Below are 230,686 nucleotides of genomic sequence, written 5' to 3'. Positions count from 1 at the left end.
CCATAGCCATAGCCGTTACCACGGGTATAGGCATTGCTGCGGCCGCTGAAGTTCATGTTGAAATCACCGGTACCGTCTCCCATACCGTTGCCCATTCCATTCCAGGGACCGCCGCCCCACCAGGCAGAAGCAGTGGCGGATGCGGACAACATGGCGACAACAGCAGCAATCTTTGCAAATTTGTTCATGGGTATCTCTCCTGAAAACCTTGATTAAGTATATGTCTTGTTCTGTAAAGCGCTACAGCTCGCCTTAACTGTGAGTAAGAATATAAGAAATTACTAAAATAGTAAACAACTATTTAATAAAAATATTAATAGTATTCAATATCAATGCGTTAGCTGTTGTGTAATGGATGAAGATCAGCCTTGACGTCCCAACAGGCAGGCCAGATGCCGAACCATTGGTTGTGAAACAGGCTGGATTTTTTTTCGCATGACCGACCCTACAGCGTCCGTCAGACTGAGGATAGGCGTAAGGACGCTGTCATCCATATGAGCCAGAAACAGCATGGCGTGTATTTCCGCCCTCAATTCGGGAAGTCTTTTCGATAATTGGAAAAGGGGGCCGTCATTGTCAGCTATCAACGATTCGACCACGCGATCAATTTCACTGATCTCGCGCAGTTCACCGGTGTGGGACCGGGCGCTGGAAAAATAGTTGCCTACGGCTTTGAACAGGCTGCTGACCACGTCCTGGTTGGCCGGACGCGACACCACGTCAATCACCGCATTGGCAAATGTCTGGCCACGACTGTCCAGCAGTTTCTCTATGAGTATGGCGTAGTGATTGCCCTGATCCGTCAACGGTGCTATTGCAGAACGATAGGATTGCAGGTCGTTTCTGGGTGGCAACTGGTCAGGCAGCTCGTCAGGGACTGTTTCCAGGAATCCCACCCGATAGCTCTTCGAGGAGCGTCCCCTGTTCCAAAGCCGCTGTTTGAGATTGTCATCAATCAACCCCGGCTGGAGTACCAGGCGCACAGTTTCCAGCATTTGTTGAGGTTCGGTCTCAAAGGGAAGATGTTCCACCAGAAAGGCAGCCAGTTCCGGCGCCAGCGAACCAGCCGCCACGGCCGGTTGTTCCAGCATTCGTCTGGCATACTCGGCTTGTGGTTCACACCACCAAGCCAATTGGGCGAGTTCATTGGTCAAACCCGGCGAACAGACTACCGCCATGACCGCCTCCGGTTCCGCCAGTTTCAGCAGGCTGGACATCCGGGTGCTTTCAACTTGTCCCATGCGTGTCCAGCGCTGAATAAAAACGGGATAACCGCCGGGGGAGTCAAGTGCGATTCCGGCGAGCAGTTCGCGCACTTTTTTGAGATACCTGTCCGGATTGCCGTCGGGGTGCAGGATAACTCTCAGCTCTTTTTCGCCCTTTTTGCCATATACCTCCATGCTGTTCTCGTTGATACGAATGGCATCGGCGTTGACGGCAAGCACGTTCAGGCGCAGCAGATCTTCGTGTGTCAGTTCCATGTAACCTGCGGTCCTCAATTGAGCTGGATGCGTTGACCCCAGGGGATCTCCGCCTTGCCTTTGATCAGCCAGATCACCGGCATCGCCGGTTCGTGTTCAGGGAAATCGCCCTGGGCATCGGTAAAATAGATCAGCAGGTCGCAGTGGGCATCGTGTTGTGCAACCCACTCAAACACCGGTCTGAAATCGGTGTCGCCACCACCTTTGAACGCATGGGGCAACTGGAGTTGTTCCCAGGGTTCGGCAATCCAGGGGCCGTCAGGGGCCAGGACGGCATCGCAGGCCAGGAGGGTAATACGCGCATTGGCCTGCCCCTTAATGGCGTCGATTTCTGAAATGAACTGGCGCATCTCTTCATGGCTGACAGACCCGCTGGTATCCAGCCCGATCACCACTTTCAATTCGCTGCTGCGCAGACTCGGGAGTATGGCATCGCCCTCCCGGCGTGATGGCCTGGCCCAGTTGTAATCCTCCCGGGCGGTAGCGGTCATGTATTTGGCAAGCAGCATGCGCCAGGGAATTTGCGGTTGCAGCAGGTGGCCGATCATGCGTCCCAGTTCACCGCCCATCTTGCCGGCCTGTATTGCCTGCTGATGCGCGCCGGCCAAACGCTGGGTCCATTGCACGGCCAGTTGTGCCTGCTCAACCGGTGACAGCGGGTCGGGTTGTCTGGCGCCTGTCGGTGATGAGTCTGAAGCAGGCTGGCGGTTTGCCGCCGGTTGTGGTTCCGCCGGCTGTTGCCCGGGCTGATCGGCACTTTTTCCCGAAGGTGGTTGATCTTTCGGGCTGTCTCCGCCGTTACCCGGGCTGCCACCGGGACTGGAGTCGCTCCGATCATAAATGTGGTGATCATGGGTGTTCATCTGATCACTCTCGGCGATGCAAGGGTAAATCTCTTCGGCGGTCATACCCTCAAATTCAACCAGGTGCAGGGCCCCGGGACAGGGCTCCAGCTGTTCGGCGATCAGTAATGGGTTGATCGCCAGATCACAGGCGATATCCCAGCGATATTTATCCCGGTGCATTCTCCTGGCGAAATGGGAGAGCGCGCAGTGCAGTGCTTCATGGGCCAGGACAAACTGGGTCTGTTCCAGGGTCAGGGCATCAATGAAATCGACATTGTAGTAAAAGGCGCGTGCATCCGTCGCGGTAGTCTGACACCAGGAGGGATCTGCTTTGAGCATGGGCAGGCGCAGGACCAGGGCGCCAAGGAACGGTTTGTCCAGAATCAGGCGCGTCCTGGCGGCGCTGAGTTTTGTTTCAATCTCACTCATCGTCTGCCTTTTTCGGCCTTGTGCTACAGATCGTAAAGCATCACATCGGCGACTGCCTCGGCCCAGGGAGCAAACTCTGGTATGCCGAACAGATCCTGACCGATGGCGCGATGCATATCCGAAACCAGCATGATGCCCATCTCCCGTTGGGGGAATCGGCCGGCATATTCGAGAATACGTCCATACACCTTCTGTTCGTTGTCGCTGCCCCGGGCTTTGACGGCCCGCGCGACCAGGGCGGAAGCGACAGCGTACTGCAGGTCTATCTCGTTTGGCACAAGAACCGCTTCACCCTCCAGTATGGCGTCGATATCGGGCAGTTTATCCAGGTTGTTAACAAAGGCCGCCAGCTCGATCCCTGCCGCCGGCCCGACACAGGCCTGCAGGGTATCGCAAAGCAGATCCGGTAATGTGCCGAACTTTTGCAGCCCGCGATGGGCAAATTCCCATGAGCGGGGAGTGGGAAAGGCTACCGGATTGTGGGCGGGATCAAAATCAAATAGCCGCTCGGGGCGGAAGCGCAGAAATGCGATCACCCGTTCATCAATACGGTTATCATAGGCCCAGGCGACCCAGTCATCCAGATGGGTATCCACTTCAAAATGGGTAAACCGGTTGGCCAGTGGAGCCGGCATGGTGTAGGTGACCCCCCGGTCGCCTTGCCTGTTTCCAGCAGCAAAAATGGCCCATCCCTCCGGTACGGAGTATTCGCCCAGACGCCGGTCAAGAATCAATTGATAGGCTGCGGCGGAGACACTCGGTGGTGCGGACGTGATCTCGTCAAGAAACAGGATACCCCGTTCACCCTGTGTGTCGGCATGTGGAAGCAGCGCCGGTTCGGCCCACTCAACGCGTTCACCACTACGGAATGGAATGCCGCGCAGGTCGCTTGGCTCCATCTGCGAGAGGCGTATATCTATTACCGGCACCTGGTGGCGATTACCCACCTGGCTGACCAGTTGTGACTTGCCCACACCGGGTGGTCCCCAGAGCATGACGGGTGTGTGGTGGCCTTGCTCGGTACTCAGGTATTCACGGTCCAGAATGGCCGATATCGCGGCTGGTCGCATGGTACTCCCTTGTTTGAACGGTGGTGCGGGCGGTATTTTCAGCTAATAACCTACCATATAACTGGGAAAAGCAAATAATAAGAGATAGTGATGGCAGCGATTGAATAGTTTATATATTCGCAGTTGTGGGCATCGAGTCATCAGCTCGTTACAGCGTTGCTGCGGAAAATGTATCGCACTCTTTTAATGTGCCGCTTCGAAAGCCCTTGTTGAACCACGCGACGCGCTGGGTCGACCGACCATGGGTAAATGAATCCGGTGTCACATGACCCTGTGATTGTTTCTGCAGGCGGTCGTCTCCTATGGCGCTCGCCGCGGTCAATGCCTCTTCTGCATCGCCTTGTTCCAGCAATTGCCTTGAGCGATCAGCATGATGCGCCCAGATACCGGCAAAACAATCTGCCTGTAGTTCCTGTCGTACCGATAGCTTATTTGCCTCAGTCTGGGAGAGGGAGCGTTTTGCCTGATGTACTTTGTTTGAGATGCCCAGTAGCGTCTGTACGTGATGTCCAACTTCATGTGCAATCACGTAGGCCTGTGCAAAGTCTCCCGGTGCTTTAAAGCGGTTTTTCAGGTCGTTATAAAAACTGAGATCAATATAAACTTTCTGATCGGAAGGGCAGTAGAATGGTCCGGTTGCCGCCTGACCCAAGCCGCACGCGGAGCGCACCGCGCCGCGAAAAAGTATCAGTTTTGGCTCTTTGTAGGAATCACCCATCTGTTTGAATAGCTCGTGCCAGGTTGTTTCGGTGTCAGCCAGGACGACTGAAACAAAACTGACCAGTTCCTCTTCTGCAGCACTTTGCTTGACCGGACCTGATGGCTGTGGGTCAGCAGACTGAATACTGTCTCCACCCAACATGCCGCCGAGATTCCCTGTGAAGATGCCATAGGCGCCGAGCGCCAGGATAGCGACCACGCCACCCTTGAGCCCAAACAGCTTGAAGATCATCGGTAGCAGATTAAGCATGCCACCGCGACCGCCGATTCCACCGACAGAGGGGCCGCGATTGCCTCGTCGATCCTCCACATTGCTGCTCTGTTTCTGACCACGCCAACGCATTGTTCTACTCCAGTTGCCCAGGGTTGAATTCGGCTTTCTGATCAATTACCTGCCAATCTTACCAGCTTCTTGTTTGATGGAAGCGGATCTATACAGATTAATGGTAAACCTTTGTCAAATCAGTCCGGCGGAATCAATTAAATCCCGCCTGTAGTTTTCCGGGTTCCCTGAATGCCAGTAGCAGTATCAGTAGCAGGCCGACACCCATGATAATGGCGGCAAGATAAAGCGAGCCGTTGTAGGTCCCGGATGTTTCAGCCAGGGTACCGGCGAGCGCCGGAGCGGCGATCTGGGCTACGCCATAGCTGAGGGTCAGTTTGCCCATCGGTTTGGCCGGTTTTGTCGGATAGAACTTACCCATCATCGTCAGCATCAGACTGACGATGCCGATAAAGGTGCCGCCATAAAGTGCGGCGCTGAATAGCACCAGAAAGAGATTGGCATCGAACAGGGTAGGTAGGATGATGCCGATGATCTGCAGCGCAAATGCCAATGCCAATGCTTTCAGCTCGCCGGTTTTTCTGGCGATACGATCCCAAATAAAACAGGCAGGTGCCGCCGCCAGTCCGACTGCCAGCCAGGCCAATTCACCGTTTCCCTGCAGTGCGGGTTCGGCTTCCACGATCACCACCAGAAATGTGGCGCTAATAACATAGCCAAAACCGGCACAGAAATAACTGCTGAACAGCAGGATTGTCCAACTGCGAGGGGGAGGTCGGTCTTCCATTTTCACACCGCTGGTAGTGAACGGGCTGCTGTCGGGACGGGGCAGCCATCCCCACGCAGGGATGAACAGGACTAGCCCAATCACCGTCAGAGCCAGCCACTGCTGGTCCCAGCTGAGATGGCTGGCCATCAGGTCAACGGCTACCGCGCTCAAAACGATGCCCAGGCCAATGCCGCTGAAATGAATACCGAGCTCCATTCGGTGGTTATGCCTGATCAGCCAGTTGAGGATCAAACCTGAACCTATAAGCAGTCCGGCAGCGCTGCTCAGGCCGGCCAGAAAACGCATAATACCCCAGAGCCACATGCTTTCGCTGAAGGCCATTCCGGCGGTTGTGACCAGTGCCAGGACCAGGCCGATACGGTAGAGGGTGTCCTTAATCTGCAGATTGCTGATAGAGGCAGCTATCAGTGCGCCCCCCATGTAGCCGAAATAGTTAAAGGTCGCCAGCCATCCGCCGGTGGCATCGCCCAGTCCGGTCTGGGATTGCATGATCGGTAGTAGCGGCGTATAGGCAAAACGCGCAATGCCGAGGGTAAGGATCAGGCTCATGACGCCTGCAAACAGAACTTTGATGTGTGATGGAGAAGGGGACATCGGCATACCTGGATAGTGACGATCCGATAGTATACCCGTCCGGCCATGTGAGTTTATAAAATAGTTGCGTTATAAACCATTTGGAAACAATGGTATAAGCTGTGGGTATTGCGACAGGATGTGTGTATTGGGCCGCGGTGATGGCATTGCATCGTCAGGTGTGAACCGAGGGCTTATTCGGCTGGAGTCGATGACGAAAACTCGCCGGGGTAGTGATGCTCTGTTTGTTAGTGCTGGCGCCGCTACAGATAGCCTTTTTTCAGAAACAGTCCGGCCTGTTCTTTTGGCATGGGTCGACTGAACAGGAAGCCCTGGGCGTGGGGACAGCCGAGCCGCTTGAGCTGCTGATGCTGAATCTCCGTTTCCACCCCTTCCGCTATAATCCCCAGCCCCAGTTCCTTGGCCATGGCGATAATGGCGGTGACGATAGAGTTTCTGCTGCTGGTGGCGCGTATCCCGCTCACAAAGGAGCGGTCAATCTTGAGTGTACTCAGTGGGAGGGATTGCAGGTAGCCCAGTGAGGAGTAACCGATGCCGAAGTCATCAACGGCGATACAGATACCCGCAGCGTGCAATTGCCGCAGTTTATTGATGACCTGATCCATATCCTGGATCAGTACATTCTCTGTGATTTCCAGCTCAAGCGCGGAGCCGGGAATCCCATGTTTGGTCAGAGTATTGAACACCTGATGTTCGAAATCAGCTTGCGCCAACTGTTTTGAAGAGACGTTGACCGCCAGCTTTAGCTGATCATGCCCGGCCTTTCGCCATTTACTCAATTCCGCGCAACCGGCATCCAGCACCCACATGCCGATCTCATTGATCAGGCCGTTCTCTTCCGCTACTGGGATGAACTCCGTGGGGCTGATATTGCCTGCTTCGGGATGCTTCCAGCGTAACAATGCCTCCATTCCGGAAACAATGCCGGACTGCAGGTCGATCTGCGGTTGAAAATAGACCTGTAGTTGCTCTTCATCTATGGCGCGCCGGAGTCCGGTGTCCAGCGAGAGATGCTGGTCGGCCGTCGCTTTCATACTGTTGGAAAAGAACTCGTAGCCATCCTTGCCGTGTCGTTTGACATGATACATGGCGATATCGGCGTGCTTGATCAAAGTGTCCATGGTTTCCCCGTCATCGGGGAACAGTGCTATGCCGATACTAAAGCTGACGAATACCTCAACCCCGTCGATGAAAATGGGCGCTTTCAGGTTGTCCAGGACCTTCTCCACCAAGCGAATGGCGTCGACCCTGCCGGACACTTCAGGTACCAACAGATTGAACTCGTCACCGCCGACTCTGGCCAGGGTATCGCTGTCCCGCAGGCTGTTCCGCAGGCGGTTGGCAACTGTCTGCAGCAACTGATCGCCGGCGACATGACCGAGTGAGTCGTTGATTACCTTGAACCGGTCCATGTCGAGATACATCAGTGCCAGCTGACTGCTGCTCCGCTTGGCCTGGGAAATGGCCAGTCCGAGGCGGTCCCGCAGCAGTGCCCGGTTGGGTAACTGGGTCAACAGGTCGTGATAGAGCTGGAAGTTTATTATCTCTTCTGCCCGTTTGCGCTCACTGATATCCCGCGCGACACCATAGGTTCCGACATAGCATTTTTCACTATTGTTACCGGTGTCGCGATAGATGCCCATTGAGTTCAGCTCGATGGAGACAGAGCGGCTCTCAAAATAACGGCTGGGCTGAGCATTATCCCTGCAGCGCAGTCTGAATTCCACGTTTCGGCTGGCGCGGTCACCGGTGCGACGTTCGGCAAAGGCATATTTTGCCTTCTCTATATCCTCTTCGTGCACCACTTCTGAGTAATGATGTCCAATCAGATCATCTTTCTGGTAATCCAGCAGCTGGCTGATGCGATCATTCACAAAGCAGAAGTAACCTGCCTCATCAAGCATGTAGATGATATCCGGAGAGTTATCGACAATGAAACGATAACGGTATTCGGACGCTTCGAGTCTCTGGTGGACCTGTTTGAAATCCCGTTCCAGGTTACGTTTTTTCAGTACATTTTCAATAATGCCGAGGAGTTCAACCGGATTGTACGGTTTGCGCAGAAAATCGTGGACTCCATGCCTGAGGGCTTCGGTGGCGTTTGCGAAGGTCGCTTCGCCACTGACAATCACCACATCAATGCCGGGGAAGTCGGCTTTAAGCAGTTCCAGAAACTCCAGCCCGGAGATTTCCGGCATGTTCAGATCCAGCAGGACCAGTTCAATGGGTTTCTCACGCAGTATATCCAGCGCAATATGCCCGTTTGCGGCGATAATGCTCGAATGTCCGTAGGCCTGAAGGAGATCACGAACGCTTTCGCGCATGCGAACCTCATCATCCACCACCAGAATCCTGGCCGGTTCATTCTGGGCTGAATTGGTGGTCCTACCGGTTAGCTGGGGCAAAAAGTCGCTCCCCAGCCAGGATTCCGTGGACTTCATCATTGTATCTTCCCCTTGTTACTCGTCCCCTAAACGACGAGGTAGGTGGATGAAGAATTCAGTTCCACCCCCTGAGCGACCTCTACAGCTAATACTCCCTTTCAGCTCATCAATGAGGTTTTTTACAATGGTTAATCCTAAACCTGAGTGGTTATCGCCTTTTGTGCTATCTAACGGGGTAAACAGTTTACCCATGATATCCGGGGGAATACCAGGTCCGCTATCCGCAATGCTCAACTCGACGTATTCCCGTCCCCCGATATTGATATGGTCGTGCGTTCGGATCCAGATTTCTCCACCATCGGCCATCGCCTCGACAGCATTTTTTACCAGATTGGTGACCACCTGTTTGAGGCTTGCCCGGCTGATCTGAATGGCCGGCAGTTTCTTATCCAGTTCCACATGTTCGGTAATCTTGTGGGTCTGGAAGTAGGAGGCCTGAAATATCTCTACCAGATCGCCGATTACTTCGTTGATATCCACCGAGTAGGATGCAACGTGTTGAGGATCGCCGATGTCGCGTAATCGCAAAGCAATATCACCAACCCGCTGAATCTCCTCTTTGATAATTTTCAGGTGGTCGGAAATAGAGGGATCTTCTTTAAATTTAGCAGAAAGTACATGCAGATAATTATTGATTATGCCCAGTGGGTTGTTGATTTCATGGACAATGCTTCTTGCTTCACGCTGGTGCCACTGACGCGTATTTTCTAGTAGATCCTCGGTTCTTCTTTCGATATCACGGTGTGTATGGATATTTCCCGCAGCGGTTGTTGCGAATAGAGGCAGGAAGCTTAAGTGGTGCGCTTGCTGATCCTGCTCCGGCTCAGGTAGTCCTACCGCAATCACTCCAATTCGATGCGAGCCGGTGATCAGTGGAATACAGAGCAGACATTCCCGCTCAAGGGTTCTGGCGAGTTGCCGGTCAATCAGTGAAGCGGGATTTGAACTCAGCGGTCTGATCGGTTCCTGGATTGTTCCTGCTATCAGTGCCTGGGCGACGCGACTCCGGCCTTCGGAAATAGGGATGTTGAATTCCGCAATCAGTGTGTTGCTGACGGCACGGGCAGCGACCCCCTTGAGATGCCGCTTTTCGGTATCAGCGAGGAACAGAATGCTGCGATCCATCCCGAACAGGATATTCAGTTCATCGAGGATCGACCTGAGGAACTCCTGTAAATCCTTTTCATTGCCCGGCTCCAGGTTGATGCCGCTAAGCAGGGCGAATTCACGCACCCGGCGGGCCAGTTCGAGTCGAACATCCTCGGTTTCAACCTGGACCTCAATTCGGCCTTCCACGCCTTTTTCAAGATGAATTCCGAGACCATCGGCCGCCTTATGAACCTGTTGCTCTATATCTTGTTTAAGACTGTCGACGACGGAGGGGGTCAAGCCAAACAGCAGCTCTGCTTCGGCATGGAGGATGTCGCTATCAATGCCCGGATCACTCAGCTTATGGGTGAAGTTGGTCAAGCGTACCAAACGCGGTGCTTCAAGCAGACGATCGGCCGGTTCATTCTGATAGAGCAGGGCATCGCTGAGGAAGGACTCCAGGTCCCATTCGCGCACCACCAGCGCACTGACTTCGTGATAAGCGGCGCCGAACAGTTCACGTTCATGCTCGGTGAGGCTGAGGTCGGAGTGAGGCTTGAGCAGCAGATCACCATAGGCTTCCGGTTGATTGTTGAGAAACACCAGTTGGCCGAGCTTGTGCAGCAAACCGGCCAGATAGGCCTCGTCGGGAAACTCATAGCTGGTCAATGTGGCCAGGGATCTGGCCGCATGGGCACACCAGAGTGATTTGTACCAGACCATACCAAGGCCCTTTCCGGCCTGGACATTGAACTGAGAGAAGAACTGATGCACCGCGGCGTTAATGGCGATGGTTTTAATGTTGTTCAGCCCCAATACCACCAGCAGCCGGTTGAAGTCCCTGTCATCGTTCCATTGTGCGTAGGCGGCGGAGTTGCAGACGGCGGTGATCTTGGCGGTGAGAGCGACATCCTGCTGAATTATTTCTGCCAGATCCTGAAAACTGACGTCGACTTGATGGCAGGCTTCGATTAATCTGAGCAATACCTGCGGGACAGAGGGAAGTCTGCCCAGATTGAGTTTTTCGATGCTGACAAGTGGTGCCTCATTCATGACATCACATCCTGCACCAATTATTAACCATAAGTCAATGACATAGAAAGGAATTCTGTACAATTTCTGGACAAATGAGAGCGACAAAAGCAACTATTCACGATACCTTTGGCGGATCAGTGGGAATAAAAAGCCAAAAATGTGATGCAATTAACAGAATGGTTGTGATCGCCAGCGGCAAAGGTGGTGTCGGTAAAAGTACGCTCTCCGCCAATCTCGGTGTTGCTTTAGGGCAGATGAAAAGGCGGGTCTGCCTGTTCGATGCGGATACCAATCTGGCGAATATCAATATCCTGTTTGGCATTAACCCCCTGCAAACGCTGCGCGAATATGTCAATGGACATAAGCGCCTTGACGAGATTCTGTTGCCGGTTTCCGACCACCTGCGGATCGTTCCAGCCGCCAGTGGAATCGCCGAGTTCCTTGAGTTGGTGCCCCAGCAGCAGGAGCGTCTGCTGAGTGGCCTGAGGGATATTGAGCGGCAAAATGATGTGATTCTGGTCGATTCGGCGGCTGGTGTTGGTACCGGTCAACTCAACTTCTTTCTGGCGGCCGCCTGTCCGGTGTTGGTCATTACGCCGGAGCCGACCTCACTGACGGATGCCTTTTCGTTCTTGAAGATGGCCAAGCGGTACGGATTTAGTGGAACTGCCTATATCGTGGTCAACATGGTATCTGATCTGCACGCCGCGAGAACCGCCTTCAAACGGTTTAAGCAGGCCACGGAACAGTATCTGCAGCTGCAGGTAGGCTATCTGGGTTACGTGCTGCAGGATCATCATGTTCAGGCTTCGATAAGGAAACAGCAGCCGGTTATGCTCAGCAAGCCGGAGTGTCTGGCCAGTCGCTGTATCCGTGTGATCGCCGAACGACTGATCCGGTTGCTGGAGAATCAAGGCCGGGATTCGGAGACGTTCAGCGACTATCTGCGTGAGATGAATCAACCCTTCGGAATCGGCTTGCAGCAAGCAGGGCAGAGTGCCCTGGATGAGGTCGCAGCGGATCAGGATGCCGATTGGCAAAAACAGGCCTTGTTTCATCTTCAAGTGATGGATAAGGACGTAGCCCGCGCGTTTATTCGGCGCGCCGTGAGCGAATGGACGATTAGGCATAATGCGGATGAAGCGGAGCTATTTTCAGATCCGGATCAAACCAGGCCGCAGGAGTCGGTATCCCGCCAGGCAACCGCGATACAGGGTGCTACCACTGCGGATAGCGTCAGGCCGTCACTTCACATCTTCCGGGATTCAGTTGCCAAGAGCCCATACGCGGCAGCCGTCCAGTTTGCCGAGCTGTTGGCTCGGGTTGAGAAGTGGTAACAAACCTGTAAAGAATCCGCCAGCAGGACATGGGAAAGACTCTGTCCCGGTTACGTACTCGCTGGTTTGGCCTGGCAGATCGCTCTGTAGATGCTCCCGATGTGAGATGTACTGAATAGATTCACTCCAGCAATGCATGACCTGACATTCAACAAGCAACCGGAATTTGGCCATCGGGTAAGATAGTCGGTGGGTGCCGTTTTCTTCATGGTTGCGCCCGTTTTGGCTGAACCTTGGGCAGCATTTAATATACTCTGGGCAATGTCGCGACTAGAATGGACTTATGAAAACCTACACCTGCCAGTGTGGTGCCCGTCTGCACTTTGAAAATTCCCTGTGCGTGAGTTGTGGACATGAGCTGGGATTTCTGCCGGACTTGCGCACGCTAACCGCACTCAAACCGGTCGGCGAAGCAGTTTGGCTGGCCATGGCTAACGATCGCCGTTATAGAAAATGCCGGAACTATGATCAACACCATGTCTGCAACTGGATGGTAGCGGAGGCGGACAGCCATGCTTACTGCTTCTCTTGCCGTCTCTCCGAGATTATTCCCGACCTGAGTAATCCGGATAATCTCAAGCTCTGGGGTTTGATCGAGCAGGCCAAACGACGACTGCTATACAGTCTGTTGTGGCTGGAGTTGCCCATTGTCAACCGGGAGGAGAATCCACAATTCGGCCTGGCCTTTCACTTGATGGAGGATCAGGGCTATTCCGAGTTCGCACAGGAAATGCCATTGCAGGATACGGTTTTTACCGGACATAAAAGCGGTGTTATCACCCTGAATATCGCCGAGGCGAATCCGGTAGCCCGCGAGCAGACACGCGCGCATGTGAATGAAAGTTACCGGACCCTGCTGGGTCACTTCCGGCATGAATCGGGGCACTACTACTGGGATGTCCTGCTGCGAAATTCACCGCATATCGAAGAGTTTCGCGCGCTGTTCGGCGATGAGCGTATCGGTTATGGTGACGTGATGCAGGGATACTACGCCAATGGCCCGGTGGCGAATTGGCAGACCAACTGGATCAGTGGCTACGCCAGCGCCCACTCCTGGGAGGATTGGGCAGAGACCTGGGCACATTATCTGCACATGATCGACAGCATGGAGACCGCCAACGATTACGGTTTTGATCTGGGTAATACCGGCCAGCATACAGCAAAGTCACAACAGTTCAATGCCGAGTATCTGTCATCGGTTTCTATCAATGATCTGGTGAATGAGTGGAGTAATTTTACCGTTGCCCTGAATGATATGAATCGCAGCATGGGATTGCCGGACGCCTATCCTTTTGTGTTGACTGACTTCATTATAAGAAAACTCGCCTTTGTGCATGCCATCGTGATCAGTAAAGGGCAGTAGAAGTCCGCGCGGCTTGCACGGATGCCCCACTCCACGGTTACTGTTCAGCGCGTGATTTTTTCATTCCCAGTCAAACTTTGGGAGGCGCGTAAACGCCCGTTTGAGTCCTTCATTCCACGATTTCTGCAGTGATTTGTAATAGGGTGAAGCGAGTTTCAGAGATGACTGTCTTGGCTCCTCCAGGCTGTCCCCGATATACATCGATAGTTCGAATGGCGGACCCACGGAAATATTGCTGCGCATGGTTGAATCCAGCGACACCAGTGCGCAGCGGGCTGCGTTGTTCAGCGATGAATCCATGGTAATCACGCGATCAAGTATGGGCTTGCCGTATTTGTTTTCTCCAATCTGCAGATAGGGTGTTTCAGCAGAGGCGCTGATGTAATTGCCTTCTGGATAGATCAGGTAAATGTCATGTTCCTGACCCTTTAGCTGACCGCCCAGGATAAAACTGGCACCGGCACTGCCGCCGCTTTTTTCGATCGCAGGGCCATGATGATGCTGCTCTTTCTGACTGAGATCACCGACATAGTCGGCGACATCGAAGAGATGCTTTGCCTTTAACAGATTGAACTTGGCCTTGGGGTCGTCAAGGTCACGCTGGACGGCGTTGACCACCGCTTGGGTTGTGGCCAGATTGCCCGCGGACAGCAGCACGATTATGCGGTCCCCGGCCCAGAAAAAACGGTGCATTTTAGAGCAGGTGCGAATGTAATCGACCCCGGCATTGCTACGTGAATCGGATGCAAACACAATGCCTTCATTGACACTGATTGCAAGACAGTAGGTCATTCTTTACTCCAGGCGGTAGGTCCAGATTGGACTAGAATAGTAACAGATACTTGGCTTTTACTAACGGGATTTCGCTTGGCCATCCTTTCTGAACTACGGTATGGTGGACCAAAGTGAGCAACTGATTGCAGACACTGTATGACTATTCGTTGGGGCAGTTACAAGGTAAAGGGGTTCTACGACGAACTGATTCGCGTAACCGGGAAACCGAGACCCGCGGCATTGGCGCTCTGCCAATATCTGCGGGATCTTTCAGATCAGGAGATTGAAGAGTACAAGTCAGCGTCCGAAATGGCCATCAGCGTCATGGGCATTACCTTTACGGTGTACAGTGAGGAAGAGGGCTCAATTGATCGGGCCTGGCCGTTCGATATTATCCCCCGCATTATCCCCAAGTCGGAATGGACCCAGGTGGAAACCGGGCTCAAGCAGCGGGTTCGGGCACTCAACTGTTTCATTGATGACATCTACCACGACCAGAATATCGTTAAGGCAGGGCTGTTTCCCGCTGGTCTGCTGGAGAACTCCGTCAACTTCCGCAAACAGTGTATCGGCATTGATCCGCCGGGTGGCATCTGGGCACACATCTGTGGCTCTGATCTGGTGCGGGATAAAGATGGTGTCATCTATGTGCTGGAGGATAATCTGCGGGTTCCTTCCGGTGTATCCTACATGTTGGAAAACCGTCAGGTAATGAAGCGGGTGTTTCCCGATCTGTTCGAGAACCAGAATATACTTCCGGTTGACGATTATCCCTCCAAGCTTTACGACATGCTCGCCGCACTGTCTCCTCGGGAAACCGAACGGCCGGAAATTGTTGTACTCACCCCCGGTATTTATAACTCGGCCTATTTTGAACACGCTTATCTTGCCCAGCAAATGGGTGCCGAGTTGGTGGAGGGCGGTGATCTGCTGGTGGAGAAAGACAATTGCGTCTATATGCGCACGGTCGATGGCTTGTCGCGGGTTGACGTGATCTACCGGCGTATCGATGACCTGTTCCTGGATCCGGAGGTGTTTCATCCAGACTCCTATCTGGGGGTGCCGGGACTGATCCGTGCCTGGAAGGCAGGCAATGTTGCCCTGGCCAATGCGCCCGGTGCGGGTGTGGCCGATGACAAGGTGGTTTACGCGTTTGTCCCGGAGTTTATTCGCTACTATCTTGATGAGGAGCCTCTGGTCGGCAACGTACCTACCTATAAATGTGTGGATAAGAAGGATAAGGATTACGTGCTGGAGCATATCGGGGAACTGGTGGTGAAACCGGCTAATGAGTCAGGCGGTTACGGGATGTTGATTGGCCCGCATGCCACCGCTAAGGAGCGGGAACAGTTTAAAAAACTGATACGCAAGGATCCGCGTAACTATATTGCACAGCCCATGCTGACCCTGTCCACGGCACCAACCCTGGTCAATAACCGGGCCGAACCGCGGCATCTTGATCTGCGACCATTTATTCTCAGTTCGCCAAATGATGTTTATGTCACGACCGGAGGCCTGACCCGCGTCGCATTGCGCAAGGGTTCTATTGTCGTAAACTCATCCCAGGGTGGCGGCAGCAAGGATACCTGGATCGTGGACGACGAGGGGAGCTAGCATGCTGTCACGGGTGGCTGAAAACATCTACTGGATGGCCAGGTACATTGAACGTGCGGAAAATACCGCGCGCCTTATCATGGTCAACACCAATCTGTTGCTGGATTTGCCCAAGGGTCTGCAACCGGGTTGGCAGCCGATTATCGAGATCCTCGGAACAGAGGAGTATTTTCTTCAACACTATGAAGAATTCAACGAGCGCTCTGTACTCAAGTTTCTGATTGCCGATCCCCAGAGTCCCAGTTCAATACTGCATTCACTGCGATTGGCACGGGAAAACGCCCGTACCATTCGCGATATTATTCCGCGTGAAGCCTGGGAGCAGGTCAATGACCTGTATCTGATGGCGAAGGGTAATGCGACCAGTGGCTACTCAAAAAAAGGCCGCTACGATTACCTGAAGCACATAGTCCTGGGAGCCCAGACCATTACCGGCCTGCTGGCCGGAACCATGCTGCATGATGTCGGCTACGATTTTCTGCGCATGGGGCGCAATCTGGAACGGGCCGAGATGACCACGCGCATTATTGATGTGCGTTCCGCCAATCTGCTGGAAGAGCACGAAGGGCTGACGCCATTTGAAAACATCCAGTGGATGAGCGTGCTCAAATCCCTTACCGCCTATCAGATGTACCGCCGCAATATTCAGGTTCGGGTCAGACGCAAGGATGTGCTCAAGTTTCTGCTCAAGGATAAGAAGTTTCCCCGCTCGTTTTTTCACACTTTGCTGGAAGTGAAAAGCTGTCTGCAGAATCTGCCGCGCAATGAGGCGTCAATTGCACTACTGAACGAAGTTGGAAAAAAGGTGTTGCGTGCCGATCAGGCGATCCTGCAACAGGATGAACTGCACCGCTTTATCGATGAGCTGCAAGTCGGACTGGCCGAACTGAACCAGTCAATTACCCAGACCTATTTCCAGTGACGGCGGTATCGGCCTAGCGCAGCAGCAGTACCGGTACAGATGCATTGCGAATCACGCTGGTGGTGGTGCTTCCCACCAGGAAACGGCGAATCACCGAATGGCCGTAAGCGCCCATGATCAGCAGGTCGATAGCATGGTCTGACCGGTAGTCGCACAGCACCCGTTCAACTTCGCCATCTATAATACGGGCTTCGGTCTTGAAGCCGGCATCCTCAAGGGTCGATGTTGCCCAGGCGAGCTGTTCACGTGCCGTGTCACTCTCCACACCCACCATCACCAAGTGACAGGGCAGGCCACGAAACAGCGGGCTGCTGGCAACCATCTCCACTCCTTTGCGAGTGGTGGGGCTGCCGTCAAAGGCGAGCATTACCCGTTCGGGCACCTTGAAACTGGCGGTGGTGATGAGGATCGGACGGTGCAGGGTACGCACCACGTTTTCCAGGCGACTACCGATGTGCTGACTCAAGTGATCTTCATGTTTGCCCAACACCAACAGACGAATATCCGTCTCCATCTCGATCAGCGTCTCTACCAGACTGCCGTGACGCTGCCGACTCCCAGGGTTCTCGATGCCCTGGGCAATGGCGCGTTGCCTGGCGGCATCCAGCATCAGTTTTCCCTGCTCCAGGGCCAGTTTACCGCGTTGCTCGTCCAGTGCGGCCAGCTCATCCAGCAGGGCTTCCCGGCTGCCCAGGCCGATATTACCGCTGAGATTGCTCTCGGTCGGATATTCTGATTTATCCAGTACATGAAGAAATTCCAACGGGGCATTGAAACGCAGGCTGGCCCAGACGGCATAATCACAAACTGCCGGGGAGATGTTGGTGCCGTCGATACAGGCAATCACTTGGGTCATCGTCTACTCCTCGTTCAATGGCTCATCAGCTTTTCTATGGCAGCCGGATTGTCATGCACGGCGAATCGGTCGACCACGGTGGCACTGGCCTCGTTGAGTCCGATCAGTTCCACCGCTGTACCTTCACGGCGAAACTTGAGTACCACTTTGTCCAGTGCCGCCACCGCCGTGATATCCCAGAAGTGCGCCTGATACAGATCGATGACTACTTTATCCACTACTTCCTTGAAGTCAAAGAACTCGACGAACTTTTCCGCCGAGGCGAAAAATACCTGGCCCACCACCCGGTAGGTGCGCAGCGTACCATCCTCACTGAGTTCTGATCGCACATGCTTGAACCGGGCTACTTTATTGGCGAAGAACATGGCAGCCAGCAGTACCCCGACGAATACCCCAAAAGCCAGATTGTGGGTGGCCACCACCACCAGCACGGTGCTGGTCATGACGATATTGGTGCTCAGCGGATGCTTCTTCAGGTTGCGCAGCGACTCCCAGCTGAAGGTGCCGATTGAGACCATGATCATCACCGCTACCAGTGCGGCCATCGGGATACGTGCCACCCAATCACCCAGAAACACAACCATCAACAACAGCACCACACCCGCTGTCAGGGTTGACAGGCGTGTGCGGCCACCGGATTTCACATTGATCACCGACTGACCGATCATGGCGCATCCCGCCATGCCACCCAGCATGCCGGAGGCGATGTTGGCCACCCCCTGTCCCTTGCACTCGCGATTCTTATCGCTGCCGGTATCCGTCAGGTCATCGATGATGGTGGCCGTCATCAGTGATTCCAGCAGTCCGACTACCGCCAGGGAGACCGAATAGGGGAAGATGATAGTCAGGGTTTCAAACGTCAGCGGTACATCCGGCCAGAGAAAAACCGGCAGCGTATCGGGTAATTCACCCATGTCACCCACGGTGCGAATATCCAGATCCAGTCCGATGGCAATGGCAGTCAGCACCACAATGGTGACCAGCGGAGAGGGGATGGCACGGGTGAGGTAAGGAAACAGATAGATAATGGCGAGGCCACCGGCCGTCATGGCATAGACATGCCAGGTCACGCCGGTCAATTCCGGCAGCTGGGCCATGAAGATGAGGATAGCCAGGGCATTGACAAAGCCGGTCACCACCGAGCGTGAGACAAAGCGCATCAACGAACCCAGCTTCAGGTAGCCGGCACCGATCTGCAGCAAGCCGGTCAGCAGTGTTGCTGCCAGCAGGTATTCCAGTCCATGCTCCCGGACCAGGGTCACCATCAGCAGTGCCATGGCGCCGGTGGCGGCCGAGATCATGCCCGGTCGTCCGCCGGTAAAGGCGATCACCACGGCAATACAGAAGGAGGCATACAGGCCTACCTTTGGGTCAACCCCGGCGATGATGGAGAAGGCGATTGCCTCCGGGATCAGCGCCAGTGCCACCACGAGACCAGCCAGCAAATCACCGCGGATATTGCTGAGCCAGCTATTTCTGAACGATACAACCATAAACAACTTCCAAAACAGTGATCGACTGAATTCTGCGAGCAGCGTCCCGGCCTGCCGTCTGGTTCAATGCTCATGCCATATTTCATGCTGCGAGCAACATCGGCCCAAGGCCGTCAAAGGACGCTGGAGTATCGGCTGGTTTTTAAATCAACGGGGTAGGGGGGTGGACTACAATCCCATGCTTTGATAGGCGGTGTAGGCGGAGTGATCCCGGGTTCGCGAACTGATTTTTGATCCTGCAGACTGCTCTGTGTGACTGAAGGGGCGCGATGCTAGCACAGTTCAAGGATGGGTGCATCCTGGGTTCCGGACGAGAGTGGCAGACCGACGCATGTCACAATTAACGCTATAGTTGATTGTAACCCATCGTTTCCGCTCAATTTATCCTGATGCTGACGGGGTTGAAGCTTGTACCGCTCAGAACAAACGGATATCGGCCGATAGGAGGTAGGGAGATGCGCGCGGCGACTTATGATGTGCATAGTGTAATTACGGGCAGACACCTGATGCAGTGGGGGCCAGGTGTTTTGATGGTCATCACGCTGACCGGCTGCTTCCATACCACCCCAACAGGCACCACGGCGACGATTCCCAACTGTAGCGGAGCGGGATGCTGCTGCAACTCACCAATAGAGCACTACAATCCGTCTGCGGGCAGTTGGCCTGATTGTGCCACGGGCTTCACCTGCAAGGGGATGCAGCCGGGCGGTGTGGTTCACCCCGCCGGTTTCCGTGTGGATGTCAATGTCTGCCAGGTAAATGGGGCGCCTCTGACGGCCCCGTTGATGATCAAACCGGGAGAGCCATCTTTTTGCCGTACTGATTTATAGCATTGTGTGGGGGCGTCGTGTGGGCCGCCGAGTGTGTGGCGCCGACCTTGGATATGTTCATGAACGATTCTCCTCGTGGGTGACCCGCAACCCGGGTGAGGGCTGCGGTCACCCGCCACGACTTAGCGAATGATGACTACTTCGAGATAATCGGATGGCACCAGCATCGGCCCTCTTGCCGCCCGGTTGTGCGTGGCGATCAGTTGCATGATGTCATCTCGCAGTGATGCACCTGCCTGGTCGTCCAGGGCCTCAAAGGCCTTCAACATCGGACCGTAGAACTTGCTGAAGACGTCGAGCCAATGTTCCGGCGAGTTATAGCGGAACATGAACTGGCGCGGCCTCGCGTGGATATCGGATACCCGTGAACCGAAATGTGTATCCAGAAAACTCTGCGTGCCCCAGGTAGCTGGAGAGTTGATCCCGGCAGGCGGCGGCAGATAACGCCCGATAACCTTGAAAAGCTGGCCGATGAATCCATCCGGTGTCCAGTTGGCCAGGCCGATCTTTCCACCGGGTTTGCAGACACGTAGCAGCTCGCTGGCGGCCTGAGGCTGGTTTGGAGTGAACATCACGCCGAAAGTGGAGACGACGTTATCGAAAGCCGCATCGGCAAACGGCAGATCCTCTGCATCGGCCTCCCGGTAATCGATGGCGAGGCCATCGGCAGCGGCGCGACGTCTCGATTGATCCAAGAGGGAGGGCACATAGTCGGTCGATACGACTTTGCAGAAACGGCGTGCGGCGGCCAGGGAAACATTGCCATTGCCGCTGGCGACATCGAGCACGGTTTGCCCGGCGTACAGGTCCATGGATTCACAGAGCAGTTCGCCGGTGATCTGTAGGGTGACCCCGACTCGGCCGTAGTCGCCAGCTCCCCAAGTAGTCTGCTGCTTGGTCTTGATGGCGTTGTAGTCGGGCATGGTGGCAGTGGTAGAGCTAGTCGCGGTTTGCATATTCATCTCCAGTGCAGTTGGGTCGGTTACAGCCGACACAAGGAGAGTGTCTGGCTGTCAGGAGATAGCTTAGGTATGGACCCTGTACGGTGCTTGAGGAGAACTTGTATTTTTCTTGGGGAATGGGTGAGGGTTCAGAAATTGCCCGTCGTGGGGCGTCGGAGCTTAAGCAACGCTTCGCCCAAATCCCGGCCGAGCAGGGAGTGCACTTGCAGCCGCGACAGATCCGGCTTGATACGATAGGCATCCTCCAGTGCGGCGTGCGCCTGCTGATTTTCGTTCCGTGCGAGATAGGCACCGGCAAGCACCACGCGCGCCATAAAGTTGCGGTCGTCACGTTGGCAGGCGAGTTGGCCCTGGTGCAGGGCATCTTCATAGTCGCCGGACAGCAGCAGGCCGGCCGTCAATACCGAGCCCCAGATCGATAGGCGACTGTCGAGTGGGCTGATCGCAATGCCGTGGCGTATATGGGCGATGCCCTCGTCGAGCCGCTGGTGCAGAATGCACGCGGCACCCAGCGCAGCCCAGGCTTGGGCGTTGGCCGGATTGAGTTCGATGGCATTGCGCAGAATTGGCAGTGCGCGATCGGGCTGCCCGATATCTGCCAGGGCGCAACCGGAGTAACCGAGCACTGTGGAGTCCAAGCTGTCCAGTTCCAATGACATTTCGGCTGCCTTGAGTGCCTCGTGCTTGGCCTGTTCGCGATCTTTCAATAGTCCAACACGGTGGCCGAATCCGAGTACTAAGGACAGTAAAGATGGTGCGAGCGCAAATTCAGGCTCACACTGCCAGCTCCGGCGAAGGATTTCTGCTGCTTGGGCAAAGGAATCGTGATGCCAACCCTTGAGGGCGAGCATCGAGCTCGCCTCCAGAAACAGTGAGCGGCCGTTCTCTTCATTGTCCACGGAACCAACCAGGCGGGCGATAGCGCGATAGAGTTGCGGTTCTAATTTGGCGGTAATTGCGACCACCCCCTCCTGCAATGCGGCACCAACCGATCTCGAAACAACGAACCGTTCGGACCACAATCTAAACCCTGTCCGCGCATCGGCTAGTCCCACATTGATGTGATGATGCCCCTCCACCAACTGCACACTGGATTCCAGCACAAAATTTACGCCGAGGTCTTCGTGTATTTGCCGCGCGCTAGGTGTGACCTCCAGGTCAGCATAGCGGTGGGTGCGTGCGCTGAGCCGCAGCAGCGGTATACGCGTCAGGATCGCAAGCAGTTCCATCGTCAGTCCGCTGGCGAGCTGAATCGATTCAGGTTGATCGGACAGTGGTCGGAACGGAAGCACTAATAGGGATGGATCATCGTTGCGATCTGAAGCGGCAGTTTTGGAAGGTTGCCCGGAAATCTCATTAGTAGCCGGGGCGTCGCGGATCACCCCTGCGTAAAAGCGGAATCCACGCCCGCGCACCGTTTGAATGTAACGCTGGGCAGCGCCGCTGTCGCCGATCGCCTTGCGTGCGCTCTTGATACAGGTAGATATGGTGGCATCAGATACGAATCGACCGTTCCAGAGCAATTCGACCAATTGCTCGCGACTGAATACCTGGTTGGGGTGTTGGGCAAAATGCGCGATCAAGTCGAATACCTTGGGTTCCAACTTGCATGGTTGATCGTTTCGGCGCAGCTCGTAACGCGTTGTGTCAATGACAAAGTCGTCGAAACTGAGCCGCATGGTCTATTCGGTCCTTTGAAATGGAGAGAAAAGTGGTGTGCTAGATTGCTTAAGGAAAGGATAGTAGCGCTTCTGGTAGAATTCCACGGCTGCAAATTTCCTGTAACAGCCATGGAACGGGTACAGATGATGAAGGTGAAATATTTGGAGGCTGGGGCGGTGGCGTTTCACTACCTGGCGTCAAACCGTAACAACTTCACATCCGATTTTCGGGTGCCGGTTCGGTTCCTGAATCGGAATCAAATAGGCCTATGCCTGCCCGCCTAAAACTGTGCTGATCAGGTAGGCCGTATAACCCACGTAACAGGCAAGCAGCACCGCGCCCTCGACACGATTAATACGACCCGGCCCACGGAACCCGTAGCCGATAACGAACAGCGACAGGGTGAGGGCTGCCATCACCAGCATGTCCCGATTGAAGACTTCCGGCCCCACTGCGAGAGGATGAATCGTACCGGCGATCCCCACCACTGCCAGAGTGTTGAACAAGTTGGATCCCAGGATATTTCCCAGAGCGATGTCATGCTCTCCTTTGCGAGCGGCAATCACCGATGAGGCGAGTTCCGGCAGCGAGGTGCCAATCGCTACAACGGTCAGTCCGATGATCAGGTCATCGACCTCAAAGACATGTGCGATCTCCACCGCGCCCCAGACCAGGATGCGGGAGCTCACGATGAGCAGCGCCAGCCCCACCACCAACCAGAAGACAGCCCGGCGGACAGGCATGTCGCGAACGTCCAGTTCCTGCTCCATCTCGCTTCCCAGCGCATCCTCTTTTTTCCGCAGCCCCTGCCAGATGGTCCAGGCCATCAGGCCGCCGAACACCGCTAGCAGCGTGATGGCATCGAACCGGGTGATTTCGCCATCCCAGATCTGCCAGGCAGCCAGGGCGGTCATTACCATGAGGATGGGCAGTTCCTTGCGCAGCACCTGCGAATGTACGGCGATGGGGCTGATCAGGGCCGTCACCCCGAGGATCAGGGCGATGTTGGTGATATTTGAGCCATAGGCGTTACCCAGCGCAATCCCCGGATTGCCCTGCGAGGCGGCCAATGCCGACACCACCATTTCCGGCGCGGAGGTGCCGAAGCCGACAATTACCATGCCGATCAGCAGCGGAGGCATGCCGAAATGGCGGGCCGCGGCCGCGGAGCCTTCGACAAACCGGTCGGCGCTCCAGACAAGAAGGGCCAAGCCAAAAACGATAGCGATAACGGCCAGTGTCATAAAGTTTCTGTTCCCATTTTCAGGCTGGAAGCCTGCGTTTCCCTCCTGGAATACTCGAGCTTGGTATAGCAAGAGAATGCTGGACTTGCCATAGACTCTCTTTTCAGAAATCGACCAGGCGGGGAACGTTCCTGCTGCGAGTATTTTGCAAGGGGACCTTACCACTCGAGCCCGGTCGTATTATCAATATGGACCGGCTTGCTTTGTTGCCGGCGGCAGTTATCCAGAATAGCCATATAACGGAATTCTTTTCCGATTCCGACTGTACCTGCCGATTCCACTCTTGACGAGTTGTTCTGTTGCAGCTGATAGTTGCACCCGGTTTACCTCAGTCTGAACTACTTGAAATATTCGAATTGCTGACATTCGGGACCGAAGTCGAGTCGCGGGTTGTCATCTGTACTGCCTAAAAATGCAAAAGGGCCACCTTCCGGTGACCCTTTTTCATTTGGTGGAGGCGGCGGGAATCGAACCCGCGTCCGCAAGCACTCCGCCTTTGGCTCTACATGCTTAGTTCCGCCGATTATTTTTAACTGGCTACTGCCCGGCAAACAGGGCGTGTAGACAGCGATTCCGGTTAAGTTTTAGCGATGCCGTCCCGGACGTACATTATCGCGATCTTGTGAGCTATGACGCCTGAAATGTCCCGAGGGACTCTGGACGCACAAGCACGGCTCCAGTCAGACGGCTTCTACCGGTTATTAAGCGGCGAGAGCGTAGTTGTCGTCGTTGGCAACTATAGTGTTACAGACTTATTTACGAGGCTGTCTGTATCCTCGGCATGCACCTCAGGTTTCATCACCCACGTCGAAGCCATGTCGCCCCCTGGGTAAACCCAACAGACAGTATACAGGCTCTGTTGGTTCCTTGTCCCCTATATTGGGTGACTGAATGCTTTTTTCAATAGATTGTTTTTTTGCTGGCTCAGTGGGCCTTAAGAATGCGCTGTTTGTCCCGGTCCCAGTCCCGGTTCTTTTCGGTTTCCCGCTTGTCATGCAACTGCTTGCCCTTGGCCAGGCCAACCTCGAGCTTGACCTTGCCCTTCTTCCAGTACAGGGCGATCGGGACCAGTGTGTAGCCTTTGCGCTCGACCATGCCGATCAGTTTGTCCAGCTCTTGCCTGTGCAACAGGAGCTTGCGGGAGCGCATCGGCTCCGGCTTGATGTGGGTTGAGGCGCTGAGCAGCGGGGTGATGTTGGTGCCGATCAGCGAGGCTTCGCCATTTCTGATGAATACGTAACTGTCGGTGAGTTGCACCCGGCCCTCACGCAGGCTTTTGACTTCCCAGCCCTGGAGCGAGATGCCCGCCTCATAGCGTTCTTCAATGAAGTACTCATGTCTCGCCTTCTTGTTCAGGGCGATGGTTGAACTGCCTTGTCCGGACTGCTTTTTCGATTTTTTTGCCATGCGGCGAATTGTATGTGACAGGGTGGGGCGGAGGCTAGTGGGATGTTGCAGATTACCCATGTTTGCGGACCGTTTACTTGTGCTGATTGGGGAATTCGCTGAAAATGCCGACTCCTTGTCTCCGGACAGGGTGGTGAACAGGCAGTCGGCCGGTCAACGAACTTGCGGAGGATTCACTCCTTGTCCAAGCGTATTTCCATTCATGGTCAGTGGTCATCACGCCTGATGTTTATTCTGGCGGCAACCGGCTCGGCCGTGGGTCTGGGCAATATCTGGAAATTCCCCTATCTTACCGGCGAAAACGGTGGCGGCGCCTTTGTCCTGGTTTATCTGCTCTGTATTGCGCTGATTGGTATCCCGATCATGATGGCGGAGGTGCTGATCGGACGACGTGGCCGTCAAAGCCCCGTCAACAGTCTGCAGGCCCTGTCGATCGAAGCTGGTGCAAGCACCACCTGGCGACTGCTGGGCTGGGCCGGCATGCTGGCCGGATTGGTTATACTCTCCTACTACAGCGTAATAGCCGGCTGGACTCTGGCCTACCTGATGCGCATGGTGAGCGGGGCGTTTGTGCGGGTGACTGCGGAAGGTGCGGGCAGCATCTTTACTCAACTGGTGGCCGACCCGGAGCGATTGCTGGCGTGGCATACCATATTTATGGTGATGACCATCAAGGTGGTCTCCCGCGGAGTCAGGAACGGTCTGGAGAAGGCGGCAAGGATCTTGATGCCGCTACTGTTTTTTCTACTTCTGGTGCTGGTGGCCTATGCTGCCAGAATCGGTGATTTCCCCCAGGCCTTCATCTACCTGTTTGAGAGTGATTTCAGCAAACTGACGCCTGCCGGGGTTTTGAGCGCGATGGGGCATGCCTTCTTTACCCTCACCCTGGGGCTGGGGGCCATGTTGGTGTACGGCTCTTATCTTCCCAATGGCGTCTCTATCGCCAGGACATCGATTCTGGTGGGTCTGCTGGATACGGTGGTGGCCTTGCTGGCCGGGCTGGCCATCTTTCCCGTTGTATTCGCCAATGATCTGGCGGCGGGTGAGGGGCCGGGACTCATTTTTCAAACGCTGCCGATCGCTTTCGGACAGATGCCCGGTGGGTCGTTCTTTGGGTCCCTGTTTTTTCTATTGCTGGTGTTTGCGGCCTGGACTTCGGCAATTGCACTGATTGAACCGCTGATCGCCTGGTTGGTTGAGAATCGTGAAATTGAGAGGATCCGGGCCTCTATCTGGACCGGAATAGTCGCCTGGCTGTTGGGGGTTGTGACAATCCTCTCCTTCAGTAGCTGGTCATTCAGTTTCAACTTCGGTGGGGTTGTTAAGCGGCATGGCCTGTTTGATGTGCTGGATATTGCCACTTCGAGTATCATACTGCCCCTGGGGGGGCTTTGTATGGCGCTGTTTGTCGGCTGGGTGATGGCTCGGGATTCCGTGGTGGATGAGCTGGGTGGTCTGGCCGGTATCGGTTTCAAGCTTTGGTATTTTATTATTCGTTTTATTACACCTGCGGCCATGCTGCTGATTTTCTTGCGGGTGATAGGAGTTTTATAGTTGCCAGTAGTCCAGAAGAGTGCCCTGGTGGCCCATTCAGCCGCCGAGATGTTTGAGCTGATCAATGATGTAGAGTCTTATCCACAGTTTCTGCCTTGGTGCAAATCCACTCAACTGCTTTCCCGTAATGAAGAGGAGTTGTGCGGCCGGCTGGAGGTTTCGCGTATCGGAATAAGCCAGACTTTTTCCACATGTAACCGGCTTTTTCCCCATGAGCGGATCGTAATCCGGCTACAGGATGGTCCGTTCAAGCGTCTGCAGGGAGAGTGGCGTTTTACCGCCTTGCGTGAGGATGCCTGTAAGGTGGAACTGGAACTCGATTTCGAGTTTTCAGGAAAGTTAATCAATTCGGCGTTTGGCGCGGTATTCAGCCAGATTGCCAACACATTAGTCGATGCATTCTGCAAACGTGCAGATGAGGTAGCCCGTGGTGAGTGAACATTTTGATATAGAAGTCGCCTATGCGAAATCCGATGAGCAGGTGATCCTGACCGTTAATGGTGAACCGGGGATTACCGTCCAACAGGCCGTTGAGCGCTCCCGCATTACCGAGCGTTTTCCGGAGATCGATCTCTCCAGCGCAAAATTCGGTGTTTTTGGCAAGGCGGCCAAGGGCGATGCCGAGCTGCAGCCGGGGGACCGGGTGGAGATCTATCGTCCACTGATCGCCGATCCCAAGGAGGCCCGCAAGAAGCGTGCGGCTGAGGGAAAACAGCTCAAGAAGGGCGGTGGGGAGTAAACTCGACAGCAGGGATTGGGGCTATCCCCAGCCCTGTTGTCATTAATGGTGTTAGTTGTCGGATTCGATGCCGACCGATTCCAATGCCCGGGAGAACAGGCCTTTGTTGTCACCGGTGTAATCGGGTACCGAAATGATGGTCTCGTCTTCCGGTTTAGCCTCGGTTGTTTCCGCTGTCGGTTGTGGACGGTAATCCCCTTCGATCCTGGTGAGGCGATCATCGGCAAAGTAGAGCGTAACCCGCTCCTGGGTAACTTCCTTGCTTCCCTGTTTCATACTATATAGGTAATCCCACCGGTCCTGGTGAAACACATCCACCAGCATGGGGGTCCCCAGCAGGTAGCTGACTTGGCTTTTCGACATGCCCGGCTTGAGTTTATTGATCGAATCCTGGTTGACTACATTGCCCTGCTGGATGTCTGGCCGATGGACCAAAGGCAGCCGATTCAATGCGTTAGGGATAGCGTCACTGACGTCCTTGACGGTGGAGCAGCCCGTGAGCAGCAGGCTTGCGCCACATACCCAATAGATGAGAAGCTTTTGCATTCACTCTTTCCGGTTTGTAAGGGAACTATCTAGTTTTAATATGGCCGGAATGATACCTGAATCACAGCATGAAAACACCTGAGGTAACTTGTTTTGGAAGATCAGGATATTAGGAAGGCGGGTCTGAAGGTCACGGCGCCTCGGGTGAAGATTCTGGAGCTGCTGGAGAAGAGCCCGGAACGGCATGTCAGCGCTGAAGATGTCTACAAGATGCTGCTGGCAGCCAATGAAGATATCGGATTGGCCACGGTCTACCGGGTACTCACTCAGTTTGAAGCGGCCGGATTGGTTGAAAAGCATCACTTCGAGGATGGCTACTCGGTTTTTGAGCTCAGCAAAGGCAAACACCACGATCATATTGTCTGTGTCACCTGCGGGCGGGTGAAGGAGTTTGTTGATGAGACTATCGAGAAACGCCAGCAGATGATTGCGGATGATCTGGGCTTTCAGATCAGTGAGCATGAGTTGGTCATCTATGGCAAGTGCCTGGACAAGAATTGCAACCGCAAAAAAAGTAGGTGAGCGGCACCCGAATGCACTTTTAAGTGTTGCAGTTATCCGTGAACCCGCTCCACCATTTCCCTGGCGTGATTCAGGGTGTGTGACGTGATCTCCACACCACCGAGCATGCGTGCAATCTCGCTTACCCGGGAATCTCCTTCCAGTCTGCCCAGGCTGGTATGGGTTTCCTGGCCATTGGATCCCTTTTCAACCAGCAGGTGCTGATGTCCCTGGGATGCCACCTGGGGCAGGTGGGTAACGCACAGCACCTGTTGGGTATTTCCCAGCTGGCGCAGCAGGCGTCCGACAATCTCCGCGATTCCGCCACCGATACCGACATCCACCTCATCAAAGATCAGGGTGGGCACTTGGGTGCAGCTGGCGGTGGCGACCTGAATTGCCAGACTGATGCGTGACAGTTCACCGCCTGATGCCACCTTGGCGAGGGGTTTGGGCGGTTGCCCCGGATTGGCGCTGACCAGAAATTCAATCTGATCGAGGCCATTTACCGAGGCCTTGGCTTCATCCAGCACCGTCACCTCCACCGCCAGCAGCCCGTTCGGCATGCCGAGTGAACGCATGCCCTCGGAAACTTGGGTGCCCAGTCGCCGGGCGGCATCCTGACGTGAGTTGCTCAGGCCGTTTGCTTGGGTCAGGTAGGCGTTCCAGAGTGTTTCAACCTGTTGTTTCAGGGTCGCCAGATGGGTATCGGCATTGTCCAGCTGATCCAGCTCCTGCTGCAGCTGATTCAACCGTGGCGGTATCTCTTCCGGTTTGCAGCGGTATTTTCTCGCCAGATCATGAATTTCCTGCAGACGCTGGTCCAGATGGGCCAGACGGGCCGGGTCGAGTTCCAGGTTGTCGGCAAAATGACGGAGCGAGGAGAGTGCTTCACTGATCTGGATTCCGGCGCTGTCCAGCAGCTCGCAGGTGCTCTTCAGTCCGGGGTCTATCCCGGCCAGATCGATCAGTTCGCCATAAGCCCGATTGATGCGGGAGAGGGCAGCGGACTCCTCGTCATCCAGCCAGCTCAGGGCGAAGTTGCATCGTTCGATGATATTTCCGGCATTGCTGAGCAGCCCATGCTCCTGAAGCAGTTCATCGAGCTCGGTTTCCCCCAGGTTTAGCGTGCCCAGCTCATTGATTTGATAACGCAGCAGGTCTATTCTGGCGGTTCGTTCTTCCACGCTGGCCTGCAGGGTGGTGAGTTGCTGTTCGGCTTCCCGCCAAGCCAGATAGCACTCGGCAGTCTCCCGGCAACGTTCGGCATGTCCCGCGAACTCATCCAGCAATTGCCGTTGGTGGTGACGTCTCAATAGTGACTGGTGGGCATGCTGGCCATGGATGTCCACCAGCTGGTTGCCCAGCTCCTGCAGGGATTTGAGCGGGGCGGGAGAACCATTGATGAAGGCGCGGGAACTGCCGTTGCGCAGCAGTACCCGGCGAATGATGCACTGGCCGTCATTATCCAGGGCGTTCTCCTCCAGCCATTGATTGACCGAGGGAAGCCCCTCGGTGTCGAAAATGGCGGTGATCTCCGCACGGTCGCAATCGTTGCGGATCATGCCGGTATCGGCGCGATCTCCCAGCACCAGCCCCAGTGCGTCCACCAGGATCGATTTTCCAGCACCGGTCTCACCCGTCAATACCGTCATGCCCGGAAGCAACTCAACCTCCAGGGTACTGACGATGGCCAGGTCTTTGATGTTTATCTGTTGCAGCATAGGAGACTACTTGTCCTTGGAAAGGGTATTGTGTTCACTCCAGCCGAGTTTTGTTCTCAGGATATAAAAATGATCGTGATTGACCGGGTGTATCAGTCGTACCGGGTGGGCATGTTTGCGTATGGTTACCCGGTCGCCCCGCAACGGCAGGCTGGTCTGGCCGTCACAGGTGATCCTGAGATGCACATTCTCGGAGGGGTCGCAGACGACAATCTCGATCTCGCTGTCGCCATCTACCACAAGTGGCCGGTTGCTGAGGGTGTGGGGACAGATTGGCACCAGTAACGTGGCATTCAGACCGGTATGCAGCAGCGGCCCTCCACCAGAGAGGGCATAGGCGGTGGAGCCGGTAGGAGTGGAGATAATAATGCCGTCGGAGCGCTGCACATTGACAAAACTGCCATCGATATAGGTCTCGAATTCAATCATGCGAGCGATGTTCCACTTGTGTACTACCACGTCATTGAAGGCGGTGTAATGGACGCCATCGATTTCCGCGCTAAGCAGGAACCGCGACTCTTCCCGGAACTCGCCCGAGAATATCTGCTCCAGGGTAGTCAGCATCTCCCTGGGTGAGATATCCGCCAGAAAGCCGAGACGACCCAGGTTGATACCCAGCAAGGGCACTTCATAGTCGGCCAGGCTGCGGGCGGTGTGCAAGAGGGTGCCATCACCGCCAACCACAATGGCCAGATCCGACTCGGCGCCCAAATCATCCAGTGAGACGGCGATCATCTTGTGATTCGGAGTTCGGTTGGCGGTACTCTCTTCGAGCAGGACTCGATGGCCCCGTTCCAGCAGAAAACGCCCCAGTTCGAGTACCGTCTCGCGAGGGGAGACGTCCCCGTGTTTACCGATCAGACCGATGGTATGGAATTTCTGTGGCATGGGCATTTTCGTCTTATATTTAAACGCAGTTTCAGACGCCAACTTATCATGGCGTCACTGACCAGCCAACCGATAGCGTGCGCTTTCCTGCCGTTGGATCGTTTCTTGACAGTGTCAGGTGTGAAAATGATAATCCATCCGTTAGCACTCGATTATTAAGAGTGCTAACGGGCGGTTATCGGCGGCGGACCGGAAACGGTTACTCGGATACTACAGAGGTTGGTTGTGACAGTTAAAAAGGTGTCGAGTGAATTGTCGGTAAACGAACGTGCCCAGCATTTGCTGAAAGTACTTATTGAGCGCTATATCCAGGACGGCGAGCCGGTGGGCTCTCGTACCCTGTCGCGTGACTCCGGGCTGGATCTGAGTCCCGCTACCATTCGCAATGTCATGGCGGATCTGGAGGATCTCGGGCTGGTTTCGTCACCCCACACGTCGGCGGGCAGGGTACCGACCGCCTCCGGCTACCGTATGTTTGTGGATACCCTGGTCACGCTGAAGCCTCTGGAAGCAGGCAAAATCAAGCAGCTTGAGACGGGATTATACACTTCGGCTGATCCCAAAATACTGGTTGAGTCCGCCTCGAAGCTGCTCTCACGCCTGACCCACATGGCCGGATTGGTGATGATTCCGCGCCGCAAACAGCTTACTTTCAGGCAGATTGAATTTCTTCCGCTTTCCAGCAAGCGACTGCTGACCATCCTGGTGACTACCGAGGGAGAGGTACATAACCGGGTGATCGATGTTCGCAAGAGTTATACGGCGTCCCAGCTGGTACAGTTTGCCAATATGCTGAATCAGCACTATTCGGGGCTCTCCATGGAAGATATGCATCAACGACTGGTGCGGGAGATGGAACAGGCGCGCAAGGACATGAATCAGATCATGGCGCAGGCGCTGGAGATGGCGGAGCAGGTAATCGATCCGGAGATCAGTGGTGATGATTATGTGATGGCCGGTCAGACCAATCTGATGGACTTTAATGATTTCTCACAGATGAACAAACTTCGTGAACTGTTCGATTCCTTCACGGAAAAGAATGAAATTCTCCACTTGCTCGACGGCTCGATGCTGGCCGAGGGCGTACAACTGTTTATTGGTGAGGAGTCCGGGTACAGGGCGCTGGACCAGTGCAGTCTGGTCACCGCACCCTACCAGGTGGACAGTAAGGTGGCCGGTGTTCTGGGTGTGGTGGGGCCGACCCGTATGGCTTATGACCGGGTGATACCGATTGTTGATATCACCGCCAAGCTGTTGAGCACCGCCATGCAGACGCGAAAAGATAAATAATTGGCTGATATGGCTTGAAACCGGCCTATCCACCCCCCAGATTGTGGGGATTATCAGGATCCCCTTTCAATCAGGTCGTCCGTTTTGGCGGTCTGTTTGTTTTATTTTCAGACTTCAACAAGTTAGAGGAAACAGATGAGCAAAGATCAGGAACAGGTCAGCGATCAGGCGGTGATTGATGAGACGGCTGAAAACGGCGCCGAGGTTGATTCAGCCCAGGTGCAGTCCACGGCCGATGCGCAGACCCCTGAAGAGTTGACCCTGCTGCTGGAAGATGCCCGGGCCAAGGCGGATGAGCACTGGGATCAATTGGTACGCACCCAGGCTCAGATGGATAATTTGCGTAAGCGGCAGGAACGGGAGCTGGAAAATGCGCACAAATACGCCCTGGAGCGCTTTGTCAACGAGCTGCTGCCGGTACGTGACAGCATGGAGATGGGGTTGGCGGCCGCGAATGATGAAAACGCCACCATTGATCACCTGCGTGAAGGTACCGCACTTACCTTGAAACTGTTCTCCGATGTTATGGAGAAGTTCAATGTGGTGCAGATCAATCCCGAGGGTCAACCCTTTGATCCGGAGCTGCACCAGGCAATGAGCATGCAGCCGCGCAGTGATGTGCCCCCGAATACCGTGGTGATTGTGGTGCAGAAGGGATACACCCTGAACGGTCGTCTGGTACGGCCAGCCATGGTGATGGTCTCCCAGGCCGAACCCGGTCAGGTGGATGAACAGGCCTGACCTTGAAAATCGAAGGGTTATCCCCATCTGGAATAACAACCTTAAACAAGTACTTTTATATCTAACAACAGACAGTTAACCGGAGAGATCAAACAATGGGAAAGATCATCGGAATCGATCTGGGCACAACCAACTCCTGCGTGGCAGTGATGGATGGCGACAGCGCCCGTGTTATCGAGAACAGCGAAGGCGATCGCACAACCCCCTCCATCGTAGCCTACAACAGTGAAGGAGAGGTGTTGGTCGGCCAGTCTGCAAAACGTCAGGCGGTGACCAATCCCCAGAACACCCTGTTTGCGATCAAGCGTCTGATCGGCCGTCGCTTTGAAGACGACGTGGTTCAGCGTGATATCGAGATGGTCCCTTACAAGATTGTAAAGGCCGATAACGGTGATGCCTGGGTTGAGGCGAACGGCAAGAAGATGGCAGCGCCGGAAATCTCGGCAAAGATTCTTCAGAAAATGAAGAAAACCGCCGAGGATTATCTCGGTGAAGAGGTGACCGAGGCGGTTGTTACCGTACCTGCTTACTTCAACGATTCACAACGTCAGGCGACCAAGGATGCCGGCCGCATCGCCGGATTGGATGTCAAGCGTATCATCAATGAGCCGACCGCAGCCGCACTGGCCTACGGCATGGACAAGAAGCGTGGCGACCAGAAGCTGGCGGTGTTTGATCTGGGCGGCGGTACCTTCGATATCTCCATTATTGAAATTGCCGAAATCGACGGTGAACATCAGTTCGAGGTGCTCTCCACCAATGGTGATACCTTCCTGGGTGGTGAGGACTTCGACCTGCGCATTATCGATTATCTGGTAGAGACCTTTAAGAAGGAGCAGGGATTCGACCTGCGCAATGACCCGCTGGCCCTGCAGCGTCTGAAAGAGGGCGCGGAAAAGGCCAAGATCGAGCTCTCCAATGGCCAGCAGACCGATATCAACCTGCCCTACATCACCGCAGACGCCTCGGGTCCGAAGCACCTGAACATCAAACTGACCCGCTCCAAGCTGGAAGCGCTGGTGGATGATCTGGTGAACCGTACCATCGCCCCCTGCCGCACGGCGCTGAATGATGCCGGCCTGAGCGCCTCCGAGATCGATGAGGTGATCCTGGTTGGTGGACAGACCCGTATGCCCAAGGTCCAGGCCATGGTTGAAGAGTTCTTCGGCAAGACCCCCCGGCGTGATGTCAACCCGGACGAGGCCGTCGCCATCGGTGCGGCCATTCAGGGCGGTGTCCTGGGTGGAGAGGTGAAGGATGTGCTGTTGCTGGACGTGACTCCCCTGTCGCTCGGTATCGAGACCATGGGCGGTGTGATGACCAAACTGATCGAGAAGAACACCACTATCCCGACCAATGCCAGCCAGGTATTTTCGACTGCCGATGACAATCAGACTGCGGTAACAGTACACGTGCTGCAGGGTGAGCGTGAGCAAGCGGGCGCCAACAAGTCGCTGGGTCGTTTCGATCTGACCGATATCCCACCGGCACCTCGGGGCATGCCGCAGATCGAGGTCAGCTTTGATATCGACGCCAACGGCATTCTCAATGTCTCCGCCAAGGACAAGGCGACCGGCAAGGAGCAATCGATTATTATCAAGGCATCTTCCGGTCTGAGTGATGACGAAGTGGATCGGATGATCAAGGATGCCGAAGCGCACGCCGAAGAGGATCGCAAGTTCAATGAACTGGTCCAGGCGCGCAACCAGGCGGATAACATGATTCACGCTATCCGCAAGTCGATGGAAGAGCTGGGTGAAGAGAAACTCGAAGCTGGCGAAAAGGAGTCCATCGAGTCTGCTATCAAGGACCTGGAAGAGGCTATCAAGGGCGATAACAAGGATGCAATCGAGGCCAAGACCAAGACTCTGACCGAGGCTTCAGCCAAAATGGCAGAGCGGCTCTATGCCCAGAAGGGCGGTGACGAGGCCGCAGCCGGCGCAGCGGGAGCTGCTGATGCGAATGCCAAGTCCGCAGGCAAGGATGACGATGTGGTCGATGCCGAGTTCGAAGAGGTCAAAGAGGACAAGTAGCGGTGTTGAGTGACGGGTTACCCGTCTGATATTTCATAGCTGAGGCGCGTTGGTATGGAGGGGCTGGAAGGTCCCTGCATACCCTCGCGCTTTGGCGGTTTACAAAGTAGATCGAATATGTCGAAGCGTGACTTTTACGAAGTATTAGGTGTCAGTAAGAACGCCAGTGAAGCCGAGATCAAAAAGGCCTATCGGCGACTCGCCATGAAACACCACCCGGATCGCAACTCCGGTGATCAGAGTGCGGATTCGGAGAAGCGGTTCAAAGAGGCCAAGGAGGCCTACGAAGTCCTTTCGGACGCCCAGAAACGTGCCGCCTACGATCAGTTTGGACACGCCGGTGTGGATAACTCCATGGGCGGGGGCTATGGGCATGGCGCCGGAGGAAACTTCAGCGATATCTTTGGCGATGTGTTCGGCGATATCTTTGGCGGTCGGGGTGGCGGTTCACGGGTGCATCGTGGCGCCGACCTCCGCTACAACCTGCAGCTCTCCCTGGAAGATGCCGTGGCCGGTACCTCGGTCAAGATTCGCGTGCCCACCATGGTCAAGTGTAATCCCTGCAATGGCAGCGGCGCCAAGAAGGGCACCAAGCCGAAGACCTGCAGCACCTGTGCCGGCCATGGCCAGGTCAGGATGCAGCAGGGCTTCTTCTCGGTACAGCAGACCTGCCCGACCTGTCGCGGCAAGGGGTCGGTTATCGAGTCCCCTTGTCCGGCCTGTCACGGGGCCGGTCGGATTCAGGAGCACAAGACGCTTTCAGTGAAGGTGCCGCCCGGGGTTGATACCGGGGACCGGATCCGGCTTTCCGGCGAAGGCGAGGCGGGCGAGAGCGGCGGTCCTGCGGGTGATCTCTACGTGCAGATCTCGGTCAAGCCGCATGAGATCTTTACCCGTGAAGAGAACCATCTGTTCTGTGAGGTTCCCATCAGTTTTGTCAGTGCCGCCCTGGGGGGCGAGCTTGAAGTGCCCACGTTGAATGGAAAGGTCGTGCTGAAGATTCCTGCGGGCACCCAGTCGGGCAAGATGTTCCGGATGCGCGGAAAGGGAGTCAAGCCGGTACGTGGAGGTCCCGTTGGCGATCTGCTGTGCAAGGTAATGGTGGAGACACCGGTCAACTTGACCGAACACCAGAAGGAACTGTTGCGTCAACTGGATGAAACCATGAAAGATGCCGGCGGCAAGCACAGCCCGCACTCCACAGGATGGATGGACGGCGTGAAGAAGTTTTTTGAGAGCATGGGTTTTTAAACGCCCCAGCTAGACAGTCCGCGGAACCAAATAAAACCAGTAACAGGAACAGCAGCGATGATCAAAATAGCAGTCGTGGGGGCCGCCGGGCGTATGGGTAAGGCGCTGATACAGGCGGTGTCTGACGCCGAAGGCATTACCCTGGGTGCCGCCACTGAGCGGCCCGGTAGTACGCTGCTGGGGGCCGATGCGGGTGAGTTGGCCGGTATCGGCCGGATCGATGTGACCATCCGGGATTCCCTGGAGGCGGTTGTCGACGACTTCGATGTCGTCATCGACTTCACTGCGCCTCAAGTGACCCTGTCTCATCTGGCGGTCTGTCGTGCTCACGGTAAGCGGATGGTGATCGGGACCACCGGTTTCTCCGAAGCACAGAAGGCTGAACTGCAGGCGGCTTCCGGGGAGATCCCCATTATTCTGGCACCCAACATGAGTGTTGGTGTCAATCTCTGTTTTAAACTGCTGGATATCGCTGCCCGAGTAATGGGTGATGAGGTGGATATCGAGGTGATCGAGGCGCATCATCGCCACAAGGTGGATGCCCCTTCCGGCACCGCCTTGCGCATGGGCGAAGTAGTAGCCGACGCACTGGGTCGTGATCTTAAAGAGTGCGCCGTTTATGGCCGTGAAGGCATAACCGGTGAGCGGGACCGGAAAACCATCGGTTTTGAAACCATCCGTGCCGGTGATGTGGTGGGTGATCATACCGTACTGTTTGCCGCGATGGGTGAGCGGGTGGAGATTACCCACAAGGCATCCAGTCGTATGACCTTCGCTAATGGTGCCGTGCGCGGGGCCGGCTGGCTGATGCAGCGGGACAGCGGCCTGTTCGACATGCAGGATGTATTGGGGCTGCGCTGAACGGGTTGCCCTGCGGAATCTGGCTGGAGGATTGGCGATGATGCTGGGCCGGTTAGGTACGCTGCTCCTGTTGCTCCTACTCATCACCGCATGCAGCAATGGTGAAAAGACCCCCGAAGAGCAGATACGCAAACTGCTCGATACGGGTGAGCAGGCAGTTGAGTCCCGCTCCCTTTCTGCGGTGTCACCACTCCTGTCAGCCACTTATAGTGGCGGTGCCGGCCGCAACAAGCAGGCGATCATGCGCCTGTTGGCCGGTTATTTTGTGGCCCACCAATCGATCCATCTGCTGACCCAGGTGAGCCGTCTCGAACTGATCGGGGAACAGCGGGCGGAGGTGACACTCTTCGTCGCCGTGGCGGGGCAACCCTTCAGCGGTGTATCTCAACTGCTTTCCATGCGCGCTGACCTGATACGGCTGGATCTGACACTGGCTGCTGAACAAGGTGAGTGGCAAGTGCAGTCCGGTGAATGGAGACGGGCAGAAAAACGCGACTTTCTTGAATAAGGCGTTGATCCTTACTCTGTTGGCACAGTTACTGCTGATTACATGGTCATTCCATACAGCGCAAGCCAGGAGTGATATGTGAATAGCGCGATGCCAGGTTCAAATATGCTTCCCTCTTTACTGCCTTCTTCGGCAGGAAATGGTCGTTCAAGCCTATCGGGTACAACGGCAAGTGATGGAAATGTCATTGATTTCAAAAGGATTATCAATGGGGAGCTAATGACGCCCGAAGGTATGGCCAAGCTTCAGGATATGTTGCCCCCCGATCAGTTGAGCCAGCTTGAGGCACTGCTTGAAAACGGCAATGGTTTGCCGTTTTCGGCAGATATTGCCGATCCCGCCAATGCACTGAGCAATCCTTCTCTGCTGCAGTGGATGCTTCAACTGACAGGAGCGGAGGGTGTTGGGGAGGAGATCGCCGCCACGCTCGGTGTGCAATCGACACCGGGCGTCGCTTTAACCGCGGCAGACCTGCGCGCCGCGCTGCTGCGTCAGGGTGCTGGTGGGAATTCGGTGAATGTCGAGACTGGACAGGGGAGTCGACCAGCAAATCCAGCGGATGCCCAGACGGCGTTACTGCTGACAAAAGGCGAGATCACTAACGATACTGTTGGTGTTAAACCGAGCTTGTTTACGGGGGATCTGCCGGCCGGGGTATTAAATGGTAATGGCGTGGCCACAGCGACACCGCTGAGCGCAGTGGTTTCGGGGCTCGAGCAGATATCGACCCAACGATCCGAGGTATATACACCCCCGGCCATTTCGGTTCCCGTCGGAGAGAAGGGTTGGGATAATGTGCTCAGTAACCGGGTTATGTGGATGGTAGGGAGTCAGATGCAGCAGGCGTCGCTGCATGTCACACCGCGCCACCTTGGTCCTGTCGATATCCAGGTCTCAATCCAGAATGATCAGACCAACATCAGTTTCCTGACGAACAACGCGGCGGTCAAAGAGGCTCTCGAATCGGCGATTCCGCGTCTGCGTGAAATGTTTGCCGATAACAACATGCAGCTGGTCAATGTGGATGTGGCGCAGCGTGATGCCGGGGAGCAGAAGAACGGTATGGATCTGTTCCAGCAGGCGGGTGCCGGCGGTGGGGGTAATTTTACCGCCAACGGGCAACGGGGAGGTGATGCCGACAGTTCGGAGGAGCTCGGCCCGGTCCGCGTCGTGACATCCAGTGGCCTTGTCGATGACTACGCATGAATGATCATGCCTGGCCAAGGTTGCGGGCGACAGCCCGCAACCTTGGCCGCGCTCTTTCAGCATCACGCAATTGCCACCTGCCAGGGCGGTGCCCCCTGTTGCTGAAACATTATTTGAATCTGCCGTCTCAAGTGGGAATATAGATACCATATTCCGCTGGCATCTCCTTATCGTTTTCAGACCAAAGCCGAATTACAGCCGGGATAGATGCCTTGTTGTCCTTGGCGTGGCAATTTCCAGGTACGGTTCCAGCAGAATCTTGGTTATGATACCCGCTACAGGAATCCGATCGACCATGGGAGAGATTAGACCGTGCGATTTCTAAAGCTGATTTTCATTCTACTGATCATGATGATCGGCGCTGCGTTTGCAGTCATGAATGCCGAGACTGTGCGACTCAACTACTATTTCGGGGTGAAAGAACTGCCCCTGTCGGTGATACTGGTTGCGGCTGTCGGTCTGGGTGCGATACTGGGGGTGCTTGCCACGTTGAGCAGCTCGCTGAGGTTGCGCAGGGAAAATATGAGCCTCCGGCACAAGGCAAGAATTGCCCGCCAGGAAGTGAACAATCTGCGTTCGATTCCAATTAAGGACAACTGAAAGCATGTTACGGAAAGGGATGATGCCGTTCAGTTTCTTCTGTTTTACCTTCCCCCAGCCGGTGACCCGCTGAAGCCATTATGATGGAATTTTTCTGGTTACTGTTACCTGTCGCCGCCGCCTCTGGCTGGTGGGCGGCAAAGCGAAGCATCTCCCGCCAGGAGGTGACCGTTGCCGATCGCTCGCCAGGTTATTTCAGTGGTCTGAATTACCTGTTGAACGAACAACCGGATAAGGCCATTGATGTCTTTATAAAGATGCTCGAGGTCGATAGTGATACGGTTGAAACGCATTTGGCACTGGGTAACCTGTTCAGGCGACGTGGCGAAGTTGATCGTGCCATCCGGATACATCAGAACCTGATTGCCAGGCCCATGTTGAATCGCGAGCAACGTGCCCAGGCATTGCTGGAACTGGGACAGGACTATATGAAGGCAGGCCTGTTCGATCGGGCCGAGAGCCTGTTCAATGAGCTGGGTGAGATGAACATGTTCCAGGCCCAGGCGCTGGAAAATCTGCTGACCATCTATCAACAGGAAAGGGATTGGGATAAATGCCTGCAGGTCGCCAAGCAGTTAGGACAGCGTACCGGAAAATCCCGCCGCAAAGAGTGTGCTCACTACTACTGTGAACTGGCTGAAGAGGCGCAGTTCCGCAAGGATCTGATCAAGACGTCCCAGCTGCTGAAGAAAGCGCAGCAGTCAGATGAAGATTGTGTCAGGGCCACCATTCTGCAGGGCAAAATCGAGGCTATGAACGGCTCACCGAAAAACGCCATTCGTACTTTGCGACAAGTGGAAAAACAGGATCCGGCCTATCTTTCGGAAGTGCTTCCCGCGATTATCGAATGCTACCGGGAACTGGGTAACCGGAAAGAACTGGTCAGGTACCTGCGAAAACTCTATGAACTCCACCAGTCGGTCAGTAGTGTCCTGGCGTTGACCGACTTCATTCAGGAAGATGAGGGTGAAGAGGGTGCTATCCGGTTTTTAAGCAGTTATCTGCATGCCCATCCCAATCTCGAAGGTCTGGATCGTATGGTTGGCCTCTCGCTGAAGGCGGGTAAAAGCGATGGGTTGGAAAGCTTGCAGATACTGCAACAGATTCTGAATAAAATACTGGAAAGCCGTGCGGCCTATCAATGTGTCAGCTGCGGATTTAGCGCCAAGACCATGCACTGGCAGTGCCCCAGTTGCAAATCCTGGGGCAGCATTAAGCCGCGTGATGAACTCCATGAAATCTGACCCCGGTTTTTCTTCACACTGAACAGATACCAGAACTCATAAGGCAGAATCCATGACCGTCGTATCCAAGAATCCCCGTATTATTGTCGCACTCGATTACCCATCCGCCGCCCCGGCGTTGGACCTGGTATCCGGATTGGACCCTGCCTCCTGTCGCCTCAAGGTGGGTAAGGAGATGTTCACCCGTTTGGGTCCGGCTTTCGTCGAAAAACTGGTGGGAAAGGGCTTCGATGTATTTCTTGATCTGAAATTCCATGATATCCCCAATACCGTGGCGGCAGCTTGTGAGGCGGCGGCTGATCTGGGTGTCTGGATGGTGAATGTGCATGCATCCGGAGGACGCAGGATGATGATGGCGGCGCGGGAGCGGCTGGAGCCGCTGACCCACCGACCACTGCTGATTGCTGTTACCGTGTTAACCAGCCTGGGTGAGAAGGATATTGCGGAAGTCGGTTATTCAGGGGCGCCGGTGGACAACGTGATTCGCCTGGCCAGACTGACGGCGGATTCCGGTCTTGACGGTATCGTCTGTTCGCCCCTGGAGGCGGCTGAAGTGCGGCCGCTGGTGGGGCAGGAATTTCTCCTGGTTACTCCGGGAGTGCGTCCCGCCAGCGCGGCCCAGGATGACCAGAAGCGGGTGATGACGCCGCTCGATGCGCTGAACAACGGCGCGGATCTGCTGGTCATCGGACGGCCGATCACCGCCGCCGATGATCCCCAGGCGAGCCTCGATAGCATCCAGCGGGAAATTGCCGGCTTTACCAGCGTGCAATAGGCTTTTTTTCAATTCAGGCTCATGGGATGAGCCTGTCGGGGGATAATATTCTGGCGACCACCGCTTCAGGCAATCGACAATCATAAACGCCCCTATGCTGCATCTTCACCATAGCAATCAACTGGAACTGCTGGCCGATCAACTGGCCGATACCCTGCGCCGGCCACTGGTTGATACGCTGGCATCCGAGACCATTGTGGTCCAGCATCCCGGCATGGGGCGCTGGCTCTCCCTGCAGCTTGCCCGGCGTCTCTCCATCTGTGCCAATATGGCGTTTCCGCTGCCTGCCGGTTTCATCTGGCAACTGCTTCGGCAACTGCTGGAGGATGTGCCGGAAGCCGACAGTTTTAAACCCGAACTGATGCAGTGGTGGCTGTTCGAACGCTTGGTGCAACCGATGCCCGAGCACGGTTTTGAGCCGTTGCGCCGCTACCTGGCGCGTGATGATGAAGTGACGCGGTTTCAGCTGGCCGGAGAGATTGCCAACTGTTTCGACCAGTATCTGGTCTATCGTCCTGACTGGATCGAGCATTGGCAACAGGGGCGTGATGCGATAGCCGGTGACTATTGGCAGGCGGTGCTGTGGCGTGAGCTGGTGGCTGACCGGGATGCGGAACACTGGGTCGATCTGCAACAGCGGTTGCTGCGGGCGGTTGACGCGGGACAGATCAATCCGGATCAGCTCCCTGAGCGAATTTGCCTGTTTGCCCTGAACAGCCTGTCGCCCGGTTATCTGGAGATTCTTAATCTTTCTGCACGCTGGATCGAGATCCATCTCTTCATCCTGAATCCGGCAGAAGGCTACTGGATGGATCTGGTTTCCGAGGAGGAGCTGGGACGGCGTACCCTCGATGCCGCGGATCAGGCGCTCTATCTGGAGGTGGGCAATCCCCTGCTGGCGTCCATGGGCGGACAGGGGAGTGATTTCCTGGTATCCCTGCTGAGCCATGACTCGGGCGCCACGGAGGCGTTTGTCGAACCGCCGGGGGATGGGCTGCTGCATCAACTGCAGCGAGACATCCTGCATGCCTGTGAAATGGAGGAGCGGCAGGATGTTGCTCGGCTGGACCCGGGGGGCCGGTCACTGCAGTTCCATCTTTGCCACAGCCCGATGCGGGAGGTGCAGGTGCTGCACGACCAGTTGCTCGCCCGTTTTGCCGCGGATGAGAGCCTGCAGCCGAGTGATATCCTGGTGATGACGCCGGACATGGACAGCTATGCCCCCTATATCGAGGCTGTCTTCGGCGAGTCGGCCGGCCGCACCCATATCCCCTATACACTATCGGATCGCAGCCGGATCACGGAGACTCCGATCGTTTCGCTGTTCCTGCAGCTGCTGGCCCTGCCCGGTGGACGCTATCCGGTGGATGAGATTTTTTCCCTGCTGGGACAGCCGCTCCTGCACCGCCGTTTTGGTCTGTCGGCGGGGGATCTTCCCCGCATCCGCCATTGGCTGGAAGCCGCGGCGATTCGCTGGGGCCGGGATGGTTCGGAACGGCTGGCGCTGGGCCTGCCTCTGACCGGGCAGAACAGTTGGCAACAGGGTCTGGACCGTCTGCTGTTGGGGTATGCACTGCCCGGAAATGATGAACAACTGTTTCAGGGACTGCTTCCCTGTGCCGAGGTGGAAGGAGCAGATGCGCAGATCCTGGCGGGGTTGTACAGCTTTGTCACGGCGTTGTTTGAACTGGAGAGAGTTCTCACTGAGCCCGCTCCGCTGGCTGTTTGGGCATCGCGATTGAATGACCTGATAGATCGTTTTTTTGACCCGGATGAGGCGGAGTCGCGACTGGTTCAGTCGCTGCGCAGCAGTATTGCCCGAATTGCCGAAACGGCCGCACTCGCAGGTTTTGCCGGAAAGATCTCGCGGGAGCTGATGATAGGGCAACTGCAGGATCAGTTTGCGTCACCCTCCGGTGGACGGTTTCTCGGCGGTGGCGTCAGCTTCTGCGCCCTAACCCCGATGCGTGCCCTGCCGTTTCGGGTGATCTGCATGATTGGAATGAACGATGGCAGCTTCCCAAGGGAACGACGCCCGGTGGGATTCAATCTGCTGGCCGGCCAGCGACGCCCGGGTGATAGATCGCGGCGGGCGGATGATCGTTACCTGTTTCTGGAGACGCTGATATCGGCCCGGGATCAGCTCTATTTCAGTTATGTCGGCCAGGATATACGGGATAACAGTTCACTGCCGCCCTCGGTCCTGTTGAGTGAGGTGATCGATTATCTAGATGACCATTATCGTACGGAGCAGGGGGGACTGCCCTCGGTGCAGTTGACCGTACGCCATCCGCTGCAAGCCTTCAATCCGCGCTATTTCTCCCCGGATACGGGGCTGTTCAGCTATGCGGATGTCAATTGCCAGGGGGCCAAGGCCCTGTTGGCTCAGGTCACTCCACCTGTAAGGTTTATCCAACAGCCGCTGACAGAACCGGAGGATCACTGGCGACAGGTCGAACTGATTCAATTGATCCGTTTCTATACCAATCCGGTCCGCTATCTGCTGTCGGCAAGATTGGGTATCACCATCGCCTACGAACAGGCGGGGATGGAGAGCCGTGATCCCTTCGAACTGGACTATTTTCAGCGCAGCGAACTTTTTCGGCGTCTGGTGCAGGCGTCGATGGAGGGGGGCGACCCGGGGCAACGGCTGCTGGTGGAACGTGCCCGGGGCACGCTGCCCCACGGCACCAGTGGCCTGGTGCTGTTCGAACGTCTGGCCGACAGCGCCCGACTATTTGCCGATCGTCTGCAGCCGCTCTATCCGGCGACGGAGACCCAGACCCTGACGGTGGATTTTACCCACGGAAGCCTGCGCTTGATGGGGCGGTTGGAGGGGGTCTCCCAAGCCGGTCTGCTCGACTATTCGTTGGAAAAAATCCCTGATCCCCAGCTGCTTGCCCTGTGGATCAGGCATCTGCTGCTGAACGTCGCCGATGCAGATGCGGTGAGGCCGGTCACCCGCTGGCTCAGCCGTGAGGGGCTGGTGACCCTGCACCCCGTCGCCGATGCGGCAGAGCGTTTAGGGGATCTGCTGGATCTCTACTGGCAGGGTCTGCGTTGGCCGCTGCCGCTGTTTGCCCGCAGCGCACGCAGTTATGCCACAGCGTTACAGGAGGGCAAACCGCGCGAGCTCTGCCTGCAGCGGGCGCGGCAGAAGTGGTTCGGCGGCTATCAGGGGTTTGCCGAGTATGACAATCCGTACTATCGGCTCGCCTTCCCCGATGGTGAAGTGCTGGATGAGACCTTTGAGAACTTGAGTGAGCGGGTCTTCGCGCCGCTGCTCTCGGCCATGGAGGTGAGCTGATATGCAACGGCTCTCCCTGTTTGAGACCCCCCTCGATGGCATGAACCTGATTGAAGCCAGTGCCGGGACGGGCAAGACCTACACCATTACTGGACTCTATATCCGACTGATACTGGAACAGGGCCTGTCGGTGGAACAGATCCTGGTCGTCACCTATACCAAGGCGGCCACGGCCGAGTTACGGGAGCGTATCCGCACCCGCATGGTCGAACTCAAGCGCGCCGTTGAGTGTGGCGAGGAGGATGAATTCCGCGCCGCCCTGATGGTTGACGCACAAACCACCGAGCTGCGGCTGCAGCGCCTGACGCTGGCCATCCTCGGCTTCGACCGGGCCGCCATCTTTACCATCCATGGCTTCTGCCAGCGGCTGTTGTCGGAAAATGCCTTTGAGAGCGGCATGCCGTTTCAGACCGAGATGCTGCTGGATGAGCGGCTCCTGGTGCAGGAAGTGGTGGATGATTTCTGGCGCAGTCGGATACAGGACATCCCGCCCGGTCTGCTCGGGTACCTGCTCGATCAGGGTATGAGTCCCGACCAACTCGCTCTCGGTCTGCGTGGTCATATCAATAAACCCTACCTGGAGATCCGCGGACAGGCCATGCCGGCCGATCTGGCCGATCTGGCCGATCTGGCCGAGCGGGAAGCGGACTTTTCCGCACGGTTTGGCGAGACACGCCAGCTCTGGCTGGCCCAGCGTGACGGGATCGTGACCCAGCTCAAGCAGTGCGATGGGCTGAACAGAAACAAGTATCGCCCAGCCTCCATCGATAAATGGGTGCTGGCGATGGATCTCTATCTGCAGTCCAGTCCCGGCCCCCGGTTTGACGAGCTGGAAAAGTTCTCCAGTTCCGTGTTGGGGGCATCGCTGAAAAAGAACGGCACTGCGCCGGATCATCCCTTTTTTGATCGTTGTGAATCGTTGTTGCGCGCAATTGATCCGCTGGACCAGTGCTACGAACAGGCCCGTGTGGCTCTGCTGGGTGAACTGATCTCCTACGTCAATGAGCAGTTGCAGATGCGTAAACAGCAATTGCGCCTTCAGTCCTATGACGATCTGCTGCTGAATCTGCAGACGGCCCTGCGCGGGGAGCGCGGCGCAGGGCTGGTGGATAGGGTACGCCACACCTATGACGCGGCCCTGATCGATGAGTTTCAGGACACCGATCCGGTCCAGTACGAGATTTTTCAACGGCTGTTTGTACAGCAGCCCGGGGTGCTGTTTCTGGTCGGGGATCCGAAACAGGCCATCTACAGTTTTCGTGGCGCCGATATCTTTGCCTATCTGCGGGCCAGCGCTGAGGCCGGAAAACGTTACACCCTGGATGTAAACTGGCGCTCCGTGCCACCACTGATCGAGGCCGTCAATCAGCTGTTTGACCAGCCCCAGGGGGGATTCCTGTTTCGGCAGATACCGTTTCAGCCCTCCCGGCCGGCCGACCGCGAGTCGGCGCGATTGATCGACCCGGCTGGTGATGCGGCCTGTTTCAGGGTCGGTTTTATTCCTGGTAAACAGAGCAAGGAGCAGGCTTCGCAGATCGCTGTCGAGTGGACCGCACGGGAGATTGCCCGTCTGACCGGTTCTGGGCGGGACGGCACTGTCCGCCTTGGTGAGCGTCCCCTGGCCGGGGGTGATATCGCCGTGCTGGTGCGAACCCACCGGCAGGGTGAGTTGATACGCAATGCCCTGGCCAAGCGGGGGATTCACAGCGTCCAGCGTGCCCAACAGGATGTATTCCAGACCCATGAGGCGACCGAGCTGGAATGGTTGATGCGAGCGGTGATGGAGCCGCAGCGGGAGGGTCTGGTCTACGCCGCGCTGGGTAGTGATCTGCTGGGGGTGTCCGGGGATGAGATCGCCGCACTGCCCATGGATGAAATGAAACTGATCGGCTATCTGGAGCAGTTTCAGTACTACCATCAGCTCTGGTTGGCGCAGGGGTTTATGCGCATGTTCAGCCATCTCATGCGGGAACAGCGGGTGACCGAGCGGTTACTGGCACTCCCGGACGGTGAACGGCGTATGACCAATACCCTGCACCTCAGCGAGCTGATTCATCAGCAGGAGCGTGATACTGAGGCCGGCATGGAGGCGCTGATCAACTGGCTGAGCCAGTTGCGGCAGGGAGAGCTGCCCGAGGATGAACAGCGTCAGCTGCGGCTTGAGAGTGATGACAACCTGGTTCAGATCGTCACCATCCACAAGAGCAAGGGCTTGCAGTATCCGGTGGTATTCTGTCCCTTTGTCTGGGATGGCGGCCTGCGCACGATTCGGCCGGGTGAGGCATGCCGTTTTCATGATTCCGGGCAACACGACCGGGCAGTACTGGATCTTGGTTCCCCACAGTGGCCGGAGGCCCGACAAGCAACCCAGGCCGAAATGCTGGCGGAGAGTCTGCGACTCTTGTATGTGGCGCTGACACGGGCCGAGCAGCGCTGCTACATCACCTGGGGCGAGGTGAACGGTGCTGATGCCTCTCCTCTTGCCTGGCTACTGCATCCCCCGCCATCACCCTTGGACAATGATCCGGTCGAGGCACTAGTGGCACAATTTCGCTCCCTGGACCAATCCCGACTGTTGGCGCGCCTGCAACAGTGGGCCGACCAGCAGCCCGGTCAGGTGCGCATTACCACCTGTGAGCTTGACCCGGCGGGCCCGGGGGAGGATGCCGCCTTGACCATTTTGGCCAGCCAGAAAAACCACGACGCAGCGGGTTTATGCGCACTACCCTTCACACGGCTACTGAGTCGTGGCGCTGCAGTGACGAGTTTCTCAGCCCTGACCGCCGGTAGTGATCATTTCGACCAACCGGATCACGACGAAATTCTTCCGCCGATTGAACTCCCGGTCGAACCCTCGACTATCCGCTCCCGCTTCAGCTTTCCCAAGGGCGCCAACCCCGGCAGCTGTCTGCATGCCATTTTCGAGCAGCTTGATTTCAATCGACACAGCCCTGAACAGTTGCGCAGGCTGGTACAGCAGCAGCTCACCAACTATGGGATTGATCCGCTATGGCGGGATGTGGCCTGTGAAATGGTCAATAATGTGCTGGATACCCCACTTGAGCCGGGCCGCACGCGATGCCTCAGGCGGCTTGGCAAGGCGCAATGCCTGGTGGAAATGGAGTTTAACTACCCGGTATCACGGCTGCATGCACAGCGGCTTGCCGAGCTGCTGCTCGAACAGGGTTTCGCGGTGTCGGACTCCCTGCTACAGGCGATTCACCGGCTCTCCTTTAGCGAGATCAAGGGGTACCTGAAGGGCTTTATCGATCTTATATTTGTCGACGATGGGCGCTATCATTTGCTCGATTACAAGTCCAACTGGCTGGGTGACCAGCCGGCAGATTACGCCCAGGCCAATCTCGCCTCCGCGATCGCGCGGGACGGCTACTTCCTGCAGTACCTACTCTATAGTGTGGCGCTGCACCGTTATCTCGTGCAGCGGGTTGCCGACTACGACTATGAGCGTCACTTCGGCTCTGTCTACTATCTGTTTCTGCGCGGCATGTCCCCGGCAACCGGGGCGGAGTACGGCGTTTTTCGGGATCGCCCGGCGAAACGGCTGATTGAGGCACTGGATCGCTACTTTGCCGGGATAGAGGTTCAGGCATGAGTCAGGCGCTGGATATCATCAGGGGATTGAACACGCAGGTTCAGTTGAACGATCTGGATCTCCATTTTGCCGCCTTGATTGGCCGACTGGCCGATGATCAACGTCTCGAGCTGCTGCTCGCAGCCGCCTTGACCAGCCACTGTACTGGAGCGGGTGATGTCTGTCTGCGGCTTGCAGAGTGGAGCGGTCGTACGGTCGATGGGGTGCAAGGCGAGATTCGACTGCCCGGCTGTGCGGACTGGATGCGCCTGCTGCGGGAATCTCCGGTTGTGGGTGCCCCCGGCGACTTTCGGCCGCTGATCCTGGACGGGGCAGGGCGCCTCTATTTGCAGCGTTATTGGGCGTATGAACAGCAACTGGCCGACCTGCTGTTGGATCGCAGTCTGAGAGATGTCGCGGCGGTGGATCCACAACGCCTGCGGCAGGGGCTGGCACTACTGTTTCCCCCACAACCTGAACTAGCGACTGACTGGCAGAAAATCGCCGCGGCTGTGGCGGTGCAGAAACGTCTTACGGTGATATCCGGGGGGCCGGGGACCGGCAAAACCAGCACGGTTGTGCGGATTCTGACGCTGTTGCAGCAACAGGCCGGTGACCGGCCGCTGGTGATCGCCCTGGCGGCGCCGACCGGAAAGGCCGCGGCCCGCCTGCAGGACTCCATTCAGAGGGCGCTGGAGCACCTGCCGGTTGCCGCCGAACTGATGAAAAATATACCGACGCAGGCAGTGACACTGCATAGGCTGATGGGCAGTCGGCAGGATTCCGTTCAATTCAGACATGACGCCGCCAATCCCCTGCCGGTGGATCTGCTGGTCATTGATGAGGCGTCGATGGTGGATGTGGCGCTGATGGCCAAGGTGGTAGCCGCCTTGCCGGCCGAGGCTCGCCTGATCCTGCTGGGTGATCGAAACCAGCTCGCCTCAGTTGAAGCTGGCGCGGTGTTGGGTGATATCTGTGGGGATAACCCCGCTTTCACCGCTGATTTCCAACAGCGGCTTGAACGGTTCACGGATCAGCTTCTGCCTGAAGATACGCCGGCGCATCATCTATTGGGCAACTCCGTGGTGCAACTGCGTCACAGCTACCGTTTTGGCGGACACAGCGGCATCGGGCAGCTTGCCGAGGCAGTGAACCGGGGTGAGGGAGAAACGGCGCGGCAACTGCTGGAACGAGAGGATCTGAACGATGTCCGGTTGTTGGTGAAACCGGACGATCCGGTGGCGTTTGCCGTATCCGCTTATCGCTTCTATTTGGAACGAATAGCTCGTGGTGCCAGGGTGGAAGAGGTGTTTGCCGCTTTCGACGGCTTTCGGGTTCTCTGTGCCTTGCGGGAGGGTCCTGCCGGTGTGGTCAGACTGAATCAGGAGATCCGGCATCGCCTCGAGATGGAAGGTCTGGTTGACCGTGGTGTGGTGTGGTACCCGGGGCGGCCGATACTGATCGCCCGAAATGACCACAATCTCAAACTCTATAACGGTGATGTCGGTATCCTGCTGGCGGATGACTCTGGGGAGATGCATGTCTGTTTCCAGACTCCAAGTGGAGTACGTCGGGTGAGCCCCGCACGACTGCCTCCCCATGAAACCGCCTTTGCCATGACGGTACATAAAAGTCAGGGCTCAGAGTTCGAGCAGGTTCTGCTGATTCTGCCGGAATGGGATAGCCCGTTGCTCACGCGTGAACTGATCTATACCGGACTCACCCGGAGTCGACGCGAATTTATCCTCTCGGACAGGCACGGAATGCTCGCCCCGGCTATTGCGCGGTGCACAAGAAGAGCCTCAGGATTGCGGGAGAAATTGTGGGGTGGGGAAGGGAAACCGTCGGCGCGACTGTGACAACAATCACTGTTACGGACAAATATATCCGGCTATCCGGTTATTTGTGAGTCTTATCACCGCAAAAAGAGTAAAAACTGTCTAAAAATCAACTAACAGATCCTGATTACTTGCCTTTTACTTTAATTCGGATAATACTCATGCGGCTATTTAAGAAAGTAATAACTTTCCGACAGAAGAAGAGGGGGGATAACCCGCTGAGTTCGGATTGGCGCGAAGGTCTTCAATGACTGTATCCAGAGCAATGGATCGGAGAATCCAGGTGGTTGAACATCAAGGGGCACAAGGTCAAGGGAATGGCTGTCTCTGAACTTGAATAAACGGGGATAGGGTTCAATGCACAATATCATGGTGCTCAACGCAAAAGGCGGCTGTGGGAAAACAACAATATCCACCACGCTGGCCTGCTATTTTGCCGGTCAGGGCTACAAGACAGCACTCATGGATTATGACCCACAGAACTCCAGCCACCACTGGCTGGATATGCGGAAACCCTCCCAGCCGCAAATCCATTCAATCGATGCCGCACGCTCTCGGACCGGAATGACCCGCACTTGGCAGCTCCATACCGGAGTGGGAACCGAGGTCGTGGTTATAGACACCCCGGCCGGTGTCACCGGTGGACAACTGGTAGAGCTGTTCAACAAAGCCGACACTATCCTGATTCCGGTAATGCCCAACATTATCGATTTACAGGCGGTTGAGGGTTTTCTTACCGAACTGATGCGGTTTGCCAAAAACCGACTCCATAGTAAGCGGATCGCCATGGTCATCAATCGGGTACGCTTCAAAACGGCGACATATGAGAAAATTGAAGCCCTGTCATCCAGGATGGGGATTCCGCTGATTGGTTCGTTGCGTGATACCCACAACTATGCCATTGCCATGGAGTCGGGCATGGGCATCTGCGAAATGAAGAACAGCGTTTCATCAAAAGACCGCAAACAGTGGCAGCCCATAATCAACTGGCTGCACGAAGCGATTCCCGGCAAGGAACCCGTGCAGGAGGCGAAGTTTGCCGAGCTGCAGGGCTGGCAGCCGGAAGTGAAAAGCGTCGCCCTTTCCTAATACCCCGCAACTCGATTTTTCTTGTGTCCGGATAATCGATTTCTGGCAGGTTTTTTCCAGTTAAATCAATACAGTATTTTTTTTACTGCCCTTATAAATATAAATTTGGGATAACCCATTCATCCATGTGGTAGGGTATGCCCTGAATTTATATATGGGTGCGATGCCGTTGCTCAATCGGCCAAGATTCTGATTCAGTGGAACCAGATTGGGATCATGACTGTACCGGAAGAGTATCCCGCTGATTTCTATAGCTACCCGATTGCGTGGTTTTATTGTAATCGGATACAAAAATATTTAACGATAAACTGTTCTAAGGAGATCTAGAGAGATGATCAAGCCTGTCGGATCCGATACCCTTCAGCCGCTTTTTGTCTATGACACTGATAAACACCATGCACTAATGCATGAGGCCGAGTCTCTGCCGTCGGTGATTATCAGCTCCCAGGCCGCAGGCAACGCGGTGATGCTGGGTGCTGGCTATTTCAATCCCCTGAAAGGTTACATGACCGTCGGTGACGCCATGGGCTGTGCCGAACACATGAAAATGTCCAACGGCAGTTTCTTCCCGGTTCCCGTACTCTGCTTGCTGGAGAGTGTGGATGAGCTCCGGGGCGCTGGGCGCATCGCACTGCGGGATCCGAATGTGGAAGGCAATCCGATACTCGCCGTCATGGACATCAATACCATCGAGCAGGTCTCGGATGAGCAGATGGAGACCATGACCCGTCGGGTGTACGGCACCACCGACCCGGAGCATCCTGGTGTGGCGGCGTTTAATAGCCAGGGCCGCTACGCAATCTCCGGTCCGATCCAGGTGTTGAACTTCAGCTATTTTCAGACGGATTTTCCGGATACCTTCCGTACCGCCGTTGAGATCCGCAATGAGATCCAGGAGCGCGGCTGGCAGAAAATTGTCGCCTTCCAGACCCGCAATCCGATGCATCGGGCGCATGAAGAGTTGTGCAAGATGGCCATGGATGCAGTCAAGGCCGATGGCGTGGTGATTCACATGCTGCTGGGCAAGCTGAAACCGGGCGATATCCCTGCACCGGTTCGGGACGCGGCGATTCGCAAGATGGCTGAGCTCTATTTCCCGCCCAACACCGTCTGCATCACCGGTTACGGTTTCGATATGCTGTATGCCGGTCCCCGTGAAGCGGTGCTGCACGCCTACTTCCGGCAGAACATGGGCGCAACCCACTTCATTATCGGTCGTGACCATGCCGGTGTGGGCGATTATTACGGTGCTTTCGATGCGCAGACCATCTTCGATACCGAGGTGCCGGCAGATGCTCTGGATATCGAGATCTTCAGGGCCGATCACACCGCCTATTCCAAGAAACTGAATCGGGTAGTGATGATGCGTGATGCCCCGGATCACAGCAAGGAAGACTTCGTGCTGCTCTCCGGTACCAAGGTACGAGAGATGCTGGGGCAGGGCATGGCACCGCCGCCTGAATTCTCCCGTCCGGAAGTGGCTGAGATCCTGATGAATTACTATCAGTCGCTGAATTGATGTTATGCCCCCTCTGGCGCATGCGCGCCGGAGGGGTATTCGCGCTCCCGTTTTTTGAACAGTCCCTCTCCGGATAATCTTCCCGATCTATCCCAACCCACCATTGACACTGATTAAACTTGCCTGATTTCAGGCAATGCCTGTCATTTTGAATCCATTGTTTATCGTCGATGAAGCCAGTTTTTGATATCTGCAGATGAGCCTGTCAGAACTCATAGTTATTCGACAGCATGTTATTTCAGCAGTTAAGATGCAGGTCATTTTGACTGGCAATAGCAAAAAAACAGTGGAGGAGCGCTTAGATGAAGATTGAAACAGTCGCGATACACGGGGGATTTGAACCGGATCCCACGACCAAGGCGGTAGCAGTGCCGATATATCAGACCACTTCGTACGCCTTTGATGATACCCAACACGGCGCCGATCTGTTTGATCTGAAAGTCCAGGGCAATATCTATACCCGCATTATGAACCCGACCACGGATGTGCTGGAAAAGCGGGTGGCGGCGATGGAGGGCGGCATCGGTGCATTGGGGCTGGCGTCCGGCATGGCGGCCATCACCAACACGATTTTTACCCTGTGTGAGGCCGGTGACAATATCGTTACCACCACCACCCTCTACGGTGGTACCTATAATCTGTTTGCCCACACCTTGCCGCAACTGGGGATTCAGGCCCGTTTTGCCGATCCCAGGGATGTTGACGCTATGGCGGCATTGATTGATGAGCGTACCAAGGTGGTATTCTGCGAGTCCATCGGCAATCCTGCCGGTAATGTGGTGGATATCGGGGCAATGGCGGATATGGCCCACGCCCACGGCGTGCCGCTGGTGGTGGATAATACCGTCCCGTCTCCCTATCTCTGTCGTCCGTTCGAGTATGGCGCGGATATCGTGGTGCACGCCTTGACCAAGTACATGGGCGGGCACGGCACGACCATCGGTGGGGTAATCGTGGATTCCGGGAATTTCCCCTGGGCCGAGCATGCGGATCGCTTTCCGCGCTTGAATCAGCCGGACGTCTCCTACCATGGCGTGGTCTATACCGAGGCCCTGGGGCCGGCCGCCTTTATTGGTCGGGCACGGGTGGTGCCGTTGCGCAATATGGGTGCGGCTATCTCTCCATTCAACAGCTTCCTGGTGCTGCAGGGTATCGAGACACTGCCGGTGAGGATGGATCGACATTGTGAAAATGCCCTGGCTGTCGCCAATTATCTGCAGTCCCATCCACAGGTTGAGTGGGTCCGGTACGCGGGACTGGAGGGAAGTCCCGACAAGCATCTGGTGGATAAATACATGGGAGGGAGAGCTTCCAGCATTCTCTCGTTCGGTATAACCGGAGGCAAGGAGGCGGGTGGGCGCTTTATCGATGCCCTGAAACTGGCGGTTCGTCTGGTGAACATCGGCGACGCCAAGACCCTGGCCTGTCATCCCGCGACCACGACCCATCGTCAGCTGAATCCGGACGAGTTGGCCAGGGCGGGGGTGAGTGAGGATTTGGTGAGACTCTCAATTGGAATTGAGCATATTGACGACATCATCGCCGATCTTGATCAGGCGCTTGCCGCCTCGCGTTGAGTCTGTGCAGGGGGGGGGCGGTCTTCGGACCGCCCACTCTGCTTCAATCGTGCCGACAGATCCGGTTCAGGCAGTTTACTCCTCAAGCCGCTTGATGTAGTCCGCCAGGATTTCCTCAGCCTTCTTTACCTGATCCAGGGTCATGGCAGAGGAGGCGGCCAGCTTGAATTTTTCCGCGTATTTATCCCCGCCGTGCTGTGCCATGCCAAACCAGATATAGGCCTTTGAATAGTCTTTTTCAGTGCCTACGCCGTAGAGATACATCCCGGCCAGCTTGCCGAATGCATCCACGTCACCCGCTTCCGCCGCCTGTTTATATTGCCTGTACGCTTCGGCATGGTCACCTTTGGCATAGGCTTCGAGACCCGCTTCAAGGTCGGCGTGGAGCGGTGTGGAAATGAGAGCCGCCAAGGCAGCAGCGAGGAACAATTTTCGATTCGGTTTCATGATGTCATCTTCAATGGTCAGAAGCGCTTATTCTAATGTAATCGGCCAGCGGTTAGAAGGCGGTGGAATGATCGGCTCGCCGGATGCTACAGCGACCGTTACCCGCCTTGTCAAGACGCAGTGGAAGAATGGCCAGGATGAGTAGGGGCGTGAATAACTTGGTTGGCTCTGAGGTTGTTTGTAGTCTGTCTATTTATTAAATAATCAAGTAGCAATATAGTTGCTTATTAAATATTTGGTGAAGCGCACGGCACGGCAAAAAAAAGAGCCCGCGGTGAGGCGGGCACAGTTTCTTAATCTGCCTTGTCCAGATGCACATCCATCTGCGGATATGGAATAGAGATGCCATTGTCATCAAAGGCCAGCTTGATCTGTTCGGTCAGATCAAATTTCACATTCCAGTAGTCTGCGCTCTTGACCCAGGGTCTGACATTGAAATTGACACTGCTGTCGGCCAGTTCCCCCACCGCAACCAGTGGCTCAGGTTCTTTTAGGACTCGCTCATCCGCACTCAGGATATCACTCAGGAGTTGCTTGGCCTTGCGAATATCGTCCTGGTAGCCAATGCCGAAAACCATATCGATACGCCGGGTCGCACGGGCGGAATAATTGGTGATGGTGCCGTTATAAATGGACCCGTTCGGCACAATGACTTCCCGATTATCACCGGTACGCATAATGGTGCTGAAAATACTGATGGTTTCCACCACGCCGGCAGTGCCGCCTGCCTCGACAAAATCCCCGGTTTTGAAGGGGCGAAAGATGATCAGCATGACCCCGGCGGCAAAGTTCTGCAATGAGTTCTGCATGGCCAGACCAACTGCCAGGCCGGCGGCACCCAGCAGGGCGATCAATGAGGTGGTGTCCACACCCAATTGATCCATGGCGGCAATGACAATAAACAGCAGCAGGACTGCATGAAGAATGGAGGTGACAAAATTGATCAGAATGACATCCATTTTGCTCTTGGCAAGCAGCTTTTTGACTACCTTAAGCAGGATATTAGCCACCCAACGACCGACAAAGAAGGTGGCCAGCGCCAGGAGGATATTGATGCCCCAGGGGATAACAAAGGTCGAAACCAGTTTTTCTAGATCCATGAATTCAGGCATGTCCGACTCCTAATTGACTTTATTTTTGATTGAATGGAAAGCCTACTTAATATAACAGACAAATGTCAGACTCAATCATCCGTAGATTGTAAATAAAGGTAAAATTCACAGCTCGCTATTTTCAGAGATCGATCTCTTCGACCAGCAGTTCCATCGCTCTGTCATCACTGTTCGTCGTGCGGGTGTTTTTCAATATGCCATGCCCATTCTCGACGGAATCTTGAGATACGCCGCCAATGCTGATCCATTCACCCAGCCTGCCGGATACGGTGGTGTGCGCCTGCTGGATCTCATAGTGGCTCTGGGTGTTGCCCGTGCGGTTCATTTGCGGACTAATTTCAAGTGTTACCACGGACCCATTGATCCTCGGAATTACATAAAATCCGCTGGAAACATTTTTATAGCGGGCTGTGGTCTGTTGATAGACTGTATTGTTGTTGATGATGGTGGTTTGCTCGGACACCGGTACTGACTGCCCGGTGGAGATAAAGGCAGGATAGCCTTCCAGTACCTGAAGGGTGTGCGTGGCATCCAGATGGCTTCTGGTTCTCGCCTCTTTCATTCGCAGTCGTATGCCACCGTTTTGTGGCTGGCCGACAATTACCTTGGCACGTTTGCCAATCATGGTATTCATATCCGCTTCCACCGCCCGCTGTGATTGGTGTTCGCCTGCCGACTGTCTGACAGATATCTGTAACTTTTTCGGCGGTTGGTCAAGGCGCTGAAGAATCTTCTTTATCTCCACCAGATTGTCTGGTGAAGTGCGGATAATCAATTGATCATTCATCCCGGCAATTGAACCGTCATTATCTATGAAGGGTTGGAGTATCGGGATAATCTCCGCCACGGGCCGGCTCTTCAGTTGAATAATCTCCAGTGGATAGTCGGCTGCGGATTGAGCGCAAAAGATTAGAAGAATCAGCAGGAGTAATGACTGCTTCATGATTGTATCCTCGGGATTAGAGATAGAGTCTGCGCAGGCTGCTTTCCTGTTCACTCCGTTCCCACACTTCGGTAAAAAAATCCGTTAATAGTCTGGATTCAATCGGATGACAGAAGTTTGCTTCACCTTCATAGCGCCCGGCTGCCCGGCGTCTGATATAGCCGATTCCGTCAGCAATGATAAAATTTTCCGGATGATCAATATAGTCGGCGTGCGGTCGCCTGATCTCTATTTTACTGGTGAGTCTGCGCGACAGATCGATTAACCGGTGCCCTTCCCGGCGCGCCCGTTCACTGTCCTGGAGCAGGATGCGAATGCCGATGCCCCTGCATTCGATGGCGAGCCGCTTCACCGCATCGAGGAACCGGGTCTGGTCGTAGATGGGCTTATCCAGATCAAAGGTGAAGATGTCGAGATGGTATTTCGCTTGCTGGGCGATGCTCTCGCTTGCCTGTCTGAACGGCTCGCGGCCCCGCAGGATCATTCGCTCTCTGCTTTCCCCCAGCACCAGGGAGTCAATGGTTATTTCCGTTGGGCTGTTCATGGTGACTCCTGTCGGACGTTGAGTTGTCTTTCGTCCCGTTCCATTCGTTGGTGAGGTATGCCGGCCTCCATAAATACTTCACCGACAGGGTGAAAGCCATGCCGGAGATAGAACGGAATTGCCTGCTTCTGGGCATTCAGAAAAAGTGCTTTCAGTTCATGGTTCCGGGCAAGCTCAATCAATTGAGCCAGCAGTGCACTGCCAACCCCCCGGTTGCGCCAGTCTGACAACACAGCCATTCGGCCGATTTGGCCTGATCCGGTGACACGGCCGGTACCGATGCCGTTGCCCTCACTATCTGTGGCGATGGCATGCAGGGCGGATTCGTCCTGGTCATCCCACTCCAGTGCTTTTGGTACCTGCTGTTCAATAATGAATACCGATTCCCGGATGGCGCGCAGAATGGTTTTGCTCTCTGGCCAGTGAGCCTGGCTAACCGTAAAGTCCTGGGTTGGCATCTGAACTTCCCGCTGAATTGATAAACTATTTTTACAGTATAGAGGAGGTCTTGGTTAAGCTGAATTCATGAATGCCGTATAAGCTCAAGTTTCGCTGGAAATGGCCGATGGATGCCTTAAGGGCGGCTAGTCGATGGGTGTTACTTTTTATCTCGGCCCAAGTGAAGATTAACGACAACGGCCCGGGTAAGGATTTGCGGGAGGGTGGCCGTTGTCATCAATCGTCGGGTTCAATAATGGCTGAGTGTGGTGTTGTCAGTTGTGTTGATGTTCACAAAACATGCGGTCCGTTTTTCCGCTGTCAACAGAGAGATATGATTTGTGTGCTTGGCACGGTAAAAGTGGAATCTGTGTAGCAGCTCGCCTTTGCTGAGTTGATATTGCCATCCTGGCTATGCCTGGAAGCTATCCTGGATCGCACGGACAGTCTATGATTGAATCAATACCGCCGCTAATAGACAGGGAAGCATCAACATAACGCTTGTCGGTTATCTGCTGAAGGGGAGAACGGTTGGAAACAATATTGCGACATGGAATCAGGGCGATGGTCTTGGCGGGACTGCTGTTTTGCTCTGTCTCGGCGGTTGCGGATATCTACAAGTATGAGGATCGCAACGGCAAACTCCATTTCACCGACCGTCCCATGAAGGGGAGTGGTTATCGACTGTTATGGCACTCGCCAACACGGCAGAAAAAATCTACCAGCTCGAGAATTGATCTTGCATCAAGCGACAGGAATCGCCACCTCTATTCTCCCATGATCGAGGAGATTGCCAAAAAAGTCCGGCTTAAAGCGGCCCTGCTACATGCCGTCATCAAGGCGGAATCCGCCTATGATCCACGGGCGCTTTCGCGTACGGGTGCCAAGGGATTGATGCAATTGATGCCGGATACTGCAAAGCGTTACGGCGTGTATGACAGTTGGGACCCCAGGTCCAACTTGACTGGGGGAGCTACCTATCTACGTGATCTGTTGATTATGTTTAATAATGATTTGCGGTTGGCTCTGGCAGCTTACAATGCGGGAGAGAACGCGGTGAAGCGGTTTGGCAACAGCATACCACCTTATCCGGAAACCGAGGCCTATGTTGTTCGGGTACTTGATCTCTACAGGGAAAATCAGTCGTCTGGCCAATTTGCCGCCCTCGAATAATCCGCAGCTTGGGTTTACTCCCGCCAGTCACCAATTAATGCACTGATGACTGCTTTGTCACTGTCTGATATATCGATAATATGAAAGCCTATCCAGCGTTGGTTTGATCCTTCCACCTCCTGAACCCACAGGCTCTCCGCACCGAGTTGTATGGTATGTGAATCTGCCGCTCCCGGAGAAAAGACCACCTTAAACTGGAATACATAATTTTCCGGCAATGATTTTTCGGAAATCATCATAAATCCGCTGACGGAGATATTTACCAGAGTTCCGATCACTTCATTCGACTCAGCATCAAGGATATCAATCCTGGCGTCACAGATTTTTCTTGGGTTGGAGCGTTTATCGGACATTACCGTTTTCCTTGTTTGAGCCTAACCGGCGGGATTCAGGCCAATTGATTTTTGCAGAATGGCATGTATGGTCTTCAGTGCCTGACTGACAAAAGGTATACCAGTGGACTTTATAATACTTGCCTTACCGGCGCAGAGCTGTTTTGCCAGCTCATCGGAGGGCGTGATGTAAGCCTGGATGCCAAATCGGTCGACAAACATGTACTTGCGGGTGATAGGGCTGAACCAGGAGAGTTTCAGACGACGCAGTTTATGATTGTCATCGATCAGCTCGAACCAGGTGCCAAATTTAATATCCCGCAATTTAAGCAGCATCTGCCTCTCCGCCTCCGTTGGCTCATCCTTGGCCGGATGTGCCGGCGTGCTTTTTGCCTTGCTCGCTATGGGCTTGATGATTGGTTGGGATATTTCGACCGCCTCATCAGTCTTTTCCCTGGCTCGGGGAACGGCTGGTTGTTCTTTGACTACCGAGTCCAGCAGTTTGAACAGGGCGTTGCTATCAGGATGATGATAGTTGCCCAGAGAGTCCAGTCCAGACTTGATGTGCTGTATCAGGCTGGCCTGGTTTTTTATCAGCCACTCTCTTGCTTTCGGATTGTGTCTCGCATCAATTACTTTGACCAGGCTATCGATGACCACCAGGGCGGAAGACCACTCCTTGCTTGATTCCACTTCAGGGTCCCGTAATAGCATCAGAATCATCCGGTCCAGCCAGGCGTGATTTAGAAAACGCTCCAGTACCGGGTGCAGGCTGCGTCCCTTAATCCTTTCGTTGATCACCTCCCTGGCCTGCTGCCTGGCGGACTCCAATCGCTCACGTCCCTTGGCAGCCTCCTGATTCCGTTCCTCGAGTATCTTGGCCCGGGACTCCAGTTCATTGGCCTGTTTTTCGAGTTTGTAGAACATTTCGTCGAAGATCGATAGCTCGCTCTTGAATTCAGTCAGGATGGTTTTGACAATCTCCTGCATCGGGTAGTAGATGCCGCGCCGCAAGTCATCCTCATCGATCCAGAGTTTGCCGGCGTCGACCATCAGGTTCAGCAGCTTTCTGGCGATGTGTTCTTCATCCGTAATAAACGTACGATCCAGAATGGCGATTTTCAGGTAGGGGGTGTGCAGATGGCTGATCAGGGCCTTGGCAATATTGGCTAGCCCCTCTTCGTTTAACACCTGCTCAAATAGCATGCCGACCAGTTCAATGGTATCCAGATCGGCGGTGGGAATAGTGTCTTTGTTTAGATCATTTAGTACTTTATTTCTTTCTGATTCCAGGGTTTTCCGTACATTCTGGATCAGGTTGGTATCCAGTTCGATGGATTGGGGTATGCCTTCGTCACTTTCCGGGTTTGGAAGATAGTCCGCCTGGGCTCGTGGCTGAATCTGTTCGATCGCCTGAACAATGGCGGGGGCACTCCTCAGTTGAGCCGTATTCCCGCCAGGTGCAAACTCAGGATGGTTACAGTAGTCCGGATCCGCAGCTCTTCTGGCGGTTAACAGATCATGGATTGATCGAAACAGCTCTTCACCCAGCGCAATGTTGCTCCCCGGAGTTGCCCCTTGCTGGATATGGGATGGAGTCGGTTGCCTGGCTTCGAATTGCCCGGGGTGGGTTGATTCGGGCTGTTCCATCATGTTGCTGGTTTGATTATTTGCCTCCTTGGAAGGCCTCGGAATAATCGAACTGAGTTTGAGGTTGGGGAAAATTCCTGCCTCGATCAGCGTGTCATTCAGGCTTTTATAGATGCTGCCGGCATCCCCCAGGACAAATTTCCCAAACAGAAAATAGATAATCAGCAGGATCTGCTTATCAACATCCAGCACCTCTGCAGCCTGTTGAAAAGAGATTGCGGTGTGGGCAGGGCAGGCGGGTATGTCGTCTTCAGCCAGCTTTCTACCACCACGTAGCACTGCCATCCGTTTGCCCAAGGCATACAGTTCCTGGTAGCAGTTGGACTGGGTTTTGGAAATCATGCTTTGAATCGCGATGTGCTTCTCCAGCGCATCGTTATCGATCACTTCCAGTTCAATTTCAGTTGATTCTTCAACCGGTGAGTTGGGATAGGTGATCGGTTTTCCGAGAGTGAATGCCTTGAATCCCTGTTCGATGGACTCTCTGAAATCATGCTCGATGACATCCCTGAGTGACAGGACGTGATTAATGGCCTCAAAAAATCGTGCTTGTGATGCGTTGGTTTCCGCCTTTTTGGCAAAATCCAGAAAAACCGGCTCAATCTGTTCAAAAAGCTCATTAAGCTGGGTGGTGAGATAGACCATCACCATATCTCGACACTCATTCAGGATCTGTTGATGTTTTTTTCCTGATGGAGTGGCTTGAGGTTTTTGGGACAACTCTTCCATATATGACTTCCTTGACTCCTTATTGCATGGCGGCATGCGCTTATAGGGATAGCGGCCAGGTCATGGAGTGCTTTAGTTATAACGTCCGCTGCCCATCTTTACCCAGTTTCCTTTTTTTTGGCAAGGAAACGGGTAAAAAGAGTATGGGAGATTATTTCCAATAGCGTGCTTGGGAAGACTCTGTGCCCTTGTTGGGGAAGGGCGCGCATCAAGCTCCAGGTAAAACGGTTATTCTTTTAAATTCAATTGGATAGTAAGTCTGTTTGTGAGTACATGATTCGCACTTTGGCCAGTGCGGCATGGGATAAAATTAATAGGATTTTATGTTCAGGTACGGTTCAGGAAACACGTCTTATCCTGTGATCAACGGTGAGGGATTGGACTCTCACCCCTGATGACAAAAGGAAGCAATCATGAAAAAAAGAACCGTTATTCTGGCGCTGAGCATTATTGCGGCTCCCGGTATGCTGTTGGCGGACAATGGTTTTCTGGACAAGGCGCGGGTAATCAGCAGTCAGCCGCTCTATGAGATCGTGCGGGTCAATCAGCCGGAGGAACGCTGTTGGAATGAACGTGTCCGCCATCGTGGCGACTCACGCAGTGATTCCTACACACCGACTATCGCTGGTGCCATTGTTGGTGGCGTAGTCGGTAATCAGTTCGGTAAAGGTCGAGGTAAGGACGCCATGACCGTGGCAGGCGTACTGTTAGGAGGTTCAATCGGTAATGACCTGGGTAAAAAACCGACACACGGATATGTCACTAGTGAGCGGCGCTGTGAACTGGTGGATAGCTATCGGGAACATGAGGAATTGGTCGGTTATGATGTAAAATACAAGTATAAAGGTAAGGTGTTCCATACCCGTACGGACAGGGAGCCGGGAAAATTCATCGATGTACAGGTGTCAGTAACCCCTGCCGGTGGTTACAACCATGGTTTTCGGGGGTATGACTGAAAGTCTGAATATTAACCGTCCCGTTGGGAGGATTGTATGGTTTTGAAGCGTCGGTGCCGAATCATGGCGGGGCTACTGCTGGCCGGTTTGGTAGTGAGTCTGCCGTTGGCGGCCCAGCAGTATAACCCTTCGGGAAACAGAGCCTACAGCAGGGATGAGTATAAGGGAGGGAATGGCGTTGATCTGGATTCGGCAGTGGAAAGGATTCGAAAAAAGACCGGTGGGCGAGTATTGCATGCGGAAACCATGAATAACCAGGGCAACCGGGAACACCGGGTGAGGATTATTACCGACCGGGGTGAAGTGAAACGCTATCGGGTTGACGCTGGTTCCGGAGCGGAGGTGTCGCCCGGTAAGCGGCGGCGCTGAAGGGTCGCCATGCGAATACTGGTCGTCGAAGATGAAGCTAACCTGAGACATCAGCTGCAACAACGGCTGGTTACCGAGGGATATTCGGTGGATGTGGCGAAGGATGGCGAAGAGGGGCGTTTTTTTGGCGAGGAATACCCCTTCGATCTGGCCGTTATTGATCTGGGACTTCCCAAGCTCTCGGGCATCGAACTGATACGGGGTCTGCGCCGGAAACAGATAAGTTTTCCGATTCTGATCCTCACCGCGCGGGATAACTGGCAGGACAAGGTTGAAGGACTGGAGGTCGGCGCCGATGATTATCTGGTGAAACCCTTCAATATGCAGGAGCTGCTGGCACGCCTCAATGCGCTGTTGCGACGCTCGGCCGGATTTTCTTCGCCACAGATTGCGTGGGGGCCGATCGAAATCAATACCCTGCACCAGATTGCCACCCTGGATGGCCAGGAGGTGGCATTGACCGCCTATGAATACAAGGTGCTGGAATATCTGATGCTGCATGCGGGCAAGGTGGTCTCCAAGAGTGAGCTGACTGAACATATTTATGATCAGGATTTTGACCGCGACTCCAATGTACTTGAGGTGTTTATTCGCCGGCTGAGAAAAAAGTTCGATCCGGACGGTGATTTGCAACCTATTGAAACTTTGCGTGGCCGGGGTTATCGCTTTGCCCGGAAACAACCCACCACCTGATGCGATCGATCCATAGCAGACTGTTGCTGGCGGCCTCCGTGGTGCTTGCTGCATTTCTGGGTCTGGGGGCTGTCGCCCTGGATCGTGCCTTCAGGGACAGCGCGGAGAATGCACTGCAAACCCAACTGATGAGTCAGATCTATGCCCTGCTCGGGGCCGCGGATACGGATGCGCAGGGACGGATGCGACTACCGGAAACACTGCCCGATCCGCGCTTTTCCAATCCCGCATCCGGACTTTATGCCCAGGTCAGTGGTGAAAAGGGTGAATATCAGTGGCACTCCCCGTCGGCGGTAGGACGCAGGCTGCCTATGCCTGGCGGTATAGCATCCGGACAGCCGCATTTTGTCTATCTGCCGGCCGATGAGCCGCTCTATCTACTCGCCTACTCCCTGCTCTGGGAGGATGATGCAGGCGCCGAGATTGCCTATCTTTTTGTTGTCGCAGAAAGCGCATTCGGACTGCAGGAGCGGGTCGCCGCCTTCAGAAAGACCATACTGATCTGGTTGGGTGGTGCCGCGATCATTCTTTTGCTGGTGCAGGGCGTGGTGTTGCGCTGGGGGCTTAAGCCGTTGCGTGAGGTGGCACTGGATCTGCGCATGATTGAATCGGGTACGCGGGAACGGCTGGAAGGGGCGTATCCCCGAGAGTTGCGCCGATTGACGGATGGGATCAATTCCATGATCCAGCATGGCGAGACCAGTCGGGATCGCTACAGGAACAGTCTGGGTGACCTCGCTCATAGCCTCAAGACGCCGTTGGCGGTACTGCAGGGAGCCGCCGAGGGAGGGGATGCGCGATTACTTCGGGAAGCGGTCTCCGAACAGGTTCCGCGAATGAATGACATTGTGCAGTATCAGCTGAAATCGGCTGCTGCGGCCGGGCGAGGTGCCGGTCTTACACACAAGACACTGTTGCGCCCCATAATAGACCGGTTGGTCAGTACCTTGCAGAAAGTGTACCGGGACAAGGGGATCAACTGTCTCTGTGAGGTGGCTGACGATGTTCTATTTCCGGGCGAGCAGGGTGATCTGCTGGAATGCCTGGGAAATATCCTGGAAAACGCCTTCAAATATGCCAACACTACCGTAGCTATCTTCCTGGAGTCGGACACTGAGCGGTTGCCGGCAAAGGGTGTGCGCCTCTGTGTTGCTGATGATGGTCCGGGTATCCCTTTTGAGGTGAGAGAGCGGGTGCTGCGCAGGGGAGAGCGTGGGGATCAGCAAATGCCCGGGCAGGGGATAGGGCTTTCCGTCGCCAGTGGAATTGTGCGCCTTTACGGAGGCGATCTTGAGATCGGTGAGAGTGATCTGGGTGGTGCCAGGATCGCTATCTGGATGCCAGGCCGGCCTGAAACGTACTAAGTTGATCTAAAGTAATAAAAAAAACACTAAAGCCATTGATTTGCCAGCCGTTATATTAGAATGTACACGGAGTCGGACAGTGTCTGTTCTGTCCGAGACTTGGATGGGGTTGAAAACTTGATGTTTTTTACTAAAAAGAGAGCGCAGGCGACGCTCCAGGTGGGGGTGGGATTTCATTCCGACGGCCTCTCTTTGGTCTCGATCAATCAGGTCGCGGGACAGCACCGACTGGAAAACTGTAATTTCTATACAACCGGCACGGATGCCGAAGTTGAGCTCTCACACGCGGTCAAGGCACAGGGATTGCGCGGTGCCCCTGTGGTGGCTGTGCTACCGCCGAATTCCTATTCCCTTTTCCAGGTGGAAACTCCCGAGGTTGAACATGAAGAGCTGAAAAGCGCTATCCGCTGGCGGATCAAGGATCTGTTGGATTATCACATTGATGACGCGGTGCTGGATATTTTTGACCTCCCGGTCTCACAGCGCCGTAGCGGCCCGCGAATGATGTATGTGGTGGTGGTGAAGCGCAGCCTGATTCAGCAGTACGTTGACAAGCTGGAGTCACTTGGACTGGAAATCGTGGCTATCGATATCACCGAACTGGCGCTGCGAAATGTGCTTGCGGCCACCGGGGGCGCGGAGGGTTTCCAGGCGCTGCTCTATCTGCCCCCCCGTTATGGACTGATTGAGATTGTACAGGGCGATACGCTCTATCTGAATCGGCGGATCGAGATCAGTGGTAGTGACCTGGAGGAGCAGGGCGGTTTTGGGTTGCAGGAACAGCTTGATTCGCTGGTACTTGAACTACAGCGTTCGCTGGATTATCACGAAAGCCAGTTCGGACTTGGGGCGGTGCCGACGATCTCCGTGATCGCGCCCGAATCCAGGAAACACCAGTTGCAGGCTCTTGCGGATGAAAGTCTGGCAGCAAAAGTCAGACTGTTCGATCTGACGGGATTTCTCGATGGCCTGGATACAGTTGACCCGGCCGTTCTCTATCGTTGTCTGCCTGCCGTCGGCGCGGCCCTGAGGAGTGACTGAGGTATGCGTAGGCAGCAGATCAATCTATACCAGCCCGTTTTTCGCAAGCAGCCGGTATCCTTTTCATTCAACATGCTGCTGATACTGATGCTGTTATCAATTCTGACCATGGCAGGGCTCTATGGTCTGGGTGAGTGGCAAAGCGCCCGGTTGGCTGAGCAGCTTGGTGCATCCCAGGCTCAGCGCGACAAGCTGGAGGAGAGCGTGGAGCGGATAGCCGGGCAGCTTCCCAAGCCGGCCGTGAACAAGCTGCTGGAGAGTGAGCTGCAGCAGCTGATAAACAAGCGCAAGAGTGGGTTCGCACTACTGAATACGCTGAAGTCCAGGGTTGCCGCCAACCGGGATGGTTTTTCGGGTATCTTCGAGGGGCTCGCACGTCACTCGTTTCCTGAACTCTGGTTTACCCATGTCGCCATCACTGAGGCCGGAAAATCTCTTACTTTGAAAGGGAAGTCGCTGAAGCCTGAGTGGGTGCCGCTGTTGTTAAAGAATCTGTACCAGGAGCCGGCATTTTCCGGTAGAAGTTTTCAGATTGTTGAGCTTGTGCGGCAGGATGAGTTTTCCCCGGCACTGGATTTTAATCTGATGACCGTCGGCAGGAGTGATGGGCCATGAGTGCGCTGTCGGAAAAAATACGCGCCCTGCCGAACCGCTTTGACGCACTCAGTGGGCGGGAGCGGGTGATGATACTGGTACTGGTGCTGGCGATACTGGTTGGCGCCTGGTTTAACCTGCTCTGGTATCCGCAGAGCGTGCTTCAGGGGCAAATAAAAAATAACATCGAGGAGATAGATGGCCAGATTGAATTGCTGGACACCCAACTGGGTGGTCTGGTCAAGCAGGCGGAACGCGATCCCAATGAGAAAATAAATCAGGAGCTGGAGCAGCTGAAACGGTTGATCGCCGAGATGGAAGGACAGATCAAGGGAACCACAGCGGCGCTGATCGAGCCCCGGGAGATGGCGCAATTGTTGGAGCAGATTCTCTTGAGTAACGACGCGCTGCAACTGGTGCGGTTAAGTACACTGAAAACTGAGCCGCTGATGGGGAGCCAGAAGGCGGACGCCGAGAAGCCTGATGCTCCTGTTATTGATGATCCCGCCAGGGTAGCCGAGAAAAATATCTACCGGCACGCCTTTGTTATCGAATTTGAGGGGAGCTATCTGGCGGTGCTCAATTATCTGAAAGCCCTGGAGGCCTTACCGGGACGGTTTTTCTGGGACGGCATCGAACTGGAGGTTGCCGACTATCCCACCGCCCGGGTAAGGCTGCAGCTGCACACCTTGAGTCTGTCGGAGGGGTGGATAGGTGTCTGAACTCATACGATATGCGCTACTGGGCGCACTGCTGCTTATCTTGACCCCGGTTTGGGGAGAATTGCGTGATCCGCTGGAACCCTACGGTTTTCGGCAGACGCATACTGGTGGGTCGCCAGAGACAATGGCGTCGATGTTCGATGCGAATTCCATACGACTTTCAGGTATATTCATCGGGCCGGATGGTAATAGCGCCGTGATCAATGGACGCCGCCTGCGAATCGGTGATCAGATCGCGGGCGCGCAGCTTGTCGCTATAGAACCCCAGCTGGTCGAACTCGATCTTGAGGGGGATAGAATCAAAATTGAACTGCTGCCGATTATCGTAAAAACACCGGCAAAGGATTTATCCGGAGGGGGAGAATGAGTCTGTTTCGTTGTGTGATCCGATCACCTTTGTTGGTCTTGTCCCTGTTGCTGCTAAGCGGCTGTCAGAGCATGGCTCCCAAAGATGGCGGCACCATGGAGAAAATTCAGGACGACCTGAAGACGCCTCCGCCATCCGAGGCCAAACCCGTATCTCTGCCACCTCCAGCGGTTGCGGCGGCATTGTTGCCGCCGGTCGATATGCAACTGCCCAGAGCCGGCAAACGCGCCCAGGAGGCGCGTTTCGATGTCAATGTCAGTGAAGTGCCGGTGCGCGCCTTCCTGATGGGACTGGTGGAAGGCACTCCGTATAATATGGTCGTGCATCCGCAGGTGGAAGGCAGTCTCTCGCTGAGCCTGAAGCAGGTGACCATTCCTGATGTCATGGAGATGCTCAGGGATGTGTATGGTTATGAATACCAGCGGGTGCGCAGCGGGTTCCATGTGCTGCCGGCACGGCTGCAGTCGCGCATCTTTCAGGTCAACTATCTCAATCTGAAACGTACCGGCAGTTCCCAGACGCGGGTAAGTTCCGGTCAGGTAACCGGGGGTGGCAGCGACGGTGAGGAGTCGGGTTCCGGCAGTTCATCCAGCGGCGTTACCTCCGGCAGCGAGATCAATACCACCTCCGAGGCGGACTTCTGGACCGAGCTCTCGGGTGCGATTCAATCCATCGTCGGCAGTGGAACTGATCGCTCGGTGGTGGTTTCGCCCCAGTCCGGCCTGGTGGTGGTGCGTGCCATGCCCCATGAGTTACGTGAGGTCGAGGCCTTTCTGGAAACCACCAACGAGGCGATGCACCGGCAGGTGATCCTGGAGGCCAAGGTAATCGAAGTGGAGCTGAACGACGGCTACCAGGCGGGTATCAACTGGGCCAAGATGATGACGGTGGACGGTAAAAAGTTCAGTTTTGGGCAGACCGGTGGCTCGTCACTGTTTACCAATCCGGATAAGGCCGGGGTGGAGTTGCCGCAGGGCGGGATCAGTTCGCCAACCGAGGCCTCTCCCGTCAGCTTTACCAGTTTCTCCGCCTTTGGCGGTCTGTTTGGCGCCGCGCTCAATACCGGCAGTTTCATGGCATTCATCGAGCTGTTGGAGTCGCAGGGAAATGTCCAGGTGCTGTCCAGCCCGCGCATCTCGACTCTGAACAACCAGAAGGCGGTAATTAAGGTTGGTAGTGATGAATTCTTTGTCACCGATGTCTCCAGCACCACCACCACCGGTACCGCGACCACCACTACGCCGGATATCACCCTGACCCCCTTCTTCTCCGGTATTGCGCTCGATGTGACACCGCAGATTGATCGCCAGGGCCGGGTGACCCTGCATATCCACCCTTCGGTCAGCCAGGTTACCGATCAGCAGAAGGTGATCCAGGTGGGTAACGAGACACAGAACCTGCCGCTGGCCAAGAGCACGGTGCGTGAATCGGACAGCCTGGTCTATGCCGAGAGTGGTCAGCTGGTGGTGATTGGGGGATTGATGCAGGATACCCGTGGCGAAGAGGTGGCATCGACGCCGGTCCTGGGCGACCTGCCGCTGCTGGGACAGCTGTTCCGGCACACACGACAGGCGGCGAAAAAGAGCGAACTGGTGATCGTATTGCGGCCCACCGTGGTGGAGAGTACGGAGACCTGGCGGGCGCGGGTATCGGATGCGGCGGATCGCTTCCGGCAACTGGATCGCGGTTTTCACTACGGCAGTCAGCCCGAGGTGTTCGGTAATCTTGGTGAAAAGACCGAGTGAGTCATGTACGAGACGCACTTTGGACTCAAAGAATCCCCCTTTAGTCTGACGCCGGACACGGATTACTACTTCTCCTACGCGGACCACCAGGAGGCGCTGAATGTCCTGCTGGTGGCACTGCGCATGGGGGAAGGGTTTTTAAAAATAACCGGTGAAGTGGGTACCGGTAAAACCCTGATCTGCCGCAAACTGCTCAATACCCTTTCCGATGAAGGGATGGTGACCGCTTATATTCCCAATCCCTACCTGACGCCGTCAGCGCTTCGCTACTCCCTGGCGGAAGAGCTGGGGGTTGAATATCCAATGAATATAGGCGGACACCGTGCCCTGCAACTCATCTACAACCGGTTGATCACTCTCAAGGCGGAGGGGCGGCAGGTGATCCTGCTGCTGGATGAGGCCCAGGCGCTGCCGGAAGAGACGCTGGAGGCGATCCGCTTGCTGACCAACCTGGAGACGGAGAAGAGCAAGCTGCTTCAGGTGGTGCTGTTCGGTCAGCCGGAGCTGGATGAGCATCTTGAGCGCCCCTCGGTCCGGCAACTGAAGCAGCGGATCACCTTCTCCCACGCCATCCATGCACTGAATCCCGAGGGATGTCGCGGCTATATCCAGCATCGCACCCGGGTTGCCGGCCATCAGGGCAATACCCTGTTTAACGACAAGGCACTGGAGTGGCTCTATCGAGGTAGCCGGGGCATTCCCCGACTGATCAATATCCTGGCCCATAAGTCGATGCTGGCCGCCTATGGCGAGGGCAAGGGTCGTGTGGATAAGGTCCATGTCCGACGGGCCATCGATGATACCGAAGGGGCAGCGTTACGGCATAACAGCCTGGTGCGCTTCTGGCAGTCACTCTTCGGTCGTCAGGCGCTGGCGACCATGCGGGGTAGAGGGTGAGCCTGATCAATCAGATGCTGCGCGACCTGGACCGTCGGGAGGCCGCGGAGGGTCCACGACAAGTGGTTACCCCTGCGCCGGTGTCGTCTCGTCCTGTGAGTGGTCGACGCGGGTATCTCATCTTCTGGCTTCTGCCGATCATTGTTGCACTGCTGGTTGCGATCTATTTTCAGCCCCGTATGGCTTGGCTATTCGGTTCCGTCTCCGAAGGTCCTGCCGGTGCCAGTCAAAAACAATCCGACGAGCGGACCGTGTTAGCCATTCACCAGGAAACCGTACCCTCTGGCAGTGTGGAAACTACGGAGCAACCCGTCGCCACTGGCCCCGCAATGACACCGGGAGTGGCGGGTACCACCAGGCCGTCGCCGGAGGAATTGAACGCAAGGCAGATTTTGCCTGAATCAGTCGAGGATATGACCATCACCACCCATGAGCCCGCCGATACCGAAGTGGAGGTGATTGAGTCCAATCCACTGGATACGCCGTTATCCAGGGATATTGTCCGTGAGCGGATAAAAGATCACTCCGCCCGGCAGGCGGTAGAGGACAGGCCGGCTACCAAGCCTGAGTTGTCGGCGGATACAGCGGTAGCTGCCTGGCCGAATGAGCGGCAGGACCCCGTTGTGAAGGAGGCGATTGTCAAACCCAACGGGATTAAACCGGTAAGTGTCCCGGTGGAACAGCCACTGGTCAGGGTGCAAAAGGTCGCGCCAAAAACAGTGCGGGAATCAGCGGCTAATGTCTATGCCACTGCCCTGATGCACCTGGAAGAGGGGCATTTGCGGGAGGCGGAAGCAGCACTACGTCACTGCCTCACGCTGGATCGCGCGCACACCGAGGCGCGTCGGCTACTGGTGATGCTGTTGCTGAAAGACGGGGAGCGTAAAGAGGCTGCCGCCCTGTTGGACGCAGGGCTCAACATCGTCCCGGATGCGATATCCCTGGGCGCTTTACGTGCCAGGCTGCTGATAGAGGATGGCGATCTTTCCAGGGCCGTCAGATTACTTGAACAGCAACGTTCCGTTGCAGGCGACGAAATTGAGCTGCTGTCGCTGCTCGGTTCCGCCTATCAGCAGACCAGCCAATTTCCCGATGCGATTGGGATTTACCGACGAATAATCGAACAGCAACCGGACAATGCCCGTGCCGTTGCCGGCCTGGCCATTGCGCTGGATGCCACGGGTGACCATGGAGAAGCGTTGCCGGTCTATCGGGAGGCGCTGGCCCTTGATGCGTTGCCTGCGGAAGTCAGTGAATATGCCCGCAAGCGGGTCTCGGCATTATCGGTGGAGCGATAACAGCATGGTGGATGAAGTGGAAACAAACCCGACAGACGTCACGCGCAGCCGTAAGCGGATTCGTATTGGTGATCTGCTGGTTGAGAACAGGGTGATCTCGGAAGGTCAGCTACAGGCCGCACTGACGGAGCAGAAACGATCCGGACATAAACTGGGACATACTCTGATTGAGCTGGGCTTTATCGATGAGCAACGGTTGCTCGACTTTCTCTCCCAGCAGTTGCAGATTCCCTATATCGATCTGACCAGCTATCCGCTCCAGCCTGAAGTGGTGAAGAGCATCCAGGAGACCCTGGCGCGGCGTTATCGGGTGATTGTGCTGGAAAACCGCGACAAGGATGTACTGGTGGGTATGGCGGATCCAACGGATCTGTTTGCCTATGATGAACTGGGGCATGTTCTGAAGAAGCGGGTACGCCAGGCGGTGGTACGGGAGAGTGATCTGCTGGAGGCGCTGGATCGCATGTACCGGCGTTCGGAAGAACTAACCTCGCTCGCCGGTGAGCTGCATGAGGATCTGACCCAGGGGGATTTTGATCTTGGCCAGCTGATGCAGACGGTAGAGGCCGGAGATGCCCCGGTGATTCGCCTGTTGCAGACGCTGTTCGAGGATGCACTGCAGGCCAAGGCCTCGGATATCCATATTGAACCGGATGAGGAGGTGTTGAGGATACGCCAGCGAATCGACGGGGTATTGCATGAGCAGGTGATGAACGAGCGGCGCATTGCCCCGGCACTGGTACAGCGGCTCAAGTTGCTGGCCAGCCTGGATATCTCGGAAAAGCGCCTGCCCCAGGATGGGCGTTTTCAGATCAAGGTGAAGCGACATTCCATCGATGTCCGGCTCTCCACCATGCCGGTTCAGCATGGTGAGGCGGTGGTGATGCGTCTGCTGGATCAAAGTTCTGGCATCCTGAGTCTGGATGATCTGGGATTTGAGCAGGGGATGCTGCAGCGACTGCGACTGCTGATTAAAAAACCACACGGCATGGTGCTGGTTACGGGTCCGACCGGTAGCGGTAAGACAACCACTCTCTATTCCGCCCTGAATGAACTGAATACGGCGGAGAAGAAGATCATTACCGTTGAAGATCCTGTTGAGTACCGGTTACCTCGGGTCAATCAGGTACAGGTGCATGAACAGATCGGTCTGAATTTCGCACGGGTGCTGCGAACCGCCCTGCGCCAGGACCCCGATATCCTGCTGGTAGGTGAGATGCGTGACCTGGAAACCGCACAGATTGGCTTGCGTGCGGCTATCACCGGACACTTCGTGCTGTCCACGGTGCATACCAACAGTGCTATCGGTACCGTCAGCCGGTTACTCGACATGGGGGCCCCTGGCTATTTGATGGCCTCCTCGCTGCTGGCAATTGTGGCTCAACGGTTGGTCAGAAGGGTGTGCAGCCATTGCGCCGTACCCTACGAACCGGACCAGATCGAGCAGGCCTGGCTGGAAGGGGTGCAGCATGACTACGATCTGGGCGGTCTGCGCATTGGTCGTGGCTGCAACCGCTGCTCCAACACGGGCTACCGGGGTCGGGTCGGTGTCTACGAGTTGCTGGAACTGAACGGCGAGATGGCATCGGCATTGCGGCGAGATGATCATGAGTCATTCACCCGTATTGCCTTGGCCAGCAAGCAGTTTGAGCCACTTTGGCAATCGGTATTGCAGTTTGCGTCCCAGGGCGTTACGACTCTCAGTGAGGCGATGAGGATCTCGGGTGATGTGGATGGCGGTCGTCGAGTGAAACGCTCAATGGATGACAGGGTCGTCAGCGTCTGATGCGGGCCTATCAATACAAGGCGCGAAACCGCCGCGGCGAGGCATTGACCGGCACCCTGGAGGGGGAGACCCCGGAGGCGGTTGCCGAACAGCTGTTCCGGTCCAGTCTGACTCCCATTGACATCACGCCGGTTGAGCGGCGTGGCGTCAGCAAGGAGATCAAGCTCGGCTGGTTCCGACCCACGGTCACGCTGGATGAACTGGTGCTGCTGTGTCGCCAGCTCTATACCCTGCAGAAGGCCGGGGTTCCGATATTGCGCGGTTTCAGCAGCCTGATCGAGACCACGCGAAATCCCACCCTGGCCGTCGCCTTGAAAGGCATTGTGGATGATATCCAGTCAGGGCGTGAACTGCACATGGCGCTGGCCCGCTATCCGGCCATTTTCTCACCGCTGTTTATCAGTATGGTGAAGGTGGGAGAAAGCACCGGCCGGCTGGATGACACCTTCCTGCAACTGGCGGGTTATCTGGAACTGGAGAAAGAGACCCGCAATCGCATCAAGGCTGCGACACGCTACCCCCTGACCGTGTTGCTGGCCATTGTGATAGCCATGGTGATTATTAATATCTGGGTAATACCGGCCTTCGCTGATGCGTTCGCCCGTTTTGATGCCGAGCTACCCTTGGCCACGCGGGTTCTGCTTGCCGTCTCCCAATTCACGCTCGATTGGTGGCCACACCTGCTGGCGGGGATCACCGGCCTGTTGCTGGCACTGAGTTTCTGGATTCGCACCGAGGAGGGGGGCTATATCTGGGCACGGATGATTCTGCGCACACCGTTAATTGGTCATATCCTCAAGAAGGCAATACTGGGTCGTTTTTGTCGTTCCCTGGCATTGGCCATGCGTTCCGGCGTGCCCCTGGTGCAGGCTCTCAGCGTGATCTCCGGGGTAGTCAATAACGCCTTTATCAGCGAGCGCATCCTGAGTATGCGGGACGGTATATCAAGTGGTGAAAGTATTGCCCGGACCGCTGCGGCAACCGGTATGTTTACTCCGATGGTGTTACAGATGATTGCTATTGGGGAAGAGTCGGGTTCAGTGGATGACCTGCTTCTGGAGACCGCCGAGCACTATGAGCGGGAAGTGAAATACGATTTGGCCAGACTGTCGGATGCAATCGAGCCGGTGATCATTGTTGTCATCGGCGTCATGGTGCTGGTACTGGCGCTGGGCGTATTCCTGCCGATGTGGGATCTCTCCTCGGCGGTGAATAAGCGTTAATTGTCCATGGGCAAGGCATTCCGGTGCCCGCGTGGGAAGCTGCTGCCTGCGACTACTGTGAGGCGAGAGCGGCTTCTTCAGCCGTGAATCGTTTGTAAATCAGCCTTCACTCATCAGGTTACGCAGATCAATCACCGCGGCATTGGCCCGCGAAATATAGGAGGCCATCACCAGGGAGTAGTTGGTTACGATGCCGAATCCGCCGCCGTTGAGCACCATCGGACTCATCACCGGTTGTTGGGTTGCTTCCAGCTCGCGAATGATCTGACGCAGGCTGACCAGGGCGTTTTTCTTCATCAGGATCTCGCGGAAGTCCAGCTCCACTGCGCGTAGAAAATGGACCAATGCCCAGGTTGAACCCCTGGCCTCGTAAAATACATCATCGATCTCCAGCCAGGGCGTATGTACTTCAAGCTGGCTCGCTGTCTGGGTGGACTGTGCTGCATCCGGGTCGCCGGCCAGATCCGTATTGATCCGCTCCTGGCCGACACTGGCGCTGAGCCGCTGGGAGAGGCTGCCAAGGCGTTTTTCCACTACCGACAGCCATACTCTCAGGTTATCGGCCCGGGCATAAAACTGGGTATTCTGGACATTGCTTTTCGCCAGACCGGCAAGATAACGGCGCAGTGCCTTAACCCCTTCCTCATACTCACCCTCGGTGGAGGGGAGAATCCAGGAATCATTGCTGAAATTGAATTGGGGCTCGGCAATGGAAAGATCCTTGTTTTCTGTCGACTGCGACTGGGAGCGGCTGATGTCGTTACGCAGTGCGCGGGCCAGGTCTCTTGACTGCACCAGGGCGCCGAATTCCCAGTTAGGTATATTATCCAGCACTACACTGGGGGGCATGATGTCATTACTCAGATAGCCACCCGGTTTATTCAGCAAGGTCTCCATCACGCGGATCAGTGCTGCCGTGGTATGCGCACCGGTCACAAACTCCGCGCCGGCCAACTCCTGACGGGTGTTCTCCTGGATATCAAATGGGTCGGGTTCCAGGCTCCAGTAGACGCTGAACGCATACATGATAATGATTACTGTGACAGCGCCCAGTCCGCTGGACCAGAGCAGGCCTTTTTCACGGATGGTCTGTGGATGGTAGAGCCGCGAGATGCGTCGAACCAGGTGGCCCAGTTTTGCTACCAGGGCGGTCAGGAAATTCTTCACAGGTTTTAGTTCCGTATAAATGGTTGTCCAATGGCTACTCATATTGGGACAATAGCCCGCATGATCAACCTGGTGGCCTGTCGGGATTGGTGTGGCAATCAGCGCCAAACCCGGCAGGCTGCTAAAGTATCCCATATTTGAAGGAGTGATGTATGGCCAAAACCTATGATCTGATCGCGATTGGCGGCGGAAGCGGTGGACTTTCCGCCGCTGAGCGGGCGGCAAAATATGGGGCGCGCACGGCGGTGGTGGAAGCGGGAAAGCTGGGTGGGACCTGTGTCAACCTGGGCTGTGTACCGAAGAAGATCATGTGGTATGGCGCCTCTATCGCCCATACCTTGCACGATGCCTCGGCCTACGGTTTTTCCCTCAAACAGCAGGGTTTTAACTGGGAAAAGTTGATTGCAGAGCGTAACCGTTACGTGGCTAATATCAATACCTGGTACCACACCTACCTGGCTGACTCCAATATCGATGAGATCAACGGTTACGCCCGGTTTGTGGATAATCATACCCTGGAAGTAAACGGTGAACGCTATCAGGCGAATCATATCGTGATTGCACCGGGTTCCTATCCGGTGGTACCGGATATCGAAGGCGCAGAACTGGGCATCACCTCGGACGGATTCTTTGGTCTGGCTGAACAGCCCAAGCGTGTGGCGGTGGTGGGCAGTGGTTATATCGCGGTGGAGCTTGCAGGTATGCTCAATGCGGTCGGCAGTGATGTGACCATGTTCCTGCGCGGCGAACATCTGCTGCGGCGGTTCGATGATATGTTGCGTGAAAGCCTGATGGAAGAGATGCTGAACGATGGTGTCAATATTATCTCCTCTTCAAGTATTGACCGGGTAGAGCGTGCCGATGATGGCACCCTGAACCTCTATTGCGCGAAGAGTGGCCAGGTGCAGAGCGGCTTTGATCAGCTTATCTGGGCTATTGGGCGTAACCCGGCATCCGCTGGCCTGGCGCTGGAGAATACCGAAGTGATTTGTGATAGCGAAGGCTATATTGGTGTGGACGCCTTTCAGAATACCGCCGTGCCCGGTGTCTATGCCCTGGGGGATGTGACCGATGCCCCGCAACTGACTCCGGTTGCCATCGCGGCGGCGCGACGCCTCTCGGATCGTCTGTTTGGCGGCATGCCGGATCGTTGCCTGGATTACTCTCTGGTCCCCAGCGTGGTGTTTTCCCATCCGCCGATCGCCACCGTCGGTTTGACGGAAGCGGAGGCAAGAGCCTCCCATGGTGAGGCGGTCAAGGTGTATCAGACCCGGTTTACCCCCATGTACCATGCCTTTACCAAGCGTCAGAGCAAAGTGGCGATGAAGCTGGTCTGCGTCGGTGCCCAGGAGAAGGTTGTCGGTTGTCATATCATCGGTTTTGGCGCGGATGAGATGTTGCAGGGATTTGCCGTGGCGATCCGCATGGGGGCCACCAAGCGGGACTTCGATGACACCATCGCCATCCATCCCACTGGCGCGGAAGAGCTGGTGACCATGCGCTGAGGTTGTGGCGGCTTAGTCGTGGGGAGCTGTCATGCCCTCGGCCATGTGCAGGTAGTTGGCCAGGCGTTGCGGGGCGATTTTCCCCTCCTGCACTGCTTTGCGCAGGGCACAGTCGGGCTCATGTTGATGGCTGCAGTTACTGAATCGGCAGTGGCCCAGATAATCCCTGAACTCGATAAAGCCGCCGGCCAGGGCATCCAGGCTCAGTTGCCCCAGCCGGAAACTGCGCACTCCGGGTGAGTCGATCAAATGGCCCCCGCTGGGCAGTTGATAGAGTGTGGTGGCGGAAGTTGTGTGGCAGCCCTGGCCGGATGCCACGGAGAGGCGGCCGACCTGGATCTCGATATCCGGCAGCAGTGCATTGACCAGCGACGACTTGCCGACACCGGATTGGCCTACCAGGATACTGGTCTGGTCTTTCAATCGCTCGATCAGCGGGTCCAGCCCGTGTTCATATTTTGCACTGATCTCGATCAGTGGATAACCGATGTCGGGATAGTGCCCGAACTGCTGCTCAAATCCGGCCAGCGCCTGCTGGTCCATCAGGTCCCGCTTGTTCAGCGCAATCAGGGTGTTTACGCCGATCTGTTCCGCGGCGACCAGGTACTGGTCCACCAGGTAGGGGGTGGGGGCGGGCTCGGGTGCCAGCACGATGACCAGCTGACTGATATTCGCCGCCAGGGCGCGCTGTTCGCCACTGTAGTTGGGGCGGATCAGGGCAGTTTTGCGAGGGAGAATGGCAGTAACCACGCCCTGGTTGTCTCCGGTGGTCTGCCAGACTACCCGGTCGCCGCAGACAACCTGGCCAATATTCTGTCGGGAGAGGCAGTGGGTAAGGTTGCCTGAATCGTCGGTAACCACCAGGTTCTGGCCATGCCGTGTGACCACCAGTCCTTCACGGGATTGGCCCGCGTCGGCCTCGCCGAGCACCTGGTCTGCTTGCTGTTCCAGTTTGTCTCTTCGCCGCTCCTGTATCGCTCTGATGCGCTCCCGCTGGCGCTGGGTCAATCTCCGTTTTGCCATGCGAAAGCTGTTGCCCAGGGTTACTTGTTGAAGTGGTAGTAGTCTTGGTTCAGGTATTCCGCGGTGTTTTCCACCTCGTCATCAAACCAGTTGAGATTCAGCGCCAGCTGGCAGCGCTGTACCTGGGCGGATAGTCCCTTGCGGCTGTTCACCAGCCGGTCTTTCCGGGTGTAGAGTTCACTGCCGTGGCAGGAGGTGCAGTTTTCCGTTACCTGCGATTTGCCGGCCTGGATATCGAAGGCGCCGGCTTGCCCGATGGGGAGTCCCATCAGGCAAATAGTGCCGATCAGTGTGGTCAGGGATTTCATTCAGTGGCCTCTTTCTCTGTGGGGACAGGTTGAATTTTAGCTGATAAATGGGCGACCCGTACCGGCGCCGGGGGGTGGCTGTCATGGAATGCCGAATAGAGCGGGTCGGGGGTCAGGGTACTGGCGTTTTCCCGGTAGAGCTTGACCAGGGCCTGGATCATCGGTGCCGCGCCCGCCTGTTCCACGGCAAAATCATCCGCCTCAAACTCGTGCCGCCGTGACATAGTGGCCATGGCCGGCTGCAGGAACTGGCTGAAGACCGGCAGTACGAGCATGAACAGCAGCAGTGCCAGGGCGTTGCTCTGGCCGTTGACCCCCAGCGACTGATAGAACCAGGACTGTTCGGCAAGCCAGCCGAGCAGGGCAAATCCGATCAATGACATCATGCTTGAAAGCAGCAGATGCTTGAGCACATGGCGGCGCTTGAAATGTCCCAGTTCGTGGGCGAGAACCGCCTCCATCTCATTCCCTTCCAGGCTCTCCGCCAGGGTGTCATAGAAGACGATGCGCTTGTTGTGACCGAACCCGGTAAAGTAGGCGTTACCGTGTCCCGAGCGTTTCGATCCATCCATGATGAAGATGCCTTTGCTGGTGAATCCGCAACGCTCCAGCAGGCCCTGGATACGCTGCTTCAGCGGGCCCTCTTCCAGGGGCGTGAATTTATTGAAAATGGGTGCGATCAGGGTGGGATAGATCCACAGCATCAACAGCATGAAACCCATCCATACGGCCCAGGCAGCTAGCCACCAGGTATCGCCTGACCGCTCCATCAGCCAGAGGATCACCCAGAGCAGGGGTATGCCGAGCAGCAGCGCCAACAGCAGTTGCAGCAACAGATCGGTGATGAAACGCCTCGCTGTGGTGCGGTTGAAACCGAAGCGGGTTTCCAGCACAAAGGTGTTCCAGATGCCCAGCGGCAATTCCAGCAGCGCCGAGATCAGGGAGACCGAAAAGATCAGTGCGATGCCGCTCCAGATTGGATCAACCGGCCATAGTTGCCATTGCCGATGCAGGAAATCAATGCCACCGCCCAGCGTCCAGAGCAGTAGCAGGCCGGTCCCGATAAACAGGTCGATATGGCCGATGTCGAGTTTCGCACGGGTGTAGTCGGCGGCTTTCTGGTGCTCTTGCAGCGTTACTTTATCGGCAAAGGCGGGTGGCACCTGCGCCCGGTGGGTGGCCACATGCCGCTGCTGCCGCTGCATCAGCCAGAGTTGCAGAACCAGTCCGATGGCAAGGGCCGAGATGAACAGAAGCGTGAATAGATGCATCCCTACAGGATACAGAGATAGCGGCGCTTCTGCTAGAATGCCGCAGCTCAACAGATAACCAACCGCGGGAGATGAGATGGCGCAGGATCCAACAAACCTGATCTGGATTGATCTCGAGATGACCGGTCTCGATCCTCAGAACGACCGAATTATTGAGATAGCCACCATTGTCACGGATGCCAACCTCAATCTGCTGGCCGAGGGGCCGGTAATTGCTATTCACCAGCCGCAGAAAGTGATGGCGGCAATGGATGAGTGGAATACCAATCAACACGCCAGGTCCGGCCTTACCGAACGGGTACTATCCAGCGATTGCACTGAAGGGAGGGCAGAGCAGGAGACCCTGGCGTTTCTGCGCCAGTATGTGCCCATGGGGAGCTCGCCCATCTGCGGTAACAGTATCTGCCAGGATCGCCGTTTTCTGGCCCGCTGCATGCCGGAACTGGAGGCGTACTTCCATTATCGCAATCTGGATGTGAGCACGCTCAAGGAGTTGGCCAAGCGTTGGGCGCCGGCTATTGCCAAGGGCGTGGTAAAGAGTGGCAAGCACCTGGCGATGGACGATATCCGCGACTCTATCAATGAACTGCGACACTATCGCGATCACTTCCTGAACATCCCATCTGCTGCCGAGTCGGCGCCGCGCTAGTCGCCACTGAATGACAGTGGCGAAATGCCCCTCAGCCTTATTGCGGCTCGCCGTGTCGCGCCAGCGCCCAGCGCACATGTTCCCGGACCAGTTCCGACGGATCATCGCGTCGGCTGTTGAGGGCGGCAAGCGTCTCGGCTGAGGTCCGGGCATTGCCCAGGGCGACGGCGATATTCCGCAGCCAGCGCTGATGACCGATGCGCCGGATGGGTGATCCTTCCAGGCGTTTCAGAAAAGTCTCCTCATCCCAGGCAAAGAGGGAGCGGAGTGTGGCGTTGTCCAACCCGTTACGGGGACTGAAATCGGCCTCGTCTGCCGCCGTGGCGAAACGGTTCCAGGGGCAGGCCATCAGGCAGTCGTCACAACCGTAGATGCGATTGCCCATCAACGGCCTCAGCCCTTCCGGGATCGGACCATCCAGCTCGATGGTCAGGTAGGAGATGCAGCGGCGTGCATCCACCTGATAGGGCGCGATGATCGCCTGGGTGGGGCAGATATCGATACAGGCGGCACAGCGGCCGCAGTGATCAGCTTCCGGCTGATCCACCGGGAGTGGCAGGGTGGTGTAGAGTTCACCCAGAAAGAACCAGGAGCCGGCCTGGCGGTTGACAATATTGCTGTGCTTTCCGGTCCAGCCCAGTCCCGCTTTCTCCGCCAGGGCCCGCTCCAGCACCGGCGCCGAGTCGACGAAGGCACGATATCCAAAGGGGCCGACAGCTGCTTCAATCCGGTTTGCGAGTTTCTGCAAGCGGTTGCGCATCAGCTTGTGGTAGTCGCGGCCGAGGGCGTAACGGGAGATAAACGCGCGCTGGGAGTCCGCCAGGACCGCCTCCGGATCGTCGTCGGGCGGCAGGTAGTCCATACGAACCGAGATGATGCGCAGGGTGCCGGGCACCAACTCCGCCGGGCGGGACCGTTTCAGACCATGACTGGCCATGTACTCCATGTTGCCGTGCATGCCGTGATCCAGCCACTGGTGCAGGTGCTGCTCGGCCAGGGTCAGGTCGGTGTCGGCAAAGCCGACCTGCTGAAAACCGAGCGCGGTGCCCCACTGCCTGATCTGTTCGGCGAGGGCCTGGTAGTCTGTGGTTGTCTGCTCTGACATGATGGCGTGCGATCATAGCATCTATAAGCCCTCAGGATAGCACCGTCCGGACGGGACAAAACCCTTACTGAGACCCTACAATAGGCACAACAAAGGCTGCGGATTCATTTAATAATGTTAATCACTGATTCATCACAGTTCCCGCCCCAGCTTTATCTGGCCGAGCAGGTGCGTGCCCTGGATCGTTGTGCCATTGCGCAGTTTGGCATCCCTGGCCTGACCCTGATGGAGCGGGCGGGTGCCGCTGCCTTCGGCCTGTTGAGGACGCGTTGGCCGGCTGCGCGGCACGTCACCGTGCTATGTGGCACCGGCAATAATGGTGGTGACGGTTTTGTGGTGGCGCGCCTGGCGCTGCAGGCGGGACTCGATGTGCGTCTGCTGCAGCTTGGCGATATCAAGAAACTGCAGGGCGATGCGCTGGCCAGTGCCGAAAAATTTCGCCAGGCCGGCGGTTGTGTCGAGCTCTTCAATGAGCTGAATTTTTCCACCGATCTGATCGTGGATGCGGTGCTGGGTACCGGCCTGGAGCGAGCCGTCAGCGGACCGTGGGAAACAGCCCTGCTGGCCGCCAACCGACATCCTGCGCCGGTATTCGCACTGGATATCCCCTCGGGCCTTCACTCTGACAGTGGGCGGATCCTGGGCTGTGCCATCCGGGCGGAGACAACCATCACGTTTATTGGCCTCAAGCAGGGCATGTTCACCGGAGCAGGTCCGGACTGTTGCGGCCGGATTGCGGTGGATGACCTGGAGGTGCCGGGCGAGGTGTATCAGACGGTGCAAGAGAGTGCACGCCTGTTGCGCTGGCAAACCTTCGCTGCGCAGCTCGTGCCGCGGAGACGCACCCTGCACAAGGGGGATTGTGGACATCTGCTGCTGGTCGGTGGCGACACGGGTTTTCTCGGTGCAGTCCGCATGGCCGGGGAGGCGGCGCTGCGAACCGGGGCCGGTCTGGTCTCTATCGCTACCCGTCCCGAGCATGCGGCACTGATTGCCAGTCAGCGACCCGAGTTGATGTGTCATGGGGTTGAACAGCCGGATGCGCTGCTGCCACTGCTTGCGCGGGCCGATGCGGTCGCGATCGGGCCAGGGCTGGGGCAGCAGGAGTGGGGGCAACGCATGCTGCGACGGGTATTGCAAAGCAAGCTGCCCCTGGTAGTGGATGCGGATGCGTTGAACCTGTTGGCCATGGAGCCGGAGCAGAGGGAAAACTGGGTTTTGACACCTCATCCGGGTGAGGCGGCCCGACTGCTGGGCTGCACGACGGCAGAGATACAGGCGGACCGCTTCCTGGCGGTTTCGCGGCTGCAGCAGCGCTACGGGGGGGTGGCGTTGCTGAAGGGCGCCGGGACACTGATCTCGAGCGCACCGGGAAAACAGACGGGACTCTGTTGTGAGGGCAATCCAGGCATGGCCAGCGGCGGCATGGGGGACCTGTTGACCGGCATCGTTGGCAGCCTGGTCGTTCAGGGCAAAGCGATCAAGATGGCGGCCGAGATGGGGGTCTGTCTGCATGGTGCGGCCGCTGATCTGTCGGCCAGGGCTGGGGAGCGGGGAATGCTGGCGACCGATCTGTTACCCGCAATTCGCGGGCTGATCAATGGGGATGACCTGAATGCTGGTGATTAGGGCTGATTCCGAACGGAAGCAGGAGTTGATTGGTATGGCGCTGTCCCGGGTGGTCCCCTCCAGCTGCCTGATCTATCTGACGGGGGATCTGGGTGCCGGCAAGACCACCCTGGCGAGGGGATTTCTGCGAGGTCTGGGGCATGCCGGATCGGTGAAAAGTCCCACCTACACACTGATAGAGCCTTATGAGATAGGCAATAGACGCTGTTATCACCTGGATCTTTATCGACTCGCCGATCCGGACGAGATTGAATTTCTGGGGTTGCGGGACATGTTGCAGGATGATGCCATCATGCTGGTGGAGTGGCCGGAGCAGGGGCAGGGCGCACTGCCGGAACCAGATCTGCTGATCCGTATTCGCTATCTTGAGGATGGCCGGGAACTGGTTATTGAGGCAGAAACGGATTCGGGTGCCCGGCTGATGGAAAAGCTTGCGCTGGAGTTGGATGCGGTAGTTAAGAGTTGAATGTAGGTTAGTTTTCTATCTTGTAGATATTTCTGGAATTTATTAGATCTGCATGCTATCTTTTAATTGCGTCAGGTCACCCGGTCCGGTAACAAAGCGGCACAGAATTATGAAGAAGATAGCCACAATCCTGCTGATGTTGGTCTGCTGGCCGCTGTTGGCCGGGCAGACTGTGGTCGATAATCTCCGTATTTGGGCGGCACCGGATCACACCCGACTGGTGTTCGATACCAGCCACCCGGTCAATCACAAACTCTTTACCCTCAAACAACCCGATCGGCTGGTAATTGATATCAACAATGCCCAACTGACCGGCTCCATGCCGGCGGTGAGTGACAACCCCCTGATCAAGCGGTTGCGTAGTGCCCAGCGCAAGGATGGCACGCTACGGGTCGTACTGGACCTCAATACCCAGACCCATCCGAAAAGTTTTGTTCTCAGGCCGAACAGCCAATATGGGCATCGACTGGTGGTTGATCTGTTTGGTGAGGAGGAGCGTTCAGAGGGGAAATCGCTGCAGAAGCCGGTCAAACAGATTGAAACCAGCGGTATGCGGGACGTGGTCATAGCGATTGATGCCGGTCATGGGGGTGAAGATCCGGGAGCCAAGGGGCGGCGCGGTACCTACGAAAAGAATGTCGTACTCTCCATCGCCCGAAAACTGGCTGCATTGATCGATAAAGAACGAGGCATGAAAGCCGTTCTGATCCGGGATGGCGACTATTATCTCGGCCTGCGCAAGCGGATGGATCTGGCCCGCTCTCATCGTGCCGATCTGTTTGTTTCCATTCATGCCGATTCATTCCGCGATTCCAGGGCTCGCGGTTCGTCGGTGTATACCCTATCCAAGCGTGGGGCTTCGAGTGAGGCGGCACGCTGGCTGGCCGAGAGTGAAAACAGCGCGGATCTGATCGGCGGCGTCAAGCTGGAAGACAAGGATGATGTGCTGGCCTCTGTGCTGCTGGATCTCTCCCAGACCGGTACCGGACAGGCGAGCCATGAAGTGGCCAGCAAGGTTCTGGGGCAGCTCAAGCGGGTTGGCAGGACTCACAAGCGATCGGTGCAGCAGGCAGGATTTGCGGTGCTGAAATCGCCCGATGTTCCTTCGATTCTGGTGGAGACAGCTTTCATTTCCAATCCGGAAGAGGAGCGCAAACTGCTGGACCCGCGGCATCAGCAGCAAGTGGCAGGAGCCATAATGAACGGCTTAAGCAGCTACTTTCGCAACAGTCCACCGCCGGGAACGCTCATGGCCCAGTTGAAATCGAAACAACATACCATTTCCCGGGGTGACACCCTGGGGGCAATTGCCGATCGCTATAACATCAGTCTCGCCAACCTGAAATCCGCCAACGGGATTTCCGGCGACATGATCCGTATCGGCCAGGTGCTGGTGATTCCCGGTACCTGATCAATCCGCGGTTCCCCCCCCCCCCCCCCCGCTTTAATGTAAGCCATCACTGATTCACGCCCACCTCCGATTACTGGTTATAATTCCGGTCTTCATCCGTACGCTTAATCCAGGATGCCGACGTTTGGTTCAGACGTCGCTCCGTCGCTAAAATCGGTACAGGTCAAATGCGAATACAGGCGCTTCCAGCACAATTAATTAACCAGATCGCCGCCGGCGAGGTGGTGGAGCGTCCCGCCTCTGTGATCAAGGAGCTGGTGGAAAACAGTCTGGATGCCGGCGCTACCCGGATCGATGTGGATATTGAGCAGGGTGGTGGAAAACTGATTCGGGTGCGGGATAACGGAGGTGGTATCCATCCTGAGGATTTGCGGCTGGCATTGTCGCGTCATGCCACCAGCAAGATTGCCAGTCTGGAGGAGCTGGAACGGGTCAGCAGCATGGGGTTTCGGGGCGAAGCACTGCCGAGCATCTCCTCCGTATCCCGTCTGAGCATCGCCTCCCGTGCAACCGGCCAGGAGGGCGGCTGGAGCGTCAGCAGCGATGGCGGCGATCAGTTTGTCGATCCGGTGCCCAGCGCCCACCCACAGGGCACCACGGTGGAGGTCCGGGATCTCTTCTACAACACTCCGGCCCGCCGCAAGTTCATGCGTACCGAAAAGACCGAGTTCGGCCATATCGAAACCCAGCTCAAGCGGCTTGCCCTGAGCCGCTTTGATGTCTCGTTCAGCCTCTCGCATAATCGCAAGGAGGTGTTCACGCTTCCCCTCGCCAGTCAGATCCTGGAGCAGGAGCGCAGGCTTGCCGGGCTGTTGGGGGCTTCGTTTCTGGAGCAGGTGATCCACCTTGATCGGGACCAGGCCGGCCTTGCCTTGCGTGGCTGGGTGGCGCGACCGGTCTTTTCCCGCAGTCAGGCCGATATGCAGTACTTCTACGTCAACGGGCGCATGGTCAGGGACAAACTGGTGACCCATGCCGTACGACAGGCATTCCAGGACGTACTGTTTCATGGTCGCCACCCGGCCTACGTACTCTACCTGGATCTTGATCCCCTGCAGGTGGATGTGAATGTACACCCGGCCAAACATGAGGTGCGTTTTCGTGATGGCCGAATGGTGCACGGGTTTATCTATAGCACCTTGCATAAGCTGCTGGCGGAGACCCGGCCCGGGCAGGAGATTGACCGGTCAACCGGGGAGATCCGCCAGGTGGAGGTGGATCAGCGAACGGTACCATTAGCCGCGGTCCCGCCTGCCTATCAGCGACCGTTGGGATTTCAGGTGCAGGAGCGCCACGCCAGCTATCAGCCCAGTTTTGATATGCAGCATCCGTCTCCGATGCCTCCGGTTACCGAAGGTGAAGCGGCGGCGGATGAAGTGCCACCGCTCGGTTTTGCCCTGGCGCAGCTGAAAGGAATTTATATTCTCGCAGAAAACGCATCCGGACTGGTGTTGGTGGATATGCATGCCGCCCACGAGCGGATCACCTACGAACGCTTCAAGCGGGCTTTGCTGGAAGGAGGCGTCAGTCGCCAGCCACTGCTGGTACCTGTTTCCGTATCTGTCAGTTCCAGGGAGGCCGATTTGGCCGAGGTCCAGCAGCCGCTGTTCGGTGAACTGGGCATGGAAGTGGATCGGCTCGGGGCAGAAACTCTGGTTGTCCGTGCCATACCGGTGCTGCTGCAGGGTGCGGATGCAGAAAAATTGTTGCGGGATATCCTGTCGGACATCGTGGTGCATGGTAGCAGTGAGCGCATCCGTGACGAGATAAATCAGGTCCTTGCCACCATGGCCTGCCATGGTTCAGTCAGAGCCAACAGACGCCTGACCATTGAAGAGATGAATGCCCTGTTACGGGACATGGAACGTACCGAACGCAGTGATCAGTGCAATCATGGACGTCCCACCTGGGTACAGCTCGACCTGACCCGTCTGGATAAGCTGTTTCTTCGGGGCCAGTAATGGGTGAAAAAACTGCAGACCAGGGACTGCCTCCCGCCATATTTCTAATGGGGCCAACGGCCTCAGGCAAGACCGAGTTGGCGATTGAACTGGTGCGGCACCTGCCCTGCGAGATTATCAGTGTCGATTCCGCGCTGGTTTATCGTGGCATGGATATCGGAACGGCCAAACCGGATGCCGCAGAGCTGGCCCTTGCGCCGCATCGGCTGATTGATATCTGTGATCCCACAGAGGCTTATTCTGCGGCACGCTTTCGGCAAGATGCCTTGGCTGAAATGGCCGAAATTAGCGCTACCGGACGCATCCCCTTATTGGTGGGAGGCACCATGCTCTATTTCAGGGCATTGGAATTCGGACTCTCCAGTCTGCCGGAAGCGGACCCTGAGGTTCGCGCAGAGCTGGAACGAGAGGCCGCCGCGTTGGGGTGGGAGAATCTGCATGAGCAGCTGAAACGCATCGATCCCGCAGCGGCGACCCGGATACATCCGAATGATCCCCAAAGAATACAGCGAGCCTTGGAGGTTTACCGGTTGACCGGACAGCCCATGTCCCTGCTGCAAGGGCAGGCGGAACGGCGTGCATTGCCCTATCGACTGGTTAAACTGGCCCGGGCTCCCAAGTCGCGGGCGGTATTGCATCAGCGGATTGCTGAACGCTTCAGCGAAATGCTGTCTAAGGGATTTGAGGCAGAAGTGCAGCAGTTGCTGCAAAAAGGTAGCGTGCGGCCGGAGATGCCCTCCATGCGTTCGGTGGGATATCGCCAGATGATCCGGTACCTGCAGGGGGAGTGGGACAGGGAAACCATGATTGAACGCGGTATTATCGCCACCCGGCAGTTGGCCAAGCGTCAGTTTACCTGGCTGCGTTCCTATCCGGATTTACACTGGCTGGACGAAGAGGCTGGGAATATTTTGCAACAAGCCTTGAAAATAGTCCGCTCAGGCCTCAGTTTTAGCTGACAGTGTGAGCTGTGTGTAAAAATATTGGCGAATTATTGGACTTTTTTCTGGTACAAGCTTGTACCATAAGCTATTTTTTAAATACCGACGCGATACTACAATAAGGAGAACTCCGATGTCTAAGGGGCAAAGTCTACAAGACCCTTTCCTCAACACGCTGCGAAAAGAGCGTATACCCGTGTCGATCTTCCTGGTGAATGGAATCAAGTTGCAGGGGCAGATCGAATCATTTGATCAGTTTGTGGTCTTGCTGAAAAATACGGTCAGCCAGATGGTATATAAACATGCCATTTCCACGGTGGTTCCCGCCAGAAATGTGCGTTTGCAGATGCCGGCCGGCGACGATCCGGTTGAACCTGGTAATAGCTGATCTATCAGGAGAAGTGACGACGATCTGCCGTTTGTTACAAGGCATTAACGGCAGGCGTCGTAAATTATCAGTGCCGAATCTGAAGGCTGGCATGATTTCGATATACAGGACCGCCATTATCTCCATCTTGTTCCGTGGCTTAGGATAGTGTGGGTTAACACCCGATTCAGAACAGATGCTGACCTTTAAACCTTCAAGAACAAAAGCCCATCTACAGTCCGCTTCAACCCAGACATTATGCCTTTGACAATTCGTTACCCAGGTTTAAATAAGTTTTCGGCTGGTTCCAGGGTCGGTTGGCCGATGATCCAAGCGATTGATGAGGTTTCCAGTGTTTGAACGCCCAAAAGTAGGCGAAAAAGCCGTTCTTGTTCATGTGGATATGGACATTAAAGCCGATCCTGAAGAGCTTGAGGAGTTCCGGGAACTGGTGGTTTCAGCAGGCGCCACGCCGGTCTGCTTAGTCACCGGAAGCCGCAGGTCGCCTGATCCACGGCTGTTCATCGGAAGTGGCAAGGCGGAAGAGGTTCGTGACCTGATCCAGGCGGAAGAGGCGGAATTGGTGATATTCAATCACGCCCTCTCTCCAAGCCAGGAACGCAACCTGGAGCGGGAATTCAAGTGCCGGGTGGTCGACAGAACAGGATTGATTCTGGATATTTTTGCCCAGCGAGCCCGCTCATTCGAGGGCAAGCTACAGGTGGAATTGGCGCAGTTGAGGCATCTTTCCACCCGGCTGGTGCGTGGCTGGACGCATCTTGAACGCCAGAAAGGCGGTATCGGTTTGCGTGGTCCTGGTGAAACCCAGCTTGAAACAGACCGGCGACTGCTTAATCATCGCATTGCGCAGATCCGCCGACGTCTTGAAAAAGTGGATAGTCAACGCAACCAGGGGCGCAAAGCCCGCAGCAAGGCTGAGATCCCGACGGTTTCTCTGGTCGGCTATACCAATGCGGGAAAGTCCACCCTGTTTAACCGGTTGACCGATGCGCAAGTGTATGCACAGGACCAACTGTTCGCTACCCTGGATCCAACGTTGCGCCGTCTGGACCTGCCGGGTGAGGGGGGCTGTATCCTGGCGGATACGGTGGGTTTTATATCCCATCTTCCCCATGAACTGGTTGCTGCCTTCAAATCCACTCTGCAGGAGACATCTGAGGCGTCGCTACTACTGCACGTGATCGATACGGCAAGTACACAGCGCGCAGTCTGTATTGCCGAGGTAAATGACGTACTGAAGCAGATTGGTGCGGATAAGATTCCGCAAATCGAAATCTACAATAAAATCGATCTGACAGAGACGGAAGCGCCTCGAATTGAACGAGGTGAAGACGGTCTGGTCAAACGCATTTGGCTGTCAGCGTTGAGTGGTCAGGGATTGGAACTGCTGAAACAGGCGCTGGCGGAATTTTATCATCAGGAACATGTGCATAAGTTATTGCAGTTACAACCTGCGGATGGTCGTCTACGCGCGCGGCTTTTTGAACTGGGTGGGGTCATCTCAGAGAAGGCGACCGATACCGGCGGGTGGGATATGGAAATCGATCTACCCAAGGTTGCCTATGACCGTCTGGTGCAGCAGGAATCGGTTTTGGAGAGTCGCCTGGTGATCAGTTAGTTGCATAAACTGATTCGCCGTTGCTCTTAGGTAATGTTAAGTTAAGAAAAATTCGCTGCCCGGATGTTTGTGAAGTATCCTCCGGGTATATTGTTTATTACGAGAAAGCACTGGAGTTATCGATGGCTTGGAATGAACCGGGGGGAGACAATAAAGATCCCTGGAGTGGCAAGGGTGGTGAACAAGGCCCACCTGACTTGGATGAAGTGGTCAAGAAGATGCAAGACAGGCTTGGAGGCCTGTTTGGCGGCAAAGGCGGAAACGGTGGCAACCGTTCCGGGGGCGGTCCGGTTTCCGGGCCCGCCGGGACCAAAGGGATAATCGGTCTGGTGGTCGTGGGTCTGGTTGTGCTGCTCGGGTTCAAGAGTTTCTATACGATCGCTCCCGCGGAACGCGGCGTGGTGTTGCGCTTTGGCGCCTACTACGAAGTAACCCAGCCGGGTCTCAATTTTCTTATCCCGGTCGTAGATGATGTGATCAAGGTAAATGTGGATCAAATCTCCACCTTTCCATCCAAGGAGACGATGCTGACCAAAGATGAGAATATTGTCGATATCGAGTTGACGGTTCAGTTCAAGGTGCAGGACCCGGTGGACTATCTGTTCCAGGACCGCGATCCGGACAAGACTATTCGTGACGCCACCGAAACCGCCCTGCGTGAAACAATTGGCAAGAGCAAACTTGATTTTATCCTGACCGAGGGACGTGGCTCGATCGCCAGTGACATCAAGCGGCGTATTCAGGAGTTGATCAGCTTTTATAAAACCGGTCTGGAAGTGACCAGCGTAAATACCCAACCGGCAAAACCGCCTGAGGCGGTGAAGAGTGCCTTCGATGATGCCATCAAGGCGCGCGAGGACAAGGCCCGGCAGGAGAACCAGGCGGAAGCCTATGCCAATGATGTGGTGCCGAGGGCACGCGGTGCCGCTTCACGTGTTACTGCTGCGGCAGGGGCCTACAAGGAACAGGTAATCGCGGAAGCCGAGGGTGAGACCTCACGTTTCCTGGCGGTGATGAAGGAGTATGAGAAGGCGCCGGTAGTAACCCGGCAGCGACTCTATCTGGAGACACTCGAACAGGTGATGGGTAATACCAACAAGGTGATTATGGACGTGAAGGCTGGCAATAGCCTGATGTACCTGCCCATCGACAAGCTGATTGAGGCAAGGCCTGACTCCTTGCGCAGTAGTTCCAATCCGCAGGCAACGATAAAGGAGCCGGTGGAAAACTTGCTACGTGAAGACAATCGTAGCAGGAGGGTACGTTAATGAATAATGGAAGGATTGGTGTTTTATTTGTCGGCATTATCCTGCTGATCGGATTGGTGGTCTCATCCCTGTTTGTGGTGAACCAGTGGGAGATGGCCATCAAACTGCAGTTTGGCAAGATAGTCGATTCAGACTATGAGCCGGGCCTCCATTTCAAGATCCCGGTGATCCAGAATGTGAAGAAGTTCGATGGCCGTATCCAGACCATGGACTCGAACCCGGAGCGGTTCCTGACCATTGAGAAGAAGGATGTAATCGTCAACTCTTACGCCAAGTGGCGCATTACCAATGCCGCGCAGTATTTCCGTTCAACCGGCGACAACGTGGCCAGTGCGACCCGGTTGCTGTCGGAACGGATCAATACCAGCCTGCGTGACGAGTTCGGCAAGCGCACCATTCAGGAGGTTATCTCCGGTGAACGTGCCGAAATCATGGCGCTGCTGACCAAGGATGCCGACGAAAAAGCTGCCGAGCTGGGGATCGAGGTCCTGGATGTGCGGGTGAAGCAGATTGATCTGCCAAAAGAGGTGAGTCAGTCGGTTTATGACCGCATGCGGGCTGAGCGTGAACGGGTCGCTTCCGAACTGAGAGCGCAGGGTGCGGAAGCGGCTGAAAGGATCCGCGCCAATGCAGATGCCCAGCGGGTGGTGATTCTGGCGAATGCCTACAAGGTGTCGGAGGAGACCCGGGGTGAGGGGGACGGCCTGGCGGCAGAAATTTATGCCAAGGCGTTTCAAGAAAATGAGGAGTTCTACGCCTTTTACCGTAGTCTCAATGCCTATGGCAAGACGTTCAACAGCAGTGGCAATATGATGGTGTTGGACCCTGACTCAGAGTTCTTCCGCTACTTCAGAAATGCAGAAGGCAAACAATAAAACCGGGTAATCTCCCCACCTGCCTTGTGGCGGGTGGGGAGTAGAGAAATGGACAATCAGGGCCTGGTTTGGCAGAATCAGCCCCCCTGTCCAAACAAATTCAGAATATTCTGGCCGGGTTGTCACCCCGGCTTTTTTTCGTCCAGGGATGGACTTATGCAGCGAAGCACAAAGAAGTGCGAGAGCGTAATTGGACAGCGATATGTGGCACGACTTGTGGATTGCCTTGGCATTGGTGATGGTTATTGAGGGAGTTATTCCTTTTTTAAGTCCTGGTGCTACTAAGCGTATGATGATGGCTATAGTCGAGATGGATGATAAATCCTTACGGATCAGTGGGTTGATTAGTATGATCCTGGGTGTGGTAACACTCTATCTCGTAAATTAGATTGAGAAAACAATGAACAATGCGCATTGGTTGTTGCCGGAGGGGATAGATGAACTGCTTCCTCCGAAGGCGCTCCAGTTGGAAAGAATACGCCGGGACCTTCTGGACCTGTTCGACAGCTGGGGATACGACCTGGTACAACCCCCTATTATCGAATATCTGGAATCGCTGCTGACAGGTACTGGTGGTGATCTGGATCTTCGTACATTCAAACTGACAGATCAGATTACGGGAAGGACCCTCGGTATCCGGGCCGATATCACCCCGCAGGCGGCGCGCATCGATGCCCATCAGTTGCGCCGGGAGGCGCCCACAAGACTCTGTTATGTGGGGACTGTGCTCAATACCCGAAATGACGATTTTGCAGGCTCGCGTTCTCCGCTTCAGATCGGCGCAGAGCTCTATGGCCATTCAGGTGTGGAGAGTGATCACGAGATACTTTGCCTGATGCTGAAGGCCCTGGAGCGGGCCGGTATCGACAACGTCTATCTCGACCTCGGTCACGTGGGTATTTTTCGCGCGCTGGCACAAGAGAGCGGTTTGGACAAACAGCAGGAGTTGGCCCTGTTCGATGCCCTGCAGCGCAAGGCGGTGCCGGAGATAGAAGCACTGCTGGATGGCTGCGAGCTTGAGGATGATGCGCGTCGGCGGCTGGCTTCACTGGCAAGCCTGAGCGGGGACGATGCCCTGGAACGGGCCCGAAAATCGCTTGCCGGCGCCGGTGCGGAGGTACAGTCGGCTCTTGAGCAGTTGGAACGGCTGGCGGCGCTGCTGGTGGAGCGGCGTCCGGATGTGCCGGTGCATTTTGATCTGGCCGAACTGCGCGGTTACCACTATCATACCGGGGTTGTATTCGCGGCCTTTGTGTCCGGACTGGGGCAGGAGATTGCCCGTGGCGGGCGCTACGATGATATCGGCAAACTGTTCGGGCGGGCGCGTCCAGCTTGTGGTTTCAGCGCCGACCTGAAGATGCTGATGCGTCTTGGCAGTGCCAAAAACCTGAACGAAACGACCGGGATATTTGCTCCGGCGGAAGATGACTCGGCCTTGCGGCAACGAGTGGAGGAACTGCGCGCCGAAGGGCGCCGGGTGGTAATCGCATTGCCCGGTCAGACGGGTGATGCGGGCACGATGTATTGTGGGGAGGCCCTGGTAAAACAGGGTGATAACTGGGTTGTCAAGACGCTCTGAAGCCTCTGGCAAATCCGTGGAATCACGTATTGATGAGTACGAACATGGGTAAAAATGTAGTAGTAATCGGCACCCAATGGGGTGATGAAGGTAAGGGTAAAATCGTCGATCTGCTGACCGATCGGGCCGAGGCTGTTGTCAGGTTCCAGGGTGGTCACAATGCCGGCCATACCCTGGTGATTGACGGCAAAAAGACCGTTCTGCACCTGATTCCTTCCGGGATTCTGCGGGAAAATGTCCGCTGTCTCATCGGTAATGGCGTGGTCCTCTCCCCCAGCGCGCTGCTGGAAGAGATGGACGTGTTGAAACAGAACGGGGTGCCGGTTATGGATCGGTTGGGTATCAGTGAGTCCTGCCCGCTGATTCTCCCCTACCATATCGCACTGGACCAGGCGCGAGAGACGGCCCGTGGTAAGAAAGCAATCGGCACCACCGGGCGCGGTATCGGCCCCGCCTATGAGGACAAGGTCTCCCGTCGTGGTATCCGCTTTGGAGAGCTGTGCGATGTCGAGGTCTATAAAGAGCGCCTGCGCGAAGTGATGGAGTACCATAACTTCACGTTGGTCAATTACTTCAAGGCCGATGCAGTGGATTACCATCAGGTGCTGGATGAGTCGCTGGCCCAGGCAGAGATCCTGACCCCCCTGATTGAAGATGTGACCGGTACCCTGCACCAGATGCGTGCCGAAGGCCGGAATGTCATGTTCGAGGGAGCACAGGGCGCGCTGCTGGATATCGATCACGGTACCTATCCCTACGTGACATCTTCCAACACCACCGCCGGCGGTGCCGCCAGTGGCAGTGGCGTCGGCCCCTGCCACATCGACTACGTGCTGGGTATCGTCAAGGCCTATACCACCCGGGTGGGCGCAGGTCCGTTCCCGACTGAACTGTTTGATGCCGTGGGTGATCACTTGGGTCATAAAGGGCACGAGTTTGGCGCCACCACCGGACGTAAGCGCCGCTGTGGCTGGCTGGACGCCGTGGCCCTGAAGCGTTCTCTGCAGATCAACAGCGTTACCGGCATGTGCATCACCAAGCTGGACGTGCTGGATGGCATGGAAACCCTGAAGATCTGTGTCGCCTATAAGCTCGATGGCCGCGAAGTGAGCGTCCCGCCGGTGGGCGCGGACGGTTTTGAGAAATGCGAGCCGGTGTACATGGAGATGCCGGGCTGGAACGAGTCAACAATTGGTGTATCCAGTGTCGACGGACTGCCGGAGAACGCCCGCAAATATCTGCAAAAGATCGAAGAACTCACCGACACGCCGGTGGATGTGATCTCCACTGGACCGGACCGCAAGGAGACCGTGGTGGTGCGCCATCCGTTCGATGCCTGATGCGGTTGTCGCATTCTGAGTAGCGCAACGGGGCCGGTCAGGCCCCGTTTTTTCTTGGCGCGGCAGAGCTGGTGCTTTGCGGGTTAAATTGCGATAACAGTACACATCCACCCACCAAGCCTGTACAATCCCGCGGCTTCTTCATATCCTGACTCCATTGAGCTTCTTCGGTGGATCCAACACCCTCCAGAGGTTATCACTATGGACTCCGCACCGGCTATTGCAGGTTTCGACACATTTGGCCTAGCGCCAGCCGTACTCAAGGCGATTCAGGATCAGGGCTACGAGACCCCGACCCCCATCCAGGCGGCCTGTATCCCCGAACTGCTGGCCAACCGTGACCTGCTGGGCCAGGCCCAGACCGGCACCGGCAAAACCGCCGCCTTCGCCTTGCCGCTGCTCAGCAACCTCAGTCTCGGATCGCGTGATCCCCAGATTCTTGTCCTCACACCGACCCGTGAACTGGCACTGCAGGTGGCCGAGGCGTGCCAGAGTTATGCCAGGCATCTGGGAGGATTTCATGTCCTGCCGGTCTACGGTGGCCAGGGAATGAGCCTGCAATTGCGTCAACTGCAGCGCGGCGCCCATGTAATCGTGGGGACACCGGGTCGGGTGATCGATCACCTCAAGAGAGGCACGCTGAAACTGGGCAGCATAAAAAGTCTGGTGCTGGATGAAGCGGATGAGATGCTCAAGATGGGCTTTATCGATGAGATCGAATGGATCTTTGAACAGGCCCCTGAACAGCGCCAGGTGGCGCTTTTTTCCGCCACCATGCCGGATTCGATTCGCAAAGTGGCAAAAAAATATCTGCGCGATCCGGTTGAGATCAAGATCAAGTCGAAAAGTGAGACGGTAACGGCGATCGATCAGGTCCACTATGTGGTCAGTCGCGACCACAAGATGGATGCGATGACGCGCATCCTGGAGGTGGAAGAGTTTGATGGCATGATTGTATTCGTTCGCACCAAGCTCGCCACGGTCGAGGTGGCCGATAAGCTGGAGGCGCACGGTTTCGCCGCCGAGGCACTTAATGGCGATATGAATCAGGCGATGCGCGAACGCACAGTTGATCGGTTGAAGCGGGGCAAGCTGGATATCGTGGTCGCTACCGACGTGGCGGCGCGCGGTCTGGATGTGGAGCGCATCAGTCATGTGGTCAATTACGATATTCCAAATGATCCCGAGTCCTACGTGCACCGTATCGGGCGAACCGGGCGGGCAGGGCGCAAGGGCAAAGCGCTGCTGTTTGTCCAGCCCCGGGAAAACCGCTTGCTGAAGGCTATTGAACGTTCGATTCGGCAACAGATTCCGGCCATGGAGCTGCCTTCCGCGGGCGATCTGAGCGAACACCGGATTGACCGTTTCACCACGCTAATCCGGGAAACCCTGACGCAACAGGATCTTGATTACTATTATCAGCTGATTCATCGGATGACTCAGGAACAGGAGATGAGTGAGCTGGACATTGCGGCGGCGCTCACCTATCTGGGGCAGAAGGAGCGGCCGTTTATTGTCAAGGAGGTGGCGGATTCCGCTGCCAGGCGCACCAGGGCGAAAAGTGGAAAAGAGCCGGGGACCTATCAGGCCGCAACTCCACAGGACAAGGCAAAGCGGAAACCCAAGACCAAGACAGAGCGGGGATCCCGCAAGAGTGATGTCCCCATGGAGACCTATCGTCTGCAGGTGGGCTCCAAGCACGGTGTGACGCCCCGTGAAGTGGTCGGCGCTCTGGCCAATGAGGCCGGATTGGATGGTGCCTATATCGGCCAGATCCAGATTGCCGAGGATCACACCCTGGTGGATCTGCCCGAGGGAATGCCGGGCGATGTGTTCAAGCATCTTCAGCGTGTCTATGTCTGTAACCAGCCGTTGCGGCTGAAACCGGTAAAGCCGCACCAGGCGGGCACAAAGGCCCAGCCGGACAAGGCCAAAAAGGCGAAGAAACGTGATAAAAAACCGAAGCATAAGAAAACGGCACCACCGGCTACCGGAGTCTGATGCCGGTTTCAAGTGGCCTGTGGATCGACCATAAGGAGCGGACAAAGTCCCCGTTACGATAAACATGGCAATGTTGCGGGTCGAACATGAGCGGGAGGAGCGAGTAATGAAAAGTGTACTGATGATGCTGACGGCCGTGCTGATATATACGGCCACGGCCGATGCCCTGGAGGTGAACATCACCCGGGATATCGGGCAGTTCCAGGTGACTCATGGCCAGCAGCAGATCACGATTGTGCGCAAGCAGGATCGCACATCAACCATTTCTCCCGACTTTGCACTGACTTCCCGGCCCTGTCCGCCGTTCTGCGCCCAGCCGATGCAGGTTGCGCCGGATGTCGCCACCATCGGTGAAGTTGAATTGGTCGCCTTTATGCGTGAGCGACTGGCCGATGGCACAGGCATCCTGATCGATGCCAGAACGGCCGACTGGCATGCCCGGGGCACCATACCCGGCTCGGTGAATATCCCGTTTACCAAGTTGAATCCGGGGCAGGGCGCCGATGACATTACCCTGAGTGAATCGCTCAGCCAGCTCGGGGTGGGGGAAGGGGACGATGGCTGGGATTTTTCCCAGGCCAAACAGGCCGTGCTCTGGTGCAATGGCCCCTGGTGTGGCCAATCTCCGACCGCTATCAAGGGGCTGCTCAGCATCGGCTATCCGGGCGACAAGCTGTTTTATTACCGGGGTGGCATGCAGTTGTGGCAGGTGTTTGGACTGCCCGTCGTTACACCCGAGGGACAGTTGATCGAAGAGTAGACGCGGATTGTCACAGCAGATCTGATTGCTTGGATTTGGTCTGGCAGACTGCCAGTTATTATCCAACCCTGGTCAAGCTATCCGTCTGCTTTCAGCCATAGCGGTCATTCGGCTAACCAACGTTACGGGCTGAAACCATCCAATAACTGCCGTTCATATCGACGCTGTTCTTGTTCGTGAAAAATAGATCAGTCCCGAATGGCGATAGAGTCCAAGATTCAAGACTTGACGCCCGTACCAGTGTTCGCTGCCGCCATGCCTCATCCTCAAAACCTGTAGAAACCCAGTACCTCTTTAAATGATTCTCGCAAGAGCGGCTGGGCATGTTCCCTAAACCATTCAACCTCTTTCTTAAATTCATCACTCAGTTGCTTGTACTGCGCCTCTAATTGGCCTTGCTTATAGCCAATCCGCTCAGATAACGGCTTTGCGAGGCTTTCCTGCATATTACCGGCACTCCAGTGCATATGGTGTATATTGTACGCGCGCTCTTCTATTGGCTGAATTTTCTGGTAAATCGATTCTGGTAGAAGAAAATATGCTTCATCTAGCGCAAGCTCGAGCTTTGAAAAAACCTCATGCTCATCTCGTTCTTCATCCAAGTAGCTCGTAACTTGGATGGCTTCGAGAAGCACTCGGTAAACATCGAGCCTTCTCTGGTACAGCTCTACTCGAATCTTCGCCTTATTGGCCTGGAACTGTTGCCAAGCAATAAACACGCCGGCAACAGCTACTATCGGTATAAACAGTCGGGAGACTTCTACGGCCATTTCCATTGTCACGTGCTGACCTCCTTACTACAGCCTCAATGTTGTGCTAACGGGTTGCTTGCAGCCTGTTCCAGCGAGTGAAAATGAGTGAAGTAGATCTTGTTAAGTGCTTCGCTCAATAGCTTTGCTAGCCTCGATGACTAGGTGTTCACGCAAGCGTGTGAGTTCCTCCACGCCAAGAATGGCCCGCACTTTCTTCTTGACGGCCTCTACCGCATATTCTTCATTTACTTCTTTCGATTCGTCAATGCCCAATATCTCAAGGAACAGATCATGGGAGCGCTGAATGACGATGGTTCTTTGCTCTGCATGGTTTGGGCTGTCCGTTGTGCTACGAATAAACTGAGAATCTGCACCTAGCTTTCGGATTGCTTTTTCAAATATTTGGAGCTTTTCGTTTATTGCATCTGTCAACCAGACCGCGTACTCCAGGCGCAACTCGTGAAGATTTTCCGCGTGGGTCAGAGCTTCTGGGGTGTTGCCCTTTCGAAACAGCGTGCTTACTGAAGCATGAATTTCTGCCATATACTTTTCGCAGAACTCAACATGTTTATCGAAGGCCGTGTTTGCCATATGTGATGCCGCGCCAAGAGTGAACTTGGACTGATTGTTTTGAATTTCTAATTGTTTCTCATGAGCGGCTTGGTCCCTAAGCAGCTGAAACAATGCCGAAAGTAAAGCAACGACTCCTGGTGAGGCGACAACCGCCTTCAAAACATCTTTTGCAGGAATTATCCACGCGGCACCGAGTGACAATAAGAACACGGTCAAAAGTATGCCGTAGGTTTTTGGATCGTGCTTCAAGATTATTGCACTTAACGCGGTGCACAACCGCCGGAGGTAACTGGCGCCTTTTGTGCGGTCGTTTGCACATAAGGTGACAGTTTCAAGAGGTCGGTTCGCTTGTTAGAGTTGTGATTCAAGGTACACGTCCGTTGCTTTAACCAGTTCTTTGATGAAATGTATATGCTTGCGCATATCATCCTTTGTAACAGGATGGGCAACTGGCTGCCCAACCACTGGCCTCAGTGACCGGTGTGCAATATCTCCTCGCTTTTTTACAAGGCGATTTAGTTCACTCTTAGCCTGCTCTTGATTGCAATGGTTCCAAGACCATCCTTCAGTTACATCAAGGCTTAGATATTTTTTAAATATTGACCTGACGCGCTCTACGTTCGGTGAATGGAATGTTTTGAGATCCACTTCTAAAGACTGTTTATAAAAGATCTTAAGTCTGTCTTCATCGCGGCTTTTTTCACAGGCAGTATGCACCGCCTCAGCAATTCTATCTTCGAAGTATGTTTCTAGTGCGGCCAAAGCCATTACCAGACTTGCTCTTTTTAGCACTTCTATTTCTGGCGGTGGAGGCTGCTTATTAAGAGTGTCAAAATTCTGCATCAAATCAATGGAATCCTGAATCGCATGGGAAAAATTTTCAAATGTTTGCGACGGCATATTTAAAAACTCTAACGATTAATGTTGAGTGGCTGGTGCAGAACGGAGTGAAGCAATCGGTCCACATCAACGGGTTGTTCTATGTTAGCGGATAGTTATGGAGTGAGGCATCCCGCCCATAGAAGCTCATTCCTTTGTACTCCCGAGTTTATCAGCCGACATCCTTGTTGAACAGCCACAAGATGAACGGCAGGTATATGTCGATTAGAGCCGTTTAGGGACTGATCACAATTGTCTGCTCTGGTCACACTGCGAGCTTTTCGATCTGACACTAACTGGCAGATCGGGTGTGAATTCAATTACTACACCTCAGGCGCGAGAGATAAATTTTCCGGTGCCGGTATTGATCTTGACTATTTCACCGGGTTCCAGGTATTCAGGTACCTGGATCTCCAGGCCGGTGGTTAGGAGGGCAGGTTTTGTCCGTCCGGTGGCGGTGGCGCCCTTGATGCCGGGAGCGGTGTCGGAAATGGTGAGTGAGACGGACTGGGGTAACTCAATGCCCAGCAGTTTGCCGTCCACGATTAACGCAGTGATGCCCTCCAGTCCCTCGGTCAGGTAACCGACCTGATCCTCGATGTCCTCCCTGTTAATGGCATACTGGCTGTAGTCCTCCATATCCATGAAGACATACTGCTCGCCGTCCAGATAGGAGTACTGAACCTGGGGACGCAGGCAGTCGATACCTTGTAGCAGGTCGTCCCCCTTGTAGGACTCGTCCAGCTTCTGACGGGTCTGCAGGTTGGTGAAGCGGATCTTGTACAGGGTGGCGGCTCCACGGGATGAAGGGCTTTTCGTTTCAACCTGTTTTACCACATGGGGTGCGCTATTGATCTCGACAATGACGCCTCGTTTTAAATCACACGCTTTCGGCACGACGATGCTCCGCAAATAGATTCGAGGCGGCGATTATAGCAGATGGCGCGTTGGTGGAATCGGTTTACCGCACAAGGTATTAACGCGGCTTTGGTTGGGAAACCTCAACTCAGGCATGGCCGGAAAGCAGGTGATCGAGGGCACTGGCGTTGCCCATCAGGTCAGCCAGCGTGTACTTTTCCAGCACTTGATAGAATGCCTCCTGTGCCTCGGTCAAGACGCCTGCCAGGCGGCAGGCGGGCAGTATTCTGCACTGGCTGCTTTCGGGACTGAAGCACTCTACCAGAATACTGTTCTGCTCTGTCTGCCTGATCAGCAGACCGATGTTGATCACATCCGGACTCAGTGCCAGGCGAATGCCACCTCCTTTGCCCCGAAGTGTTTCGATATAACCCTGTTGACCCAGGTAATGGACTACCTTGGTCAGGTGGTTATGGGATACCCCGTAGCTGGTCGCCAATTCACCCACGGTCGCCAGCTTTTCCCGATCAAGGGCGAGGAATATAAGCACCCGGATGGTGTAATCTGTAAAGGTTGTCAGCCGCATAATGAGGTGCCTTTAATATGTATTTAACATGTTGATTATCTCAAATCGGCGTGCTAGATTAAACATGCAAATCATATATAGCTTATGGAATCATCCAACATGAAAGACAACTCCACCGATACGGAGATTACCCGCGAGGCTGTTTATAACGCCCTGCGGGGAGTCATTGATCCCGAGGTCGGGATCAATATTGTTGAGCTGGGACTGGTATATGACGTGGTTGCCGATAGCGACAGGGTTGAAGTGTCCATGACCCTCACGTCCCCGGCCTGCCCGATGGGTGCTCACCTCGCCGATGAGAGCAGACAGGCAATTCAGGCCATAGTGCCCGCTTCAGTGGTTGTGGATGTCAGGCTGGCCTGGGAGCCGCCCTGGAATCCGGAGATGATGTCGGATGAGGCCAAACAGCTATTGGGTTGGAAATAGTATTGTTTAATAGAACTGGAGACCGATGATATGAGCACGCCAACAGCAAAGAGCACCGTGGATGTCAGAACCATTGAGCCAAGATTTCGCCATCCGATTATTTTCAACACCTTTGAGGAACTGCAGCCGGGAGAGTTTTTGCTGCTGGTGAATGACCATGATCCGGCACCGTTGCGCTACCAGTTTGAGGCGGAACGCGCTAATCAATTCGCCTGGGAGTATATTGAGCAGGGGCCTGAGGTGTGGCAGGTGCATATCACCAAAAAGGCCGCCTGATTAACCTCAGCAACTGTTTGCAGGGTGATGTTTATGTGGAGTGATCTCAAACCCGTTTACCGGTATCCGATTCTGATACTCGGTATGTTGTCCTTGGTTTTCGGTGTGCTTGCCGGCCTGGCCAGGTTGGGGTTGGCCGTTCCACACATCGCCCTGCAGCAGGCGGCCCAGCACGGTGTGCTGATGATTCCCGCCTTCTTCGGTACGGTAATCGGACTGGAGCGGGCGGTGGCGATCGGCCAGCGTTGGGCCTATCTTGCCCCGTTGTCGACTGGTGCTGCGGGTATTGCGCTGTTGCTGGGTGCGCCGCCGGTTATCACTCTCGCTCTGTTAACGCTGGGTAGCCTGCTGTTTCTGATCGCCTCGATCAAGGTGCTGCGCATCCAGCAGGCGGTACATAACTGGATCCTGCTCGGCGGAGCCAGTGGACTGTTTATCGGTAATTTTTTGCTTTTGAATGGCCAGGCGGTGAGTCAGGTGCTCTACTGGTGGATTGCATTTCTGGTGCTGACCATTGCGGGTGAGCGACTGGAGCTGAGTCGTCTGGTGATCCGGGATCAGCGCAAGCGCATGGGGCTCGCCCTGTTGTCGGTGATGCCGTTGGCCGGTACAGCCATTGGGATGTTCAACCCGTCCTTGGGCTTGACCCTGTTTGCCCTGGGACTGGCGGGTATCGGCACCTGGCTGCTGCTGTTCGATATTGCCAGGCGGACAGTCCGTTTGACTGGACTGACCCGTTTTACCGCAGTCTGTATGCTGGCCGGTTACGGCTGGTTGTTGCTGTCCGCGCTGCTGTTCCTGGGAATGGCCCTGGAGTGGGGCGGTATCAGTCGGGATGCCGCTCTGCATGCCATCTTTCTCGGTTTCGTCTTTTCCATGGTGATAGGCCACGCCCTGATCATCTTTCCGGCGGTGACCCGGCTGAAGATTCCCTATTCGCCAGCTTTCTACTTCCCCCTGCTGCTGCTGCAACTATCGCTGCTGCTACGCATCGTCGGTGGCCTCGGCGGCAATGCCGACTTCCTGATCCAGGGCAGCATCCTGAATGCCGTGACACTGGCGCTGTTTATACTGACACTGGTCTGGAGTATTCTGCGTGGACAATTGGGACAGGCCGGCAGGGCGCCGGATCCCGCAGCAAGCCGGACACCACCGGATACGGAACGATTTAGCTGAGTGGTGCGGATTGAATTGGTGGGCGCGCCTGGGATCGAACCAGGGACCCCTACCGTGTGAAGGCGAAAAAATGCCCATTTTCATCAATGCCTTATCTCATAACTGATTGATTTTGCTTGATTCGCTATTAAGTGGAATTAGCGGTAATAAAGGGTTAGGATTTACAGAGGATTTACAAACTCTGAAATCAGGGCCGCCGCCATGCAGAAATTACTCAATCAAAGGGTTGCAGATTCAGCCAAGCCAAAAGCCAAGCCTTACCAGATTCATGATGTTGCTGTCCCTGGCTTAATGCTGCGAATCCAGCCAACCGGGACCAAGACCTGGAAGCTGATTCAGAACCGTAAGCCCCGCACCCTGGGGCGATCCCCTGTAATGACTTACTCAATGGCCGCCGAGAAAGCCTTGGCGATCCTGAGGGGCGAGGACCCAGATGCAGCACCGGAGCAGGAAGAAGCGCCGGAGGTTATGACGTTTGGCCGATATCTGACCAAGCACTATTGGCCGTTTCTGGAGGCGAACCATAGCAAGCCGGAGGAGTCACTTAGCCGCCTGAAGCGGTTCGGATTCGATGACAAGCCACTGGAAGAGATCCGGCTGGCTGATGTCGAGACCTGGCGGACCAAGAGCCAGACGGCAGGCAAGGCACCCTCAACTATCAACCGGCGAACAAATGCCCTCAAAGCGTCCCTTCAGCGTGCTGTTGACTGGGATCTATTGCCAGACAACCCCTTGGCCCGACTGAAGCCGCTGAAGGTCGATAGGCGGCCCGTGGTGCGTTACCTGTCACCGGAGGAGGACAAGCGACTGCAAGATGCCCTCAGGGACCGGGATACCCTCAGGCGGGAGAAACGGAAGAGCGCCAACACCTGGAGAGCAGAGCGCAACCAGGAGCAGATGCCGGAGTTTGGCGAGTACACCGATAACCTGACTCCCATGATCCTATTGGCGCTGAATACAGGATTGCGCCGCGGGGAACTATGGAAACTCCGCTGGGGTGACGTTGACCTGAAACAGAAGATCCTCACGGTTCACGGCAAGGGGGCGAAGTCGAAGCAGACGCGCCACATTCCACTCAATGCAACAGCCTTGCATGTCCTGAAGGCACATCGGGGCGACGTGGCGCCGATGCCACCCAACCCGGTGTTTGGTCAGCATGAGTTCAAAAAGGCGTTCGCGGCAATCCTGAAAGCCGCCAAGATCGAGAACTTCCGATTCCACGACACCCGGCACACCTTCGCCAGCCGGCTGGTTATGGCTGGAGTTCCACTGAACACCGTCCGGGAGTTGCTGGGGCATAGCTCGCTGGAAATGACCCTGATCTATGCACACCTGGCGCCGGACAACCTACGCAACGCGGTGGAGCTGCTGTCATGACAGAATACGAAATCGCAGACCTACTTAATAGTTTCCTGGATACTCCACCGGACAAAATTGACTGCGCTACTATCGAGATAATGCAGATTTATATTAGGTCCAGGGTTGAAATTCTTGTAGCCGATTTATTGCCTCCCCATTACTACGATCCAGACCCCAATCAACCGACTATTTTGCATGCTCAAACAGCGTTAAATGGGGACCCCGAAATTGCGGCAAATCTGATGGAATACATCGCGACTACCGATCAGGAGGATATAGATCCGGATGTGATCGAATATTACATTCGAGGCGCTGCAGCCAAAATCACGCGAAATTTAAGACAAGGGAAGGCGCCAGGGGCCGACAGGGCATTCGGGCTCACTCGGCCTAATACCAGGGATATCGATAAAATAATGCGTTATTCCGATATTTGCACCAAGATTGAGAATCTCCGTAGAAACGGAGCCACAAGAGATGAGGCGATCGCGGCGGTTGCGGTTGAAATCGATAGGAAGCGTGACACTGTCGAGGATATCTATAAAGCGCATAAAGCGTGGGCAACACCTAAAGGAAGGCTGAAGGCGTTTCTTCGGCAAGATAACGGGGGGTAAAAAAAAGAAAAAAATTTACCCCTTCCGGCTTTCAATTATGTGTTTAATATCCCTTATCACTACTAAATACTGACAGTGGTGATAAAGATGAACAGAACCTACTCACAACCCACCGGTACATCCATTGGTGATTGCAGCGTTACCGAAACCTGCACGTGGCTGAACTGCACCCCACCAACCGTTTATAAGCTCCTGGCAAGTGGCGACCTGGAAGGATACAAAATAGGCCGCTCCCGCCGAATTACCCGAGAATCTATCCAGCGTTTACGTTCCGGCAACAAGGCCACCGCCTGAGAATCCCCAAATGAAAAAAGCCCGACCATTAGGCCGAGCTTCGTTTGGGGATAGCTGTAATCACGTTGACCACAAGATTATAGCATCCCCACGACGCTTTCCAAGGCCACCCCTGACCCTGAGTGCAATTGTCGCGCGCTACGCGGCGCAGCGATGCCCGAGAGGCCCGTATTACACAGCGCTGCCAGAGGACCTGATAGAGGATCGTCAGCAGTGAGTAATAAAAGCCTCACGTGGGCCTGGTCGCAGAATCTTAAGCCGGCACCCAAGCTAGTATTGCTCGCGCTTGCCGATCATGCAGACGACAGTGGGCTTTGCTGGCCGTCTCTTGTTCGCATTGCCGAAATGACCGGAATAGATCGCAGCACAGTAACCAGGAGCCTGGCCACGCTCGAGCAGCACCACCTGATTGCCCGAGATAGAAGCGCAGGCGGTCCGGGAAAATCCACTCGCTATCGGATCGGAGAACAGATGCAAGGCGCACCAGTTAAACAGGTGCAAGAAACACCTGATACAGGTCCTAACAGGTGCGAGAGATCACATAACAGGTGCGAGAGATCACAAAAACAGGTGCGTCACGCACCCCGAACCATAAGGAACCCCCAAGAACCCCCAGAGAGAGAGCGCAAACGCGCCCACCCTCTACCTGATACCTTCACTCTGACCAGTGCAATGCAGGCATGGGGGAGTGAAAAATTCCCGGCTGTGAATCTCCAGCAAGAGACCGAGAAGTTTGCCGACCATGCACGAGCGAAGAACCGCAAGTTGACAGATTGGGTTGCGGGCTGGCGGAACTGGATCAGACAAGCGCATGACTACCAGCAGGCCCGCGGTAGTTCAGCGCCTCATGTTGCCCCGAAACAAATATCGGAGGAGCTGTTTTGAACAACATTGGATTCGCGGAGCTGAATGTTTTGGGCGCCATGATGCTGGACCCGGACATGATCGACCCTGTTAAGGCGGTCTTGACCGAAGCAGATTTCGCAGCCGGCCCGAATCGGAAAATCTGGCGAGCTATCCACTCTCTGCGGGATCGGGATATCCCGGTTGATGTGCTGTCGGTGCTGGATGCGGTACGAGGCGAGCCAGGGCGAACCCTAGTTTCTAATTACGTTCGCAACACCTACGCACCCCAAAACGCTGTGCTGTATGCCGAACTGGTCAGAAGCGAGGCAATCAAGCGCGAAACTCTCCGCTATCTGCAGGAAACCATAAAGGGCGCCGGCAACCGGGAGGCCGCCGAGATCATCGGCGACGTGCAAGCGAAACTGGAGTCACTGATGCACAGGGGCACAGGCAAATCCAAATCGTTCGCTGAAGCCTTTACGGCAGCCCTGGAGGCGATAGACGAGGCCGGCGCTACCTCGGGCCCTGTCGGCGTCCCTACGGGTCTCTATCCGCTGGATGACCGCATAGGCGGACTGCAGGCGCCCCGGCTTGTGGTGATCGCTGCTCGACCTTCTATCGGCAAAACCGCACTGGTCAATCAGATCACCCTGCATGCAGCAGCACAGGGGCACGGTGTTGGCGTCTGCAGCCTGGAAATGGGCGAGGCCGAGCTTGCTATTCGTGCGATGGCCAACCGCTACCAGGTGAACGGGACCGCGCTGGCGTTTGGCAATGATGCAGAGATAACTGCCCTGATGCACAAGATACCAGGCAACCCGGTGAAGGACCTGCCGATCTGGATTGATGCGGATAGCTATAGCCTGCCGGCTATCACCGCGCGGATCTCGGAATGGAAGCGTAGGCACAACATCGGGCTGGCGGTTGTTGATCACATCGGATTGGTGGAGGTGGACGGCCAGCGCAGCGCGAACGACAGAATAGGCGCTGTCTCCAGGGCCTTGAAAAAAACGGCCAAGCAACTGCAGATACCGGTGATTGCTGTCAGCCAGTTGAACCGGAGCGTCGAAAAGGAGAAACGATATCCGACCCTGGCCGATCTCCGAGACTCCGGATCAATCGAGCAGGATGCGGATATTGCCATATTCCTGCACGCAGAGAGCGAAGGGGACCGGCTGATCCCAATGCACCTGGGACTGCTCAAGAACCGGTCCGGCCGGAAGGGATGGCTTCGTGAGAAGTTCATCTTTAATGGGCCAACGCAGACATTCTACGTGGAGGGCCGGTGGTGATGCTCCGGGTCCTCCTGCCCATTCTGGTACTCCGGGGGTACGTGCGCCCCGGTTGTCGGCTAAATTTCGCCCTGGAAACCACTTCCACCACTACAGGTAAAACCATGAGTCAGAAACCCATGAAGCGAGTAAACAAGGCAGGCGGCTATCACCTGCTGGAGCTAACACAAACTGAAATGGCTGAGTGGTTCGGGGTCGATCGAACGACCGTCACGCAGTACCAGCGCGACGGAATGCCATTTATCCGCGGCGGACGAGGAAAGGCGAACTTGTACGATGCCTTCGTCTGCCTTCTGTGGAGGATGGGACGAGATCAAGCGAAGAAAAAAGGCCTATTAAGGCTTCCGGCGCTGACATACATCCTGTCCGCCTGGCTTTGCGGTGAGCGCGAAGAAGATCCCCTCGACTGGATGCCAAGAGCTCGCCACCTGGCCGAGCGAATAGATTTGCCAAGTGATGACGCGATGTACCTCCACTGCCTGGCTACCGCGATGAATATCGCGGGCCATATCAGATAATCAAGGAAACCCCATGAATTGCCACTATCCACCCAAACGCTGGATTAGCCGAGTCTGGCAACCGGTGCCAATGCCGAGCTATACGCGGGACCTCAGAACAACCGCTTATCACGAAGCCGGTCATGCCGTGCTGTTTCTGGCATTCGGCATCCCGATCAAGGAGGTGTGCATGGACTTATCGCCAACGGAACCTGGTTTTGTTGGTGGCGGTTACGTGGCACAAGACAAGGAAATGATTGCTGAATTACGGAAAGAACTGTCGCATACCAACCCGCCTCTCAGTGACGACAAAAAGCTGCATTCAGAGCAAGAAGGTGCCCTCTGGGCTGCTGCAAGCTACTTGGCAGGTGAACAGGCCGAATTGATCCTACACGGAATCACCGTCAATGGGCCGGTCTTTCTTCCATCGGCAGACCAGAAAGTCGCCAAGAACATGCTGCGCGAGGCGTTTAGGCATACTCACGGCGTCTATTACTGTCAGCGGCTGGCGCGTGCAATCCTGATGGACCTCTGGCCAGCAGCAGAGGCGATAGCCAATGCACTGCTCAAGGCCGGCCGGTTGGATTCTGATCAGGTGAATGAAGCCGTGAGAGCAATCAACGCTGACTGTTGACAGAACCAGAATGAGCACCCTCCATCTTGATCAACTCCGAAAGCTGGCCAGATCGGTCCCAGAGCTGTCCGATTGGCTAGAGGCGGGGCTCTATCGGTGGGATAAGGGCGAACCCCTGGAGCGGGCTCTATCGCTCTCAGGGACTGGCGCAAAGGTGCAGCGAAATCGATCCCTTATTCGGGCTGCCAGATTGCTAGATCCATCCAATGATCTAGGCGCTTGGCAGAAAGCCGGACTTCTGGAAACAGCAATCCACAGATTCGAATCTATCAGGTGGCCGGAAGTACAGGGCACCCAAGATAGAAGTCTGACCCCACTGCAGCAAGAACTATTCAGCGCATTTTCTGCTGGCTGCGAGATGATCAGGACACAGCGAAAACTATACGAACTTCTCCGCTGACCAGCTCGATCAGCATGGTCAGTGAATGCCCCATATATTTTATGCATGATCAGATTCCACAGAAGCAACAAAACTACGGAGCCAAAATGAGCAAATCCATCAGCGAAGCAAGAACCGCATACCAGACCGCTATCGATGAGCTGCAGGAGTGCGAGAGCAGGAAGAAGGTCGTACAAGCGAAGATCGAACAGAACGAAGAAAGGGAGCTTGCCCTGAAGGCCCAGCTTGCCGAGGCAGAGACCGATAAGAACAGGGCCCTGGAGGTGTTTGCATATGACGGCATCTCTGAATCCGATATGCAGGCGGCAAAGGACAAGGTGACGGGCATCCGCAGCGAACTGCGCGATATGGAAGAGTTCTCCAAGGCGTTACACGATAGCCAGCGGAAGCTAGCGGAAAGGACCGGGAAGTTAGGCGGTGTGCCATACGGCCTTGTTCGTCAGCGCCTGGCTGAGTTCACCCACGCGATTGCCGAAACTGCGATGCAGGAGATTCGCTCAGATAAGGCACTGAAGACGAAGATACATGAGGCTTTTGTGGCGTGGTCCTACCTGAGTGGTGACTACGATCTCTTTTTGCGGACGCTGTTTGATAAAGAGGAGATCACGGACGAACTGTACGAAAAGCTCTGGAAGAAGATCACAAAGCAGCATATCGAGCCCATTACCGGGAGGGTTGCGGGTTGAATATGTGGATAGCGGGTCCTCCACCGCCCCAGAACGCCGCTGGTGATGCGAGGTGCCCGGTTTCGGTAGCCAGCACACCCCTTAGGACATCATCAATGCTCTGTTCGATCAATCAACTTTCCGTGTATACCGGGTTTGCGTATCGCACCATCAAGGCCCGTCTCTCTGGCTTGAAACCAGTTGTCGATGGTGCTGCCCACCTCTATGAGACAGCGAAGGCACTGCCGCTTTTATACACCTCCGACCACGGCCACGACCTGCAGAAGGAACGCGCCCGGCTGGCACATCACCAGGCCAACCGGGAGGCGATCAGGGAACGTGAGGCCAGATCCCAGTACATGCCCACCGACCTGGCCGTGATCCTTTGCCAGACGAACGCAGAGCGGGCACGGGAGCGATTCTCGGTGGTAGTCGCACAAGTGGCCAAGAAGCACCCCAACATCCCACGCCCTGCCCTGGATGACCTGGCGCGATTCATCGGTGAAGCCCTGGCGGAGCTGGGGCCGGATGGTGTGCCGGCTGAAATCAAACGGAGAATAAACAATGGCCGTTAAAGACCGCATTATCGAAATTGCCTATAAGCTGAAAGATCAGTTTACGGGCGGCGTTTCCAAGCTGACCGGCTCGCTGAAGAAGGTTGAAAGCCAGTACAACGCCACCGGTGAACGTATCGACAATATCACCAAGCGTATAGGTCGCTCTGCCGCGAATATCGGCAGGGTGATTGCCACCGGACTGGGCGTTGGCTTAACCGCTGTCGGCGTGCGCCTTGCCTCCATGACCAAGGATATAGACGCCCTGGCGAAAACCTCTCGCAAGCTGGGAATCCCTGTTGGCGAGCTGCAGAAACTACAGCACGCGGCAAAGCTATCCGGTGTCGAGACAAACCAACTCAACACCGGTCTGCAACGCATGACGCGAAGAATTGCGGAGGCAGCAGGCGGAACTGGTGTTGCTGTTTCTGCGCTTGATGATCTTGGTATAAGCATCGACGACATTGCCGGCAAGAGCCCGGACGAGCAGTTCTCAATAGTCGCGGATGCCATGTCCAAGATCCCGGACCAAGCCGAGCGTGTGAGGATTGGCTTTAAGCTGTTCGATACCGAAGGCGTCAACCTGATCAACCTCATGAACGACGGCGCCGAGGGCGTCAAGCGGATGGGCGACGAGCTGGAAAAGATGGGCGGCGTCATTGATGACAAAACCGCAAAAGCAGTTGAGGATCTGAATGACAAAATGACCCGCCTGGGCGCGAATATGGACGCGCTGGTGTTGCGCTTCGGGCCTGGCGTTATCGGAGTGCTCAACCAATCGCTGGAGGGTCTAGGGCTTGGTGCAGAGCGTGGTATAGGAAATATTCAGCGCGAACTTAAAAGCCTGTATGAAACACGTCGGGAATTACTGGACGATATCAACAAGGGACCACAGAGTCGTGGTCTATGGGACGCCTTGCTTGGGGAGTCTTTCAGCGAGAAACAGGACCAGCTTGTTGTCGCCGAGAATCGGATTAAAGAGTTGCTGGGTGAAGTACAGCGACAAACCAGATCAAACGAAGATGGAAAGAAGGCGGCCGACGACCTGACCGAGGCAACAAAAGACCTTGGAGAAGAGGCGGAGGACACGAAGGGAAAGATCAAGGACGAGAAAGACGAGCAGATCCGGCACAACAAGGCGCTGGATGATGCTAAAAAGAAAGTCGATGCCTACAAGCAAGCCAAGGAAAACGCCAACAAGGTAAAACTGGAATTCGAGCAGTTCGTTGACGATGTGAGCGGCAGAGGCAAGGACGATCCACCGGATTTCATTGACGCCAGCTATGCCAAACTGGGCGCACAACAAGCCCTGGATGCCGGAGACTATGACGGCGCCATCGAGAAAGCCCGAGCAGCCGCCGAAATGGTGCGAACCATCGGAGAGTCCGGCGAGTATTCGTCTACTGAGGTACGCGGCCTCGCCAAGATGATCGGCGGCATTGCAACTGAGGCGGCGAACAAAAAAGCTGAGACCAACCTGGTCGACACAGAAAAAGACAAATCCGAGATCCAGCAACTTAGGGAATTGCTGACCAACATACCGGCGAATATCGACAACAACAGTCTAAGCGCAAGCATTCAGGAGGCGATCAGAACCGCTCAAGCGGCCGCCAACCAGAATCCCATAGTCTTGAGGGTGCAGACCATCAATGAGACTGTGCAGAACGGTGTGCGGTCTTACAGTGACGGCACGGACTACGTAGAAAGCGTGATTGCCAGAGAAGCCAGAAAGCGGGGGAATCTGTAATGGACAATATCTATGTATTCCCCATCAAAAGACCCCGGCCAGACCCGCTCATGGAGCGCCTGCAGGCCGTTCTCGACGAAGGGCTACGGCTCACCCCGCCAGAGGTGCCAGGCGTTGACCCCGTGACCGTGTGCCACGTCCTGGAGGCAGTTGGACCCGCTATCAGCGAAGGGGCATCCCGCTTGTGTTCGGCGCTGATCGAAGCGGCGCTAGCCTACGAGCGTGAAACCCGTGGTGATTGACAGAACACCTTGCCGGGGCTATCTTGACCCGGTGAGGCGTCGAAACCTCTTGTAGCCGGACACCCGGCCCCGTCAGCGTCGGATTTTTTGTGCCTGTCATATAGGCAACGCCCCGCACCAGTTTCTATGGTCGGGAGTCTGGAGAAATACAATACCCTTCGGGGGAATACTCCAGGCCGTTGCTACAGCGGTTTCGACCCTCCTGGCCACCCTTACGGGTGATCTTTCAATGTCGAGAAACTGTAGGAGGTCCATCATGGACACCATCAAAGAAGCCCTCAACACCAAAAGCGCCAGCGAGATAGCCAACCTGGCCACCCTTCGACTGCAGGGCCTTGCAGCCGTTGCCTACCAGGTCGGCAGCGATTCATTCATGGAAATGAACGACGATCTGCAGCTGAACTACGGCAATTCCCTGTGCCTGGGTATCCGGGACGTGATCGACCTGGTGAATGCCTTGCTCACGGCGAAGGTTGAAGAGGAGGTGCAGTCATGAGCACCGAAACCGAAAACGCCAAATTCGAGCAGCTGAACCCGATCCTTTGCGGCCTGTATCAAGCCGTGTGGAATCTGCAGGCGGTTCAGTACATGGAAGACGAGCTGGCCCTAGGGAGGGCTGAGGGCGGTGAGAAGTGGAACCTGGCTATCCTGGCCGAGAAAACAGCCCGAGAATCGGCAAGCGACATCCACGACCTGCTGGAGCAGCTGTGCGAAGCTGTCGGCGTATCTCCGAACTGTAACGCACTAGACTGACCCACCCCCACCACAGCCCCGCCCGGTCAATGGGCGGGGTCTAGGAGGCTAGATGGATACTACCAGGGGAATAGAAAACGGGGCTTACCATGAAGCGGGGCACACTGTAATCGCCTATCAGGTCGGATGGTGGGTTCGGTATGTAGCGATTGAGAGAGTCGGTGACGGGAAGCGCGATTACACCGCAGTAAGTTGCAGGTCTTGGGATCACACGGCATGGAGGAGGGTTATCATAAATTGCGCGGGATGGCAGGCTGGCTGTAAGCATGATCCGCGTCACTCGTTTAAGATAGATACCGACAGCTTAAAAGAAGATCTAGAGTTCTATATAGACGACGAATTAGAAGAAGGAGATCAACTTGATTCCCTGAGGGCAATTCGAGAAGAACAACCAGACCGGTCTGATAGCGAAATCATTGATTGTTTTAGGTCACTCGAAGCTGAGTGCTGGGAGATGCTCAATAATCCTGAAATATGGGCTAATGTGGTAAAGGTGGCTGAAGCACTGTTGGTAAAAGGCAAGCTGCTTCAAGACGAGGTCGAGGCATTACTCAATATCCACTAATCATAACTACCACCAGCCCCGCCCGGTTCGCCTGGCGGGGTTTTTCTTTGTCAGTCAATATCTTATGCCTAACATTGAAGTAACTATAGGCTTGGCGGCGAATATACGGCTTTGATCAAATTGTGAATTTAAAGCTATACTGGCTGTAAGCTGATAATAAGCAAATGGAATCAAGGATATAGCAGCAATCAGTTGTAAATAATAATCAGGGAGGTAACACGGATGGCAACAATTCCAAACGTCGTGAGCAATCGACTCAAATCTGAAGTCCCCAAGTTTCAAAAGATCCTGCAGGCAGCTCGAGACCGAGATATCAATGAAGCTGACACGGTCGTCATTATTACCGATATGCTTGAGGGAGTTTTCGGCCTTGATAAGTACGAGGATGTAACCCGTGAGTTTGCTATTCAAGGGACCTTCGTTGATCTCGCGGTTAGAACTGGTAACAGAATTGACTACCTGCTGGAAGTTAAGGCCATTGGTATGGATCTCAAAGAATCCCACCTTCGCCAGGCAATCAACTACGCGGCAAAGGAAGGCGTCCGCTGGGTCGTTCTAACGAATGGTATCAATTGGGAGATCCATCGAGTTCTAGTTGACGGGCAGGTGACAAATGAGAAGGTCGCCAGCTTCAACTTTCTGGATATTTCAATGCGCAAGTCCGATGATATGGAACTTCTGTTTATGCTTTGTAAACGAGCCATCAACCGAGACCTGATAGAGGAATTCTACGAACACCGCCAGGCCTGCAATAAGTTTATGATCGGCGCTCTGCTTGGCGGTGATGAAGTTGCTAATTTGGTGCGGCGTACACTGAGGAAGATTACCCCGGGACTGAGAGTCAGTGCGGATGAAATCAAGCAGATTATCAATAGCGATGTGATTAAACGCGAAGTGTCAGAATCAGATGCTGGCAATGAGGCAAGAAAGCGCACCAATAGGGCCTTGGCAAAACTGGAGCGACAAAAGGCAAAATCTAAGCAGGAATCGACTCACGAATCACCACCGCCGCTGTGACAAATCCTCAGCAGTGATAGAAGGTCATGTCCTCACGCTCGAGATAACCTGCGACTGCTTGCGCCCTGGTGTTTTCGAGCCATACCCAGAGGAGAAAGGCCATCAGGGTTTTCTGGAACTATTTTCCGGGAAGGGCTATGAAACGAATTACAACGCTATTCGTTCTACTGTTATTTATTCTCGCAGTCGAGGCCGGCGGCATCAAAAAGTGGGTGGACGATGACGGCAATGTCCACTTCGGAGATACCCCGCCGCCCAGCCAGTCCGCTAGGCGTATCCAGGTCAGAGACCCCGCCACCGGCAACGGGTCCATGGTGCGTCCCGATGTAATCGTCATTCACCGAGACAGGCCCCAGCAGTCGACAGAGGCGGTTGCGCCGCAGAGCAGGGACTACGGCGAGCGACTGCGCTACCGGAATGCCGCGGTAAAGGGTGAGATTCTGAACGGCATGACCAAGACAGAGGTCATGCGGGCTTGGGGTGAGCCAGATGAGGTTGACGTGAGCGATAGTGGTTCTGGGCGAACGGAGCGTTGGTGGTGGTGGGATCACTCGGGAAGCCGCCTGAAATCCAAATACATCCGGTTTGAGGATGATCGCGTTACCAATTGGAGTATTGACCGATAGGCGCCGACATCAACTGCTACGCGCCCGAAAAATTGCATCACAAGCAGAATCGGTAGAGGGAGGAGTAATGGCAAGGATACCGTGTAGAGGGTGCAGAAAGCTGGTCGACGCTGGGACGAAAACATGCCCGTATTGCAATACAGACCTCAAAGGCCAGCCCATCGGGAAGTGGTCGAAGGTGGCCATTCTGGGGGTTGTGGTGTTTATGTTTGTGATTGCTGTTACCTCGGACAATGATCCGCCGGCAAAGGAAACCACCAAGGCGCCGCCTGTCGTGTATGACGAATCGAAATGGCACCCAGTACCGCCAGACAGCAAGGTATCAAACAGCCCATGGGATGGGTCGGTCTACGAGATCGAGCGGTATCTGGAGCATACCCTGAAAGACCCCGATTCATACGAGGGCATAGAGTGGAGCCAGGTGGTTACAAAGCTGATTGACGGGCAACGGCGGTATGCCGTGCGGCACAAATACCGGGCCAAAAACTCCTTCGGCGGCTACGTGGTGGAGCAGGTCTATTTCGTTATGGACGGGGCCGGGACAGTTCTCTCTGCCGTCAAGCTGTAGCAATACGACAACCTGTTTCTGCTCGTTGCCTCACAATCTCAAGGCACGAAACTATAAGCAAATCACGTGTGAGAATTAAGAACTGTAAAATCATATTATCGGAGGGAGTATGAAAAGGACAATAATCATTGCCGCGATTTTGTACTTCACCGCCGCAAACGCTGAAGAGAAGACCGACTGGAGAGGAAACTGTAAAAAACTGGGTGGTATGGCCGAGCAAATAATGCAATTTAGGCAAGATGGTGCAGCTATAGATGCGCTGATTGATGTCGCGGAAGGAAGCAAACTGATGGAGGGGTTAGTTTTCGCTGCGTTCGATCAGACTAGGTATCATACGAAAAAGATGCAGACCCGTGCTGTACGTGAGTTCAAGAATGATGTTTATTTGGACTGCGCGAAAATGTACAGAAAGGCTAGAGACTGACTTAATTGTCTTTATATATTAATTAACTCTTTGGCATCCGATCAAAGATTGATGGTTCCGGGCTAGGGGAAGTCTGAAAAAACCAAGAAATTGGAAAATAGGGTTTTGATCCTGAGGTCATTCTCCTTTTACTTTACTGTTGGTGGCTTCTATGACTCTGACGTCAGAAGGCCCCCATAGATGGGTGGATGAAAATGGGTGTGTTCGATGCGATGGTTACGTCACCAGCGTGATGATGACCAATCTGTGAGGCTCATTTGGCAGCGCCTTTATTCGCAGCTTGGGCATATTTGAGCGCAACATCTACGGTAGGGTACCGTTCTCCATTCCACATCCAGTAGTCCCCGTGCTTTTCTATACCCAGGTCCTTAGCCAGGGCCCGCTTGCTGGGTGTCGCTAGTGAGCGTGGCCTGCGCGGCTCCGCATGCTGTTTTGGTGCCGTTGCCTGGTAGATATCCCTACCACAGAACCGACATACTTTAGCCGCGGGCTGAATTAACTCTGCGCAGTGAGGGCAGGGCACTTTGCCGTTTTGGCGAAGGTCACGATTGACGGCCGTCAGTGACCATATCAGCGCGAACAACCACCCCAGCGCCGTCCACCCCAGCAGCAGGTTAACAATACCGATAGCGGTCTCCTGGTGGTGCTTTCTGGCACCCGCGATAATCCAAGGCAGAAAATAAATGGCGACAAGTACAGCCAGGGTCAGGAGGCCTGTAAATGCGCCTGTTCCTTATTCCATATCGAACTCCCTTCCGACAATATTGCTCTGGATATTGTAAGGATCGGTTCACCGTTTGCTTCTCAAAGGGATTCTACTTAATAAAATACAGATTGTCCCGTATCTACAATGGTAGGGAGACAGCCGACCAAAGGGGGGCGCAAATGTACCACAGAGCTCGATCGAGGTTATATACTTACAGTCTCGGCCAAGGACCTGCGACGGCCCGCGATAGGTCCGATCACCTACCCACCTAGAGTGTTGGGAGGGGGCCTTTCGTTTAATCAATCACGACAGTTTATGCCTTCTACGCGCGGGCTCAATCATCGAATCTCGATGGCCTCGTCGTGGAGCGCGGCAGGTACCTAAGAAGGTTGCGTCCGCAGCTATAAATGAGGGGTCATCCTAGCATCGGCCGCTAAATAACGGAACATCGAGATGTGGAAGCTTGCTGCGTTGCACAGCATCAAACACAAACTGCCTCCAAAACGGCCAAGCGTTGTGCACAGCATTATAATCGGCAAAGGCTTTAAGCGCTTCTTCCTGCAGCTTACCGGTAATTTCGTACACAACGAGGAATTCAGCTTCCAGCGTTAGCAGGATATGCTCCTTCCCCTCATGCTCTACAACTAAACGAATTCCTGGTTCGACAAATACCCTTAGAAGCTCTATTTCTGTTTGAGCTTCTTTCCTTCTCTCTTTGTCGAATTTCACCCCTAACTTATCCTGACGCATCAACTCTAAATCGTCTGGCAGATCGCGAGGAATACTGTCCCTCTCTAATCGATTTGAGTGGATCCAGATGTCCCTTAATTTAAGAGAATCGGTTGCCTCTCGAATTAATTGGTTACGCTCGGCATTCATGCTGCTCTACTTTTATAATCCGCGAACTCAACCACAGTCATTTCTGCACATTCATTAGTATTTCCAAGTATATAGTGGTCATTTGCCACCCTACCTGAGTCTCTGTAGTCACCGATCCTGCTTTCAATGGCTGGAGATGAATCGCTTGGTAATTGTTCGCCAGCCATTATCGCCAAGTCGTATATTAGATACGGATATTTAATGCATAACCGCAATAATCTATCCATAGGTACGCTTTGGACATTGTCACCACGTTCATACTTTGAGAATGCCCGTAGCCCGCCCCCAAACAACTGAGAAGCCAATGTCTGAGTTAAACCAAAAGCTTTTCTAGCGAAACAAATCTCTTCGCTACACAGCAAACCTTCAGCACGTCTTTTTGCGTCCGCAATACGCTTGTGATTTTTCTTAATTTGTTCCGGAGAAATAGGATCAGCGCCACAATGGTCACAAATCGAACACTCTAGTCCGTCGACATGAATAGAAGCTCCGTTGTGTTTAAAGTCATCGGAATACGTACGCTCTTCAAGCTTCCCGACTTCACATACTGGGCAATTTTCTTCTGTCATTACAACCAACCCTCCGGATGAAATGAGTGTAATTCAACGATAATGCAATCTCTATTCAATTTGAGCTTTATATATAGATCTTCTTCATAGGAACCTGAGGCTGCATAGCGTATATGGTACACGTCAAGCCACGATGGCCTATTCTCGTACAATATACTTTTCTGATAATGTTCGGGAGTAAGTTTAGATAGGCATTCATGCACATCACTAGGAGAATAGTCCAAGTTCTCTATATGGCGCTGAACTCTAGATGAGGCATAAGAAACAGATCCTTCTGCAGCGAGCCTTTTGATACAAGAAAGAGAATACTCTGCTTCCCGCTTCTCCGCCTTGACTTCCACACTAACCATTATGGTTACTTCATCCCTTTTGGTCAACAAATGAATTTAGGTGCCTTAACTAAATTGCCCTGCGCCGTTTCAGGGAAATTCTTGGAGGTAGGGAATTAGATTGCCCGTCGCTCGATCTCTTCCTGGGTGGATTCCTTCACCCGATGCACATCGTATAGAAATGAGCGGTGGATTCTGGCTGTTCTTTGAGCCTGTCCATCTGGATATTGCTGATCCTAGTCCGCTCTTCCGGCGATATGTATGTCGATTCGTTCATTTCCCTTGCTCATACTGCTGTTTCCCGTCTGGATATTAGCACTCCGGCGATGAGAGAAGTAGAAGGAGAAGTCCGTTTTGTAGGTGAAAAGTTGAAAGACCGATTACAGTAGTTTGGTTGAGTGTGTAGTGATTTCCCCGTCCGGTTCGCTTGGCGGGGTTTTTTGTGTCTTTAATTCGGGAAAAGTGGTTTTACAGCGGATTTACAAAGGCTTTTTTGTTGCTAGAGCGGTTCGGGAAAATTCTCGTAAGCCGTTGATTTTATTGGTGGGCGCGCCTGGGATCGAACCAGGGACCCCTACCGTGTGAAGGTAGTGCTCTCCCGCTGAGCTACGCGCCCCCTGAGTGGAGGTGCGCAATTCTAGTGATTTGTCACCGTCAGGTCAAATGCTCCATACGCAGATCCATACACATCTGCTAGAATGCGCCTCTTTCCGATATTGGCTGCCTGGTAGTGAGTTATGACGACCATCCGTACCCGTTTTGCCCCCAGTCCGACCGGCTACCTCCATGTGGGAGGCGCCCGCACAGCACTCTTCTCCTGGCTCTATGCCAGACGTCACGGTGGCGCCTTCGTATTGCGCATCGAAGATACCGACCTGGAGCGCTCAACGGAGGAGGCAGTCAATGCCATTCTGGAAGGAATGACCTGGCTGGGGCTGGAGTACGAAGAGGGGCCTTTTTACCAGACCCATCGATTCGAACGCTATAACGAGGTGATAGACGAGCTGCTGGCGGGTGGTCACGCCTATCGCTGCAACTGTTCCAAGGAGCGGCTGGATACCCTGCGGGCCGAGGCCGAGAAGAGTGGCGGCATGCGTGGCTACGACGGTCACTGCCGGGATAAGTTCGTTAATCCCGATGAACCCCATGTGGTCCGTTTCCGCAATCCGGAGATCGGTGTGGTGGTATTTGATGACCAGGTGCATGGCAAGGTGGTGGTGAATAATTCGGAGCTGGATGACCTGATCATCCGTCGCACCGACGGTGCCCCCACCTATAACCTGACCGTGGTGGTGGATGATCATGACATGGGTATAACCCATGTGATCCGTGGTGATGACCACAAGCGCAACGCCTCCCGGCAGATCAACATCTTCAAGGCGCTGGGTTGGGATATTCCCCGTTATGCCCACGTGGCGCTGATCATGGGCGACGACGGCGCCAAACTCTCCAAGCGGCATGGTGCGGTCAGCGTCATGCAGTACAAGGAGGACGGCTTTCTGCCGGAGGCCCTGCTCAACTACCTGGTGCGCCTGGGCTGGTCCCATGGTGATCAGGAGATCTTCAGCGTGGATGAGCTGATCCAGCTGTTTGATATCGAGGATGTGAACAAGGCGGCGTCCACTTTCAATACTGAAAAGCTGCTGTGGCTGAACCAACACTACATCAAGGCGGGCGATCCGGCCCATCTGGCCCACCTGCTCAGCTACCATATGGGGAAACTGGAGATCGACCCGTCCCAGGGTCCGGATCTGATTGAGGTGGTCAAGGCCCAGCAGGAGCGGGCGCGAACCCTGGTGGAGATGGCCGAGATCAGCGCTTTCTTTTACCGTGATTTTGAAGCTTTCGATGAGGATGCGGCGAAAAAGCACCTGCGTCCGGTGGCGCGTGAGCCGCTCGAACGGATGCGCACCGCTCTGGAGTCGCAAGCAGACTGGTCCCCCGAGGCGCTGCACCAGCTGGTGATGGATGTCTCGGCCGCGATGGATCTGAAAATGGGCAAGGTGGCTCAGCCGTTGCGCGTGGCCGTAGTGGGACGTGCGGCCTCACCCGGCATTGATATCACTCTCAGCCTGGTGGGGCAGGCGGCTTGTCTGCGCCGCATCGACCAGGCCTTGGATTACATCAGCAAGCGGGAAGCGAACGCCTGATCCGGGCGCTATGATCAACAGAACAACAGCAACTCTTTGGCGCAACAGGCTATGAGCAACAACGAAACCACGGCACCGACACATTTCATCCGCCAGATCATCGAGCGTGACCTGGCGGCTGGCAAGAATGATGGAAGGGTACATACCCGATTTCCGCCCGAACCCAACGGCTATCTGCATATCGGACATGCCAAGTCGATCTGTCTCAACTTCGGTATCGCCCGGGACTATGCCGGGCTGTGTAATCTGCGATTCGATGACACCAATCCGCACAAGGAAAATGAAGACTACGTCAACGCCATCCAGGAGGATGTGCGCTGGCTCGGCTTTGATTGGCAGGATCGACTCTTTTACGCCTCTAACTATTTCGAGAAACTTTACGGCTATGCCGTGGAGTTGATTGAGGCCGGCAAGGCCTATGTGTGTGATCTGAACGCCGAACAGATCCGCGACTATCGTGGCACCCTGACCGAGCCGGGACGGGAGAGCCCTTATCGCAACCGTTCGGTGGAGGAGAATCTGGACCTGTTCCGGCGTATCCGTGCCGGCGAGTTCGCCGACGGCAGCCGGGTGCTGCGGGCCAAAATCGACATGGCCTCGCCCAATATGAATATGCGTGACCCCACTCTTTACCGTATCCGTCACGGGGTGATCCATCACCAGACCGGGGAGGAGTGGTGTATCTACCCGATGTATGACTTCACCCACCCGATATCGGACGCCCTGGAGGGGATTACCCACTCCCTCTGCACCCTGGAGTTCGAGGATCATCGCCCGCTGTATGATTGGGTGCTGGACAATATCAGTATCGACTGCCATCCGCAGCAGATCGAGTTTTCCCGGCTCAATCTCGAATACACCGTGATGAGCAAACGCAAGCTGACCCAGCTGGTGGATGAGGGGCTGATGACGGGCTGGGATGACCCGCGCATGCCGACCATCGCCGGGCTGCGCCGCAGAGGCTATACGCCGGCGTCAATCCGTACCTTCTGTGAGCGTATCGGGGTGACCAAATCCGCCAACTCGGTGGAGATGGGCATGCTGGAGGCCTGTATCCGGGAAGACCTGGATCAACATGCCCGCCGTGCCCTGGCGGTGCTGAATCCCCTGAAGGTGGTGATCGAAAACTATCCGGAGGAACAGGTGGAGATGCTGGACGCCCCCTATCATCCCAAAGATGAGAGCATGGGCAGCCGCCAGCTTGCCTTCACCCGCGAGCTCTATATTGATCGCGACGATTTCCGCGAGGAGGCCAACAAGAAGTACAAGCGCCTGGTGAGCGGTGGCGAGGTGCGGTTGCGCAACGCCTACGTAATCAAGTGCGAGCAGGTGATCAAGGATGGAGCGGGCGAGATCACCGAGCTGCGTTGCAGTTACGATCCCGATACTCTGGGTGCCAACCCGGTCGGGCGCAAGGTGCGCGGGGTGATCCACTGGGCTTCCGCCAGCCACGGGGTGCGCGCACAAGTGCGTCTCTATGACCGGCTGTTCAACCATCCGGCCCCCGACAGCGACAAGTCGGTCGCATCGTTCCTGGAACACCTTAACCCTGAATCGCTGAGGGTGGTGGAGGCGGTGGTCGAACCGAGCCTGGGGCAGGCGGTTGAAGGCGACCGCTTCCAGTTTGAGCGGGAAGGCTATTTCTGTGTCGACAAGGAGAGCAGTGGCGAGCGGATGATCTTCAATCGTACCGTCACCCTGCGCGATACCTGGGCCAAGATCGCGGAGCAGAATAACTGAACGGCAAAAATTGTCTGGTTGGTCTGGACAAACGCCATCGCTTACCTTAATATTCGCGCCTCGTTTGGGGCCATAGCTCAGCTGGGAGAGCGCTACACTGGCAGTGTCGAGGTCGGCGGTTCGATCCCGCCTGGCTCCACCAAACAACACAGGGCAGGAAGCCCGCCTGACCGGAAAACCTGCTGACCGGTCATTCAATGGAGGCGATTCAAGTCCCCTTCGTCTAGAGGCCTAGGACACCGCCCTTTCACGGCGGTAACAGGGGTTCGAACCCCCTAGGGGACGCCATCTGAAAACCCGATTGCAATAACAGCAATCGGGTTTTTTATTTTCCGCTTTTGCTCTGTCCGGGGCGCGGTTTCGTGTAGCTGTAGCGATGGTTTCGTAAGCGCCGTTATCGTTATCCAGGTGAGAATTATCACGGCTTGGGATGGCATTTAACGGAGACACTTCTGTACCCTTGCCAGGTAATCGACAGAACCCCGGAAATTGCCAAAGCCAACTAGACAAACCGTGCAGGATACCTTACCATGCGCGCCTTGTTACGGGGCCATAGCTCAGCTGGGAGAGCGCTACACTGGCAGTGTCGAGGTCGGCGGTTCGATCCCGCCTGGCTCCACCAAACAAACTCAGGGCAGGAAGCCCGCTTGACCGGAAAACCTGCTGACCGGTCATTCAATGGAGGCGATTCAAGTCCCCTTCGTCTAGAGGCCTAGGACACCGCCCTTTCACGGCGGTAACAGGGGTTCGAACCCCCTAGGGGACGCCATTTCAAGTTCATCATAGTGTTCGGAGTCAGATAACCGATGGTTACCGGGTAGTGTGAGAATTGTCCTGTTAAAAAAGCGGTCTGATGACCGCTTTTTTTTTGTCATTGCCTCTCAGTCCATCTCCAGCTTGAGCTTCCATTATAACCTTGTGGACTCCGCGTTAATTAGACATTAGCATATTAGGAGCTTTGCGGTTATTTACTATAACTCCATAAGAAATAAAGTGATTTAGTGACCGGCATGAATGGCTGGTGATAATGGTGTAATTAAGAATAATAATTCTTTTCGGACTTCCCGGTTTAGCTTGATTTTTATCATGGATGATTTTTTCCAGAGTGCGATCCTGAACGCAGGATTGGTAATAATATAAAAAAAGGTTCCATGGCAGTGTTAACTGGAAACCAACAATCAAAATCCGCACTCATGCAAGGTAGCGATCCTCGTTTGCTTCCCGCGTTATATTCATCTGTTCTGTTCCTGCAACTGACACTGTCATCTCCCCATAACAATATATTGCCGGTAGGTCGATATGAACAAATATACTAAACAGTTGCTCGTTATCTGTTTCTGGTTACTCCCTGCATGGGTATGTGCGGAATTGCCAACCGAATGGAAACAAATAACTCATGGTGGATTGTCATTTTCTGTACCGGCTGATTGGGCTGTGATAAAGGAACGGGAGTTCGAGGGGCAGTGGGGTATCAGGGATGATGAGAAACATCAGGCCATCGCCTTCGCCATCTCTCGCGAGCGGCGACCCGAGGGCATGCTCAAGGGGGCGGAAAAGGATGGTATGGAGGTGAAGGCATTGGGACCGGCATCCTTCGGCTCCTTGTCCGGTGAAAAACATCAGATTTCAGGCCAAATGAAAGGCGCGGATCTGTTTGTCAGCGTCGCGATTCTCGACGGTCTGCTTCCCGATGGAGACAAAATCACTTTTAGCACCTCACTGATTGATATGTCCCTGGACAAGTGGCAGCCGGTGATCGAGCAAGTGATGGCGAGTGTGGCGCCCACGCCTGAGCTGGTGGCGCTTCTGCAAGGGTACAGCCGGCATGAGCTGTTCGACGGGCTGATCAGCCTGGAGGTGCGCAATAACTGGGAGAAAACCGACTACTCAGACAATGTCTCCTGGGAACCACCCCTAGTCTCGATCTACGGAGGGAGAATGATCCGCTTTGCCCATGGTTACCATCTTACCGGTGGCAACGGGCTGTTGAGCAAGATGAAGGATCCGATCATTGAGAAGTCGGAGATGTACGGAATCCCGGCCTGGAAGATTGTCGGTACCGGGGTGGGTGTCACCTACACCTCCCCAATGCGTAACAAAACCATTCCGGCCACCACCGTCCTCTATCTATCGGATATCTGCCTTGCCAAGGGTGATCGCTTCGGCTATGCCATCACCGCTTCCGAGGAACAGTTGGCCGAACATAAGGTAGAGCTGGACAAACTGTTGGCCAGCGTCAAGCTGAACCTACCGGAACAGGCCGGTCCCTGTGATGACCTGGTGACCTATGACTGGAATGAGGGACTGAAGGTCGGTGTGCCACGCAGCTGGCGGAAAAATCAGGATTCCAAGTTCCAGCTCTCCTGGTATGACAGGGTGCTCACCACCGGTGCGGATATCAAGGCCTACATCAACCATAACACCACGGATGTGCATCCGATAACCGCTTACGATCACCCGGCCGAGACCCTGGAGCAACTGACCATAGACGGTTACCCGGCAACCCATTATCGAAAAAAGCATACCGATTCCAAAAAGGTGGAGTCGATCCACGACTATTACATCATCGATAGCCGGATGCGTTTCAAGGCGGCCAGTCAGCAAAACAAACCCTCATTTTTTATCGTGCATTTTACAACCAGCCCCGCCGCGGCGGCTGAGCCGGATACGGCCACCCATAACCGGGTGCTCGACTCCATCGTGTTCGGCCCTGAGTGGGCGAGTGAAACACCGGTTGCAAGGGTCGAGCGCCCGGTAGCTGTGATCCATTCAACAGAAGGGCAGCCTGTACAGCCTACCGCAGTCGCAGTGGACGAGGCAGCGGCTCAGTCGGAGAGAGTCGAGGCTCCGCCGGCAGCCGATGATGTGGCTCCCGCGGATGCCGGGGAAGAGGCAATCGAACCAGTACAGGAAGAGCAAGAGGTAATCGAACCGTTACAGGCGGAGCGAGAGACGGAGCCCACCGTCAACAAGCATCAGGCTGTCGATACGGTTGATGCCCCCGTTAGCGCGGCGCCGGACAACACAATGGCAGTTGATACAGCACGCCAGCGCTATGACCAGGCCAGAGACTTGCGTACCGAGGGGGCGGCGCTGCAACAGCAGGGTAAGCTGACCGAGGCGGTCGAGAAGTACCGCCGCTCCCTGTCACTGTATCCGGATGACCAGTTGGAAGCCCATGTACGACTGATCGAACAGATGTTGAGCAACGGCAGGAAGTAGTGGCGATAAGGGGTGAAAAATGACAAGGGCCAATTTGTATCGATCAATATTGGCAGCACTGCTGCTTTTATCCGCGACCGCCAACTTGCAGGCGGATCAAAGCGGCGTAATTTTTGACAATAGTATCCCCGCTCCGGTGGAAAGTGTGCCACTGAAGCCGACCCGGTTTACCCTCTATGACAGTCGAACCATTACCAGTATTACGACCTTTCACTGGAATGGAGGCAAGGGTGCATTGCCCGGTTCTATAGCCCTGCAGGGAAAAAATAAACGCCTGATCGGACCCTGGCAGGCGAGCGCTATCGATGATGGTCAGGGGCTGGCTAACGCCTACTGGGAAGTGAAACCGAACATCATGCTGGAGGCCGGCACCTATACAGTGCTGGACTCTGAACCGGGGACCTGGTCCCGTAATCCCGCGAAGGGTGATATGGGGATTGTGCGCATTCTCGGGCAACGGGGTGACGCGACAAAAGCACAACAGAACCCCGGTGAAGGCACTGAAGTCGAGCAAGTACCTTTACTGACGCTGGAGCAGCAGCAGGCGCGTGCAACGGAGCTGTTTCAACAGATACGGCAGGCTGATAAATATGACTATGCACAAATCGAACAGCTCTACCTGCAGCTGATAAGTGAATGTCCCGATACCGAGCAGGCTGAAGAGTCTTATTTCAGACTCTCAAATCTTTATCGCATGGGTATGGATCCACCGGAATATCGCAAGCTCAGGGAACTACTGGAAGCGTACCTGGAACGCTACCCGGCCTCAGAAATGGCACCAGAGATGGGTAAGCGCTTGCGGCGTGCCTATGAAGATACGGGCCAGTGGCCGCGGGTGGTGGAGCTTTACCATGCAGAGGTGTCCGCACTCACCGAGGCGAATCCACACTATCTGGTGACACTGCTTGATTATGCCAGGGCACTGGAGGGTAGTGGCGAGCGCGATAAATCGCTCGCGATTTACCGGCAAGTGCAGACCGTGGCCAGTGGTGAAAAGGCCGGTAACTACGATATGAGTGATCTGTGGTTACGGGTAGCGCGGAAACGTATCGAGATTATTGAACTGCTTAATGCGGAAAAGTGGCACGAACTGGTTGAAGCATACCGGAAGCAGTTCGCCAACATGGGCTTTGCGGAGATGCCACAGATTCAGGAACTGCTGGAGTATGCGCAGGCGCTGGAGAAGAGTGGTGACCAATCCGGGGCGATCAAGCAATATCGCCAGGTGATGCGCACCGATCAAGGCAACCAAACATTGCAGGCACAACAGGCCAGCGCCCGTTTGACGACGCTGGTCGGAACGGACTTGTACGAGTAATTCGGGAGCAAAGGAGAGGGTTTCATGCAAACCACACCATCGAGGAAAGAGCGTCTGTTTTGCCGCTTCAGGCGATTGATACCCGGAGTCCTGATTATCGCCGTTTTGGGCGTACCATTCAGTTTGCACAGTGGGGAGCTAACCGTGGATGAGAGATTCAAACTGGCAGAGCAGGCGTTGAATGACGGCAATATAGAGCAGGGAAGGGCACAGCTTGAATCCATTCTGAAGACCAATCCCGATGATAAGGAAGCCTGTAACCTGCTGGGCAATATCGCCTTGGCCCAGGGTCAGTTTGAGCAGGCGAAAAGCTATTACGACTGTGCGCTGAATGCAGATCCACTGTTTGCTGAAACCTACAATAATCTGGGCGTTCTGGCGTTGAAACAGGGAAACGTAGAGGAGGCGATGACCAATTTTCATGCGGCGGTCAAGATCGATCCCAAGCGTGCAGATGCCTGGTACAACATGGGGCAAATACTGATGGCGGCCGGCCAGACGAAACCGGCAGGGGAGTACTTGCACAGGGCCATCAAGGCTGATCCCACGCATTCGGCGGCCATCCATCGCCTGGCGATTCTGCTTATTAGTCAGCGCCGCGGTGATGAGGCGGTAAAGCTGTTGGAAGAGTCGATGGAAGCCGTCTCTGAAAATCCTCAAATACTGTTCCTGCTAGCGACCCTATTGGATGACATGGGGCGGAACAAGGAAGCGGCGGAAAGGTATCTGCAAGCACGAGCAGCCGGTGATCGTACTCCGGAACTCCCCCTCTACCTGGCCGGGGTACAGATCAAACTGGGTCAGGAAAAGGCTGCGGATAAGGAGTTGCGAGGCATCCTCAGCAACGGCAAGGCCGATGCAGTGTTAAAGGAGAAAGCGTCTGCCCTGCTGAAGAAATTGGGTGACAAAGGTGCGCGCTGATCTGTCAATCCCGCTGCCCGCCACCAGGCTGTTTGGCTTGTACCGATGGCTGTTTATAGTCCTTCTACTGCTAACGGGGCTGCCGATCAGTGCCGTTGCCAGTGACAGCATCAATGATCTCCGGATACGCCAACAGAATGCACTGAATGTGCTTGAAAGCAGTTACCACACCAGGGTTCGCAGCAATCCGAATTTGATCAGGGCGGATGGAACTGTCGATACCGATCACCCTGAATACAAGCAGATTCTCAGTGATTACAGCAAGGATAAGTCAGAAATCCAGTCTCAGTTCAATAACCTGGATACGCGGGGTGATGAGCTTGAAAACTTGCAGGAGCGCTATGGTTCGAGTCTGAAAACCACCGGCAGCTCACCGAAAGATGTGCGTGCAGATGTTGATATTAGTGCCAACAATAGTGATGTGGCCGCGAAAATCGCCGATGAGTGGCGAGCGAACGGGGACGTTGTTAAATACGATAAAAAGCTGGGTATCTATATCAATGAATCGAAAGATACGACCCTGTGGCAACCACCCACAGCCGACCAGCTCAGTGAACGACAAAAATACCACGATGCCTTTTCTACACCAGGTGGCAAGCAGGCGACCAATGTAAAAGGCAATGAGTCGGTCAGGGATCCTGAAGGCAATGTTCTGGATAACGAGAAAAAGTTTATCCACGGTGCAGAAGATCTCGAAAATACCGATATCAACAGCAAATCGCCCGACGACCAGCTGAAGCGGGACATGGCACTGAAAACCATGGGTAAAAGTGTCAGTAAGTCGGCCGATGAAGTGGATCATGATTCAGAAGTCATTAAACAAGCCAACAAGCTGAGGAACTACGGCGATAAATACGAGACCGGTATCACACCCCTGGGCGCGACTCCGCAACAGCAGAAGGAAGATGAGAAAAAATGGATTCGTCAGGCTGACCAGGAGATACAAAATACCAAGCCTGTTGCCGCCAAAAAGTCTGAGAACATCAAGAAGATCCGTGAACAGGTAGCAAAAACGGTAGACAAGAGCGCCAGGGGCACAGCTGATAAAGATGCCGAGGATACGGCTGCCAATATTCGTGGTCGCAACAGGCTGGTTGATAACGCTAACGAGGATGCTCGGGCGGCTAATGAAGCGGCGCGAAAAAAGGCCAACCTGCCTGCTGCTCCGACACCGGATGAAAAAGAAATAACCAGACAGTCCGAAAGAAAGGCCAGCAAGAGTGCTGCTGACAAGGACTCCAAGACAACAATCTCAGAGCGTTCGGGCTCTGCCAAGAACAGTAAATGGAAGATCACCGAAGAGCGGGATGGTGACAAGCGCACCCAGACCCGGACATCGACCACGCAAAATGCGGATGGTAGCACGACCCAACGCGATTCCCGGACCGACACCCAAAGTACCCCGGGTGGGGGTAAAACCACCCGTCAGACAAAGACAACCCTCGAAACGGGTGCTGATGGTTCAGTTAAACAGACCGATTCAACTAAAACCACCAACACACGCACCACCAAGGATGGCAAGCGTACCAGTACCTACGAAAACTCAACCACGAAGCAGGACTACAAGGGGTGGATGCCGGGTAGCACGGGTTCCACGACCACGGATTCCAGCCAACAGACTACGGAGCACGAACAGGGCGGGGTTAAAAGGAGAACTGACAGTTCGACAACCACCACAACTGATGATCGGACCGGTAAGCGAACCACCACCCATACGGATAGCCACAGCACGACTAGTACCGGTGATGACGGCAGAAAAACGACCACAAGCGTTACCACCACGACAACTGACAAGCCCTGGCAAAAATCCAGAACCACCACCGGGGGCTATGAAAAGGACCTGAAACCGGGCGGTGATCCCAACCAGCCCAAGGAGGGCGAGGGGATTGGGGACCCCACTAAAGTTAATGTCAAAATTGCCGGGGGAAAACTTTTCGAGCCGATCGATGAGGCTAGTAAAACCCTATCCACCAGCGGCGCCGGGCAGAATGACTCCGGTGGTGACTATGAATACGATGCCAAAATACAGACCGGCCAGCATAGCGCAGCAGGTAGCTGGGAGGTTACCGCCAACAAGCGCGGTCTGCATGCCAAGGCGGATATCAATGCGGAAGCCAACGCGGTCAAGATGACGGCCACGGGTAGTGCGGAACAAAAAGTCGGTGATGCAACCCTGGGCGTCAAGGGTTCAGGTACAGCCAAGCTCGGAGCGGAAGGGAAAACCTCGGCAGAGGCGCATCTGGGTTCGGATCGCATAGCCGGCTCCCTGGAAGCCAAGGTTTTCGTGGGCGGCAAGGCGGAGGCCGCTGCGGAGGCCTCGTTGTCGCTCTGGGGATTGAAATTGACAGGCAAGGCGCAGGGCGAGGTATCGGCGGGTGCCGGTGCAGAGGCGAAGGTCGATGCCGAACTCTCCTGGACCCGGATCCGCCTGGGCGCCAAGCTGTCTGCCACGCTTGGGCTGGGTGCCGGTGGTGGTACCTCGGTTGAACTGGATGGCAGGGAACTTATAACCGGTTATGACCACGATGCACTCGACCGCCAGTACAAGGCCGGTGACAGCATTGTCAATATCTGTCGCAATCTCCGTTCAGGCCGTCTGCGTCTGCCCCCGGGCGTGGAGTTCTCGGACATCCGTGAGAGGTTGCAGAAGCGGGCGGATTTCTACGCCAAGCATCCACAGAAAGGCAAGGACGGAAAACCGATCAGCCTGATCGACTCCCTGGTGAATGAACTGGGCCTGGTCAAAGGGAAGGGTGGTGCCTATATCACTGCCCACCACAAGCAGAAAGACTGGTACTGCACCAACCGCCCGCAGATCGAGGCCAAGGTTGTTCTGCCAGCTATCGTGGAGCGCAGATAATGAAGTCACTAACTGCCCGGTTACTCCATGGCTTATTGCTCCTGACCCTTCTTGTTACCGTTGCCCATGCCGAGGCTCCGGGGCCCTTGGGTGTGAAAGTGTTCGAACAGGCCGCTGACGCTACACGAAAGCCTATGGCCAATGTTCGGGTGCATATCGGTAACCGGCATGCTGCCACTGACGCCCGTGGGATGGCTGTCTTCGAGGGCCTGCCAGGTGGTAAGTACAAGCTGAGTGTGGAGCAGGCGGATTACCAGACCCTGACCCAGCAGGTTAGTCTGGCAAATGGCGCCCGCCAGGCCATCGAGCTGACCCTGACGCCGGCAGCTGTGGTCCGGTGGGGTGGTCGGGTTGTCATTGAGGGTGGGGGGCAGCCGATTGCCGGGGTGATGGTGGTCCTGGATCCGATCGAGGTGAAATCGTCTCTTTCCGGACAGGCCCATTCGGTCACTACCTGGGATGGACGCTTTGAATTTATCGACCTGCCTGTTGGCCGCTATCAACTCAGCGCCAATGCCCCCGGCTATGGATCAATCAGCCAGGTGGTGGAGGTGGTTGCCCCGGATATGACCAAACAGGTCGAGATCGATGGGCCGATGATCGACGGCGTAGCGCTGGATCTCTGTCGTGAGTGGGGCAAGAACTGTAACAAGCCGGCAGCCGACCTGTTTTGTCAGCAGCAGAACTATTTCGAAGCGGGGGACTTCCGGGTAGAACATGATAAGCCACCGACGCGAATCATCACCTCTGGAAAATTATGTGAAACGGATAGCTGTGATCGTATCAGCTGGATAAAGTGTGTTGGTGATCAACAGGAGCCGCTGCTGCTGAAGTTGAGGGCGGAATCAAAAGCCATCAGTCAGCCGGTGAAGGTGGCTGACCGGGTGACGGGTAAACCGATCCCCAGTGCCACTATAGCGTTAGCCGAGACCTGGCCCAGCGGCGCCATTGCGGAGATGAAGAGTGATAGATCGGGACTGGCCCATTTCAAGGGATTGCAGATTGGTGCGGCCAACCACCAGGACGTTAATGGACGGGTGAGCCTGTCGCGGCGGCAGATTACCGCCCATGTTGCGGCAGAGGGTTATGTCTCTACCGTTGTTCCGCTGGTGCTCTCCGAGAGTGCCTCCCAGCTGGATGTCTCTTTATCACCGCTGACCGAGCAGCAGGAGCTGGAGCCCAACAATGATCTTGAGCACGGCCAGGAAGTGCTCGTGGGCGCATCCATCCGCTTCAAGATTGCCGAGCGGGGAGATCGTGACTTCTTTAAATTCAGGCTGCCCGAAGCGGCAAAGCTGACGGTAACGATTGAAGCTGCTCACCTTGAGACACTGTTACATCTGCGGGATAGCGATGGTAACTCGATCAGGCAGCAGGGGGCTCATGTCGGCAAACCGAATATTCTTGAGCAGCGCCTGGTCAGTGGCAGTTACTCAATCGAGGCGTCCGAATGGGGTAATAATGCCAGCGACCCGGAAGCCAGTCTGACATTGACCATTGCCGCAGAGCCGGCCGTTGATCCCAATGAACCGAACCAGGATGCTGAATCAGCCCGCACCATCAATCTGAATCAGCAGGTCTCCGGGCTGATCTGGCCGGTGGGTGATCGTGATTTCTATCGTCTCGAAGTCAAGCAGGCCGGTATTCTTCGACTCAGCGATATGCATACTAGCCTGCAGCGTCACGTAAAGATCTACTCCAGTCTGGGTAAGCAGCTGGCAGCGCAGGGTGGTTACGCTGGCAAACCACTCGCTCTGGAGCATGCGGTAACCCCGGGTGTCTACCTGGTCGAGATGCAGGAGTGGGGAAATAATGATGCCTCGCTGGAACCCTACCGCCTTTCAGTAGAGATGATGCCCGATGACGGTGTGGTCGATCCGGTACAGGTGCCAGGGGAGATGCGCGCCGCACGTTCACTGCCCTCCCATATCTGGTTTGCCAGTACCCTGCTGCCTGTCGGAGACCGGGATCTGTTCAGCGTCAATATTCCCGGTGCCGGCGTACTGCGCATGCAGAGCAAGGGGCCGATGCAGCGTCATCTCAAGGTGTTCGATGCTAAAGGTAAACTGCTGCAGGAGGTAGGTGGCTACGAGAACAAATCGGTGGAACTCAACTGGCACGCCAACGGACCCGGGACGGTGTTCGTGTCGATCGAGGAGTGGGGCAACAACAGTTACTCTGCACTGCCCTACACGATGCGGGTCTGGTTTGAACGGGCGGACGAGATCGATTATCAACAGCGCAACGAAAACTTTGACCAGGCGACGCCACTGGTGTCGGGGGATACCGTTTACGGCAGTTACCTGCCGATCGGGGATCAGGACTTCTATGCCGTGGATATCGACTTTCCCGGTATGTTGGAGGTGAGTGCAACTTCTGCTCAGCAGACCCACCTGCGAATATTCGACAGTCAGCGGAAGATGATTGCCGAGCGAGGAGCGTATGGGAATAAGACCGCCGAGTTGCGGCCTGAGGTGAACAAGGGCATCTACTATATCCAGCTCAGTGAGTGGGGCAATAACACCGCCTCGACCGAACCCTATGAGCTGAAGCTGGCACTGCAGCGAGCTGAACCGACGGAAACAGAGCCCCTGGCCGAAGACCCGCCGCGGCGGTTGCTGGATGGTGAGGCGCAGTCCTTCTCGATTGACCAGAACGGGGACCGCGACCGCTTCCTGTTTGAAATGGCCAAGGCCGGCGAGGTCAAACTGAGTATCGCCAGCCAGGTACAGACTCTGGTCAAGGTATACAACGACCAGACTGGCAAGCTGATTCACGAATCCGGTCACTACGATCCGGTTAGATGGTCTCGGTCGCTGAAGTTGGATGAGCCGGTTCGCCTCCGTATAGAACTGAGCGAATGGGGTAACAACGCGACCTCAAGGGAACCGGGGTTTATCATGGTCGACAGCCGGGGTCGTACTCTCCAGGCCGAGCATATCGAATCCACCCCCGATGGCTCTTTCCCCGAACAGGTCTCATTCAAGCGGCTGGTCCTCAAGCATGCTGACCCGGCGACCCGTTGTGAGCTCGACCTTGATGGTGATGGGAAGGCCGAGATCACACTCAACAGCGACCAGGCCAAAAGCGCACGCTTCCCCGGTGAAGGGCGTTATGTGGTTGAGTCAAAGTGTGTTGGTGCTGATGGCCAGGTTGCATGGCAGAAATTCTGGGTGCAGGCGACCGGCAATCGCGCCCGTGAAGGGATTGCCTTGTTCCTCAATTCACCGAGGGAAGGGCAGACCATCGATCAGCCCGTCAAGCTGGCGGCCCAGGCGATCAATTATAACGGTCGACCAGTTGCCGGTGTGCGCTACAAACTGGATGGCACCGTCCTGGCAACGGACTATTCGGCCCCTTACGATGTTGATGTGAATTGGCAGGCGCTGGCTGCGGGAAAACATACCGTGGAGGTTACAGCCTACGATGGTACAGGTGTCGAGGCGAGCGTCACCCGGCAATTTTACCTGTCAGAGTATTTTGATATCTCTCCTCCCAACGGGGCCGTGCTCACTGGCGAATCGATACGGGTCAGCTGGCTTGCACCCAGGCATGGCGAGTCGCTGTTGCGTTACCGGAAACAGGGCAGCACGGAGTGGAAGACCGAGCGTGGACAGAGTGGCCGGTTGCGCGTGGTCGAGCTGAAGGATCTGGAAGCCGCCGTGCCTTACGAGATACAACCGATGGGCGGCAGTCAGGATGGTCCGGTACAGACCCTGACCCGAGTCAAGGGGTTGGCCTTTGGGCGCAGCCGTTACGGCGCCAATATCCGCCGGGATTATAATCAACGGGTGGGTATCAGCGTGCGCAACAACGGTGATGAACCGCTGAGTGTTCGCCTCGAGTGCGGTAAACCGAAGGACCCCAGCATGCTGGTCGGTTTTGTCGGTGAAGGTTCGGAGGATAAACCAATCAACCTGGCACCGGGAGAGGTGCGGGAGTTCCTTCTCGGCATTAGCGCCCAGGATGTGAACACTGCTGATCATACAATTCCTGTCCGGATCGTGTCCGATAACGGATTGAGTGACGAGTCAGAGGTGGCAGTTCATGTTAGATTGCCGCATGTCGAACTGCAGTGGAAGGACCGGGGGGCGCTCCCGCTTGGTCATGGTCGTACTCTGCGGCTGACCAACCTGGGTGATACCATCACCGATCTTCAGGTGACCAGTGACAATAGCCAGGCCGTGACCATCTCCCCCACCGTTCAGCATGGGTTGCTAGCCCGTAACCAGTACCTGGACTTTACGGTTACGCCGCGATTTTATGAGGGCTTCAATGGCGTCAAAACCCGGATCGTGGCACGCGGTCTGAAGAAGGAGTTCAGTTACGATTATGAAATGAAGCTGGCAGCGGGCGAAAGCGCGCGGAAAATCTGGCTGTTTCCGGGTATTGATCCGACGGACGAATCCCTGCAAGAAAAGGAACCCGGGTTGATTCATAACGCCAACCTGGCGGAAAGGCTCGACCCTTCGAACATTGACTGGAGCCGGCGTGATAACCCGGAAGATCTCGATCGGGATGGGGTGGCGGATCGCTGGTCGATGAACATCGGTGATGTACGCTGGGTTGGTGACGATACCAATGCGGATAGTGAAGTCGATTTTGTTCACGCCGATGTGGGCGATGACGGGATTTTTGAATACTCCGCGCTGCTTGAACAGGAGCAGTGGCATAAGACCAACCTGGTAGAGGCCTGGCTTGAGATGGGATTCAGCCTGCCCTGGAGTCGAAAAAGCTACCATCCCCACGATACCGATATTGTGCTGAATGGTCAGATTATTGGCGGATTGCGGGATACCATACCCGAGGGTAACTACAGCTTCCGCATACCACCAGCTGCATTGCGGTTTGATAAAAACGGACATCCGGCGGACAACCGCATCGGTATCAACTCCAAGCATCTGCGCGGTGGCCACTATGTGGTTAATAGCGATTTTCGTTTCAAGTTCAGGTTAACCGCGACGCCTGTCTGGACAGTTGCCAAATCCGAGACAGAAGCGCGCCAGTCGGTATCGCAGGTGGGGGGACTCTCTATCAATGCAGCGGACCTGAGTCTCTCTTCATCCGAAATCTGGCTGGACGCCCCCGCTGAAACAAAGACGGGCGACGAGGTGACGGTTGAGGTTCCGGTTCATAATCTGGGATCTGTTGCCGTACCCCAGGTGGACGTCGCGCTGCTTCGCAAGACGCAGGGGCGTGATCGTGAAGAGATCGGTCGTGTCACTGTCAGCGATATTACCCTGCATGGTGGCGCGATTGCGAAATTCAGCTGGAAGGCCACAGCCGGGTCCAGTGCCTTCTATCTGGTGGCTGATCCGGAAAAACAGGTCAACGATCTGGATAGAGTCAATAACGAGGCAAACTTTTTCCTACCCGTCAAAGGCGAAGAGAAGCCGATTGTTATCACCTTCAACCAGCCGAAGCCTGGCCGTACTGTCGAGGGTCCAATCCAACGTCTCGAAGCGACCATAAACAAGGAAGCCGGGACGGTAGAACCTGCGCTTTCCATCGATGGCGGACTCTGGGCCGAATTTCCACCCGTCAAGGGCAAGTTCTCTACCGAACTGTTACTTCAACCGGGCGAACATCGCCTTGAACTGCGGGTGGTGGATGCTGCCGGGAATACGGCCATCAACGTGCTCCCTGTCAAGGTGAAAGCGGCACAACCCCAGGCCCAGGTCATGCAACCCAAACCCGGTGAATCGATCGCAGAACGTCACGCGCACGTGGTAACTGCCATACCGAAGGAGACCGAACTGGTCGGTGTACGCACGGCGGGTGGGCCCTGGCACAAGGCCGTCTTGGCCGGTGATGAGGCCCACGTTGACCTGCCATTGCAGTTTGGCCAGCAAACGATCGAGGTGATGGTGGCCAGCCAGTCCGGCGTGGTCAGGCACCTGTCTCTGGATGTTAACTGTTCCGCGCAACCCGGGGAGCGAGATGAGCGGGTGGCTGCCGGAGCTGAGCTGCAGGGCTTGTTATGGCCGATCCGTGACAGCGACCTCGCCATCGACCTGTTTCAGGGCAGCAGTGGTGTCATGCAACCGGTGAAACGTGAAGAGCAGACAGCGGCACTACAGGCTGCAACTGAAAAACCGGCCAATACGGCCGCCATGGATCCCAAGATGCGCCAGCGTTATGAAAAGGCTAAACGTTTGCGTACTGAAGGGGGAAAACTTCAGGCACAAGGGCGATTGCGCGAGGCCTTGGACAAGTATCAAGAGAGCCTCAGGTTCTATCCGGATTACCGCCTGGAAGCGCACATGCAATTGGTCGAGGGTGTACTCAACAAAACTGCACCCGCGAGATAAAAATGAATGACAGCACCGAAAAGAGACAACTATTTTTGGGTTCAGGCAGCGCTAGGGGCCTGGCCTACAACTGGGAGGAAAGGTTGTGAAAAGGCATGAATGGCTCAGACAATTAATATCCACTCTACTGTGCAGTCTGCTATTGGTCAGCACGGTATACGCAAGTACCGGCGCCGACGCGCTGGAAGGGAACAACGCAACCGGCGCGGATGCTCTGGAAGGTGGAGCGGTGTCGGCCGATGCCCTGGAAGGTGGCATCAGTGCCTCACCGGTAACCTGTGATGGGCAATCACCCTGTATCGAAACCGCTACCGGATTACCGCTGCAGGTGCTGCCTCGACCCTTTGCCAATGTCTACCTGGAGCAGCAGGCAAATCCCGATGCGGTGGCGCAGGCCAATGTTCAGGCCTTCCGGCCTTTGTATGTATTTGCGCGCGAGGGTATCGATTTAAGCAATCCCTCTGATCCACAGGGTTGGTATCAGGTGGGTAGCAATAAAAAGCAGACCACGGGCTGGATTCAGGCGAAAGATGCCCTGGAATGGCGACAGGCACTGGTGGTCGCTTATACCCATCCCGGAGGGATCGCAGAAGGGCGTAAACCGGTTTTGATGTTCAAGGATGTGGAATCGCTGCAAGCCATCGTCGATGCTGAGGATATGACGGGCAAGGCTGCGGAGATCTACAACGCCATCGATAACGCGACGCCACCTGACACGGTGGTCAGCATGGAGCCAAAAAGGTACATCGATATCAACCGTCAATTTTATATTTTGCCCATTCTGGATTGGGAACAGCTGGATATCTATGGTGACGAGGTGCGGCTGCTTCAACTAGCTGCGGCTGTACCCGGGCAGCGTGGCGCCGACACCCTGGACGACAGTGGCTACAGGGACCAGGCCAGTACTGGTCGCGAGGTGGATCAGGGGGCCGGACTCGCTGACCTCTCGATCGATGTGGTGTTTGTCATGGATACGACACGCAGCATGCAGCCTTATATCGATATGACGCGGGATGCCGTCAGGCGCATGGTCCAGACCACGGGTGATCGCCTGAAGGATAAGGTGAAGTTCGGGCTGGTCGGCTATCGTGACGCGGTCGCCGCCGTCCCGGCTGTGGAGTACACCAGCCGCAATTTCACCCCGGAACTGGTGGATGCCAACAGCTTGATCGAGGTACTTACCAACGAAGCCAGGGCCACACCAGCCGGCAGTCTGGATTATGCTGAAGAGGTTTTTTCCGGTGTGGATATGGCGTTGCGCTCGCAATGGCGTCCCGGTGCATTGCGTTTTATTGTCCTGGTGGGTGATGCCAGTTCCCATCCCCGCGGACATCCGCAGAACACTACCGGCAAGGACGAGACCGACTTGCGACGTGAGCTGGATGATGCCGGTGTGCATCTGATCTCGTTACATCTCCAGGATGAGCGTGCCGCCGAGGATCATGACCGTGCTGCCACCCAGTTTGGCCACTTGGCGCAGGTTCGGGGTAGCGATGGCCAACAGGCACTGGTACAGGTCAATGCCTTTAAAGAGGGTGATTTTCAGGCCGCTGTTGACAGCGTGGTAGGCGGGGTTGTGAGCCGGTTTGAACAGTCCCTGGCCATGCGCAGTCTGCCACCACCACCTCCCATGCCGGAATACGGAGCCGACCTGGATGTCGCAACACAAGGTCAGATGGCGATGGACAAGGTCTGGGAAGCGGCGTTGATCGAATATCTTGGCAAGGGTGCACGGCCACCCAAAGATATCGTTGCCTGGGTAATGGATCGTGACCTGCTGAATCCCGCTGATACCGCCCTGGAAGTGCGGGTTTTGGTGACGCGCGAACAGTTAAGCAGCCTGGTACAGGCCCTTGATCGTGTCCTAAAGGCTTTTGATCAGGCGAAGATCAGCCAGGGACAGTTTTTCGAGGCGTTGCAGAGTGTCTCGGGCCAGACCCTCAAGCGCCCCGAGGATCTGGGCAGGGCGCAGAGTCTGGCGGAGACCGGGCTGCTTCCCGCTTTTATCCAGAGTCTGCCATACCGTAGCGATATTCTCTCGCTGAGCAATGAGATGTTTGCCAGCCTCACTGCCGAGCAGCGGGTTCAACTGGAGTGGGGTTTGAAGGCCAAACTGGCCCAGTATCTGGCGATTAATTCGCAGGTCGATGCCTGGCATCGACTGAATGAATCCGACCCAGCCAGTGAACTGGTGCATCCGCTGCATATCGATTATTTGCCTTAAATGCTATGAACGTTCGTGAATCTGTAGAAGCTGTCAGGCAGCAACATCCGGAGGCTGATAAGAATCTATCAGCACCAGTGTTAATGCTGCAACAGGTGGTGAAGACGCGACAACATGCCACGAACAGTTTTCAGCTTGTGATTCCGGAATTGACTGTCCGTGCAGGGGAATTTGTGGCGGTGGTGGGTGAGAGTGGTTGTGGCAAAAGCACCTTGCTTGACCTGTTGGCGCTGATATCAAAGCCGAACGAGGTTTCCCGCTTTCGGCTGGCCTTCACGGAGCAGGATCAAACTGATGTGGCCAGCTTGTGGGCGCGTAACGATGAGAACGCGTTGGCCTCCGTCCGACGACGACACCTGGGTTATGTATTGCAGACGGGTGGGTTATTACCCTATCTGAGCGTGCAGGACAATCTGTTGCTACCCATGCGCATGAACAGATTGCCGGGTGCCAATCAGCGCGTGCTTGCCATGGCTGAACGTATGGGGGTCACTGACTGTTTGAAGCGCAAACCGGATGCGCTTTCTGGGGGACAGCGCCAGCGGGTCGCCATCCTGCGTGCCCTGTCCCATGCTCCACGGCTGGTACTGGCGGACGAACCGACCGCTGCTGTTGACAAACGACGCGCCCGACTGATCGTGGATGATTTCAGGTCGTTGGCAAGGGATGAAGGTCTCTCCATTATCATGGTTACGCATGATGTGGATCTGGTGAAATCGCTGGCCGATGCGACTTATGGTTTTGAAGTGACCCAAGTTGCGGAGAACCAGGTGCGTTCCATCTGTCGCAGGGAGCCTGCCTGATGATTAATAGCGGCAGCCAAAGGATGCGCGTTTTCAACCTGGCCGCGGCCCACCTCCGGCATGAATGGGTATTAACCCTGTGCCTGGTTTCCGCGCTGGCCGCGGTGCTCGCACCGCTACTGATATTGATGGGGCTTAAAGAGGGGACAATAGAAACGCTACGCGATCGACTGGTGCAGGACCCGGTCTACAGGGAGATCCGGCCCGCGATAACACGCAACTTTGACGAACAGTGGCTGCGGCAGTTGCAGGGCAAGCCCGGCGTGGCCTTCATGACCCCCACAATCCTGCCAGCCTCATCAATGATTCATCTCAGCTCGGGCGACAGTGACAGTGAACTGATGGACCTGGTTCCGACGGACAGTGGTGATCCGCTTTTGTTGGAAAATGGCGCTGCCATTCCACAGAATGGTGAATGCGTGCTGAGCGGTGAAGCGGCCAGACGTCTGGGGACAAAGGCCGGCGAAACCATCGTGGCCCGGGTGACCCGGAGCCGTGCGGGAAGATTGGAAACCGCGGAAGAGCGGCTGCGGGTGATAGCCGTTTTATCAACCCGGGCCGGTAATCTGGCCAGGGTCTATACCCCTCTGGACTTTGTTGTCGATGTCGAGTCCTACAAAGAGGGGCGTGGGATTGCCAGGCGTGGTTGGAACGGGGAGTCAGCCCGCCCCTATATGAGTTTTGATGGGGTTGTGGTGCTATCCGAGACCCCGCTTGATCCGGTAACCCGTACCGGCCTGGTGGTGAATACCGGCCTGCTGAAGGCAGATAGCATGACTGCCGTGTCGTTTAAATCACTGACCGGCCTGGGTTTGCCGGATGGCTGGCATGCGTACGATCTGAACATCCCCGCCGGAGCGGTCAACTTCTCCAGTATCAAAGCACTGCAGCGGAAATTGCGGGGTAGAGGCGCGGTGGTGTTCCCCTATGCCAGGGAAATGGAACTTGAACTGCCGAATGGCCAGCTTGCGGTGATGGGACTCTCGATCAGTGCTGAATTGGCCAGAAAGCTCGATTGGCCGGTTCCACCTTGGGGGCAGTTGTCAGACCGGGCTCTGGATTCTGGTCGGTTATTGCAGGCCGTACTGCCAAATGACATGTTCGATCAATCCTCTGAACTGCAGGCCGTCTTTACCGGTATCGCCAGGTTGGAGCTGCCTTTAAAGGTTGCCGGGGCGTCCAGTTTAAAGACGGCGCTAATACCGGCTGAACTGATGGGTATGTTGCGCACAGGTGTTGAGCGCAAGGTGAGTTATCAGCCAGAGTCCGGCGGCCTGGTTCTGGAACGTGCCGGCTATCGTGGTTTTCGACTCTATGGCGAAACTATCGATGATATCCCCGCTCTGGTAGAACATCTCCGATCCGGTGGACTGGAAGTGGTCGCGGAGGTCGACGCGATTGAACGCATCCAGGTTTTGGATAGAGGCTTGAGTCGACTCTTCTGGTTGATCGCCGTGCTGGGCGTGGTGGGTGCCGGTGCCGTACTGGTGGCCAGTTTGTATGCGGCCGTTGAACGTGAGCGAAAGGATTTGGGTGTCTTGCGATTGATCGGTCTGGCACGTACCGATGTATTTCTGTTTCCGGTCTTTCAGGGAGCGCTGATTGCCATCCTCGGCGTGGCCATTGGCTGGCTTGGCTATTGGTGTCTGGCACAGGTGATCAATAGTGCATTTGGCCATGAACTTGCCGTTGGACAGGCCATCTGTCGTCTGCCCGCGGGGTATTCCTGGCTGGCCCTGGCGGCCACGCTAGCGCTGGCTGTATGCAGTTCTCTGATCGCAGCCTGGAAGGCAACATTAATCGATCCAGCGGAGGCAATTCGTGAAGAGTAGATGTCTGTGGCTGTTGGGTGCTCTATTGGTAACACTACAGGTTTGGGGGGCGGTGCCGCCAAAGAGCATCTATAACCCCAGCCCGGCCGACGGTGACTTGGTATTGCCGATGCCTAACGGGGCCGAGATGGTACTGCGTCCGGTTGAAGTCCCGGGTAAGGGGTTCTGGGGTGCCCGTGAGCGATTCGTGCAAATGGGCGATGCCAGTGGAGGTGCGTTCGAAGGTATACAGCGGAGCATGGTGGCCGGGTCGTTTCAGGATGCCCAGAACGAGCGTTGGATAATCTGGATCGGCAAATATGAACTGACCAAGGGGCAGTTTGTTGCAGTGATGGGCAGTGATGCCCTGGCCGCTGCCAGCGGTAATTCCGCCGATCAGAAATTTGACGATCTGCAGGGGCGGAAACTGAAACAGGCGCAGGCGATGCCCCTTGCGTGGATAGATTATCAGGTGATTGAAGATTTCATCCGGGCGTACAATCGCTGGCTGTTTGATCCGGCACACCCGGAGCGACAGGCTGGACTCCCTGCAGTGGATGGTGTGCCGGGCTTTTTTCGCCTGGCCACGGAGGATGAATGGGAATATTCCGCCAGAGATGGACTGGAGGCAATAAAGGACGGGAGCTTCAACGATCGAGTACCCTTTGCAGCACGCCAGTTGAATGAGTACGCCTGGCATCTGGGCAACGCAAAAAACAAGCCACGACCAGTCGGCATGCGCAAACCCAATCGACTGGGCATTCACGATCTCTATGGCAATGTTCATGAAATGACTGCTGGCATATTTCGGCCCGAAGTCTGGCAAGGCAAGCCGGGCGGTGTGCCTGTGCGTGGTGCGAGTGTTTCCAGTCCCGCCGGTAAGGTGCGATCAAGCTACAGAACAGAGTTTGACGCTTATGCCTGGGATGCGGAAAACAAGCAGATGGTTTTGCGCAGAACCTTCAATATAGGTGCCCGACTCGCCTTCGGTTCCAATGTTGTGGTCAGTTCTGCCACGCGCAGTGCGCTGGAGAAAGAGTATGCAGAATACCGTAAAACCCTGCGCCGCGAGACGCCGGTAGGCCGCACACTGGATAACCTGGTCAGTCAGGCATCCAGTCAATTGGATACCGTGGACACGGTGCTTCAGCAATTGCTGGACCGCTATCCGGACGCGCAAGGACAGGTGCAGTCAATTCAGAGCTATGTGGATACGGCACGAGGTCAATTGGATCAGGCGCAGCGGGAGAGTGCCCGGAGCCTGTTGCAGGACGCATCGCGCAACGGGACCAATCTGAGTGTGTTGGTAAGCAAGCGCGCCACGCTTGAAACAGCCAAAAAGACAGCGGAAAAATTATTGGCTATGTCCACACGCTACCAGGCTCAGGTTGATGCCGTACAGAAGTCTCTGGATGAGAACAGGGCCGCAGCCGAAGAACAGTATAAGGCTTACTTGGAAAAGGTGGCATTGATTGGTGACTATCAGAATGAATTCAGGACGCATGCATTCAAGATGCTGCAGAAGAAGACGTTAAGTTCGAGAGAGGCGCGTGTGCTGGAGTTACTGGATCTCCATGTGCAGAAATATAACGAGAATCGGATGGTGGATAAAGCTGTCTGGTTGGAAGAGTTCAACAAAATTTTCAGTGAATTTAGATGATAAGAGGTGATGTATGAAAACCTTGGCAGTTAAAGTTGTACCGGTGATTCTGGTCGGTACCATGCTTACCGGTTGTGTCACTAATCAACCAAGAAACGATACCGAAAGTTCCACGGCATCAAGTCAGTCAGATTCGCAGCGAACAAAAACCGAAGGTGCAGTATTTGGCGCCTTACTGGGTGGGCTGATTGGGCTGGCTGCTGGCGATGAAAAAGGCGCCGTTATTGGAGCGGCAGTAGGTGCGGGGGCGGGCTACTTGATTGGTAACGAAATCGCCAAGCGCAAGGAGGCTTACGCCACCAATGAAGATTTCCTTGACGCGGAAACTGCACGCACCGCCGAATTCAATCAGACGGCGAAAGCACAGCACCAGCGTCTGCGTACGGAAATAGCCGCACTTGATACCGAGACTGCTGCATTGAGAAAACAGTACAAGTCTGGCAAGGCGAATCGGGATCAACTGCTGGCGAAGCAGAAACAGCTCAACGAGAAGATAGCAAAGAATCAGGAGTTTGAATCTACATTACAGAAAGAGTATGAGATCAATTCCGAAATTCTTGCCGAAGAGCGCAAGACACGTCCGGCATCCGATCCCTACCTGGCCAAACTGGAGAAGGAAAACAACGACCTGAAGGCCCAGATTGAACAGTTGCGAGATGACAGCACACAGCTTGCACAGATAAACGAGAGGTTATCGGTATGAAGACGCAACAGACGCTGGTGATTCTTGCCACTTTGCTGCTGACGGGTTGCGTGACCACCGACGATCCGCGGGAAGGAGGATTTTTTGGAGGGGTTCACGGTATTTCCAGTGGTTCCTACGAACGTCGCGCCCAGGAGCGTGAGGAAAATCTGGCGAAAGTGAGGGCCATGCAGAAAGAACTGGAAGCGGAAACAGAGAGCCTTGATGCACAGAAGCATCAGCGTCAGTTGGTGTTAGAACAGGAACAGAGCAAGCTGGCTACTCTGAACAGCGATGTGAAGGCCCTGGAGGCGAGATTGATGACGCTGGGTAAGGAGCAGGGTGCCTCGGATAAGCGGGTGGCGGACCTTCAGCGTCGGCTCGACGTGTTGAAGGGGCAGTTATCCAAGCAGCAGACTAGCCTCGATGCGCTTGAAGGTGGCGGTACCGGGGGCGCCGATGCGCTGGAGGGAACTGGCACCGGGGCGCTCGGTGACACGCGTCGGCAACAATTGGAGGCACAACGGCTGGAGTTGCAAAAGGAGTATGACTCGTTGCTCAGCTTGACATTGATGCTGGCAGAGTGAAATCCCGTTTGCGTTACCTGGTTACCCTTCTGGGCCTAGTGTGGAGTTTGCCCCTGGTCGCGACGGAAGCCCGGGTTGTGGAAGAGGTGCGGGCAATTTTACTGAGCCAGGCCTTGAATGTGCCGAATGAATCCCAGCTGCAGTCGTTGGCTCAGGAGGACCTGGGATCGAGTGTAAAGACCATCGATCCCTGGGCACACCTTGTCCCGCCCGGAAATGTGGCCGAGAGCAGGGCAGGAATAGGCGCCGAGTTATATAAAATCGGGCAGCGAACCTGGCTCATGCCCTATATGAACGGGCCGCTTGCTCGTGCCGGTATCAGGGATCGGGTCGAACTCTACAAGGTCAATAGTAAAGAGGTTGCAGTGTTGTCTCTACCCGATATTGCACGAATGCTCACGGGTAGTACGGGGGATGTGTTACAGATTGAGATTTGCGAGTCCGCATGCAGATCGCCCTCGACCCTGACCTTAGTATTGGAAGATACCCCGGTTCCAGCGGTCGAAGCGGTGGAGTTGGCGGGGCAACGCATCATCCGAGTACGCAGTTTCAGGCAGCAGGAGACAAAAATATTTCTCGCCACTTTGGTGAGCGCAACAACCGACTCCTCCCCGTTAATCCTGGATCTGCGTGATTGCCAGGGGGGCGACCTGTTTGAGGCGATGGATAGTGCCGCTTTGTTCCTCCCGGCCGGACAGGAGCTGGCAGTGACCTATGATCGGCATGGCCTAAAACGGCGTTTTTATTCACCACAGACTCCACCCAAGTTCGCCCGCCCGCTAACTATCTGGATAAGTGAGGTGACCGCGAGTGCTGGAGAGATATTCGCCGGTATTCTTCAGCAGCAGGGGCGTGCCAGGCTGGCTGGCATGCGAAGTCGCGGTAAATGTGTCTCGCAGACAAAAAAAACGGCTCTCCGATGGATCGCTGTTTTATTTTACTAACCTGGAAATCCGCTTGCCCGGGGGTGTTGGTTGTAAGGATGTAGGGATAGAACCGGATATTACGCTCGGCGTTGAGGAGTTGCGCAGCAGCCGGTTGATTCTGGATCGCCTTCAACCAAGCGGAGTGCAGTAATACCTGGTATGCCTGACCGAAATGGTGACTGCATTTTCAAACGGTTTGGAGCGAATATTTTTCAACCAGTTTTTCACGAGGATCAGGAGTAGGAAATGGAATACTTTCGTATAATCTCAGGGGCCATTCTGATCGTTTTTCTGGTCCAGTCGCCGGTTCTGGCACAAACTCTCGAGGAACTGCAGCAGGAGCATGCGCTGCTTACACAGGCAGTCAACGATCCTGATCTCATTTGGATTCCGAAATCTTTTTTATGGCCGGAAAAGTTCATGACTCGACAGCAGTTGGAAGAGAGGGTAATGACAATCCTGATATCAAAAAAAATCTATTCTCATGAAAAATATTTCAAGACCATTCTTACCGCTGTAGAGTTGTCAAAGGAGACCAAGAAGCTGGTGCTTTTACAGACTATTCCTGAGTTGGAAGCCGATATACGGGTGCTTACCCAACAACAAAATGATCATCTCGATCCAGATGGTGGATCTCAACAGTTGCAAAACGCTGATAATGCCATTGCAAGTTCTTCATCTTTTGCAAATACGCTGAATGAAATAACCAGTTCTGACCATCTTGAACAGCTGTCTTTAGACAATATTTTAAATAATACATCTGTCAATAATGATGCTTCGGATTTGGGTGATTGTGCCATGAAAAACCCTGAAGGTGATAAACGCGGGAACATCCGTTTTTATCCAAATCGTGAGGATGCCAGAGGAACATATTTGCTGTGTAAATATGATAATACCGGGCATCTCTCCAGCGAGCAGCGGTTTTTGAACAATGTGAAAGTCGGGTTGCAGACTAATTATCGGTATGACTCAATATTCTCCACACATTATCCAACACGTAGAACGCAGTATGCCGATGGTAAAATGAACGGTCTTGATGAGGCTTATCGGATAAGTAAATCCGGAGCAGTGTACCGGGCTTATCAAACAGCCTATGCGGATGGACAAAAGCATGGTGACAGTGTGCAGTACTATGAGTCAGGCCGTGAGCGTAGTAGTACAAGCTATTTCATGGGGGCTCCCCAAAAGAAATATCAATACAGAAAAGATGGCTCCTTAAGTCTATGCACTAAATATGATCCCGATGGACGGCCTGTGGACTGTAGAACTGGTCGTACTCACTAATCTGAGTAAGATGCCGTAGGGGGCACCACCCAGAGGCAGCCGTTGCTGCTGGAATATAATAGAAACAGCCCGGCGTTGCCGGGCTGTTTCTGATGGTTATGGATTGGATATGTACTCCATTATCCATGTAATGGGGTGTGTTAACGGCCCTGAAGATACTTTTCAATGGCTGCAATAAAGACGTTTGCGGGTTGTGCGCCAGAGATCAGTTCGCCCTCCAGGGAGCCGTTATCAGGATTGTAATAACCGATAATAAAACCCGGAGTCCCGGAAATTCCCACGGCCTGTCCGGCGGCCATATCATTTGCGACACGATCGGCGTACTGATCTTTATCGAGGCAACTGTTGAACTGTTCCAGGTCTTTCAGATTGATCTGCTTGGCGATCTCTTTCAAGTTGGACCTGGATAGATCGGATTGATCGAAAAGTATTTCGTGCATGGCTTCAAAACCGCCCTGATCACGCGCGCATTCAACGGCGAATGCCGCATCATCGGCCTCTTTATGGAAGGCCAGTGGGAAGTGGCGATAACCGAAGGCAACCCGGTCTCCATACTGTTCAATCAGATCTTTGATGGTGCTCTGGGCGCGTTTGCAGAACGGACATTGATAGTCGGAAAATTCCATCACCATGACATCCGCCTTCTGATTACCCCTTACAAAGGCACTGGCTACCGGCAGATTGAGCAGCATCTCTTTCGGTTTTATCAACCGGGTGGTGATATCCCCCTTGATCGCCGCACGTTGGTATATCTGGATATCACTCCTGGCTTTGGCCATGCCCTCCATATATTCCCTGATCATGGGGCCCAGTTGTTCCAGGGAGCCGCGACTCTGCAGATTATTTTTCTGGTAGAAGGTTGTTACCTGCTCGTCGGTAATCTGTGCGGGTGCAGCAGGTTTATAGTCGGCTGAATTGGCGCCAAGTTGTGTGACGGCATGCTGGATGAATGCTTCCTGCAGGGCGTTATGCAGTTGGATGCGCAGTTCATTGATCTTCTGGTCCTCGATATCCGACAGACGGATCTCTTTTCCGCTCACCGTACCAATGACACTCTCCTCGGTCAGCAGGGCATCTGTGGCGGCATGAAGAGGTGTGCTGCCTGCGAACAGGGCCAGAGTGAGTGTAACTATCTTGATTGGCTTCATCGAATATCCTTGCTGATTAGTTTGCCCGGCGGGCGTTGTCGTCAGTAAAGCTGGGACAGCAGATCCTGGAGCGAGTTCCGGAATGATGCTGTCCAACAAGTATGGTTGTGCATTGATTGTGCATGATTACACAGGATCCTACCCGGCAGTAGTCCTTGCCAGCCTGGCAGCCAACATGGAGTCGACCAGCAGTTGCATAAAATGGAACAGGATGCAGGCCACCAGCGCCACGCCAATGGGTTGATTGAGTGCGGCCAATACGCCAACGGCGACCGGCAGGGTTTTTTGCGATGCAGTGAACAGCAGGGCAATCCATTCACCGCGCTGCGGTTGATACAGGTGGCGCGAACCGAGACAGAGCAGAAGGAGTGCGCCATGCAGCAGCAGTGCTGCCACAATCATGCCGCCGATCAGCGGCAGGCTGATCTCCTTGAGGGTTTCACTGGATGCCGAGACGGACATCCAGACCGTGACGACCACGCAGCTGGAGGGCAGGTAGCGGATCAGCCAGTGGCGTGGTGACAACTGCAGGATCCGGCGGCCCAGCATCCCCAGGACAAAGGGGAGTAATACGATGATCAGCAGTTGCTTGAGCAGCGGCCAGGGAGAGAGATTGAGGGAGCCGGCGTTTTCCAGCACCACCGGAAGCAGGAAGGGGATGGTGAATACCCCCAACAGATTCAGCAGGATCGTCAGAAACAGCGCCTTGATGCCGTCGCCCTCGGCCAGTTGGGTCATGACAATCCCCGAGGAGAGGGTGGATGGTACCGTCGCGGTGACGATCAGGCCGATGGCGGCGGCACTTGGCAGTGCCAGCAGACTGGCAGCCGCCAGACCCAGAAAGGGGCTGATCAGCAGATTGATCAGGACGGCAATCAGTGCGGTGGTCCAGAGTTTTCCCGACAGGGGCATCTGGCTCAGTACCGTCTGATAACCATTAATCAGGAAAATGGTCACGACCATCCAGGGGACCAGTCCCGCTTGCTGGAGCAGCCTGCCCGGTTCCGGGGCAAGCCAGGCCGTGAGAAATGCCAGTAACAGACCGACCGGGAGAAAATATCCGCTCATGTTTCCGGTTAACCAGTGCTCGAATCAGTTCGTTGCCGGGGTTGGCGTTGGTTTTTCCGGCGCTTGAGGGGATGTCTCGGGAATCGGTGCCGAGGTACCTGGTGCAACGTCCTCCGGGGGCGGCAGCGGTTCCGGTTCGGGGAGTTCCACCCGGCTGATCAGGATCAGTGCTCCTATCCTTGGGTGGTCGATGTAGTGCAGTTCTCCACTGCGCATGCGCCGGTTGGCATGAAACCGGATGCTGCCCCGGGTCGGGCTGGATAGCGTGTCTAGGGTGTTGAAGGGGAGGTTGTTGTTGGCACCCCTCAGCAAAACATCCAGCTCGACATGCAGATAACGGCTGACGCTGATTTTGATCAGACCCTCGAACGGCGGCGGAGGTGCGCCGTTCTTCTTGACCAGGTCTGGGCCCAGGTAAATGTTCTCCGCCGCTCTGCTGGCGGCCACCGGCTGGCGCCAAGCCTGATGAAACAGCGGCTCCATCCCGGCACGGGTTCGTTGCAAGGCATTAAACTGTGCATTCAGTTGCCAGTTTGCCTTGGGTAGCAAGGTGTAAGGCTGTAGTATCTCTTCGGACAAAGGGGGTAGCAGGGTCACTGCGTCCGTCCAGTCCGGGCTACCCGGATCTTCCGGCCAGTTTTCCGTGGCTTCACTACCGGAAGCGTCCTGTTTGAACAGAATCAATTCAATATCGTACCAGGGGGCCTCATCTGCGGCCTGTACGGGATGCGTCAGGGTGAACAGACCCAGTACTATCGCAACAAAAAATCGGAACAGTTTCATATGGATGGCGTTTGCGGATCGGCTATTGTTTTGGATAACAGGCGATGATTGTCCCTTTCAAAGGAAAAAATGTATAGGGGTAATTAAGATTCGGTTGCGTCACCGGGCGCATCACTACCCACATACCTCATCCAGGATATCCCCCACCTGTTGGATACGCCTCTGCTGGTCGCTAAGATCCTTGAAGAATCGCAGTTTTTCACCACCGTCCAGTTTGTACTCCTTGGGGCGTGTCTGAATCAGTCGGATAATCTGTCCCGGGTCGACCTTTGGCTGACCGTCAAACAGGATGCGGCCGCCGGCAGGCCCGGCCTCGATTTTGCGGATTCCCAGGGGATTGGCCTTCAGTTTCAATCCGGTAATGCCAAACAGGTTTTGGGTCGGCTCCGGCAGCAGGCCGAAACGATCGATCATCTCCACCTGCAGTTCACGCAACTCGGCATTGGAACCGGCACTGGCGATCCGCTTATAGAGCACCAGGCGTGAATGGACATCGGGCAGATAGTCCTCCGGCAGCAGCGCGGGAAGTTGCAGATCGATCTCGGCACCGTGATCCAGTGGACGGTCCAGACTCGGGTGCTCCCCGGCTTTCAGCGCCTTGACGGCACGCTCCAACAGGTCGCTGTAGAGGGTAAAACCGACTTCATGTATCTGGCCGCTTTGGCCCTCACCCAACAATTCGCCTGCACCCCTGATCTCAAGATCGTGTGTGGCCAGGGTGAATCCAGCTCCAAGATCTTCTAAAGATTCAATCGCTTCCAATCGTTTCTTTGCGTCTGATGTGAGGGTCTTCGGTGGTGGTGTGATCAGGTAGGCATAGGCCCGGTGATGGGACCGGCCAACCCGGCCCCGCAACTGATGTAACTGGGCCAGCCCCAGCTTGTCGGCCCGATTGATAATCATGGTGTTGGCGCTGGGGACATCGATGCCGCTCTCAATAATGGTGGTGCAGACCAGGATATTGAACCGCTGGTGATAGAAATCCCGCATGATCTCTTCCAGCTGCCGCTCGCGCATCTGTCCATGGGCCACCTGAACCCGAATTCCGGGCAACAGCGTCTCCAGCTTATTCGCGGTGTTCTCTATGGTGCTGACTTCGTTGTGCAGAAAATAGACCTGACCGCCGCGTTTGATCTCACGCTGACACGCCTCGACGATCAGTGCATCACTCCACTGACTGGTAAAGGTCTTGATCGGGTGCCTGGCCGCTGGCGGGGTGGCGATGATAGAGAGATCGCGCATCCCCGACATGGCCATGTTCAGGGTCCGAGGTATAGGCGTGGCGGTCAGGGTCAGCATATCCACCTCGCTGCGCAGCGCCTTGAGTCGCTCCTTGTGCCGCACACCGAAGCGATGCTCCTCGTCAATCACCACCAGGCCAAGGTTTTTATAGCGAATACTCTCCTGCAGCAGTTTATGGGTGCCCACCACAATGTCCACGGTGCCCGCCGCCAGACCGTCGGTAATCGCCTTCTGCTGTTTGGCGGTGCGAAAGCGCGAGAGGCTTTCTACCTTCACCGGCCAATCGGCAAACCGGTCGGAAAAATTCTCGAAATGCTGCTGAGCGAGCAGGGTGGTGGGGACCAGTACCGCCACCTGCTTCCCCCCCTGAACCGCCATGAAGGCGGCGCGCATGGCTACTTCGGTCTTGCCGAAACCCACATCACCGCACACCACCCGGTCCATGGGTTGGGGGGCGGCCATGTCAGCTATCACCGACTCAATGGTCTGCAGTTGATCGGGCGTCTCCTCAAATTCGAAAGAGGCGGCAAAAGCGGCGTATTCCTCCCCGGGTGGTGGAAAGGCATAGCCTTTGTGTGCAGCACGACGGGCATAAATTTCCAACAGTTCTGCCGCCACGTCGCGTGCCTTCTCCGCCGCCTTGCGTTTCACCCGTTCCCACTGGTCGCCTCCGAGACGATGCAGTGGAGCACTTTCCGGAGAAGCCCCGGCATAGCGGCTGATAAGGTGCAGTGATGAGACCGGGACGTAGAGTTTGTCACCCCGGGCATACTCCAGGGTCAGGAACTCAGTGGTCATGCCGCCCACTTCCAGCACCTGCAGGCCGAGATAACGGCCGACACCATGGTCTTCGTGGACGACAGGCGCGCCGATATGCAATTCCGTCAGGTTACGGACAATCTGGTCGGCATCCCGCTGTTTGGTCTTTCTTCGCCGGTCCTGCCGAACCCGCTCACCGAGCAGCTGGCTCTCCGTGATAATGATCAGTCCGGCCCGGTCCAGCCAGATTCCCTGTTCCAGTGGGGCAACCGTCAGCATCAGGGGGTTGTCGGCATCGACAAACGCCTGCCAGCCTTCCGCCTGGCTTGGACGGATGTTATATCCGGCCAGGGTCTCTTTCAGCATCTCCCGGCGTCCGGCGCTCTCGGCGACAAACAGGATTCTCCCCGGGGAGCGGGCGATGAATGCCTGCAGCGCGGCCGCGGGACGTTCCGCCCGTGCCTGGAAGCTGAGCGGTTCGGGAGTGCGGGTGGCAAAGTTGTAAAAGTTGCTGTAGCCCTTGCTGCGTGTCTCAATCTCTGTCCGTTGTGTACAGATCGACATGCCACGATTCAGATTCGCCAGTAGATGTTCGGTATCGAGATAGAGTTGATCGGGGGGCAGCAATGGTCGTTCCGGGTCATATCGGCGCTGCTCATAACGTGTCTGGACCTGCTGCAGAAACTGGTCGGCATAATCCCGGGTCTCTGCCGTGCGAATAGTCAGTAGCTGATCAGGCAGAAAATCAAACAAGGTGGCGGTCTGTTCAAAAAAGAGCGGCAGATAGTATTCCAGGCCACCTGGAGCATTGCCGTTGGACACCTCCCGGTATATCAGGCTGCGTTGCGGATCACCCTCGAAGGTGTTGCGAAATGACTGTCTGAAATGGGTAATGCCGGTTTCATCCAGGGGATACTCCCTTGCCGGAAGCATTTCGATCGCCTCGACATGATTCAGCGTTCTCTGGGTTTCCGGATCGAATGTCCTTATGCTCTCGACATCCTCATCAAAAAGGTCGACCCGGTAGGGGATACTGCTTCCCATTGGGAAGATATCCAGCAAAGAACCGCGGATAGTGTATTCGCCATGCTCCACGACTTGCGACACACACTGATAACCGGCCTGTTCCAGTTGCCGGCGCATTTTCTCCAGTGACAGCGTGTCGCCTGGTTTCAGCAGCAAGGTATTGGCCTGCAGATAACTTTTGGGCGGGAGTCGTTGCAGCAGGGTACTGACTGGAAGGATCAGTACCGCGCGATTCATCTGGTCCAGGCGATAGAGCGTCAATAGACGCTGGGATACCAGTTCGGGTAGAGGCGAGAAAATATCGTATGGGAGAGTCTCCCAGTCGGGAAAGCCAAAGACCGGTATCTCTGCATCCTTTAGAAAAAACCTTAGCCCGTCCTCCAGTTTTGCCGCGGTCTGGGCATCATCGGCGATTACCATGGTAATGCCCTGGAACTCCCGGGCGACCGATGCGATGGCCAGCGCATCACTCAAGCCATAGAGTCGTCCCCACTGGATGCGTTCATCCTGCTTGCCGGGAATTGGCGGATGCATTGGCTCATGCAGCACTACGGAGTCAGTTATTTGTGAATCGGACATGTCACCAGTCGTTCGGGTAAGACAGGCGGGTGATTTTCGCACAGCTGACGAGCGTATCGAAGGCATATTTCCAGACGCACATAAAGTCATTAATTTCCCTGATGAAGCTATTCATTGATGTAGGTCAACAATACCGGTGGGCGTCGGGGAAACTTGATTTAGGTCAACGATGGTCATGGGGTGCAGGTCTATAAAGCCCACTTATTAAGTGTGTATATTTTTTAAACTTCAAGCTTATGGAACATAACGTCAGCCGCGCGCAACTACTAAGTGGGGATGTGAAAGGGGAGAAACAACCGTTTCGGCCTCCGTGGGCGGTTGCTGAGGTTGATTTCGTCGAAGTATGTAACGGTTGTGGTGATTGCGTCACTGCCTGCCCCGATAAGCTGATTATTGTCGGGCGCGGCAAGCTGCCCCGGATGGACTTTTCCCGGGGAGGGTGTGATTTCTGCGAGGACTGTCTGTCCGCCTGCAAGACCGGAGCGCTGGTCCAGGACCCTGAATCCGCCGAGCCTCCCTGGAAAATCAAGGCATCCATCCAGCCTGCCTGCCTCTCTCTGAATGCCGTCATCTGCAGATCCTGTGGTGAGGTATGCGACGAACGGGCCATCCGATTCAAGCTGGAGCTTGGCGGTGTAGCCAAACCACTACTGGATACTGATTTATGTACGGGCTGCGGTGCCTGTTTTACCGTCTGCCCCATCCGAGCAGTAACCCTTTGTTCAATAAACGAACCGTGCGTCCAAGCCGCATAAATTAAGGAGCGAATTACGACAATGAATATTTGCAGCGCCATTGTACATGCCAAGCCTGAAGTGGCGGGTGTCGTGCAGGCACGTTTAGAAGCATTCGAGGGAGTCGAAGTTCATGGTGGGGCCGAAGTGGGCAAGCTGATCGTTACCCTGGAAGGGGAAGGCGATGATGCATTGGCGGATACCATGGCCAAATTCAATGATGTAACCGGTGTAATCAATACGGTGATGATTTATCACTATTGCGGGGAAGAACCTGCTGATAAGGAGGTAATGAAGTGAAATTAACCAGGCGTGATTTCGTAAAGAGCAATGCGGCTGCAGCAGCGGCCGTGGCAGCGGGTGTAACACTGCCAGCCATCCAGGTGGCCAATGCCGCAACCGCCGACGGCGTGGATGCCGACGGTATTCGTTGGGATAAAATAGCCTGCCGCTTCTGCGGTACCGGCTGTTCTGTTCTGGTCGGCACCAAGGGCGGCAAGATGGTTGCCAGCCAGGGCGACCCGGACGCACCCGTAAACAAGGGCCTGAACTGTATCAAGGGGTACTTCCTGCCCAAGATCCTGTACGGAGAGGATCGTCTAACCCAGCCGCTGTTGCGCAAAAAGGGCGGGCAGTTTGCCAAAGATGGCAAGTTTGAACCGGTCTCCTGGGATGAGGCCTTCGATGTGATGGCGGAGAAATGGAAAGTCGCACTGAAGAAGGATATGGAGAAAAATGCCGGTCAGCCGGTTGACAAGATGACCTCCTCGGTCGGCATGTTCGGTTCCGGTCAGTGGACGGTATGGGAAGGTTATGCCGCATCCAAGCTGATGAAGGCCGGCTTCCGCTCCAACAACCTGGACCCCAATGCCCGCCACTGTATGGCGTCGGCGGTGGGAGCCTTTATTCGCGCCTTTGGTATTGATGAGCCCATGGGTTGCTACGATGACCTCGAGCATGCCGATGTATTCGTGCTCTGGGGTGCCAACATGGCGGAGATGCACCCGATTCTCTGGTCACGTCTGACGGATACCCGTCTGACCAAGCCGGATTGTGAAGTGCACGTGCTTTCCACCTACGAGCATCGCTGTTTTGAATTGGCCGACAACGGCATAGTGTTCCATCCACAATCGGATCTGGCAATCGCCAACTATATTGCCAACTACATTATTCAGAACAAGGCCTACAACGAAGACTTCATTGGTAAACACGTCAATTTCACCAAGACTCCAACCGATATCGGTTATGGCCTGCGCCCGGAACACCCGCTTGAGAAGGCGGCCAAGAATGCCGGTAAGGGCAAACTGGACAAGATCAGTTTTGAAGAGTATGCCGCTTCGGTCGCACCCTACACCGTAGAGAAGGCATCGGAGATTTCCGGTGTGCCGGTGAAGAACCTGGAGCAGCTGGCCAAGGTCTATGCCGATCCCAACAAGAAGGTCTCTTCCTACTGGACCATGGGCATGAACCAGCACACCCGCGGCGTCTGGATCAACGGCCTGGTTTATAACATTCACCTGCTGATGGGTAAGATATCAGAGCCCGGCAATAGCCCGTTCTCGCTGACTGGTCAGCCTTCCGCCTGCGGTACCGCCCGTGAAGTGGGTACCTTCTGTCATCGTCTGCCGGCGGATCTGGTGGTGGCTAATCCGGCCCATCGCAAGTTCTCCGAACAGGTCTGGAAACTGCCGGAAGAGACCCTGAACGGAAAGGTCGGCTTTCACGCGGTACTGATGCATCGCATGCTGAAAGACAGCAAGTTGAATACCTTCTGGGTGATGTGTAACAACAACATGCAGGCAGCCGCCAACCTGAACGAAGAGTCCTATCCCGGCTGGCGTAATCCGGATAACTTCATCACGGTTTCCGATCCCTATCCCACGGTCTCCGCCATGGCGGCGGATCTGATTCTGCCAACCGCCATGTGGGCGGAAAAAGAGGGCGCCTACGGTAACGCGGAACGGCGCACCCAGTTCTGGCGTCAACAAGTGAAGGCGCCGGGCGAAGCCAAATCGGATCTCTGGCAGTTGATGGAGTTCTCGAAACGCTTCCAGATGGAAGAGATTTGGCCGGCTGAACTGCTGGACAAGGCACCTGAGTACAAGGGCAAAACATTGTTTGATGTGCTGTATGCCAATGGTCAGGTGAACAAGTTCGAAGTTCAGGAAGTCAAGGACAGCCAGGGTAACGTCTACGAGAACGATGAGATGGTGCACTTCGGCTTCTATCCGCAGAAGGGCCTGTTTGAAGAGTATCGGATGTTCAACTCTGCAGACAATATCATCAAGAAGGGTCATGAAATGGCACCCTTCGAGGCCTACCATCAGGCAAGGGGTCTGCGCTGGCCGGTGATTGATGGCAAGGAGACCCTGTGGCGTTTCCGTGAGGGTTATGATCCGCATGTGGCCAAGGGTGAAGGTGTCAAGTTCTATGGCAAGCCTGACGGCAGGGCCAATATCATTACCGCACCTTACGAACCGGCCGCGGAAAGCCCGGATAAAGAGTTCGATCTCTGGCTCTGTACCGGTCGTGTACTGGAGCATTGGCACTCCGGCTCCATGACGCAGCGTGTGCCTGAACTGCATCGTGCGGTACCCGATGCCGTGGTGTTCATGCACAAGAAAGACGCCAAGGCGCGGAAGCTGCGTGATGGCCAGATGGCCAAACTGCAGACCCGTCGGGGCGAACTGCTTGCACGCGTGGAAACGCGCGGCCGTAACCGTCCTCCCGAGGGGCTGGTGTTTATCCCCTGGTTTGATGCGAGCCGTCTGGTTAACAAGTTGACCCTGGATGCAACCGATCCGCTGTCCAAAGAGACGGACTATAAGAAGTGTGCGGTGAAGATCGTCAAGGCGTAATGGGTGGTTGAAGGTTCAACCGGTGAAAATCGGTTGAACCGGCAAACTGGAATGGTGAAATACCGGATCGATAGCAGAGTAGTAATGAGATGTCAGATTCAGGTAATGGTACAGGCAAAGGCATCAACCGCCGGCAGTTTTTGAGTCAAACGCTCAAGACTGCATGTGGAGTGGGCCTTATGGGTATGGGACTCGGCTTTTATGCAAAACAGGCCGAGTCACTGCCGGCGATGGCAATCAGGCCACCGGGGGCACTACCGGAAGAGGAGTTTCTGGGTGCCTGCATTCGGTGTGGCTTGTGTGTGCGGGATTGTCCGTACGACATGCTGTCGCTGGGGCAGTTGGGGGATCAGGTGGCTACTGGCACGCCTTACTTTTATGCGCGGACCGATCCGTGTGAAATGTGTGAGGATATCCCCTGTGTTGTGGCCTGCCCGACCAATGCGCTGGACCATGGATTGACCAACATAAATGACGCCAGGATGGGTCTTGCAGTGTTGGTTGATCAGGAAACCTGTATTGCCTTTCAGGGATTGCGCTGTGAAGTCTGTTTCAATATCTGTCCGATTCGGGGTAAGGCGATTTCTTTGGAGTACGAGCACAACGTGCGTTCAGGAAAGCATGCGAGGTTTTTGCCTGTCGTGCATTCCGACGCTTGTACCGGCTGTGGACTCTGTGAAAAAGCCTGCATCCTCGAAGAGGCGGCAATCAAGGTTTTCCCAACCCATCTGGCGAAGGGAGAACTGGGCAGACATTATCGACTCGGTTGGAAAGAGAAGGAGAAAGCAGGAAAGTCGCTGGTAACACCGGACGTAGAGCACAAGTACAACCTTCCTGAAGGAGTGCGCTACGACCTGCAAGGTAAGGGCCTGATAGTGGAACCCGAGGGACAACAGACAAAGCCGTTTCCCTCAAATCCGCTGGATCGGCTTAACCGTGGACTGGAGGATCAATAATGGCTGACAAGTTAGTAGCAGGTACCGATGCCATTGCCGCCAAGGGCTGGTTCAAGGCCCATCAGTGGTTGATTCTTCGTCGTGCAAGCCAGTTGTCTATATTGGTTCTGTTCCTGCTGGGCCCATTGGCAGGTTTGTGGATAGTAAAAGGTAATCTGGCAGCCAGTATGACGCTGGATGTATTGCCGCTGACTGATCCACATGTCCTGTTGCAGTCGGTGCTGTCGGGTGTGGTACCGGAGTTGTCGGCTATTGTCGGCGTTGTCATTGTGATTGCCTTCTATCTGCTGGTGGGAGGAAGGGTCTACTGCTCCTGGGTATGCCCGGTAAACATAGTGACGGACGCTGCTGCCTGGTTACGTCGAAAACTCGGTATCAAAACCACTTCACAGATGGCGAAGTCGACGCGTTACTGGATGTTGGGACTGACGTTGGTCCTGCCTATTGTAACCGGCTCGCTGGTCTGGGAGTTGTTCAATCCGGTATCAATGTTGTTCCGCGGCATTGTGTTCGGGATGGGCATGGCATGGATTCTGATTGTAGGAATCTTCCTGTTTGATCTGTTCATTGCCAAGAATGGATGGTGTGGAAGGCTCTGTCCGGTAGGCGCGTTTTACAGCCTGCTGGGTGCCGGGAGTGCAATCAGAATCGTTGCGGCTGAGAGGGAGAGCTGTAACGACTGCATGGATTGCTTTGTGGTCTGTCCGGAGAAGCAGGTAATCAAACCTGCCTTGAAAGGGGCGGACAAGGGGATTGGGCCGGTTATCCTCTCTGCCAACTGCACAAATTGTGGACGCTGTATTGATGTATGTGCAAAAGATGTATTCCAGTTTGGGACCCGTTTTAACAACCTGATGGTGAACGCATCCGGAAAACAGCGAGACGACGGAGCGCAACATTCTGTCTGATCCTGGTTGATCAAGACCGTCAAATATCCGGATATCATGATTTAGAGCTTTATGGAGATCGAGATGAAAAAAGTAATCGTAACCCTAATGGTTGCCATGGTGACACTCATGTTCACCGGGGGCGCCTTCTCTGGAGTCACCTCGCTTCGGGGTGATAAGGATCTGACTGCAGGAGCGGACGAAAATCCGATGCGTAAGCAGGTCATCACCCAGGGTGCTGTAGAGCGCAGCTACAAGATCCAGCCACCAATGATCCCGCATAAGATTGACAAGGAGACCATCAATCTTAAAACGAACACCTGCATGAAGTGCCATTCTGAAAAGACCTATGAACAGAAAAAAGCGCCAAAGGCGGGTGATTCTCACTATGTGTCACGGGACGGTAAGGTTCTGGAGACCATTTCTACCCGTCGATACTTTTGTAACCAGTGCCATGCGCCTCAGCTAAATGCTGAGCCAATTGTTAACAATCAGTTCGAAGGTGCGAAGTAGGTACTAGTTGTAGGTGTTGAGCTTACCCCCGATTCAACCAGGGTGAGTCGGGGGTTATTTGTTGATCGAAAGCAATTACCTAAATGTCCTGGGTCGGTATGATTCCGAGCAGAGATAATAAAGAAGATATGGGGTCGTAAAATGAATAAGGGTGCTAAGCGTGGCGTATTAAGTTTGTTGGTAGTCGGCATCGTGCTGGGTATTGTTCTTTGGGGTGGTTTCAACACCGCCATGGAGGCGACCAATACCGAACAGTTCTGCATCTCCTGTCATGAGATGGAAGAGAATGTTTACCAGGAATTGCAGGATACCATTCACTTTACTAACCGAACCGGGGTGCGCGCTACTTGCCCTGACTGTCACGTACCCAAGGATTGGGTGCATAAGGTGGTGCGTAAAATCAAGGCCAGTAATGAGCTCTATCACAAGTTTATGGGCACCATTGATACACCCGAAAAGTTCGAGGCCAAGCGGCTGCAACTGGCGCAGAATGTCTGGAAGGCGATGAAGGATACCGATTCCCGTGAGTGTCGAAACTGCCACAACTTTGATTCCATGGACTTCACCCGCCAGGAGAGTCGTAGTGCTGATTCCCATGATGAAGCGATTGAGAAGGGCTACACCTGTATCGATTGTCACAAGGGTATCGCGCACTCACTGCCGGAGGGTTATGACCCGGCGGAAGACATGCCTGGTGAAGGTTGATCCCGATACAGTAAGTAAATGCCTGGCATGAAATGGTCCGGGCCGATTTGAACAATAGCCTGCTGGATTTGTCCAACGGGCTATTGTTTTTTAACTGATAACAGGAAACAATTGCATTTCACACGCCGGGATGAGAAACCATGACTGCACTCATTGATCGTTTTAATCGAAAGATAGAGTATCTGCGGCTCTCAGTGACGGATCGCTGCGATTTTCGTTGTTTCTATTGTATCCCGAAGGGATTTAAAGGCTTTACCGAAGTAGAGGATCGGCTGAAGCTGGATGAGTTTATCCGGCTGATCCGGGTGTTTAGTGAAATGGGTGTCAGCAAGGTACGGCTGACGGGTGGTGAACCGCTGATCCATAAGGACATCGAGGTGATGGTTCGGGGGATTGCCGCGCTACCGGATATCGAGGACTTCTCGATGAGTACCAACGCCTCCCATCTCGCGCAACACGCCCGGATGCTCAAGGATACCGGGGTAGGGCGTATCAATGTCAGTCTTGATTCCCTGAATTCGGAAGTATTTCGTCAGATTACCCAAGGGGACCTGAACAAGGTAATCGATGGGTTGATGGAGGCGAAGCGGGTCGATCTCTACCCGATCAAGATCAATATGGTGGTGATGCGGGACCTGAATCTCCATGAAGTGGGCGATATGGTGGATTTCTGTATTAAAAACCGGTTTACCCTGAGATTCATTGAAACCATGCCGGTGGGCGCTGCCGGCCAAGAGGCCCGGGATCGCTATGTGCCGATGGACGAGGTTCGACAGATTCTGGAACAACGCTTCAAGCTGGAGCCGGCACGCATGAAGGGGGCCGGACCTGCCAAATATTTCAAGATAGTTGATAAACGCATCAAGATCGGATTTATCACCCCCATGTCTCAGCATTTCTGTGAGGATTGTAATCGGGTGCGCCTCTCGTCCGAAGGTACGCTCTATCTCTGTCTGGGACAACAGGACAAACTGGAACTGAAACCGTTATTGCGCAAGGGACTCTCTGATGATCAACTGAAGGACGAGATCCTGGCGGCGATCCAGAGAAAACCGGAGAAACACGAGTTTAATACCAATCCTGACCAGGTGGTGCGTGTCATGTCCATGACCGGCGGCTGAAAATACAGATCATCCGCGCCAATGAGTGAACCAAAGACCATTGAGTGGTTTTACGATTTCATCTCCCCTTACGCCTACCTGGCGAGTCAGACCCTGGACCGGTTTCCCGCTGACGTGCGCATTATGCGCCGGCCAATTTTATTCGCTGGCATCCTGAAACAGTGGGAGACGCGGGGGCCGGGTGAGATTGCACCCATGCGCAAATTCACTTATCGGCAGATTGCCTGGTTGGCGGAAAAAAATACCATCCCGCTTAAATTTCCGCCGCTTCACCCGTTTAATCCACTGAAGCTGTTACGCCTGAATATTGCCCTGGGGGACGATCCGTCTATTGCAGACCGCCTGTTCAGGTTTGTCTGGGCTGAAGGAAAGAGTAGTGACAACCCAGCCGATTGGGCCTCATTACTCGATGATTTGGGATTGGACAGCAAACAGGCGGCGGATTTGGTGAGCGCACCCGATGTCAAGTCCCGGCTGATCGCAAACACCCAACAGGCGATCTCTCGGGATATATTTGGTGTGCCGGGATTTATCCTTGATGAGGAAGTGTTCTGGGGTTTTGATTCCATGCCGCTCATCAACGACTATCTGCAGGACCCCGCGCTTTTCAATCGACCTGCCATGCGGCAGGCCGATGGGGTGGGTGAGGGTATCAAAAGGGGCTGATGCCACTGTCTGTCAGTTCAGGGAAGCGTCTTCCTGAATGGTTTGACCGATATTTGCGAAAAGACACCTGTTTGAGTGTAGGGGTCGTCATCGGCCCAGGCCTTGGCCTCTTCCAGGCTGGCGAATTCAGCAATAATCAGACTTCCGCTGAAGCCCGCTGGTCCCGGGTCTTCACTATCGATTGCCGGGTGGGGGCCTGCCAATAGCAGCCGGCCTTCATTCTGTAGCTGCTTGAGTCGCTCCACGTGCTCGGGACGTGCCTGCAGGCGGGCCTCCAGGCTGTCTTCTCGATCCGTACCCATGATTGCGTAAAACACTCAACTCTCCTCCGGGGTTGTTTTCTGCTCTGGCTCGGTAATGAACTTTGCCAGATAGAAGGCTTGCAGGATGATAAACAGTATGGTCATTCCCATCATGCCAAAGAGCTTGAAGTTGACCCATGCTGCTTCGGAAAAATTGAAAGCCACGTATAGATTGACCACCCCCATGGCGACAAAGAACAGGGTCCAGGCCAGGTTGAGCCTGCTCCAGACAGGAGGAGGCAACGCAACGCTTTTGCTCATCATCCTCTCAACCAGCGGTTTGTTTCCGATGAACTGGCTGCCGAGAAACACGATGGCGAACAGCCAGTTAACTACTGTCGGCTTCCATTTGAGGAATAACGGATCCTGCAGATAGAGAGTCAGGCCACCAAACAGCAGCACCAGCAGCAGCGTGACCAAGTGCATCTTCTCAACCTTGTGATGCCGGAACCAGTTAAAACCCACCTGAGCGATAGTGGCGACAATGATGACCGCTGTCGCCACGTAGAAGTCATACATTTTATAGGCGATGAAGAAAAGTATGACGGGAAACAGATCGCTGAGAAACTTCATGATTTTATAATAAGGCCCGGCTGTTGATTGTGGCAGGATAACATAAATTGCCCAGATCCCAGCAGCAGAACGGCGCTTTTCAGTCTTGCACCCGCTTGTCGGTGTTGCAGCGGTAGTGAATCAATCTGCGACTCTTTAGGTTACAATGCGCGGATGAATGTCTGCTACGATCTCCATACCCACACCACTGCCTCTGACGGAACTCTGCCTCCCTCTGTGCTGGTGGCTCGCGCCGTGGCGGCAGGCGTTGATGTGTTGGCTGTGACTGATCACGACACCACCGAAGGGTTACTGGAAGCCTCGATAGCCGCCAAAGGCAGCGGGATCTGCCTGGTCACCGGTGTGGAGATCTCGGTAACCTGGGGTGGCCAGGTGGTACACATAGTGGGGCTGGGCTTCGATCCGGAGAATAAAACCCTGCAGGCGGGGCTTGCGGAACTGCGCCGTTTCCGTGGCTGGCGTGCGGAAGAGATAGGTAGGCGGTTGGAAAAACATGGGATTTCGGGTGCTTATGAAGGAGCAAAGGGATATTCCAATGGGCACCTGATCAGCCGTACCCATTTCGCCCGGTTCCTGGTCGAGCAGGGTTACGCTCCTGATATGCGCAAGGTGTTCAAGCAGTTTCTGACTCAAGGGAAACCTGGCCATGTCGCCGGCGAATGGGCTGATCTGGGCAAGGCTGTGGGCTGGATACACGGTGCGGGTGGTGAAGCGGTCATTGCCCATCCGGCTCGATATAGCATGACCAGAACCAAGCTACGACGCCTGATTGGCGAGTTTCAGGAGGCCGGTGGTGCTGCACTGGAAGTGGTCTCTGGAAGCCATAGCAGGGATGAGGCGTTCACCATGGCGAAGCATAGTCGTGATTTCTCCCTGCGGGCTTCCGTCGGCTCGGACTATCATGGACCCGAAACGCCCTGGGCCGACCTGGGTAAGCTATCCGCGTTACCGGATAACGCGGTTCCCATCTGGCGTGGCTGGCCCGATTTAGCAGTGTCGATTCCGGCCTGATTCTCTCCCATTTACTCATCTATCTTTTTGATTCATAACTCATGGCACAGTTTTTTCAGATACATCCCGAAAATCCGCAGTTGCGGCTCATACGCAGTGCGGTAGAGATCATTCGCCAGGGCGGTGTGGTGGTTTATCCCACTGATTCAAGCTACGCATTGGGTTGCCACATTGGCGACAAGGCGGCGATGGAACGGATCCGCACCATTCGTAAGCTGGACGACAAGCACAATTTCACCCTGGTCTGTCGCGATCTTTCGGAAATTGCCATCTATGCCAAAATTGAGAACCAGCACTACCGGATGTTGAAGAATCTGACCCCCGGTCCCTACACTTTTATTCACATGGCAACCAAGCAGGTCCCCCGGCGATTGCAGCACCCGAAAAGAAAGACTATCGGTATTCGTGTGCCGGATAATGCCATCGCCCAGGCACTGCTGGCAGAACTGGATGAGCCCCTGATGAGTTCTACGTTGATTCTGCCGGGCGAAGAGATGCCGCTGACCGACCCTTATGAAATGCGGGATATCCTCAGTCATCAGGTGGATCTGGTGATTGACGGCGGCTACTGCGGTTTTGAAGATACCACGGTGGTCGATATGGAAGGGGATGCGCCGGTGGTGGTTCGTGCCGGAAAAGGCGATATCTCCTTGTTCGAATCCTGAGCAGATGTCAGTCGAAATGAGACGGGTATAATCGATCGATGGAAGGTTTAACTACAACGCAACAACTCACCGTGCTGTTTCTTCCGGTGCTGTTTGCCATTACCGTACATGAAGCGGCACATGGTTGGATGGCGAAAAAACTGGGAGATCAGACTGCGAGTCTGCTGGGGCGCGTCACTCTTAATCCGCTGCGTCATATCGACCCTATCGGCACTATACTGGTGCCCCTGGCCATGTTCGCCCTCACCGGTTTTCTGTTCGGTTGGGCCAAGCCGGTACCGGTGGATGGCAGAAAACTCAGACAACCCAGGCGGGATATGGCTCTGGTGGCGATTGCCGGCCCCGGTGCAAACCTGATCATGGCAATTTTCTGGGCTGGAATGATTCACCTGGGAATAATCCTTGGCGATGATTATGCCTGGTTTGCTCTGCCCATGGTCTATATGGGCTCTGCCGGGATACTCATCAACGCCTTTCTGATGGTGTTGAACCTGATCCCGATTCTGCCGCTGGATGGGGGGCGTGTGGTCGCTTCCCTGTTGCCTCCACGTCTGGCCATGCAGTATGCGCGGCTGGAACCGTGGGGATTAATGATTGTGGTGGCCCTCTTGTTCAGCGGCTTGCTTGGCAGTGTTGTTCAACCGGGTGTGGGTCTGGTGCAGAGTTTCAGCACCTGGATAGTGGGTTTGAGCTGAACACTTTGCTAACCTGAATCGAATACCCGGCGGGGCGTGGGTATTTTTAGTTTTTATGACCGTTTTGTAATAAAAAAACATTAACTTGAGGTAAAAATCTTGAACTCTGTTCCTGCGCAACATGCCCGTATACTTTCCGGCATGCGACCGACCGGCCGTCTTCACCTGGGTCATTATCATGGTGTCTTGAAAAACTGGGTAGAACTCCAGCACGAATATGAGTGCTTCTTCTTCGTGGCCGACTGGCATGCCCTGACGACCCTCTATGACGATCCCAGTTCCATTCCCGAGAGCGTCTTGGAAATGGTGATCGACTGGCTGGCGGTAGGGGTGAACCAGGGAGAAGCGAAGATCTTTATCCAGTCCCAGGTGCCGGAGCACGCGGAACTTCATCTGCTACTCTCCATGATTACCCCGCTCGGTTGGCTCGAACGGGTGCCGACCTATAAGGACCAACAGGAGAAACTGAAGGAGAAGGACCTGGCTACCTACGGTTTTCTCGGTTACCCGCTGCTGCAGGCGGCCGATATCCTGATCTACAAGGCGGGTTTGGTGCCGGTGGGCGAAGACCAGGTGTCCCACGTTGAGTTTACCCGGGAGGTCGCCAGGCGCTTCAACCATATCTATGGCCGGGAGACGGGGTTCGAAGCGATGGCCGAGCAGGCCATTAAAAAGATGGGTAAAAAGAGTGCCAAGCTGTACAGTCGCTATCGCAAGTCCTACCAGGAGCAGGGCGATCAGGCGGCGCTTGATGCGGCCCGGGCTCTGCTGGACAGTCAACAGAATATCACGGTCAATGATCGGGACCGGCTGTTTGGTTACCTGGAGGGGAGTGGTCGCGTGATTCTGCCGGAACCCCAGCCGCTGTTGACCAAGGCCTCTAAAATGCCTGGGCTGGATGGGCAGAAGATGTCCAAATCCTATGGCAACACGATTGCCCTGCGGGATGATCCAGAGGTGATCGAAAAGGCGCTTCGCACCATGCCCACAGACACAAACCGGGTGCGTCGCACAGATCCGGGCGACCCGGATCGTTGCCCGGTATGGCAATTTCACCTCGTCTATTCGAATGACGGTGTCAAGACCTGGGTGCAGGAGGGGTGCCGCAGTGCCGGGATTGGTTGCGTGGAGTGCAAGCAGCCGGTTATCGATGCCGTGTTGCAAGAGCTGAAGCCGATCCAGGAGCGCGCACGGTCATTCGAGGCCCAACCGGACCTGGTTCGGTCGATCCTGGCGGAAGGGTGTGAAGCGGCGCGGGACATGGCCCAGTCCACCATGGTTGAGGTGCGCCACGCCATGAGCATGAATTATCGCTAGCCAAGGTTATTTGGATGGTTCAACGGATATGTTTCGGTGCAAATGATCGGAGTATCATGGACCACTGGATAACATTGTCGTCAGGAATATAATGCCAGATAAGGAACTGAATCTGCCGCTGCATCCCCATCCCGCACAGGAAGAGATGCCCTTTGCCGTGGTGCAGGGAGCCCCCTGGACCACAATTCCGAAGGACCTCTATATCCCGCCGGATGCGCTGGAGGTGTTCCTTGACGCCTTTGAGGGGCCGCTGGATCTGTTGCTCTACCTGATCAAGCGACAGAATCTGGATATTCTGGATATTCCGATTGCCCAGATCACCTCCCAGTACATGGAGTATGTTGATCTGATGAAAGATATCCGCCTGGAACTGGCGGCGGAATATCTGGTGATGGCGGCCATGCTGGCGGAGATCAAATCCCGCATGCTACTGCCCCGGCAGGAAGAGCTGGAAGACGAGGAGGGTGATCCGCGTGCCGAGCTGATCAGGCGATTACAGGAGTACGAACGCTACAAGCAGGCGGCCGAGGATATCGATAATCTTCCCCGAATGGGCCGTGACCTGTTTCAGGCAGAAGCCGAGGTGCCGGACCGGATCATTCAGCGGCGGCCGCCCGATGTGGACCTGCGGGAGATTCTGTTTGCCCTGAAAGAGGTCATGCACCGGGTCGATATGTTCAGTCATCACCATGTGCAGATGGAGGCGCTCTCGGTGCGGGAAAAGATGTCCGGCATCCTGGAGCGTATTAATGCCGAGAGTTTCACTGAGTTCACCCAGCTGTTTGATCCCACTGAAGGCCGCCTCGGGGTGGTGGTAACCTTTCTGGCGGTATTGGAACTGATCAAGGGGGCCTTGATTGATCTCATCCAGGCAGAAAGCTTCGGTCCCATTCATGTTAAGGCGGTATCCAAGGCGGAACACTAAACCGGGATGTGATGCGAAGCTGCCTGACAGCTTGTTATAAAAATTAACTGGGTGCCCCACCCGGAGCGTAAAATCGGACGGACCGAAATATCAATGATGGATAAACTGACACAGATCGTAGAAGCAGCCTTGCTGGCAGCCGGCGGTCCATTAACGGTTGAGCGACTGCAGGAGCTGTTCCTGGAGGACGAGCGGCCGGAGAAAAAGGATCTGCGTGAGGCAGTAGCCGCGTTGACTGAAGATTATTCCGGACGCGGTATCGAGATCGTTGAGGTGGCTGGTGGGTTTCGGATCAATGTGCGCGAGGAGTATGCACCCTGGGTGTCCCGCCTATGGGAAGAGCGTGCACCTCGTTACTCCCGGGCGTTGATGGAAACCCTGGCACTGATTGCCTATCGGCAGCCGATAACCCGGGGGGAAATTGAAGATATCCGCGGGGTCAGCGTCAGCAGCAACATAGTGAAAACCCTGCTGGAACGTGAGTGGGTCCGTGTTGTGGGGACACGAGATGTGCCTGGGAAGCCGTCACTCTATGCCACTACGCGGGAGTTCCTGAACTATTTTGGCCTGAAAAGCCTGGACGAGCTGCCAACTCTTCAGCAGATACGTGATCTGGACTCCATCAACCGGGAGCTGGAACTGGCTGAGCCGGGGAGTGAGATGGCCGGCGAGGCATCGATAGCCAATCTGGCGGAGTCTGCTGCATCAGCGTTGGGAGAAACATTCGATGACGAGAGTGCGGATGATGCCGCATTGTCAGTTGATCACCTGGCGGATGTCATTTCATTGCATACCGATGCCGCGCCTGTTGAGACAACGGACAAAAAGCCGGACTCGACCATTGATTTGAATGACGAGATCGGCGCTGAATCTGATCCAGGCGATACGTTAGAATCGCCTGCTTTGGATGAGAAAAAACATGAAGAATAAATCTCAACCTACTGATTCAGGGGAGCGTTTGCAAAAGGTATTGGCCAATGCGGGATTCGGTTCACGCCGTGAACTCGAACGTCAAATTGAGGCGGGCGAGGTGTCGGTCAACGGTAAGACGGCCAAGCTCGGGGATCGGGTTACGCCTGAAGATACCATCTATATCGGCAGGACCAAGGTGGGGGCATGGCGGCTCAAGAAACAAGAGGCCCAGATCATTATCTATAACAAGCCGGAAGGTGAACTGGTGACCCGGGATGATCCCGGTGGGCGTCCAACGGTATTTTCCCGTCTTCCGAAATTGGTCGGTAGTCGATGGATTGCAGTTGGACGACTGGATCTGAATACCAGTGGCTTGATGATCTTCACTACGGATGGCGAACTGGCCAACAAGTTAATGCATCCCTCACAGCAGATTGAGCGGGAGTATGCCGTGCGGGTCAATGGCGAGGTCACCAGCGAAAAGCTGCAGCAGTTGGTGAATGGCGTGGAACTGGATGATGGATTTGCCCGTTTCGAGGATATCGTCGAATCGGGGGGAGAGGGACGCAATCGCTGGTTTCACGTGGTGATCATGGAGGGACGCAATCGGGAGGTTCGGCGTTTGTGGGAGTCGGTCGATCTCAAGGTTAACCGCCTGAAAAGAGTACGCTTTGGCCCCCTGTTTCTGGATAGCAGTCTGGCCGTTGGGCGGCATAGAGAACTGACTGAGCAGGAGTTGAGTGATCTGCTGATGGCTACCACTGCCGCACCGGAACCCGAGCCGAAAAAACGCGGTCGGGGCAGAAAAGGCAAACCCCCGCGGAATAAGACAGCATCCCGGCGATGAGTGCCGGCGTCGCTTCCCCCGAATGCCCATTTAACCAAGTCTACCGTAGCCTGCTGGATCACTACGGTCCACAGCACTGGTGGCCGGGCGATACGGCGTTTGAGGTGATGGTTGGCGCGATCCTGACCCAGAATACCGCCTGGCGCAATGTGGAGGCAGCGATCAATAACCTGAAGCGTGCAGACCTGCTCGCTGCCGACGGGATAATCAACTGTCCTGATGCCGAATTGGCACAACTGCTGCGACCGGCCCGTTATTTCAACATCAAGACCACGCGCCTGAAAAATCTCTGCATGCTACTGCATAACGCCGGTTTTAAGCGGCTTCAGGAGATGCCCACCAGAGAATTGCGGCAACAACTGCTGGCGGTGAACGGTGTAGGGCCGGAAACCGCGGACGCGATTCTGCTCTATGCCTTTCAACGACCGGTATTCGTAATTGATGCCTATACCCGGCGAATATTTTCAAGATTTGGACTAGTGTCCGGTAATGAAGACTATGAAGCGCTGAGAGCCCGGTTTGAGGGAGCACTTGATGCATCTGCAGCAATTTATAATGAATATCATGCCTTGATCGTGCAGCATGCAAAGCAGGCTTGCCGAGTTAAACCGGAGTGCGACCGCTGCATTCTATGCCCGGACTGTGAATACGTAACTAAATAGTATGAGTATCCTATAAAAAAACAAAAAAAATTTCGCCTAACCCCGGGGCCGATGCTAGAATTATTTTTTTTGGACAACGATGGAAACGCGCATGGCATACGATAAGATTAAAGTTCCGGCCGACGGCGACAAAATTACCGTTAATCCCGATTTCTCCCTCAGTGTTCCCAATCGCCCAATCATTCCCTATATAGAAGGCGATGGTATCGGTATCGACATCACCCCGGTGATGATTAAGGTGATCGATGCTGCGGTAGATAAGGCATATGGTGGCGAGCGCAGTATTGCCTGGATGGAGATCTTTGCCGGTGAAAAGGCCAACAATCTTTATGGTGGCGATACCTGGCTGCCGGAAGAGACCTATGAGGCTGTCAAGGAGTTCACCGTGTCCATCAAAGGACCACTGACCACACCGGTTGGCGGTGGCATGCGATCTCTGAATGTGGCGTTGCGTCAGGTGCTGGATCTGTTTGTCTGTCTGCGTCCTGTCCGCTACTACGAAGGGACTCCAAGCCCGCTGAAGCGTCCCGACCTGACGGATATGGTGATCTTCCGGGAGAACTCGGAAGATATCTATGCCGGAATCGAGTGGGAAGAAGGCACCGATGATGTCAAGAAAGTAATCGATTTCCTGCAGGGTCAAATGGGCGTCACCAAGATCCGCTTCCCGGAATGCTCCGGTATCGGTGTCAAGCCGGTGTCACGTGATGGCACCCGTCGCCTGGTCCGCAAAGCGTTGCAGTATGCCATCGACAACGATCGTAGCTCGGTTACCCTGGTGCACAAGGGTAATATTATGAAGTTTACCGAAGGCGCCTTTAAAAACTGGGGTTATGAAATTGCCAAGGAGGAGTTCGGCGCAGTCGAAATCGATGGAGGCCCCTGGTGCAGCTTCAAGAATCCCAAGACCGGTAATGAGATCATCGTCAAGGACTCGATCGCGGATGCCTTCCTGCAGCAGATCCTGCTGCGTCCTGCCGAGTATGATGTGATTGCGACCTTGAACCTGAACGGTGACTACATCTCTGATGCGCTGGCGGCCCAGGTGGGCGGTATCGGTATTGCACCGGGCGCCAACCTGTCCGACACCGTGGCCATGTTCGAGGCAACCCACGGCACCGCGCCAAAATATGCGGGCCTGGACAAGGTGAATCCCGGATCACTGATCCTCTCTGCCGAGATGATGTTGCGGCATATGGGTTGGGTCGAGGCGGCGGACCTGGTGGTCAAGGCGATGTCCGGAGCGATCAAGGCAAAAACCGTGACCTACGATTTCGAGCGTCTGATGGAGGGTTCCACCCTGTTAAGTTGCTCGGCATTCGGCGACGCGATGATCGCGAATATGTAACTTGTCGTTTTTGTGTTAAAAAAAGCCCGTGGCGAATAACGTCACGGGCTTTTTTGTTTCTTTCAATTTGCTGGCCTGAAGGGCAGGGCCTAACACCAGCACCACCAACGAGCGGGTGTCTGGTAAAGCGGCGCCCTTAGACCATCTGCACCACCTACCACCTGGATGAGTACAGGTGATGCAGCGTGTTATGAAAGCTTGTCAGGCTTCAGCAATAGACTGCAGATTGGCAGCGTGCAGGCCCTTGGGGCCCTCTTCAAGTTCGAACTGAACTTTCTGGCCCTCTTTGAGTGTTTTATAGCCATCCATACTGATGGCTGAAAAGTGAATGAAGATGTCCTGCTCGCCTTGATCAGGCGTTACAAACCCATAACCTTTTGCGTTGTTGAACCATTTAACAGTGCCAGTTGCCATGACGCGTACTCCTCCAGTACTCCAAGTACAGACTTAATTCATCACTGCATAGGTGGCAGGGCTGTTGTTATTGAATTAATGCCCGTTGAATTATGCAGATCACGAATACAAAGCGGGTAGAAAATCCCACGGCGATCATAAATTAAATTTCTACCCCCCTCAATCTAATTAGTATAGCGATTCGGAACGGTTGGTCAAATATTAGACATTTCACGGCATAATAACAGGGTAGTTGAGATGGATTAATTTGTCTTGAAATAGGGGATAATCGGAGTCTGGGCAAGGATGATGAAGGGAATGAAAATTCCCTCTCTTGCTAACGCCCGAGATGTTTACGGAAAGTTTATTTTTACTAGAATTAGGCTATGACGGATAAAACCAATCCATATGATGATGGCGGCCTGGCGGTTGAGACTTCCAAACCGAAGCTCAAGCGGCCGCCTATGTTTAAGGTCCTGTTATTGAATGATGACTACACACCGATGGAATTTGTGGTTCTGGTGCTGGAGTCTTTTTTCAAAATGGACCGTGAAAAAGCTACCCAGATCATGCTGAATGTACATACACGTGGCGTTGGCGTTTGTGGGGTCTACACTAAGGATGTGGCGGAGACAAAAGTGGCCCAGGTTAACGAGTTTTCCCGAAGTCACCAACACCCGCTACTCTGTGCGCTGGAGGAAGCCTGATGCCCTGTGTTCGAACTGTCGGATCGGTAAGTAGTCAATAGGTTGTAGCACCCATTTCAGTCACTCTTGTTACCAGGAAGCCAAGGTCAGCCATGTTAAGTAAAGAGCTAGAATTCACCCTGAACCAGGCCTTCATGGAGGCGAGGGACAGGCATCACGAATATATGACGGTAGAGCATCTGCTGTTGGCCTTGTTGGATAACCCGACCGCCGTGAATGTCCTGCGTGCGTGCGGTGCGGACACTGAGGTATTGCGACGCGATATTGACCAGTTCATTGAGGAGACCACTCCGCTGTTGCCGGATGATACGGAACATGAGACTCAGCCGACCCTCGGCTTTCAACGGGTGCTTCAGCGCGCCGTCTACCATGTCCAGTCTTCTGGCCGGGATGAGGTGACCGGCGCCAATGTCCTGGTCGCCATTTTTAGTGAGCAGGAGTCACAGGCGGTTTTCTTTCTGCATCAGCAGGATATAGCGCGCCTTGATGTGGTTAACTATATCTCCCACGGTATCTCCAAGGTGCATGGGGAGTCTGAACAGCGGGATGAGATCAGTCGGAGCAGTGAAGAGATTGAAGTGGATTCACCTTCCTCCAATCCACTGGATAACTTTTCCACCAATCTGAACGAGCAGGCACGGCAGGGCAAGATTGACCCACTGATCGGTCGTGGCCATGAGATCGAGCGCACCGTTCAGATTCTTTGCCGGCGCAGGAAAAACAATCCATTGCTGGTGGGTGAGGCCGGTGTCGGTAAAACGGCTATTGCCGAAGGACTGGCGAAGAAGATTGTTGACAAGGAGGTGCCGGAGATCCTGGCAAAATGCACCATCTACTCCCTTGATCTGGGCAGTCTGGTTGCAGGCACCAAGTATCGTGGAGACTTCGAAAAGCGACTCAAGGCGGTTTTGGCACAGCTCAAGAAGGAGCCGGATACCATACTCTTTATCGATGAAATCCATACGGTTATTGGTGCCGGTGCGGCATCCGGCGGGGTCATGGATGCCTCAAATCTGATCAAGCCGGTACTGGCTTCGGGTGAGCTTCGTTGCATTGGTTCGACAACTTATCAGGAGTTTCGCGGCATCTTTGAGAAAGACCGGGCACTGGCCCGCCGCTTCCAAAAGATCGATGTAGAGGAACCATCCGTTGAAGAGACCATTGAAATCCTGAGGGGATTAAAGAGCCGATTCGAGGAGCATCATCACGTCAGCTACTCCAATGAGGCCTTGCGGACGGCTGCGGAGCTTGCGGAGCGTTATATCAATGACCGACATCTTCCGGATAAGGCGATTGATGTGATTGACGAGGCAGGCGCCAGTGTACAGTTACAGGATGCCGGCAATCGTAAACAGTCCATCGAGGTGGAGGACATCGAGAATATTGTCGCCAAAATGGCGCGCATACCACCAAAGAGTGTCTCGGTGTCTGACGTCGAGGCGCTGAAAAACCTGGATCGTGATCTCAAGATGGTGGTGTATGGCCAGGACGAGGCGATTTCTACCCTGACCGCGGCCATTCGTATGAGCCGTTCGGGGCTTGGAACTGAACAAAAACCGGTGGGGTCTTTCCTGTTTGCCGGACCGACCGGCGTGGGTAAAACCGAGGTTACCCGACAACTGGCGCGAATTCTGGGTATTGAGCTGATTCGCTTCGATATGTCCGAGTACATGGAGCGGCACACGGTTTCCCGTCTGATCGGCGCACCTCCCGGGTATGTCGGTTTTGATCAGGGAGGGCTGTTGACCGAGGAGATCAGTAAACATCCGCATTCCGTGCTGTTGCTGGATGAGGTCGAGAAGGCACATCCGGATGTATTTAATCTGCTTCTGCAGGTGATGGACCACGGCACACTCACCGACAACAACGGTCGCAAGGCTGACTTCAGGAATGTGGTTATTGTTATGACCACGAATGCCGGCGCCGGTGAGATGGCCAGGGCTTCAATCGGCTTTACCTCCCAGGATCACACCAGTGATGGTATGGAGTCGATCAAGAAAATGTTCTCACCCGAATTCCGCAACCGGCTGGACGCAATCATCCAGTTCAAGTCATTGCCGCTGGACGTGATCAGCAATGTGGTGGACAAGTTTATCTTCGAGCTCGAAGGTCAACTGGAAGAGAAGCATGTGACTCTGACGCTGGATGATGAGGCCAAGGCCTGGCTGGCAACACACGGCTATGATTCAACCATGGGTGCCCGCCCGATGGCGCGCCTGATCCAGGAGAAGATCAAGAAGCCAATGGCAGAAGAGCTGCTGTTTGGCTCCTTGTCGGAAGGCGGTCACATCAGAGTGACGGTAGTCGAAGGAGAGCTTACGCTGGAGATGGAGGGCTGCGCCATACATTGACCCAGCGCATCGAACATTTCGGTTAGCGCGCGCGGTAGGTGATGCGGCCTTTGCTCAAATCGTAAGGGGTCAACTGAACAGTGACAGTGTCTCCGGTGAGAATGCGGATATAGTGTTTACGCATCTTGCCGGAGATATGGGCTGTAACGACATGGCCGTTTTCCAGCTCAACGCGGAACATGGTGTTGGGGAGGGTCTCAATGACCGTGCCGTCCATCTCAATAAAATCTTCTTTTGCCATTCGGTTTCCTGGTTACCCTGAGTTGCTGGCGGCGGATTATAGCACATTGCCAGCCGAAATAAGCGGGCAATTATGAGTGAAAATCAGTATAAGGCAAGTGATTTGTTCATATTTTTACTTGTCTACTCATGCAATATACGGTGCTTCTTTCACTTTATTTACGCTTCGAAACCCTGACCCACTCATCATCAATGAACACCTCGTGGGGAAGGTATTGACTCTTGTATGACATTTTCCGGCAATCCGGTACCCAATAGCCGAGATAAAGCCAGGGGAGTCGGCGTCTTTTACACTCCTGTATCTGCCAAAGCAGGCAGAAAACGCCCGGGCTGTGCCGTTCAAGCTCCGGATCAAAAAAGGTATAGACGGCAGATAGACCGTTCTGAAGTATGTCGGTGACCGCGACGGCGATCAGTTTTGTGTCCTGGTAGAATGCGAAGCTGCTGCTGAGAGCCCAATTACTGGATATGAACTGCTGATAACCCTCCTCGGTTGTGGCCGCCATCTCGCCATCGGGGTGGCGGGACCGCATGTAGCGTTGAAACAGCTCGAAATGGGCGGGGTCAAATTCAGCCGGTTGTTCGGTTACCTGGTAAGCCGTCTGCTGTCTGTTCCAGATGCGCCGTTGAAAGCGGCGCGGTCTGAACTCCTCCACCGGTATGCGTAGCGGAATACACTGTTTACAGTCACGACAATCCGGGCGATAGATCATGTCTCCACTGCGTCGGAATCCCTGGTCGATCAGCGCTTCGTAGAGCGGCATCGATTTAGCCCGGTACGGGTCGACAAACAGACTCCTTGCCTGTCTTTCGTCGAGGTAGGCGCAGTCATGTTCCGGTGTCTGGTAGAGCTGTACCATCCTTGAACGTCTGGTTTCACGATTCATCTATACCCTCGGTCCAACTCCCGATAAATCCTGGTTGATTGCAGAAGCGCTGCAGAAGATCGCAGAAGTGTCTGCGCTCAATCTCCTCGGCTCCCAGAGAAATCAGATGTGAGGTGTAGACCTGGCAATCAATCAGCCCGAACTCTCTGTCAGCCAGGCTATGGGCCAAATGTACCAGGGCAATTTTAGACGCATCGCGTTCCAGACTGAACATCGATTCACCAAAGAACACCCGGCCGATGGCGATTCCATAGAGCCCGCCGACCAACCGGTTATTTTCCCTGATCTCCGCAGAGTGGGCGAATCCCAGTTGGTGAAGTTGGATATATGCCTGTTTCATTTCCTCGGTAATCCAGGTCTCCTCCCGGCCGGGTTGCGGCATGGCACAGGCGTTGATCACCTCGCTAAATGCAGTATCAAAGGTGAACTGGTAGTTGCGGTTGCGTAAGGTTTTCGCCAGACTCCGGGAGATCTTGATGCTCTCCGGAAAGAGCACTGTTCTGGGATCAGGCGCCCACCAGAGTATCGGTTGTTCAGATGAATACCAGGGGAAGATGCCGTGCCGGTAGGCATTCAGCAAGCGGGTGGGTGAAAGGTCACCGCCCACCGCCAGAAGGCCGTCCGGTTCCTGTTCTGCATTTTCTACCGGTGGAAAGTGCTCTTCCGGATTGTCTGGATCAAGCAATGAAATCATAATTACCAGCGCTTGCCTTTTTGATGAATCTCTGCGATATGAACATTATAGGTATCTTGAAATAAATTCCATGCCCGAAAATATTCTGAATCTACATGTTGGAAAGTTGCTCCAGTTACAGCGAATCTCGCCGGAGTTTCATGATCGCTACACCGTCACGTTAATCGGTTCGCTGCCGGGGAAGGGGGTGATTGTAACCACGCCGATGATCCACGATAAAATACAGTTTATAAAAGAGGGTGTGCGCTTTGCGGTGCGTCTATTGCACGGCAGCAAGGTGCTGGGGTTTGTCACGACCGTAACCCACTCGGCCAGCAAGCCATATCCCCATCTTCATATGAGCTATCCGTCAGAGATAGAGAGTCTCGCCGTACGGAATGCGGAAAGGGTCAACACCAATCTGCCCGCGCTGGTCAGAAATACCAGGCACGCGGACGACGACAATGCGTGGCAACCGGTGTTGGTGAAGGATCTCAGCATGACGGGCGCAAGGTTGGAGAGTCTTGATCCACTGGGTCGCAAGGGCGAACGGCTGGTCATGAAACTGGATATCGATGTGTGTGGAGAGAGTGAGCAGATAATGGTGCTGACAGAGATCTGCAATCGTTCAGTCGTCAGCGACAAGCAGGATACGGAAGATGCGAGATACTGTTGCGGTATCTCGTTTCTAAAGGTCAACCGGCTTCAGGAAGTGTTGCTCAATAATTGCGTACTGCAACTGAAAAATGGCGAAAACTGAATAGCGGACACCGGACGGATGCGTTTGCCCGGTGCCCGGCATCTGCTTATTTTGCTGATTCTTTTGCATCCAGGTAACGTTCGGCATCCAGTGCCGCCATGCAACCGCTGCCGGCTGAGGTAACTGCCTGACGATAGACGTGATCCGCCACATCCCCGGCAGCGAACACGCCCTCAATACTGGTTTGCGTGGCATTTCCCTCCAGTCCACCGGTGACGGAGAGGTAGCCGTGCTGCATCTCAAGCTGCCCCTTGAACAGATCGGTATTGGGTTTATGCCCGATGGCGATGAAGATACCCATCAAATCGATCTCTTTGGTACTGCCATCCTTGACGTTCTTGATTCGCATGCCGGTGACGCCACTCTGGTCCCCCAGAACCTCATCCAGCACGTGGTCCCACTCGATGGTGACATTGCCATTTTCCGCCTTTTGGATTAGCTGATCGGACAGGATCTTTTCGGAACGGAATTTATCCCGGCGATGGACCACGACCACCTCGGACGCGATATTGGAGAGATAGAGCGCCTCTTCAACGGCGGTATTGCCCCCGCCGATCACGGCTACTTTTTGGTTTCGGTAAAAGAAACCGTCACAGGTGGCACAGGCTGAGATGCCGCGTCCCTTGAAATTCTCTTCCGATTCCAGTCCCAGATACTGGGCCGATGCGCCGGTGGCGATAATCAGGGCATCGCAGGTGTAGCTGGCCTGATCGCCGGTCAGCCGGAATGGGCGCTGCGTCAGTTCCGCCGTATGGATATGGTCAAAGATCACTTCGGTATCAAACCGCTCGGCGTGTTTCAGCATACGGTCCATCAGTTCCGGGCCCTGCACGCCGGCGAAATCACCCGGCCAGTTGTCCACATCGGTAGTGGTGGTCAGTTGACCGCCCTGTTCCATGCCGGTGATCAGCACGGGTTGCAGGTTGGCTCTGGCGGCGTAGACGGCGGCGGTATAGCCCGCGGGTCCCGATCCGAGGATCAGAAGACGGCAATGCTTGGTATCACTCATGTATAATTACTCCTGCGAATGTCCATGCAGACTGAACCACGTCCAGACAGGGGGGTGGATCAGGCAATAAAGATATAACCATGGGGTTTCCGTAACAGTGACAGATAACGCCCGTTACCTTTTGGCTCTCAAGCCCAAGGGCAAGATGGGTGACGATGGTACGTAAAGCGTGATGGAGGGTAAAGACTCTTTTTATCGATTCGGCGAAGATTCCTCCAGGCAAAGTATGCTGGGCTTTATCCTGTCAACAGCTATCAAATTAGACTAAATAGCCACTCTAACTATATAATTTAAAATCCATTTTTTACTTTGGTGAATACCTTGGCACAAGCCAGTCAAACAGAACAGTTGCAGAATGACCGGGGAAGCGTTGCCGGACAGCGGCTTAGAGAGGGGGCGCTGGTACTGCTGGTGGCCATTTCGGCTTACCTGATGCTTTCGCTGGTGACTTATGCCCCCAATGATCCCGGGTGGTCCTATGCCGGCGCGCGCGAGGCTGCGGAAAATGCGGGCGGACTGGTCGGTGCCTGGCTGGCCGATGTGCTGCTGAATCTGTTTGGGCTGTGGGGATATCTGTTCCCGCTGATGATCGGCTGGAGCGGCTGGCTTATTCTCAAGGAACGGAATCCGGACAACAGCCTGAATATCCCCATGGTCTCCCTGCGCTGGGTCGGTTTCCTGCTGACCCTTACCGCCGGCAGCAGTCTGGCGGCACTGCATCTATCCCACATCGCCACCTTTTTACCGGGTGGTTCAGGCGGCATGCTGGGGGCGTTCTTCCAGCAACAACTGGTCAGTGTATTCAGCTTTGCCGGGGGCAGCCTGCTGCTACTTGCCCTGATGCTGTCCGGATTTACCCTGTTTACCGGGATCTCCTGGTTCCGGGTGATGGATGGCGTGGGCGCTCTGGTGCTGCGTTTTTTGCGTTATCTGGGATCATTCCAGGGCCGATTTGCGGAGGCGCGTAAGGCTCGGGAGGTGAAGAAACGCCGCAGCGAAACCTTCAAGGCCGAGAAGAAGCGGATCGAGAAACGAGTCCCCCCCAAGATCGAGCCGGTTATTCGGGAGGTCAAGACCAGCGAGCGGGTTGAGAAGGAGAGGCAGGTTCAGCTGTTCGATACGGTGGAGGAGGGTGGTTTGCCGCCCCTGGGGTTGCTGGATGAGGCGAGAAAGAGCGGTCTTGGTTACTCCAAAGAGGCCCTGGCCGCCATGTCACAGCTGGTCGAATTGAAACTGAAGGATTTTGGTATTGAAGTGGAGGTGGTGGCGGTTCACCCGGGGCCGGTCATCACCCTGTTTGAGCTCCAGTTGGCGCCGGGTACCAAGGCCAGCAAGATCACCAATCTGTCCAAGGATCTGGCGCGAGCGCTCTCCACCATCAGCGTCCGTGTGGTCGAGGTGATCCCCGGCAAGAGCGTCATTGGTCTGGAGATTCCCAATGAACATCGGGAGATGGTCTTTCTGAGCGAGGTCTTGAAGTCGGAGGCCTATGACTCGGCCAAATCCCGCCTGACCCTCGCCCTGGGCAAGGATATTGCGGGCAACCCCGCCGTGGCGGATCTGGGCAAGATGCCTCATGCCCTGATTGCCGGTACCACCGGTTCCGGTAAATCGGTGGCGATCAACGCCATGATTCTGAGTCTGCTGTACAAGGCCTCGCCCAAAGAGGTCCGGCTGATTATGGTGGACCCCAAAATGCTGGAACTGTCGGTCTACGAAGGCATCCCCCATCTGCTGACGCCGGTGGTCACCGACATGAAGGAGGCGGCCAATGCCCTGCGCTGGTGTGTGGGTGAAATGGAACGACGCTATCGACTGATGGCGGCATTGGGTGTGCGAAATATCGCCGGCTATAACAAGAAGGTGAGTGACGCGGAAAAGCGCGGCGAGCCGATCAAGGACCCGTTGTTCCAGCCGGACCCGCTGTTCGAGGCCCAGGAAGTGCCGAACCTGGAGCGTCTGCCTTATATCGTGGTGATCATCGATGAGCTGGCGGATATGATGATGGTGGTGGGCAAGAAAGTAGAGGAATTGATTGCCCGTTTGGCTCAAAAGGCGCGTGCTTCGGGTATTCACCTGCTGCTGGCCACCCAGCGGCCTTCCGTGGATGTGATTACCGGATTGATCAAGGCCAATATTCCCACCCGCATCGCCTTCCAGGTCTCATCCAGGATCGATTCCAGAACCATTCTCGACCAGATGGGGGCGGAGCATCTGCTGGGTCATGGCGATATGCTCTATTTGCAACCCGGCGGCAGCTTTACCCAGCGTCTGCACGGCGCCTTCGTGGATGACAATGAAGTACACCGAGTGGTAAATCATCTGAAAAAGAGCGGTAAGCCTGACTATATCGAGGAGATACTCAGGGAACCAACCGAGATGATTCCGGGTCTCTCTGGTGAGGCAGGGGATACGGAAGATAGCGATCCCCTGTATGATGAGGCGGTTCAGATTGTCACCGAATCACGGCGTGCCTCCATTTCAGGGGTGCAGCGCCGTTTGAAAATCGGTTACAACCGGGCTGCCAGATTGATTGAAGAGATGGAGCGGACCGGTATCGTCTCTCCCGCCCAGTCCAACGGTAACCGTGAAGTGCTGGCACCTCCACCCCCAGAGATGTGATGTGATTAAATATTCGAAGACCCATAAATGGCTTTTGCTGCTGTTATTGTTGATTGTGGCCCCTGTTTCGGCCAGTTCGTCTTTGCAGCAGATGGAGCGGTTTCTCACCGATATGCAGAGTCTGCAGGCCCATTTCGAACAGTCGGTACTGGATCCCCAGCAGCGTCAGGCGGCACGCTCCCAGGGGGTTTTCTCCATGCAGCGTCCGGGCCGTTTTCGCTGGGACTATTCAGAGCCTGACAAGCAGCAGATTATCGCCGATGGTCGCCAGATCTGGCTGCTGGATCCTGAACTGGAGCAGGTGAGCGTACAGACCCAGGAGGGCGCGTTGCAGGGAACCCCGGCCATGTTCCTGATTGGCGGTGATCCGGTGGAGAAGCATTTTGAAGTAGTCGATATCGGTGACAGCCAAGGGTTTGCCTGGGTGGAACTGATCCCGCGTGACAAGGAGAGTCAGTTTATACGTGTGCTGCTCGCCTTCCATGATAACCTGCTGCAGCGGATGGAGATGACCGACACCTTTGGTCAGATTACGCGCTTTCAATTTTACGATATCCAGCAGAATCCCACTTTCAAGCCCGGTTTTTTTGTCTTCACCCGACCGGATTACTACGACCTTTATCAACGTTAAGCGCAGGCAATTGGGTGTCGGACAACGATCTGTTTTCACAAGATGCCCCTGAGTTGATGCGTCCGCTCGCCGACCGGATGCGCCCGCGCACCCTGGATCAGTTTCTTGGCCAGGCGCATATCGTCGGGGAGGGTAAGCCACTGCGCATGGCGATTGAATCCGACCGGTTGCACTCGCTCATTTTCTGGGGGCCTCCGGGAACTGGAAAAACCACCCTGGCAACCCTGATCGCCCGCCATTCCGGCGCCCAGTTTCTCAGTCTCTCCGCTGTACTTTCCGGAGTAAAGGATATTCGCGCCGCCGTGGACAAGGCGCGTGAGGCGCAAAGACTGAACGGGCAAAAAACCGTACTCTTTATTGACGAGGTGCACCGCTTCAACAAGGCCCAGCAGGATGCCTTTCTGCCCCATGTGGAGGATGGCACGGTGCTGTTTATCGGCGCCACGACAGAGAATCCATCCTTTGAACTGAACAATGCGTTGCTCTCCAGGGCGCGCACTTATGTGCTGAAAAGTCTGGGTCCGGAGGATCTGGAGAAGATCATCGATCAGGCCTTGGGTGATTCGGTGCATGGACTCGGCGAACGTGGCTTGCAGCTTGAGCCGGAATTGCGGCGGTTGATCGCGGAAGCCGCCGATGGCGATGCCCGGCGCGCCCTCAATCTGCTGGAAATCTCTGCCGATCTGTCAAGCGGTGCAGAGATCAGCCGTTCCGCTGTAGAGGAGGTGGTGGGTGGTAATCTCCGCCGCTTCGACAAAGGAGGCGACGCCTTCTATGACCAGATATCCGCACTGCACAAGTCGGTGCGGGGTTCTGCGCCGGATGCCTCGCTCTACTGGTTTGCCCGCATGATCGATGGCGGCTGCGATCCCCTCTACATCGCCCGGCGGGTGGTGCGCATGGCTTCGGAGGACATCGGCAATGCCGATCCACGCGCCCTTACTATCGCCCTGAATGCCTGGGAGACCCAGGAGCGCCTGGGCAGTCCGGAAGGGGAACTGGCAATCGCCCAGGCGGTGCTCTATCTGGCCTGTGCTCCGAAGAGCAATGCGGTCTATACCGCTTACAAGGCGGTGATGCAGGATATACGGGAATCGGGAACCCACGAGATTCCGATCCACCTTAGAAATGCGCCCACCCGGCTGATGAAGGAGTTGGGCTACGGGCGTGCATATCGTTATGCCCACGATGAGCCGGATGCCTATGCCGCCGGAGAGAACTACTTCCCTGAAACCCTGCAGCCCAGACGTTACTACTTTCCGGTAGAGCGGGGGCTGGAGATAAAAATCGCCGAGAAACTAGACCGGTTGCGTACCCTGGACAGCAAGGCCCGAGGTGAGAAACCGGGCGGCTGAATGGTTTAATCGCGCCGTCCTGTGTTCCGGGCATCTAACAGTGTGTAAAATACCTCTTTTTGAGTGCCGGCAGGGCGTGAACATTGTTCCAGGTATTGACCATTGCAGCGGGGGGAGCTATCGGCGCACTGATGCGTTTCTGGGTCTCCAACGGTATCTATGGGGTGTTCGGTAGAGGGTTTCCCTATGGCACCCTGACGGTCAATGTCCTGGGTTCTCTGGTGATGGGATTCCTCTATATCCTGTTTCTGGAACGGATGAGCGTCAGCCCTGAAATCAGGGGTGCCTTGCTGGTAGGGTTTCTGGGTGCGTTTACCACGTTCTCCACATTTTCCATTGAGACAATCAATCTCATCGAGCAGGCGGATTTCGTCAAGGCCGGCCTCAATATGTTTCTATCGGTGAGTGCCTGCGTGCTTGCCTGCTGGGCTGGCGTGATTCTTGGGAGACAGCTATGAACAGCAGAACGGTAACCATGGTTCGTATCTATCTGACCGAAGGAAGACACCAGTATCAGCAGCTGCTGGAGTTACTGCACGACCGGGAACAGGTGGCCGGCGTGACGGCGTTTCGCGGAATTGCCGGGTTTGGCCAGTCGGGCACCATGCATTCATCATCGCTACTCGACATGTCTCTGGATTTGCCCATTATTCTGGAATTTTTCGATACCCCTGAAAAAGTGTCCCAGGTACTGAAACATCTGAATTCCCTCATCAAGCCGGGCCATATCGTCAGCTGGTCGGCAACAGTCAACAGTGGTGAATAAAACATGCTAGACCCCCGTATACTCAGAACTGAATTAGAAACAACCGCCGACCAGTTGAAACGGCGTGGTGTTGTGCTGGATGTTGAGCAGTTCCAGTCCCTGGAGGAGTCCAGAAAAAGATTGCAGGTGGCCGCTCAGGAACTTCAGAACCAGCGCAACAGTCGCTCCAAACAGATCGGCCAGGCGAAAGCTGCCGGAGAGGATATCCAGCCGCTACTGGCGGAGGTTGCCGACCTTGGAGAAAAACTCAAGAACGCGCAGGATGAGCTGAATAACGTCCAGGAGCAGCTGAGCGAGATCGCCCTGGGGTTGCCGAATATCCCCCATAGCTCGGTTCCCGATGGCAAAGACGAGGCGGACAACCGGGAGGAGCGTCGCTGGGGCGAGCCAAAAAAGTTAGATTTCGAGCCCAGGGACCATGTGGATCTGGGCAGTGCCCTGGGCTGGCTGGATTTCGAAACAGCGGCAAAAATTACCGGTTCGCGTTTTGTCACCATGCAGGGACCGCTCGCCCGCATGCATCGGGCTCTGGCCCAGTTCATGCTGGATACCCACACCAGTGAACACGGCTACACGGAAGCCTATGTCCCGTTCATGGTGAATGCTGACAGTCTCCAGGGAACCGGGCAACTGCCGAAGTTTGAGGAGGATCTGTTCAAGCTCTCTGGAGAGTTACCCTATTATCTGATTCCGACAGCCGAAGTTCCGGTCACCAATCTGGTACGCGGAGAGATCATCGAGGATGGGGATATGCCGCGCAAATGGGTATCCCAGACGCCTTGCTTCCGCAGCGAGGCGGGCTCTTATGGTCGTGATACCCGGGGCATGATCAGGCAGCACCAATTTGAAAAGGTGGAAATGGTCCAGATCGTTCGACCCACGGAGTCCTATGCGGTGCTCGAGGAGTTGACAGGGCATGCGGAAAAAATTCTACAGATGCTGGAGTTGCCTTACCGGGTGGTGACACTCTGCACGGGTGACATCGGCTTCTCCGCCGCCAAGACCTACGATATCGAGGTGTGGTTGCCGGCTCAAAACACCTACCGGGAGATCTCATCCTGTTCCAATTTCGAGGACTTCCAGGCACGTCGCCTGCAGGCGCGCTGGCGTAACCCGGAAACCGGGAAACCCGAACTGGTGCATACCCTGAATGGGTCGGGACTGGCGGTTGGACGTACCCTGGTTGCGGTGATGGAAAACTACCAACAAGCGGATGGCAGCATCGTGGTTCCAGAAGTGTTGAGGCCCTACATGGGCGGTATTGAACGGTTGACTTGAGCTGACTCCAGCAATAAAAAACGCGGCCTTTGTGCCGCGTTTTTTATTGCTGTGAAAAGCGTGGTGCCCGTGTTCAGACCAGCATGATCAGCAGTAGCACGAAGCCCACCACCGCCAGCAGTGGAATTACTGCCGCCATCCAGTCACCCTGCTCGGCCTTGGGGCCGTTTTGCATCCACTGCTTGGCTCTCGGATAGAGGAAGAACAGCATCATCCCCATGGTAGCGGCGAGCGCGATCTGTAACCAGATATTATCCATCGACTCCTCCAAACAAAACCCCGGCATCAGCCGGGGTCTGAACGGGCTTTATCCAGTTGAACCGGTTAGTCATCCCCACCAAACACGCCCAGAATCTGCAGCAGAGAGATGAAGATGTTGAAAATGGCCATGTACAGGCTGTAGGTGGCAAAGATGTAATTGGTCTCGCCGCCATTCATCATCTGGCTGGTCTGGAACAGGATGTAGGCACTCATCAGCAACATCACGCCAGCCGAGATGGCCAGTGACAGGAAGGGCAGCTGGAGGAAGATGTTGGCGATAATGGCCACGATCATAACCAGCATACCGGCAAACACAAACCCGCCCATGAAGCTGAAATCACGCTTGCTGGTCAGGGCATAACCTGAGAGACCCAGGAAAATCACACCGGTTCCGCCCAGGGCGGTGGCAATGGTCTGTGGCCCGTGCGGCAGTTGCAGATAGAGCGTGAGAATGGCGCCCAGTCCAAAACCGAGCATACCGGTGATCAGGAAGATCACCCCGATACCGGAGGAAGAGTTGGCGGTACGGGGCAGTACAAACATACCCAACAGCATGGCGCCAATCACGGAAATCAGATAGGCCATGGGGGGCATGGCAAGGAACATGGAAACCATCGCCATAATGGCGCTGAAGAACAGCGTGGCCGATAGCAGCATGTAGGTGTTCTTAATGACTTTATTTACCGCAAGTGCACTTTGTGCCGGTTGTGCGATAGTCTGGTTAAATCGATTCATGTTGCATTTTCTCCAATAAATCCGATGGTTATGCAGGTTTTATAGAACGGTTGATCTGTCTAGTATGACTATAGAATAGCCTGTTGGTTCATAGTCTTTGAAATGATCATAGCATACTGGATTGAGGCGAATGTTCAATAAATCAAGGCCTGAAAATAGTGCGTGCAAGTACTGGCGGAACCCTTCCGGATCGGGTATTCTTCGCAACTCAAAATTCTGGAGAGATGGCAGAGCGGTTGAATGCACTGGTCTTGAAAACCAGCGAGGGTTTGTAGCCCTCCCAGGGTTCGAATCCCTGTCTCTCCGCCAAATAAAAAGCCCCGCCTCGTGCGGGGCTTTTTATTTGGTGAAGTGCACAGGATTTGGTGAGAACTCTCGGTTCGACAGATCGGCAGGAGCCGATCTGGACGTTGCCATAGGCAACGCCCGCAGGGTGAGCGCCAGGGATGGCGCGAATCAATCCCCGCCAGCTATCCGCAGACACTATATCAGTACGATATCCGCCTCGTGCGGGGCTTTTTATTGGCTCTGTCCCAATTATGTGTTGGTCTTGTTTTGGCTTAGCTTGGCGATTCGCCTGGTAGGAGCGGCGCCTCGCCGCGAATTCGGCCCGGGGCGGGCCTCCTACAGGTCAAACCCCTCTCCGGCGATCAAACGTAGCGGCAGGAGTGGCTTCAGCTGAGAATTATCGCGGATAAACCTGCTTCTACAAAAAGACCACTTCTCATGCCACAGGTAACTGGGACAGAGCCTTTTTATTTGGTGAAGTGCACAGGATTTTATGAGAACCCTCGGTTCGACAGATCGGCAGGAGCCGATCTGGACGTTGCCATAGGCAACGCCCGCAGGGTGAGCGCCAGGGATGGCGCGAATCAATCCCCGCCAGCTATCCGCAGACACTATATCGGTACGATATCCGCCTCGTGCGGGGCTTTTTATTGGCTCTGTCCCAATTATGTGTTGGTCTTGTTTTGGCTTAGCTTGGCGATTCGCCCAGTAGGAGCGGCACCTCGCCGCGAATTCGGCCCGGAGCGGGCCTCCTACAGGTCAAGCCCCTCTCTACGGCGGCCAAACGTAGCGGCAGGAGTGGCTTCAGCTGAGAATTTCGCGGATAAACCTGCTTCTACAAAAAGACCACTTCTCATGCCACAGGTAACTGGGACAGAGCCTTTTTATTTGGTGAAGTGCACAGGATTTGGTGAGAACCCTCGGTTCGACAGATCGGCAGGAGCCGATCTGGACGTTGCCCCAGGCAACGCTCGTTTCGGCCCCCGAACCCATAGGTTGTGATGGCGTTGTACAATACCTGCTATCGGATCAGATCGCATGATTATTGCGGGGGGTACAATGGATGGGAATTCCGATAGCCGATGAGTGTGATGGGGTATTGTAATGACGACATTTGATGTCTTTAACGGGGATGCCGACGGTATCTGCGCACTTCTGCAACTGCGTCTGGCCAATCCGCTTGAGAGCATCCTGGTCACTGGCGTGAAAAGGGACATTAGATTGCTGCAACGGGTAAATGCGGTTGCCGGTGACCGGGTGAATGTGCTGGATGTCTCGCTGGCTCAGAACAGGGATGATGTGCTCCGGTTGCTGGATGCGGGGGTAGAGCTGTTCTACGTGGATCATCACATGGCGGGTGAGATTCCTGATCACCCCGGTCTGGATGCCATTATAGATACTGCTCCGGATGTCTGTACCAGCCTGTTGGTCGATCACTATCTGAGTGGTCGTTTCACGCCCTGGGCTGTGACGGCGGCCTTTGGTGACAACCTGGTGACTGCCGCGGAGACTATAGGACGACGGGCCGGTCTGTCGCAGGCACAGCTTGAGCGGCTAAGGGTGCTGGGCACCTGTGTTAACTACAACGGCTATGGTGAAACCGTGAACGATCTGCATGTCGCTCCGGATGCCCTGTTTCGCTCGCTGCTCGCCTATCCGAACCCAGAGGATTTTATCGCCGATCCCCGCTCGTGTTACACGCAGCTGCATGACGGGTATAACGAGGATATGGCCCGGGCGCATGCCATCAGGCCTGATTATGAAACGGATGTGATTGCTGTTTATATATTGCCTGATCAGGCATGGGCGCGGCGGGTCAGCGGGGTCTTTGGCAATGCGCTGGCCAATGCCGATCCGGCAAGGGCTCATGCGGTCGTCACTGCTAACCGTCAGGGCGGTTACCAGGTTAGCGTACGCGCTCCGCTGCTAAATAAGATGGGAGCGGATGTGCTGTGCAGCCAGTTTCCATCCGGAGGGGGCCGGCGCGGTGCGGCCGGAATTAATCATCTCCCAATCGACCGGTATACCGATTTTGTCGCCGCTTTTCAGGCGAGGTATAAATAGTGTATGGCCCCGTAAGGAGAGGGGGCGGCATTCTGCGGAAAGGCTTTCTGGAATCAACACATGCGGAACTTGTTGCAGATCATGAATTGCCAAACTTCCATGGACTCTGTCTTGACAGTCGGCCGTGTTACGGTTAGCTTTTGCGGTTGAGCGGCTAGTTATTAATTTCCTATCTTTGTGCTGTGATTTGGTAGGCATCGGACCCTATGGAGTGAATGAGTGATCAAGGTACTGCTTGTTGACGATCATGAGCTCGTGCGGACGGGGTTTCGTCATATCCTCCAGGACTCCTCGGGTATCGAGGTGGTGGGGGAAGCAGAATGCGGTGAGGACGCCGTTGTCAAGGCCAAGCAGACCAAGCCCGATCTGGTGCTGATGGATGTCAATATGCCGGGAATAGGTGGTATTGAGGCGACCCGGCGCATTCGCCGACAGAATCCGGCTACCCAGGTGATAGCGGTAACCGTGCTTTCCGATGCGCCATTTCCGGAGCAGCTGCACGAGGCAGGTGCGCTTGGCTATCTCACCAAGGGCTGCCCGGCTGATGAGCTTTTTCAGGCCATCAAGATGGTTGCATCCGGACGGCCCTTTATATCCAATGAAGTTTCCCAGAAGTTGACCCTGGCCATGCTGACCGGCACTAATCCGGACTCCCCCTTTAATAGGCTCTCCCAGCGGGAGATGCAGGTGCTGCTAATGATCACCCAGGGACAGAAAACCCAGTTCATATCGGATTCCCTCTGTCTCAGCCCCAAAACCGTCAGCACCTATCGTCATCGGCTGTTTGAAAAGCTGGATGTAGAAACCGACGTGGAATTGACGCTGCTGGCGATCCGCCACGGCTTGATTACAACGGAAAAGTAGTTGGTGTTTGATCCTGACTGTCGTCAATGTCCGCGCCTGGCGGAGTTCCTGGATCAGGTTAAAGTCGATTATCCGGACTACTATGCCAGGCCGGTTCCGCCATTCGGTGATCCGGCGGCGCGGCTGCTTGTAGTGGGGCTGGCGCCAGGTATGCATGGGGCGAACGCCTCGGGGCGGCCCTTTACCGGCGATTATGCGGGTATCCTGTTATATGAAACGCTGCATCGATTCGGTTTTGGCAGTAAGCCCGAGTCACTATCGGCTGGCGATGGCCTGCGGCTTAGCGATTGCCGGATAACCAATGCTGTCAAGTGCCTGCCACCACAGAACAAACCGATTGGCAGTGAGATCAACACCTGTAACCAGTATCTTGCTGAGGAGCTGAAAACAGTGCCTCAGTCAGGCGTTGTCGTGGCACTGGGACTGGTGGCTCATAATGCAGTACTCAAGGCGTCGGGTCTCAAACTGGGTGCCTGTAAGTTTGCTCATGCCGCCCACCATCATCTGCCAAATGGTCTGCAATTGATCGATTCCTACCACTGTAGTCGATACAACACGCAGACACGGCGACTGACACCCGAGATGTTCCATGCCGTTTTTGCGCATGCCAGGGCAGTGCTGAACGCTCTATAATCGCCCCATGGCGGCAAACAAACCTACACCGGCTTTCGATCATAAAAGTTTTCTCAAGCATCTGACCAGACTGCCGGGCGTCTATCGCATGCTCGATGTCGAGGGAGCAGTGCTCTACGTGGGCAAGGCCAAGGACCTGAAGCGGCGGGTCAGCAGCTATTTCTCCCGGGCACTGAACCGACGCATTCAATTGATGGTGGCCAGAATCCACTCCATCGAAGTCACGGTTACTCATACAGAGGCCGAGGCGCTGATTCTTGAAAATAATCTGATCAAGAGCCTCAAGCCCAAATACAATATTCTGCTCCGGGATGATAAAAGTTATCCCTATATCTACCTGTCTGCCGACAGCTTTCCGCGGCTCGCCTACCATCGGGGAAGGCGCAAGGCAAAAGGGCGTTTCTTTGGCCCTTATCCGAATGCCGGGTCGATGCGTGAAACACTGCAGTTGCTACAGAAGCTGTTTCCTGTCAGGCAGTGTGACAACACCTTCTACAACAATCGTTCCAGGCCTTGCCTGCAGTACCAGATCAAGCGCTGTGGCGCACCCTGTGTCGGACTGATTTCAGAAGCCGACTACGCGGAGGATGTGAAGGATGCCGTGCTGTTTCTTGAGGGCAAGGCCAGCCAGGTGATTGACGGACTGGTGAAACGCATGGAAAGGGCCTCAGCCGCCCTCGAGTTTGAGCAGGCAGCCCGATTGCGTGATCAGATTGCTGCATTGAGCCGGGTGCAGGAGAAACAGTACATAACCGGTGAGCGGGGCGATATGGATATTATCGCTTGCGCCGCCAAGGGTGGTGGCGCCTGCGTACAGCTGTTTTTTATCCGTAATGGGCGCAACCTCGGGAACAAGAGTTTCTTCCCCAACACGGCCGGCGTGGAGCGGGAAGGGGAGATACTCACGGCCTTTATCGCCCAATACTACATCGGTAAGCAGATCCCCCAGGAGATTCTCCTCAGTCACTCCCCCGATGATAAATCGCTGCTTGAAGAGGTTCTGACCCAGGAAGCCGGTCACCAGGTGAGGTTGCGTCAGCAGGTGCGCGGCAATCGGGCACAGGGATTGCGCATGGCGCTGCAGAACGCACAACTGGCACTGGATGCGAAGCTGGCCAGCAAGGCGGGCATGCAGCAGCGTGTAGAGGCGTTACAACAGAGTCTCTCCCTGGATGAAATGCCCAATCGAATGGAGTGCTTTGATATCAGCCATACCAGTGGCGAACTGACCGTCGCCTCCTGCGTGGTATTCGATGCGACGGGGCCGGTCAAGGCGGATTACCGGCGATTCAATATCGACGGGATTCAGGGTGGGGATGACTATGCGGCGATGGCCCAGGCGCTAACCAGGCGTTACACGCGCATTCAATCGGGTGAAGGGGTACTGCCTGACATCCTGTTTATTGACGGCGGCAAGGGGCAACTGCGGGCTGCTGCAAATGTGCTGGATGAGCTGGCAGTCGTCGGTGTGCAGCTGGTGGGTGTTGCCAAGGGGCCGGATCGGCGTCCGGGCATGGAACAGCTGTTCTTGTTCGGCGTGGATAGCCCCATTATACTGCCAGCAGACTCGCCCGCTTTGCACCTGGTCCAACAGATTCGGGATGAGGCGCACCGGTTTGCCATTACCGGCCATCGACAAAGGCGGGAAAAAAGCAGAAAAACCTCAGTGCTGGAACAGATTCCCGGGATCGGGGCGAAGCGGCGGCAACGCTTGTTGAAGCAGTTCGGTGGGCTGCAGGGCGTTGCCCGGGCGGGCATTGTTGATCTGGAACGGGTAGGAGGGATCAGTCGTAAGCTGGCTGAACAGATCTACGCGGCCTTTCATGAAGATAAATAGGGAAGCATGCTTCAGAATATACCCAATATATTGACACTCCTGCGGATACTCCTGATTCCGGTTTTTGTCGTGCTGTTCTATTTGCCGTGGCAGTATGCGGCGGAGGCATGTGCCATCGTTTTTGCCCTCGCGGCGGTCACTGACTGGTTTGACGGCTACCTTGCCAGAAAACTGGAACAGGTGTCGGCGCTCGGCGCATTCCTTGACCCGGTCGCGGATAAACTGATGGTGGCTGCAGCATTGATTTTGCTGGTACAGCAGGATCCTATCCCGGGGTTGGCCATCCCGGTGCTGGTGATTATCGGGCGCGAGATCACCATCTCAGCCCTGCGTGAGTGGATGGCGGAGATCGGGGCGCGGGCGCAGATTGCGGTCTCGGCGATCGGCAAGGTGAAGACCGCTTTTCAGATGACCGCCATATTTCTTCTGATCTTCCGCAATGATCTGTTTGGTCTGCCGCTATACACCATCGGTTTCGTGCTGCTTTACGTGGCGGTTGTCCTCACCCTGTGGTCCATGTTCGTGTACCTGCGGGCGGCCTGGCCAAGTCTGAATGACCGGGCCGATCCACAAACAGAGGAAAACGCCTGATCGGGGTGATCTTCGGCTTGACACGATCGGCTGGGCGACTACAATAGCCCGCGCATCAGGAGACGCGGGAATAGCTCAGCTGGTAGAGCACAACCTTGCCAAGGTTGGGGTCGCGAGTTCGAATCTCGTTTCCCGCTCCAAGTTTCGGAATACCCCGGGCAAAGACTCGGGGTTTTCTTCTTCAGGTGGTGGAAAATATCTCAAAAATGCCGGATACTTCCGCCCCTGTACAGATAAATGGCTGAGTAGCAAAGTGGTTATGCAGCGGTTTGCAAAACCGTCTACCTCGGTTCGACTCCGGGCTCAGCCTCCATTTTATCCGCTTTAAAATCCGCTGCCCGGGTGGCGAAATTGGTAGACGCAGCGGACTTAAAATCCGCCGGTCATTGCGACCGTGCCGGTTCAAGTCCGGCCCCGGGCACCATATATCAGCAGTTGCACTTCTATTTATCCTGGACAATTACCTTACAAATTGAACCCGGGGCACTATTCAATCTGATTATTGAACGCCTTGATCAACGCACTGTGATCGAGATTGCCCAGGCCTTGGTCGATCAGGGACTTGTAGAGTTGCATGTTGAGTTTGGTTGCAGGTAAATCCAGGCCAAACAGGGCGGCCAGTTCAAGTGCCTGAACAAGGTCTTTGTACTGAGTGGCAATTTTCCCGCCCGGTTTGAAATTCTCCTCGATCATCCGCTGACCATGCACTTCAAGTATCCGTGAGCCGGCAAAGCCGCCCATAAGAGCCTCACGAACCTTGGCCGGATCGGCACCGGCCCGCTTTGCCAGCGCCAGTGCTTCGGCAACCGCGCCGATGTTCAGGCCGACAATGACCTGGTTGGCGGCTTTGGCGATTTGACCGGCACCAACATCGCCGACATGAGTGAACTTGGAGCCGAGCACCTCGAACAGGGGGAGGGCGCGCTGAATGGATTCTTCTGTTCCCCCCGCCATAATGGTCAGGCTGCCGTTGATGGCACCGATCTCGCCCCCTGACACCGGTGCGTCGATGTAATCGACGCCAATTGCGTTCAAACGTCTGGCGAACTCCCGAGTGGGAGCGACAGCGGTTGTCCCCATATCAATGACCAGGGCGTTCGCCTGCAGACACTCGATCATACCCGATTGTCCAAACAGGACCTGCTCAACCGCGGGGGTGTCGGAGACCATTAGCAGGATGATGTTTGCGGAGCGGGCAACCTCCGCAGGTGATACGGCGGGCACGATGCCTGGTCTTTCAAGTTGCCTTGCGGCTTCCTGGCTACGGTTATGAACGATCAGGCGGGCGCCGGCCTTATGAAGGTTCAGACACATAGGTCGTCCCATCAGACCCAGTCCGATAAAACCCAGGGTGTGATCTTTCAGTCTGTTCATGGTCCGGGCAGTCGTTTGCAGTAGGTTTCGGGGTAAACAGGCACGGCGTCACCATCAACGGGTAAAAGAGAGGTTTGCGGATATATCAGACCAACCTGCTGGTTGGATCAATTTTAGACTATTTAGAATCGTTTTCTCGAAATTCCAAAATCTTCGCCTACACTGTTATGAAAACGACCCGGCATGGCGGGATTAATGGCCATGAAAGGGGGAGAACGGACGTAAATGGGGAATTTCAGCTTGGGATTTGCTCCTTGGGATTTGCTCCAGTCTCGGTGAGGATAACAAGTGGTATCAAGAATTCGCAATGACAGGCTATGAGTAAAAAAGCCGTTGTATTGGTGACACGAAAACTTCCAGATGCGGTCGAGGCCCGACTGGAGCGTGATTACGATGCCCGTTTCAACAGCGCGGATAGGGTCTATACCAGTGATGAACTCGTGGAGTTCTCAGCCGGTGCCGACGCCATCATCCCCTGCCACACTGAGAAACTTACCGCAGCGGTTATTGAACGCCTGCCAGACAGCGTTCGGGCAATCTGCAGTTTCTCGGTGGGGTTTGATCACATCGATCTCGATGCGGCCAAGGCGCGTGGCATCATTGTCACCAACACGCCGGATGTGCTCAGCGACGCCACCGCAGAGATTGCCATGCTGCTGATACTCGGAGCGGCCCGAAGGGCCCATGAGGGTGAACAGCAGATTCGTACCGCGACCTGGAGTGACTGGAGCGCAATCGGTGGGCTTGGTATTCAGGTTACGGGCAAACGCTTGGGTATTCTGGGTATGGGCAGGGTGGGCCAGATCCTGGCAAAACGGGCCCGCGGCTTCGACATGCAGATCCACTATCATAATCGCAGCAGGCTATCTCCGGACATTGAAGCGGGTGCCATCTATCACGGGAGCGTGGAGCAACTTCTGCCGCAGTGTGATTTTCTCTCGCTGCATTGTCCGGCCACTCCAGAAACAGAGCGGTTGATGAATGCTGAACGCCTTGGCTTGCTGCCGGATGGGGCGATACTGGTGAATACCGCTCGTGGCACCATAGTGGATGACGACGCCCTGATTGAAGCGTTGCGCTCAGGCAAGCTTTTTGCCGCCGGACTCGACGTTTTCAACAATGAACCAGATATTGATCCTCGCTACAAGGCGTTGGATAACACGTTCTTGCTGCCCCATATCGGCAGCGCCACGCGGGAAACCCGGGATGCCATGGGCTTCAGGGCACTGGATAACCTTGATGCGATTACTGCCGGGCGGGAACCGCCTGACCGGCTGGCCTAGCTCGGATAGTTGGAGAACGATTGCCTATACTGTTTTAGAGAGTTCGATAGATGTGGTAAGCGAAGGAGTGTGAGTACGTTTTGATGCAGTAAGAAAAAAACTAAAACGTAGTACCCATTGAGGAGGTGAGCTATATGAAACACGAAACAAAGAAAGGTGACGTGGCCGGCGGTTCGGAACAGAACATGGCATCAACCAGCCGGCGCAAGTTCTTGAAAGGTGGTCTTGCCGCGGCGGTCGGTTCCGCTACGGTCGGTTTCCCGATGATTTCCATGGGAGCCGCCAAGGTTGTCAAGATGCAGACATCCTGGCCATCTTCCGATATCTGGATGGATTTTGCCCGCCAGTATACAGAGCGCGTGGAGCGCATGTCCGGCGATCGCCTGAAGATCGACCTGCTGCCTGCCGGTGCCGTGGTTGGCGCCTTCCAGGTCATGGACGCGGTTAGCGACGGCGTGCTCGATGCGGCGCATACCGTACCGGTCTACTGGTACGGCAAGCACAAGGCGGCCTCGCTGTTCGGCACCGGTCCGGTGTTTGGTGGCAGCGCCACCACCATGCTGGCCTGGTTCAATGCCGGTGGTGGTAAGGATCTCTACCGCGAGCTGACCCAGGAAATCATGGGTCTCAACGTTTACGGTTTTATGGGCTTCCCGATGCCGGCGCAGCCATTCGGTTGGTTCAAAAAGCCGATAACCAAGGCATCGGAGGTGAAGGGTTTCAAGTACCGCACCGTGGGTCTCGCAGCGGACCTGATGCAGAAGATGGGTATGAGCGTCGCCCAATTGCCCGGCGGCGAGATTGTGCCGGCAATGGAGCGCGGTGTGATTGACGCCTTCGAGTTCAACAACCCCTCGTCGGACCTGCGATTCGGATCGCCAGACGTTGCCAAGAACTACTTCCTGTCGTCCTATCACCAGGCCAGCGAGAGCTTCGAATTCCTGTTCAATAAGGACTTCTTCGACGACCTGGACGAGGACCTGCGGGCAATCCTGGAGTACGGCGTGGAAGCGGCAAGCACAGCGAATACCGCCAGCGCGCTGGACAACTATTCCAAGGATCTTGTGGAGATACAGAACAAGGGCGTCACGGTGCACCGCACCTCTCAGGAGATCCTCGACGCGGAACTCAAGGCCTGGGATGAGATTATCCCCGACCTGGAGAAGGATTCCTACATGAAAAAGGTGTTGGACAGCCAGCGTGCCTGGGTCGACCGGGTCGTGTTCTATGAGTTGATGAACTCGCCGGACTACGCTTTGGCATACAATCACTACTTCCCGGGCAAATTGAAGCTCTGACCGGCGGTGACTGTGCAACCCACCCTGTGGCGGTACCGGTGTGATGCCGCCACAGGGTGGGGCGGGCCTTTGCAAGCCGTCTTTACGCAAGGATAAAGGGATAACAATGCTCGGCTACATACAGTTTGCCGACCGCTTGTCGGCGTGGTTCGGCAAGGCGTTCGCTTGGCTGATCCTGGTCATGGCGATCGGTGTTGGCTATGAAGTTGTCGTGCGATACGGTCTCAATGCACCCACCAGTTGGGCATTCGATCTGTCATACATTACCTACGGAACGCTGTTCATGATGGGCGGCGCCTATACGCTGTCGCGTGGTGGGCATGTGCGCGGCGACTTTATCTACCGGCTATGGAGACCAAAAACCCAGGCACGCGTCGAGTTGGTGCTCTATTTTCTGTTCTTCTTCCCCGGTGTGCTCGCGCTGATTATCTCCGGCTGGAAATATGCTGAGCGCTCCTGGCGCTACCTCGAGGTCAGCGTTAACAGCCCGGCAGGCATCCCGGTGTTCCAGTTCAAGACTGTGATCGTCGCGGCCGGCATCCTGTTATTCATTCAGGGTATCGCCCAGGTTTTCCGCTGCATCATCTGTATCCGCACCGGTGAATGGCTCATGGCTGCCGAGGATATCGAGGAGACGGAGGTGCAACTGGCTCGCGAGGGGGCCGAGGAGATCGGCAGTTTCGCCTCTCAGGTGTCGCGCGAGGACGCGCACGATCTTGAACAGCAGCACCAGGAACTGGAAGAAAGGCAGCAACGAACAAAAAGAAAACACAATGACCCGGAGCGCAACTGAGCCATGTCCGATCCTATAATCGCACTGTCGATGCTGGCGATTTTCCTGTTCATCATCCTGCTCGGCTTTCCGGTCGCCTTCACGCTGATGGCGATGGGCATCATGTTCGGCTACTACGCCTATTTCGACCCCGACCGGATGTGGCGGGCCTACGATCGGGCCATCTCCAAAGGTGATCCGGACCAGTGGACTCAGATCCAGTTGTGGATCGACGGGCTGTTCAACAACCGGATCTTCGACCTGTTTGTCAACCAGACCTACTCGGTGATGGCCAACGATGTGCTCACCGCCGTCCCGCTGTTTCTGTTCATGGGCTACATCGTTGAGCGCGCCAACATCGTCGCGCGACTTTTTCACACCCTGAACATCGCCGCCCGCCACCTACCCGGTTCGATGGCAGTCGCCGCGCTGATCACCTGCACTCTGTTCGCCACGGCCACCGGCATTGTCGGCGCGGTCGTGACCCTGATGGGTCTACTCGCCTTCCCGGCGATGCTCAAGGCGCGCTATGACACCAGCCTGGCATCCGGGGTAATCTGTGCCGGCGGCACACTGGGCATCCTGATTCCGCCGTCGATCATGCTGATCGTCTATGCGGCGGCATCTGGTGTGTCTATCGTCAAACTATATGCCGGTGCGCTGTTTCCCGGTCTGCTGCTGGCGGGCCTGTACGTTGTCTACGTAATCGGTCGCTCGATGCTACAACCGCATCTGGCACCCAAGCCGACCCGAGCGGAGGTCGGTGAATTCACGGTTGCCCAGATTATTGTGCGGCTGTTGACCTCATTTTTTCCGCTCGCCTTTCTAATCATGGCGGTTCTGGGTGCAATCCTGTTTGGCCTGGCAACGCCCTCCGAGGCGGCCGCGGTCGGCGCCCTCGGCGGCCTGCTGCTCACCTTCGCCTACCGGGCGTTCACCTGGCAGCGGCTGCGAGAATCGGTCTACCTGACCCTGCGCACAACGGCGATGGTGTGCTGGTTGTTCGTCGGTTCCTGGACCTTCTCCTCGGTGTTCTCCTATCTCGGTGGCGAACAGATCATCAGCGAATTCGTCACCAGCCTGGACATTTCGCCCGTGATGTTCCTGATCATGGCGCAGATCATTATCTTCCTGCTCGGCTGGCCGCTGGAGTGGTCCGAGATCATCATCATCTTCGTGCCGATATTCCTGCCGCTGCTGCCGCACTTCGGCATCGATCCACTGTTCTTCGGCATCCTGGTTGCGCTCAATCTGCAGACCTCGTTTCTGACGCCCCCGATGGCGATGTCGGCCTATTATCTGAAGGGTATCGCGCCACCGCACGTGCAGTTGAACCAGATCTTCAAGGGCAACTATCCCTATCTCGCCATGGTGTTGTTTGCCATGGTAATCCTGTACAACTTCCCCGAAATCACCTTCTGGCTGCCGGATCTGATCTATGGCCGTTGAGCAACAAAAAATAGTAACGAATTCCCCCGGTTTGGTTGACCTGAGTGCGCTGGAGGCACGCCGGCGGATTGCCGACGGCGCGCTGAGTGCTGTTGAACTGACCGCCGCCTGCCTGCGCCGGATTGCCACTGGCGAAGAGGCAATCCAGGCCTGGTCCAGCATCGATGAAGGCTATGCCATGGGCCAGGCGGAGCGGCTTGATGCCTATCGCCGGACCGGGCAGCCGCTCGGGCCGCTGCACGGACTGCCCGTGGGCATCAAGGACATTATCGATACCCGGGACCTGCCGACCGAAAATGGCTGTGCGCTCGATGCCGGGCGTCGACCCGACGAGGATGCCTGGCTGGTGGCCCGCCTGCGCGCCGCCGGTGCCGTGATTCTCGGCAAGACAGTCACCACTGAATGTGCCTACCTTGCCCCTGCCAAAACCCGTAATCCCCATAACCTGGAACATACCCCTGGGGGTTCTTCCTCGGGCTCGGCGGCGGCGGTCGCCAGTGGCATGGTCCCACTGGCGGTCGGTACCCAGACCGGCGGTTCGGTGATACGGCCCGCCTCATATTGTGGCGTGGTCGGCTTCAAGCCAACCTTTGGTCTGATCCCGCGCAGCGGTGTCTTGCGCACGTCGCGACGACTCGACACCGTAGGGACCTTCGGCCGAACAATTGCGGACGTCGCCCTGCTTGCCGATGTGCTGGCCGGTTATGATGCGGCTGACCCGGACACGACACCCGCAGCCGCGCCAAGGATCCTCGACACCGCGCTATCCGAACCGCCGGTGACGCCACGGCTGGCATTCGTCAAGACACCCGCCTGGACCGGGATCGAGGCGGATTGTGCCGAGGGTTTCGCCGAACTGGTTGCGGCACTTGGAGACCATTGCGATGAAGTTGAGTTGCCCAGGATCTTCAGTGAGGGGGCAGCGGCGCATCGCCGCATCATGCTGACCGAGATTGCCCACAACCTGCGGCACTACTATGACCGTGGATCCGAGCGTCTCGCGGAGGAGACCCGCAGTGCGATAGAGGAGGGCCGGAGCATCAGTGCGGTCGATTATCTCGCCGCTCACGACTGGCGCGAACCGCTCTATGCCGGTCTGGAAGAGGTTCTGGAGCGCTATGATGCGATCGTTACACCGGCTGTGGCAGGCGAGGCACCGGCCGGCTTCGGCAGTACCGGCAGTGCGGCATTCAATGTCCTGTGGTCTTTCGTTGGCGTGCCGGCAGTGACTCTGCCGTTGCTGACGGGTGCCAACGGATTGCCGATCGGTGTGCAACTGGTTGGCCGCCGCCACGCCGACGGGCGGCTGTTGCGTACGGCGCGTTGGCTGGTCAACACCCTGGGAGCCTGAACATGTCAGGTCTGAAACAGGTCGAGTGATATGACAGACAAAATCATGGCCATCATGGCACTGTCCACGATGATCGCCTTCCTGGGGGTGGTCGCCTGGTTCGTGCCGGATATCGATCTGATCATTGTTATTGGATTGGTTTCGCTGCTGGCAATCTACGATTTCTGGCGCACGCTGCGTGAAAAGGGCAATAACAGTAACGAATAATCTTACCCTTTACCCGATTTTTGCAAAAATCCACCTGTAGGAGCGGCGCCTCGCCGCGAAATCGGCCCGGGGGCGGGCCTCCTACGGGGTGTGGTGCTGAACTCTACGAGTGGTGCCTTTCAAGAAACCATGCAACATTTCTATGTCGTGCGTCAGTTTTGTAGAGTGCATAAGCCGGTAGGTGCATGCCATCCTCGACTCTGTAAACGGTACATTGCATCCTCGGCTCCATAAACGATACATCCCTGTACAACTCCCTCTGTACCACCGCTCACCATTGCTTTGGTGGATGCGCTGACGCTTCATGCTGTCCCACCCGCCTGCCACTTGCCAACAGCCTGCCAGACTATCCACATTCAATAGTCAGGTTGACCGCATTCGCGAGCGTATTGGCAACGATACAACCGCGTTCGGCGATGGTAACCAGTTTTTCCAGCTCCCCGGGTGCGGAGCATTGTGCCGTCACTATCATGTGAATATCGGTATAGCGGGCCGGGGCATCGGCAAGCTCTCCTTCGATCTTGGCCCTGGCGTTGTTGATCTCAATATTCCGCGCCTTGGCCGCCGCCAGCAGATTACTCATGAAGCAACCCCCGAGGCCCATCAGTAGTGTCTGCCCTCCCATGGGGCCCTTATTCTGTCCGCCCTTGGCTTCCGGACGGTCCATGATGTGCGAGTGATCACCGGCCTGTCCCCGGGACGATGAGTGATCCATTTGATCGACAGTGATGTGAACGGTTGGCATGGTTGATTTCCTCGTGTTTGATAAATCTCCTCCGGGGAGAAGGTGGTTGGTGTACTTCAAGTTGATAAAGTACTTTGAAGGGTGGATAAGCGACAGCGCATCCACCATTGCCGCGGTGGATGCGCCTACCGGCTTATCCACCCTACGAAACCGAAACAGCTATACCCGGTGGGAGTTAGTCCCACTGATGGCTGGTCTCACGCGATCTCATGGCTCGCCAGCGCCTCCAGCGCCTGGACCAGGGCGGAGTGATCGAGATTTCCGTCACAGGCATTGAACAGTTCCTGGGTGGTGGCTGTATTCGGCAGGCTCAGGCCCAGCTCGCGGGCGCCCGTGAGCGCCAGGTTGAGGTCTTTCTGGTGCAGGGCGATACGGAATCCCGGGTCGAAGGTGCGCTTGATCATGCGTTCGCCGTGTACCTCGAGGATCTTTGAACCGGCAAAACCGCCCATCAGTGCCTCTCTCACAGCGGCGGGATCTACACCGGCCCGGGATGCGAAAAGAAGCGCTTCGCCCACCGCCTCGATAGTGAGGGCGACGACAATCTGGTTCGCCACCTTGCAGGTCTGACCGGCGCCGTTACCGCCGACCAGGGTGATGTTCTTGCCCATCAGTTCGAACAGCGGCCTGGCCTTTTCGAAGGCGCTGCCCGGTCCTCCCACCATGATGGTAAGAGATGCCGACTTGGCGCCCACCTCACCGCCGGATACCGGGGCATCCAGATAATCACAGCCCAGCTGATTGATCCTCGATGCGAAGGATTTGGTCTCGCTGGGTGAGATGGAACTCATGTCGATGACCAGTTTTCCGGGGCTCAATCCGGACGCCACTCCATCCTCTCCAAACAGCACCTGATCCACATGGGGGGTATCGGGCACCATGGTGATCACGATTTCGGCCTGCTCAGCCACGGCCTTGGCCGAATCACAAGCCACGGCGCCGCCGTCCAGCAGCGCCTGAGGGAGGGGAGACCGGTGTCTCACCAGGTAAAGCTGATGCCCTCCCGCCTGCAGGTGCCCGGCCATGGGATTACCCATGATGCCCACTCCGATGAATCCTATTTTGCTCATATCTACCTTCACTCCATGGTGTGTGTAATGGTTGATTGCCGGTGGATTCCGCCTGTTTTGGTGTGTGCATCGCCGAAAGGCGCTGGCCGGGGCTGTTACTGACTAGCGGATAATGAGTGTCTATTTCATGATTGGCATATGAAAGTCCGCGACGGACCGACTACCCTCGGGCCAGCGTGTGGTGATGGTCTTCAGTTTGGTATAGAACTGGATGCCTTCCATGCCGTGCACATGTATATCCCCAAACAGGGAGCGTTTCCAGCCGCCAAAGCTATGGAAAGCCATGGGTACCGGAATCGGCACGTTAATGCCCACCATGCCCACCTGTACTTGCGATGCGTAGGTGCGGGCGGTTTCGCCATCGCGGGTAAAGATGGCGGTGCCGTTGCCAAGCTCATGGTCGTTGACCATCTTGAGTGCGGTCTCGAAATCGTCCGCCCGCACTATGCAAAGCACCGGGCCGAAGATCTCCTCCCGGTAGATGCGCATGTCCGGTAACACCCGGTCGAACAGGCAGCCGCCGAGGAAATAACCGTCCTCATGGCCGCTGATCGTCCGGTTGCGACCATCCACCAGTAACTCTGCCCCCTCTTCAACGCCCAGGTCCACATAGCCTATTACCCGCGCACGGTGTTCACGGGTGACCAGTGGCCCCATCTCCGCCTCTGGGTCGGTGCCTGGGCCTATCTTCAGGTTCTCCACCCGCGGCACCAGTCGTTTCACCAGGGCATCGGCGCTCTGATCACCGACGGCCACCGCCACAGAGATTGCCATGCAGCGTTCACCGGCCGAGCCGTAGGCGGCACCCATCAGGGCATCGGCGGCCTGATCCATGTCGGCATCCGGCATCACGACCATGTGATTTTTGGCGCCACCCAGGGCCTGGACCCGCTTGCCGTGGCTGGAAGCCGTCTGATAGATGTACTCCGCAACCGGGGTGGAACCGACAAAGCTGACGGCAGCCACGCCGGGGTGGGTGAGCAGCGCGTCGACTGCCTCCCGGTCGCCGTTTACCACATTCATCACGCCGTCCGGCAGGCCTGCTTCGCTCAGCAACTGAGCCAGCCGCAGGGCGGTGGAGGGTACTTTCTCGGATGTCTTCAGGATAAAGGTATTACCGCAGACGATAGAGAGCGGAAACATCCACATCGGGACCATGGCCGGAAAATTGAACGGTGTAATACCGACACAGACGCCCAATGGCTGGCGGATCGAATGGCTATCCACGTTGGTACCGACATTTTCGGAAAAACCACCCTTCAGCAAATGGGGCGCGCCGCAGGCAAACTCCACCACCTCCATGCCCCGAATCACCGAACCCCTGGCATCGTTGAGCACCTTGCCATGTTCCGCGGATACCAGTTCGGCGAGTTCCTCCAGATGCTTGTCGAGCAGCGCCTTAAACCGGAAAAGTACCCTGGCGCGGTGCAGGGGAGGGGTATCCCGCCAGCCGGCAAATGCCTGGTCAGCCACCGCGATCGCGCTGTCTACCTCGTTGGCCGATGCCAGCGGCACCCGAGCCCTGAGTTGACCAGTCGCAGGATTGAACACGTCACCGTAGCGGCCGCTGGTACCCTCGACCGGTTGTCCGCCTATATAGTGGTGCAGTGTCTTGATCATATTCACGTCCTTCAGAGTGGCTTTGTCCCGGTTATGCGTTGATGTCGATTTGATTTGGCGATTTGCCCAGGGAGGGGCTTATACCGCGAAGCACAAGGATGTGCGTGAGCGGATTTGCCCGCTAGGAGCGGCATCAGCCGTCAATTTCGCGGATGAATCCGTTCCTACAAAGCATTGTCCCGAATGCAGCGGGTAACTGGGACAGAGCCTCTAAATTGCAATCAACGCTACTAATAAGTTAGTCCAAATTTTCGCTATGTCGAACTGAGCCGCTGCAGTGTGTGGTTTTCGTTACCGACGTGCCCGTGAATACCATCACCGGCAAGTAACTGAAGTAACTGGGGTCAGATGAAAAACTCCATGCCGCACAAGTATGATTACAGATAGTTTTTCATCTGACCCCAATTAGTTCATGAAGGTGGATGATTTGGCGATTTGAAGCCTAACGTCATACCGGTCACTTTTGCAATTATTTCAATTGGTTGGAATTAAGTAAGTGCCATTCTGGTCAGAGTTATTGATACGGCTGACTAGCAGGACGAACTGTGAGTTGATCCCTTCAGTGACGTGGTTGAAGATGCTGTAGGCCGTTGGTGAAGTGCCCTTAGCTGTAATATCAATGACACTGACCCCATTGATTCTCAAAGACTCCGGGGATACAGCAGGCATTGTCCAATGCCTACCTGAAATCTCAGGGACTTTACTCGTTACGTGATGGATGGATCAAGCTTCACCATTCCAAGTGAAACGCCCTGTGCGGAGCCGCATGCAGGGTGTTGTGGGGGCTGGGGGTTAAAGACCCCCGGCTACCCGATTAGGTCATTTTTCAAGAAGGCCAGCCTCAACTAGTTCTGACTCTATTTCGGCCATTGATTCCGTAACAGAATCATTAAATTGGATGCGGCTTACACCATCAAGATCAGAGTGAATTTTTGTGCCTTTCTTAAACAGAATACATACACGCTCTCTACCAAGGCGACCATAGAACCACCCTAACTCAAATATTACATTTGGCCTGGCTTGACTGTACTCACTTTCATCTTTTTGTATTACGTCATCAGGAGTCAATAGAACAAAAGAAAAAGATGCTCTTTGCGCTTCATCTTCAAATTTTTCAATTATTGTTCTACCTTTTCCTGGCTGACCCGATAGCACTACTGGGTCCAGTGCCCATCGCTCCCTCAGTAGCTCTTTTGTTCTAAGCAAATTCAGTTCATCATGACCATGTACGATAAACACACAGTTGCTGACTGTCTTGGCTTGAGGTTCTATAACGGCATCCGAAACATCTTTAGCAGGGACTGCACGATCTAATACATCTTCTGGGTGGTTTTTTAGTTCATCTTCGAGGGCCTCAAGAAAACCAAGATACATTCGAGCTTCATCAACTAAGTTTCCGATAGGGTCACCCATTCGAAACGACATCTTTCGTTTGTTCCTTAGCTTATCTCCTTCAACTTGATTGATTTGTTCTGATATTTTTCTCGACGCACGATCTTTCCATCGTTTTACCTTCTCAAAGCCCGATTGATGATCAGCTAAGCTTTTAGCTTCATTGGCGATATTAACCAGTTGACTAGAAAGCTCTTGGACTACTGCTATCGCTTCTTCTTGATTGTTCACAACTTTCCCTCTAAAGACCTAACGAGCCTGTCGAAAAACCCGCCTAACGCAAACAAGTTTCTGGCTGGTGAATTCTCGACGACACTCTTTCATAATTATTGGTAGCTGTTTGATGATTTATCTATATGGCGATCAACACGCCATCGTTCCTTGCTTTCTACGCCCATTCCCATCCATACCGGTGGATCTTCAAGATATTGTGTAACAACATCATCAACTTCCATTGCCCATCCACCTTGCGCTTGCCTCTTAGGCTAAATCGCTTGATGCCGATGGCATCCGTAATGTGTCCAAACACCGGCTCCACCGTGCCCAGTCGCTGACTATAGATATGCCGGCCTTTCGGGCTGTCTATTTTGCGCTTCATCCGCTCGATGATTCCCGCCTTTTGCTCCTGCGTGATATCCAGTGCGACGTTGATCTGGCGTGGGGTAGGCTGGTTTGGATTCCGCAGACAACGCTTTCTCAACCCACAGTCGTTGCAGTCGTGCTCGTAGCCCTGAAACTGCATGAACAGGTGATGGCCGATTCGGGCGCGCCGGGCCTTGAGCCACATTATCTTTCCCGCTGGGCAACGACAGGTCTCGCTTTTTCGGTCGATGGCGAATTCACTCTGGCTGAAACGCTCCTTGTCCTGGCGCTTGTTTCGTTCCTTGGCGGATTTGTGATCCTTGAAACGCGGATCACGGGAACGGAATCCGGTATCGGCCAGATAGGCATCGATACCTTCCGCTTCCAGGTATTCCAGCATCTCCCGGTTGTGATAACCCGAGTCCGCCGTGATCTGGGTCTTTTTCAACTGCTTTTCTGATGCAGTGTCAACGAAGGTTTCTCTGATCCCTTCGAGGACCGGCTTCAATAAGCCATGTTCCTGACCCTGCCCAAAGGCCTCGGCGTGCACCACAACTTGGCATTGGCTATCCACCGCCGCTACACCGGTATAGCCCTGTATCACGCCATGACTGGTCTTCATCTTGGCGCTTTCGTTGTCGGTGATGTTGCTTTTTACCGTTTTGCCGCTTATCCCCTTACGCTCGGTTTCGGTATCGAGAAAGTGTTTGATCTTGCGTGAGACGGCCCGCAGCTTCTTGATCTGTTCCTTTTCGCGTGCTTGTATGTCCGGTGCCAGCTCGGCATTGTCTTGCTCTTGATGTCGCTGCAGCATGCGGCGCACCGCTCTATCAATCTTCTGACGCTTCTTTTTCAGTTCGGCATGGGTGCCACTCCACTCCTTGGAGGCATTAGAGGGTAGCTTGCAACCATCAATGGCAAACATCTCTTTGCCAATCAGACCCAGCTGATCACACATCAATACGATCTGGCTGAACAGATCGGTAATCGCTTCCGGTGCACGGGAGATGAAATCGGCCAGTGTACTGAAATGGGGTTGGGTATCGGCCGAGAGCGCCATGAAGGTGATGTTCTCACGGCACAGCCGTTCAATCTGTCGGCTGCTGGTGATGCCTTTGGAGTAGGCCAGGATGATGATCTTTAGCAGTAGTCGTGGGTCATAGGCCGGGCGGCCATTGTCATCGTTGCGGTAGTGGCGATCGAAGGACGTCAGGTCCAGTTCATGATCAATTAAATAAGAGAGGGAATATTCAAAGCTGCCGGGGAGAATCTGGCGATCAAAGGCAACCGGGATCATCTTCATTTGATCGTAGTTGTACTCCTTATAGCGGGCCATCATCCATTCTCCCTGCCAGTATTATTGTGTTTCTGATTTTACCCAATAACGGGGTTTTTCTACAGCCTCAACGCCATGCGTAACCGGACCCATAAGGTGGCGTGAGGAATGAACGCCGCTTTATGGGGTCCGAGTTAACGCACTTGTTAGGGCCTTTGCATGTTTTCTCTAATAAATGCCTCATAATCTTCGACAGACTGAAGTGACACTTTAAACTGAGTGTGAATATCGTTTTTCTTTGATTTTTGGAAAGAATTTCTAGTGAAACCATTATAGCCAATTTCATTTTGAGCTCCAGAAGCTAACAGACGGCACCACTCCGAAATATTATCTATATATGAAAAGAGGTCATCTCTCGATAAGCTTCTGCTCGTGAGCTGGCCATGGAATATCTTGTTTCTATGCTGTATTGCTTCAGATATTTTCGATTGAAGCGTTTGGTATTGCTGACCGACCACAACTTCAACGGTAATTGGGTATATAGCATTAAAGCCGTTAATCATTCCTTCAAAGTACACGCGGCGGTTGTCTGCCAGCTTTTCTTTGAGTGCTGAGACCTCACTCCCTGAAAAGCAGGGAAACTGAAAGACTAAATGTGTTACCAATTTTCTAATCTGGCGCTCTGCTTTTATCAATGAAAGCGCGAAAGCATCAACACCTCTTGTTTCTGCGGAGGATTCTTTGAGTAGTTCTACAGTGGCAAACTCATCTTCGAAGCTCATTTCATATTTGCCCTAACGCTGTTTATACAGTCCGCATATCCGGCGCAATATACATCTGTAGAATATATTGACGATCCCGACATATTGTTCTATTTGTGTTCTATATTTAGGGATAATTTTGGAGTGAGGCATCCCGCCCATAGAAGCTCATTTCTTAGTATTCCTGAGTTTATCAGCCGAAAGTAATCATAAAAGTGTTCTCTCACTCACAAGAAAAAAGGCAAGCGTTAAGCTCGCCTTTTCGGTTTTCAAGTTATGTTAGCCAGTTTTGCATCTTATGAGCACAGGTTTGCAGCTTATGCTTTCCCCCACAAACGGGCCCCTGGTCTGTTACGCAGGCTGGCTCAACCGCACTTTGAATCACCGCAGTTGAGACAGGTCAGGCAGCCGTCCATCATGATGGCGGCCTTGGTGTTGCATTTCTTGCAGAGCTGGGCGCCTTCTGGGAAGTCACTGGCGTGCTCCTTGTCGCGCAGGTTAATCGACTCTTCGTACTGGGCGCGTTTTTCATCTATCAGTTTCTGCTGGTGCTCGTCCGGACCCTCTTCCTTGAGCAGGCCGATCATGACCAGGTGACAGTGAATGGCATCACCGATCTCGGCCACCAGTGAGGGCATGTATTTGCCGCCTTTCTTGAAATAGCCGCCGCTGGGATCGAAAACCGAACGCAGCTCTTCCACCAGGAAGGTGACGTCGCCACCCTTGCGGAACACCGCCGAGATGATTCGGGTCAGGGCAACAATCCACTGGAAGTGGTCCATGTTTTTGGAGTTGATGAACACCTCATAGGGACGGCGTACCTCATGCTCGGTACCATGGTTAAGGATAATGTCATTGATGGTGACATAGAGCGCATGTTCGGAAAGCGGCGTGCTGATCTTGTAGGTGGAGCCGAACAGCATCTCCGGACGCGCCACTTTCTCATGCATGTGGATGATATTGCTTTCCGGTGCCTTCGCCTCAACGGGCGCTGGAGCCTCTTCCTCTTTGGCGACACTGTAGCCTACGATTTTACTGTCAATCTTGATTGCCATATTACTTAACCCTGTCAGCGGATACTGAGCGGTTGAATCCTCTGTGTCAGACCTGAGTCTGGTACTTTCTGTCTGGTCTGTTACCCCGGTCTAGAATTTACCGTAGTAACCCTCTTTCATGGCATCGAACAGGTTGGCGGCGGTGTGTATCTCGCCGTCATATTCGATCTCCTCATTACCCTTGGCCTCGATTTCGGTGCCGTCTTCCAGGGTGAACTTATAGGTGGTGTTGGCCAGGTCCTCTTCTTTGACTAGCACGCCCTGGAACGCCTCCGGATTGAAGCGGAAGGTGGTGCAGCCTTTCAGTCCCTGCTCATAGGCGTAGAGATAGATATCCTTGAACGCATCGTAATCGAAATCGGTCGGTACGTTGGCCGTTTTGGAGATGGATGAGTCGATCCATTTCTGTGCCGCCGCCTGTACATCCACATGCTGCTTGGGCGTGATCTTGTCCGCGGTGATGAAGTATTCCGGCAACTGTTTATCCGCTTCATCGGAGTAGGGCATCGCCTCCTTGTTGATCAGTTCCCGATAGGCCAGCAGTTCAAAGCTGAACACATCCACCTTCTCCTTGCTCTTCTTGCCTTCGCGGATGATGTTGCGCGCATAGTGGTGGGCAAAGCTCGGTTCAATACCGTTACTGGCGTTGTTGGCCAGTGACAGGGAGATGGTGCCGGTCGGGGCGATGGAGCTGTGGTGGGTGAAGCGGCAGCCATCCTCGGCGATCTGCTCGACCAGAGCGGGGTTCTCGGCGGCAATCTGCTGCATGTAGCGGCTGTATCTGGCATGCAGGATCTTGCCCTTAATCTTATCGCCGACTTTCCAGTTATCCACGGCCATTTCCGGGCGCTGGGTCAGCATCTCCTTGGTGATGGTGAACTCCTGCTCCATGATTGGAGCAGGGCCTTTTTCCCGGGCCAGATCGAGCCCGGTCTGCCAGCCAACCATCGCCAGCTCTTTGGTCACTTTCTCGGTGAAGCGCAGTGAGGCGGCGTCGCCGTACTGCATGCCCAGCATGGTCATGGCGGAACCCAGCCCCAGATAGCCCATGCCATGACGGCGTTTGCGTTCAATCTCTTTGCGCTGCTCTTCCAGCGGCAGTCCATTGATCTCCACCACGTTGTCCAGCATGCGGGTAAACACGGCCACCACCTCGCGGAATTCCGCCCAGTCGAAGGTGGCCTCCTTGGTAAAGGCATTGCGGACAAACTTGGTCAGATTGACCGAACCCAGCAGACAGGCGCCATAGGGGGGCAGGGGCTGTTCGCCACAGGGATTTGTGGCACGCACGTTTTCGCAGAACCAGTTGTTGTTCATCTCATTGACCTTGTCAATCAGGATGAAACCGGGTTCGGCGTAGTCATAGGTGGAGGACATGATGACATCCCACAACCTTTGTGCGCGGATGGTCTTGTAAATCTTGCAGGCCACCCGGGTGCCGGTTTCGTCAACAATGAAACCGTTCTTGTAGGGCCATTCGCGCCAGATGATCTGTTTACTGTCAGTCAGATCGATATTGTCTTCCTGCAGTTCTTTTTCCGAGATAGGGAAGGCGAGGTCCCACTGGGCGTCCTGCTTGACTGCTTCCATAAACTCTTCGGTAATCAGCAGCGAGAGATTGAATTGACGCAGGCGTCCGGCTTCACGCTTGGCGCGGATAAAATCCATGACATCGGGGTGCCCCACATCGAAAGTGGCCATCTGGGCGCCACGGCGTCCACCGGCGGATGAGACGGTGAAGCACATCTTGTCGTAGATATCCATGAACGAGAGGGGGCCGGAGGTATAGGCGCCGGCACCGCTCACGTAGGCCCCTCGTGGGCGCAGGGTGGAGAATTCGTAGCCGATGCCGCAACCCGCTTTCAGGGTCAGTCCCGCCTCGTGCACCTTGCCGAGGATCTCGTCCATGGAGTCATAGATGGTGCCGGACACGGTGCAGTTGATGGTTGATGTGGCCGGTTTATGTTCCAGGGCACCGGCATTGGAGGTGATACGGCCAGCCGGGATGGCGCCACGCCGCAGGGCCCAGAGAAAACGCTCGCCCCACTCTTGCTGTAGTTCGGGGGTCAGTTCTATATCGGCCAGTGCCTTGGCGACCCGCTGGTAGGTGCCATCTATGTCCTGGTCTACGGGGGTGCCGTCCTTTGTTTTCAACCGGTACTTGGTATTCCAGATATCGAGTGAGGCGGGTTGCAAGGGAATCTCCACGGCGGCAGTGGGTACAGCTTTGAGGTGGGCGCTTTTCATGTCACATAAATCCTTCGGCTCTTATATTTATATGATTTATTGTCCTGTACGCCTGAATCCAGCCTCTCGGTACCGGGGCGCGCAATCACATACTGCTTCAAGTGTAATACTTGGTTACTTCGTAGGGTGTCGCTCAATGCATAGGCACCGGGCATTTGTAAAAGAATAATCTGTTCTCATGGTCGCTCCTATATATTGTAGCTTTACTTTCCGTGTTTGGCATGAAAACACAATATGTTGTGTTTTGGTGTGTGAAGATTAGGGCTGCTCGCTACCGCTGTCAAGCCTGCTTATGGAGTATAAGATAAATCTAATAATTAATAAAAACAGTAACTTATGATTGGCTTTTGGCTTCAAGATCATGATAAGTCACGGAAAAAAAAGGAAATTCAAGAAAACACAATATATTGTGTTTTTGCTGAATTTATTCACAACAGTTAGTGGTATCGCCGGAGTGTCGCGGAGTATCCACCTGCGCCTGCACCCTGTATGGGCAGGCTCAGGTGGTCTTACTGAAGTGTTGAGCCGAGGATTATTTAGTTGCGTCCTCGGGTTTAGCTGTAGCAGGCTGCTGTGGAGCGGCGGGTAAATAGGGAGTGCCATAGTAGGGGTAGTAGCCGTAGGGTGCATAACCATACCCATGTCCATATGGCGGGTAACCACCATAATACGGATAGCCACCGTAGTACGGATAGCCGCCCCACGGTCCCCCGGACCACGGGCCACCCCAGCCGTCCCATGGACCCCATCCCCAAAATGCGTTTGCAGATAATGGTGCCATAGCCGCAGAGGTGGCTATGAGTGCAGCAGTAAGAACTCGACTTATCTTAATCATGTCATCCCTCCGATTAGGTCGTCTGAAAAGGAATTGTCGCAACGTTAGAATAATAGCTTTAGTCTTAGGTGGTTTTGATAGAGATCATATAGTTAGTAGTAAATAATAAATTAATATACATGTAATTAATATTTATCAGGATGACCCAAGGTGAGCAAGATAAAAACAACCCTGGTGCTGGGCGTTGGCAATAACCTGCTAACGGATGAGGGGGTGGGCATTCATGTCATCAATCGGTTACAGGAACAGTTTCCGCACAAAGAGTCTGTCACCTTTGTCGACGGCGGCACATTGAGTTTCTCACTGGCCGGATTGTTGGCTGAGCATGATCAGTTGATTGTGGTGGATGCCGCCAGGACAGGCGGCAGCCCTGGCAGTGTGGTCTGCTATGAGGGCAGTGATATGGATCGCTACCTGACGGGCAATCGGCAAAGTGTGCATGAGGTGAGTCTTACTGACTTGTTGGATATTGCCCGTCTCTCTGATCATTACCCGGAAAAACGGGCGCTGGTGGGGATTGAGCCGGGAAGCCTGGACTGGGGGGAAAAGCCTTCGGACCCGGTTGCCAAGGCGATACCATCAGCAGTGCGCATGGTGGTCGACTTGATTGACCGTTGGGGAGTCGATGGCGATTGATCGGACCAGTCTCCCGTCTGTTCCTCATACTTCTCAGCGCACTTCTGTGCGAACAGCTATGTATACTAAGTTGCTGTTATTACGCATTAAAGAATAATTTTAAAGAAAGCAAAAGGTAACGTGATCTGGGTCATCATAGATTTTTCTCAATCGGGATAGTCTTGAGACAAAGGATAAATAAGTATATGAGCGTATTCGATCAAACGGATTCTGAATCGATCCCAAGTCCAGAGATGCCTTACATGACGCACATGACACACAATACCCTGCCATTGTTGAATGAGGTACGGCATGCGTTGAAACGGCTGGTACGGACCGGTGAATCCACTATTATTGACCTGCGCGCCATCCCGTTTGGACCGGGTGATGAGGAGCATCTGCTTGACCTGTTGGGTCAGGGTGAGGTGATGGCGACCTTGGACGCCTTGGGTAAAACGACTGTCAAGGAGTCCCGCTTCAGTGGCGTCTGGATAGTGGATCATTACAATAGCGAAGCTGAGCGCATCGCGTTTCAGATCGAAGTGATTGAAATCCCGGAACTCTTGCGCGCCCAGGCAGATGACATGTATGAAAGCCTTGAAAAACTGGATACAGTGCTGGATGTCGAGATGCACAGACCGGAGTGAGAGGCAGGTGTAGAACGCATAGCAGGTGATCGCGGTGGACGATATTCGATCGTGATGAAAAGAAAAACAGAGACTCAACAGAAATCGGTATTTAGATAAGGGAGGTAACATGGCTGAAAAAAGCACCCTGGGTGACAGCCTGAGGCGTCACGGGGTTTCAAGACGCGGTTTTCTGAAGTTTTGTACTGCAACCGCCTCACTCATGGCGTTGCCGCCAACCATGGTCCCCGCCATTGCGGCGGCCCTGGAAAAGGCGAAACGCCCGTCGGTCATCTGGCTCTCTTTCCAGGAGTGCACCGGCTGCACGGAATCACTGACCCGCAGTCACTCCCCATCAGTTGAGAGTCTGATATTCGATCATATCTCCCTGGACTATCACCACACCCTGCAGGCGGCGGCCGGTGAGGCGGCTGAGGCGGCCCGGGAAGCGGCCATGCATGAGAACAAGGGGAAGTACATCCTGGTGGTGGATGGTTCTATTCCTTTGGGCGATCCGGGATACTCCACTATCGCCGGTATCAGCAATCTGCAGATGCTGGAAGAGACCGCAAAGGATGCGGCGGCCATTGTCGCCGTGGGTACCTGCGCGGCCTTTGGCGGTTTGCCACAGGCCAATCCCAATCCCACCGGTGCGGTGTCTGTTTCGGATATCATCACGGACAAACCGATTATCAACGTCTCCGGATGCCCGCCGATTCCTACCGTGATCACCGGCGTGTTGGCGCATTTTCTCACCTTTGGCAGCATCCCTGAACTGGATCAGTACAACCGTCCCAAGGTGTTCTATGGCCAGAGCATCCATGATCGCTGCTATCGCCGTCCCTTCTATGACAAAGGCCTGTTTGCCGAGACCTTTGATGACGAAGGGGCAAAGGCCGGGTGGTGTCTCTACAAACTTGGCTGTAAAGGCCCGATGACCTATAACGCCTGCGCTACCACCAAGTGGAATCAGGGAACCAGTTGGCCGGTTGAGTCCGGGCACGGTTGCCTGGGCTGTTCCGAGCCCCGCTTCTGGGATGCGGGCGGTTTCTACAATGCGCTCTCGGTCCCGATCAGCGACAATTCACAGACAGTGGCATTTGCCGCCGCCGCCGGCTTGGCACTGGGTGCCGCTGCCGCGGGCCTCAACTACAAGAAAAAGGATGAGGCACGGAAGGCGCACGGTACCGTCACGATTGACGATCTGGAGAAATCATCATGAATGAATCGATGGACTTTCTCATCTGGACAAAGGGCACGGCATTCGATATCGCCGTTACCATTTTCGTCATCGGCGTTATCCTGAGGTTGTTTGAGATTATCTCCCTGGGTCGCAAGCAGAGCCTGGCCGAAGCGAAGGGCACTGAATTTGGCCCTGGGATGAAAACAATCTTCTCAAGATCCGTTCCGGATCTGGGTACGTTCAGAAGACAGCCACTTACCGTGGTGACCGGCTACATGTTCCACATCGGCCTGTTTGTCAGCCTGTTTCTGTTTGTACCCCACATTGAACTGTTTCGGGCCACCTTTGGCTTCGGTTGGCCTGGCCTGCCGACGCCGGTCGTGGATGCGGCTGCCGTGCTTGCCATTGTCGGTCTGCTGGCCGGTCTTTGGCACCGCATCATGAACCCGGTGATGCAGAAGATCACCACCTGGGAGGACTGGCTGGTCTGGGCACTGACGTTCCTGCCAATCATTACCGGCTATCTGGCGTATCACCGCATGGTAAATCCATACCCGGTGATTCTTGGTCTGCATATCCTGAGTGTAGAGGCGCTGATGATAGCCTTCCCGTTCACCAAGCTGATGCACACGTTCACTGTTTTCCTTTCGCGCTGGTACAACGGTGCGATGAGCGGCCGTCGGGGGGTTGAATCATGAGTGAAGCCACACTTGAACGGGGTATCAACGCCCTGAAGGAACAGATCGATGCACCCGTTGCCGCCTTCTTTTCCAGTTGTGTCAGTTGCGGCATGTGTGCCGAGGCGTGCCTTTTCTATACCGAAACCGGAGATCCGAAATACACGCCGATCTACAAGCTGGAGCCACTACGCAGGGTCTGGGAATCCGAGTACACCCTGATCGGCAAGGTAAAAAAGGCCTTGGGTCTGCACAAACCTGTGACCGATGAGATGCTGGAGGAGTGGCAGGAACTGCTCTATGACAGCTGCACCATGTGCGCCCGCTGCTCCATGATCTGTCCGGTCGGCAATGATATCGCCTACATGATACGCAAAACCCGCGAAGGCATGGTGGCCTCGGGTAATGCGCCGGAAGGGGTCAAGGGCGCATCGATCCGGGCAGTTACTATCGGTAGTCCCATGGGGGTCAAGCTCAGCGCCCTGGAGGCGCAGATCAAGCATATCGAGGCGGACAGTGGCCTGAAGATTCCCATGGATGTGGAGGGTGCCGATTACCTGGCGTTGCTCTCCTCCATGGAGATCATGAACTTTCCCGAGTACCTGGAAGGGCTGGCGAAAATCTTCAAGCAGGCCGGTGTCAGCTGGACGCTCTGTTCCACGGCGTTTGAGGCCACCAACTCCGGCATCCAAATCGGTTCCAGCGATATTGCCCGCACCCTGGTGCAGCGCATTGTCGATGGCGCGGAGCGGCTGAAAGTGAAAAATGTCATCAGCCCGGAGTGTGGTCACGCCTACACCGCCATTCGCTGGGAAGGCCCCAATCTGATCGGGCGGCCATTCCCGTTCCGGGTGGTGCATATCCTGGAACTGCTGGACGAGTTGCGAGCGGCGGGACGGATCAAGACCAAGGGTCTTGAGACGGAGCGCCATACCTTCCATGATCCCTGTTCCCTGGTTAGAAAGGGTGGCGTGATTGATGAGCCACGGCGCCTGATGGATATGGTAACCAGCAATTTTGTCGATATGAAAGACCGCGGCACGCTGGCCTGGTGCTGTGGCGGTGGTGGTGGCGTCTCCAGTAATGAAGACGCGGATGAACTGCGCATCAAGGCATTCAAGAAAAAGCGGGATCAGATCGCGGAGACAGGTGCCGATGTACTGGTAACCGCCTGTGCCAACTGCCGGCTGGTCATTGAGGAGGGACTCGAGGAGTACAATATCGAGATGCCGATTGTCGGCCTTTCCGAGATGATTGCCGATCACCTGGTAGTGGATGAGACGCCACCAGAAACGAAAAAATAATGCGGGACCTTCCGCTCCCAGTGAGCGGAAGGCCGATCATAAAGATTGCAGCAGCGCCATGAGCGCGAAGCTCCGTCCAGTCAATCGGGACGGCTAAGGGAGAACAGAGATATGAGCGAACGCATTGTCGTTGACCCGATCACACGTATTGAGGGTCACCTGCGTATTGAAGCGCAGATGGATGGCAACAATATCGGCCAGGCCTACTCATCCGGCACCATGGTGCGCGGCATTGAAACCATTTTGAAGGGGCGTGATCCACGCGATGCCTGGGCCTATGTGCAGCGCATCTGCGGTGTCTGCACGCTGGTGCATGGTATGGCCTCCATACGCGCGGTGGAGGATGCGCTGAATTATGAGATTCCCAAAAATGCCCAGCTGATCAGAAATCTGATGATCGGTGCACAGTATATTCATGATCACGTGATGCACTTCTATCATCTGCACGCCCTGGACTGGGTGGATGTGGTCTCGGCCCTGAGTGCCGATCCCAAGGCGACCTCCGAACTGGCTCAGTCCCTCAGCAACTGGCCAAAGTCCTCGCCGGGTTACTTCTCGGACATGAAGAAGAAGCTAAAGGGCTTTGTCGATGGCGGCCAGCTGGGCATCTTTTCCAAGGCCTACTGGGGCCATCCGGCCTATAAGCTGCCGCCTGAAGCCAACCTGATGGCGGTCTCGCACTATCTGGAAGCGCTTACCTGGCAGCGGGATGTGGCCAAGTTGCATACTATTTTTGGCGGCAAGAATCCGCACCCCAACTTCCTGGTCGGCGGCGTTGCGTCGCCGATCGATCTCAATTCCGATTCTGCCATCAATGCCAAGAAGCTCTCACAGGTGCAGGACATCATTACCCAGATGCGTGCATTTGTTGATCAGGTGTATCTGCCCGACACGCTGGCCGTGGCTTCTTTCTACAAGGACTGGTTCAAGCGGGGCGAGGGTCTGGGCAATTTCATGTGCTATGGCGATCTGCCTTCCACCAGCATGAGTGATCCGTCCGGCTTCCTGTTCCCGGCTGGGGTGATTCTGAATCGTGATCTGAGCACCATTCACGAGGTCGATGTCCATGACGCCTCGCAGATCCAGGAGTACGTCAAACACTCCTGGTACGATTATGACGAAGGCAAGGAGAAGGGCCTGCATCCCTATGATGGCGAGACAAACCTGAATTACACCGGGCCCAAACCACCCTATAAGCATCTGGATGTAGAGCAGGCCTACTCCTGGTTGAAATCACCACGCTGGAAGAACAACTCCATGGAAGTGGGGCCGCTGGCCAGGGTATTGTTGCTCTATGCCAAGGGACATGAGCCGACCAAAGAGCTGGCCGCCTTTGCCTTGAAGACGTTGGATGTACCGATCGAGGCGCTCTTCTCAACCCTGGGTAGAACCGCTGCCCGTACCCTGGAGTCGAAGATTCTGGCTGATGGCATGCAGGGCTGGTATAACGATCTGGTTGCCAACATCAAGACTGGGGACAGCAAGACTTTCAATGACAAACTGTGGGATCCATCCTCCTGGCCAAGTGAGTGCCAGGGTGCGGGTTACATGGAGGCTCCGCGCGGTGCGTTGGGTCACTGGATTGTGATCAAGGATACCAAGATCAAAAACTATCAGGCGGTAGTGCCATCCACCTGGAATGCCGGCCCGAGAGACAATGAAGGCAAGGCGGGTGCCTATGAAGCGGCACTGCAGGACAATCACCAGTTGCATGACCCGAAGCAACCGCTCGAGATTCTACGCACTATCCACAGTTTTGACCCCTGTATTGCCTGTGCGGTACATCTGTCAGATGAAGATGGCGAAGAGATGGTACAGGTAAAGGTTACCTGACGTCTCAGGGAGTCGGCTGGTCTCCTCTCCCGGGACGGGGGAGGGACCATGTCGGCTGTCCGTTCATCTCCTTCCTAGTTTAGAACAGAACCTAAAAGCAATTTCATGAAACAGTCCAGCAGTATCGCCATCCAGCGCGATGGCATAGAGTCGCCGGTGTCGCCAGAATCCCGGAGCAGTGGCTATCACAGCCAAAAGGCCGATATCTTTATCCGGGCCATTATCTGGGGATTCGTCGGCAGTATCTTCGGCGGGCTTTATATTGGCTTTGTCAGCATGTTAACGCCGCTTATTGCCAGTGACCTGGCAATCATTCCGGCAGCGGCGTTTGCCGGTGCGGTGGGCGCGGCATTCTACGGCTCCTTCCAGGTGGCGATCATTGGTACGCTCGCCGGTTCCGCTTCCGGCATTGCCTACCTGATTCTCGCGGAGAATCTGCAACTCAACGAAATGGCAGCGGTTTCCCTGATGGCGGGCGTTGTTGCCGGCTTCATCTATGGAAATACCCACCGTGAGGTGAGTGGAGCGTTGATGAAGGCGCTGACCGGACTGGTTGCAGGTACGCTTGCCGGCATCGTGCTCTGGGCATTTGTCCAGGCTGGCGCTGCTTTTAATAGTTACTTTACCGCTGCCGTACTGGTGCCGGTTACCGGAACTTTCTACATCTATGGGGTATTTAAGATAATCAGCAGGCTGGATTGCCGATTGCCTCTGTCAATGGTTGGTTCCCTTGTGGCGGCTGCGCTCTCCGTGGTGGTGGCGGGTAGCGTTTGGTCCGTGCATGAGGCGATGCTGGCAAGCTACGAACTGACGGAGTCGTCGATTCACCACGTTGGTTTCAAGCAGATTATGGGGGCGATCCTGGGTGGCACGACGGGTGGGCTTATTGCTGGCGGACTATATGCCTGGGTGGGTCTGAAGTGGCTTGACCGTCGATAGGTTCTGCGGACAGATGATAGCTGTTCTTTCTGACGAGAGAACAGTGGGTTAGGGTGGTGCTATCGGTTTATAAAGAAACTTTCGATACTTACTTCTACTGATTATCTTTATTCAGTAACCGGGCGATCTCTTCTTCACCGAGAGGGGCGGGCTGTTTTACGCGCAGACTCTCTATCCACTCCTGGGAAAAATCACGCTGCAGGTAGCTGTTTAATAGCGCCGTTCCAGCCATTGAAACAAATGCTCCGAGGGAAGCAAGTGCCATATCCTTATGGCTGTCCCATACATCACCCTGAGTGCCGAGGTAAGCCATACCCAGCGTACCACCGAAAAGCTCGGCGGCTCCCCACTCGAACAGTTCAAACATCATGGAACTGGACATGGTCAGATCCAGTGGCAGGAAGTAGCCCCAGAAACCGCGAACGCTGGCCACCCGAAGAAATACCTCCCGCACCGGGTAGGCCAACAGTAAGCCATATAAAAAGTGGACCACCCGATCGAAGTTGTTGCGTTCCCACCCCATCAGCTGATTGAACGATTGCCCTGCCATGCTCTGAAACCAAGCTTCGTAAGGTACCTCGGCGTAGGTATAGTGCGCCCCCACTTCGTGCAGACAGAAAAACAGAAATATCAGCGTATAGGAGATGCGGGACAGGGGCAGGTGTTTATAAGATCCGACAAGCAGACCTATAAACAGCAGAACCAGTATATTCTCAAGTAACCAATCGTTGCGGTAGAGTGGATCAATGGCCAGCCAGAGCCACCAAACCAGAAAGAGGCAGAGCAGGATTAATGTGAAACGGCGGTGTGAATTGCTATTGAACGCGATCATTGAATTAGCCAGTTAGTCTGCCCAGTGTTTGGGCATCCCTAAAAGTTTTCTAGCTCCAAGGCCACACATTACGAGTGATAAACGACTGTTAGCTTCTTACCTTCAGAGTACATGGCACCCGTCTGTGTCACTTCTGATCTCTTTCCGCTCCGGTGTCAGCTTGCCATTGCCGCGAAAGGCTTGGTCATCGGCCGACCGATGCTCTTGCATCGGGCGACCCAGCGCCTGGGCATTAATACCAAGGTTCTTCGCAGTCTCGGCCCTGCTGTAGCTCTGGTCAAGGACTAGGCTGACCGCGTCCAACTTGAATTTTTTTCGAATACCTTTTTCGTGTTGTCATTGTCTTTACCTCAGTTAAGTGAATTATGCTTAACTGGGTTGTATAAATCTATTAGGTCACCTCAGTCTACAATGACAAGTGTCAGACGGCCTATCGACATATTTATGACTCGTATTATGGTGGTGGTGAGAGTCTCTATCAGGACGATGGCTAGTGTTGGCGGGTGTTTCTGTGCAGGGCCAGGTTTGTGATAAACGAAGGCGTAGTTTGAGGCCTGTGAAATAGCCCGACGTGAGGTATGGATGGAAATAAAAAACCCCTAACATATTGAAATGAAAGGGGTTTCTGTGTCTGGTGCCGAGGAGAGGACTTGAACCTCCACGGGGTTTCCCCCACTAGCACCTGAAGCTAGCGTGTCTACCAATTTCACCACCTCGGCTTTTCCGGTCTGGTCGCAGTTGATTGCGCTCACATTCCAGAGGCCGCGAACTTTACAGCGACATTTAATCCTTGTCAACGGTACAATGGCATTTCAATTAAACAAAATTCAGGGAATATCCTTTGAGCAGAAGTTCAGGTAAGAAAACAGCAAAAAATGCGGATCCGCACCATATCCGGGAGGCGAAAAAATACGCCAACCCGATACCCAGTAGAGAGTTTATTCTCCAGCACCTGGCGTCTGCCGGCGTGCCCATGGCCCAGCAGGAATTGGCCTCACAGCTCACTTTGCATAACGATGATGATCTGGAAGCGTTGCGCCGGCGACTCAATGCCATGGAGCGCGACGGCCAGGTGGTACGCAATCGCAATGGCGCACTCTGTATCGTCAACAGCAAGGATCTGATTGCCGGACGGGTCATTGGGCATCCTGATGGGTTCGGTTTTCTGCGTCCTGATGAGGGTGGTGAGGATCTGTTTGTATCGCCCCGGCAAATGCGTCAGTTGCTGCACAATGATCGGGCTGTGGTCCGGGTGGTGGGGCTGGACCGGCGTGGCCGCAAGGAGGCGGCGGTGGTCGAGGTGCTGGAGCGGGGGAATCAACTGGTGGTCGGTCGTCTCTATATGGACCAGGGCGTCGGCTTCGTCGTGCCGGATAATAAACGGCTGCATCAGGACATTGTGATTCCCGAGGATAATTTTAATGATGCCGGCCATGGTCAGATGGTGGTGGCCGAGATTGTTCAGCAGCCAACCAAGCGCACCCAGCCCATCGGCAGAATCAAGGATGTACTCGGGGAGCATATGGCCCCCGGCATGGAAACCGATGTGGCGATCCGAACCCATCAATTGCCGCTCGAGTGGCCGGATGAGGTGCAGCAGGAGATCGCCCATCTGGGGCGTGAAGTCGATGAAGGCGCCAAGCAGGGCCGGGTCGATTTGCGCCATCTGCCATTGGTCACCATCGATGGCGCGGATGCCCGGGATTTTGATGATGCGGTCTACTGTGAAGCCAAACCCAAGGGCTGGCGTCTGCTGGTCTGCATTGCCGATGTTTCCAGCTATGTGAAACCCGGTAGCGCCTTGGATCGGGAGGCAAAGTTACGGGGCAACTCGGTTTATTTCCCCGACCGGGTGATACCGATGCTCCCCGAGGTGCTCTCCAATGGGCTCTGCTCGCTCAATCCGGCGGTCGATCGCCTCTGCATGACCTGTGAGCTCTATGTCAACAAGGAGGGGGTGGTGACCCGGTCACGCTTCTTTGAGGCGGTCATGCGCTCCCAGGCGCGCCTGACTTATGACCAGGTGGCGGAGATGCTGATCGAGGGTGACCCTGAACTTTGCACCACCCATGCCGAGTTACTTCCTCATCTGCACCAGCTGTATGCGCTTTTCCAGGTGCTGCGGGTGGCGCGGAGTGAGCTGGGGGCAATCGATTTCGATACCACCGAAACCCGTATCCTGTTCAATCAGGAGCACAAGGTGGAGCGGATCGTACCAGTGGTGCGCAACGATGCCCACCGCTTGATCGAAGAGTGCATGCTGGCGGCCAATGTGGCGGCGGCGCGTTTCCTGCTGCGCAAGAAACTGCCGGCGCTGTATCGTAATCATGACGGGCCGCAAGCAGAGAAATTACTGGATCTGAAGGAGTTTCTCGGCGAGCTGGGTCTCAGGTTGCCCGGCGGCGAGAAGCCGCAGACCCGTGACTATGCGGAGCTGCTCGACCAGGTGCGTGACCGTCCCGATTCCCACCTGATCCAGACCGTGCTGCTGCGCTCGCTGTCGCAGGCGGTCTACAGCGCGGAAAATCAGGGTCATTTCGGACTCTCCTTTGCCGCCTATACCCACTTTACCTCGCCCATTCGTCGCTATCCGGATCTGATTGTCCATCGCGCCATTCGGCATCTGCTGAAGGGCGGAACGCTGGAGGATTTCGACTACTCCCAGACCGAGCTGCAGGGGCTGGGCGAACACTGTTCAGCCACCGAGCGCCGCGCCGATGAAGCGACCCGGGATGTCACCTCCTGGCTCAAGTGCGAGTACATGATGGACAAGATCGGTGAAGAGTTCGTCGGCATCATTACCTCGGTCACCTCGTTCGGTATCTTTGTCGAACTGGACGAGATCTATGTCGATGGTCTGGTGCACATCACCGCACTGGATAATGACTATTATCATTTTGACCCGGTGGGCCACCGGTTGACCGGCGAGCGATCCGGCATGGTCTACCGCCTGGGTGATCAAGTGAAGATACAGGTGGCGGCCGTGAACCTGGATGATCGGAAGATCGACTTTATCCTGGTGGAGGCGGTGGGTGCCAAGGCAAAGTCCAGGCGCAGGAAAAAGCCGGCTTCTGAACCGGCAGGTGAAACCACGCCTCGGGACAGTGCCGGGAAAAAACGGAAGAAGCCGGCCAGCAGCCGTGCTGCGGCATCGGCTGTGAAGGATAAAAAGCCTGTCAGCCGGAAACAGGGTGACAAGCCGACCGGGCGGAAGCGGCGCGGCCCGGGAAAGCGTGGAAAATCCAAGGCCGAATAGATGGCATATATCAGGCTGCTGCGTGTTAGATGTCGTCATCTTTTTTCCGGTTTTATGTGGTGTTTGTAGAGGTTGTAAATGAGTGAGAGTCAGCTGGTTGCCGGGTTGCACAGTGTCAGAACGGCGCTGAAGCACGGCGCTGGATCACTGTTGGAGATCTGGGTCGAGGGGGCGCGCAAGCAGGACAGGCGTATGCGCGAAGTGATCGGCCTGGCTCGGGAATCCACTGTTCCGGTCACCTACGTGAGCCGTGAGCAGTTGGACGAAATGACTGAGGGATCAAATCACCAGGGGGTTGCGGCGCGTACCCGGGTTCCCTCATCTCTGGATGAAAAAGCCCTGGAAGAACTGCTTGCCGGGCTGGATGTTCCGCCTTTTCTGTTGATCCTGGATGGCGTTCAGGATCCGCACAATCTGGGTGCCTGTCTGCGCAGTGCGGATGCAACAGGGATACATGCGGTGATTGCTCCCAAGGACCGTTCGGTGGGATTGACCCCGACGGCCTGCAAGGTAGCCAGTGGAGCCGCTGAAACCGTCCCTTTTATTCAGGTAACCAATCTGGCACGGACGTTGAAAGGGTTGCAGTCCGAGCACGGGGTGTGGCTGGTGGGCACGGCCGGGGAAGCCGAGACTCCGCTCTATGACGCCGATCTGAAGGGACCGCTCGGTATTGTGATGGGTGGCGAGGAGAAAGGCATGCGCCGACTGACCCGGGAATCCTGTGATCTGTTGGTGAAACTGCCCATGGCCGGAGCTGTTGAAAGCCTGAATGTAGCCGTGGCCGCGGGCATCTGTCTGTTTGAGTCGGTCAGGCAGAGGGGAATGACCAGTTAGGTGGCCGGTGGTGCTCGCCCTTATTGCATGTCTTGGGGTGGCGATGTAGAATCCGCGGTTTCCTGGCGTGGAGGTGCCTCCGCGCTTTACTCCTTGCCTCACCATAATAAATGGGAGGCTCTATTATCCGAAAGGGGAAATAATGAGACACTACGAAGTTGTGTTTATGGTCCATCCGGACCAGAGTGACCAGGTTTCCGGCATGATTGAGCGCTATCGCTCACTGATCGAGACAGATGGTGGCCGTATTCACCGTCTAGAGGACTGGGGACGCCGTCAGCTCGCCTATCCAATTCAAAAGTTGCACAAGGCCCATTACGTACTCATGAATATTGAGTGCAGCGCGGCGGTTCTCGAGGAGCTTGAGAGCGTGTTCCGCTACAACGACGCCATCCTGCGTAACATGGTCATCAAGTGCGACTCTGCCATTACAGAGGCTTCACCGCTGGTGAAATCCCAGGATGATCGTGATGACTCCTCCAGATCCTCTTCCGACGACGCTTCTGATGATGAAGATGGCGACGAAGATGACGATGATAATGAGGCCGCATCGGCCTGATCAGGCCATGGTTCGTGGAATTATCTGGTCGTCCAGATGAGATATGACCAGTTTAAATGAATTGAATAGAGAGATTGATATGTCACGTTTTTTCCGTCGCAGAAGATACTGCCGTTTTACCGCTGAAGGGATCACCGAGATTGATTACAAAGATCTCAACCTGCTTAAGGCCTACGTCAGCGAAACCGGCAAGATTGTGCCAAGCCGCATCACCGGTACCAAAGCCAAATATCAGCGTCAGTTGGCCACAGCCATTAAACGCGCGCGTTACCTGGCGCTGCTGCCGTACACCGACAGCCACTGAGGCTGTCTTTTACCCGCGTTCATTGTTTTGTTGAATGATCGCGGACACTGTTTGAAATTGCCGGGTTGGAGTAAATGCGGGTTTTAGCATCCTTTGTGATGCGGGGTGTTCCACAGGCGGTGATGTTGACCATCCTGTTGGCGGCCCTGTCACTGCTCATTCCGCCGGCAAGTATACTCAGCACTTCCGTCGTGGCCCTGGTCACTCTGCGGAAGGGAACTGTACCCGGAGCCCTTATTTTGGGGCTTGCCACCGCCATCAGTGGCGGGATCGCGCTGCTGGCATTGGGCGGGGTCAATCTGGCCATCGGATTTCTGATCCTGATGTGGTTGCCAGTCTGGTTGCTGGCCGTGCTGCTCAGGTCCAGCCGGTCCTTGGCCCTGGCGATTGTGGGTGCAATGGTTCTCGGTTTTGTGATGCTCGGTGGACAGTTTATCCAGTCTGCCGATCCCGTGGCTGATTGGACAGCGCTACTGGGTCCCTTTGTGGAGTCACTGGTCGATGCACAACTGGTAGAGGGCAGCCAGCAGGCGACACTGGTCGCGCTGATGGCAAGCTGGATGCCGGGTATTGTCGCCGCAGGCTTTTTTCTGCAGTTGACAGTGTCCCTGCTTCTGGCGCGCTGGTGGCAGGCGCTGCTGTATAACCCGGGTGGTTTCCGCACCGAGTTTCATCAGCTGAGATTGCCCAAGGTGCTATCAATAGCCCTGTTGTTGGCGGTGCTGCCGATGTTGATGCAGAGCGGAACCGAAGTGACAGTGGCGGAGTATGCCCTCATCCTGTTGGTGGTGGCATGGTTTATCCAGGGACTGGCGCTGGCACACGGGATTGTCGGGAAGCTGGGTTCAAGCAGTGGCTGGTTAATTGGCATATATCTGCTGCTGTTATTTGCCTTGCCGCATACGGTTATCGTACTGGCAATGGTTGGAATAGCAGACGCATGGTTTGATTTCAGGGCACGCCTGGGACCCCGTGGTCCAGGACAGGCGAGCTGAAGATTTAATACCTGTTACAGGGGAAATAACGATGGAAGTTATTCTGTTAGAGAAAGTAGATAACCTGGGTGGTCTGGGTGATAAGGTCAACGTGAAGTCCGGTTACGGTCGCAACTTCCTGATTCCTACCGGAAAGGCCATAACTGCAACCAAGAGCAACGTGGCCGAGTTCGAGGCGCGTCGGGCTGAGCTGGAGAAGCAGGCGGCAGAAGCGCTGTCCGCTGCCGAGGCACGCAAGACGAAGCTGGAAACCCTGACCATCACCATCGAGCGTAAAGCGGGTGATGAAGGTCGTCTGTTTGGTTCAGTCGGCACTGCGGATATCGCGGAGGCAACGGTGGCAGCCGGTGGTGAACTGGAGAAACGGGAAGTTCGACTTCCGGATGGTCCGTTCCATGCGACCGGTGAATTCGACGTGCAGGTTCACCTGCACACCGATGTGGATGCCACGCTCAAGATCGTGATCAAGCCCGAAGTCGCCTGATCAGGCGTCAAGGGTGACAGAATAACGCCGGGACCGATGCTGTCGGTCCCGGCGTTTTTTTGTTCTGGGATGGCCGGGAGCGGTGTTGCCAGGCATTTGTCCGTTGCAGGCTAAAAAAGTTGCTGAGGAATTCCAGCCAGCCACGTTTTGCCGTATCCTTTGGCTCTATATCGAAGCCAGACCATCAGAGACGCATGCAAAATTCCGTTTTTCCATCCGACATGCCCGATGAGAGCGGCATGACCGACCAGTTGCGGATTCCGCCGCACTCGATTCAGGCGGAGCAGTCCGTGCTGGGCGGTCTGATGCTGGATAATCAGTCCTGGGACAACGTGGCCGACCGGGTTTCCGAAGGCGATTTCTATCGTCGTGAACATCAACTGATCTTCCGTGCTATCGAAGTGTTGGCCGACCAGCAGCGGCCCTTTGATGTCATCACCCTCTCTGAAGAACTGGGTCGCCACGGCCACTTGGAGAACGCAGGTGGCCTTGCCTACCTTGGTGGCCTGGCCAAGGATACTCCCAGTGCCGCCAATATCCGCGCCTATGCCGATATTGTGCGTGAGCGTTCGGTGATGCGACAGCTGATCCATGTCGGTAACGAGATTGCCGACAGTGGGTTTCATCCAGAGGGGCGCGACAGTTCCGAATTGCTGGATGCCGCCGAAAGCAAGGTCTTTGAGATCGCCGAAAAGGGTGCCAAGGGCAAGGGTGGATTTGAGGGTATCAAGTCGCTGCTGACCAAGGCGGTGGACAAGATCGAAACCCTGTTTGCCCAGGATCAGCCGATTACTGGCCTGAGTACCGGCTTTGCCGATCTCGACAAGATGACCTCTGGACTGCAGCCGGCGGATCTGGTGATCGTGGCCGGTCGCCCCTCCATGGGCAAGACTACCTTCGCCATGAATGTGGCGGAGAACGTCGCCTTGCTGAGTGGCAAACCGGTAGCCGTCTTCAGTATGGAGATGCCGGGCGAGTCGTTGGCGATGCGCATGATGTCCTCCCTGGGACGCATTAACCAGACCCGGGTGCGCACCGGCAAGCTGGAAGATGATGAATGGCCCCGGCTCACCTCGGCCGTGAGCATGCTGGCCGAGACCAAGTTCTATATCGACGACACGCCGGCCCTCAGCCCGCTGGAGGTGCGTGCCCGCGCCCGACGCCTGATGCGTGAACATGGGGAGCTGGGCCTGATCATGCTGGATTATCTGCAGCTCATGCAGGTGCCCGGGATGGGGGACAACCGCACCAACGAGATCTCCACCATCTCCCGCTCGCTGAAGGCGCTGGCCAAGGAGTTGAATGTCCCGGTGATCGCACTTTCCCAGCTCAATCGGAGTCTGGAGCAACGCACCAACAAACGGCCCATTATGTCGGATCTGCGCGAGTCGGGCGCCATCGAGCAGGATGCGGACCTGGTCGTCTTTATCTACCGCGATGAGGTCTATCATGAAGATAGTCCGGACAAAGGAATCGCGGAGATCATTATCGGCAAACAGCGAAACGGACCCATCGGCAGTGTCCGGCTGACTTTTCTGGGCGAGTACACCAAGTTTGAAAACTACGCCCATGATGTCTATGGTGATTCCGGATACTGATGGGCCCCACTGCACGCATCGATCTCGCCGCGCTCAGGCATAATCTGCAAAAAGCCCGCGACTTTGTTCCGGGAGGCCGCGTCTATGCAGTCATCAAGGCCAATGCCTACGGGCACGGAATGTTGCGGGTGGCGCCGTATCTTGCCGGCGCGGATGCCCTGGCGGTCGCCCGGGTCGAGGAGGCGGTAAAACTCCGTCAGGCCGGGGTAGATCGCCCGCTGTTGGTGCTGGAGGGGTTCTACGATGCCGCTGAACTGGAAGCGGCCGCACATTATCAGCTTGAGGTGGCGGTCCATCAGCAGGAGCAGATAGATATCCTGCGCCAGCGGCGTCTGACGCATCCAATTGTCTGCTGGCTGAAAGTCGACAGCGGCATGCACCGCCTCGGATTCCAGCCGGCAGCGGTAGAGGGCGCCTGGCAAGCGCTTCAAAGTGATCCCTCTGTTGCCGCGGGGGTGCGCCTGATGACCCATCTCTCCTCGGCCGATGATCTCAATGACCCGACTACGTCGGCGCAGCTGGCGACCTTCAGGCCTTTTGTGGAGCGGTTTCGCACTCCGTGTTCAATCGCAAACTCGGCCGGCATTATCGGCTGGCCGGCGGCAAAATCAGACTGGATCAGACCCGGCATCATGCTCTATGGCGCGTCCCCCATGCTGGGGCAGACCGGTGAGCAGATCGGCCTGAAGCCGGTGATGTCGCTGCAGAGCCGGCTGATCGCAATCAACCATTTTGCCAAGGGAAGTCCCATCGGTTACAGCGGTAACTGGGTCTGCCCGGAAGATATGCCGGTCGGTGTGGTTGCCGCGGGCTATGGCGACGGCTATCCGCGGCATGCCCCATCCGGCACCCCGGTACTTCTCAATGGCAGTCGGGTGCCGCTGATCGGGCGGGTGTCGATGGATATGCTGACTGTTGATCTGCGCAGCCAGCCGGCTGCCAGGCTCGGCGATCCGGTGACCCTCTGGGGTGAGGGGCTGCCGGCGGAGGTGGTTGCCCATCAGGCCGGGACCATCGCCTATGAACTGTTCTGTGGCGTGACCCAACGGGTGCTGTTTGAAGAGATCAATGGATAGGGGTAACGCATGGCGGGCGTGAGCGGCAAGAAAGCTGGGAAATCCATCTATATCTGCACTGACTGCGGCGGCCAGTTTCAGAAATGGGCCGGACAGTGCGCCGATTGTAAGGGCTGGAATACCCTGCAGGAATCGATTGCTCCTGCCGCTTCCCCGGCCGGCTCGCGTTTTGCCGGCTACGCGGGCGACGCCAACCAGAATCAGATCCGCAATCTCGCTGATGTCTCACCGGAGCAACGCAGCGGTGAGCCCACCGGTCTGGCTGAACTGGATCGGGTCCTCGGAGGCGGCCTTGTGGGTGGTTCGGTAGTCCTGATCGGGGGTGACCCGGGGATCGGGAAGTCAACTCTGCTGATCCAGACCATGGCCCAGTTGTCGGCCCGGCTCAAGACACTCTACATCAGTGGTGAAGAATCTCCGGAACAGATCAGTTTAAGAGCCATGCGGCTTAGTTTGAACAGTGACGGATTACGGCTGCTGGCCGAGACCGGTGTCGAGCGAATTATTGCTCTGGCCCGGCAAGAAAGTCCGGCTGTCATGGTAGTGGATTCGATCCAGACTCTGTATACCGAGCAGCTGCAATCCGCCCCCGGATCCGTGGCCCAGGTCAGGGAGTCGGCCGCCCAGTTGGTGCGATTTGCCAAACAGACCGGCACTACCGTGTTTCTGGTCGGCCATGTAACAAAGGAGGGAGCACTGGCCGGTCCCCGGGTGCTTGAGCATATGGTGGATACCGTGCTCTATTTCGAGGGCGAGTCAGGCAGCCAGTTTCGTCTCATCCGTACCATCAAAAACCGCTTTGGTGCGGTCAATGAGCTGGGTGTTTTTGCCATGACGGATCGGGGGCTGCGCGAGGTGAATAACCCTTCCGCCATCTTTCTTTCCCGCCATGGAGAGGCGGTCCCGGGCAGTGTGATCCTGGTGACGCGGGAGGGCAGTCGGCCACTGCTGGTGGAAGTACAGGCCCTGGTGGATGAGAGTCCGCTCGCCAATCCGCGCCGTGTCACCCTGGGCCTGGAGCAGAACCGGCTCTCCATGCTGTTGGCGGTGCTGCACCGGCATACCGGCATTGCCATGTTTGATCAGGATG

The 230,686-nt window shown here is 55.2% G+C and carries 205 protein-coding genes, 10 tRNA genes, 1 other RNA gene and 2 pseudogenes (2 of these 218 only partly in view); 152 read left to right on the top strand and 66 right to left on the bottom strand.

Translation table 11 applies throughout. The annotated features are described in order from the left end of the window. From ACHZBF_RS10330 to ACHZBF_RS10295, 8 genes are all read right to left on the bottom strand, one after another. Positions 1 to 188 carry the 5' portion of a sulfur globule family protein gene (locus ACHZBF_RS10330; protein WP_029132719.1) on the bottom strand. 154 nt of this gene lie to the left of the window's left edge, so the window shows 188 of its 342 coding nt (coding positions 1-188); its start codon is at positions 186 to 188; the stop codon falls past the left edge of the window. A 174-nt stretch (positions 189 to 362) separates the two neighbouring features. Beyond that, entirely contained in the window at positions 363 to 1,481 is a 1,119-nt protein-coding gene (locus ACHZBF_RS10325) for a hypothetical protein (protein ID WP_029132720.1), read from the bottom strand. 14 nt (positions 1,482 to 1,495) lie between these two features. Continuing rightward, positions 1,496 to 2,755, bottom strand: coding sequence for a vWA domain-containing protein (locus tag ACHZBF_RS10320; RefSeq protein ID WP_321528368.1), 1,260 nt, complete (start codon positions 2,753 to 2,755; stop codon positions 1,496 to 1,498). A gap of 23 nt (positions 2,756 to 2,778) precedes the next feature. After that, positions 2,779 to 3,825 carry an AAA family ATPase gene (locus tag ACHZBF_RS10315; protein WP_029132722.1) on the bottom strand — a complete coding sequence of 349 codons (1,047 nt, stop codon included), beginning with the start codon at positions 3,823 to 3,825 and terminating at the stop codon, positions 2,779 to 2,781. A 148-nt stretch (positions 3,826 to 3,973) separates the two neighbouring features. Further along, positions 3,974 to 4,888, bottom strand: a complete 915-nt coding sequence (gene ypfJ / locus ACHZBF_RS10310) for a KPN_02809 family neutral zinc metallopeptidase (protein ID WP_029132723.1) — start codon at positions 4,886 to 4,888, stop codon at positions 3,974 to 3,976. A gap of 133 nt (positions 4,889 to 5,021) precedes the next feature. Beyond that, the gene (locus tag ACHZBF_RS10305; RefSeq protein WP_245621679.1) at positions 5,022 to 6,167 is read right to left on the bottom strand and encodes a YbfB/YjiJ family MFS transporter; all 1,146 of its coding nucleotides are present in this window, start codon (positions 6,165 to 6,167) and stop codon (positions 5,022 to 5,024) included. 287 nt (positions 6,168 to 6,454) lie between these two features. Then, positions 6,455 to 8,656 carry a putative bifunctional diguanylate cyclase/phosphodiesterase gene (locus tag ACHZBF_RS10300; protein WP_051301899.1) on the bottom strand — a complete coding sequence of 734 codons (2,202 nt, stop codon included), beginning with the start codon at positions 8,654 to 8,656 and terminating at the stop codon, positions 6,455 to 6,457. A gap of 15 nt (positions 8,657 to 8,671) precedes the next feature. After that, entirely contained in the window at positions 8,672 to 10,891 is a 2,220-nt protein-coding gene (locus ACHZBF_RS10295; RefSeq protein WP_394707567.1) for an HDOD domain-containing protein, read from the bottom strand. Between the two features lie 65 nt (positions 10,892 to 10,956). On the opposite strand from ACHZBF_RS10295, the gene ACHZBF_RS10290 reads away from it, so the two are divergent. Both ACHZBF_RS10290 and ACHZBF_RS10285 read left to right on the top strand, forming a co-directional pair. Beyond that, on the top strand, positions 10,957 to 12,117 hold the full coding sequence (locus tag ACHZBF_RS10290) for a P-loop NTPase (RefSeq protein ID WP_273437405.1): 1,161 nt from the start codon (positions 10,957 to 10,959) through the stop codon (positions 12,115 to 12,117). A 283-nt stretch (positions 12,118 to 12,400) separates the two neighbouring features. Then, positions 12,401 to 13,480, top strand: coding sequence for a zinc-binding metallopeptidase family protein (locus ACHZBF_RS10285; RefSeq protein ID WP_029132726.1), 1,080 nt, complete (start codon positions 12,401 to 12,403; stop codon positions 13,478 to 13,480). A 60-nt stretch (positions 13,481 to 13,540) separates the two neighbouring features. Here ACHZBF_RS10285 and ACHZBF_RS10280 read toward each other — a convergent pair whose 3' ends face one another. Then, positions 13,541 to 14,272, bottom strand: a complete 732-nt coding sequence (locus ACHZBF_RS10280) for a hypothetical protein (RefSeq protein ID WP_029132727.1) — start codon at positions 14,270 to 14,272, stop codon at positions 13,541 to 13,543. Positions 14,273 to 14,410: 138 nt separating this feature from the next. Here ACHZBF_RS10280 and ACHZBF_RS10275 point away from each other — a divergent pair, with 138 nt between their 5' ends. Together ACHZBF_RS10275 and ACHZBF_RS10270 are read left to right on the top strand one after the other, a co-directional pair. Next, a complete protein-coding gene (locus ACHZBF_RS10275; RefSeq protein WP_029132728.1) occupies positions 14,411 to 15,868 on the top strand; it encodes a circularly permuted type 2 ATP-grasp protein in 1,458 nt (485 codons plus the stop codon). A 1-nt stretch (position 15,869) separates the two neighbouring features. Then, a complete protein-coding gene (locus tag ACHZBF_RS10270) occupies positions 15,870 to 16,790 on the top strand; it encodes an alpha-E domain-containing protein (RefSeq protein WP_029132729.1) in 921 nt (306 codons plus the stop codon). A 13-nt stretch (positions 16,791 to 16,803) separates the two neighbouring features. Here ACHZBF_RS10270 and ACHZBF_RS10265 read toward each other — a convergent pair whose 3' ends face one another. The 7 genes from ACHZBF_RS10265 to smpB all read right to left on the bottom strand — a co-directional run bounded on the left by ACHZBF_RS10265 (position 16,804) and on the right by smpB (position 25,244). Further along, the gene (locus tag ACHZBF_RS10265) at positions 16,804 to 17,646 is read right to left on the bottom strand and encodes a universal stress protein (RefSeq protein ID WP_321528366.1); all 843 of its coding nucleotides are present in this window, start codon (positions 17,644 to 17,646) and stop codon (positions 16,804 to 16,806) included. A 14-nt stretch (positions 17,647 to 17,660) separates the two neighbouring features. Then, positions 17,661 to 19,139, bottom strand: coding sequence for a SulP family inorganic anion transporter (locus ACHZBF_RS10260; RefSeq protein WP_029132731.1), 1,479 nt, complete (start codon positions 19,137 to 19,139; stop codon positions 17,661 to 17,663). A gap of 952 nt (positions 19,140 to 20,091) precedes the next feature. Next, positions 20,092 to 20,925 carry a class I SAM-dependent methyltransferase gene (locus ACHZBF_RS10255; RefSeq protein ID WP_335342966.1) on the bottom strand — a complete coding sequence of 278 codons (834 nt, stop codon included), beginning with the start codon at positions 20,923 to 20,925 and terminating at the stop codon, positions 20,092 to 20,094. A gap of 134 nt (positions 20,926 to 21,059) precedes the next feature. Then, on the bottom strand, positions 21,060 to 22,610 hold the full coding sequence (locus ACHZBF_RS10250) for a winged helix-turn-helix domain-containing protein (RefSeq protein ID WP_321528364.1): 1,551 nt from the start codon (positions 22,608 to 22,610) through the stop codon (positions 21,060 to 21,062). Positions 22,611 to 22,859: 249 nt separating this feature from the next. Next, complete coding sequence (locus ACHZBF_RS10245; protein ID WP_321528363.1) at positions 22,860 to 23,837, bottom strand: calcium/sodium antiporter; 978 nt, start codon at positions 23,835 to 23,837, stop codon at positions 22,860 to 22,862. Between the two features lie 449 nt (positions 23,838 to 24,286). Further along, positions 24,287 to 24,663: a transfer-messenger RNA gene (gene ssrA, locus ACHZBF_RS10240) on the bottom strand. 98 nt (positions 24,664 to 24,761) lie between these two features. Further along, positions 24,762 to 25,244, bottom strand: a complete 483-nt coding sequence (smpB, locus tag ACHZBF_RS10235) for an SsrA-binding protein SmpB (RefSeq protein ID WP_273437415.1) — start codon at positions 25,242 to 25,244, stop codon at positions 24,762 to 24,764. Positions 25,245 to 25,424: 180 nt separating this feature from the next. Between smpB and ACHZBF_RS10230 the strand changes: the two genes are divergently transcribed. From ACHZBF_RS10230 to ACHZBF_RS10220, 3 genes are read left to right on the top strand one after another with little or no spacing between them, the layout of a single operon-like run. Beyond that, entirely contained in the window at positions 25,425 to 26,798 is a 1,374-nt protein-coding gene (locus ACHZBF_RS10230) for a sodium-dependent transporter (RefSeq protein WP_273437417.1), read from the top strand. After that, entirely contained in the window at positions 26,799 to 27,236 is a 438-nt protein-coding gene (locus tag ACHZBF_RS10225; protein WP_029134382.1) for a type II toxin-antitoxin system RatA family toxin, read from the top strand. Next, positions 27,226 to 27,537 (top strand): RnfH family protein, encoded by a 312-nt coding sequence (locus ACHZBF_RS10220; protein WP_394707566.1) that lies wholly within the window; start codon positions 27,226 to 27,228, stop codon positions 27,535 to 27,537. The genes ACHZBF_RS10225 and ACHZBF_RS10220 overlap by 11 nt, the downstream gene beginning before the upstream one ends. A 51-nt stretch (positions 27,538 to 27,588) precedes the next feature. On the opposite strand, the gene ACHZBF_RS10215 is transcribed toward ACHZBF_RS10220, so the two are convergent. Next, positions 27,589 to 28,083: an outer membrane protein assembly factor BamE gene (locus ACHZBF_RS10215; protein WP_321528362.1), complete on the bottom strand. Its 495-nt coding sequence runs from the start codon at positions 28,081 to 28,083 to the stop codon at positions 27,589 to 27,591. A gap of 93 nt (positions 28,084 to 28,176) precedes the next feature. Here ACHZBF_RS10215 and fur point away from each other — a divergent pair, with 93 nt between their 5' ends. Next, the gene (fur, locus tag ACHZBF_RS10210; RefSeq protein ID WP_273437419.1) at positions 28,177 to 28,605 is read left to right on the top strand and encodes a ferric iron uptake transcriptional regulator; all 429 of its coding nucleotides are present in this window, start codon (positions 28,177 to 28,179) and stop codon (positions 28,603 to 28,605) included. Between the two features lie 32 nt (positions 28,606 to 28,637). Here the strand turns inward: fur and recN are convergent, their stop codons facing one another. After that, a complete protein-coding gene (gene recN, locus ACHZBF_RS10205; RefSeq protein ID WP_321528361.1) occupies positions 28,638 to 30,308 on the bottom strand; it encodes a DNA repair protein RecN in 1,671 nt (556 codons plus the stop codon). 6 nt (positions 30,309 to 30,314) lie between these two features. After that, complete coding sequence (locus ACHZBF_RS10200) at positions 30,315 to 31,196, bottom strand: NAD(+) kinase (RefSeq protein WP_321528360.1); 882 nt, start codon at positions 31,194 to 31,196, stop codon at positions 30,315 to 30,317. 225 nt (positions 31,197 to 31,421) lie between these two features. Between ACHZBF_RS10200 and hrcA the strand changes: the two genes are divergently transcribed. The 16 genes from hrcA to ACHZBF_RS10120 all read left to right on the top strand — a co-directional run bounded on the left by hrcA (position 31,422) and on the right by ACHZBF_RS10120 (position 54,627). Continuing rightward, a complete protein-coding gene (gene hrcA, locus ACHZBF_RS10195; RefSeq protein ID WP_273437421.1) occupies positions 31,422 to 32,486 on the top strand; it encodes a heat-inducible transcriptional repressor HrcA in 1,065 nt (354 codons plus the stop codon). Between the two features lie 135 nt (positions 32,487 to 32,621). Beyond that, complete coding sequence (grpE, locus tag ACHZBF_RS10190; RefSeq protein WP_273437422.1) at positions 32,622 to 33,227, top strand: nucleotide exchange factor GrpE; 606 nt, start codon at positions 32,622 to 32,624, stop codon at positions 33,225 to 33,227. Between the two features lie 95 nt (positions 33,228 to 33,322). Next, a complete protein-coding gene (gene dnaK, locus ACHZBF_RS10185; protein ID WP_029134389.1) occupies positions 33,323 to 35,260 on the top strand; it encodes a molecular chaperone DnaK in 1,938 nt (645 codons plus the stop codon). A 117-nt stretch (positions 35,261 to 35,377) separates the two neighbouring features. Then, the gene (dnaJ, locus tag ACHZBF_RS10180; RefSeq protein WP_029134390.1) at positions 35,378 to 36,511 is read left to right on the top strand and encodes a molecular chaperone DnaJ; all 1,134 of its coding nucleotides are present in this window, start codon (positions 35,378 to 35,380) and stop codon (positions 36,509 to 36,511) included. A gap of 57 nt (positions 36,512 to 36,568) precedes the next feature. Then, entirely contained in the window at positions 36,569 to 37,372 is an 804-nt protein-coding gene (gene dapB, locus ACHZBF_RS10175) for a 4-hydroxy-tetrahydrodipicolinate reductase (RefSeq protein WP_029134391.1), read from the top strand. 37 nt (positions 37,373 to 37,409) lie between these two features. Continuing rightward, positions 37,410 to 37,880 carry a hypothetical protein gene (locus ACHZBF_RS10170; protein ID WP_321528359.1) on the top strand — a complete coding sequence of 157 codons (471 nt, stop codon included), beginning with the start codon at positions 37,410 to 37,412 and terminating at the stop codon, positions 37,878 to 37,880. 219 nt (positions 37,881 to 38,099) lie between these two features. Then, positions 38,100 to 39,086, top strand: a complete 987-nt coding sequence (locus ACHZBF_RS10165) for a flagellar hook-length control protein FliK (RefSeq protein WP_321528358.1) — start codon at positions 38,100 to 38,102, stop codon at positions 39,084 to 39,086. 312 nt (positions 39,087 to 39,398) lie between these two features. Continuing rightward, on the top strand, positions 39,399 to 39,686 hold the full coding sequence (locus tag ACHZBF_RS10160) for a LapA family protein (protein WP_029134394.1): 288 nt from the start codon (positions 39,399 to 39,401) through the stop codon (positions 39,684 to 39,686). 80 nt (positions 39,687 to 39,766) lie between these two features. Beyond that, positions 39,767 to 40,930 carry a lipopolysaccharide assembly protein LapB gene (gene lapB / locus ACHZBF_RS10155; protein WP_029134395.1) on the top strand — a complete coding sequence of 388 codons (1,164 nt, stop codon included), beginning with the start codon at positions 39,767 to 39,769 and terminating at the stop codon, positions 40,928 to 40,930. Positions 40,931 to 40,982: 52 nt separating this feature from the next. Next, positions 40,983 to 41,705: an orotidine-5'-phosphate decarboxylase gene (pyrF, locus tag ACHZBF_RS10150; RefSeq protein ID WP_029134396.1), complete on the top strand. Its 723-nt coding sequence runs from the start codon at positions 40,983 to 40,985 to the stop codon at positions 41,703 to 41,705. A gap of 94 nt (positions 41,706 to 41,799) precedes the next feature. After that, a complete protein-coding gene (recC, locus tag ACHZBF_RS10145) occupies positions 41,800 to 45,012 on the top strand; it encodes an exodeoxyribonuclease V subunit gamma (protein WP_321528357.1) in 3,213 nt (1,070 codons plus the stop codon). Position 45,013: 1 nt separating this feature from the next. Beyond that, positions 45,014 to 48,625 carry an exodeoxyribonuclease V subunit beta gene (recB, locus tag ACHZBF_RS10140; protein ID WP_321528356.1) on the top strand — a complete coding sequence of 1,204 codons (3,612 nt, stop codon included), beginning with the start codon at positions 45,014 to 45,016 and terminating at the stop codon, positions 48,623 to 48,625. Further along, positions 48,622 to 50,463 (top strand): exodeoxyribonuclease V subunit alpha, encoded by a 1,842-nt coding sequence (recD, locus tag ACHZBF_RS10135; protein WP_321528355.1) that lies wholly within the window; start codon positions 48,622 to 48,624, stop codon positions 50,461 to 50,463. The genes recB and recD overlap by 4 nt, the downstream gene beginning before the upstream one ends. Positions 50,464 to 50,799: 336 nt before the next feature. Next, positions 50,800 to 51,531 carry a nucleotide-binding protein gene (locus tag ACHZBF_RS10130; protein ID WP_273437437.1) on the top strand — a complete coding sequence of 244 codons (732 nt, stop codon included), beginning with the start codon at positions 50,800 to 50,802 and terminating at the stop codon, positions 51,529 to 51,531. Positions 51,532 to 51,862: 331 nt separating this feature from the next. Continuing rightward, on the top strand, positions 51,863 to 53,050 hold the full coding sequence (gene sat / locus ACHZBF_RS10125) for a sulfate adenylyltransferase (protein ID WP_273437439.1): 1,188 nt from the start codon (positions 51,863 to 51,865) through the stop codon (positions 53,048 to 53,050). A 302-nt stretch (positions 53,051 to 53,352) separates the two neighbouring features. Continuing rightward, positions 53,353 to 54,627, top strand: a complete 1,275-nt coding sequence (locus ACHZBF_RS10120; RefSeq protein WP_321528354.1) for a bifunctional O-acetylhomoserine aminocarboxypropyltransferase/cysteine synthase — start codon at positions 53,353 to 53,355, stop codon at positions 54,625 to 54,627. 75 nt (positions 54,628 to 54,702) lie between these two features. Here the strand turns inward: ACHZBF_RS10120 and ACHZBF_RS10115 are convergent, their stop codons facing one another. The 5 genes from ACHZBF_RS10115 to ACHZBF_RS10095 form a co-directional block, all read right to left on the bottom strand. After that, complete coding sequence (locus ACHZBF_RS10115; protein ID WP_321528353.1) at positions 54,703 to 55,074, bottom strand: SEL1-like repeat protein; 372 nt, start codon at positions 55,072 to 55,074, stop codon at positions 54,703 to 54,705. Between the two features lie 293 nt (positions 55,075 to 55,367). Beyond that, the gene (locus ACHZBF_RS10110) at positions 55,368 to 56,186 is read right to left on the bottom strand and encodes a mechanosensitive ion channel family protein (RefSeq protein ID WP_321528352.1); all 819 of its coding nucleotides are present in this window, start codon (positions 56,184 to 56,186) and stop codon (positions 55,368 to 55,370) included. A 121-nt stretch (positions 56,187 to 56,307) separates the two neighbouring features. Continuing rightward, entirely contained in the window at positions 56,308 to 57,129 is an 822-nt protein-coding gene (locus ACHZBF_RS10105; protein ID WP_321528351.1) for a hypothetical protein, read from the bottom strand. 16 nt (positions 57,130 to 57,145) lie between these two features. After that, positions 57,146 to 57,673, bottom strand: coding sequence for a DUF7931 domain-containing protein (locus ACHZBF_RS10100; RefSeq protein ID WP_321528350.1), 528 nt, complete (start codon positions 57,671 to 57,673; stop codon positions 57,146 to 57,148). Next, on the bottom strand, positions 57,670 to 58,131 hold the full coding sequence (locus ACHZBF_RS10095) for a GNAT family N-acetyltransferase (protein ID WP_273437446.1): 462 nt from the start codon (positions 58,129 to 58,131) through the stop codon (positions 57,670 to 57,672). The genes ACHZBF_RS10100 and ACHZBF_RS10095 overlap by 4 nt, the downstream gene beginning before the upstream one ends. Positions 58,132 to 58,642: 511 nt before the next feature. Between ACHZBF_RS10095 and ACHZBF_RS10090 the strand changes: the two genes are divergently transcribed. Then, entirely contained in the window at positions 58,643 to 59,284 is a 642-nt protein-coding gene (locus ACHZBF_RS10090; protein WP_321528349.1) for a lytic transglycosylase domain-containing protein, read from the top strand. A gap of 14 nt (positions 59,285 to 59,298) precedes the next feature. On the opposite strand, the gene ACHZBF_RS10085 is transcribed toward ACHZBF_RS10090, so the two are convergent. Next, positions 59,299 to 59,637: a PilZ domain-containing protein gene (locus tag ACHZBF_RS10085; protein ID WP_029134407.1), complete on the bottom strand. Its 339-nt coding sequence runs from the start codon at positions 59,635 to 59,637 to the stop codon at positions 59,299 to 59,301. 21 nt (positions 59,638 to 59,658) lie between these two features. Next, positions 59,659 to 61,995, bottom strand: a complete 2,337-nt coding sequence (locus ACHZBF_RS10080; RefSeq protein WP_321528348.1) for a DUF1631 domain-containing protein — start codon at positions 61,993 to 61,995, stop codon at positions 59,659 to 59,661. 413 nt (positions 61,996 to 62,408) lie between these two features. Here ACHZBF_RS10080 and ACHZBF_RS10075 point away from each other — a divergent pair, with 413 nt between their 5' ends. From ACHZBF_RS10075 to ACHZBF_RS10015, 13 genes are all read left to right on the top strand, one after another. Next, positions 62,409 to 62,951, top strand: a complete 543-nt coding sequence (locus tag ACHZBF_RS10075; protein WP_321528347.1) for a glycine zipper 2TM domain-containing protein — start codon at positions 62,409 to 62,411, stop codon at positions 62,949 to 62,951. Between the two features lie 36 nt (positions 62,952 to 62,987). Continuing rightward, a complete protein-coding gene (locus ACHZBF_RS10070) occupies positions 62,988 to 63,320 on the top strand; it encodes a PepSY domain-containing protein (protein WP_321528346.1) in 333 nt (110 codons plus the stop codon). 9 nt (positions 63,321 to 63,329) lie between these two features. Then, on the top strand, positions 63,330 to 64,013 hold the full coding sequence (locus ACHZBF_RS10065; protein WP_321528345.1) for a response regulator transcription factor: 684 nt from the start codon (positions 63,330 to 63,332) through the stop codon (positions 64,011 to 64,013). Beyond that, entirely contained in the window at positions 64,013 to 65,377 is a 1,365-nt protein-coding gene (locus ACHZBF_RS10060) for an ATP-binding protein (RefSeq protein ID WP_321528344.1), read from the top strand. The genes ACHZBF_RS10065 and ACHZBF_RS10060 overlap by 1 nt, the downstream gene beginning before the upstream one ends. A 120-nt stretch (positions 65,378 to 65,497) precedes the next feature. Then, complete coding sequence (locus ACHZBF_RS10055; RefSeq protein ID WP_273437454.1) at positions 65,498 to 66,418, top strand: type IV pilus biogenesis protein PilM; 921 nt, start codon at positions 65,498 to 65,500, stop codon at positions 66,416 to 66,418. A 3-nt stretch (positions 66,419 to 66,421) separates the two neighbouring features. Next, entirely contained in the window at positions 66,422 to 67,033 is a 612-nt protein-coding gene (locus ACHZBF_RS10050) for a hypothetical protein (protein ID WP_273437455.1), read from the top strand. Further along, a complete protein-coding gene (locus tag ACHZBF_RS10045) occupies positions 67,030 to 67,734 on the top strand; it encodes a hypothetical protein (protein WP_321528343.1) in 705 nt (234 codons plus the stop codon). The genes ACHZBF_RS10050 and ACHZBF_RS10045 overlap by 4 nt, the downstream gene beginning before the upstream one ends. Then, a complete protein-coding gene (locus ACHZBF_RS10040) occupies positions 67,727 to 68,101 on the top strand; it encodes a general secretion pathway protein GspB (protein ID WP_029134412.1) in 375 nt (124 codons plus the stop codon). Before ACHZBF_RS10045 ends, ACHZBF_RS10040 begins: the two co-directional genes overlap by 8 nt. Continuing rightward, positions 68,098 to 69,846 (top strand): pilus (MSHA type) biogenesis protein MshL, encoded by a 1,749-nt coding sequence (gene mshL, locus ACHZBF_RS10035; RefSeq protein WP_321528342.1) that lies wholly within the window; start codon positions 68,098 to 68,100, stop codon positions 69,844 to 69,846. Before ACHZBF_RS10040 ends, mshL begins: the two co-directional genes overlap by 4 nt. A 3-nt stretch (positions 69,847 to 69,849) precedes the next feature. Beyond that, complete coding sequence (locus ACHZBF_RS10030) at positions 69,850 to 70,743, top strand: ExeA family protein (protein ID WP_321528341.1); 894 nt, start codon at positions 69,850 to 69,852, stop codon at positions 70,741 to 70,743. Beyond that, entirely contained in the window at positions 70,740 to 72,041 is a 1,302-nt protein-coding gene (locus ACHZBF_RS10025; RefSeq protein ID WP_321528340.1) for a tetratricopeptide repeat protein, read from the top strand. Before ACHZBF_RS10030 ends, ACHZBF_RS10025 begins: the two co-directional genes overlap by 4 nt. A 4-nt stretch (positions 72,042 to 72,045) precedes the next feature. Continuing rightward, on the top strand, positions 72,046 to 73,827 hold the full coding sequence (locus ACHZBF_RS10020) for a GspE/PulE family protein (RefSeq protein WP_321528339.1): 1,782 nt from the start codon (positions 72,046 to 72,048) through the stop codon (positions 73,825 to 73,827). Then, on the top strand, positions 73,827 to 75,050 hold the full coding sequence (locus tag ACHZBF_RS10015) for a type II secretion system F family protein (RefSeq protein WP_321528338.1): 1,224 nt from the start codon (positions 73,827 to 73,829) through the stop codon (positions 75,048 to 75,050). Before ACHZBF_RS10020 ends, ACHZBF_RS10015 begins: the two co-directional genes overlap by 1 nt. 99 nt (positions 75,051 to 75,149) lie before the next feature. On the opposite strand, the gene ACHZBF_RS10010 is transcribed toward ACHZBF_RS10015, so the two are convergent. Continuing rightward, positions 75,150 to 76,217 carry a DUF2333 family protein gene (locus tag ACHZBF_RS10010; RefSeq protein WP_321528337.1) on the bottom strand — a complete coding sequence of 356 codons (1,068 nt, stop codon included), beginning with the start codon at positions 76,215 to 76,217 and terminating at the stop codon, positions 75,150 to 75,152. Positions 76,218 to 76,369: 152 nt separating this feature from the next. On the opposite strand from ACHZBF_RS10010, the gene gorA reads away from it, so the two are divergent. Beyond that, positions 76,370 to 77,722, top strand: a complete 1,353-nt coding sequence (gene gorA / locus ACHZBF_RS10005) for a glutathione-disulfide reductase (RefSeq protein WP_321528336.1) — start codon at positions 76,370 to 76,372, stop codon at positions 77,720 to 77,722. Between the two features lie 12 nt (positions 77,723 to 77,734). On the opposite strand, the gene rsgA is transcribed toward gorA, so the two are convergent. From rsgA to ACHZBF_RS09990, 3 genes are read right to left on the bottom strand one after another with little or no spacing between them, the layout of a single operon-like run. Continuing rightward, on the bottom strand, positions 77,735 to 78,745 hold the full coding sequence (gene rsgA, locus ACHZBF_RS10000; protein ID WP_321528335.1) for a small ribosomal subunit biogenesis GTPase RsgA: 1,011 nt from the start codon (positions 78,743 to 78,745) through the stop codon (positions 77,735 to 77,737). 20 nt (positions 78,746 to 78,765) lie between these two features. Further along, positions 78,766 to 79,053, bottom strand: a complete 288-nt coding sequence (locus tag ACHZBF_RS09995) for a cytochrome c (protein WP_273439593.1) — start codon at positions 79,051 to 79,053, stop codon at positions 78,766 to 78,768. Then, positions 79,050 to 80,324: a M48 family metallopeptidase gene (locus ACHZBF_RS09990; protein WP_321528334.1), complete on the bottom strand. Its 1,275-nt coding sequence runs from the start codon at positions 80,322 to 80,324 to the stop codon at positions 79,050 to 79,052. Before ACHZBF_RS09990 ends, ACHZBF_RS09995 begins: the two co-directional genes overlap by 4 nt. A gap of 76 nt (positions 80,325 to 80,400) precedes the next feature. On the opposite strand from ACHZBF_RS09990, the gene orn reads away from it, so the two are divergent. Then, on the top strand, positions 80,401 to 80,973 hold the full coding sequence (gene orn / locus ACHZBF_RS09985; RefSeq protein WP_273439590.1) for an oligoribonuclease: 573 nt from the start codon (positions 80,401 to 80,403) through the stop codon (positions 80,971 to 80,973). Positions 80,974 to 81,010: 37 nt separating this feature from the next. Here the strand turns inward: orn and queG are convergent, their stop codons facing one another. After that, complete coding sequence (gene queG, locus ACHZBF_RS09980) at positions 81,011 to 82,078, bottom strand: tRNA epoxyqueuosine(34) reductase QueG (protein WP_321528333.1); 1,068 nt, start codon at positions 82,076 to 82,078, stop codon at positions 81,011 to 81,013. Between the two features lie 114 nt (positions 82,079 to 82,192). Here queG and ACHZBF_RS09975 point away from each other — a divergent pair, with 114 nt between their 5' ends. From ACHZBF_RS09975 to ACHZBF_RS09910, 14 genes are all read left to right on the top strand, one after another. Continuing rightward, a complete protein-coding gene (locus ACHZBF_RS09975) occupies positions 82,193 to 83,707 on the top strand; it encodes an NAD(P)H-hydrate dehydratase (protein ID WP_321528332.1) in 1,515 nt (504 codons plus the stop codon). Further along, positions 83,694 to 84,173, top strand: a complete 480-nt coding sequence (gene tsaE / locus ACHZBF_RS09970) for a tRNA (adenosine(37)-N6)-threonylcarbamoyltransferase complex ATPase subunit type 1 TsaE (protein WP_051302514.1) — start codon at positions 83,694 to 83,696, stop codon at positions 84,171 to 84,173. Before ACHZBF_RS09975 ends, tsaE begins: the two co-directional genes overlap by 14 nt. Positions 84,174 to 84,282: 109 nt before the next feature. Continuing rightward, positions 84,283 to 85,584, top strand: a complete 1,302-nt coding sequence (locus ACHZBF_RS09965) for an N-acetylmuramoyl-L-alanine amidase (RefSeq protein ID WP_029134424.1) — start codon at positions 84,283 to 84,285, stop codon at positions 85,582 to 85,584. A gap of 167 nt (positions 85,585 to 85,751) precedes the next feature. Next, a complete protein-coding gene (gene mutL / locus ACHZBF_RS09960) occupies positions 85,752 to 87,545 on the top strand; it encodes a DNA mismatch repair endonuclease MutL (protein ID WP_321528331.1) in 1,794 nt (597 codons plus the stop codon). After that, positions 87,545 to 88,504 (top strand): tRNA (adenosine(37)-N6)-dimethylallyltransferase MiaA, encoded by a 960-nt coding sequence (gene miaA / locus ACHZBF_RS09955; protein ID WP_321528330.1) that lies wholly within the window; start codon positions 87,545 to 87,547, stop codon positions 88,502 to 88,504. The genes mutL and miaA overlap by 1 nt, the downstream gene beginning before the upstream one ends. 115 nt (positions 88,505 to 88,619) lie before the next feature. Beyond that, positions 88,620 to 88,874, top strand: coding sequence for an RNA chaperone Hfq (gene hfq, locus ACHZBF_RS09950; RefSeq protein WP_029134427.1), 255 nt, complete (start codon positions 88,620 to 88,622; stop codon positions 88,872 to 88,874). Positions 88,875 to 89,205: 331 nt separating this feature from the next. After that, complete coding sequence (gene hflX, locus ACHZBF_RS09945) at positions 89,206 to 90,492, top strand: ribosome rescue GTPase HflX (RefSeq protein WP_321528329.1); 1,287 nt, start codon at positions 89,206 to 89,208, stop codon at positions 90,490 to 90,492. A 122-nt stretch (positions 90,493 to 90,614) separates the two neighbouring features. Then, complete coding sequence (gene hflK, locus ACHZBF_RS09940; protein WP_029134429.1) at positions 90,615 to 91,760, top strand: FtsH protease activity modulator HflK; 1,146 nt, start codon at positions 90,615 to 90,617, stop codon at positions 91,758 to 91,760. Next, complete coding sequence (hflC, locus tag ACHZBF_RS09935) at positions 91,760 to 92,635, top strand: protease modulator HflC (protein WP_321528328.1); 876 nt, start codon at positions 91,760 to 91,762, stop codon at positions 92,633 to 92,635. Before hflK ends, hflC begins: the two co-directional genes overlap by 1 nt. 202 nt (positions 92,636 to 92,837) lie before the next feature. After that, complete coding sequence (locus tag ACHZBF_RS09930) at positions 92,838 to 93,023, top strand: DUF2065 domain-containing protein (protein ID WP_029134431.1); 186 nt, start codon at positions 92,838 to 92,840, stop codon at positions 93,021 to 93,023. A gap of 12 nt (positions 93,024 to 93,035) precedes the next feature. Beyond that, positions 93,036 to 94,214: an ATP phosphoribosyltransferase regulatory subunit gene (locus ACHZBF_RS09925; protein WP_321528327.1), complete on the top strand. Its 1,179-nt coding sequence runs from the start codon at positions 93,036 to 93,038 to the stop codon at positions 94,212 to 94,214. A gap of 44 nt (positions 94,215 to 94,258) precedes the next feature. Then, a complete protein-coding gene (locus ACHZBF_RS09920) occupies positions 94,259 to 95,554 on the top strand; it encodes an adenylosuccinate synthase (protein WP_273439576.1) in 1,296 nt (431 codons plus the stop codon). 201 nt (positions 95,555 to 95,755) lie between these two features. Then, positions 95,756 to 97,555, top strand: a complete 1,800-nt coding sequence (locus ACHZBF_RS09915) for a DEAD/DEAH box helicase (protein ID WP_321528326.1) — start codon at positions 95,756 to 95,758, stop codon at positions 97,553 to 97,555. Positions 97,556 to 97,661: 106 nt separating this feature from the next. Beyond that, the gene (locus ACHZBF_RS09910) at positions 97,662 to 98,315 is read left to right on the top strand and encodes a rhodanese-like domain-containing protein (RefSeq protein ID WP_321528325.1); all 654 of its coding nucleotides are present in this window, start codon (positions 97,662 to 97,664) and stop codon (positions 98,313 to 98,315) included. Positions 98,316 to 98,581: 266 nt separating this feature from the next. Here the strand turns inward: ACHZBF_RS09910 and ACHZBF_RS09905 are convergent, their stop codons facing one another. From ACHZBF_RS09905 to ACHZBF_RS09885, 5 genes are all read right to left on the bottom strand, one after another. Further along, positions 98,582 to 99,097, bottom strand: a complete 516-nt coding sequence (locus ACHZBF_RS09905; RefSeq protein ID WP_321528324.1) for a hypothetical protein — start codon at positions 99,095 to 99,097, stop codon at positions 98,582 to 98,584. Positions 99,098 to 99,187: 90 nt separating this feature from the next. After that, on the bottom strand, positions 99,188 to 99,889 hold the full coding sequence (locus tag ACHZBF_RS09900) for a hypothetical protein (RefSeq protein WP_321528323.1): 702 nt from the start codon (positions 99,887 to 99,889) through the stop codon (positions 99,188 to 99,190). 102 nt (positions 99,890 to 99,991) lie between these two features. Beyond that, positions 99,992 to 100,540 (bottom strand): HEPN domain-containing protein, encoded by a 549-nt coding sequence (locus tag ACHZBF_RS09895; RefSeq protein WP_321528322.1) that lies wholly within the window; start codon positions 100,538 to 100,540, stop codon positions 99,992 to 99,994. 309 nt (positions 100,541 to 100,849) lie between these two features. Continuing rightward, a complete protein-coding gene (gene efpL / locus ACHZBF_RS09890) occupies positions 100,850 to 101,416 on the bottom strand; it encodes an elongation factor P-like protein EfpL (protein ID WP_321528321.1) in 567 nt (188 codons plus the stop codon). A 109-nt stretch (positions 101,417 to 101,525) separates the two neighbouring features. Further along, entirely contained in the window at positions 101,526 to 101,963 is a 438-nt protein-coding gene (locus tag ACHZBF_RS09885; protein ID WP_037375688.1) for an Rrf2 family transcriptional regulator, read from the bottom strand. A gap of 99 nt (positions 101,964 to 102,062) precedes the next feature. On the opposite strand from ACHZBF_RS09885, the gene ACHZBF_RS09880 reads away from it, so the two are divergent. The 21 genes from ACHZBF_RS09880 to ACHZBF_RS09780 all read left to right on the top strand — a co-directional run bounded on the left by ACHZBF_RS09880 (position 102,063) and on the right by ACHZBF_RS09780 (position 116,935). Continuing rightward, a complete protein-coding gene (locus tag ACHZBF_RS09880; RefSeq protein ID WP_029134318.1) occupies positions 102,063 to 102,389 on the top strand; it encodes a metal-sulfur cluster assembly factor in 327 nt (108 codons plus the stop codon). A 30-nt stretch (positions 102,390 to 102,419) separates the two neighbouring features. After that, a complete protein-coding gene (locus ACHZBF_RS09875) occupies positions 102,420 to 102,665 on the top strand; it encodes a DUF2249 domain-containing protein (protein ID WP_029134319.1) in 246 nt (81 codons plus the stop codon). A gap of 84 nt (positions 102,666 to 102,749) precedes the next feature. After that, entirely contained in the window at positions 102,750 to 103,841 is a 1,092-nt protein-coding gene (locus tag ACHZBF_RS09870) for a hypothetical protein (protein WP_321528320.1), read from the top strand. A 375-nt stretch (positions 103,842 to 104,216) separates the two neighbouring features. Further along, positions 104,217 to 105,218, top strand: a complete 1,002-nt coding sequence (locus ACHZBF_RS09865; protein ID WP_324293077.1) for a tyrosine-type recombinase/integrase — start codon at positions 104,217 to 104,219, stop codon at positions 105,216 to 105,218. Next, positions 105,215 to 105,811 carry a hypothetical protein gene (locus tag ACHZBF_RS09860; protein WP_321528319.1) on the top strand — a complete coding sequence of 199 codons (597 nt, stop codon included), beginning with the start codon at positions 105,215 to 105,217 and terminating at the stop codon, positions 105,809 to 105,811. Before ACHZBF_RS09865 ends, ACHZBF_RS09860 begins: the two co-directional genes overlap by 4 nt. Positions 105,812 to 105,898: 87 nt before the next feature. Beyond that, positions 105,899 to 106,105, top strand: coding sequence for a helix-turn-helix domain-containing protein (locus ACHZBF_RS09855; protein ID WP_394707565.1), 207 nt, complete (start codon positions 105,899 to 105,901; stop codon positions 106,103 to 106,105). Positions 106,106 to 106,258: 153 nt separating this feature from the next. Further along, positions 106,259 to 106,990, top strand: a complete 732-nt coding sequence (locus tag ACHZBF_RS09850; protein WP_394707564.1) for a helix-turn-helix domain-containing protein — start codon at positions 106,259 to 106,261, stop codon at positions 106,988 to 106,990. After that, a complete protein-coding gene (locus tag ACHZBF_RS09845; RefSeq protein ID WP_321528317.1) occupies positions 106,987 to 108,243 on the top strand; it encodes a replicative DNA helicase in 1,257 nt (418 codons plus the stop codon). Before ACHZBF_RS09850 ends, ACHZBF_RS09845 begins: the two co-directional genes overlap by 4 nt. A gap of 104 nt (positions 108,244 to 108,347) precedes the next feature. After that, entirely contained in the window at positions 108,348 to 108,761 is a 414-nt protein-coding gene (locus ACHZBF_RS09840) for a terminase small subunit (protein WP_321528316.1), read from the top strand. Positions 108,762 to 108,774: 13 nt separating this feature from the next. Beyond that, positions 108,775 to 109,374: an ATP-dependent metallopeptidase FtsH/Yme1/Tma family protein gene (locus ACHZBF_RS09835; RefSeq protein WP_321528315.1), complete on the top strand. Its 600-nt coding sequence runs from the start codon at positions 108,775 to 108,777 to the stop codon at positions 109,372 to 109,374. A 486-nt stretch (positions 109,375 to 109,860) separates the two neighbouring features. Beyond that, complete coding sequence (locus tag ACHZBF_RS09830) at positions 109,861 to 110,460, top strand: hypothetical protein (RefSeq protein ID WP_321528314.1); 600 nt, start codon at positions 109,861 to 109,863, stop codon at positions 110,458 to 110,460. A gap of 95 nt (positions 110,461 to 110,555) precedes the next feature. Then, positions 110,556 to 111,014 (top strand): hypothetical protein, encoded by a 459-nt coding sequence (locus ACHZBF_RS09825; protein ID WP_321528313.1) that lies wholly within the window; start codon positions 110,556 to 110,558, stop codon positions 111,012 to 111,014. Then, on the top strand, positions 111,004 to 112,740 hold the full coding sequence (locus ACHZBF_RS09820) for a hypothetical protein (protein ID WP_321528312.1): 1,737 nt from the start codon (positions 111,004 to 111,006) through the stop codon (positions 112,738 to 112,740). The genes ACHZBF_RS09825 and ACHZBF_RS09820 overlap by 11 nt, the downstream gene beginning before the upstream one ends. Next, positions 112,740 to 112,982: a hypothetical protein gene (locus ACHZBF_RS09815; RefSeq protein WP_321528311.1), complete on the top strand. Its 243-nt coding sequence runs from the start codon at positions 112,740 to 112,742 to the stop codon at positions 112,980 to 112,982. Before ACHZBF_RS09820 ends, ACHZBF_RS09815 begins: the two co-directional genes overlap by 1 nt. Positions 112,983 to 113,238: 256 nt before the next feature. Beyond that, a complete protein-coding gene (locus tag ACHZBF_RS09810; protein ID WP_321528310.1) occupies positions 113,239 to 113,478 on the top strand; it encodes a hypothetical protein in 240 nt (79 codons plus the stop codon). Continuing rightward, positions 113,475 to 113,735: a hypothetical protein gene (locus tag ACHZBF_RS09805; RefSeq protein WP_321528309.1), complete on the top strand. Its 261-nt coding sequence runs from the start codon at positions 113,475 to 113,477 to the stop codon at positions 113,733 to 113,735. Before ACHZBF_RS09810 ends, ACHZBF_RS09805 begins: the two co-directional genes overlap by 4 nt. 52 nt (positions 113,736 to 113,787) lie before the next feature. Continuing rightward, complete coding sequence (locus ACHZBF_RS09800; protein ID WP_321528308.1) at positions 113,788 to 114,300, top strand: hypothetical protein; 513 nt, start codon at positions 113,788 to 113,790, stop codon at positions 114,298 to 114,300. Positions 114,301 to 114,522: 222 nt separating this feature from the next. Further along, positions 114,523 to 115,317: a type I restriction enzyme HsdR N-terminal domain-containing protein gene (locus ACHZBF_RS09795; protein ID WP_321528307.1), complete on the top strand. Its 795-nt coding sequence runs from the start codon at positions 114,523 to 114,525 to the stop codon at positions 115,315 to 115,317. 137 nt (positions 115,318 to 115,454) lie between these two features. After that, complete coding sequence (locus ACHZBF_RS09790) at positions 115,455 to 115,943, top strand: DUF4124 domain-containing protein (RefSeq protein WP_321528306.1); 489 nt, start codon at positions 115,455 to 115,457, stop codon at positions 115,941 to 115,943. Positions 115,944 to 116,148: 205 nt separating this feature from the next. Then, complete coding sequence (locus ACHZBF_RS09785; protein WP_321528305.1) at positions 116,149 to 116,511, top strand: hypothetical protein; 363 nt, start codon at positions 116,149 to 116,151, stop codon at positions 116,509 to 116,511. 109 nt (positions 116,512 to 116,620) lie between these two features. After that, positions 116,621 to 116,935: a hypothetical protein gene (locus ACHZBF_RS09780; RefSeq protein ID WP_321528304.1), complete on the top strand. Its 315-nt coding sequence runs from the start codon at positions 116,621 to 116,623 to the stop codon at positions 116,933 to 116,935. A 253-nt stretch (positions 116,936 to 117,188) separates the two neighbouring features. Here the strand turns inward: ACHZBF_RS09780 and ACHZBF_RS09775 are convergent, their stop codons facing one another. The 5 genes from ACHZBF_RS09775 to ACHZBF_RS09755 all read right to left on the bottom strand — a co-directional run bounded on the left by ACHZBF_RS09775 (position 117,189) and on the right by ACHZBF_RS09755 (position 120,034). Further along, the gene (locus ACHZBF_RS09775) at positions 117,189 to 117,611 is read right to left on the bottom strand and encodes a superinfection immunity protein (RefSeq protein ID WP_321528480.1); all 423 of its coding nucleotides are present in this window, start codon (positions 117,609 to 117,611) and stop codon (positions 117,189 to 117,191) included. Positions 117,612 to 118,061: 450 nt separating this feature from the next. After that, positions 118,062 to 118,520 (bottom strand): hypothetical protein, encoded by a 459-nt coding sequence (locus ACHZBF_RS09770; RefSeq protein ID WP_321528303.1) that lies wholly within the window; start codon positions 118,518 to 118,520, stop codon positions 118,062 to 118,064. Beyond that, on the bottom strand, positions 118,517 to 119,089 hold the full coding sequence (locus ACHZBF_RS09765; protein WP_321528302.1) for a type II toxin-antitoxin system MqsA family antitoxin: 573 nt from the start codon (positions 119,087 to 119,089) through the stop codon (positions 118,517 to 118,519). Before ACHZBF_RS09765 ends, ACHZBF_RS09770 begins: the two co-directional genes overlap by 4 nt. Beyond that, complete coding sequence (locus tag ACHZBF_RS09760) at positions 119,089 to 119,439, bottom strand: type II toxin-antitoxin system MqsR family toxin (protein WP_321528301.1); 351 nt, start codon at positions 119,437 to 119,439, stop codon at positions 119,089 to 119,091. The genes ACHZBF_RS09765 and ACHZBF_RS09760 overlap by 1 nt, the downstream gene beginning before the upstream one ends. A gap of 520 nt (positions 119,440 to 119,959) precedes the next feature. Further along, positions 119,960 to 120,034 (bottom strand) — tRNA-Val (locus ACHZBF_RS09755). 121 nt (positions 120,035 to 120,155) lie between these two features. Between ACHZBF_RS09755 and gltX the strand changes: the two genes are divergently transcribed. From gltX to ACHZBF_RS09660, 19 genes are all read left to right on the top strand, one after another. Next, positions 120,156 to 121,568 (top strand): glutamate--tRNA ligase, encoded by a 1,413-nt coding sequence (gltX, locus tag ACHZBF_RS09750; protein WP_321528300.1) that lies wholly within the window; start codon positions 120,156 to 120,158, stop codon positions 121,566 to 121,568. A 51-nt stretch (positions 121,569 to 121,619) separates the two neighbouring features. After that, positions 121,620 to 123,308, top strand: a complete 1,689-nt coding sequence (locus ACHZBF_RS09745) for a glutamine--tRNA ligase/YqeY domain fusion protein (protein ID WP_029134321.1) — start codon at positions 121,620 to 121,622, stop codon at positions 123,306 to 123,308. Positions 123,309 to 123,374: 66 nt separating this feature from the next. Continuing rightward, positions 123,375 to 123,450 (top strand) — tRNA-Ala (locus ACHZBF_RS09740). A gap of 70 nt (positions 123,451 to 123,520) precedes the next feature. Beyond that, positions 123,521 to 123,596 (top strand) — tRNA-Glu (locus tag ACHZBF_RS09735). Positions 123,597 to 123,854: 258 nt separating this feature from the next. Beyond that, positions 123,855 to 123,930 (top strand) — tRNA-Ala (locus tag ACHZBF_RS09730). A 71-nt stretch (positions 123,931 to 124,001) separates the two neighbouring features. After that, positions 124,002 to 124,077 (top strand) — tRNA-Glu (locus tag ACHZBF_RS09725). Between the two features lie 665 nt (positions 124,078 to 124,742). Then, positions 124,743 to 126,530: a tetratricopeptide repeat protein gene (locus ACHZBF_RS09720; protein ID WP_273438283.1), complete on the top strand. Its 1,788-nt coding sequence runs from the start codon at positions 124,743 to 124,745 to the stop codon at positions 126,528 to 126,530. Positions 126,531 to 126,675: 145 nt separating this feature from the next. Next, positions 126,676 to 127,848, top strand: a complete 1,173-nt coding sequence (locus tag ACHZBF_RS09715) for a tetratricopeptide repeat protein (protein WP_321528299.1) — start codon at positions 126,676 to 126,678, stop codon at positions 127,846 to 127,848. A gap of 24 nt (positions 127,849 to 127,872) precedes the next feature. Further along, positions 127,873 to 128,769 (top strand): tetratricopeptide repeat protein, encoded by an 897-nt coding sequence (locus tag ACHZBF_RS09710; RefSeq protein ID WP_321528298.1) that lies wholly within the window; start codon positions 127,873 to 127,875, stop codon positions 128,767 to 128,769. Continuing rightward, a complete protein-coding gene (locus tag ACHZBF_RS09705; RefSeq protein WP_321528297.1) occupies positions 128,759 to 131,629 on the top strand; it encodes a hypothetical protein in 2,871 nt (956 codons plus the stop codon). Before ACHZBF_RS09710 ends, ACHZBF_RS09705 begins: the two co-directional genes overlap by 11 nt. After that, positions 131,629 to 137,940, top strand: a complete 6,312-nt coding sequence (locus tag ACHZBF_RS09700) for a carboxypeptidase regulatory-like domain-containing protein (protein WP_321528296.1) — start codon at positions 131,629 to 131,631, stop codon at positions 137,938 to 137,940. The genes ACHZBF_RS09705 and ACHZBF_RS09700 overlap by 1 nt, the downstream gene beginning before the upstream one ends. An 85-nt stretch (positions 137,941 to 138,025) precedes the next feature. Continuing rightward, positions 138,026 to 140,164, top strand: a complete 2,139-nt coding sequence (locus tag ACHZBF_RS09695; protein WP_029134326.1) for a vWA domain-containing protein — start codon at positions 138,026 to 138,028, stop codon at positions 140,162 to 140,164. Positions 140,165 to 140,247: 83 nt separating this feature from the next. Further along, on the top strand, positions 140,248 to 140,967 hold the full coding sequence (locus tag ACHZBF_RS09690) for an ABC transporter ATP-binding protein (protein ID WP_273438289.1): 720 nt from the start codon (positions 140,248 to 140,250) through the stop codon (positions 140,965 to 140,967). A gap of 23 nt (positions 140,968 to 140,990) precedes the next feature. Further along, complete coding sequence (locus ACHZBF_RS09685; protein WP_321528295.1) at positions 140,991 to 142,799, top strand: ABC transporter permease; 1,809 nt, start codon at positions 140,991 to 140,993, stop codon at positions 142,797 to 142,799. Beyond that, positions 142,789 to 144,438, top strand: coding sequence for an SUMF1/EgtB/PvdO family nonheme iron enzyme (locus ACHZBF_RS09680; protein ID WP_157606848.1), 1,650 nt, complete (start codon positions 142,789 to 142,791; stop codon positions 144,436 to 144,438). Before ACHZBF_RS09685 ends, ACHZBF_RS09680 begins: the two co-directional genes overlap by 11 nt. 13 nt (positions 144,439 to 144,451) lie before the next feature. Next, positions 144,452 to 145,141 (top strand): glycine zipper domain-containing protein, encoded by a 690-nt coding sequence (locus ACHZBF_RS09675; RefSeq protein WP_029134329.1) that lies wholly within the window; start codon positions 144,452 to 144,454, stop codon positions 145,139 to 145,141. Beyond that, complete coding sequence (locus ACHZBF_RS09670) at positions 145,138 to 145,707, top strand: hypothetical protein (RefSeq protein WP_321528294.1); 570 nt, start codon at positions 145,138 to 145,140, stop codon at positions 145,705 to 145,707. The genes ACHZBF_RS09675 and ACHZBF_RS09670 overlap by 4 nt, the downstream gene beginning before the upstream one ends. Positions 145,708 to 145,754: 47 nt before the next feature. Then, complete coding sequence (locus ACHZBF_RS09665; RefSeq protein WP_321528293.1) at positions 145,755 to 146,651, top strand: S41 family peptidase; 897 nt, start codon at positions 145,755 to 145,757, stop codon at positions 146,649 to 146,651. Between the two features lie 228 nt (positions 146,652 to 146,879). Then, on the top strand, positions 146,880 to 147,917 hold the full coding sequence (locus ACHZBF_RS09660) for a toxin-antitoxin system YwqK family antitoxin (protein WP_029134332.1): 1,038 nt from the start codon (positions 146,880 to 146,882) through the stop codon (positions 147,915 to 147,917). Positions 147,918 to 148,057: 140 nt separating this feature from the next. Here the strand turns inward: ACHZBF_RS09660 and ACHZBF_RS09655 are convergent, their stop codons facing one another. From ACHZBF_RS09655 to mfd, 4 genes are all read right to left on the bottom strand, one after another. Further along, a complete protein-coding gene (locus ACHZBF_RS09655) occupies positions 148,058 to 149,065 on the bottom strand; it encodes a DsbA family protein (RefSeq protein ID WP_051302474.1) in 1,008 nt (335 codons plus the stop codon). Between the two features lie 138 nt (positions 149,066 to 149,203). Further along, positions 149,204 to 150,133 (bottom strand): bile acid:sodium symporter, encoded by a 930-nt coding sequence (locus tag ACHZBF_RS09650; protein ID WP_321528292.1) that lies wholly within the window; start codon positions 150,131 to 150,133, stop codon positions 149,204 to 149,206. A gap of 24 nt (positions 150,134 to 150,157) precedes the next feature. Next, positions 150,158 to 150,916: a peptidoglycan binding protein CsiV gene (locus ACHZBF_RS09645; RefSeq protein ID WP_321528291.1), complete on the bottom strand. Its 759-nt coding sequence runs from the start codon at positions 150,914 to 150,916 to the stop codon at positions 150,158 to 150,160. Positions 150,917 to 151,030: 114 nt separating this feature from the next. Beyond that, the gene (gene mfd, locus ACHZBF_RS09640; protein ID WP_394707563.1) at positions 151,031 to 154,522 is read right to left on the bottom strand and encodes a transcription-repair coupling factor; all 3,492 of its coding nucleotides are present in this window, start codon (positions 154,520 to 154,522) and stop codon (positions 151,031 to 151,033) included. 236 nt (positions 154,523 to 154,758) lie between these two features. Between mfd and napF the strand changes: the two genes are divergently transcribed. The 9 genes from napF (at position 154,759) to ACHZBF_RS09595 (ending at position 162,962) form a co-directional block, all read left to right on the top strand. After that, entirely contained in the window at positions 154,759 to 155,277 is a 519-nt protein-coding gene (napF, locus tag ACHZBF_RS09635; RefSeq protein ID WP_273438299.1) for a ferredoxin-type protein NapF, read from the top strand. A gap of 21 nt (positions 155,278 to 155,298) precedes the next feature. Beyond that, positions 155,299 to 155,556: a chaperone NapD gene (locus tag ACHZBF_RS09630; protein ID WP_288104205.1), complete on the top strand. Its 258-nt coding sequence runs from the start codon at positions 155,299 to 155,301 to the stop codon at positions 155,554 to 155,556. Further along, positions 155,553 to 158,114: a nitrate reductase catalytic subunit NapA gene (napA, locus tag ACHZBF_RS09625; protein ID WP_029134337.1), complete on the top strand. Its 2,562-nt coding sequence runs from the start codon at positions 155,553 to 155,555 to the stop codon at positions 158,112 to 158,114. The genes ACHZBF_RS09630 and napA overlap by 4 nt, the downstream gene beginning before the upstream one ends. Positions 158,115 to 158,203: 89 nt before the next feature. Then, on the top strand, positions 158,204 to 159,070 hold the full coding sequence (gene napG, locus ACHZBF_RS09620; protein ID WP_029134338.1) for a ferredoxin-type protein NapG: 867 nt from the start codon (positions 158,204 to 158,206) through the stop codon (positions 159,068 to 159,070). After that, positions 159,070 to 159,978 carry a quinol dehydrogenase ferredoxin subunit NapH gene (gene napH / locus ACHZBF_RS09615; RefSeq protein WP_051302476.1) on the top strand — a complete coding sequence of 303 codons (909 nt, stop codon included), beginning with the start codon at positions 159,070 to 159,072 and terminating at the stop codon, positions 159,976 to 159,978. Before napG ends, napH begins: the two co-directional genes overlap by 1 nt. A gap of 63 nt (positions 159,979 to 160,041) precedes the next feature. Then, positions 160,042 to 160,470 (top strand): nitrate reductase cytochrome c-type subunit, encoded by a 429-nt coding sequence (locus tag ACHZBF_RS09610; protein ID WP_029134339.1) that lies wholly within the window; start codon positions 160,042 to 160,044, stop codon positions 160,468 to 160,470. A 141-nt stretch (positions 160,471 to 160,611) separates the two neighbouring features. Continuing rightward, on the top strand, positions 160,612 to 161,175 hold the full coding sequence (locus tag ACHZBF_RS09605) for a NapC/NirT family cytochrome c (RefSeq protein ID WP_029134340.1): 564 nt from the start codon (positions 160,612 to 160,614) through the stop codon (positions 161,173 to 161,175). Positions 161,176 to 161,315: 140 nt separating this feature from the next. Next, positions 161,316 to 162,296: a GTP 3',8-cyclase MoaA gene (gene moaA, locus ACHZBF_RS09600; protein ID WP_029134341.1), complete on the top strand. Its 981-nt coding sequence runs from the start codon at positions 161,316 to 161,318 to the stop codon at positions 162,294 to 162,296. A gap of 21 nt (positions 162,297 to 162,317) precedes the next feature. Beyond that, positions 162,318 to 162,962, top strand: a complete 645-nt coding sequence (locus tag ACHZBF_RS09595) for a 2-hydroxychromene-2-carboxylate isomerase (protein WP_029134342.1) — start codon at positions 162,318 to 162,320, stop codon at positions 162,960 to 162,962. Positions 162,963 to 162,979: 17 nt separating this feature from the next. On the opposite strand, the gene ACHZBF_RS09590 is transcribed toward ACHZBF_RS09595, so the two are convergent. Together ACHZBF_RS09590 and ACHZBF_RS09585 are read right to left on the bottom strand one after the other, a co-directional pair. Further along, complete coding sequence (locus tag ACHZBF_RS09590) at positions 162,980 to 163,279, bottom strand: YciI family protein (protein ID WP_029134343.1); 300 nt, start codon at positions 163,277 to 163,279, stop codon at positions 162,980 to 162,982. Beyond that, on the bottom strand, positions 163,280 to 163,837 hold the full coding sequence (locus tag ACHZBF_RS09585; RefSeq protein ID WP_029134344.1) for a septation protein A: 558 nt from the start codon (positions 163,835 to 163,837) through the stop codon (positions 163,280 to 163,282). It abuts the gene before it with no gap. Positions 163,838 to 163,990: 153 nt separating this feature from the next. Between ACHZBF_RS09585 and ACHZBF_RS09580 the strand changes: the two genes are divergently transcribed. From ACHZBF_RS09580 to icd, 9 genes and pseudogenes are all read left to right on the top strand, one after another. Further along, positions 163,991 to 164,848 (top strand): PHP domain-containing protein, encoded by an 858-nt coding sequence (locus ACHZBF_RS09580; protein ID WP_321528289.1) that lies wholly within the window; start codon positions 163,991 to 163,993, stop codon positions 164,846 to 164,848. Positions 164,849 to 164,889: 41 nt separating this feature from the next. Then, entirely contained in the window at positions 164,890 to 165,513 is a 624-nt protein-coding gene (locus ACHZBF_RS09575) for an L-threonylcarbamoyladenylate synthase (RefSeq protein ID WP_029134346.1), read from the top strand. A 38-nt stretch (positions 165,514 to 165,551) separates the two neighbouring features. Next, positions 165,552 to 166,208, top strand: coding sequence for a site-2 protease family protein (locus ACHZBF_RS09570; protein ID WP_321528288.1), 657 nt, complete (start codon positions 165,552 to 165,554; stop codon positions 166,206 to 166,208). 99 nt (positions 166,209 to 166,307) lie between these two features. After that, positions 166,308 to 167,525: a tryptophan--tRNA ligase gene (locus tag ACHZBF_RS09565; protein WP_029134348.1), complete on the top strand. Its 1,218-nt coding sequence runs from the start codon at positions 166,308 to 166,310 to the stop codon at positions 167,523 to 167,525. A 91-nt stretch (positions 167,526 to 167,616) separates the two neighbouring features. Then, positions 167,617 to 168,450 (top strand): segregation and condensation protein A, encoded by an 834-nt coding sequence (locus tag ACHZBF_RS09560; protein WP_051302478.1) that lies wholly within the window; start codon positions 167,617 to 167,619, stop codon positions 168,448 to 168,450. Positions 168,451 to 168,543: 93 nt separating this feature from the next. Beyond that, a pseudogene (gene scpB / locus ACHZBF_RS09555) lies at positions 168,544 to 169,158 on the top strand (SMC-Scp complex subunit ScpB); the annotation flags it as partial. 211 nt (positions 169,159 to 169,369) lie between these two features. Next, positions 169,370 to 170,209: a 23S rRNA pseudouridine(2605) synthase RluB gene (gene rluB, locus ACHZBF_RS09550; RefSeq protein WP_321528287.1), complete on the top strand. Its 840-nt coding sequence runs from the start codon at positions 169,370 to 169,372 to the stop codon at positions 170,207 to 170,209. Next, positions 170,206 to 170,871 (top strand): endonuclease III domain-containing protein, encoded by a 666-nt coding sequence (locus tag ACHZBF_RS09545; protein ID WP_321528286.1) that lies wholly within the window; start codon positions 170,206 to 170,208, stop codon positions 170,869 to 170,871. The genes rluB and ACHZBF_RS09545 overlap by 4 nt, the downstream gene beginning before the upstream one ends. A 91-nt stretch (positions 170,872 to 170,962) precedes the next feature. Further along, positions 170,963 to 172,219 carry an NADP-dependent isocitrate dehydrogenase gene (icd, locus tag ACHZBF_RS09540; protein WP_273438312.1) on the top strand — a complete coding sequence of 419 codons (1,257 nt, stop codon included), beginning with the start codon at positions 170,963 to 170,965 and terminating at the stop codon, positions 172,217 to 172,219. Between the two features lie 201 nt (positions 172,220 to 172,420). Here the strand turns inward: icd and cspD are convergent, their stop codons facing one another. Beyond that, positions 172,421 to 172,633, bottom strand: coding sequence for a cold shock domain-containing protein CspD (gene cspD / locus ACHZBF_RS09535; RefSeq protein WP_029134353.1), 213 nt, complete (start codon positions 172,631 to 172,633; stop codon positions 172,421 to 172,423). A 365-nt stretch (positions 172,634 to 172,998) separates the two neighbouring features. Between cspD and clpS the strand changes: the two genes are divergently transcribed. Then, positions 172,999 to 173,319 carry an ATP-dependent Clp protease adapter ClpS gene (gene clpS / locus ACHZBF_RS09530; protein ID WP_029134354.1) on the top strand — a complete coding sequence of 107 codons (321 nt, stop codon included), beginning with the start codon at positions 172,999 to 173,001 and terminating at the stop codon, positions 173,317 to 173,319. Positions 173,320 to 173,411: 92 nt separating this feature from the next. Continuing rightward, entirely contained in the window at positions 173,412 to 175,670 is a 2,259-nt protein-coding gene (gene clpA / locus ACHZBF_RS09525) for an ATP-dependent Clp protease ATP-binding subunit ClpA (RefSeq protein ID WP_029134355.1), read from the top strand. 22 nt (positions 175,671 to 175,692) lie between these two features. Here the strand turns inward: clpA and infA are convergent, their stop codons facing one another. From infA to aat, 3 genes are all read right to left on the bottom strand, one after another. Next, the gene (infA, locus tag ACHZBF_RS09520) at positions 175,693 to 175,911 is read right to left on the bottom strand and encodes a translation initiation factor IF-1 (RefSeq protein ID WP_029134356.1); all 219 of its coding nucleotides are present in this window, start codon (positions 175,909 to 175,911) and stop codon (positions 175,693 to 175,695) included. Positions 175,912 to 176,065: 154 nt separating this feature from the next. Then, complete coding sequence (locus ACHZBF_RS09515; protein ID WP_029134357.1) at positions 176,066 to 176,797, bottom strand: arginyltransferase; 732 nt, start codon at positions 176,795 to 176,797, stop codon at positions 176,066 to 176,068. Beyond that, on the bottom strand, positions 176,787 to 177,491 hold the full coding sequence (gene aat, locus ACHZBF_RS09510) for a leucyl/phenylalanyl-tRNA--protein transferase (RefSeq protein ID WP_335342965.1): 705 nt from the start codon (positions 177,489 to 177,491) through the stop codon (positions 176,787 to 176,789). Before aat ends, ACHZBF_RS09515 begins: the two co-directional genes overlap by 11 nt. A gap of 70 nt (positions 177,492 to 177,561) precedes the next feature. On the opposite strand from aat, the gene ACHZBF_RS09505 reads away from it, so the two are divergent. Continuing rightward, positions 177,562 to 178,230 carry a flagellar brake protein gene (locus ACHZBF_RS09505; protein ID WP_321528285.1) on the top strand — a complete coding sequence of 223 codons (669 nt, stop codon included), beginning with the start codon at positions 177,562 to 177,564 and terminating at the stop codon, positions 178,228 to 178,230. Positions 178,231 to 178,276: 46 nt separating this feature from the next. Here the strand turns inward: ACHZBF_RS09505 and trxB are convergent, their stop codons facing one another. Continuing rightward, positions 178,277 to 179,239 (bottom strand): thioredoxin-disulfide reductase, encoded by a 963-nt coding sequence (gene trxB, locus ACHZBF_RS09500; RefSeq protein WP_029134360.1) that lies wholly within the window; start codon positions 179,237 to 179,239, stop codon positions 178,277 to 178,279. 321 nt (positions 179,240 to 179,560) lie between these two features. Here trxB and ACHZBF_RS09495 point away from each other — a divergent pair, with 321 nt between their 5' ends. The 6 genes from ACHZBF_RS09495 (at position 179,561) to serS (ending at position 185,891) form a co-directional block, all read left to right on the top strand. Next, on the top strand, positions 179,561 to 181,861 hold the full coding sequence (locus ACHZBF_RS09495) for a DNA translocase FtsK 4TM domain-containing protein (protein WP_321528284.1): 2,301 nt from the start codon (positions 179,561 to 179,563) through the stop codon (positions 181,859 to 181,861). Between the two features lies 1 nt (position 181,862). Then, positions 181,863 to 182,492: an outer membrane lipoprotein periplasmic chaperone LolA gene (gene lolA / locus ACHZBF_RS09490; protein WP_051302483.1), complete on the top strand. Its 630-nt coding sequence runs from the start codon at positions 181,863 to 181,865 to the stop codon at positions 182,490 to 182,492. A 56-nt stretch (positions 182,493 to 182,548) separates the two neighbouring features. Further along, positions 182,549 to 183,847 (top strand): replication-associated recombination protein A, encoded by a 1,299-nt coding sequence (locus ACHZBF_RS09485; RefSeq protein WP_321528478.1) that lies wholly within the window; start codon positions 182,549 to 182,551, stop codon positions 183,845 to 183,847. A gap of 83 nt (positions 183,848 to 183,930) precedes the next feature. Next, positions 183,931 to 184,305: a fluoride efflux transporter CrcB gene (crcB, locus tag ACHZBF_RS09480; RefSeq protein WP_029134364.1), complete on the top strand. Its 375-nt coding sequence runs from the start codon at positions 183,931 to 183,933 to the stop codon at positions 184,303 to 184,305. Further along, positions 184,302 to 184,613 (top strand): DUF190 domain-containing protein, encoded by a 312-nt coding sequence (locus ACHZBF_RS09475; RefSeq protein WP_029134365.1) that lies wholly within the window; start codon positions 184,302 to 184,304, stop codon positions 184,611 to 184,613. Before crcB ends, ACHZBF_RS09475 begins: the two co-directional genes overlap by 4 nt. A 3-nt stretch (positions 184,614 to 184,616) precedes the next feature. Then, positions 184,617 to 185,891, top strand: coding sequence for a serine--tRNA ligase (gene serS, locus ACHZBF_RS09470; protein WP_029134366.1), 1,275 nt, complete (start codon positions 184,617 to 184,619; stop codon positions 185,889 to 185,891). A gap of 73 nt (positions 185,892 to 185,964) precedes the next feature. On the opposite strand, the gene ACHZBF_RS09465 is transcribed toward serS, so the two are convergent. Both ACHZBF_RS09465 and ACHZBF_RS09460 read right to left on the bottom strand, forming a co-directional pair. Next, positions 185,965 to 186,150 carry a hypothetical protein gene (locus ACHZBF_RS09465; protein ID WP_029134367.1) on the bottom strand — a complete coding sequence of 62 codons (186 nt, stop codon included), beginning with the start codon at positions 186,148 to 186,150 and terminating at the stop codon, positions 185,965 to 185,967. Positions 186,151 to 186,215: 65 nt separating this feature from the next. After that, positions 186,216 to 186,887 (bottom strand): Bax inhibitor-1/YccA family protein, encoded by a 672-nt coding sequence (locus tag ACHZBF_RS09460; protein ID WP_029134368.1) that lies wholly within the window; start codon positions 186,885 to 186,887, stop codon positions 186,216 to 186,218. Positions 186,888 to 187,105: 218 nt separating this feature from the next. Here ACHZBF_RS09460 and ACHZBF_RS09455 point away from each other — a divergent pair. From ACHZBF_RS09455 to ACHZBF_RS09415, 9 genes are all read left to right on the top strand, one after another. Further along, positions 187,106 to 187,196: transfer RNA gene (locus tag ACHZBF_RS09455), tRNA-Ser, on the top strand. Between the two features lie 1,083 nt (positions 187,197 to 188,279). After that, the gene (locus ACHZBF_RS09450) at positions 188,280 to 189,239 is read left to right on the top strand and encodes a DHH family phosphoesterase (protein ID WP_321528283.1); all 960 of its coding nucleotides are present in this window, start codon (positions 188,280 to 188,282) and stop codon (positions 189,237 to 189,239) included. A gap of 219 nt (positions 189,240 to 189,458) precedes the next feature. Then, positions 189,459 to 190,103 carry a UvrY/SirA/GacA family response regulator transcription factor gene (gene uvrY, locus ACHZBF_RS09445; RefSeq protein ID WP_029133697.1) on the top strand — a complete coding sequence of 215 codons (645 nt, stop codon included), beginning with the start codon at positions 189,459 to 189,461 and terminating at the stop codon, positions 190,101 to 190,103. 3 nt (positions 190,104 to 190,106) lie between these two features. Next, positions 190,107 to 190,736: a uracil-DNA glycosylase gene (locus ACHZBF_RS09440; RefSeq protein ID WP_321528282.1), complete on the top strand. Its 630-nt coding sequence runs from the start codon at positions 190,107 to 190,109 to the stop codon at positions 190,734 to 190,736. A gap of 7 nt (positions 190,737 to 190,743) precedes the next feature. Further along, positions 190,744 to 192,573 carry an excinuclease ABC subunit UvrC gene (uvrC, locus tag ACHZBF_RS09435; RefSeq protein WP_321528281.1) on the top strand — a complete coding sequence of 610 codons (1,830 nt, stop codon included), beginning with the start codon at positions 190,744 to 190,746 and terminating at the stop codon, positions 192,571 to 192,573. Between the two features lie 6 nt (positions 192,574 to 192,579). Beyond that, complete coding sequence (pgsA, locus tag ACHZBF_RS09430) at positions 192,580 to 193,164, top strand: CDP-diacylglycerol--glycerol-3-phosphate 3-phosphatidyltransferase (protein ID WP_037375313.1); 585 nt, start codon at positions 192,580 to 192,582, stop codon at positions 193,162 to 193,164. 64 nt (positions 193,165 to 193,228) lie between these two features. Further along, positions 193,229 to 193,304: transfer RNA gene (locus tag ACHZBF_RS09425), tRNA-Gly, on the top strand. A gap of 99 nt (positions 193,305 to 193,403) precedes the next feature. Beyond that, positions 193,404 to 193,477, top strand: a tRNA-Cys gene (locus tag ACHZBF_RS09420). A gap of 23 nt (positions 193,478 to 193,500) precedes the next feature. Then, a tRNA-Leu gene (locus ACHZBF_RS09415) sits at positions 193,501 to 193,588 on the top strand. A gap of 62 nt (positions 193,589 to 193,650) precedes the next feature. Here the strand turns inward: ACHZBF_RS09415 and ACHZBF_RS09410 are convergent. Continuing rightward, positions 193,651 to 194,538 carry an NAD(P)-dependent oxidoreductase gene (locus tag ACHZBF_RS09410; RefSeq protein WP_321528280.1) on the bottom strand — a complete coding sequence of 296 codons (888 nt, stop codon included), beginning with the start codon at positions 194,536 to 194,538 and terminating at the stop codon, positions 193,651 to 193,653. Between the two features lie 317 nt (positions 194,539 to 194,855). Between ACHZBF_RS09410 and ACHZBF_RS09405 the strand changes: the two genes are divergently transcribed. The 6 genes from ACHZBF_RS09405 (at position 194,856) to ACHZBF_RS09380 (ending at position 200,898) form a co-directional block, all read left to right on the top strand. Continuing rightward, on the top strand, positions 194,856 to 195,821 hold the full coding sequence (locus ACHZBF_RS09405) for a 2-hydroxyacid dehydrogenase (RefSeq protein ID WP_321528279.1): 966 nt from the start codon (positions 194,856 to 194,858) through the stop codon (positions 195,819 to 195,821). Between the two features lie 134 nt (positions 195,822 to 195,955). Continuing rightward, a complete protein-coding gene (locus tag ACHZBF_RS09400; RefSeq protein ID WP_084610044.1) occupies positions 195,956 to 197,119 on the top strand; it encodes a TRAP transporter substrate-binding protein in 1,164 nt (387 codons plus the stop codon). 106 nt (positions 197,120 to 197,225) lie between these two features. Then, positions 197,226 to 197,912, top strand: coding sequence for a TRAP transporter small permease subunit (locus ACHZBF_RS09395; RefSeq protein WP_084610046.1), 687 nt, complete (start codon positions 197,226 to 197,228; stop codon positions 197,910 to 197,912). 3 nt (positions 197,913 to 197,915) lie between these two features. Continuing rightward, the gene (locus ACHZBF_RS09390; RefSeq protein WP_321528278.1) at positions 197,916 to 199,340 is read left to right on the top strand and encodes a TRAP transporter large permease; all 1,425 of its coding nucleotides are present in this window, start codon (positions 197,916 to 197,918) and stop codon (positions 199,338 to 199,340) included. Then, a complete protein-coding gene (locus tag ACHZBF_RS09385) occupies positions 199,330 to 200,691 on the top strand; it encodes an amidase (protein WP_029133705.1) in 1,362 nt (453 codons plus the stop codon). Before ACHZBF_RS09390 ends, ACHZBF_RS09385 begins: the two co-directional genes overlap by 11 nt. Positions 200,692 to 200,721: 30 nt before the next feature. Then, positions 200,722 to 200,898 carry a hypothetical protein gene (locus tag ACHZBF_RS09380; RefSeq protein ID WP_157606804.1) on the top strand — a complete coding sequence of 59 codons (177 nt, stop codon included), beginning with the start codon at positions 200,722 to 200,724 and terminating at the stop codon, positions 200,896 to 200,898. Between the two features lie 346 nt (positions 200,899 to 201,244). Here the strand turns inward: ACHZBF_RS09380 and ACHZBF_RS09375 are convergent, their stop codons facing one another. The 8 genes from ACHZBF_RS09375 to ACHZBF_RS09340 all read right to left on the bottom strand — a co-directional run bounded on the left by ACHZBF_RS09375 (position 201,245) and on the right by ACHZBF_RS09340 (position 211,646). After that, entirely contained in the window at positions 201,245 to 201,643 is a 399-nt protein-coding gene (locus tag ACHZBF_RS09375; protein WP_321528277.1) for an OsmC family protein, read from the bottom strand. A gap of 197 nt (positions 201,644 to 201,840) precedes the next feature. After that, positions 201,841 to 202,713 carry a 2-hydroxy-3-oxopropionate reductase gene (locus ACHZBF_RS09370; protein ID WP_321528276.1) on the bottom strand — a complete coding sequence of 291 codons (873 nt, stop codon included), beginning with the start codon at positions 202,711 to 202,713 and terminating at the stop codon, positions 201,841 to 201,843. Between the two features lie 120 nt (positions 202,714 to 202,833). Further along, positions 202,834 to 204,333, bottom strand: a complete 1,500-nt coding sequence (locus ACHZBF_RS09365) for a CoA-acylating methylmalonate-semialdehyde dehydrogenase (protein ID WP_321528275.1) — start codon at positions 204,331 to 204,333, stop codon at positions 202,834 to 202,836. Between the two features lie 819 nt (positions 204,334 to 205,152). After that, a complete protein-coding gene (locus ACHZBF_RS09360; protein ID WP_321528274.1) occupies positions 205,153 to 205,956 on the bottom strand; it encodes a nucleotide-binding protein in 804 nt (267 codons plus the stop codon). Positions 205,957 to 206,113: 157 nt separating this feature from the next. Beyond that, positions 206,114 to 207,643: an IS1182 family transposase gene (locus tag ACHZBF_RS09355; protein WP_462691999.1), complete on the bottom strand. Its 1,530-nt coding sequence runs from the start codon at positions 207,641 to 207,643 to the stop codon at positions 206,114 to 206,116. A 146-nt stretch (positions 207,644 to 207,789) separates the two neighbouring features. Continuing rightward, positions 207,790 to 208,365: a hypothetical protein gene (locus ACHZBF_RS09350; protein ID WP_321528272.1), complete on the bottom strand. Its 576-nt coding sequence runs from the start codon at positions 208,363 to 208,365 to the stop codon at positions 207,790 to 207,792. A gap of 344 nt (positions 208,366 to 208,709) precedes the next feature. Next, on the bottom strand, positions 208,710 to 209,399 hold the full coding sequence (locus ACHZBF_RS09345; RefSeq protein WP_029133709.1) for a TSCPD domain-containing protein: 690 nt from the start codon (positions 209,397 to 209,399) through the stop codon (positions 208,710 to 208,712). 90 nt (positions 209,400 to 209,489) lie between these two features. After that, positions 209,490 to 211,646: an adenosylcobalamin-dependent ribonucleoside-diphosphate reductase gene (locus ACHZBF_RS09340; protein ID WP_029133710.1), complete on the bottom strand. Its 2,157-nt coding sequence runs from the start codon at positions 211,644 to 211,646 to the stop codon at positions 209,490 to 209,492. Positions 211,647 to 212,631: 985 nt separating this feature from the next. On the opposite strand from ACHZBF_RS09340, the gene ACHZBF_RS09335 reads away from it, so the two are divergent. The 7 genes from ACHZBF_RS09335 (at position 212,632) to ACHZBF_RS09305 (ending at position 219,658) form a co-directional block, all read left to right on the top strand. Next, positions 212,632 to 213,117, top strand: coding sequence for a HyaD/HybD family hydrogenase maturation endopeptidase (locus tag ACHZBF_RS09335; protein WP_029133711.1), 486 nt, complete (start codon positions 212,632 to 212,634; stop codon positions 213,115 to 213,117). 242 nt (positions 213,118 to 213,359) lie between these two features. Then, positions 213,360 to 213,743, top strand: coding sequence for a hydrogenase expression/formation protein (locus tag ACHZBF_RS09330; protein WP_245621731.1), 384 nt, complete (start codon positions 213,360 to 213,362; stop codon positions 213,741 to 213,743). 109 nt (positions 213,744 to 213,852) lie between these two features. After that, entirely contained in the window at positions 213,853 to 214,944 is a 1,092-nt protein-coding gene (locus ACHZBF_RS09325) for a hydrogenase small subunit (protein ID WP_029133712.1), read from the top strand. Further along, positions 214,941 to 215,603: a hypothetical protein gene (locus tag ACHZBF_RS09320; protein ID WP_029133713.1), complete on the top strand. Its 663-nt coding sequence runs from the start codon at positions 214,941 to 214,943 to the stop codon at positions 215,601 to 215,603. The genes ACHZBF_RS09325 and ACHZBF_RS09320 overlap by 4 nt, the downstream gene beginning before the upstream one ends. Next, positions 215,600 to 216,886 (top strand): (Fe-S)-binding protein, encoded by a 1,287-nt coding sequence (locus ACHZBF_RS09315; RefSeq protein ID WP_029133714.1) that lies wholly within the window; start codon positions 215,600 to 215,602, stop codon positions 216,884 to 216,886. The genes ACHZBF_RS09320 and ACHZBF_RS09315 overlap by 4 nt, the downstream gene beginning before the upstream one ends. Positions 216,887 to 216,997: 111 nt before the next feature. Beyond that, the gene (locus tag ACHZBF_RS09310) at positions 216,998 to 218,719 is read left to right on the top strand and encodes a nickel-dependent hydrogenase large subunit (RefSeq protein ID WP_321528271.1); all 1,722 of its coding nucleotides are present in this window, start codon (positions 216,998 to 217,000) and stop codon (positions 218,717 to 218,719) included. A 105-nt stretch (positions 218,720 to 218,824) separates the two neighbouring features. Next, positions 218,825 to 219,658, top strand: a complete 834-nt coding sequence (locus ACHZBF_RS09305) for a hypothetical protein (RefSeq protein WP_321528270.1) — start codon at positions 218,825 to 218,827, stop codon at positions 219,656 to 219,658. A 94-nt stretch (positions 219,659 to 219,752) separates the two neighbouring features. On the opposite strand, the gene ACHZBF_RS09300 is transcribed toward ACHZBF_RS09305, so the two are convergent. The 3 genes and pseudogenes from ACHZBF_RS09300 to ACHZBF_RS09290 all read right to left on the bottom strand — a co-directional run bounded on the left by ACHZBF_RS09300 (position 219,753) and on the right by ACHZBF_RS09290 (position 221,209). Further along, positions 219,753 to 220,490, bottom strand: coding sequence for a DUF2238 domain-containing protein (locus ACHZBF_RS09300; protein ID WP_321528269.1), 738 nt, complete (start codon positions 220,488 to 220,490; stop codon positions 219,753 to 219,755). 132 nt (positions 220,491 to 220,622) lie between these two features. Further along, positions 220,623 to 220,830, bottom strand: a pseudogene (locus ACHZBF_RS09295) (transposase); the annotation flags it as partial. Positions 220,831 to 221,122: 292 nt separating this feature from the next. Further along, positions 221,123 to 221,209 (bottom strand) — tRNA-Leu (locus tag ACHZBF_RS09290). Between the two features lie 122 nt (positions 221,210 to 221,331). On the opposite strand from ACHZBF_RS09290, the gene rnr reads away from it, so the two are divergent. The 9 genes from rnr to radA all read left to right on the top strand — a co-directional run. Further along, on the top strand, positions 221,332 to 223,746 hold the full coding sequence (rnr, locus tag ACHZBF_RS09285) for a ribonuclease R (RefSeq protein ID WP_321528268.1): 2,415 nt from the start codon (positions 221,332 to 221,334) through the stop codon (positions 223,744 to 223,746). A 78-nt stretch (positions 223,747 to 223,824) separates the two neighbouring features. After that, positions 223,825 to 224,580: a 23S rRNA (guanosine(2251)-2'-O)-methyltransferase RlmB gene (rlmB, locus tag ACHZBF_RS09280; protein WP_321528267.1), complete on the top strand. Its 756-nt coding sequence runs from the start codon at positions 223,825 to 223,827 to the stop codon at positions 224,578 to 224,580. A 142-nt stretch (positions 224,581 to 224,722) separates the two neighbouring features. After that, positions 224,723 to 225,139, top strand: coding sequence for a 30S ribosomal protein S6 (gene rpsF, locus ACHZBF_RS09275; protein WP_273438357.1), 417 nt, complete (start codon positions 224,723 to 224,725; stop codon positions 225,137 to 225,139). Positions 225,140 to 225,218: 79 nt separating this feature from the next. Beyond that, positions 225,219 to 225,443: a 30S ribosomal protein S18 gene (gene rpsR, locus ACHZBF_RS09270; protein ID WP_029133745.1), complete on the top strand. Its 225-nt coding sequence runs from the start codon at positions 225,219 to 225,221 to the stop codon at positions 225,441 to 225,443. Positions 225,444 to 225,517: 74 nt separating this feature from the next. Next, a complete protein-coding gene (locus ACHZBF_RS09265; RefSeq protein WP_321528266.1) occupies positions 225,518 to 226,438 on the top strand; it encodes a DUF2232 domain-containing protein in 921 nt (306 codons plus the stop codon). A 31-nt stretch (positions 226,439 to 226,469) separates the two neighbouring features. Further along, positions 226,470 to 226,922 (top strand): 50S ribosomal protein L9, encoded by a 453-nt coding sequence (gene rplI, locus ACHZBF_RS09260; RefSeq protein ID WP_273438359.1) that lies wholly within the window; start codon positions 226,470 to 226,472, stop codon positions 226,920 to 226,922. Positions 226,923 to 227,161: 239 nt separating this feature from the next. Further along, positions 227,162 to 228,520, top strand: a complete 1,359-nt coding sequence (dnaB, locus tag ACHZBF_RS09255; RefSeq protein WP_335340044.1) for a replicative DNA helicase — start codon at positions 227,162 to 227,164, stop codon at positions 228,518 to 228,520. Then, complete coding sequence (alr, locus tag ACHZBF_RS09250; protein ID WP_394707562.1) at positions 228,520 to 229,596, top strand: alanine racemase; 1,077 nt, start codon at positions 228,520 to 228,522, stop codon at positions 229,594 to 229,596. The genes dnaB and alr overlap by 1 nt, the downstream gene beginning before the upstream one ends. A gap of 9 nt (positions 229,597 to 229,605) precedes the next feature. Further along, a protein-coding gene (gene radA, locus ACHZBF_RS09245) for a DNA repair protein RadA (RefSeq protein ID WP_029133750.1) crosses the window boundary here: on the top strand, positions 229,606 to 230,686 show its 5' portion. 302 nt of this gene lie beyond the right edge of the window; only the first 1,081 of its 1,383 coding nucleotides appear in the window; the start codon lies at positions 229,606 to 229,608; the stop codon falls past the right edge of the window.

This window comes from Sedimenticola selenatireducens, from assembly GCF_963675335.2.
GTDB lineage: Bacteria > Pseudomonadota > Gammaproteobacteria > Chromatiales > Chromatiaceae > Sedimenticola > Sedimenticola selenatireducens.
Note: the sequence above shows the minus strand (reverse complement) of the source record. Positions and strands in the feature narration are given on the sequence as shown.

What these genes read in the sequence shown, in the direction of transcription:
- ACHZBF_RS10325 (WP_029132720.1), bottom strand. Translation starts at nt 1,481, where the DNA reads ATGGAACTGACACACGAAGATCTGCTGCGCCTGAACGTGCTTGCCGTC.
- ACHZBF_RS10320 (WP_321528368.1), bottom strand. Translation starts at nt 2,755, where the DNA reads ATGAGTGAGATTGAAACAAAACTCAGCGCCGCCAGGACGCGCCTGATT.
- ACHZBF_RS10315 (WP_029132722.1), bottom strand. Translation starts at nt 3,825, where the DNA reads ATGCGACCAGCCGCGATATCGGCCATTCTGGACCGTGAATACCTGAGT.
- ypfJ (WP_029132723.1), bottom strand. Translation starts at nt 4,888, where the DNA reads ATGCGTTGGCGTGGTCAGAAACAGAGCAGCAATGTGGAGGATCGACGA.
- ACHZBF_RS10305 (WP_245621679.1), bottom strand. Translation starts at nt 6,167, where the DNA reads ATGAGCCTGATCCTTACCCTCGGCATTGCGCGTTTTGCCTATACGCCG.
- ACHZBF_RS10300 (WP_051301899.1), bottom strand. Translation starts at nt 8,656, where the DNA reads ATGATGAAGTCCACGGAATCCTGGCTGGGGAGCGACTTTTTGCCCCAG.
- ACHZBF_RS10290 (WP_273437405.1), top strand. Translation starts at nt 10,957, where the DNA reads ATGGTTGTGATCGCCAGCGGCAAAGGTGGTGTCGGTAAAAGTACGCTC.
- ACHZBF_RS10285 (WP_029132726.1), top strand. Translation starts at nt 12,401, where the DNA reads ATGAAAACCTACACCTGCCAGTGTGGTGCCCGTCTGCACTTTGAAAAT.
- ACHZBF_RS10280 (WP_029132727.1), bottom strand. Translation starts at nt 14,272, where the DNA reads ATGACCTACTGTCTTGCAATCAGTGTCAATGAAGGCATTGTGTTTGCA.
- ACHZBF_RS10275 (WP_029132728.1), top strand. Translation starts at nt 14,411, where the DNA reads ATGACTATTCGTTGGGGCAGTTACAAGGTAAAGGGGTTCTACGACGAA.
- ACHZBF_RS10270 (WP_029132729.1), top strand. Translation starts at nt 15,870, where the DNA reads ATGCTGTCACGGGTGGCTGAAAACATCTACTGGATGGCCAGGTACATT.
- ACHZBF_RS10265 (WP_321528366.1), bottom strand. Translation starts at nt 17,646, where the DNA reads ATGACCCAAGTGATTGCCTGTATCGACGGCACCAACATCTCCCCGGCA.
- ACHZBF_RS10260 (WP_029132731.1), bottom strand. Translation starts at nt 19,139, where the DNA reads ATGGTTGTATCGTTCAGAAATAGCTGGCTCAGCAATATCCGCGGTGAT.
- ACHZBF_RS10255 (WP_335342966.1), bottom strand. Translation starts at nt 20,925, where the DNA reads ATGCAAACCGCGACTAGCTCTACCACTGCCACCATGCCCGACTACAAC.
- ACHZBF_RS10250 (WP_321528364.1), bottom strand. Translation starts at nt 22,610, where the DNA reads ATGCGGCTCAGTTTCGACGACTTTGTCATTGACACAACGCGTTACGAG.
- ACHZBF_RS10245 (WP_321528363.1), bottom strand. Translation starts at nt 23,837, where the DNA reads ATGACACTGGCCGTTATCGCTATCGTTTTTGGCTTGGCCCTTCTTGTC.
- smpB (WP_273437415.1), bottom strand. Translation starts at nt 25,244, where the DNA reads ATGGCAAAAAAATCGAAAAAGCAGTCCGGACAAGGCAGTTCAACCATC.
- ACHZBF_RS10215 (WP_321528362.1), bottom strand. Translation starts at nt 28,083, where the DNA reads ATGCAAAAGCTTCTCATCTATTGGGTATGTGGCGCAAGCCTGCTGCTC.
- recN (WP_321528361.1), bottom strand. Translation starts at nt 30,308, where the DNA reads ATGCTGCAACAGATAAACATCAAAGACCTGGCCATCGTCAGTACCCTG.
- ACHZBF_RS10200 (WP_321528360.1), bottom strand. Translation starts at nt 31,196, where the DNA reads ATGCCACAGAAATTCCATACCATCGGTCTGATCGGTAAACACGGGGAC.
- grpE (WP_273437422.1), top strand. Translation starts at nt 32,622, where the DNA reads ATGAGCAAAGATCAGGAACAGGTCAGCGATCAGGCGGTGATTGATGAG.
- dnaK (WP_029134389.1), top strand. Translation starts at nt 33,323, where the DNA reads ATGGGAAAGATCATCGGAATCGATCTGGGCACAACCAACTCCTGCGTG.
- dnaJ (WP_029134390.1), top strand. Translation starts at nt 35,378, where the DNA reads ATGTCGAAGCGTGACTTTTACGAAGTATTAGGTGTCAGTAAGAACGCC.
- dapB (WP_029134391.1), top strand. Translation starts at nt 36,569, where the DNA reads ATGATCAAAATAGCAGTCGTGGGGGCCGCCGGGCGTATGGGTAAGGCG.
- ACHZBF_RS10170 (WP_321528359.1), top strand. Translation starts at nt 37,410, where the DNA reads ATGATGCTGGGCCGGTTAGGTACGCTGCTCCTGTTGCTCCTACTCATC.
- ACHZBF_RS10165 (WP_321528358.1), top strand. Translation starts at nt 38,100, where the DNA reads ATGACGCCCGAAGGTATGGCCAAGCTTCAGGATATGTTGCCCCCCGAT.
- lapB (WP_029134395.1), top strand. Translation starts at nt 39,767, where the DNA reads ATGATGGAATTTTTCTGGTTACTGTTACCTGTCGCCGCCGCCTCTGGC.
- pyrF (WP_029134396.1), top strand. Translation starts at nt 40,983, where the DNA reads ATGACCGTCGTATCCAAGAATCCCCGTATTATTGTCGCACTCGATTAC.
- recC (WP_321528357.1), top strand. Translation starts at nt 41,800, where the DNA reads ATGCTGCATCTTCACCATAGCAATCAACTGGAACTGCTGGCCGATCAA.
- recB (WP_321528356.1), top strand. Translation starts at nt 45,014, where the DNA reads ATGCAACGGCTCTCCCTGTTTGAGACCCCCCTCGATGGCATGAACCTG.
- recD (WP_321528355.1), top strand. Translation starts at nt 48,622, where the DNA reads ATGAGTCAGGCGCTGGATATCATCAGGGGATTGAACACGCAGGTTCAG.
- ACHZBF_RS10130 (WP_273437437.1), top strand. Translation starts at nt 50,800, where the DNA reads ATGCACAATATCATGGTGCTCAACGCAAAAGGCGGCTGTGGGAAAACA.
- sat (WP_273437439.1), top strand. Translation starts at nt 51,863, where the DNA reads ATGATCAAGCCTGTCGGATCCGATACCCTTCAGCCGCTTTTTGTCTAT.
- ACHZBF_RS10120 (WP_321528354.1), top strand. Translation starts at nt 53,353, where the DNA reads ATGAAGATTGAAACAGTCGCGATACACGGGGGATTTGAACCGGATCCC.
- ACHZBF_RS10115 (WP_321528353.1), bottom strand. Translation starts at nt 55,074, where the DNA reads ATGAAACCGAATCGAAAATTGTTCCTCGCTGCTGCCTTGGCGGCTCTC.
- ACHZBF_RS10110 (WP_321528352.1), bottom strand. Translation starts at nt 56,186, where the DNA reads ATGCCTGAATTCATGGATCTAGAAAAACTGGTTTCGACCTTTGTTATC.
- ACHZBF_RS10105 (WP_321528351.1), bottom strand. Translation starts at nt 57,129, where the DNA reads ATGAAGCAGTCATTACTCCTGCTGATTCTTCTAATCTTTTGCGCTCAA.
- ACHZBF_RS10100 (WP_321528350.1), bottom strand. Translation starts at nt 57,673, where the DNA reads ATGAACAGCCCAACGGAAATAACCATTGACTCCCTGGTGCTGGGGGAA.
- ACHZBF_RS10095 (WP_273437446.1), bottom strand. Translation starts at nt 58,131, where the DNA reads ATGCCAACCCAGGACTTTACGGTTAGCCAGGCTCACTGGCCAGAGAGC.
- ACHZBF_RS10085 (WP_029134407.1), bottom strand. Translation starts at nt 59,637, where the DNA reads ATGTCCGATAAACGCTCCAACCCAAGAAAAATCTGTGACGCCAGGATT.
- ACHZBF_RS10080 (WP_321528348.1), bottom strand. Translation starts at nt 61,995, where the DNA reads ATGGAAGAGTTGTCCCAAAAACCTCAAGCCACTCCATCAGGAAAAAAA.
- ACHZBF_RS10075 (WP_321528347.1), top strand. Translation starts at nt 62,409, where the DNA reads ATGAAAAAAAGAACCGTTATTCTGGCGCTGAGCATTATTGCGGCTCCC.
- ACHZBF_RS10070 (WP_321528346.1), top strand. Translation starts at nt 62,988, where the DNA reads ATGGTTTTGAAGCGTCGGTGCCGAATCATGGCGGGGCTACTGCTGGCC.
- ACHZBF_RS10065 (WP_321528345.1), top strand. Translation starts at nt 63,330, where the DNA reads ATGCGAATACTGGTCGTCGAAGATGAAGCTAACCTGAGACATCAGCTG.
- ACHZBF_RS10060 (WP_321528344.1), top strand. Translation starts at nt 64,013, where the DNA reads ATGCGATCGATCCATAGCAGACTGTTGCTGGCGGCCTCCGTGGTGCTT.
- ACHZBF_RS10055 (WP_273437454.1), top strand. Translation starts at nt 65,498, where the DNA reads ATGTTTTTTACTAAAAAGAGAGCGCAGGCGACGCTCCAGGTGGGGGTG.
- ACHZBF_RS10050 (WP_273437455.1), top strand. Translation starts at nt 66,422, where the DNA reads ATGCGTAGGCAGCAGATCAATCTATACCAGCCCGTTTTTCGCAAGCAG.
- ACHZBF_RS10045 (WP_321528343.1), top strand. Translation starts at nt 67,030, where the DNA reads ATGAGTGCGCTGTCGGAAAAAATACGCGCCCTGCCGAACCGCTTTGAC.
- mshL (WP_321528342.1), top strand. Translation starts at nt 68,098, where the DNA reads ATGAGTCTGTTTCGTTGTGTGATCCGATCACCTTTGTTGGTCTTGTCC.
- ACHZBF_RS10030 (WP_321528341.1), top strand. Translation starts at nt 69,850, where the DNA reads ATGTACGAGACGCACTTTGGACTCAAAGAATCCCCCTTTAGTCTGACG.
- ACHZBF_RS10020 (WP_321528339.1), top strand. Translation starts at nt 72,046, where the DNA reads ATGGTGGATGAAGTGGAAACAAACCCGACAGACGTCACGCGCAGCCGT.
- ACHZBF_RS10015 (WP_321528338.1), top strand. Translation starts at nt 73,827, where the DNA reads ATGCGGGCCTATCAATACAAGGCGCGAAACCGCCGCGGCGAGGCATTG.
- gorA (WP_321528336.1), top strand. Translation starts at nt 76,370, where the DNA reads ATGGCCAAAACCTATGATCTGATCGCGATTGGCGGCGGAAGCGGTGGA.
- rsgA (WP_321528335.1), bottom strand. Translation starts at nt 78,745, where the DNA reads ATGGCAAAACGGAGATTGACCCAGCGCCAGCGGGAGCGCATCAGAGCG.
- ACHZBF_RS09995 (WP_273439593.1), bottom strand. Translation starts at nt 79,053, where the DNA reads ATGAAATCCCTGACCACACTGATCGGCACTATTTGCCTGATGGGACTC.
- ACHZBF_RS09990 (WP_321528334.1), bottom strand. Translation starts at nt 80,324, where the DNA reads ATGCATCTATTCACGCTTCTGTTCATCTCGGCCCTTGCCATCGGACTG.
- orn (WP_273439590.1), top strand. Translation starts at nt 80,401, where the DNA reads ATGGCGCAGGATCCAACAAACCTGATCTGGATTGATCTCGAGATGACC.
- queG (WP_321528333.1), bottom strand. Translation starts at nt 82,078, where the DNA reads ATGTCAGAGCAGACAACCACAGACTACCAGGCCCTCGCCGAACAGATC.
- ACHZBF_RS09975 (WP_321528332.1), top strand. Translation starts at nt 82,193, where the DNA reads ATGTTAATCACTGATTCATCACAGTTCCCGCCCCAGCTTTATCTGGCC.
- tsaE (WP_051302514.1), top strand. Translation starts at nt 83,694, where the DNA reads ATGCTGGTGATTAGGGCTGATTCCGAACGGAAGCAGGAGTTGATTGGT.
- ACHZBF_RS09965 (WP_029134424.1), top strand. Translation starts at nt 84,283, where the DNA reads ATGAAGAAGATAGCCACAATCCTGCTGATGTTGGTCTGCTGGCCGCTG.
- mutL (WP_321528331.1), top strand. Translation starts at nt 85,752, where the DNA reads ATGCGAATACAGGCGCTTCCAGCACAATTAATTAACCAGATCGCCGCC.
- miaA (WP_321528330.1), top strand. Translation starts at nt 87,545, where the DNA reads ATGGGTGAAAAAACTGCAGACCAGGGACTGCCTCCCGCCATATTTCTA.
- hfq (WP_029134427.1), top strand. Translation starts at nt 88,620, where the DNA reads ATGTCTAAGGGGCAAAGTCTACAAGACCCTTTCCTCAACACGCTGCGA.
- hflK (WP_029134429.1), top strand. Translation starts at nt 90,615, where the DNA reads ATGGCTTGGAATGAACCGGGGGGAGACAATAAAGATCCCTGGAGTGGC.
- hflC (WP_321528328.1), top strand. Translation starts at nt 91,760, where the DNA reads ATGAATAATGGAAGGATTGGTGTTTTATTTGTCGGCATTATCCTGCTG.
- ACHZBF_RS09930 (WP_029134431.1), top strand. Translation starts at nt 92,838, where the DNA reads ATGTGGCACGACTTGTGGATTGCCTTGGCATTGGTGATGGTTATTGAG.
- ACHZBF_RS09925 (WP_321528327.1), top strand. Translation starts at nt 93,036, where the DNA reads ATGAACAATGCGCATTGGTTGTTGCCGGAGGGGATAGATGAACTGCTT.
- ACHZBF_RS09920 (WP_273439576.1), top strand. Translation starts at nt 94,259, where the DNA reads ATGGGTAAAAATGTAGTAGTAATCGGCACCCAATGGGGTGATGAAGGT.
- ACHZBF_RS09915 (WP_321528326.1), top strand. Translation starts at nt 95,756, where the DNA reads ATGGACTCCGCACCGGCTATTGCAGGTTTCGACACATTTGGCCTAGCG.
- ACHZBF_RS09910 (WP_321528325.1), top strand. Translation starts at nt 97,662, where the DNA reads ATGAAAAGTGTACTGATGATGCTGACGGCCGTGCTGATATATACGGCC.
- ACHZBF_RS09895 (WP_321528322.1), bottom strand. Translation starts at nt 100,540, where the DNA reads ATGCCGTCGCAAACATTTGAAAATTTTTCCCATGCGATTCAGGATTCC.
- ACHZBF_RS09885 (WP_037375688.1), bottom strand. Translation starts at nt 101,963, where the DNA reads ATGCGGCTGACAACCTTTACAGATTACACCATCCGGGTGCTTATATTC.
- ACHZBF_RS09880 (WP_029134318.1), top strand. Translation starts at nt 102,063, where the DNA reads ATGAAAGACAACTCCACCGATACGGAGATTACCCGCGAGGCTGTTTAT.
- ACHZBF_RS09875 (WP_029134319.1), top strand. Translation starts at nt 102,420, where the DNA reads ATGAGCACGCCAACAGCAAAGAGCACCGTGGATGTCAGAACCATTGAG.
- ACHZBF_RS09870 (WP_321528320.1), top strand. Translation starts at nt 102,750, where the DNA reads ATGTTGTCCTTGGTTTTCGGTGTGCTTGCCGGCCTGGCCAGGTTGGGG.
- ACHZBF_RS09865 (WP_324293077.1), top strand. Translation starts at nt 104,217, where the DNA reads ATGACTTACTCAATGGCCGCCGAGAAAGCCTTGGCGATCCTGAGGGGC.
- ACHZBF_RS09860 (WP_321528319.1), top strand. Translation starts at nt 105,215, where the DNA reads ATGACAGAATACGAAATCGCAGACCTACTTAATAGTTTCCTGGATACT.
- ACHZBF_RS09855 (WP_394707565.1), top strand. Translation starts at nt 105,899, where the DNA reads ATGAACAGAACCTACTCACAACCCACCGGTACATCCATTGGTGATTGC.
- ACHZBF_RS09850 (WP_394707564.1), top strand. Translation starts at nt 106,259, where the DNA reads ATGCCCGAGAGGCCCGTATTACACAGCGCTGCCAGAGGACCTGATAGA.
- ACHZBF_RS09840 (WP_321528316.1), top strand. Translation starts at nt 108,348, where the DNA reads ATGAGTCAGAAACCCATGAAGCGAGTAAACAAGGCAGGCGGCTATCAC.
- ACHZBF_RS09835 (WP_321528315.1), top strand. Translation starts at nt 108,775, where the DNA reads ATGAATTGCCACTATCCACCCAAACGCTGGATTAGCCGAGTCTGGCAA.
- ACHZBF_RS09830 (WP_321528314.1), top strand. Translation starts at nt 109,861, where the DNA reads ATGAGCAAATCCATCAGCGAAGCAAGAACCGCATACCAGACCGCTATC.
- ACHZBF_RS09825 (WP_321528313.1), top strand. Translation starts at nt 110,556, where the DNA reads ATGCTCTGTTCGATCAATCAACTTTCCGTGTATACCGGGTTTGCGTAT.
- ACHZBF_RS09820 (WP_321528312.1), top strand. Translation starts at nt 111,004, where the DNA reads ATGGCCGTTAAAGACCGCATTATCGAAATTGCCTATAAGCTGAAAGAT.
- ACHZBF_RS09815 (WP_321528311.1), top strand. Translation starts at nt 112,740, where the DNA reads ATGGACAATATCTATGTATTCCCCATCAAAAGACCCCGGCCAGACCCG.
- ACHZBF_RS09810 (WP_321528310.1), top strand. Translation starts at nt 113,239, where the DNA reads ATGGACACCATCAAAGAAGCCCTCAACACCAAAAGCGCCAGCGAGATA.
- ACHZBF_RS09805 (WP_321528309.1), top strand. Translation starts at nt 113,475, where the DNA reads ATGAGCACCGAAACCGAAAACGCCAAATTCGAGCAGCTGAACCCGATC.
- ACHZBF_RS09800 (WP_321528308.1), top strand. Translation starts at nt 113,788, where the DNA reads ATGGATACTACCAGGGGAATAGAAAACGGGGCTTACCATGAAGCGGGG.
- ACHZBF_RS09795 (WP_321528307.1), top strand. Translation starts at nt 114,523, where the DNA reads ATGGCAACAATTCCAAACGTCGTGAGCAATCGACTCAAATCTGAAGTC.
- ACHZBF_RS09790 (WP_321528306.1), top strand. Translation starts at nt 115,455, where the DNA reads ATGAAACGAATTACAACGCTATTCGTTCTACTGTTATTTATTCTCGCA.
- ACHZBF_RS09785 (WP_321528305.1), top strand. Translation starts at nt 116,149, where the DNA reads ATGTTTGTGATTGCTGTTACCTCGGACAATGATCCGCCGGCAAAGGAA.
- ACHZBF_RS09780 (WP_321528304.1), top strand. Translation starts at nt 116,621, where the DNA reads ATGAAAAGGACAATAATCATTGCCGCGATTTTGTACTTCACCGCCGCA.
- ACHZBF_RS09770 (WP_321528303.1), bottom strand. Translation starts at nt 118,520, where the DNA reads ATGAATGCCGAGCGTAACCAATTAATTCGAGAGGCAACCGATTCTCTT.
- ACHZBF_RS09765 (WP_321528302.1), bottom strand. Translation starts at nt 119,089, where the DNA reads ATGACAGAAGAAAATTGCCCAGTATGTGAAGTCGGGAAGCTTGAAGAG.
- ACHZBF_RS09760 (WP_321528301.1), bottom strand. Translation starts at nt 119,439, where the DNA reads ATGGTTAGTGTGGAAGTCAAGGCGGAGAAGCGGGAAGCAGAGTATTCT.
- gltX (WP_321528300.1), top strand. Translation starts at nt 120,156, where the DNA reads ATGACGACCATCCGTACCCGTTTTGCCCCCAGTCCGACCGGCTACCTC.
- ACHZBF_RS09745 (WP_029134321.1), top strand. Translation starts at nt 121,620, where the DNA reads ATGAGCAACAACGAAACCACGGCACCGACACATTTCATCCGCCAGATC.
- ACHZBF_RS09710 (WP_321528298.1), top strand. Translation starts at nt 127,873, where the DNA reads ATGCAAACCACACCATCGAGGAAAGAGCGTCTGTTTTGCCGCTTCAGG.
- ACHZBF_RS09700 (WP_321528296.1), top strand. Translation starts at nt 131,629, where the DNA reads ATGAAGTCACTAACTGCCCGGTTACTCCATGGCTTATTGCTCCTGACC.
- ACHZBF_RS09690 (WP_273438289.1), top strand. Translation starts at nt 140,248, where the DNA reads ATGCTGCAACAGGTGGTGAAGACGCGACAACATGCCACGAACAGTTTT.
- ACHZBF_RS09685 (WP_321528295.1), top strand. Translation starts at nt 140,991, where the DNA reads ATGCGCGTTTTCAACCTGGCCGCGGCCCACCTCCGGCATGAATGGGTA.
- ACHZBF_RS09675 (WP_029134329.1), top strand. Translation starts at nt 144,452, where the DNA reads ATGAAAACCTTGGCAGTTAAAGTTGTACCGGTGATTCTGGTCGGTACC.
- ACHZBF_RS09670 (WP_321528294.1), top strand. Translation starts at nt 145,138, where the DNA reads ATGAAGACGCAACAGACGCTGGTGATTCTTGCCACTTTGCTGCTGACG.
- ACHZBF_RS09660 (WP_029134332.1), top strand. Translation starts at nt 146,880, where the DNA reads ATGGAATACTTTCGTATAATCTCAGGGGCCATTCTGATCGTTTTTCTG.
- ACHZBF_RS09655 (WP_051302474.1), bottom strand. Translation starts at nt 149,065, where the DNA reads ATGAAGCCAATCAAGATAGTTACACTCACTCTGGCCCTGTTCGCAGGC.
- ACHZBF_RS09650 (WP_321528292.1), bottom strand. Translation starts at nt 150,133, where the DNA reads ATGAGCGGATATTTTCTCCCGGTCGGTCTGTTACTGGCATTTCTCACG.
- ACHZBF_RS09645 (WP_321528291.1), bottom strand. Translation starts at nt 150,916, where the DNA reads ATGAAACTGTTCCGATTTTTTGTTGCGATAGTACTGGGTCTGTTCACC.
- mfd (WP_394707563.1), bottom strand. Translation starts at nt 154,522, where the DNA reads ATGTCCGATTCACAAATAACTGACTCCGTAGTGCTGCATGAGCCAATG.
- napF (WP_273438299.1), top strand. Translation starts at nt 154,759, where the DNA reads ATGGAACATAACGTCAGCCGCGCGCAACTACTAAGTGGGGATGTGAAA.
- ACHZBF_RS09630 (WP_288104205.1), top strand. Translation starts at nt 155,299, where the DNA reads ATGAATATTTGCAGCGCCATTGTACATGCCAAGCCTGAAGTGGCGGGT.
- napG (WP_029134338.1), top strand. Translation starts at nt 158,204, where the DNA reads ATGTCAGATTCAGGTAATGGTACAGGCAAAGGCATCAACCGCCGGCAG.
- napH (WP_051302476.1), top strand. Translation starts at nt 159,070, where the DNA reads ATGGCTGACAAGTTAGTAGCAGGTACCGATGCCATTGCCGCCAAGGGC.
- ACHZBF_RS09610 (WP_029134339.1), top strand. Translation starts at nt 160,042, where the DNA reads ATGAAAAAAGTAATCGTAACCCTAATGGTTGCCATGGTGACACTCATG.
- ACHZBF_RS09605 (WP_029134340.1), top strand. Translation starts at nt 160,612, where the DNA reads ATGAATAAGGGTGCTAAGCGTGGCGTATTAAGTTTGTTGGTAGTCGGC.
- moaA (WP_029134341.1), top strand. Translation starts at nt 161,316, where the DNA reads ATGACTGCACTCATTGATCGTTTTAATCGAAAGATAGAGTATCTGCGG.
- ACHZBF_RS09595 (WP_029134342.1), top strand. Translation starts at nt 162,318, where the DNA reads ATGAGTGAACCAAAGACCATTGAGTGGTTTTACGATTTCATCTCCCCT.
- ACHZBF_RS09585 (WP_029134344.1), bottom strand. Translation starts at nt 163,837, where the DNA reads ATGAAGTTTCTCAGCGATCTGTTTCCCGTCATACTTTTCTTCATCGCC.
- ACHZBF_RS09580 (WP_321528289.1), top strand. Translation starts at nt 163,991, where the DNA reads ATGAATGTCTGCTACGATCTCCATACCCACACCACTGCCTCTGACGGA.
- ACHZBF_RS09575 (WP_029134346.1), top strand. Translation starts at nt 164,890, where the DNA reads ATGGCACAGTTTTTTCAGATACATCCCGAAAATCCGCAGTTGCGGCTC.
- ACHZBF_RS09570 (WP_321528288.1), top strand. Translation starts at nt 165,552, where the DNA reads ATGGAAGGTTTAACTACAACGCAACAACTCACCGTGCTGTTTCTTCCG.
- ACHZBF_RS09560 (WP_051302478.1), top strand. Translation starts at nt 167,617, where the DNA reads ATGCCAGATAAGGAACTGAATCTGCCGCTGCATCCCCATCCCGCACAG.
- rluB (WP_321528287.1), top strand. Translation starts at nt 169,370, where the DNA reads ATGAAGAATAAATCTCAACCTACTGATTCAGGGGAGCGTTTGCAAAAG.
- ACHZBF_RS09545 (WP_321528286.1), top strand. Translation starts at nt 170,206, where the DNA reads ATGAGTGCCGGCGTCGCTTCCCCCGAATGCCCATTTAACCAAGTCTAC.
- icd (WP_273438312.1), top strand. Translation starts at nt 170,963, where the DNA reads ATGGCATACGATAAGATTAAAGTTCCGGCCGACGGCGACAAAATTACC.
- cspD (WP_029134353.1), bottom strand. Translation starts at nt 172,633, where the DNA reads ATGGCAACTGGCACTGTTAAATGGTTCAACAACGCAAAAGGTTATGGG.
- clpS (WP_029134354.1), top strand. Translation starts at nt 172,999, where the DNA reads ATGACGGATAAAACCAATCCATATGATGATGGCGGCCTGGCGGTTGAG.
- clpA (WP_029134355.1), top strand. Translation starts at nt 173,412, where the DNA reads ATGTTAAGTAAAGAGCTAGAATTCACCCTGAACCAGGCCTTCATGGAG.
- infA (WP_029134356.1), bottom strand. Translation starts at nt 175,911, where the DNA reads ATGGCAAAAGAAGATTTTATTGAGATGGACGGCACGGTCATTGAGACC.
- ACHZBF_RS09515 (WP_029134357.1), bottom strand. Translation starts at nt 176,797, where the DNA reads ATGAATCGTGAAACCAGACGTTCAAGGATGGTACAGCTCTACCAGACA.
- aat (WP_335342965.1), bottom strand. Translation starts at nt 177,491, where the DNA reads ATGATTTCATTGCTTGATCCAGACAATCCGGAAGAGCACTTTCCACCG.
- ACHZBF_RS09505 (WP_321528285.1), top strand. Translation starts at nt 177,562, where the DNA reads ATGCCCGAAAATATTCTGAATCTACATGTTGGAAAGTTGCTCCAGTTA.
- trxB (WP_029134360.1), bottom strand. Translation starts at nt 179,239, where the DNA reads ATGAGTGATACCAAGCATTGCCGTCTTCTGATCCTCGGATCGGGACCC.
- ACHZBF_RS09485 (WP_321528478.1), top strand. Translation starts at nt 182,549, where the DNA reads ATGCGTCCGCTCGCCGACCGGATGCGCCCGCGCACCCTGGATCAGTTT.
- ACHZBF_RS09475 (WP_029134365.1), top strand. Translation starts at nt 184,302, where the DNA reads ATGAACAGCAGAACGGTAACCATGGTTCGTATCTATCTGACCGAAGGA.
- serS (WP_029134366.1), top strand. Translation starts at nt 184,617, where the DNA reads ATGCTAGACCCCCGTATACTCAGAACTGAATTAGAAACAACCGCCGAC.
- ACHZBF_RS09465 (WP_029134367.1), bottom strand. Translation starts at nt 186,150, where the DNA reads ATGGATAATATCTGGTTACAGATCGCGCTCGCCGCTACCATGGGGATG.
- ACHZBF_RS09460 (WP_029134368.1), bottom strand. Translation starts at nt 186,887, where the DNA reads ATGAATCGATTTAACCAGACTATCGCACAACCGGCACAAAGTGCACTT.
- ACHZBF_RS09450 (WP_321528283.1), top strand. Translation starts at nt 188,280, where the DNA reads ATGACGACATTTGATGTCTTTAACGGGGATGCCGACGGTATCTGCGCA.
- uvrC (WP_321528281.1), top strand. Translation starts at nt 190,744, where the DNA reads ATGGCGGCAAACAAACCTACACCGGCTTTCGATCATAAAAGTTTTCTC.
- pgsA (WP_037375313.1), top strand. Translation starts at nt 192,580, where the DNA reads ATGCTTCAGAATATACCCAATATATTGACACTCCTGCGGATACTCCTG.
- ACHZBF_RS09410 (WP_321528280.1), bottom strand. Translation starts at nt 194,538, where the DNA reads ATGAACAGACTGAAAGATCACACCCTGGGTTTTATCGGACTGGGTCTG.
- ACHZBF_RS09405 (WP_321528279.1), top strand. Translation starts at nt 194,856, where the DNA reads ATGAGTAAAAAAGCCGTTGTATTGGTGACACGAAAACTTCCAGATGCG.
- ACHZBF_RS09400 (WP_084610044.1), top strand. Translation starts at nt 195,956, where the DNA reads ATGAAACACGAAACAAAGAAAGGTGACGTGGCCGGCGGTTCGGAACAG.
- ACHZBF_RS09395 (WP_084610046.1), top strand. Translation starts at nt 197,226, where the DNA reads ATGCTCGGCTACATACAGTTTGCCGACCGCTTGTCGGCGTGGTTCGGC.
- ACHZBF_RS09390 (WP_321528278.1), top strand. Translation starts at nt 197,916, where the DNA reads ATGTCCGATCCTATAATCGCACTGTCGATGCTGGCGATTTTCCTGTTC.
- ACHZBF_RS09385 (WP_029133705.1), top strand. Translation starts at nt 199,330, where the DNA reads ATGGCCGTTGAGCAACAAAAAATAGTAACGAATTCCCCCGGTTTGGTT.
- ACHZBF_RS09380 (WP_157606804.1), top strand. Translation starts at nt 200,722, where the DNA reads ATGACAGACAAAATCATGGCCATCATGGCACTGTCCACGATGATCGCC.
- ACHZBF_RS09375 (WP_321528277.1), bottom strand. Translation starts at nt 201,643, where the DNA reads ATGCCAACCGTTCACATCACTGTCGATCAAATGGATCACTCATCGTCC.
- ACHZBF_RS09370 (WP_321528276.1), bottom strand. Translation starts at nt 202,713, where the DNA reads ATGAGCAAAATAGGATTCATCGGAGTGGGCATCATGGGTAATCCCATG.
- ACHZBF_RS09365 (WP_321528275.1), bottom strand. Translation starts at nt 204,333, where the DNA reads ATGATCAAGACACTGCACCACTATATAGGCGGACAACCGGTCGAGGGT.
- ACHZBF_RS09355 (WP_462691999.1), bottom strand. Translation starts at nt 207,643, where the DNA reads ATGGCCCGCTATAAGGAGTACAACTACGATCAAATGAAGATGATCCCG.
- ACHZBF_RS09350 (WP_321528272.1), bottom strand. Translation starts at nt 208,365, where the DNA reads ATGAGCTTCGAAGATGAGTTTGCCACTGTAGAACTACTCAAAGAATCC.
- ACHZBF_RS09345 (WP_029133709.1), bottom strand. Translation starts at nt 209,399, where the DNA reads ATGGCAATCAAGATTGACAGTAAAATCGTAGGCTACAGTGTCGCCAAA.
- ACHZBF_RS09340 (WP_029133710.1), bottom strand. Translation starts at nt 211,646, where the DNA reads ATGAAAAGCGCCCACCTCAAAGCTGTACCCACTGCCGCCGTGGAGATT.
- ACHZBF_RS09330 (WP_245621731.1), top strand. Translation starts at nt 213,360, where the DNA reads ATGACGCACATGACACACAATACCCTGCCATTGTTGAATGAGGTACGG.
- ACHZBF_RS09325 (WP_029133712.1), top strand. Translation starts at nt 213,853, where the DNA reads ATGGCTGAAAAAAGCACCCTGGGTGACAGCCTGAGGCGTCACGGGGTT.
- ACHZBF_RS09320 (WP_029133713.1), top strand. Translation starts at nt 214,941, where the DNA reads ATGAATGAATCGATGGACTTTCTCATCTGGACAAAGGGCACGGCATTC.
- ACHZBF_RS09315 (WP_029133714.1), top strand. Translation starts at nt 215,600, where the DNA reads ATGAGTGAAGCCACACTTGAACGGGGTATCAACGCCCTGAAGGAACAG.
- ACHZBF_RS09310 (WP_321528271.1), top strand. Translation starts at nt 216,998, where the DNA reads ATGAGCGAACGCATTGTCGTTGACCCGATCACACGTATTGAGGGTCAC.
- ACHZBF_RS09305 (WP_321528270.1), top strand. Translation starts at nt 218,825, where the DNA reads ATGAAACAGTCCAGCAGTATCGCCATCCAGCGCGATGGCATAGAGTCG.
- ACHZBF_RS09300 (WP_321528269.1), bottom strand. Translation starts at nt 220,490, where the DNA reads ATGATCGCGTTCAATAGCAATTCACACCGCCGTTTCACATTAATCCTG.
- rlmB (WP_321528267.1), top strand. Translation starts at nt 223,825, where the DNA reads ATGAGTGAGAGTCAGCTGGTTGCCGGGTTGCACAGTGTCAGAACGGCG.
- rpsF (WP_273438357.1), top strand. Translation starts at nt 224,723, where the DNA reads ATGAGACACTACGAAGTTGTGTTTATGGTCCATCCGGACCAGAGTGAC.
- rpsR (WP_029133745.1), top strand. Translation starts at nt 225,219, where the DNA reads ATGTCACGTTTTTTCCGTCGCAGAAGATACTGCCGTTTTACCGCTGAA.
- ACHZBF_RS09265 (WP_321528266.1), top strand. Translation starts at nt 225,518, where the DNA reads ATGCGGGTTTTAGCATCCTTTGTGATGCGGGGTGTTCCACAGGCGGTG.
- rplI (WP_273438359.1), top strand. Translation starts at nt 226,470, where the DNA reads ATGGAAGTTATTCTGTTAGAGAAAGTAGATAACCTGGGTGGTCTGGGT.
- dnaB (WP_335340044.1), top strand. Translation starts at nt 227,162, where the DNA reads ATGACCGACCAGTTGCGGATTCCGCCGCACTCGATTCAGGCGGAGCAG.
- alr (WP_394707562.1), top strand. Translation starts at nt 228,520, where the DNA reads ATGGGCCCCACTGCACGCATCGATCTCGCCGCGCTCAGGCATAATCTG.